Annotated in this window: 198 protein-coding genes, 2 tRNA genes, 3 pseudogenes and 1 riboswitch (2 of these 204 only partly in view); of the genes and pseudogenes, 86 read left to right on the top strand and 117 right to left on the bottom strand. The window is 57.5% G+C overall.

The genetic code is table 11. The annotated features are described in order from the left end of the window. The 4 genes from OYW20_RS04040 to OYW20_RS04025 all read left to right on the top strand — a co-directional run. On the top strand, window positions 1–549 hold the 3' portion of the coding sequence (locus tag OYW20_RS04040; RefSeq protein ID WP_268799450.1) for a hydroxymethylpyrimidine/phosphomethylpyrimidine kinase. 249 nt of this gene lie to the left of the window's left edge; only the last 549 of its 798 coding nucleotides appear in the window; its start codon lies off the left edge, out of view; it ends in the stop codon at window positions 547–549. 23 nt (window positions 550–572) lie between these two features. Then, complete coding sequence (thiE, locus tag OYW20_RS04035) at window positions 573–1,199, top strand: thiamine phosphate synthase (protein WP_268799449.1); 627 nt, start codon at window positions 573–575, stop codon at window positions 1,197–1,199. 54 nt (window positions 1,200–1,253) lie between these two features. Next, window positions 1,254–2,537, top strand: a complete 1,284-nt coding sequence (gene hemL / locus OYW20_RS04030) for a glutamate-1-semialdehyde 2,1-aminomutase (RefSeq protein WP_268799448.1) — start codon at window positions 1,254–1,256, stop codon at window positions 2,535–2,537. Between the two features lie 294 nt (window positions 2,538–2,831). Beyond that, window positions 2,832–3,395: a tetratricopeptide repeat protein gene (locus OYW20_RS04025; RefSeq protein ID WP_268799447.1), complete on the top strand. Its 564-nt coding sequence runs from the start codon at window positions 2,832–2,834 to the stop codon at window positions 3,393–3,395. Window positions 3,396–3,401: 6 nt separating this feature from the next. Here the strand turns inward: OYW20_RS04025 and OYW20_RS04020 are convergent, their stop codons facing one another. Further along, entirely contained in the window at window positions 3,402–3,728 is a 327-nt protein-coding gene (locus OYW20_RS04020; protein WP_037018011.1) for a DUF1820 family protein, read from the bottom strand. A gap of 129 nt (window positions 3,729–3,857) precedes the next feature. Between OYW20_RS04020 and miaB the strand changes: the two genes are divergently transcribed. The 5 genes from miaB to lnt all read left to right on the top strand — a co-directional run bounded on the left by miaB (window position 3,858) and on the right by lnt (window position 9,323). Beyond that, a complete protein-coding gene (miaB, locus tag OYW20_RS04015) occupies window positions 3,858–5,186 on the top strand; it encodes a tRNA (N6-isopentenyl adenosine(37)-C2)-methylthiotransferase MiaB (protein WP_268799446.1) in 1,329 nt (442 codons plus the stop codon). Between the two features lie 211 nt (window positions 5,187–5,397). Beyond that, window positions 5,398–6,420, top strand: coding sequence for a PhoH family protein (locus OYW20_RS04010; RefSeq protein ID WP_268799445.1), 1,023 nt, complete (start codon window positions 5,398–5,400; stop codon window positions 6,418–6,420). Then, window positions 6,413–6,928, top strand: coding sequence for an rRNA maturation RNase YbeY (gene ybeY / locus OYW20_RS04005; protein ID WP_268799444.1), 516 nt, complete (start codon window positions 6,413–6,415; stop codon window positions 6,926–6,928). The genes OYW20_RS04010 and ybeY overlap by 8 nt, the downstream gene beginning before the upstream one ends. 5 nt (window positions 6,929–6,933) lie before the next feature. Then, the gene (locus OYW20_RS04000) at window positions 6,934–7,776 is read left to right on the top strand and encodes an HlyC/CorC family transporter (protein ID WP_268799443.1); all 843 of its coding nucleotides are present in this window, start codon (window positions 6,934–6,936) and stop codon (window positions 7,774–7,776) included. A gap of 26 nt (window positions 7,777–7,802) precedes the next feature. Further along, the gene (gene lnt, locus OYW20_RS03995; RefSeq protein WP_268799442.1) at window positions 7,803–9,323 is read left to right on the top strand and encodes an apolipoprotein N-acyltransferase; all 1,521 of its coding nucleotides are present in this window, start codon (window positions 7,803–7,805) and stop codon (window positions 9,321–9,323) included. Window positions 9,324–9,405: 82 nt separating this feature from the next. Here the strand turns inward: lnt and OYW20_RS03990 are convergent, their stop codons facing one another. Next, window positions 9,406–10,167, bottom strand: a complete 762-nt coding sequence (locus tag OYW20_RS03990) for a YdcF family protein (RefSeq protein ID WP_268799441.1) — start codon at window positions 10,165–10,167, stop codon at window positions 9,406–9,408. A gap of 86 nt (window positions 10,168–10,253) precedes the next feature. After that, window positions 10,254–10,622 carry a hypothetical protein gene (locus OYW20_RS03985; RefSeq protein ID WP_268799440.1) on the bottom strand — a complete coding sequence of 123 codons (369 nt, stop codon included), beginning with the start codon at window positions 10,620–10,622 and terminating at the stop codon, window positions 10,254–10,256. Between the two features lie 302 nt (window positions 10,623–10,924). Here OYW20_RS03985 and leuS point away from each other — a divergent pair, with 302 nt between their 5' ends. The 5 genes from leuS to OYW20_RS03960 all read left to right on the top strand — a co-directional run bounded on the left by leuS (window position 10,925) and on the right by OYW20_RS03960 (window position 17,089). After that, window positions 10,925–13,546, top strand: a complete 2,622-nt coding sequence (leuS, locus tag OYW20_RS03980; RefSeq protein ID WP_268799439.1) for a leucine--tRNA ligase — start codon at window positions 10,925–10,927, stop codon at window positions 13,544–13,546. Window positions 13,547–13,634: 88 nt separating this feature from the next. Further along, the gene (locus OYW20_RS03975) at window positions 13,635–14,240 is read left to right on the top strand and encodes an LPS-assembly lipoprotein LptE (RefSeq protein WP_268799438.1); all 606 of its coding nucleotides are present in this window, start codon (window positions 13,635–13,637) and stop codon (window positions 14,238–14,240) included. A 42-nt stretch (window positions 14,241–14,282) separates the two neighbouring features. Beyond that, the gene (gene holA / locus OYW20_RS03970; RefSeq protein ID WP_268799437.1) at window positions 14,283–15,320 is read left to right on the top strand and encodes a DNA polymerase III subunit delta; all 1,038 of its coding nucleotides are present in this window, start codon (window positions 14,283–14,285) and stop codon (window positions 15,318–15,320) included. Window positions 15,321–15,525: 205 nt separating this feature from the next. Then, a complete protein-coding gene (arfA, locus tag OYW20_RS03965) occupies window positions 15,526–15,684 on the top strand; it encodes an alternative ribosome rescue factor ArfA (protein WP_268799436.1) in 159 nt (52 codons plus the stop codon). Between the two features lie 85 nt (window positions 15,685–15,769). After that, window positions 15,770–17,089 carry a lytic murein transglycosylase gene (locus tag OYW20_RS03960; protein WP_268799435.1) on the top strand — a complete coding sequence of 440 codons (1,320 nt, stop codon included), beginning with the start codon at window positions 15,770–15,772 and terminating at the stop codon, window positions 17,087–17,089. A gap of 189 nt (window positions 17,090–17,278) precedes the next feature. On the opposite strand, the gene lipA is transcribed toward OYW20_RS03960, so the two are convergent. The 12 genes from lipA to OYW20_RS03900 all read right to left on the bottom strand — a co-directional run bounded on the left by lipA (window position 17,279) and on the right by OYW20_RS03900 (window position 28,698). Next, on the bottom strand, window positions 17,279–18,325 hold the full coding sequence (lipA, locus tag OYW20_RS03955) for a lipoyl synthase (RefSeq protein WP_268799434.1): 1,047 nt from the start codon (window positions 18,323–18,325) through the stop codon (window positions 17,279–17,281). A 1-nt stretch (window position 18,326) separates the two neighbouring features. After that, complete coding sequence (gene lipB / locus OYW20_RS03950; protein WP_268799433.1) at window positions 18,327–18,974, bottom strand: lipoyl(octanoyl) transferase LipB; 648 nt, start codon at window positions 18,972–18,974, stop codon at window positions 18,327–18,329. Further along, window positions 18,974–19,249: a DUF493 domain-containing protein gene (locus tag OYW20_RS03945; RefSeq protein ID WP_268799432.1), complete on the bottom strand. Its 276-nt coding sequence runs from the start codon at window positions 19,247–19,249 to the stop codon at window positions 18,974–18,976. Before OYW20_RS03945 ends, lipB begins: the two co-directional genes overlap by 1 nt. A gap of 78 nt (window positions 19,250–19,327) precedes the next feature. Further along, a complete protein-coding gene (locus OYW20_RS03940) occupies window positions 19,328–20,488 on the bottom strand; it encodes a D-alanyl-D-alanine carboxypeptidase family protein (protein ID WP_268799431.1) in 1,161 nt (386 codons plus the stop codon). A gap of 182 nt (window positions 20,489–20,670) precedes the next feature. Continuing rightward, the gene (locus tag OYW20_RS03935; RefSeq protein WP_268799430.1) at window positions 20,671–21,711 is read right to left on the bottom strand and encodes a septal ring lytic transglycosylase RlpA family protein; all 1,041 of its coding nucleotides are present in this window, start codon (window positions 21,709–21,711) and stop codon (window positions 20,671–20,673) included. Continuing rightward, entirely contained in the window at window positions 21,711–22,721 is a 1,011-nt protein-coding gene (gene mltB / locus OYW20_RS03930; protein WP_268799428.1) for a lytic murein transglycosylase B, read from the bottom strand. Before mltB ends, OYW20_RS03935 begins: the two co-directional genes overlap by 1 nt. 17 nt (window positions 22,722–22,738) lie before the next feature. Then, window positions 22,739–23,842, bottom strand: coding sequence for a rod shape-determining protein RodA (gene rodA / locus OYW20_RS03925; RefSeq protein ID WP_268801038.1), 1,104 nt, complete (start codon window positions 23,840–23,842; stop codon window positions 22,739–22,741). Between the two features lie 31 nt (window positions 23,843–23,873). Then, window positions 23,874–25,772 (bottom strand): penicillin-binding protein 2, encoded by a 1,899-nt coding sequence (mrdA, locus tag OYW20_RS03920; protein WP_268799427.1) that lies wholly within the window; start codon window positions 25,770–25,772, stop codon window positions 23,874–23,876. A gap of 32 nt (window positions 25,773–25,804) precedes the next feature. Further along, window positions 25,805–26,272, bottom strand: coding sequence for a 23S rRNA (pseudouridine(1915)-N(3))-methyltransferase RlmH (rlmH, locus tag OYW20_RS03915; protein WP_268799426.1), 468 nt, complete (start codon window positions 26,270–26,272; stop codon window positions 25,805–25,807). A gap of 9 nt (window positions 26,273–26,281) precedes the next feature. After that, window positions 26,282–26,710, bottom strand: coding sequence for a ribosome silencing factor (rsfS, locus tag OYW20_RS03910; RefSeq protein WP_268799425.1), 429 nt, complete (start codon window positions 26,708–26,710; stop codon window positions 26,282–26,284). Between the two features lie 16 nt (window positions 26,711–26,726). Next, complete coding sequence (gene nadD / locus OYW20_RS03905; RefSeq protein ID WP_268801037.1) at window positions 26,727–27,353, bottom strand: nicotinate-nucleotide adenylyltransferase; 627 nt, start codon at window positions 27,351–27,353, stop codon at window positions 26,727–26,729. Window positions 27,354–27,423: 70 nt separating this feature from the next. Next, window positions 27,424–28,698, bottom strand: a complete 1,275-nt coding sequence (locus tag OYW20_RS03900) for a glutamate-5-semialdehyde dehydrogenase (protein WP_268799424.1) — start codon at window positions 28,696–28,698, stop codon at window positions 27,424–27,426. Between the two features lie 248 nt (window positions 28,699–28,946). On the opposite strand from OYW20_RS03900, the gene OYW20_RS03895 reads away from it, so the two are divergent. Beyond that, a complete protein-coding gene (locus tag OYW20_RS03895; protein ID WP_268799423.1) occupies window positions 28,947–29,630 on the top strand; it encodes a DNA-3-methyladenine glycosylase in 684 nt (227 codons plus the stop codon). Between the two features lie 3 nt (window positions 29,631–29,633). After that, complete coding sequence (locus tag OYW20_RS03890; protein WP_268799422.1) at window positions 29,634–30,953, top strand: bifunctional DedA family/phosphatase PAP2 family protein; 1,320 nt, start codon at window positions 29,634–29,636, stop codon at window positions 30,951–30,953. A gap of 57 nt (window positions 30,954–31,010) precedes the next feature. Here OYW20_RS03890 and OYW20_RS03885 read toward each other — a convergent pair whose 3' ends face one another. Genes OYW20_RS03885 through OYW20_RS03875 form a run of 3 tightly spaced genes read right to left on the bottom strand, consistent with a single transcriptional unit; the run spans window position 31,011 to window position 32,687 of the window. Then, window positions 31,011–31,601 carry an LON peptidase substrate-binding domain-containing protein gene (locus OYW20_RS03885; RefSeq protein WP_268799421.1) on the bottom strand — a complete coding sequence of 197 codons (591 nt, stop codon included), beginning with the start codon at window positions 31,599–31,601 and terminating at the stop codon, window positions 31,011–31,013. Between the two features lie 10 nt (window positions 31,602–31,611). Further along, complete coding sequence (locus OYW20_RS03880; protein ID WP_268799420.1) at window positions 31,612–32,328, bottom strand: LrgB family protein; 717 nt, start codon at window positions 32,326–32,328, stop codon at window positions 31,612–31,614. Continuing rightward, the gene (locus OYW20_RS03875) at window positions 32,325–32,687 is read right to left on the bottom strand and encodes a CidA/LrgA family protein (protein ID WP_268799419.1); all 363 of its coding nucleotides are present in this window, start codon (window positions 32,685–32,687) and stop codon (window positions 32,325–32,327) included. The genes OYW20_RS03880 and OYW20_RS03875 overlap by 4 nt, the downstream gene beginning before the upstream one ends. 207 nt (window positions 32,688–32,894) lie before the next feature. Here OYW20_RS03875 and OYW20_RS03870 point away from each other — a divergent pair, with 207 nt between their 5' ends. The 3 genes from OYW20_RS03870 (at window position 32,895) to OYW20_RS03860 (ending at window position 35,982) form a co-directional block, all read left to right on the top strand. Beyond that, window positions 32,895–33,350, top strand: coding sequence for a MaoC family dehydratase (locus OYW20_RS03870; protein WP_268799418.1), 456 nt, complete (start codon window positions 32,895–32,897; stop codon window positions 33,348–33,350). Between the two features lie 139 nt (window positions 33,351–33,489). Next, window positions 33,490–35,217, top strand: a complete 1,728-nt coding sequence (locus OYW20_RS03865) for a C13 family peptidase (protein WP_268799417.1) — start codon at window positions 33,490–33,492, stop codon at window positions 35,215–35,217. Between the two features lie 123 nt (window positions 35,218–35,340). After that, window positions 35,341–35,982: an NAD(P)H-binding protein gene (locus OYW20_RS03860; protein WP_268799416.1), complete on the top strand. Its 642-nt coding sequence runs from the start codon at window positions 35,341–35,343 to the stop codon at window positions 35,980–35,982. 47 nt (window positions 35,983–36,029) lie between these two features. On the opposite strand, the gene OYW20_RS03855 is transcribed toward OYW20_RS03860, so the two are convergent. The 4 genes from OYW20_RS03855 to OYW20_RS03840 form a co-directional block, all read right to left on the bottom strand. Next, complete coding sequence (locus tag OYW20_RS03855) at window positions 36,030–36,320, bottom strand: YceK/YidQ family lipoprotein (RefSeq protein WP_268799415.1); 291 nt, start codon at window positions 36,318–36,320, stop codon at window positions 36,030–36,032. Then, window positions 36,313–36,942: a flavin prenyltransferase UbiX gene (gene ubiX / locus OYW20_RS03850; RefSeq protein WP_268799414.1), complete on the bottom strand. Its 630-nt coding sequence runs from the start codon at window positions 36,940–36,942 to the stop codon at window positions 36,313–36,315. The genes OYW20_RS03855 and ubiX overlap by 8 nt, the downstream gene beginning before the upstream one ends. Further along, window positions 36,939–38,288 (bottom strand): UDP-N-acetylmuramate:L-alanyl-gamma-D-glutamyl-meso-diaminopimelate ligase, encoded by a 1,350-nt coding sequence (gene mpl / locus OYW20_RS03845; RefSeq protein ID WP_268799413.1) that lies wholly within the window; start codon window positions 38,286–38,288, stop codon window positions 36,939–36,941. The genes ubiX and mpl overlap by 4 nt, the downstream gene beginning before the upstream one ends. Before the next feature lie 152 nt (window positions 38,289–38,440). Further along, window positions 38,441–40,345, bottom strand: coding sequence for a sigma-54-dependent Fis family transcriptional regulator (locus OYW20_RS03840; protein ID WP_268799412.1), 1,905 nt, complete (start codon window positions 40,343–40,345; stop codon window positions 38,441–38,443). Between the two features lie 299 nt (window positions 40,346–40,644). On the opposite strand from OYW20_RS03840, the gene exaC reads away from it, so the two are divergent. The 16 genes and pseudogenes from exaC (at window position 40,645) to OYW20_RS03760 (ending at window position 60,218) form a co-directional block, all read left to right on the top strand. Further along, a complete protein-coding gene (gene exaC, locus OYW20_RS03835; protein ID WP_268801036.1) occupies window positions 40,645–42,165 on the top strand; it encodes an acetaldehyde dehydrogenase ExaC in 1,521 nt (506 codons plus the stop codon). Window positions 42,166–42,543: 378 nt separating this feature from the next. Beyond that, a complete protein-coding gene (locus OYW20_RS03830; RefSeq protein WP_268799411.1) occupies window positions 42,544–43,938 on the top strand; it encodes an ethanolamine ammonia-lyase subunit EutB in 1,395 nt (464 codons plus the stop codon). After that, window positions 43,935–44,783 carry an ethanolamine ammonia-lyase subunit EutC gene (eutC, locus tag OYW20_RS03825; protein ID WP_408005459.1) on the top strand — a complete coding sequence of 283 codons (849 nt, stop codon included), beginning with the start codon at window positions 43,935–43,937 and terminating at the stop codon, window positions 44,781–44,783. Before OYW20_RS03830 ends, eutC begins: the two co-directional genes overlap by 4 nt. 164 nt (window positions 44,784–44,947) lie before the next feature. After that, window positions 44,948–45,595: a DedA family protein gene (locus OYW20_RS03820; RefSeq protein WP_268799410.1), complete on the top strand. Its 648-nt coding sequence runs from the start codon at window positions 44,948–44,950 to the stop codon at window positions 45,593–45,595. A gap of 3 nt (window positions 45,596–45,598) precedes the next feature. Next, window positions 45,599–46,417, top strand: a complete 819-nt coding sequence (locus OYW20_RS03815; RefSeq protein ID WP_268799409.1) for a M90 family metallopeptidase — start codon at window positions 45,599–45,601, stop codon at window positions 46,415–46,417. Window positions 46,418–46,525: 108 nt separating this feature from the next. After that, window positions 46,526–47,053 carry an inorganic diphosphatase gene (gene ppa, locus OYW20_RS03810; protein ID WP_003317259.1) on the top strand — a complete coding sequence of 176 codons (528 nt, stop codon included), beginning with the start codon at window positions 46,526–46,528 and terminating at the stop codon, window positions 47,051–47,053. A 404-nt stretch (window positions 47,054–47,457) separates the two neighbouring features. Then, a complete protein-coding gene (locus OYW20_RS03805) occupies window positions 47,458–48,198 on the top strand; it encodes a LexA family transcriptional regulator (protein WP_268799408.1) in 741 nt (246 codons plus the stop codon). Window positions 48,199–48,603: 405 nt separating this feature from the next. Next, window positions 48,604–49,842 (top strand): annotated as a pseudogene (locus OYW20_RS03800) (tyrosine-type recombinase/integrase). Window positions 49,843–50,674: 832 nt separating this feature from the next. Continuing rightward, a complete protein-coding gene (locus OYW20_RS03795; protein ID WP_268799407.1) occupies window positions 50,675–50,956 on the top strand; it encodes a hypothetical protein in 282 nt (93 codons plus the stop codon). A gap of 42 nt (window positions 50,957–50,998) precedes the next feature. Then, entirely contained in the window at window positions 50,999–51,571 is a 573-nt protein-coding gene (locus OYW20_RS03790; protein WP_268799406.1) for a restriction endonuclease subunit S, read from the top strand. Window positions 51,572–51,574: 3 nt separating this feature from the next. Continuing rightward, window positions 51,575–53,098 (top strand): type I restriction-modification system subunit M, encoded by a 1,524-nt coding sequence (locus OYW20_RS03785; protein WP_268799405.1) that lies wholly within the window; start codon window positions 51,575–51,577, stop codon window positions 53,096–53,098. Beyond that, window positions 53,088–54,296, top strand: coding sequence for a restriction endonuclease subunit S (locus tag OYW20_RS03780; protein WP_268799404.1), 1,209 nt, complete (start codon window positions 53,088–53,090; stop codon window positions 54,294–54,296). Before OYW20_RS03785 ends, OYW20_RS03780 begins: the two co-directional genes overlap by 11 nt. Then, entirely contained in the window at window positions 54,296–55,132 is an 837-nt protein-coding gene (locus tag OYW20_RS03775; RefSeq protein WP_268799403.1) for an HAD family hydrolase, read from the top strand. The genes OYW20_RS03780 and OYW20_RS03775 overlap by 1 nt, the downstream gene beginning before the upstream one ends. A 1-nt stretch (window position 55,133) precedes the next feature. Further along, a complete protein-coding gene (locus OYW20_RS03770; protein WP_268799402.1) occupies window positions 55,134–56,138 on the top strand; it encodes a virulence RhuM family protein in 1,005 nt (334 codons plus the stop codon). Between the two features lie 28 nt (window positions 56,139–56,166). Then, the gene (locus OYW20_RS03765) at window positions 56,167–59,442 is read left to right on the top strand and encodes a type I restriction endonuclease subunit R (protein WP_268799401.1); all 3,276 of its coding nucleotides are present in this window, start codon (window positions 56,167–56,169) and stop codon (window positions 59,440–59,442) included. Continuing rightward, complete coding sequence (locus tag OYW20_RS03760) at window positions 59,439–60,218, top strand: M48 family metallopeptidase (RefSeq protein ID WP_268799400.1); 780 nt, start codon at window positions 59,439–59,441, stop codon at window positions 60,216–60,218. Before OYW20_RS03765 ends, OYW20_RS03760 begins: the two co-directional genes overlap by 4 nt. A gap of 568 nt (window positions 60,219–60,786) precedes the next feature. Here OYW20_RS03760 and OYW20_RS03755 read toward each other — a convergent pair. The 20 genes from OYW20_RS03755 to OYW20_RS03660 all read right to left on the bottom strand — a co-directional run bounded on the left by OYW20_RS03755 (window position 60,787) and on the right by OYW20_RS03660 (window position 86,101). Then, entirely contained in the window at window positions 60,787–62,253 is a 1,467-nt protein-coding gene (locus tag OYW20_RS03755) for an undecaprenyl-phosphate glucose phosphotransferase (protein ID WP_268799399.1), read from the bottom strand. Between the two features lie 408 nt (window positions 62,254–62,661). Continuing rightward, a complete protein-coding gene (locus tag OYW20_RS03750) occupies window positions 62,662–63,939 on the bottom strand; it encodes a DUF445 domain-containing protein (protein ID WP_268799398.1) in 1,278 nt (425 codons plus the stop codon). A gap of 284 nt (window positions 63,940–64,223) precedes the next feature. Then, complete coding sequence (locus OYW20_RS03745) at window positions 64,224–65,702, bottom strand: undecaprenyl-phosphate glucose phosphotransferase (protein WP_268799397.1); 1,479 nt, start codon at window positions 65,700–65,702, stop codon at window positions 64,224–64,226. 171 nt (window positions 65,703–65,873) lie between these two features. Then, window positions 65,874–66,683: a glycosyltransferase gene (locus OYW20_RS03740; RefSeq protein WP_268799396.1), complete on the bottom strand. Its 810-nt coding sequence runs from the start codon at window positions 66,681–66,683 to the stop codon at window positions 65,874–65,876. Window positions 66,684–66,748: 65 nt separating this feature from the next. Next, window positions 66,749–67,945, bottom strand: a complete 1,197-nt coding sequence (locus OYW20_RS03735; protein ID WP_268799395.1) for a polysaccharide pyruvyl transferase family protein — start codon at window positions 67,943–67,945, stop codon at window positions 66,749–66,751. A 98-nt stretch (window positions 67,946–68,043) separates the two neighbouring features. Then, on the bottom strand, window positions 68,044–69,501 hold the full coding sequence (locus OYW20_RS03730) for a lipopolysaccharide biosynthesis protein (RefSeq protein WP_268799394.1): 1,458 nt from the start codon (window positions 69,499–69,501) through the stop codon (window positions 68,044–68,046). Window positions 69,502–69,585: 84 nt separating this feature from the next. Beyond that, on the bottom strand, window positions 69,586–70,674 hold the full coding sequence (locus tag OYW20_RS03725) for a GumK N-terminal domain-containing glycosyltransferase (protein WP_268799393.1): 1,089 nt from the start codon (window positions 70,672–70,674) through the stop codon (window positions 69,586–69,588). Window positions 70,675–70,729: 55 nt separating this feature from the next. Continuing rightward, window positions 70,730–71,473, bottom strand: coding sequence for a WecB/TagA/CpsF family glycosyltransferase (locus OYW20_RS03720; RefSeq protein WP_268799391.1), 744 nt, complete (start codon window positions 71,471–71,473; stop codon window positions 70,730–70,732). Next, the gene (locus OYW20_RS03715; RefSeq protein ID WP_268799390.1) at window positions 71,427–72,548 is read right to left on the bottom strand and encodes a glycosyltransferase family 4 protein; all 1,122 of its coding nucleotides are present in this window, start codon (window positions 72,546–72,548) and stop codon (window positions 71,427–71,429) included. The genes OYW20_RS03720 and OYW20_RS03715 overlap by 47 nt, the downstream gene beginning before the upstream one ends. Window positions 72,549–72,601: 53 nt before the next feature. Continuing rightward, window positions 72,602–73,870 (bottom strand): hypothetical protein, encoded by a 1,269-nt coding sequence (locus tag OYW20_RS03710; RefSeq protein WP_268799389.1) that lies wholly within the window; start codon window positions 73,868–73,870, stop codon window positions 72,602–72,604. 130 nt (window positions 73,871–74,000) lie between these two features. Then, a complete protein-coding gene (locus OYW20_RS03705) occupies window positions 74,001–75,125 on the bottom strand; it encodes an acyltransferase family protein (protein ID WP_268799388.1) in 1,125 nt (374 codons plus the stop codon). Between the two features lie 113 nt (window positions 75,126–75,238). Next, window positions 75,239–76,045, bottom strand: coding sequence for a glycosyltransferase (locus OYW20_RS03700; protein ID WP_268799387.1), 807 nt, complete (start codon window positions 76,043–76,045; stop codon window positions 75,239–75,241). Window positions 76,046–76,118: 73 nt separating this feature from the next. Next, window positions 76,119–77,381, bottom strand: coding sequence for a glycosyltransferase family 4 protein (locus tag OYW20_RS03695; protein WP_268799386.1), 1,263 nt, complete (start codon window positions 77,379–77,381; stop codon window positions 76,119–76,121). 42 nt (window positions 77,382–77,423) lie between these two features. Continuing rightward, complete coding sequence (locus OYW20_RS03690; RefSeq protein WP_268799385.1) at window positions 77,424–78,218, bottom strand: WecB/TagA/CpsF family glycosyltransferase; 795 nt, start codon at window positions 78,216–78,218, stop codon at window positions 77,424–77,426. A gap of 136 nt (window positions 78,219–78,354) precedes the next feature. Continuing rightward, on the bottom strand, window positions 78,355–79,473 hold the full coding sequence (locus OYW20_RS03685) for a hypothetical protein (RefSeq protein WP_268799384.1): 1,119 nt from the start codon (window positions 79,471–79,473) through the stop codon (window positions 78,355–78,357). Between the two features lie 40 nt (window positions 79,474–79,513). Further along, window positions 79,514–80,812 carry a lipopolysaccharide biosynthesis protein gene (locus tag OYW20_RS03680; RefSeq protein ID WP_268799382.1) on the bottom strand — a complete coding sequence of 433 codons (1,299 nt, stop codon included), beginning with the start codon at window positions 80,810–80,812 and terminating at the stop codon, window positions 79,514–79,516. A gap of 53 nt (window positions 80,813–80,865) precedes the next feature. Continuing rightward, window positions 80,866–82,113, bottom strand: a complete 1,248-nt coding sequence (locus tag OYW20_RS03675; RefSeq protein ID WP_268799381.1) for a cellulase family glycosylhydrolase — start codon at window positions 82,111–82,113, stop codon at window positions 80,866–80,868. A gap of 55 nt (window positions 82,114–82,168) precedes the next feature. Next, window positions 82,169–83,134 (bottom strand): GDP-L-fucose synthase, encoded by a 966-nt coding sequence (gene fcl / locus OYW20_RS03670; RefSeq protein WP_268799380.1) that lies wholly within the window; start codon window positions 83,132–83,134, stop codon window positions 82,169–82,171. Between the two features lie 66 nt (window positions 83,135–83,200). Next, the gene (gmd, locus tag OYW20_RS03665) at window positions 83,201–84,325 is read right to left on the bottom strand and encodes a GDP-mannose 4,6-dehydratase (protein WP_268799379.1); all 1,125 of its coding nucleotides are present in this window, start codon (window positions 84,323–84,325) and stop codon (window positions 83,201–83,203) included. A gap of 123 nt (window positions 84,326–84,448) precedes the next feature. After that, a complete protein-coding gene (locus tag OYW20_RS03660) occupies window positions 84,449–86,101 on the bottom strand; it encodes a GumC family protein (RefSeq protein WP_268799378.1) in 1,653 nt (550 codons plus the stop codon). Between the two features lie 174 nt (window positions 86,102–86,275). Between OYW20_RS03660 and OYW20_RS03655 the strand changes: the two genes are divergently transcribed. Beyond that, window positions 86,276–86,626 (top strand): hypothetical protein, encoded by a 351-nt coding sequence (locus OYW20_RS03655; RefSeq protein ID WP_268799377.1) that lies wholly within the window; start codon window positions 86,276–86,278, stop codon window positions 86,624–86,626. Between the two features lie 105 nt (window positions 86,627–86,731). Here the strand turns inward: OYW20_RS03655 and OYW20_RS03650 are convergent, their stop codons facing one another. The 4 genes from OYW20_RS03650 to OYW20_RS03635 form a co-directional block, all read right to left on the bottom strand. After that, window positions 86,732–88,855 (bottom strand): GumC family protein, encoded by a 2,124-nt coding sequence (locus OYW20_RS03650; RefSeq protein WP_268799376.1) that lies wholly within the window; start codon window positions 88,853–88,855, stop codon window positions 86,732–86,734. Window positions 88,856–89,053: 198 nt separating this feature from the next. Continuing rightward, the gene (locus OYW20_RS03645; protein ID WP_268799375.1) at window positions 89,054–89,596 is read right to left on the bottom strand and encodes a polysaccharide biosynthesis/export family protein; all 543 of its coding nucleotides are present in this window, start codon (window positions 89,594–89,596) and stop codon (window positions 89,054–89,056) included. A gap of 69 nt (window positions 89,597–89,665) precedes the next feature. Next, the gene (locus OYW20_RS03640; RefSeq protein ID WP_268799373.1) at window positions 89,666–90,895 is read right to left on the bottom strand and encodes an outer membrane beta-barrel protein; all 1,230 of its coding nucleotides are present in this window, start codon (window positions 90,893–90,895) and stop codon (window positions 89,666–89,668) included. A gap of 511 nt (window positions 90,896–91,406) precedes the next feature. Then, window positions 91,407–92,456, bottom strand: a complete 1,050-nt coding sequence (locus tag OYW20_RS03635) for a glycoside hydrolase family 5 protein (protein ID WP_268799372.1) — start codon at window positions 92,454–92,456, stop codon at window positions 91,407–91,409. Window positions 92,457–92,878: 422 nt separating this feature from the next. Between OYW20_RS03635 and OYW20_RS03630 the strand changes: the two genes are divergently transcribed. The 16 genes from OYW20_RS03630 (at window position 92,879) to OYW20_RS03555 (ending at window position 111,110) form a co-directional block, all read left to right on the top strand. After that, a complete protein-coding gene (locus OYW20_RS03630) occupies window positions 92,879–93,358 on the top strand; it encodes a copper chaperone PCu(A)C (protein WP_268799371.1) in 480 nt (159 codons plus the stop codon). Between the two features lie 30 nt (window positions 93,359–93,388). Continuing rightward, window positions 93,389–93,829, top strand: a complete 441-nt coding sequence (locus OYW20_RS03625) for a DUF2946 domain-containing protein (RefSeq protein ID WP_408005458.1) — start codon at window positions 93,389–93,391, stop codon at window positions 93,827–93,829. A gap of 88 nt (window positions 93,830–93,917) precedes the next feature. Beyond that, complete coding sequence (locus OYW20_RS03620) at window positions 93,918–95,291, top strand: PepSY-associated TM helix domain-containing protein (protein ID WP_268799370.1); 1,374 nt, start codon at window positions 93,918–93,920, stop codon at window positions 95,289–95,291. A 335-nt stretch (window positions 95,292–95,626) separates the two neighbouring features. Further along, a complete protein-coding gene (locus tag OYW20_RS03615) occupies window positions 95,627–99,142 on the top strand; it encodes a dermonecrotic toxin domain-containing protein (protein WP_268799369.1) in 3,516 nt (1,171 codons plus the stop codon). A 209-nt stretch (window positions 99,143–99,351) separates the two neighbouring features. Continuing rightward, window positions 99,352–100,617: an urea ABC transporter substrate-binding protein gene (gene urtA, locus OYW20_RS03610; RefSeq protein ID WP_268799368.1), complete on the top strand. Its 1,266-nt coding sequence runs from the start codon at window positions 99,352–99,354 to the stop codon at window positions 100,615–100,617. 177 nt (window positions 100,618–100,794) lie between these two features. After that, a complete protein-coding gene (gene urtB / locus OYW20_RS03605) occupies window positions 100,795–102,384 on the top strand; it encodes an urea ABC transporter permease subunit UrtB (RefSeq protein WP_268799367.1) in 1,590 nt (529 codons plus the stop codon). Continuing rightward, window positions 102,384–103,463: an urea ABC transporter permease subunit UrtC gene (gene urtC, locus OYW20_RS03600; RefSeq protein WP_268799366.1), complete on the top strand. Its 1,080-nt coding sequence runs from the start codon at window positions 102,384–102,386 to the stop codon at window positions 103,461–103,463. The genes urtB and urtC overlap by 1 nt, the downstream gene beginning before the upstream one ends. Further along, a complete protein-coding gene (gene urtD / locus OYW20_RS03595) occupies window positions 103,460–104,314 on the top strand; it encodes an urea ABC transporter ATP-binding protein UrtD (RefSeq protein WP_268799365.1) in 855 nt (284 codons plus the stop codon). The genes urtC and urtD overlap by 4 nt, the downstream gene beginning before the upstream one ends. A gap of 129 nt (window positions 104,315–104,443) precedes the next feature. After that, complete coding sequence (gene urtE, locus OYW20_RS03590) at window positions 104,444–105,142, top strand: urea ABC transporter ATP-binding subunit UrtE (protein ID WP_268799364.1); 699 nt, start codon at window positions 104,444–104,446, stop codon at window positions 105,140–105,142. A 51-nt stretch (window positions 105,143–105,193) separates the two neighbouring features. Next, window positions 105,194–106,039, top strand: coding sequence for an urease accessory protein UreD (locus tag OYW20_RS03585; RefSeq protein WP_268799363.1), 846 nt, complete (start codon window positions 105,194–105,196; stop codon window positions 106,037–106,039). 148 nt (window positions 106,040–106,187) lie between these two features. Further along, window positions 106,188–106,490, top strand: coding sequence for an urease subunit gamma (locus tag OYW20_RS03580; RefSeq protein ID WP_268801033.1), 303 nt, complete (start codon window positions 106,188–106,190; stop codon window positions 106,488–106,490). 24 nt (window positions 106,491–106,514) lie between these two features. Further along, complete coding sequence (locus OYW20_RS03575; protein WP_268799362.1) at window positions 106,515–107,054, top strand: GNAT family N-acetyltransferase; 540 nt, start codon at window positions 106,515–106,517, stop codon at window positions 107,052–107,054. 47 nt (window positions 107,055–107,101) lie between these two features. After that, window positions 107,102–107,638, top strand: coding sequence for a GNAT family N-acetyltransferase (locus OYW20_RS03570; RefSeq protein ID WP_268799361.1), 537 nt, complete (start codon window positions 107,102–107,104; stop codon window positions 107,636–107,638). Next, window positions 107,635–107,940 (top strand): urease subunit beta, encoded by a 306-nt coding sequence (locus OYW20_RS03565; RefSeq protein ID WP_268799360.1) that lies wholly within the window; start codon window positions 107,635–107,637, stop codon window positions 107,938–107,940. Before OYW20_RS03570 ends, OYW20_RS03565 begins: the two co-directional genes overlap by 4 nt. Window positions 107,941–108,088: 148 nt before the next feature. Next, on the top strand, window positions 108,089–109,789 hold the full coding sequence (gene ureC, locus OYW20_RS03560) for an urease subunit alpha (RefSeq protein WP_268799359.1): 1,701 nt from the start codon (window positions 108,089–108,091) through the stop codon (window positions 109,787–109,789). A gap of 187 nt (window positions 109,790–109,976) precedes the next feature. Continuing rightward, a complete protein-coding gene (locus OYW20_RS03555) occupies window positions 109,977–111,110 on the top strand; it encodes a sensor histidine kinase (RefSeq protein WP_268799358.1) in 1,134 nt (377 codons plus the stop codon). Window positions 111,111–111,273: 163 nt separating this feature from the next. Here OYW20_RS03555 and OYW20_RS03550 read toward each other — a convergent pair whose 3' ends face one another. Together OYW20_RS03550 and cbpA are read right to left on the bottom strand one after the other, a co-directional pair. Continuing rightward, a complete protein-coding gene (locus OYW20_RS03550; protein ID WP_268801032.1) occupies window positions 111,274–111,579 on the bottom strand; it encodes a chaperone modulator CbpM in 306 nt (101 codons plus the stop codon). Next, a complete protein-coding gene (gene cbpA, locus OYW20_RS03545; protein WP_268799357.1) occupies window positions 111,579–112,523 on the bottom strand; it encodes a curved DNA-binding protein in 945 nt (314 codons plus the stop codon). Before cbpA ends, OYW20_RS03550 begins: the two co-directional genes overlap by 1 nt. Window positions 112,524–112,820: 297 nt before the next feature. Between cbpA and OYW20_RS03540 the strand changes: the two genes are divergently transcribed. Further along, complete coding sequence (locus OYW20_RS03540; protein ID WP_268799356.1) at window positions 112,821–114,086, top strand: Hsp70 family protein; 1,266 nt, start codon at window positions 112,821–112,823, stop codon at window positions 114,084–114,086. Between the two features lie 192 nt (window positions 114,087–114,278). Here OYW20_RS03540 and OYW20_RS03535 read toward each other — a convergent pair whose 3' ends face one another. Then, a complete protein-coding gene (locus OYW20_RS03535) occupies window positions 114,279–115,289 on the bottom strand; it encodes an AI-2E family transporter (protein WP_268799355.1) in 1,011 nt (336 codons plus the stop codon). Window positions 115,290–115,478: 189 nt separating this feature from the next. Then, on the bottom strand, window positions 115,479–115,769 hold the full coding sequence (locus OYW20_RS03530) for a PsiF family protein (RefSeq protein WP_268801031.1): 291 nt from the start codon (window positions 115,767–115,769) through the stop codon (window positions 115,479–115,481). Between the two features lie 169 nt (window positions 115,770–115,938). Between OYW20_RS03530 and OYW20_RS03525 the strand changes: the two genes are divergently transcribed. Beyond that, window positions 115,939–116,823 carry a DMT family transporter gene (locus tag OYW20_RS03525; RefSeq protein WP_268799354.1) on the top strand — a complete coding sequence of 295 codons (885 nt, stop codon included), beginning with the start codon at window positions 115,939–115,941 and terminating at the stop codon, window positions 116,821–116,823. A 13-nt stretch (window positions 116,824–116,836) separates the two neighbouring features. On the opposite strand, the gene OYW20_RS03520 is transcribed toward OYW20_RS03525, so the two are convergent. Together OYW20_RS03520 and OYW20_RS03515 are read right to left on the bottom strand one after the other, a co-directional pair. After that, a complete protein-coding gene (locus OYW20_RS03520; RefSeq protein WP_268799353.1) occupies window positions 116,837–117,073 on the bottom strand; it encodes a hypothetical protein in 237 nt (78 codons plus the stop codon). A 60-nt stretch (window positions 117,074–117,133) separates the two neighbouring features. Beyond that, window positions 117,134–118,024 (bottom strand): lipase family alpha/beta hydrolase, encoded by an 891-nt coding sequence (locus tag OYW20_RS03515; RefSeq protein ID WP_268799352.1) that lies wholly within the window; start codon window positions 118,022–118,024, stop codon window positions 117,134–117,136. Window positions 118,025–118,288: 264 nt separating this feature from the next. Here OYW20_RS03515 and osmE point away from each other — a divergent pair, with 264 nt between their 5' ends. Beyond that, window positions 118,289–118,627, top strand: a complete 339-nt coding sequence (gene osmE / locus OYW20_RS03510) for an osmotically-inducible lipoprotein OsmE (RefSeq protein ID WP_268799351.1) — start codon at window positions 118,289–118,291, stop codon at window positions 118,625–118,627. 66 nt (window positions 118,628–118,693) lie between these two features. On the opposite strand, the gene OYW20_RS03505 is transcribed toward osmE, so the two are convergent. Continuing rightward, window positions 118,694–118,900: a small membrane protein YohP gene (locus OYW20_RS03505; RefSeq protein ID WP_268799350.1), complete on the bottom strand. Its 207-nt coding sequence runs from the start codon at window positions 118,898–118,900 to the stop codon at window positions 118,694–118,696. A gap of 105 nt (window positions 118,901–119,005) precedes the next feature. Between OYW20_RS03505 and OYW20_RS03500 the strand changes: the two genes are divergently transcribed. Beyond that, window positions 119,006–119,530 carry a ferritin-like domain-containing protein gene (locus tag OYW20_RS03500; protein WP_408005457.1) on the top strand — a complete coding sequence of 175 codons (525 nt, stop codon included), beginning with the start codon at window positions 119,006–119,008 and terminating at the stop codon, window positions 119,528–119,530. A 297-nt stretch (window positions 119,531–119,827) separates the two neighbouring features. On the opposite strand, the gene OYW20_RS03495 is transcribed toward OYW20_RS03500, so the two are convergent. After that, window positions 119,828–121,894, bottom strand: coding sequence for an AsmA family protein (locus OYW20_RS03495; RefSeq protein WP_268799348.1), 2,067 nt, complete (start codon window positions 121,892–121,894; stop codon window positions 119,828–119,830). A 329-nt stretch (window positions 121,895–122,223) separates the two neighbouring features. Between OYW20_RS03495 and OYW20_RS03490 the strand changes: the two genes are divergently transcribed. From OYW20_RS03490 to OYW20_RS03460, 7 genes are all read left to right on the top strand, one after another. Then, window positions 122,224–122,442, top strand: coding sequence for a hypothetical protein (locus tag OYW20_RS03490; protein WP_268799347.1), 219 nt, complete (start codon window positions 122,224–122,226; stop codon window positions 122,440–122,442). A gap of 159 nt (window positions 122,443–122,601) precedes the next feature. Continuing rightward, on the top strand, window positions 122,602–123,234 hold the full coding sequence (locus OYW20_RS03485; protein WP_268801030.1) for a TetR family transcriptional regulator: 633 nt from the start codon (window positions 122,602–122,604) through the stop codon (window positions 123,232–123,234). 182 nt (window positions 123,235–123,416) lie between these two features. Then, window positions 123,417–123,917, top strand: coding sequence for an urease accessory protein UreE (ureE, locus tag OYW20_RS03480; protein ID WP_268799346.1), 501 nt, complete (start codon window positions 123,417–123,419; stop codon window positions 123,915–123,917). After that, a complete protein-coding gene (locus tag OYW20_RS03475) occupies window positions 123,914–124,588 on the top strand; it encodes an urease accessory protein UreF (RefSeq protein WP_268799345.1) in 675 nt (224 codons plus the stop codon). The genes ureE and OYW20_RS03475 overlap by 4 nt, the downstream gene beginning before the upstream one ends. Before the next feature lie 53 nt (window positions 124,589–124,641). Beyond that, window positions 124,642–125,259 (top strand): urease accessory protein UreG, encoded by a 618-nt coding sequence (ureG, locus tag OYW20_RS03470; protein ID WP_268799344.1) that lies wholly within the window; start codon window positions 124,642–124,644, stop codon window positions 125,257–125,259. Between the two features lie 35 nt (window positions 125,260–125,294). After that, window positions 125,295–125,867, top strand: a complete 573-nt coding sequence (locus OYW20_RS03465) for a HupE/UreJ family protein (protein WP_268799343.1) — start codon at window positions 125,295–125,297, stop codon at window positions 125,865–125,867. A gap of 247 nt (window positions 125,868–126,114) precedes the next feature. Then, window positions 126,115–127,263, top strand: a complete 1,149-nt coding sequence (locus OYW20_RS03460; protein WP_268799342.1) for an AGE family epimerase/isomerase — start codon at window positions 126,115–126,117, stop codon at window positions 127,261–127,263. Between the two features lie 22 nt (window positions 127,264–127,285). On the opposite strand, the gene OYW20_RS03455 is transcribed toward OYW20_RS03460, so the two are convergent. The 8 genes from OYW20_RS03455 to amaB all read right to left on the bottom strand — a co-directional run bounded on the left by OYW20_RS03455 (window position 127,286) and on the right by amaB (window position 137,235). Then, entirely contained in the window at window positions 127,286–128,050 is a 765-nt protein-coding gene (locus OYW20_RS03455) for an SDR family oxidoreductase (RefSeq protein ID WP_268799341.1), read from the bottom strand. 771 nt (window positions 128,051–128,821) lie between these two features. Beyond that, window positions 128,822–129,538: an ABC transporter ATP-binding protein gene (locus OYW20_RS03450; RefSeq protein ID WP_268799340.1), complete on the bottom strand. Its 717-nt coding sequence runs from the start codon at window positions 129,536–129,538 to the stop codon at window positions 128,822–128,824. Further along, complete coding sequence (locus OYW20_RS03445; protein WP_268799339.1) at window positions 129,535–130,410, bottom strand: ATP-binding cassette domain-containing protein; 876 nt, start codon at window positions 130,408–130,410, stop codon at window positions 129,535–129,537. Before OYW20_RS03445 ends, OYW20_RS03450 begins: the two co-directional genes overlap by 4 nt. Continuing rightward, the gene (gene livM, locus OYW20_RS03440) at window positions 130,407–131,705 is read right to left on the bottom strand and encodes a high-affinity branched-chain amino acid ABC transporter permease LivM (protein ID WP_268799338.1); all 1,299 of its coding nucleotides are present in this window, start codon (window positions 131,703–131,705) and stop codon (window positions 130,407–130,409) included. Before livM ends, OYW20_RS03445 begins: the two co-directional genes overlap by 4 nt. 2 nt (window positions 131,706–131,707) lie before the next feature. Further along, window positions 131,708–132,622: an ABC transporter permease subunit gene (locus tag OYW20_RS03435; RefSeq protein ID WP_268799337.1), complete on the bottom strand. Its 915-nt coding sequence runs from the start codon at window positions 132,620–132,622 to the stop codon at window positions 131,708–131,710. Window positions 132,623–132,812: 190 nt separating this feature from the next. Next, entirely contained in the window at window positions 132,813–133,946 is a 1,134-nt protein-coding gene (locus OYW20_RS03430) for an ABC transporter substrate-binding protein (protein ID WP_268799336.1), read from the bottom strand. Window positions 133,947–134,305: 359 nt separating this feature from the next. After that, the gene (gene amaA / locus OYW20_RS03425) at window positions 134,306–135,589 is read right to left on the bottom strand and encodes an L-pipecolate oxidase (protein ID WP_268799335.1); all 1,284 of its coding nucleotides are present in this window, start codon (window positions 135,587–135,589) and stop codon (window positions 134,306–134,308) included. A gap of 155 nt (window positions 135,590–135,744) precedes the next feature. Next, window positions 135,745–137,235, bottom strand: coding sequence for an L-piperidine-6-carboxylate dehydrogenase (gene amaB / locus OYW20_RS03420; RefSeq protein WP_268799334.1), 1,491 nt, complete (start codon window positions 137,233–137,235; stop codon window positions 135,745–135,747). 165 nt (window positions 137,236–137,400) lie between these two features. Between amaB and OYW20_RS03415 the strand changes: the two genes are divergently transcribed. The 4 genes from OYW20_RS03415 to OYW20_RS03400 all read left to right on the top strand — a co-directional run bounded on the left by OYW20_RS03415 (window position 137,401) and on the right by OYW20_RS03400 (window position 141,903). Continuing rightward, window positions 137,401–138,318 (top strand): LysR family transcriptional regulator, encoded by a 918-nt coding sequence (locus tag OYW20_RS03415; RefSeq protein WP_268799333.1) that lies wholly within the window; start codon window positions 137,401–137,403, stop codon window positions 138,316–138,318. 264 nt (window positions 138,319–138,582) lie between these two features. After that, window positions 138,583–139,782: a nicotinate phosphoribosyltransferase gene (pncB, locus tag OYW20_RS03410; protein ID WP_268799332.1), complete on the top strand. Its 1,200-nt coding sequence runs from the start codon at window positions 138,583–138,585 to the stop codon at window positions 139,780–139,782. 62 nt (window positions 139,783–139,844) lie between these two features. After that, window positions 139,845–140,672 (top strand): ammonia-dependent NAD(+) synthetase, encoded by an 828-nt coding sequence (gene nadE / locus OYW20_RS03405; RefSeq protein WP_268799331.1) that lies wholly within the window; start codon window positions 139,845–139,847, stop codon window positions 140,670–140,672. A 208-nt stretch (window positions 140,673–140,880) separates the two neighbouring features. After that, window positions 140,881–141,903: a 2-oxoadipate dioxygenase/decarboxylase family protein gene (locus OYW20_RS03400; protein WP_268799330.1), complete on the top strand. Its 1,023-nt coding sequence runs from the start codon at window positions 140,881–140,883 to the stop codon at window positions 141,901–141,903. A 117-nt stretch (window positions 141,904–142,020) separates the two neighbouring features. Here the strand turns inward: OYW20_RS03400 and azu are convergent, their stop codons facing one another. Beyond that, complete coding sequence (gene azu / locus OYW20_RS03395) at window positions 142,021–142,467, bottom strand: azurin (RefSeq protein WP_268799329.1); 447 nt, start codon at window positions 142,465–142,467, stop codon at window positions 142,021–142,023. A 413-nt stretch (window positions 142,468–142,880) separates the two neighbouring features. Here azu and OYW20_RS03390 point away from each other — a divergent pair, with 413 nt between their 5' ends. Continuing rightward, window positions 142,881–143,063 (top strand): hypothetical protein, encoded by a 183-nt coding sequence (locus tag OYW20_RS03390; RefSeq protein WP_268799328.1) that lies wholly within the window; start codon window positions 142,881–142,883, stop codon window positions 143,061–143,063. A gap of 183 nt (window positions 143,064–143,246) precedes the next feature. Here the strand turns inward: OYW20_RS03390 and OYW20_RS03385 are convergent, their stop codons facing one another. The 12 genes from OYW20_RS03385 to rnr all read right to left on the bottom strand — a co-directional run bounded on the left by OYW20_RS03385 (window position 143,247) and on the right by rnr (window position 161,134). Then, entirely contained in the window at window positions 143,247–144,140 is an 894-nt protein-coding gene (locus OYW20_RS03385; protein WP_268799327.1) for a transglutaminase family protein, read from the bottom strand. Then, complete coding sequence (locus OYW20_RS03380) at window positions 144,140–146,635, bottom strand: circularly permuted type 2 ATP-grasp protein (protein ID WP_268799326.1); 2,496 nt, start codon at window positions 146,633–146,635, stop codon at window positions 144,140–144,142. The genes OYW20_RS03385 and OYW20_RS03380 overlap by 1 nt, the downstream gene beginning before the upstream one ends. A gap of 133 nt (window positions 146,636–146,768) precedes the next feature. Further along, entirely contained in the window at window positions 146,769–150,059 is a 3,291-nt protein-coding gene (locus OYW20_RS03375; RefSeq protein WP_268799325.1) for a transglutaminase family protein, read from the bottom strand. Window positions 150,060–150,753: 694 nt separating this feature from the next. After that, a complete protein-coding gene (locus OYW20_RS03370) occupies window positions 150,754–151,074 on the bottom strand; it encodes a hypothetical protein (RefSeq protein ID WP_268799324.1) in 321 nt (106 codons plus the stop codon). A 290-nt stretch (window positions 151,075–151,364) separates the two neighbouring features. Then, window positions 151,365–153,668, bottom strand: coding sequence for a YgiQ family radical SAM protein (locus tag OYW20_RS03365; protein ID WP_268799323.1), 2,304 nt, complete (start codon window positions 153,666–153,668; stop codon window positions 151,365–151,367). 210 nt (window positions 153,669–153,878) lie between these two features. After that, a complete protein-coding gene (dnaB, locus tag OYW20_RS03360; RefSeq protein ID WP_268799322.1) occupies window positions 153,879–155,273 on the bottom strand; it encodes a replicative DNA helicase in 1,395 nt (464 codons plus the stop codon). Window positions 155,274–155,421: 148 nt separating this feature from the next. Further along, window positions 155,422–155,868, bottom strand: coding sequence for a 50S ribosomal protein L9 (gene rplI / locus OYW20_RS03355; protein WP_268799321.1), 447 nt, complete (start codon window positions 155,866–155,868; stop codon window positions 155,422–155,424). Between the two features lie 20 nt (window positions 155,869–155,888). After that, a complete protein-coding gene (locus OYW20_RS03350; protein ID WP_268799320.1) occupies window positions 155,889–156,785 on the bottom strand; it encodes a YybS family protein in 897 nt (298 codons plus the stop codon). Window positions 156,786–156,822: 37 nt separating this feature from the next. Then, complete coding sequence (gene rpsR, locus OYW20_RS03345; RefSeq protein ID WP_037015707.1) at window positions 156,823–157,053, bottom strand: 30S ribosomal protein S18; 231 nt, start codon at window positions 157,051–157,053, stop codon at window positions 156,823–156,825. Between the two features lie 28 nt (window positions 157,054–157,081). Then, window positions 157,082–157,507, bottom strand: a complete 426-nt coding sequence (gene rpsF, locus OYW20_RS03340) for a 30S ribosomal protein S6 (RefSeq protein ID WP_122851041.1) — start codon at window positions 157,505–157,507, stop codon at window positions 157,082–157,084. 238 nt (window positions 157,508–157,745) lie between these two features. Continuing rightward, the gene (rlmB, locus tag OYW20_RS03335; protein WP_268799319.1) at window positions 157,746–158,504 is read right to left on the bottom strand and encodes a 23S rRNA (guanosine(2251)-2'-O)-methyltransferase RlmB; all 759 of its coding nucleotides are present in this window, start codon (window positions 158,502–158,504) and stop codon (window positions 157,746–157,748) included. After that, entirely contained in the window at window positions 158,501–161,134 is a 2,634-nt protein-coding gene (rnr, locus tag OYW20_RS03330; protein WP_268799318.1) for a ribonuclease R, read from the bottom strand. The genes rlmB and rnr overlap by 4 nt, the downstream gene beginning before the upstream one ends. 215 nt (window positions 161,135–161,349) lie before the next feature. On the opposite strand from rnr, the gene OYW20_RS03325 reads away from it, so the two are divergent. Beyond that, window positions 161,350–161,436: transfer RNA gene (locus OYW20_RS03325), tRNA-Leu, on the top strand. A 210-nt stretch (window positions 161,437–161,646) separates the two neighbouring features. After that, window positions 161,647–161,733 (top strand) — tRNA-Leu (locus tag OYW20_RS03320). Between the two features lie 69 nt (window positions 161,734–161,802). Here the strand turns inward: OYW20_RS03320 and OYW20_RS26080 are convergent. From OYW20_RS26080 to OYW20_RS03260, 13 genes and pseudogenes are all read right to left on the bottom strand, one after another. After that, a pseudogene (locus tag OYW20_RS26080) lies at window positions 161,803–162,318 on the bottom strand (methyl-accepting chemotaxis protein); the annotation flags it as partial. A 390-nt stretch (window positions 162,319–162,708) separates the two neighbouring features. Further along, a pseudogene (locus tag OYW20_RS26075) lies at window positions 162,709–162,921 on the bottom strand (methyl-accepting chemotaxis protein); the annotation flags it as partial. A 966-nt stretch (window positions 162,922–163,887) separates the two neighbouring features. Further along, entirely contained in the window at window positions 163,888–165,180 is a 1,293-nt protein-coding gene (locus OYW20_RS03310; RefSeq protein WP_268799316.1) for an adenylosuccinate synthase, read from the bottom strand. Between the two features lie 54 nt (window positions 165,181–165,234). Next, window positions 165,235–166,422: an ATP phosphoribosyltransferase regulatory subunit gene (locus OYW20_RS03305; RefSeq protein WP_268799315.1), complete on the bottom strand. Its 1,188-nt coding sequence runs from the start codon at window positions 166,420–166,422 to the stop codon at window positions 165,235–165,237. Window positions 166,423–166,721: 299 nt separating this feature from the next. After that, a complete protein-coding gene (gene hflC / locus OYW20_RS03300; protein WP_268799314.1) occupies window positions 166,722–167,591 on the bottom strand; it encodes a protease modulator HflC in 870 nt (289 codons plus the stop codon). Continuing rightward, on the bottom strand, window positions 167,591–168,763 hold the full coding sequence (gene hflK / locus OYW20_RS03295; protein WP_268799313.1) for an FtsH protease activity modulator HflK: 1,173 nt from the start codon (window positions 168,761–168,763) through the stop codon (window positions 167,591–167,593). The genes hflC and hflK overlap by 1 nt, the downstream gene beginning before the upstream one ends. A 96-nt stretch (window positions 168,764–168,859) precedes the next feature. Continuing rightward, the gene (gene hflX, locus OYW20_RS03290; RefSeq protein ID WP_268799312.1) at window positions 168,860–170,161 is read right to left on the bottom strand and encodes a ribosome rescue GTPase HflX; all 1,302 of its coding nucleotides are present in this window, start codon (window positions 170,159–170,161) and stop codon (window positions 168,860–168,862) included. 12 nt (window positions 170,162–170,173) lie between these two features. Further along, window positions 170,174–170,434 (bottom strand): RNA chaperone Hfq, encoded by a 261-nt coding sequence (gene hfq, locus OYW20_RS03285; protein ID WP_268799311.1) that lies wholly within the window; start codon window positions 170,432–170,434, stop codon window positions 170,174–170,176. A gap of 89 nt (window positions 170,435–170,523) precedes the next feature. Continuing rightward, a complete protein-coding gene (gene miaA / locus OYW20_RS03280) occupies window positions 170,524–171,495 on the bottom strand; it encodes a tRNA (adenosine(37)-N6)-dimethylallyltransferase MiaA (protein WP_268799310.1) in 972 nt (323 codons plus the stop codon). After that, a complete protein-coding gene (gene mutL / locus OYW20_RS03275) occupies window positions 171,495–173,438 on the bottom strand; it encodes a DNA mismatch repair endonuclease MutL (RefSeq protein ID WP_268801029.1) in 1,944 nt (647 codons plus the stop codon). Before mutL ends, miaA begins: the two co-directional genes overlap by 1 nt. 41 nt (window positions 173,439–173,479) lie before the next feature. Beyond that, entirely contained in the window at window positions 173,480–174,904 is a 1,425-nt protein-coding gene (locus OYW20_RS03270) for an N-acetylmuramoyl-L-alanine amidase (RefSeq protein WP_328284805.1), read from the bottom strand. A gap of 14 nt (window positions 174,905–174,918) precedes the next feature. After that, entirely contained in the window at window positions 174,919–175,389 is a 471-nt protein-coding gene (tsaE, locus tag OYW20_RS03265) for a tRNA (adenosine(37)-N6)-threonylcarbamoyltransferase complex ATPase subunit type 1 TsaE (RefSeq protein WP_268799308.1), read from the bottom strand. After that, window positions 175,377–176,873, bottom strand: coding sequence for an NAD(P)H-hydrate dehydratase (locus OYW20_RS03260; protein WP_268799307.1), 1,497 nt, complete (start codon window positions 176,871–176,873; stop codon window positions 175,377–175,379). Before OYW20_RS03260 ends, tsaE begins: the two co-directional genes overlap by 13 nt. Before the next feature lie 104 nt (window positions 176,874–176,977). Here OYW20_RS03260 and queG point away from each other — a divergent pair, with 104 nt between their 5' ends. After that, window positions 176,978–178,048 carry a tRNA epoxyqueuosine(34) reductase QueG gene (gene queG, locus OYW20_RS03255; RefSeq protein ID WP_268801028.1) on the top strand — a complete coding sequence of 357 codons (1,071 nt, stop codon included), beginning with the start codon at window positions 176,978–176,980 and terminating at the stop codon, window positions 178,046–178,048. A gap of 82 nt (window positions 178,049–178,130) precedes the next feature. On the opposite strand, the gene OYW20_RS03250 is transcribed toward queG, so the two are convergent. Next, entirely contained in the window at window positions 178,131–178,742 is a 612-nt protein-coding gene (locus OYW20_RS03250; protein ID WP_268799306.1) for a trimeric intracellular cation channel family protein, read from the bottom strand. 8 nt (window positions 178,743–178,750) lie between these two features. Beyond that, on the bottom strand, window positions 178,751–179,287 hold the full coding sequence (orn, locus tag OYW20_RS03245; RefSeq protein ID WP_268799305.1) for an oligoribonuclease: 537 nt from the start codon (window positions 179,285–179,287) through the stop codon (window positions 178,751–178,753). Window positions 179,288–179,401: 114 nt separating this feature from the next. Between orn and rsgA the strand changes: the two genes are divergently transcribed. From rsgA to OYW20_RS03230, 3 genes are all read left to right on the top strand, one after another. Beyond that, window positions 179,402–180,433 (top strand): small ribosomal subunit biogenesis GTPase RsgA, encoded by a 1,032-nt coding sequence (rsgA, locus tag OYW20_RS03240; protein WP_268799304.1) that lies wholly within the window; start codon window positions 179,402–179,404, stop codon window positions 180,431–180,433. 540 nt (window positions 180,434–180,973) lie between these two features. After that, on the top strand, window positions 180,974–182,794 hold the full coding sequence (locus OYW20_RS03235; RefSeq protein ID WP_268799303.1) for an S-type pyocin domain-containing protein: 1,821 nt from the start codon (window positions 180,974–180,976) through the stop codon (window positions 182,792–182,794). Continuing rightward, window positions 182,784–183,041, top strand: coding sequence for a bacteriocin immunity protein (locus OYW20_RS03230; protein ID WP_268799302.1), 258 nt, complete (start codon window positions 182,784–182,786; stop codon window positions 183,039–183,041). The genes OYW20_RS03235 and OYW20_RS03230 overlap by 11 nt, the downstream gene beginning before the upstream one ends. A gap of 108 nt (window positions 183,042–183,149) precedes the next feature. Here OYW20_RS03230 and motB read toward each other — a convergent pair whose 3' ends face one another. From motB to OYW20_RS03215, 3 genes are read right to left on the bottom strand one after another with little or no spacing between them, the layout of a single operon-like run. Then, window positions 183,150–184,214: a flagellar motor protein MotB gene (gene motB, locus OYW20_RS03225; protein WP_268799301.1), complete on the bottom strand. Its 1,065-nt coding sequence runs from the start codon at window positions 184,212–184,214 to the stop codon at window positions 183,150–183,152. A 3-nt stretch (window positions 184,215–184,217) separates the two neighbouring features. Beyond that, window positions 184,218–185,069 (bottom strand): flagellar motor stator protein MotA, encoded by an 852-nt coding sequence (motA, locus tag OYW20_RS03220; protein WP_268799300.1) that lies wholly within the window; start codon window positions 185,067–185,069, stop codon window positions 184,218–184,220. Window positions 185,070–185,119: 50 nt separating this feature from the next. Beyond that, the gene (locus OYW20_RS03215; RefSeq protein WP_268799299.1) at window positions 185,120–185,248 is read right to left on the bottom strand and encodes a hypothetical protein; all 129 of its coding nucleotides are present in this window, start codon (window positions 185,246–185,248) and stop codon (window positions 185,120–185,122) included. Window positions 185,249–185,279: 31 nt separating this feature from the next. Here OYW20_RS03215 and OYW20_RS03210 point away from each other — a divergent pair, with 31 nt between their 5' ends. The 4 genes from OYW20_RS03210 to OYW20_RS03195 all read left to right on the top strand — a co-directional run bounded on the left by OYW20_RS03210 (window position 185,280) and on the right by OYW20_RS03195 (window position 190,683). Further along, window positions 185,280–186,815 (top strand): HDOD domain-containing protein, encoded by a 1,536-nt coding sequence (locus tag OYW20_RS03210; protein ID WP_268799298.1) that lies wholly within the window; start codon window positions 185,280–185,282, stop codon window positions 186,813–186,815. Between the two features lie 46 nt (window positions 186,816–186,861). Next, window positions 186,862–187,677 carry a thiosulfate sulfurtransferase gene (rhdA, locus tag OYW20_RS03205; protein ID WP_268799297.1) on the top strand — a complete coding sequence of 272 codons (816 nt, stop codon included), beginning with the start codon at window positions 186,862–186,864 and terminating at the stop codon, window positions 187,675–187,677. Window positions 187,678–187,752: 75 nt separating this feature from the next. Then, on the top strand, window positions 187,753–188,616 hold the full coding sequence (gene asd / locus OYW20_RS03200; RefSeq protein ID WP_268799296.1) for an archaetidylserine decarboxylase: 864 nt from the start codon (window positions 187,753–187,755) through the stop codon (window positions 188,614–188,616). A gap of 279 nt (window positions 188,617–188,895) precedes the next feature. After that, entirely contained in the window at window positions 188,896–190,683 is a 1,788-nt protein-coding gene (locus tag OYW20_RS03195; RefSeq protein ID WP_268799295.1) for a molecular chaperone, read from the top strand. A gap of 98 nt (window positions 190,684–190,781) precedes the next feature. Here the strand turns inward: OYW20_RS03195 and serB are convergent, their stop codons facing one another. Then, on the bottom strand, window positions 190,782–191,996 hold the full coding sequence (gene serB, locus OYW20_RS03190) for a phosphoserine phosphatase SerB (RefSeq protein WP_268799294.1): 1,215 nt from the start codon (window positions 191,994–191,996) through the stop codon (window positions 190,782–190,784). A gap of 130 nt (window positions 191,997–192,126) precedes the next feature. Here serB and OYW20_RS03185 point away from each other — a divergent pair, with 130 nt between their 5' ends. Next, on the top strand, window positions 192,127–193,647 hold the full coding sequence (locus OYW20_RS03185; RefSeq protein WP_268799293.1) for a histidine kinase: 1,521 nt from the start codon (window positions 192,127–192,129) through the stop codon (window positions 193,645–193,647). A gap of 59 nt (window positions 193,648–193,706) precedes the next feature. On the opposite strand, the gene OYW20_RS03180 is transcribed toward OYW20_RS03185, so the two are convergent. The 9 genes from OYW20_RS03180 to OYW20_RS03140 form a co-directional block, all read right to left on the bottom strand. After that, the gene (locus tag OYW20_RS03180; RefSeq protein ID WP_268799291.1) at window positions 193,707–194,414 is read right to left on the bottom strand and encodes a PqiC family protein; all 708 of its coding nucleotides are present in this window, start codon (window positions 194,412–194,414) and stop codon (window positions 193,707–193,709) included. A gap of 181 nt (window positions 194,415–194,595) precedes the next feature. Beyond that, complete coding sequence (gene parC, locus OYW20_RS03175) at window positions 194,596–196,860, bottom strand: DNA topoisomerase IV subunit A (protein WP_268799290.1); 2,265 nt, start codon at window positions 196,858–196,860, stop codon at window positions 194,596–194,598. A gap of 10 nt (window positions 196,861–196,870) precedes the next feature. Further along, entirely contained in the window at window positions 196,871–197,353 is a 483-nt protein-coding gene (locus OYW20_RS03170; RefSeq protein WP_268801027.1) for a retropepsin-like aspartic protease family protein, read from the bottom strand. A 35-nt stretch (window positions 197,354–197,388) separates the two neighbouring features. After that, a complete protein-coding gene (locus tag OYW20_RS03165) occupies window positions 197,389–198,366 on the bottom strand; it encodes an esterase-like activity of phytase family protein (protein ID WP_268799289.1) in 978 nt (325 codons plus the stop codon). After that, entirely contained in the window at window positions 198,366–200,270 is a 1,905-nt protein-coding gene (gene parE, locus OYW20_RS03160; protein ID WP_268799288.1) for a DNA topoisomerase IV subunit B, read from the bottom strand. Before parE ends, OYW20_RS03165 begins: the two co-directional genes overlap by 1 nt. 69 nt (window positions 200,271–200,339) lie before the next feature. Beyond that, a complete protein-coding gene (locus OYW20_RS03155) occupies window positions 200,340–200,945 on the bottom strand; it encodes a YqiA/YcfP family alpha/beta fold hydrolase (RefSeq protein WP_268799287.1) in 606 nt (201 codons plus the stop codon). A gap of 157 nt (window positions 200,946–201,102) precedes the next feature. Next, on the bottom strand, window positions 201,103–201,912 hold the full coding sequence (gene cpdA / locus OYW20_RS03150; protein WP_268799286.1) for a 3',5'-cyclic-AMP phosphodiesterase: 810 nt from the start codon (window positions 201,910–201,912) through the stop codon (window positions 201,103–201,105). Window positions 201,913–202,032: 120 nt separating this feature from the next. Further along, window positions 202,033–202,485: a DUF1249 domain-containing protein gene (locus tag OYW20_RS03145; RefSeq protein ID WP_268799285.1), complete on the bottom strand. Its 453-nt coding sequence runs from the start codon at window positions 202,483–202,485 to the stop codon at window positions 202,033–202,035. Further along, the gene (locus tag OYW20_RS03140; RefSeq protein ID WP_268799284.1) at window positions 202,476–203,093 is read right to left on the bottom strand and encodes an NUDIX domain-containing protein; all 618 of its coding nucleotides are present in this window, start codon (window positions 203,091–203,093) and stop codon (window positions 202,476–202,478) included. The genes OYW20_RS03145 and OYW20_RS03140 overlap by 10 nt, the downstream gene beginning before the upstream one ends. Before the next feature lie 219 nt (window positions 203,094–203,312). Between OYW20_RS03140 and OYW20_RS03135 the strand changes: the two genes are divergently transcribed. Continuing rightward, window positions 203,313–204,059, top strand: a complete 747-nt coding sequence (locus OYW20_RS03135; RefSeq protein ID WP_268799283.1) for an RsiV family protein — start codon at window positions 203,313–203,315, stop codon at window positions 204,057–204,059. On the opposite strand, the gene cytX is transcribed toward OYW20_RS03135, so the two are convergent. Beyond that, entirely contained in the window at window positions 204,028–205,317 is a 1,290-nt protein-coding gene (gene cytX, locus OYW20_RS03130) for a putative hydroxymethylpyrimidine transporter CytX (RefSeq protein ID WP_268799282.1), read from the bottom strand. The genes OYW20_RS03135 and cytX overlap by 32 nt on opposite strands. Before the next feature lie 113 nt (window positions 205,318–205,430). After that, window positions 205,431–207,332 carry a phosphomethylpyrimidine synthase ThiC gene (gene thiC / locus OYW20_RS03125; protein WP_268799281.1) on the bottom strand — a complete coding sequence of 634 codons (1,902 nt, stop codon included), beginning with the start codon at window positions 207,330–207,332 and terminating at the stop codon, window positions 205,431–205,433. A 182-nt stretch (window positions 207,333–207,514) separates the two neighbouring features. Continuing rightward, window positions 207,515–207,619: riboswitch (TPP riboswitch) on the bottom strand. Between the two features lie 168 nt (window positions 207,620–207,787). On the opposite strand from thiC, the gene OYW20_RS03120 reads away from it, so the two are divergent. Next, window positions 207,788–209,227, top strand: a complete 1,440-nt coding sequence (locus OYW20_RS03120; RefSeq protein WP_268799280.1) for a TolC family outer membrane protein — start codon at window positions 207,788–207,790, stop codon at window positions 209,225–209,227. 34 nt (window positions 209,228–209,261) lie between these two features. Here OYW20_RS03120 and OYW20_RS03115 read toward each other — a convergent pair whose 3' ends face one another. From OYW20_RS03115 to OYW20_RS03090, 6 genes are all read right to left on the bottom strand, one after another. After that, window positions 209,262–209,678, bottom strand: coding sequence for a hypothetical protein (locus tag OYW20_RS03115; RefSeq protein WP_268799279.1), 417 nt, complete (start codon window positions 209,676–209,678; stop codon window positions 209,262–209,264). Window positions 209,679–209,929: 251 nt separating this feature from the next. Next, window positions 209,930–210,373, bottom strand: a complete 444-nt coding sequence (locus OYW20_RS03110) for a hypothetical protein (protein ID WP_268799278.1) — start codon at window positions 210,371–210,373, stop codon at window positions 209,930–209,932. A 118-nt stretch (window positions 210,374–210,491) separates the two neighbouring features. Then, window positions 210,492–210,890, bottom strand: a complete 399-nt coding sequence (locus tag OYW20_RS03105; RefSeq protein WP_268799277.1) for a hypothetical protein — start codon at window positions 210,888–210,890, stop codon at window positions 210,492–210,494. A 733-nt stretch (window positions 210,891–211,623) separates the two neighbouring features. Continuing rightward, window positions 211,624–215,973 carry an RHS repeat-associated core domain-containing protein gene (locus tag OYW20_RS03100; protein ID WP_268799276.1) on the bottom strand — a complete coding sequence of 1,450 codons (4,350 nt, stop codon included), beginning with the start codon at window positions 215,971–215,973 and terminating at the stop codon, window positions 211,624–211,626. Window positions 215,974–216,178: 205 nt separating this feature from the next. Beyond that, a complete protein-coding gene (waaA, locus tag OYW20_RS03095) occupies window positions 216,179–217,453 on the bottom strand; it encodes a lipid IV(A) 3-deoxy-D-manno-octulosonic acid transferase (protein WP_268799274.1) in 1,275 nt (424 codons plus the stop codon). A gap of 14 nt (window positions 217,454–217,467) precedes the next feature. After that, on the bottom strand, window positions 217,468–218,352 hold the full coding sequence (locus tag OYW20_RS03090; protein WP_268799273.1) for a LysR family transcriptional regulator: 885 nt from the start codon (window positions 218,350–218,352) through the stop codon (window positions 217,468–217,470). A gap of 107 nt (window positions 218,353–218,459) precedes the next feature. Here OYW20_RS03090 and OYW20_RS03085 point away from each other — a divergent pair, with 107 nt between their 5' ends. The 4 genes from OYW20_RS03085 to OYW20_RS03070 are packed head-to-tail and all read left to right on the top strand — an operon-like array spanning window position 218,460 to window position 221,827. Then, on the top strand, window positions 218,460–218,792 hold the full coding sequence (locus OYW20_RS03085; RefSeq protein WP_268799272.1) for a DMT family transporter: 333 nt from the start codon (window positions 218,460–218,462) through the stop codon (window positions 218,790–218,792). A gap of 51 nt (window positions 218,793–218,843) precedes the next feature. Continuing rightward, the gene (locus OYW20_RS03080) at window positions 218,844–220,019 is read left to right on the top strand and encodes an NAD(P)/FAD-dependent oxidoreductase (protein WP_268799271.1); all 1,176 of its coding nucleotides are present in this window, start codon (window positions 218,844–218,846) and stop codon (window positions 220,017–220,019) included. Then, window positions 220,016–220,825, top strand: a complete 810-nt coding sequence (locus OYW20_RS03075) for an aldo/keto reductase (RefSeq protein WP_268799270.1) — start codon at window positions 220,016–220,018, stop codon at window positions 220,823–220,825. The genes OYW20_RS03080 and OYW20_RS03075 overlap by 4 nt, the downstream gene beginning before the upstream one ends. Window positions 220,826–220,861: 36 nt before the next feature. Beyond that, complete coding sequence (locus OYW20_RS03070) at window positions 220,862–221,827, top strand: metal ABC transporter ATPase (protein WP_268799269.1); 966 nt, start codon at window positions 220,862–220,864, stop codon at window positions 221,825–221,827. A 125-nt stretch (window positions 221,828–221,952) separates the two neighbouring features. Here OYW20_RS03070 and hldE read toward each other — a convergent pair whose 3' ends face one another. The 3 genes from hldE to OYW20_RS03055 form a co-directional block, all read right to left on the bottom strand. Then, complete coding sequence (gene hldE / locus OYW20_RS03065; protein ID WP_268799268.1) at window positions 221,953–223,374, bottom strand: bifunctional D-glycero-beta-D-manno-heptose-7-phosphate kinase/D-glycero-beta-D-manno-heptose 1-phosphate adenylyltransferase HldE; 1,422 nt, start codon at window positions 223,372–223,374, stop codon at window positions 221,953–221,955. Between the two features lie 149 nt (window positions 223,375–223,523). Further along, complete coding sequence (msbA, locus tag OYW20_RS03060; protein WP_268801026.1) at window positions 223,524–225,332, bottom strand: lipid A export permease/ATP-binding protein MsbA; 1,809 nt, start codon at window positions 225,330–225,332, stop codon at window positions 223,524–223,526. A gap of 8 nt (window positions 225,333–225,340) precedes the next feature. Further along, a complete protein-coding gene (locus tag OYW20_RS03055; protein WP_328284804.1) occupies window positions 225,341–226,525 on the bottom strand; it encodes an O-antigen ligase family protein in 1,185 nt (394 codons plus the stop codon). 109 nt (window positions 226,526–226,634) lie between these two features. On the opposite strand from OYW20_RS03055, the gene OYW20_RS03050 reads away from it, so the two are divergent. After that, window positions 226,635–227,240, top strand: coding sequence for a BUD32 family EKC/KEOPS complex subunit (locus OYW20_RS03050; protein WP_268801025.1), 606 nt, complete (start codon window positions 226,635–226,637; stop codon window positions 227,238–227,240). Between the two features lie 11 nt (window positions 227,241–227,251). Here OYW20_RS03050 and OYW20_RS03045 read toward each other — a convergent pair whose 3' ends face one another. The 3 genes from OYW20_RS03045 to OYW20_RS03035 all read right to left on the bottom strand — a co-directional run. After that, window positions 227,252–228,355 (bottom strand): glycosyltransferase, encoded by a 1,104-nt coding sequence (locus OYW20_RS03045; protein ID WP_268799267.1) that lies wholly within the window; start codon window positions 228,353–228,355, stop codon window positions 227,252–227,254. 231 nt (window positions 228,356–228,586) lie between these two features. Continuing rightward, complete coding sequence (locus OYW20_RS03040; protein WP_268799266.1) at window positions 228,587–229,543, bottom strand: glycosyltransferase family protein; 957 nt, start codon at window positions 229,541–229,543, stop codon at window positions 228,587–228,589. An 85-nt stretch (window positions 229,544–229,628) separates the two neighbouring features. After that, window positions 229,629–230,686 carry the 3' portion of a PIG-L deacetylase family protein gene (locus OYW20_RS03035; protein ID WP_268799265.1) on the bottom strand. It continues 352 nt past the right edge of the window, so the window shows 1,058 of its 1,410 coding nt (coding positions 353–1,410); its start codon lies off the right edge, out of view; the stop codon is at window positions 229,629–229,631.

Here is a 230,686-nt window from a genome sequence, read left to right as displayed (position 1 = left end):
ATGCTGGGCTCTTTGGAGATGGTCGACACCGTGGTTCAGTTGCTCGAAGCGCATCCGCATTTACCGCTGGTGTGCGACCCGGTGTTACGTGCGGGCGGCGGAGGCAGACTGGGCAAGGATGAAGTCGGCTACGCCATGCGCGAACGCCTGCTGCCACTGGCGACCATCGCGACACCAAACCTGCCTGAAGCGCGAATTCTCGCGGAACTGCCCGAAGGCACCGCTGATGAATGCGCCGACAAACTGCTGCCGTTCTGTGAGCATTTGCTGATCACGGGCGGGCATGGCGACGAGCGCGAAGTGCATAACCGTCTCTATCTGCGCAACGGCCAGACCCACACCTTCACGTGCCAGCGTTTGCCGGGCAGCTACCACGGTTCCGGGTGCACGCTGGCCAGTGCGCTGGCCGGACGTCTGGCCTTGGGACAAGAGCTGGTCAGCGCCGTGCAAACCGCCCTCGACTACACTTGGCGCACCCTGCGCGACGCTGAACAGCTTGGCAAAGGCCAGTTCGTGCCGCGCCGTTTGCCGCTGGATTTTTGCTCGTAACGCCACGCCAAGAGGTTCGATTGATGAAACTACGTGGCCTTTATGCCGTAACCGACAGCCAGCTGCTGACGGGCAGGTTTCTGTCTTACGTCAAAGCCGCCCTTGATGGCGGCGTGACGCTGCTGCAATACCGCGACAAATCCGGTGACGAGTCCCGCCGCCTGCGCGAAGCCTCCGAACTGCTCAAGCTGTGCGAGCAATACAAAACCCGGTTGATCATCAACGACGACGCAGAAGTTGCGGCGCGTCTGGGCGTGGGTGTGCACCTGGGGCAAACCGATGGCTCGCTGCCTGATGCGCGCGCACTGCTCGGCCATAAAGCGATTGTCGGCGCCACCTGTCACGCGCAGTTGGCGCTGGCCGAGAAAGCCAAGGCCGATGGCGCGACTTACGTAGCGTTCGGTCGCTTTTTCAACTCCAACACAAAGCCTGGCGCGCCGTCGTGCACCCTCGAGATGCTCAGCGAAGCCCGCAAGCGCATTCATCTGCCCATCGCGGTGATTGGCGGTGTCACCCTGGAGAACGCCGCTCCTCTGGTCGCCCATGGCGCCGACCTGCTGGCAGTGGTCCATGGCTTGTTTGGTGCCGAAAACACCCAGGAAGTCACCCGTCGCGCACGGGCTTTCAACGAATTGTTCAAATCGGCCTGACCCGTCAGGCCTGATCACGCTCAACCTATTCCCGATTCCAGTAGAGACCCGATCATGTCCCGTTCTGAAATGCTGTTCGCCAACGCCCAGAAACATATTCCCGGCGGCGTTAATTCGCCCGTGCGCGCCTTCAAGAGCGTCGGCGGCACTCCGCTGTTTTTCAAACACGCGGCAGGCGCCTACATCACCGATGAAGACGACAAGCTTTATGTCGATTACGTGGGCTCATGGGGCCCGATGATTCTCGGCCACAGCCATCCGGACGTGCTGGACGCTGTGCGCAAGCAACTTGAACACGGCTTGTCCTACGGCGCGCCGACCGCCATGGAAACCGAAATGGCTGATCTGGTGTGCGAGATCGTGCCGTCGATGGAAATGGTGCGCATGGTCAGCTCCGGCACCGAAGCGACCATGAGTGCGATTCGTCTGGCGCGCGGTTTCACGGGTCGTGACAGCATCATCAAGTTCGAAGGCTGCTACCACGGCCACTCTGACAGCCTGCTGGTCAAGGCCGGCTCCGGCGCGCTGACCCTGGGCGTGCCCAGCTCGCCGGGCGTGCCGGCCGACTTTGCCAAACACACGCTGACCCTGCCATTCAACGACCTCGATGCCGTCAAAGTGATGCTCTCGGAAGTCGGTCAAGAAGTGGCCTGCATCATCGTCGAGCCGGTCGCCGGCAACATGAACTGCGTGCCTCCTGCGCCGGGCTTTCTGCAAGGCCTGCGCGAAGAATGCGACAAGCATGGCGTCGTGTTGATATTCGACGAGGTGATGACCGGGTTCCGCGTTGCCCTCGGTGGCGCGCAGGCTTACTACAACGTCACGCCTGACCTGAGCACATTCGGCAAGATCATCGGCGGCGGCATGCCAGTGGGATGCTTTGGTGGCAAGCGCGAAATCATGTCGCACATCGCGCCACTCGGCCCGGTCTATCAGGCCGGCACGCTGTCGGGTAATCCGTTGGCGATGGCAGCAGGGCTAACCACGCTGCGCCTGATCAGCCGTCCCGGTTTCCATGACGAACTGAGCGACTACACAGCCCGCCTGCTCAAAGGTCTGCAAGAGCGTGCCGACGCGGCAGGTATCGCGTTCGTGACGACCCAGGCCGGCGGCATGTTCGGGCTGTACTTCAGCGACGCGAAGGAAATCGTGACCTTCCAGGACGTGATGACCAGTGACGCGGACCGCTTCAAGCGCTTCTTCCATTTGATGCTGGAAGGCGGCGTTTATCTGGCACCGAGTGCATTCGAGGCGGGCTTCACGTCCATCGCCCATGGCGACGCGGAATTGCAACTGACCCTGGATGCGGCCGAGAAGGCGTTTGCCCAACTGAAGTGACACCGATCTGTAGGAGCACGCTTGCCCGCGAATGCGTTTTAGCCATCACCCAAGTGGTTTTTACACGCCCCAATCGCGGGCAAGCGCGCTCCTACAGCCAAATATCCAGCGCGTTTTATTGGATATTTGACCCAGTTCTACCACTTGAGCCCCTGAATGCAGGGGAATCAAGCCCGTGCAGCAGAAAATCAGTAAAGACTTTGTAAGGTTGGTACAGGTTATTTCATAATGCGCAGCCAGCACGTTTAGCTGGACGGGCATGCCCGCACCTTTTTCAGAGGTAAGTCGACTTCCATGAATCGCACCGGCCGCACCCTTGCATTGGGCTGCCTGTTGCTTCTTCATCCCCTGCTGGCGAATGCAGGTGGCAACTCGTTGTTAATCCCAGCGGTGGGCCGTTGCACCCTCAATACCCAGCCAGACAACCTGCCAGCCGCGTTGTCGGCCTGTCAGCAGGCGGCGCAAGCCGGGGATGCACAAGCACAATACGAGTTGGGCGAGTTTTATTACGACGGCAAAAACGGCCCGCGTGACTTGACCCAGGCACTCAATTATTTCGAGCAGGCATCGCTGCAAGGGCACGCCCAGGCACAGTACCAACTGGGTCTGATGTTCTTTCGTGGTGAGGGGGTACAAGCCAATAACATTCAGGCTTATATCGTGCTGAAGATGGCGGCGGTCAACGGATCGGAAGATGCACTCGACCAGGCTGACGAAGTGTCTTCGCAAATGAAGAAGGAAGACCTCGAAGTGGCGACGCAAGTACTGGGTCAGATCTTCCGCAAGTACCTGCTGGAGTTGCAGACAGCTGAAGGTCGCACGCCGTTCGCGCCCTTCCCCGACAGCGCCAAACCCTGATCGCGTTTATTTGTCCGGCATTGGCATCGGAAAGGGCATCACGTTACCGGTATGACGCGCTTCGCTGATCTTGGCAGTGCCCATGCGCTCGACCTCATCGATACGCACAATCGAATGCATCGGCACAAAGCTGCGCACGACACCATCGAACTGCGCTTTCAATTTCTCTTCGCTCGGGTCAACTACAACGGTCGTGCGCTCGCCGAAGACGAACTCTTCCACTTCCAGAAAACCCCACAGATCGCTTTGATAGATCTGCTTGGCGTACATTTCGAACACCTGTCCCTGGTTAAGAAAAATCACCTTATAGATTGGAGCTTCGCGTTTGGTCATAACAGGCAGGCAATGATCGACGGTTTCAAAAGGGCGAGAACTATAGCACGCCGCTCGTTAGACGACGCTAGGAACCCGGAGCCCGGATCCCTATAATGCGCGGTTCTTTGAATCACCTGATGAACACGCATGGCCAAGAAGCTTTACATCGAAACCCACGGCTGCCAGATGAACGAGTACGACAGCTCGCGCATGGTTGATCTGCTGGGCGAACATCAAGCACTGGAAGTCACCGCACGTGCGGAAGATGCCGATGTCATCCTGCTCAACACCTGCTCGATTCGTGAGCGCGCCCAGGATCGCGTCTACTCCCAGCTTGGCCGCTGGCGTGAACTGAAACTCGCCAACCCGGACATGGTGATCGCCGTCGGCGGTTGCGTTGCGAGTCAGGAAGGCGCTGCCATTCGTGACCGCGCGCCCTATGTCGACGTGGTCTTCGGCCCGCAAACCCTTCACCGCTTGCCGGCAATGATCGACGCCGCGCGCCTGACCAAGCTGCCGCAGGTGGACGTGTCTTTCCCGGAAATCGAAAAATTCGACCATTTGCCGGAGCCGCGTGTCGACGGCCCGAGCGCCTATGTGTCGGTGATGGAAGGCTGCAGCAAATACTGCACATTCTGCGTGGTGCCTTACACGCGGGGCGAGGAAGTCAGCCGGCCGTTCGATGACGTGATCACCGAAGTCTTCCATCTGGCCGAACATGGCGTGCGCGAGGTCACGTTGCTTGGTCAGAACGTCAACGGCTATCGCGGCGCAACTCACGATGGACGCGTAGCTGACCTTGCCGAGCTGATCCGGGTGGTCGCGACCATCGACGGTATCGACCGCATTCGCTACACCACCTCCCACCCGCTGGAGTTTTCCGACAGCCTGATCCAGGCCCATGCGGAAGTACCTGAGCTGGTGAAGCACCTTCATTTGCCTGTGCAGTCGGGCTCGGATCGCATCCTGTCGGCGATGAAGCGCAATCACACAGCGCTTGAGTACAAGTCGAAATTGCGCAAATTACGGGCGGCGGTGCCGGGGATCAGCATCAGCTCGGACTTCATCGTCGGCTTCCCCGGTGAGACCGAGAAAGACTTCGAGCAAACCATGAAACTGATCGAAGACGTCGGTTTCGATTTCTCGTTCTCGTTTGTCTACAGCCAGCGTCCCGGTACGCCGGCGGCCGACCTTGTGGATGAAACCCCTGAAGAGTTGAAAAAGCAGCGTCTGGCAGCCTTGCAGCATCGACTCAACCAGCAGGGCTACGAAATCAGCCGACAAATGGTCGGCAGTCGGCAGCGCATTCTGGTGACCGATTACTCGAAGAAAGACCCCGGCGAGTTGCAGGGGCGGACCGAGAACAACCGGATCGTCAACTTCCGCTGCGCCGATGCGAAGCTGATTGGCCAGTTTGCCGACGTCCATATCGACGACGCTCAACCGCACTCGCTGCGCGGGTCGCTGTTGCAATAACTGAAACTGCCCCCATTCCTGTAGGAGCCAACTCGTTGGCGAGAACGATTTTGCGTTGCGTCAGGTCCGACGTCTCGCGAACACATTCGCTCCTACAGGTTGCAGGCGCCCGACCTTACAGCACCATTAGTAAGCGGGCCCTTTCGGACGAACCTTGCAGGGGTTATCCTTCCTGTTACTTCATATTGCCGTCGGGCGGCCTTAAACGACCTTGAACGCACCCATAGAACCACATCGTTTCACCCTCGATTCCTTTGAGGCACGTCGCTTCGCAAATCTGTGCGGGCAATTCGATGAGCATTTGCGCCTTATCGAACAACGTCTGGACATCGAAATCCGCAATCGCGGAAACCAGTTCGAGATGATTGGCGAGCCCTCCAATACCACTTCTGCAGAAAACCTCCTGCGCCGGCTCTATCGGGAAACCAAAACTTCCGAACTGTCGCCGGACATGGTGCACCTGTTTCTGCAAGAGTCCGGCGAAGAGTCGCTGGACAATCACCCAGCCGCCGAAGTCGGCGTTGCCCTGCGTACCAAAAAAGGCATGATTCGCCCTCGTGGTCTGAATCAGCAAAAGTACGTGAAGGAAATCCTCGGCAACGACATCAACTTTGGCATCGGCCCGGCGGGTACGGGCAAGACCTACCTGGCTGTGGCGGCTGCCGTCGATGCGCTTGAGCGCGAACAGATCCGGCGCATCCTGCTGGTTCGTCCTGCGGTGGAAGCGGGTGAAAAACTCGGCTTCCTGCCAGGCGACCTGGCTCAGAAAATCGACCCGTACCTGCGCCCACTCTACGATGCGCTGTACGAGATGCTTGGTTTTGAGTACGTCGCCAAACTGATCGAGAAACAAGTCATCGAAGTGGCGCCACTCGCCTACATGCGCGGTCGCACCCTTAACAACAGCTTCATCATCCTCGACGAGAGTCAGAACACCACCGTCGAGCAGATGAAGATGTTCCTGACGCGGATCGGTTTCGGCTCTACCGCCGTGATCACCGGTGACATCACCCAGATCGACCTGCCAAAAGGCACCAAATCCGGGCTGATCCATGTCATCGACGTGCTCAAGGACGTACCCGGCATCAGCTTCACCCACTTCAAGCCGAAAGACGTGGTCCGTCATCCGCTGGTGCAGCGCATCGTCGAAGCCTATGAGCGCTACGAGGACCGTTTCAACGATCAGTCCAACGGACGGATCGACTCGCCAAGGGAAACCCGACGCGATGCTTGAGATGGACCTGCAAGTCGCCAGTGAGGCAAGTGCACCGAGCGAAGCCCAGTTCCGCCTCTGGTGTGAGCTGGGCCTGCGCCAGCGCACGGCGGACTCGGAGCTGACTATCCGGCTGGTGGACGAAACCGAAGGCCGTGAGCTCAACCACACGTGGCGGCACAAAGATTACGCGACCAACGTCCTGTCGTTCCCTGCCGATGTTCCAGACGAGATGCTTGACATCCCGCTGCTGGGTGACTTGGTGATTTGCGTCCCCGTAGTGGCACGCGAGGCTGCGGAACAGGGCAAGACCCTGGATGCTCATTGGGCACATCTGGTCATTCACGGCTGCCTTCATTTGTTGGGCTACGATCACATCGACGATGACGAAGCCGAAGAAATGGAATCGCTGGAACGAACGTTGCTAGCAGAACTGGGCTACACCGATCCATACGCCGACGATGAACTCGTCGGTTCTCCTGATTTTGATAATCAGCATTCAACAACACCGGCAAAGGAACACGAGTAAGGGCTATGAGCGAAGACCGATCGAGCAACGGGCAAAAGTCATGGTTGGGTAAGCTGACCCAGGCATTTGCCCATGAGCCGAAAAACCGCCAGGAGCTGCTTGAGCTGCTGCGCGAAGCCCACCAAAACAAGCTGCTGGACAGTGAAGCGCTGGCCATCGTCGAAGGCGCGATCCAGGTCGCCGACCTGCAGGTTCGCGACATCATGGTGCCGCGCTCGCAGATGATCAGCATCAGGGCCAGTCAGAGCCCGCGTGAATTCCTGCCAGCGGTCATAGATTCCGCTCACTCGCGTTACCCGGTGATCGGCGAAAGCCACGACGACGTGCTTGGCGTGCTGCTTGCCAAAGACCTGCTGCCGCTGATCCTCAAGGAAAACGGCGAGACCAGCGACGTTAAAAACCTGCTGCGCCCTGCCACTTTCGTCCCCGAATCCAAGCGCCTGAATGTGCTGCTGCGTGAGTTCCGCGCCAACCACAATCACATGGCCATCGTCATCGACGAGTACGGCGGCGTTGCTGGCCTTGTGACCATTGAAGACGTCCTGGAGCAAATCGTCGGTGACATCGAAGACGAACACGATGTTGAAGAGGACAGCTACATCAAGCCTCTTCCAAGTGGCGACTTCCTGGTCAAGGCGCTCACGCCGATCGATAGCTTCAACGAGTTTTTCGACAGCGGCTTTTCAGATGACGAATTCGACACCGTCGGCGGTCTGGTGATGAACGCGTTCGGGCACTTGCCCAAGCGTAATGAAATCACCGAAATCGGCGCGTACCGTTTCCGCATCCTGAATGCTGACAGTCGTCGCATTCATTTGCTGCGCCTGAGCCCTATTTCCCGCTCGTAACACTGTCTCTGTACTAAGGAATGTAAATGCGCTGGATCACCCGCCCCGGCTGGCCCGGTAACTTGCTGGCCATGGTGGCTGGCGCGCTTATCACCCTGGCCCTGGCGCCGTTCGATATCTGGCCACTGGCGATTGTCGCGCTGGTGGTTTTCTATCTCGGGCTGCGTGATCTGACACCGCGTCAGGCATTGTGGCGCGGCTGGTGTTATGGATTCGGTCTGTTCGGCGGCGGCACCAGCTGGATCTACGTGAGCATTCACACCTACGGCGGCGCTTCGGTGCTGCTGGCGGGTTTTCTGATGGTGCTGTTCGTGGCGGCGGTGGCGTTCTTCTTCGCACTGCCCGCCTGGCTGTGGGCACGCTGGATCCGCCGCAATGAAGCACCGTTGGCCGACGCACTGGCGTTTGCCGCGCTGTGGTTTGGTCAAGAGATGTTTCGCGGCTGGTTCCTGACCGGTTTCCCCTGGCTCTATTCCGGATACAGCCAACTTGACGGGCCGCTAAAAGGCCTCGCGCCGCTGGGCGGCATGTGGCTGATCTCCTTTTCGCTGGCCCTGACTGCTGCCCTGTTGTGCAACGTTTACCGTCTGCGCGCCCGCAAGTCGTTCATGGCGGCGGGCGTGTTACTGCTGCTGGCGCCCTGGGTGATCGGATTGTCGCTCAAGAGTCACCCATGGACGTCACCCTCAGGCGCGCCGCTGAGCATCGCGGCCTTCCAGGGCAACGTCGCACAAAGCATGAAATGGGACCCCGCCGCACTGAACGCGCAACTGGCGCTGTACCGGGACATGACCTTCGCGTCCAAGCGTGTGGACCTGATCATCTGGCCCGAAACCGCGATCCCGGTGCTCAAGGAGTCTGTCGAAGGCTATCTGTCAGTGATGGGCAAATTTGCCGCCGAACGAAATTCAGCCTTCATCACCGGCGTGCCTCTGCGCGAGCTCAGCGGTCGCGGCGAGTATCGCTACTACAACGGCATCACCGTGGTAGGCGAAGGCGACGGCACGTACCTCAAGCAAAAGCTCGTGCCGTTTGGCGAATACGTACCGCTTCAGGATCTGCTACGCGGATTGATCAGCTTCTTCAACTTGCCAATGTCGGACTTCGCCCGTGGCCCGGCCGATCAGTCGTTGCTGCAAGCGAAGGGGTATCAGGTCGCGCCGTTCATTTGCTACGAAGTGGTTTATCCGGAGTTCGCGGCGGGGCTGTCGGCGCAGAGCGATTTATTGTTGACGGTGAGTAACGACACTTGGTTCGGCACGTCAATCGGCCCATTGCAGCACTTGCAGATGGCGCAGATGCGGGCGCTGGAAGCCGGACGATGGATGATTCGCGCAACCAATAATGGCGTCACCGCGCTGATTGACCCGTTCGGCAAAATCACCACCACCATTCCGCAGTTCGAACGCGGCGTGATGTACGGCGACGTGGTGCCGATGCAGAACCTGACGCCCTACCTGCACTGGCGCTCCTGGCCGCTGATCATCCTGTCCCTGCTGCTGGTCGGCTGGGCACTGGTCGCGGCGCGGATTGCCAAAACCGTTTGAACTGCCTTTGTAGGAGCGCGCTCGCAAGCGATAGCGTCCTGTCAGCTGCCAAATGTACGTTTGGCGCGTTCCTACACATGCTCTACCGATAAACCAACGGGTACATCAACAACCCCGCCGCCTCGTTAAGCAACTGGCCGCTTTGGGTGATGGCTTTGCCTTCAGGTAACAAGCCGCCAAAGGGCCGTGCGTTGTCGACACTGAGGAACCCGACCGGCGCCGCAACGACGGTAAATCCGGCCTTCTCGAAACTCCAGACAGAACGCGGCATATGCCAGGCCTGCGTAACCACCACCACGCGCTTGATTCCCTGGGGCTGCAACATCGCGGCGGTCATGGTTGCGTTTTCCCACGTGGTGCGACTTGCGCCTTCTTGCCAGCGCACGGTCACACCGAAATCGTTCTGCAGGGACTCGGCCATGATCGCGGCCTCACTGGGAGGCTGGCCATAATGCAGGCCGCCGGTGACCAGAATCGGCAGCCCGGAAGCCTTGGACAAGCGTGCCGCATAACGCATCCGCTCAAGCGCGACACCCGTGGGAATATCGCCACCCCAGCTTGGGTCGTTGCTTTCGCGCCCGGCACCAAGCACGACGATGGCATCAGCACGCTGCGCCAGAGTGGCCCAATCGCCTTGCGCCAGAGGAGGAATGCGCTCAATACCGCGCGCCGACCATTCAACTACGACAGGCATGCTGATCGCCCACATTCCACCGACTCCGAAGACCATGCAAACAGCTGCCAGACGAGGCCTGGAGCGACGCCACACGCAGGCGAGCACGATAAGCAGCAGGAAAAGTCCAGGTGGCAACAGGAGTGTTTTTACGAAATAGCGAAAAGGCATCGAGCATCTCCAGAAAGATACTCGAAGCCTAGAGGGATTGACGCTAAGCAACAATGCTTAAAAGGGCGGGCCTGAAGCCCGCAGCGTTAACGCTTGAAATGTTGGGTGGAACTGTATCGACTTAACTTCAACGATACGCAGGCCCGTTTTTGATCCTTCAGCCAGATGACCTTGGCCAATGGACGCGAGACCGGCGCCGGTTCGGCAAGCTCCCGAGAACGGTCGGCACTCTCATTCCATGCGATTGCTGCATCCCCTGCCGCGACTTCGTTTCTGTCCAGGTACGCCTCGATCAATTGAACCTCGGCGTAGCTCAGCCCTCGCAACTCCAACTCTGCGGGATTTTCATTACGAAGCCGAACCGCTGTTCTCGCCATCTCCAGGGCAAGCCCAAGACGATCGATCAACCGCTCGTAAAGATCAGGTTTCGTTACCGTGTGCCGCAGCTCTGTCATCCGTTCACCTCACTGAAGATAACCACATACCCTCGTCAATGAGCTTAGCGGGGCTGCAAAAACCAGCGCGGTGCCGCGACAAACGGCTCCAGAGCGGCGCCAGGACGCGGGCGAGCACGCAATCAGGGTTTCCCTCGATAGTCAGGGCTCATGTATGCTACGGCGCTTCCTGTAATTCCACTTCCGCTCACCCGAGCACGAACGCATCGCGCGGCCCCGGCAACTGCCTGGCAAGCGACGCCCTTCTGACTCGGCGATGCTGCGAAGCGGTCAAGGGTCACCAATCTCAGTTAAAAGTAGCCATGCACGAACTCTATCAGCCCCGCGAAATCGAAGCCGCCGCCCAGACCTTCTGGGACGAGCACAAGTCTTTTGAAGTCAGTGAGCAGCCAGGCAAGGATACGTTCTACTGCCTGTCGATGTTTCCTTACCCCAGCGGCAAGCTACACATGGGTCACGTGCGCAACTACACCATCGGCGACGTGATTGCCCGCTACCAACGCATGCAAGGCAAGAACGTTCTGCAGCCAATGGGCTGGGACGCATTCGGCATGCCGGCGGAAAACGCCGCGATGAAAAACAACGTCGCGCCCGCCAAATGGACCTACGAAAACATCGCCTACATGAAGAACCAGCTCAAGAGCCTGGGTTTGGCGATTGATTGGTCCCGCGAGATCACCACCTGCAAACCTGATTACTACCGCTGGGAACAATGGCTGTTCACTCGCCTGTTCGAAAAAGGCGTGATCTACCGCAAGAACGGCACCGTGAACTGGGACCCGGTCGACCAGACCGTTCTGGCGAACGAGCAAGTGATCGACGGCCGCGGCTGGCGTTCCGGCGCGCTGATCGAAAAACGCGAAATCCCGATGTACTACTTCAAGATCACCGCTTACGCGGATGAGCTGCTGGAGAGTCTCGACGAGTTGCCGGGCTGGCCTGAACAGGTCAAGACCATGCAGCGCAACTGGATCGGTAAATCCCGGGGCATGGAAGTACAGTTCCCTTACGATCAGGCCTCCATCGGCGAAGCAGGCGCGCTGAAAGTCTTCACCACGCGCCCTGACACCCTGATGGGCGCGACTTACGTCGCCGTCGCCGCCGAGCACCCGCTCGCCTCCCTCGCCGTTGAAAAAATGGCCGCCGACAAAGCCGCCGAGCTGCAAGCGTTCATCCACGAATGCAAAAGCGGCAGCGTGGCCGAAGCCGACGTAGCAACCCAAGAGAAAAAAGGCGTGCCGACGCCGTTGTTCGTGGAACACCCGCTGACCGGCGAAAAACTGCCTGTGTGGGTCGCCAACTACGTGCTCATGCATTATGGCGACGGTGCGGTAATGGCCGTCCCTGCGCATGACGAGCGTGACTTCGAGTTCGCCACCAAATACGACCTGTCGATCAAGCCGGTGGTGCGCACCAGCGCGGGTGACCATACCCCCGCGCCCTGGCAGGACGCATATAACGAACACGGTCAGTTGATCAATTCCGGCGAATTCGATGGCCTGGACTTCGCCGGCGCGTTCGACGCTATCGAAGTGGCGCTGATCAAAAAAGACCTCGGCAAATCCCGTACTCAATTCCGTCTGCGTGACTGGGGTATCAGCCGCCAGCGCTATTGGGGTTGCCCGATCCCGATCGTGCATTGCGACGCCTGCGGTGACGTACCGGTCCCGGAAGACCAGTTGCCCGTCAAGTTGCCGGAAGATGTCGTGCCGGACGGAGCAGGCTCTCCGCTGGCGCGCATGCCTGAGTTCTACGAGTGCATCTGCCCGAAATGCGGCGCGTCAGCCAAGCGCGAAACCGACACCATGGATACCTTCGTGGAATCCTCGTGGTACTTCGCCCGTTACGCATCGCCTAACTACGAAGGTGGCATGGTTGATCCGAAAGCAGCCAACCACTGGTTGCCTGTTGATCAGTACATCGGCGGTATCGAACACGCGATTCTTCACCTGCTGTACGCGCGCTTCTTCCACAAGCTGATGCGCGACGAAGGCCTGGTCAGCTCCAACGAACCGTTCAAGAACCTGCTGACTCAAGGCATGGTTGTGGCCGAGACGTTCTATCGCCTCGAAGCCAACGGCAGCAAAACCTGGTTCAACCCGGCTGACGTCGAGTTCGAACGCGACAGCAAGGCCAAGATCATCGGCGCCAGACTGATTGCCGATGGCCTGCCCGTCGAGATCGGCGGCATCGAGAAGATGGCCAAATCAAAGAACAACGGCGTCGATCCGCAATCGATGATTGACCAGTACGGCGCAGACACCTGCCGTCTGTTCATGATGTTCGCATCGCCGCCTGACATGAGCCTGGAATGGTCCGACTCCGGTGTTGAAGGTTCGCACCGTTTCCTGAAGCGCGTGTGGCGTCTTTCTCAGGCGCACGTCAATGCAGGCGCCGCTGGCAAGCTGGACAAAAGCGCGCTCAACGACGACCAGAAAGCCGTGCGTCGCTCGATCCACCTGGCGATCAGGCAAGCCGGGCAGGACGTGGGCCAGCATCACAAATTCAACACCGCTATCGCCCAGGTGATGACGCTGATGAACGTGCTGGAAAAAGCAGCCCAGACCACGCCTCAGGATCGCGCACTGCTGCAGGAAGGCCTGGAAACGGTCACCCTGCTGCTGGCACCGATCACACCGCACATCAGCCACCAATTGTGGACTGCACTGGGCCATCAGGACCCGGTCATCAATGCTGGCTGGCCAGTGGTCGATGACTCGGCGCTGGTTCAGGACACACTGCAATTGGTGATTCAGGTCAACGGCAAGTTGCGTGGTCATATCGACATGCCTGCCAGCGCCAGTCGCGAAGACATCGAAGCCGCCGCACGGGTCAACGAAAACGTGCTGCGCTTCGTCGATGGCCTGACGATCCGCAAAGTGATCGTCGTGCCCGGCAAACTGGTGAACATTGTCGCCAGCTGATTGGATCAGGCACCCGGCGATTCCGGGCGCTGAAAATACTTCCAGGGTCGGCGATGTCGACCCAAACGGATTCAAGGGGAGCAACAAGATGATCAAACGCAATCTGCTGGTTCTGGGCCTCGCCGTCATGCTGAGCGCTTGCGGTTTCCAGCTGCGTGGCACAGGCACCAACGCACTGCAACTCAAGGAACTGGATGTCAGCGCTCGCAACGTCTACGGCCAGGTCGTGACGCAACTGACTTCGACCCTGAAGAACAGCGGCGTCCACGTTTATACCGGCGCGCCTTACAAACTGATTCTGGCCCGCGAAGACGAAACTCAACGCACCGCCAGCTATGCCGGTGCGGGACGCTCTGCTGAATATGAGCTGACCACTGTGGTCAAGTACGAGATCCGTGGCATCAAGGATGCTCTGCTGCTGGAAGACAACGTTCAGTCTCAAAAAACCTTCGTACACGACGGCAACAATCTGATCGGTTCCGATCAGGAAGCCGATCAGATTCGCAAGGAAATGCGCAACGATCTGGTGCAAAAGCTGATTGCCCGCCTGCAGCAGATGACACCTGAGCGTCTTGATGAACTGCAAGCCAAAGCCGATGCCGTGCTCAAAGCACAAGCCGACGCAGAAGCCGCCGCACAGCGCATTCGAGACGAAACGCCTCAGCAGTCGCCTGTCGAAATCCCGAGCAAGTAAAGGGTTCGGGGCCGGTACGCCGGCCCCGACCTTCGTGGACTCATGAAACTCGCCCCCGCTCAACTCACCAAGCACCTTCAAGGCACGCTTGCACCCGTCTACGTCGTCAGTGGCGATGATCCGCTGCAATGCCAGGAAGCGTGTGACGCCATCCGCGCGGCTGCACGCCAGCAAGGTTTCGACGAACGCCAGGTATTCAGCGCTGACTCCAGCTTTGACTGGGGCACGCTGCTTCAGGCGGGCGCGAGCATGTCCCTGTTCGCCGAGCGTCGTTTGCTGGAGTTGCGTTTGCCCTCCGGCAAGCCCGGCGATAAAGGCGCAGCCGCATTGCTGGAATACTGCGGCCGCCCTGCCGAAGACACTTTGCTGCTGATCAGTTTGCCCAAGCTCGACGGCAGCGCGCAGAAGACCAAGTGGGGCAAGGCGCTGGTTGAAGGCCCTCAGACGCAATTCGTACAGATATGGCCGGTAGACGCCAGCCAGTTGCCTCAATGGATCCGCCAACGCCTGTCACAAGCGGGATTGTCGGCCACTCAAGATGCGATCGAGCTCATAGCGGCGCGTGTCGAGGGCAACCTGTTAGCCGCTGCGCAGGAAATCGAAAAGCTCAAGCTGATGGCCGAAGAAGGCCAGATCACCGTGGAAACCGTGCAGGCGGCGGTCGCCGACAGTGCCCGATTCGACGTGTTCGGGCTCACCGATGCAATCCTCAACGGTGAAGCCGCTCACGCCTTGCGCATGCTTGAAGGCCTGCGCGGTGAAGGCGTTGAACCCCCGGTGATTCTGTGGGCGTTGTCCCGGGAATTACGGGTGCTTGCCAACCTCGCGCTGCAGTTCAGTCAGGGTATTCCCTTGGACAAGGCTTTCAGCCAGGCCCGTCCGCCGATCTGGGACAAGCGCAAGCCGCTGATGAGCAAGGCGCTGCAACGGCATTCTGCAGGTCGTTGGGGCCAACTGTTGATGGACGCTCAGCACATCGACGCGCAAATCAAAGGTCAGGCTGCGGGCTCGGCGTGGAGCAGCTTGAGCCGGTTGTCGTTGCTGATGGCCGGGCAGCGATTGGCGTTGCCTTCGGAATAATCAGCAACGACTCAAACTGTAGGAGCGCGCTTGCCCGCGATATCGGTATTTCAGCCGAAAGCGATGTCTTAGAACTATTGAAATCGCGGGCAAGCGCGCTCCTACATTGTCGACCCCGGTGGTAATAGCGCGCATCAATTGGACAGCTGCTCCAATCTGCCCGATTATCGCCTGCGTTTGCATACCCCAAGAGAGAGTACCCGCCATGAGCAAGCCGAAAAAACGGCCGAATAAAGCCAAATCCATCATTGCCCAACCGCTGTTCCGAAGCCGTCAGGAACAACCGGTAAAAGGCAAAGGCAGCTACCGCCGCGAAGCCTTCCAGTCTAATAGCTGGGAGGCTTCTTCCGTTATGGCGGCTTGAACGACCCCTAAAGCGCTATAGGCCCCTTCAAGCGGACAGGCATGTTAAGGTCTGCACCTAACGGTTTTTCGCTCTGGACCCAAGAATGCCCTTTTGTTTTCTTCGTCGTTGGCATGCGCGCCAACTGATCACTGTTTCCAGCCTCCTCATACTGGTCGCCTGCGCAGAACAACCTACCGCTGCGGTCGCCACGCCTCTACAAGTAGCCAACACTGCGCCGACCCTGCCGAGCGCTGTCGCACAACCCGACGACACCAACTTCGAAATTCAGCCGCCAATGACGTTCGCGCAATGGCAGTCGACGTTCCGTGCCCAGGCGCTGGGCGCGGGAATCCGGCCTGACATTTTTGACACCGCCTTTGCAGGCGTGACGCCTGACATGAGTGTCGTCAAAGCCGACCGCAGCCAGCCTGAGTTCAGTCGCCCCGTCTGGGAATACCTCGACGGCGCGATGTCGGCCGTGCGCGTACGCAAGGGTCAGGCTTTGCTGACGCAATACGCTGACGTGCTGGGGCAGATCGAGCAACGCTACGGTGTTGATCGTCAGGCGCTGGTGGCGGTATGGGGAATGGAAAGTAGTTTCGGCCAGTTTCAGGGCACGCAGTCTGTGATTCGCTCCCTCGCGACACTGGCGTATGAAGGTCGCCGGCCACAGTTCGCTCAGGACCAACTGATCGCGGCGCTGCAAATTTTGCAGCATGGTGATATCGATGCACCGAGCATGCTGGGCTCGTGGGCTGGCGCCATGGGGCAGACGCAGTTCATTCCGACGACCTACAACACGCACGCTGTGGATTTCGATGGTGATGGCCGCCGCGATATCTGGAACACCCCGAGCGATGCGCTCGCCTCTACTGCGCACTACTTGCAGAGTTCTGGCTGGCAAAAAGGGCAGCCGTGGGGTTTTGAAGTTCAACTGGCGCAGGGTTTCGATTACGCGCTGGCCGACGCCTCAACCCGCAAAAGTATTGGTGAGTGGCAGCAGTTGGGCCTGAAGTTGCCAACCGGTGCTGCCCTGCCTGCCAATTTGTTGCAGCAACAGGCGGCCCTTTTGTTGCCCGCTGGCTATAAAGGTCCGGCATTTCTGGTGATGGATAATTTCCGGGCGATTCTCAAGTACAACAATTCGTCGTCCTACGCGCTGGGCATTGGACTGCTGTCAGAGCGCTTTAACGGCGGCGGCTACGTGATGGGCAACTGGCCGCGCGGTGACCGTCCTCTGAGCCGGTCTGAGCGCATTGAGCTGCAAACCCTTCTCTCTGCCCGACAATACGACGCAGGGGCACCTGACGGGATCATCGGCGCCAACACGCGCAAAGCAATCCGCAGCGCCCAGCAGTCTTTTGGCTGGCCCGCGGATGGATATCCCACGCAGGAGTTGTTGGAGAGTCTGCGTAAGCCGTAGCTCATGCACGCGACCTGTAGGAGCGAAGTTATTCGCGAATCGCCGGTGGTGCGATGAAGATTGGCCAGACATACCCACGTCTCGCGGCTAAGTCCGCTGCTAGAGATCAAGCACTTAATCCACAGCAACGAAAAAGGGCCGGATATCGCTATCCGGCCCTTTTTCGTTGCGCTGTGAAGCGGCTGTTGATTAACCCGCTGTCAGCAACGACTTGACCAGCTTCGCCTGCTCGTCAGCGTGATACGAAGACCGAACCAGCGGGCCGGACGCGACGTTCTTGAAACCCATCTTGTAGCCTTCCTCGGCGAACCACGCAAAGGTGTCCGGGTGAACGAAGCGTTCGACCGGCAAGTGACTGCGCGATGGTTGCAGGTACTGGCCCAAGGTAAGCATGTCGATGTCGTGCTCGCGCATGCGCTGCATCACCTCGATGACTTCTTCGTCTGTCTCGCCCAAACCCAACATCAAGCCGGACTTGGTAGGGACGTGAGGCATCATTTCCTTGAAGCGCTTCAGCAGTGTCAGCGACCACTGGTAATCAGAGCCGGGGCGCGCAGCCTTGTAAAGACGCGGCACGGTCTCCAGGTTGTGGTTGAACACGTCCGGAGGCGTGGCAGCAGTGATTTCCAGCGCGATATCCATGCGGCCGCGGTAATCGGGCACCAGGGTTTCGAGCTGGACATTAGGCGACAAAGCGCGGATTTCACGGATGCAATCAGCGAAGTGCTGAGCGCCACCGTCGCGCAGATCGTCGCGGTCTACCGAGGTGATGACGACGTACTTGAGGCTCATGTCAGCGATGGCGATGGCGAGGTTTTTCGGCTCATCGGCGTCCAGCGCTTTCGGGCGACCATGACCCACGTCGCAGAACGGGCAACGGCGGGTGCAGATGTCGCCCATGATCATGAACGTCGCGGTGCCGCCCGAGAAGCACTCGCCCAGGTTCGGGCAGGATGCTTCTTCGCAAACGCTGTGCAGCTTGTGCTTGCGCAGCAGCTGTTTGACGCGGTCCACCTCAGGCGAGACCGGGATGCGTACGCGAATCCAGTCCGGCTTTTTCGGCAGGTCCACCGTGGGGATGATTTTTACCGGGATACGCGCGACTTTTTCCGCGCCGCGCAACTTGACGCCGGCCTCCACTTTGGGACGCCCGGCGTTCACCGTGACTGTCGGGATCAGAGTCTGGACGGCGTTTTCTGTTTGAACGGCAGAAGCCGTGTCATGCGCAGTAGTCATATCAGTCGATTCCGCCCGTGAGGGTCGTCTGCTCAGCGTAGTCGAGGTGTTTGACGAGCTGCGCACGCAGCCGGGCACTAACCTCGGCAAATTCTATCGGCCCTGCATGGTCGCGTAGCTGGGTCATCGCCAGCCCCGCATATCCGCAGGGATTAATGCGTTTGAACGGCTCAAGGTCCATGTCGACATTCAGCGCCAACCCATGGAATGAGCAGCCATGGCGAATGCGCAGACCCAAAGAGGCGATTTTTGCCCCGTCAACGTAAACGCCCGGTGCATCGGGTTTGGCCGCTGCGGTCACGCCATAACTGGCGAGGAGCGCGATGAGGCTGTGCTCAATCCGCGTTACCAGATCCCGGACGCCAAAGCCCAGGCGACGCACATCCAGTAACAGATACGCCACCAGTTGGCCGGGGCCATGATAAGTCACTTGCCCGCCACGATCGACCTGCACCACCGGAATGTTTCCCGGCAGCAGCAGATGTTCAGGCTTGCCGGACTGTCCCTGGGTGAAGACTGGTGGATGCTGCACCAGCCAGACCTCATCACCGACCTCGCCAGAGCGGTCATCGTTGAAGCGTTTCATCGCTTGCCAAGTGGGCTCGTAATCAACCAACCCCAGATCACGGATGCCCAGTCGGGCGTCCATCACAGCACCATGTGCACGAAACCGGTGGCACGCAGTTCACTGTTGATGTCGTAGAGCTGGTCTTGGCCGGTCGCGATGATGTGCAGCTGAACGGTGGTGTACTTACCGTTGCTGCTCTGGCGCTCGGCCAGGGTGTTGTGGTCGACAGTCGCGTGTTTTTCGAGGATCTCGATGATCTTGTCCTTGAAACCCACACCCGTATCGCCGATCACCTTGATGGGATAGTCCGCACAAGGAAATTCGATTTTTGGCGCTTTAACGTCGGTATCTGTCATGGCAGTAACGGCCTCGTAAGCCGAGAAAACGGACAGCTCCCCGCCGCGCAACGCGGCAGGGGCACAGGGAACGGTGGATCAGTTGAACAAGCCGTAGAAGAACAGGCGGATGCTATCCCACACGCGGCGAAAGATACCACCTTCGTCGACTGCATCCAGCGCAATCAGATTAGCAGTGTGAACCACCTTGTCGTCCAGCTTCACTTCGATCTTGCCGATAACGTCGCCTTTGGCGATTGGCGCGACGAGCTGCGGGTTCATGGACATGCTGGCGGCCAGCTTTTTCATCTCGCCTTTAGGCATGGTCATGGTCAGGTCTTCAGCCAGACCGGCTTTGACCAGACGCTCGGTGCCTTTCCAGACTGGCGCCTGAGCCAGTTCGGTGCCCTTCTGATAGAAGCTCTGGGTTTCGAAGAAACGGAAACCGTAGGTCAGCAGCTTCTGGGTCTCGGCAGCACGCGCTTGCTCGCTGTTGGTGCCGAACACGACGGCGATCAGGCGCATGCCGTCACGGACAGCCGAAGACACCATGCAGTAGCCGGCTTCTTCGGTATGACCGGTTTTCAGGCCATCGACGGTCTTGTCGCGCCAAAGCAGCAGGTTACGGTTTGGCTGTTTGATGCCGTTCCAGAAAAACTCTTTCTGCGAGTAGATCGCATAGTGAGCCGGGTCTTCGTGAATGATCGCGCGGGCCAGGGTCGCCATGTCGTGAGCGGTGGAGTAATGCTCAGGGTTTGGCAGACCGGTCGGGTTCATGAAGTGGCTGTTGGACATGCCCAGGTCGCCGGCGGTCTTGTTCATCATGTCGGCGAACGCATCTTCGCTGCCGGCAATGTGTTCGGAGACTGCAACGCTTGCGTCGTTGCCGGACTGGATGATGATGCCGTGCAGCAGGTCGCTGACCGTCACCTGGCTACCGACCTTGATGAACATGCGCGAACCGCCGGTACGCCAGGCGTTCTCGCTGATGGTCACAGGATCGTTTTCGCCGATCTGGCCACGACGGATTTCCAGGGTCGCGATGTAGGCAGTCATCAGTTTGGTCAGGCTGGCTGGCGGCAGACGCTGGTCGCCGTTGTTTTCAACCAGAACATTCCCGCTGTTGGCGTCCATCAGCACGTAAGCCTTGGCAGCCAATTGCGGTGGAGAGGGTGTCATCTGTTCTGCCGCGAATACAGCAGGCGCAGTGAATAGAGGAATAAGCAGGCAAAGGCGTTTTGCAAAGGTGGTGATGTTCATCCGTCTCTCGAAATTGCTAATGGGCAAACATGCCCTCGCGGGCAAAGCTGTGGCGCCAGGCGACCCTGGCAGACGCATAAGACCCTAGTGGTCGAACGCGTGAAATTGCTGGTAGCGCCTGCCCTGTGGCAAGTCGCCATCTGTCAGGCCACAATCAATCGGCCCCCGTTGCCGGGGCTCGATCACTGATCCGACGTGACAACGCTAGGGGAGCCAAGATTGGCCGACCTTACGCTGTTTTGCAGTTGTTGGGCTTCACCCGGCGTGTCGACCGGCCCCATCCGCACGCGATAGAGCGTCTGTTGATTGCGTGCTATCGAACTCACGAACACCGGCGCTCTCACCATCCCGCTCAGTTTGGATCTCAGGAGTTCCGCAGCGTCCGGGTTGGCGAAGGCTCCCACCTGGAGAAACAGCCCAGACGCTTGTCCTGAAGCGTTTTTTTTTGCGTCGATCTGCACCGGAACAGGTGCGACCGGCGCGGCATGCTGCTGCGGTGGCGGCGTCCACTGTTCAATCGTGCCAGCGGACGCTGTGATCACCGGCGCCGCCTGCGCACGCACTGGCGCGCTGCTGGCGACTTGTGGCTGATCGAGCATCAGCGGCGCAGGCTTGCCGCGCTGCGCCCAGTATTGCGCCGGATCGATACCTTCGACCCTGACCCGCGCCGTACCGCTTTCGGCATAGCCCAGCTTTTTGGCGGCGGCATAAGACAGGTCGATGATGCGGTCAGAATAGAACGGGCCGCGGTCGTTGACGCGCAGGATCACCGTGCGATTGTTGTCCAGATTGGTGACGCGTACATAGCTTGGCAGCGGCAGCGTCTTGTGCGCCGCGCTCATGCCGTACAGGTCATACACTTCACCATTGGCGGTGTTCTGGCCGTGAAATTTGGTGCCATACCAGGACGCTGTGCCGGTCTGGGCATAGCTCGCCGACTCATTCAGCGGAAAATAGGTTTTGCCCAGCACGGTGTAAGGGTTGGCTTTGTAAGGGCCGGTGTGCAGGGTTGGAACGGCGTCCGGGATGCGCGACACATCGACGTCCCACCAGGGCGCGCCATCTTTGTGCGCCCGATTGATGTCCAGGCCAGGTTGAGCCCGGACGATATTGCCCTGCTTCGTCGAGCGAGTCGGGGTGTTTGACGAGCAACTGACGAGCAGCAGCGTTAGCCCTGCGAAGGCCATCAGTTTCAATGGTTGTTTAATCGGTAAAAACCGCATTACTTGACGCCCCGAGCTTGAACCAGTCGTTCAGACAGCTGATGCACGGCCATGGCGTACATCACACTGCGGTTGTAACGCGTGATTGCATAAAAATTCTTTAAACCCAGCCAATATTCCGGGCCGTTCTCGCCTTCAAGGCGGAACGCCGTGACCGGCATGTCATCGCGCAGCGCATCATGACTCGCCCAACCCAAGGCTCGCAACTCCCCGACGGTCTTTACTGGCTCGATGCCCGGACTCAATCCCTGATCGACGCGCTCGCCCTGAACGCTGGCACGGCTGACTACGCCCTCGCCCGCCACCCAGCCATGGCGTTTGAAATAGCTGGCAACGCTGCCTATCGCATCGTCCGGATCGTTCCAGATATTAATGTGACCATCACCGTCGAAATCCACCGCATACGCGCGAAAGCTGCTTGGCATGAACTGCGGCAAACCCATCGCGCCGGCGTAGGAGCCCTTGAGCGTCAACGGATCGACCTGCTCTTCGCGGGCCAACAACAGGAACTCGCGAAGCTCCTTGCGAAAGAATTCGGCACGCGGCGGATAGTCGAAGCCCAAGGTCGACAATGCGTCGATCACCCGGTAATTGCCGGTATTACGCCCGAAAAACGTCTCAACACCAATGATCGCGACAATCACTTGCGCGGGCACGCCGTACTCTTGCTCGGCGCGAGCGAGCGTCGCTTCGTGCTGACGCCAGAAATCCACACCGCGTGCGATGCGGGCATCGGTGAGGAACATCGGGCCGTAATCTTTCCAGGGTTTTACGCGCTCGGCTGGCCTGGAAATAGCGTCGAGGATGGACTGCTTGCGCTCGACATCGCGAAACACCTCAATCAGTTGTTCGCCTGCAAAACCGTAGTCGCGGGTCATCTCGGCGACGAACCCGGCAACTTGAGGCGAGCCTTCATAACTGCCGGCAAGCGAGTCCTGCACCGTGCCGAGCATGCCCACCAGTCCGACCAGCGGCGCATATCGAGCAGCCCATCCACAAACAACTTGCATTGAGTTCTTCACCTTAATCAAACCTGAGCGATCCATTTGCGATGGGTATGGATCGACATCAAAACACCAAACGCTGACAGCAGCGTCACCAGCGAAGTTCCGCCGTAGCTAATGAAGGGCAATGGCACCCCCACCACCGGCAACAAGCCGCTGACCATACCGATATTGACGAACACGTAAACAAAAAATGTCATGGTCAGACTGCCGGCGAGCAACTTGCCGTAAAGCGTCTGGGCCTGTGCGGTGATCACCAGACCGCGACCAATCAGCAGCAGATAGATAAGCAGAAGCGCGCAAATACCGACCAGCCCGAACTCTTCGCCCAATACCGCGATGATGAAGTCGGTGTGACTTTCAGGCAAAAAGTCCAGGTGCGACTGGGTACCCAGCAACCAGCCTTTACCGAATACACCGCCCGAGCCAATCGCGGCCTTGGACTGGATGATGTTCCAGCCAGTGCCCAGCGGATCGCTTTCAGGGTCGAGGAAGGTGAGGATTCGCTGTTTCTGGTAGTCGTGCATGAAGAAGAACCACATGGCCACTGCCACCGGCACCGCCGCCGCAATCACACTGATGATCCAGCGCCAGCGCAAACCGGCCATGAACAATACGAAGGTGCCAGACGCGAGGATCAGCAGCGAGGTGCCGAGGTCTGGCTGACGCACGATCAGAATGAACGGGATGCCGATCAACGCCAGACTCAGCGCCACATGTTTGAGGTGCGGCGGCAGCGTGCGCTTGGACAGGTACCAGGCGATCGTCGCCGGCATGATGATTTTCATGAATTCGGAGGGCTGAAACCGGATGACGCCGGGGATGTTGATCCAGCGGGTGGCGCCCATGGCGTTGTGGCCCATGACGTCCACCACCACCAGCAACAGCACGCCGAAGACATAGGCTACCGGCACCCATCTCGCCATGAAACGCGGCTCCAGCTGGGCGATGACGAACATCGAAACCAGACCGATACCGAACGATGTGGCTTGCTTGATCAGTAAATCCCAGCTTTTGCCGCTCGCCGAATACAGAACGAACAAGCTGCCCGCAGCCAGCGTCAGCAACAGAATCAACAGCGGGCCGTCCACATGGATTTTCTGCAGGAACGTGGCGCGGCGGCGCATCACGTCCTCACTGGACAGGATGCGGTCGAAATTACTCTTCACGGGCCGCGGTCTCCGGAGGCTGGGTGCTACTTGCGTATTCAGTTTTCAGACGCCCTTGCGGGTCCAGCAACCAGGCGTCCATCACCTGGCGAACAACGGGCGCTGCCACACCGGAGCCGGACTCACCGTTCTCGACCATCACCGCCACGACAATCTTGGGATTGTCCGCGGGGGCGAAGCCGACGAACAAGGCGTGGTCACGGTGGCGCTCCTGAATCTTGGTGCGGTCGTACTTCTCACCCTGGCGAATTGCAACCACCTGCGCGGTGCCGCTTTTGCCGGCGATCCGGTACTGGGCGCCAATCGCCGCTTTGCGCGCAGTACCCCGCGCGCCGTGCATCACTTGCTGCATACCGTGATTGACCTTGTTCCAGTCCGACGGATCGCGCAGCACGATATCAGGCATCGGGTTGTCGTCGACCGGTTTCTGCCCTTCGATGGTCTTCGCCAGATGCGGTCTGTTCCATTTGCCCTTGTTCGCGACCAAGGCTGTGGCCTGCGCCAATTGCAGCGGAGTGGCCTGCATGTAGCCTTGGCCAATCCCCAGAATCAGCGTCTCTCCAGGGAACCACGCCTGACGACGGGTGATGCGCTTCCAGTCCCGTGAAGGCATGAGACCGGGCGATTCTTCAAACATATCCAGTGACACTTTCTGTCCGATACCGAACTTGTTCAGGTAAGTAGAGAGTCGATCGATGCCGACCTTGTGCGCCAGATCATAAAAGTAGGTGTCGTTGGAACGCATGATCGCAGTGTCGAGGTCTACCCAGCCATCGCCCGTGCGGTTCCAGTTCCGGTACTTGTGGTCGTAGTTGGGCAACTGGTAATAACCGGGGTCGAACACCCGTGTGCCCGCTGTCACCACACCCGTGTCCAGTCCGGCAATCGCGACGGCGGGCTTGATGGTCGAGCCAGGCGGGTAAAGGCCGCGAAGAATCCGGTTGAACAACGGGCGATCCACCGAATCACGCAACTCGGCGTACGCCTTGAAGCTGATACCGGTAACAAACAGGTTGGGGTCGAAACTTGGCTGACTGACCATCGCCAGCACTTCACCCGTGTTCGGATCAAGCGCGACCACCGCACCACGCCGCCCGCCCAGCGCCGCTTCGGCAGCTTCCTGCAGCTTGATGTCGAGGCTCAGGACGATGTCCTTGCCCGGCACTGGATCGGTACGCTTGAGCACGCGCAGTACTCGACCACGCGCATTGGTCTCGACCTCTTCGTAACCCACCTGACCGTGCAACTCCGGCTCGTAGAAACGCTCGATGCCGGTCTTGCCGATGTGGTGGGTACCGCTGTAGTTGACCGGATCGAGGGTTTTCAGCTCTTTCTCGTTGATGCGGCCCATGTACCCGACCGAGTGCGCAAAGTGCGCGCCCTGCGGATAGTGACGCACCAGCTGCGCGACCACTTCAACGCCCGGCAAACGGAACTGGTTAACGGCAACGCGGGCGATTTGCTCTTCAGTCAGCTCAAATAGAATCGGCACCGGCTCAAACGGGCGACGCCCTTGCTTCATGCGCTTTTCAAAGATGACCCGGTCGTCCGGCGTCAGCTCCAGCACTTCAACGATGGTGTCGAGAATCTGCGCCCAGTCCCCGGATCGCTCGCGGGTCATGCTCAGGCTGAAGCTGGGCCGGTTATCCGCGACCACCAGACCATTACGGTCGTAGATCAGGCCTCGGCTCGGCGGGATCGGCTGCACGTGAACGCGGTTGTTCTCCGACAGCGTCGAGTGGTAGTCGTATTGAATGACTTGGAGGAAATACAGCCGTGCGACCAACACGCAGATCAGAACGATCACCGCCACTGCGCCGACCACGACTCGGCTGCGCACTAAACGTGCGTCCTTCTCGTGGTCTTTCAGGCGAATCGGCTGAGACATTTAGGGCGTGTTCACAGTAAAGGGCAGCAACGCTATTTGTGATAAGGGTGCCCGGACAGCACAGTCCAGGCGCGGTAGATCTGCTCACCGATGAGGATGCGCACCAACGGATGCGGCAGCGTCAAAGGCGACAACGACCAGCGCTGCTCTGCGCGCGCGCACACCTCCGGCGCCAGTCCTTCAGGGCCACCGACCATCAGGTTGACGGTGCGCGAATCCAGGCGCCAGTGATCGAGTTCGACAGCCAGCTGCTCGGTGCTCCAAGGTTTGCCGTGAACCTCAAGGGTGACAATCCGCTCGCCCGGCTGCACTTTTGCCAGCATCGCATCGCCTTCCTGACGGATCAGGCGCGCAACGTCGGCATTCTTGCCTCGGGTGTTGAGCGGAATTTCAACCAGGTCGAGCGCAAGCTCCGAAGGCAGACGCTTGGCATATTCATGCCAGCCTTCTTCCACCCACTTGGGCATGCGCGAACCAACGGCGATCAAACGCAGACGCACGACGAACCCTTAGTTCTGGTCTTTGTTGAGCTTGTCAAAGTGCTCATGAGGTGTTTCCGGGCTGTGGTGTGCAGCGCTGGCGGCACGGCTCTGCTCGACACCCAGCCACAAGCGCTCCAGGTCATAGAACTGGCGTGCTGCGGCGGTCATCATGTGGACGATCACATCGCCCAGGTCCAGCAGAACCCAGTCACTTTCGCCTTTGCCTTCTTCACCCAAAGGCTGTGCGCCCTTGGCTTTGACGCTTTCACGTACTTTGTCGAGCATGGCGTTGATCTGACGGTTCGACGTACCGGTGGCGATCACCATGTAGTCGGTCAGGCTGTGCTTGTCTTTTACGTCGATGACCAGAATGTCCTGGGCTTTAACGTCTTCCAGGGCGGCCTTGGTCAGTTCAACCAGCTCTTCGCCGGTGATGTTGTGTTTTTGCTTTGTCATAAAAAACTCATTCAGTTCAATTGGGCGCACGGTAAAGTCCGTGCGCCTCGATGTAGGCCAGTACGGCGTCTGGCACCAGAAAACGTACCGACTTCCCGCTGGCCAGCAGTTGGCGGATCTGGGTGGCAGACACCGAAAGCGGCGTCTGCCAGACGAATGTAATGTTTCCGCCGGACCCCTTCAGGGCCTTTGGATCGCTGACCGCGCGTGCCGCCAGCAAATTGCGCATGGCATCGGGCGACTCGCTGTCGGCGTCCGGGCGTTGCAGCACCACGATATGGCAGTGCTCCAGCAACTCTTCCCAACGATGCCAGGTTGGGAGCCCACAAAAGGCATCCCACCCCAGCAACAGGAACAACTGATCATCGACGGCCAGTTCGGCGCGCATCGATTCCAGCGTGTCTATCGTGTAAGACGGCTTTTCCCGCTTCAGTTCGCGGTCGTCCACCGTCAGTGGCAATACGCCCGCGACGGCGCACTCAACCATCGCCAGACGGTCTTGCGCGGACACTTGCGGCGTATCGCGGTGAGGCGGCCTGGCGCTGGGCGTCAGGCGCAACTCATCAAGTTCAAGCAACGCAGCCACTTCCAGCGCGCCACGCAGATGGCCAATATGCACTGGGTCGAAGGTGCCGCCGAGCATGCCGATGCGTAGGGGCTTTCTGACCACAGCGTCCGCACCGTCGGTAGCGGGCTGCCGGTTTTGGGCCAAGTCAGGCAGGCTCCTGGCCGCGTAGCTGATGACCGTCGCCGATCACGATGTACTTCTCGCAGGTCAGGCCTTCGAGGCCGACCGGACCGCGGGCGTGGATCTTATCAGTAGAAATCCCGATCTCGGCACCCAATCCGTACTCAAAGCCGTCGGCGAAGCTGGTCGGGGCGTTGACCATCACAGAGCTTGAATCGACTTCAGCCATGAAGCGCCGTGTCTGGCCCTGATGATCGGAAACGATAGCGTCGCTGTGATGGGAGCCGTAATGGTTGATGTGTTCGATGGCCTGATCAAGGCCGTCAACGATACGAATCGACAGAATCGGCGCCAGATACTCGGTGTGCCAGTCTTCTTCAGTCGCAGGATTGGCCTCGACCAGGTCGCGAGTAAGCTCGCAGCCGCGCAACTCGACGCCCTTCTCACGCAATTGCGCGGCCATCGCTGGCAGAAACTGCGCTGCAACGGTCTGATCGACCAGCAGCGTTTCCATCGCGCCGCAGATGCCGTAGCGATAGGTCTTGGCGTTGAAGCAGATACGCTGGGCGGACGCGAGATCCGCATCTGCACTGACGTAGACGTGGCAGATGCCGTCGAGGTGCTTGATGACCGGCACCTTGGCGTCGCGACTGATGCGCTCGATCAACCCTTTGCCACCACGCGGGACGATGACGTCCACGTACTCAGGCATGGTGATCAATGCGCCGACAGCTGCACGGTCAGTGGTTTCGACCACTTGCACAACGGCAGCGGGCAGACCGGCCTCGGCCAGACCGCGCTGAATGCAGGCTGCAATAGCACGATTGGAGTGAATGGCTTCGGAGCCACCACGCAGAATGGTGGCGTTGCCCGACTTGAGGCACAGGCTGGCGGCGTCGATGGTCACGTTCGGACGCGACTCATAGATGATGCCGACAACGCCCAGCGGCACGCGCATTTTGCCGACCTGAATACCCGAAGGCTGGAAGTTCATGTCGCGAAGGGAGCCGATGGGGTCAGGCAGACTCGCCACCTGACGCAACCCGACGATCATGCTGTCGATGCGTGCGGGGGTCAGGGCGAGGCGTTCGATAAGTGCAGGTTCCAGGCCATTGGCGCGGCCAGCCGACAGGTCGATTTCGTTGGCGGCGGTCAATTCGTCGCGTGCAGCGTCAAGCGCAGCGGCGGTCGCCAGCAGGGCACGGTTTTTCTGCACGGTGCTGGCACGACCGATCACGCGGGAAGCCTCGCGAGCGGCTCGACCCAGACGGGTCATGTAGTCAAGAACGGACTCGGTCATGGTCTCAGAGGTCTTGGCAAATAGGAAAGCGGCGGATTATAGCCGTCGGGCGGGCCGAACGACAGCGGCGCGGGGCGGATGGTCAATATAAGCCGCAAACGCAGGGTGAAAAAGGCTAACTGTTGGAGCGAGTGGGCAAGTCGGAATCCCGCCCACTCGCGCCAGCAAGAGCTGCTTTAGCTGTTCAGCTTCAATTAAGACTGATGTTGCTATCATCACGCCTCCATCCCGCCGCCAGCCTGTACTTAATGTCCAACGAATCGCCCAACGCCCTCCCCGACAGTTTTTTCCACCGCGATGCGCAAACCCTCGCCCGCGACTTGCTGGGCAAGGTCATCCGGCACAAGGTGGGGGATCTGTGGTTGTCGGCACGGATCATTGAAACGGAAGCGTATTACTGCGCCGAAAAAGGCAGTCATGCCTCCCTCGGTTACACAGAAAAGCGTAAGGCTTTGTTTCTGGATGGCGGCCATATCTACATGTATTACGCCCGCGGTGGGGACTCCCTCAACTTCAGTGCCGAAGGTCCGGGCAACGCCGTTTTGATCAAGTCGGCCTATCCATGGGTGGATGCGCTTTCCAATGAAAACAGCCTGGCGCAAATGCTCCTCAACAACCCCAACGCCAGTGGCGAAGTCCGCACGCCAGAGCGGTTGTGCGCCGGTCAGACCCTGCTGTGCAAGGCACTCGGCCTGAAGGTGCCGATGTGGGACGCGCAGCGATTCGATCAGGAGCGTTTGTTCGTCGACGACGTAGGGCAAACCCCGCAACGTGTCATCCAGACCACCCGGTTAGGCATCCCGAGCGGGCGTGACGAACACCTGATGTACCGCTTCGTGGACGCCATTTATGCGCGCTTTTGTACACGGAACCCCCTGAGACGCGGGCAAGTCGAAGGCCGGGACTACCTTTTCATCGATCAAGGAAACTGACCCATGGGCGCATGGCTCGACAGCATCACTGCGTGGCTGACCGCGAATCCTTCGTGGCTCAGCGTGGCGATTTTTCTGGTGGCGTTCATCGAATGTCTGGCCATTGCCGGCATCATCGTTCCCGGCACAGTGGTGCTGTTTGCCATCGCTGCGTTGGCGGGCAGCGGGATTCTGCCGCTGAGCGAGGCGCTGCTGCTGGGGTTCCTGGGCGGATTGCTGGGCGATGCAGTGTCGTATTTTCTCGGTCGAAAGTTTCATCAGAACATTCGGCAGTTGCCCTTCCTGCGCACTCATCCGGAATGGATTGGCAGTGCGGAAACCTACTTTCAGCGCTACGGCATCGCCAGTCTTCTGGTAGGACGCTTCATCGGCCCACTTCGGCCGATGCTGCCGATGGTGGCTGGCATGTTCGACATGCCAGTGGTGCGTTTCGCCGGGGTGAGCATTGTCGCGGCGGCGGGCTGGTCCATTGCCTACATTCTGCCCGGCTGGGCGGCGGGCGCAGCCATTCGTCTGCCACTGCCCGAAGGCTTCTGGCCACAGGCAGCGGTCGTGGGCGCAGGGCTCGCGGTGCTACTGGGGATTGCCATTCAGAGCAGCATCAGGGGCAAGCGCTACGCCACCAAACTGATAGCGCTGGCCAGCTTCATCCTGTTGTTTGCAGTGTTTCTGGGCTGGCCGTACCTTGCGCAACTGGACCAGGGCGTCATGGCGCTGGTGCAAGAGCATCGCAGCGAGGTCGCGCAAAACTTCGTCATTCTGGTCACGGGCCTGGGGGATTTCAGGACCCAGTTCTGCGCCGCTGCGTTGCTGTTGATTGTGCTGGTCGTCACCCGGCAATGGCGCCACGCGATCTTCGCGGGTGCAACCACGCTGGGTGCCGCGCTCATCAACCAGAGTATGAAGCACACCTTTGCCCGCGCCCGTCCTGAGGTGCTGACCGAGCCATTGACCACATTCAGCATGCCAAGCGGACATGCCTCGGCGTCATTTGCGTTGTTTATGGCACTCGCCGTGTTGGCAGGTCGCGGGCAACCGGCTCGATTGCGGCTGACGTGGATATTGCTGGGTACGATCCCGGCGGCGTCGATTGCAATGTCGCGGGTCTATTTAGGCGTGCATTGGCCGACTGATGTGCTGGCAGGCATGCTGCTGGCGTTTTTCGCCTGTTCGACCAGCCTGGCCTTCGTGCAGAACAAAATGTCGCTGCCCGCGTTGCCGATCAAAGTGTGGTGGCTGTTATTGCCGCTGATGGTGGCGCTGTTTGGCGGGTTCGCGGTTCATACCTTCGCCCATGGCGTGATTCGCTATCAGTACGGATAGCCTCACGCCAACTTGTCGATTATCCACGGGGCTGCTGCGCAGCCCCTCATCTGGGCCTCAAATCTGTATATCGCCCTGCATCTGATCGAGCAGCTCCTGAATCGCATCCAGCCGCTCTTCGGCGTCGTCGATTTCCAGCAACTCGATCTTGGCCTCCTCCGTGAACGGCAGCAGGTAGGCCAACTGGTTGGACAGTGACTGTTGTCCGCTGGCGGTTAACCCCATGTTCAACGCAGCGACCATCGGGTGCTCAGCCAGTGCGGCAAGCAGCGCGACCAGATCATCATCTTCTTCCTGCAATGGATTGTCGGCCGGCTCTTCAAGCCATTGCACCTGGCCAATCAATAGCTGGTCTTTCTGGGTGTCAGCGCTGATGACCCGAAACCGACGGCCGCCAATGACACGGATGCCCAGCAGACCGTTGTCCTGCTGTTGAAAGTCGGTCACCAGGGCCTCGCAGCCGATTAGCGAAATCCCGTCAGGCACATCACCGACCTCACTGCCCTCGGTGATACACACAACGCCAAAGCCTTCGCCCTGTTTCATGCAGCGTCCAATCATGTCCAGATAGCGCGCCTCGAATAACTGCAAATCGAGAACACACCCTGGAAAAAGCACAGCGTTCAGCGGGAACAACGGCAGCGACATAGAACCTTCCTCAAGCGACCAGAGACACCGCCAACGGCAAAAACAGCGCCGTGGCAACACCCATCAAACTCATTCCCAGTGCCGCAAACGCGCCGCACTCCTCACCTTCCTGCAACGCCGCCGAAGTGCCAACCGCGTGCGCCGTTAGCCCCAGCGCCATGCCGCGCGCTGCAGGGCTTTGCACACCTGCAAGCGTCAGCAGGCCGGGCCCGAAAATACCTCCAATCACGCCAGTAATCAAAACGAAAACCGCTGCCAGCGCCGCCACGCCGCCGATCTGCTCGGCCACCAGCATGGCGATCGGCGAGGTGACTGACTTGGGCGCCATGGTCATCAGGATCATGTGATTAGCCCCCATCATCCAGCCCAGCGCGACACAAAGGCCGGTCGCCATCACTCCGCCAATCACCAGCGTAGTCAAGACCGGCCAAAACAACTGCCGAATCCGCCGCAAATTCAGATAAAGCGGAACCGCCAGCGCCACCGTAGCCGGACCGAGCAGGATGCTGAGGATTTCTGTGCTTTTGCGGTACTCGGCGTAGTTCAGGCCACAGAACACCAGCACACAGATCACGACCAGCATCGAGATCAGTACCGGCTGCAGAAACACCCAACGCGTCTTTTCATAGCCTGCGAGCACCAACTGATAGGCGCCCAGCGTGATCGCAATGCCGAACAGCGGGTGATGAATCACCGACAGCCATGCTCCCTGCCAATCGAGACTCATGATGGCTCCCGGCGACGCGCCTGACGGTGGATGAGTTTCTGCATCAGCCAGCCGGCGAAGGTCAGTGAGATCATCAGCGACAGCACCAGCGAGCCAACAATCGCCCAGAAATCCTCGGCGATCTGGTTGGCGTAGACCATGACGCCCACCGCCGGCGGCACCAGTAACAGCGGCAGATAGCGCAGCAAACTGCTCGCGGCCAGGCTGATCGGCTCGCTGACTTCGCCACGGGTCATGAGGTAAATCATCAACAGCACCAGGCCAATGATTGGCCCAGGCAACATCGAAAGGAACAAATGATTGAGCGCGGTTCCGAGCAATTGGAACAGCACCAGCCAGGTCAGGCCTCTGAGCAACATAAAAAACTCCTGCTATTTCGCGCCGCCATTATAAGCATGCTGCCTTGGTGGCTATGGAGCGGTATTCGCCAGCGAGGGGATTGTTGACCGACGTCAGATGCCATGCTGATCTTCATTTAGAACGCAGATCTATTGAGCGAGGCTTTGGCCGTAGAGCAACCGAAAAACAAAAAAACATGACAGAGCCGATTCGCAAGGAGAGTACCGATGCCGTATGTACCTGTTGCAGCACTCAAGAGTTATGAAGGCAAAGAGCTGGGATATTCCGAATGGCTGACCATCGATCAGGCGCGTATCAATCTGTTCGCTGAAGCCACAGGCGACTATCAGTTCATTCACGTCGATCCGGTCCAGGCAGCCCAGACGCCTTTTGGCTCGACCATCGCTCACGGATTTCTGTCGTTGTCACTGATGCCAAAACTGATGGAGTCGCTGCTGGTGCTGCCAGAAGGCTTGAAGATGGTCCTCAATTATGGCCTCGACAGCGTGCGCTTCATCCAGCCGGTCAAGGTCGACTCGCGCGTTCGTCTAAAAGTCGCGCTGACGCAAGTGATCGAGAAGAAACCCGGTCAATGGCTGCTCAAAGCCACGGCCACGCTGGAAATAGAGGGCCAGGAAAAACCCGCATTTATTGCCGAGCCTCTGTCGCTCTGCTTCGTGTAACCCGTCTGAATCATGAAACAGTCGTTACAGACTGTTTCATGAGGCTTCCCCGCTGCGGCATACTCGCTGCGGCTGCGGGACCTGGAGTCTGTCCAAGTGCGCCCGATCACGCCGAAACATCCAATTCTCGGGATTTACCATGCGCGCGCTTGCTCCACTCGCCCTGATTTTATTGCTGACCGCCTGCGGTGACGGTGAATCCCTGTCGCCACCGGACGCTCGCCTGCCCGATGGCGGGCGTTATCGCGGCAACGTGGTCAACGGCTTCCTCGAAGGACAAGGCCGGATCGACTACCCCAACGGCAGTTGGTATGCCGGGGAGTTCAGGAACGGCCGGTGGAGCGGTCAGGGTGAATGGCACGCCAGCAACGGCGACATCTACAAGGGCGGATTCGAGAATGGCCTGTTTGACGGCCAGGGCTCCTTGACCACCACCAGCGGCACCAGCTTTGTCGGCGGCTACAAATTGGGCCGGCGTGAGGGCGAAGGCACGCTCAAAGAACGCGGCATGACGTACCGCGGCGCTTTCAAAGCCGATATGTATGACGGCTTGGGCCGCCTTGAATTAAGCGACGGCAGTGAGTACCAAGGCCAGTTCTCCAAGGGTAAACCCCACGGCGAAGGCCAGCGCAGCGACGCCGCCGGGAACCAGTTCAGCGGTAAGTTCGTCAACGGCCAGCTCGAAGGCAACGGCAATTTCACCAGTGCCGACGGAGATCAGTACATCGGTGGGTTTCGCAACAACCAGCTCGATGGCCGCGGTCGGTATGAAAACAGTGACGGTGACGTGTGGGTCGGGCAATTCAAGGACGGTGCGTTTACCGGCAAAGGCGAGTTGGTTGGCTCCGATGGCAGCCACTATCAGGGCCAGTTCCGGAATTGGCGCTACGCCGGTGAAGGCCGTCTGACCATGGGCGACGGCAGCATCTTTGTCGGCCATTTCACCAATGACAATTACGAAGGCCAAGGCGTTCTGATTTCGGCCGACGGCAGCGTGCAGAGCGGAACCTGGGCCAACGGCCAGCGTGTACGCGACGCCAAAGGCAAGCTGCTGCCCGATCCCCTTGAAATCGGCCTGCTTGCCCAAGGTGCCCTGCTCGACAAGGCATTGGCGGCGGTGCCGGTATCGACGCCGTCCATTGAGCTTTACAGCCTGGTGGTCGGAGGCGACGGCAAGCAAAGCGTATTCATGCGTGAGGCCGATTACGTCAGCAACCTGCTCAGCACCCGCTTTGGCGCCTTTGGGCAGATCAGCCTGGTCAACCACCGCGATCACATGAGCGATCGGCCGCTGGCAACCCGGGAAACCATCAGCCGCGCGATTCAGACGCTTGCGCTGCGTAGCGGTCCGGAGGATTTGATTTTCATCTACCTGACCAGCCACGGCACTCACGAGCACGAACTGGTGCTGGACCAGCCGCGTCTGGAGCTGGCAGACCTGCCGGCCGATGAACTGGCCGCCGCGCTGCAGCCGCTGAGGAATCGCGACAAGGTGGTCGTGATTTCTGCCTGCTACTCAGGCGGTTTCATTCCGGCCATCAAAGATGAAAAAACCATGGTCATCACGGCGTCCAGAGAAGACCGTGTCTCGTTTGGCTGTTCGGAAGAAGCCGACTTTACCTACTTCGGCGAGGCACTATTCGGCAAGGCATTAGTCGAAACCGATGACTTGCAGCAGGCTTTCAACGAGGCCCGCCAGCTGGTTGCCCAGCGAGAAATCGCTGAAAACTTCGAAGCCTCCGAGCCGCAGATCTGGGCACCCAAGGGCGTCGTCGCGCACTGGACGCAATTTCGCAAAAGCCAGGCAGAGCGCGCGCTCAATACGGTGTCAGTGCGCAAGGACGTGAAAGCAGCCAGCACTCACTAAGCGCCGGCTGAAAAACGCAGCGCAGGAGAAGGACTGGCGACCGGGTAAATCATATTTCATGGTTGTGCCTGCGAGCAGTGTGTCCAGATCGCCTAAGCTGAGCCGTATCAAGGGAGAATGACCATGTACTTGACGCCGCAACACATCTTGCTTGCCGGAGCCACCGGACTGACGGGCGAACACTTGCTCGATCGCCTGCTTAATGAGCCCACCGTCAGCCGCGTACTGGCGCCCAGCCGCCGCCCCTTGGCTGAGCACCCTCACCTTGAAAATCCCGTCGGCGAATTTACTTCGCTGCTCCCCGCGCTAGGGGGTCAGGTCGATATCGCTTATTGCTGCCTGGGCACGACGATCAAACAGGCAGGCTCGCAGGAAGCTTTCAACGCGGTCGATAAAGACATGGTCATCGCGTTCGGGGCACGCGCTCGCGAACTAGGCGCACGCCATCTGCTGGTCATCAGCGCGGTGAACGCCGACCCTGAATCGAGTATTTTCTACAGCCGCGTGAAAGGCGAGATGGAAGAAGGCCTCAAAGCGCAGAAGTGGCCACAACTGACCATCGCCCGCCCTTCACTGTTGATTGGCGAGCGCCAGGATCAGCGTCTGGTCGAGCAACTGGCGGCGCCACTGTCAAAGTTGATCCCGGGCAAATACGGCGGCATCGAAGCCCTGACCCTGGCCCGAGCGTTATGGCGCCTGGCGCTGGAAGAGCAAGACGGCGTCAGAATCGTCGAGTCCGATGAGTTGCGCCGATTGGGCAAGTAACGAGGTTGGGGCAGGGAGAATGTGTAGGCTCGAATTGATTCGCGAGGCTACAAACCGCCTGTCGCTTGAAACCCGACGCCCAGCGCAGTCAGCAGCGACAACGGCAGGAGCAGGGTATCCAGCAGCGCGCTGCCCGGCAGGTCCAGCGCGGGGTATTTCGGGGCTTCGGTGCCGAACCGGTCCTTCGCGCAGCAACCGCCCTCCATGGCATACAAATCCAGCCGCGTGCCCGAGTAAACGACGGGCGCACCTGGCTGATTCGCATCAAGGGTGCTTACGGTGGCGCATCCAGTGGTGAGCAAGAAGCCGAGGGCGACGGCCACCAGCTTCTTATTCATCCGCGCCAAAGTGATGCTCCCCCCAACGCGGCAGCATGTCCTGCGGAACATTCAACAGATTGAGAATCCGGGCGACGACAAAGTCGATCAGGTCGTCAATCGTCTGCGGCTGGTGATAGAACCCAGGCGAAGCCGGCAGAATCACCGCGCCCATGTTCGACAGCTTGAGCATGTTCTCCAGGTGAATGCTGGAAAACGGCGCTTCGCGGGGCACCAGAATCAACTGCCGACGCTCTTTAAGCGTGACGTCCGCCGCGCGTTCGATGAGGTTGTTACAGGCACCGCTGGCAATCGCGGACAGCGAGCCCGTGGAGCACGGCACCACCACCATCGCACTCGGGGCACCGGAACCAGACGCCACCGGCGACATCCAGTCTTCCTTGCCGTACACCCGAATCTGGCCAGCAGCAGCGCCAGTGTATTCAGTCAGAAATGCCTGCATCATCTGCGGCTTGGGCGGCAGCGAAACGTCGGTTTCGGTCGCCAGCACCAACTGCGCAGCCTTGGAAATCAAAAAATGCACTTCGCGGTCTTCGCGCACCAGGCAGTCGAGCAGACGAAGTCCATATTGCGCGCCGGACGCTCCGGTCATTGCGAGGGTGATGCGTTCCGGGCCGCTCATTGCAGTGCCTCTGCCAACTTGCCATGCAGGCCGCCGAAGCCGCCGTTGCTCATGATGACCACATGGGTACCGGGCTGGGCCTGGGACTTGACCCGCTCGATGATGCCCTCCAGCGAATCAAAAACCTGCGACGGCACCGAGCATTGCGCGGCGGTACCCGCCAGATCCCAGCCCAGATTGGCAGGCGCGTACCAAATCACTTGGTCAGCCTGAACAACGCTTTCCGGCAATCCCTCGCGGTGAGCGCCGAGCTTCATGGAGTTGGAGCGCGGCTCGATGATGGCGATGATCGGCGAATCACCGACCTTCTTGCGCAAGCCATCGAGCGTGGTCGCGATGGCGGTCGGATGATGAGCAAAATCGTCATAAATAGTAATGCCGTGCACTTCAGCCACCTTTTCCATACGCCGCTTCACGCTCTTGAAGGCGCTCAGCGCGGCAACGCCTTGCTGCGGCACTACGCCGACATGGCGCGCCGCTGCCAAGGTAGCCAGCGCGTTGGCGACGTTGTGCTGACCGGTCATGTCCCAGTCGACAGTGCCTTGGGCCACACCTTCAAAGATCACCTCGAACCGCGAGCCGTCTTCGCTGAGCAACTTCGCCTGCCACTGCCCGTCGTGACCGGTGGTTTGCACCGGCGTCCAACAGCCCATCTCGATAACGCGTTGCAGCGCAGGCTCTGTGGTCGGATGAATGACCAGGCCTTCGCTCGGGATGGTGCGCACCAGATGATGAAATTGACGCTCGATGGATGGGAGATCCGGGAAGATGTCGGCGTGATCGAACTCAAGGTTATTGAGAATCGCGGTGCGCGGTCGGTAATGCACGAACTTCGAGCGCTTGTCGAAAAACGCGCTGTCGTATTCGTCGGCCTCGACCACGAAGAACGGCGTATCCCCAAGCCTGGCCGAGACCGCGAAGTTCTGCGGCACACCGCCAATCAGGAAACCGGGCGCCATGCCTGCGTGCTCCAGCACCCAGGCCAACATGCTGCTGGTGGTGGTCTTGCCGTGCGTCCCGGCAACGGCCAGCACCCAGCGACCTTGCAAGACGTGATCGGCCAACCACTGCGGGCCCGACACATAAGGCAGGCCCTTGTTGAGGAGGTATTCGACGGCAGGGTTGCCGCGAGACAGAGCGTTGCCGATGACGACCACATCAGGCGCAGGATCAAGTTGCGCGGGATCGTAGCCTTGTGTCAGCTCGATACCTTGAGCCTGCAATTGTGTGCTCATGGGCGGATAGACGTTGGCGTCGGAGCCCGTGACTTTATGACCCAGTTCCTTGGCGAGTACCGCCAGTGAGCCCATGAACGTGCCACAAATACCAAGAATATGAATGTGCATGACCACCTCTTAAAACATGGACGCAGGTTAGCGTAGAGGCGGTAAATGCGCACGGGGCAATTGCTTTTCGCTTTTGCTTTTTGGCCGCAGGCCAGAGGAGTCAGGCTTGCCGACGATCTGCCGGGCAGAATCAAAAACCGGCAGTCGACTCATCATCTGCTGATCCCGTGTTTGCGCAGCTTTCTATAGAGCGTATTGCGGCTGACACCCAGTTCCCGGGCGGCGTGGGTCATGTGCCACTTCTGGGATTGCAGCGTGGTGATCAGTGCCGTGCGTTCGGCATCATCCAGCGGTGACTCACTGACCGCAGCAACCGGCGGGCCCTTGCCCGCACGAATCACTGTCGGCAGGTCGCTCACCGTGATCTGATCCCCTTCACACAGCGCGGCCAGTGTCCGCAACACGGTGCGCATCTGCCTCACGTTGCCCGGCCAGCTGAAATCCAGCAGCAATTGACGCGCCTCACCTTCAAGCTCAATCGCCTGCCCCGCCGACTCCTGAGCCAGCAGAAAATCCAGTAACTGCGATTTGTCGCTTCGGTCGCGCAACGCGGGCAAGCCGATTTCCAGCCCGTTGAGGCGGTAATAAAGGTCTTCTCGAAAGCTGCCGTCTTCCACGCGCAACTGAAGATTTCTGTGAGTCGCGCTGATGATTCTTACGTCCACCGCCTGGGGCTCGCCACCAATGGGCACCACCAGACGATCCTCCAGCACGCGCAGCAAACGGGTTTGAAGGGCCACCGGCATGTCGCCGATTTCATCGAGAAACAGCGTGCCGCCATCCGCCTGCTGCAACTTGCCGCGCATGCCTTCCTTGCGCCCGCCGGTAAAGCTGCCACCGCGATAACCAAACAACTCACTCTCGATGAGGCTTTCAGGGATCGCTGCACAGTTGAGTGCCACGAAAGGCTTGGTTGCGCGCTGGCTGGCCTGATGCACGGCCTTGGCGAAGGCTTCCTTGCCGCAGCCGGTTTCGCCGTTGATCAGCAGCGGTACATCGCGCTCGAATACCCGCAGCGCTCGTCGAAAATCGGTTTGCAGCGCGGGGTCAATCAGACAGATGCCCGTCAGGCCCTTTACAACGGGGGGCTTGTGGATCGGAGGCGGCGTTGCTGTGCGCGGAGACGGCGACCGCCCGCGCAGCAGGGCAAAGAATCCGCGCCCGTCTCGCGTGCGCAATGGCCAGCTTGCGACAGCCTCGACACTGGCGCGGCTCATCAGCGTGTCCAGCGAGCAATCGAACAACGTCTCGACCGGTTTGCCGATCACATCGCCGCGTCCAGGACCGAGCAGATTCAAAGCGCTCTGGTTCAATGCGCTGACTCGGCCCTCACCGTCGAATGCCAGCAACCCTTCGCTGAACAACCCCACTGAGCCCGCCTGCAAATGAAAACGCAGCAGCCACTGATCATCGAAATGGCGCAGAAAGTAACCGCTCTCGATCATCTTGGCCGACAGACTGACCAGCGCCATGGTGTGGAACTGGCTCTGGCGCGAGACATCGTGTCGCGCCGACGACACATCGAGCACAGCCAGCAATTCACCATGGGGATCGAACACCGGGCTGGCAGAACAGGTCAGCCCGGTGTGACGTCCTCGGAAATGTTCGTCGCGATGAATGGTCAGCGACTGACGCTCCACCAAGCAGGTTCCGATGCCATTGGTGCCCTCGCGGGCTTCACTCCAGTCGGCACCGAGCCACAGCCCGGCGCGCTCGAAAACCTTGCGTTCGCCCGCCTCTGTCACGCAATTGAGGATCACGCCACGGGCGTCGGTAAGCAGCACGGCGTTACCGCCTGATAGCTGCTGATGAAGACTGTTCATTTCTGCCCCGGCGATCTTCAACACCTGCTGCAGCCGCTCACGGCTTTCGAGCACGCGCGCATGCTCAAGCACGGTCGGCGCCATCGGTTGGGCGGGGTCAAGATGATGTTCCTGCAGGCAGCGCAGCCAGGAGCGCGCAATGGAGGGGTCACTGCCCGGGCCATCTTGGTGGCCCTTGCCTTGTGCAAAGGTCAAGACTTGCCGGGCATGTTGCGTCAGGTGACTGCTGAGCATTTTTATTGTTCTCCGGGTTTACTGTTCGCCGGGGGAGTCGCCGACCAGCATCCTCCTCGCTCCCGCTCAATGCAATGCCACCAAAGCCTGAATCGGGCGAGCTGTGCCGGATTCGGTACAAAGTGTCACCCACCCTGTACCGACCTTGATGCAGCGCGCCGCGATTAGACGAGGCAATGCCGCTCAAACCGCCGAATTCATGGGTCGACAAGGCAGTGGCCCGCGCCTTGCTCTACGCTTTTGCACAAGCGCAGCAGCGCGTTATCCCCGACAATCACAAGAGCCAGGAGATATTCACCATGCGTTACGCCCATCCCGGTACTGAAGGCGCCCTCGTTACCTTCAAAACCAAATACGGCAACTACATCGGTGGCGAATTTGTCGCACCGGTCAAAGGCCAGTACTTTGAAAACACCTCGCCCATCACCGGCAAGTTGATCGCTGAGTTCCCTCGGTCGACCGCCGAAGACATCGACAAAGCCCTCGACGCAGCCCATGCCGCTGCCGATGCGTGGGGCAAGACCTCCGTGCAGGAGCGTTCGCTGACCCTGCTCAAAATCGCTGATCGCATCGAACAGAACCTTGAAGTACTGGCCATCACCGAAACTTGGGACAACGGCAAGGCCGTGCGCGAAACCCTCAACGCGGACATTCCACTGGCGGTCGATCATTTCCGTTATTTCGCAGGCGTACTGCGCGCCCAGGAAGGCAGCGCTGCCGAAATCGACGGCAATACCGTGGCCTATCACATTCACGAACCGCTGGGCGTGGTCGGGCAGATCATCCCGTGGAACTTCCCGATTCTGATGGCCGCCTGGAAACTCGCGCCAGCGTTGGCAGCGGGCAATTGCATCGTCCTCAAACCGGCCGAGCAAACGCCGCTGGGCATCACCGTACTGATGGAATTGATCGGCGATTTGCTGCCAAAAGGCGTGCTCAACGTGGTGCAGGGTTATGGACGTGAAGCGGGCGAAGCGCTGGCCAGCAGCAAGCGCATCGCCAAGATCGCTTTCACAGGTTCCACGCCGGTTGGCTCGCACATCATGAAGCTGGCCGCTGACAGCATCATCCCCTCCACCGTTGAGCTGGGCGGCAAATCGCCGAACATCTTCTTCGAAGACATCATGCAGGCCGAGCCCGAGTTCATCGACAAGGCCGCTGAAGGCGTGGTGCTGGCCTTCTTCAATCAGGGCGAAGTCTGCACCTGCCCTTCCCGCTGCCTGGTTCAAGAGTCGATCTACCCGCAGTTCATGGAAGTGGTGATGCAGAAGGTCCTGAAAATCAAACGCGGCGACCCGCTGGATACCGACACCATGGTCGGCGCACAGGCGTCTCAGCAGCAGTTCGACAAAATCCTGTCTTACCTGGAGATCGCGCAGGGCGAAGGCGCCGAGCTGCTCACCGGCGGCAAGGTTGAAAAGCTGGAAGGCGACCTGTCGACCGGCTATTACATCCAGCCGACGCTGCTCAAGGGCAACAACAAGATGCGCGTGTTCCAGGAAGAAATCTTCGGCCCAGTGGTCAGCGTGACCACGTTCAAGGATGAAGCCGAAGCGCTGGCCATCGCCAACGACACCGAGTTCGGCCTGGGCGCAGGCCTGTGGACCCGTGACATCAACCGCGCGTACCGAGTAGGCCGGGCGATCAAGGCTGGTCGTGTGTGGACTAACTGCTACCACTTGTACCCGGCGCACGCCGCATTCGGCGGTTACAAGAAATCCGGCGTCGGTCGTGAAACCCACAAGGTCGCGCTTGAGCACTATCAGCAAACCAAAAACCTGCTGGTGAGCTACGACATCAACCCGCTGGGCTTCTTCTAAATCGGTTTGAGTGACAGACAACCAATGGCCTCTTCGGAGGCCATTGGTGTTTAAGGGGCAAACTGCTGGCGAGGTTCGTCCGCGAAGCTTGCGACCCGCAGTGTCAGGTAAAACCGGGCCGTCAGCTGCGCTGTGCCAGGCAAACCCAGTCGTCAGCTTCGCGGGCAAGCCTCGCTCCAACAAAATCATCGTGCGCCAAAATGGGACGTGTAACTGCCATGACCGGTTGTGGACGGATCCATGCAGCCCTGCAATTGGCACTTTGAAGCACGATGGAGTATTTATTGCTTGCATCGCTTCCAACAGTCGGCAGCCGCAGTCAGGCGCCGAGGACACTACGCCCGGATCAAACGCGTCCGGCCGTCACGGAGAATCTGCATGGCAAGCTTTTCGCATTCTGTCGGCGCTCAGACTTATTGCTTCGACAGCCTCAAGGACGTCATGGCCAAGGCCAGTCCGGCGCGCTCGGGGGACTTCCTCGCAGGTGTCGCAGCCACCAATGACGCCGAGCGCGTAGCCGCGCAAATGGCGCTGGCCGACATCCCGCTCAAGTACTTTCTCGAAGAAGTGCTGATCCCGTATGAAAGCGATGAAGTCACTCGGCTGATCATCGACACGCACGACAAAGCCGCATTTGCCACCGTCAGCCATCTGACCGTCGGCGGCTTTCGCGACTGGCTGCTGAGTGAGCAGGCAAACGAGACGAGCCTGCGCGCCCTTGCCCCAGGCCTGACCCCTGAAATGGCGGCCGCCGTGTCCAAGATCATGCGCGTGCAGGATCTGATTCTGGTCGCGCAGAAAATCCGCGTCGTCACCCGATTTCGCAACACGGTCGGGCTGCGGGGTCGTTTATCAACGCGCCTGCAACCCAATCACCCCACAGACGAGCCCTCGGGTATCGCCGCCAGCATTCTCGACGGGCTGCTGTACGGCAACGGCGACGCCATGATCGGCATCAACCCCGCCACCGACAGCACCTCCTCAATCGTTGCGTTGCTGGAGATGCTCAACGCGATCATCCAGCGTTATGAAATCCCGACTCAGGCGTGCGTGCTGACCCACGTCACCACGTCCATTGAAGTGATCAACCGCGGGGTGCCAGTGGACCTGGTGTTTCAGTCGATCACCGGCACGGAAGCGGCCAATACCAGCTTCGGAATCAACCTGAATGTGCTGCAGGAAGGCTATGAAGCCGGTCTGAGTCTGAACCGCGGCACCTTGGGCCAGAACCTGATGTATTTCGAAACCGGACAAGGCAGCGCGCTGTCGGCCAACGCTCATCACGGCGTCGATCAACAGACCTGCGAGACGCGAGCTTACGCCGTGGCGCGCCATTTCAATCCGTTCCTGGTGAATACGGTGGTGGGTTTCATCGGTCCTGAGTATTTGTACAACGGCAAACAGATTATTCGTGCCGGGCTTGAAGACCACTTCTGCGGCAAGCTTCTGGGCGTGCCAATGGGCTGTGACATCTGCTACACCAATCACGCCGAAGCCGATCAGGACGACATGGACACGCTGCTGACCCTGCTGGGCGTGGCCGGGATCAACTTCATCATGGGCATTCCGGGGTCCGACGACATCATGCTCAATTACCAGACCACCTCTTTCCATGATGCGCTGTACGCCCGACAAACCCTGGGCTTGCGCGCTGCGCCTGAATACGAAGCGTGGCTGGAGAAGATGGGCATCTTTACCCAGACCGATGGCCGCGTACGTTTCGGCGATGCTTTACCGCCGGCATTCCGCCAGGCACTGGCGCATCTGGTATGAGTGACAAGCCCATGGACGAGATCAACCCGCCCAATCTCAAACCTGAAAACCCTTGGCTCGATCTGCGCCGCCTGACGCCTGCGCGTATTGCGCTAGGTCGTACCGGCACCAGCATGCCCACCGGTGCGCAGCTGGATTTTCAAGCAGCACACGCACAGGCCCGTGATGCCGTGCACTTGCCCTTCGAGCATGCAGCCCTCACCGACGCCCTTGCCGCCAAGGGCCGAGAACATTTGCTGCTACACAGCGCGGCGCCTGACCGTGATACCTATCTGCAACGCCCGGATCTGGGCCGCAAGCTGGACGAAGACTCCGCTCAGGCATTGACCGAGTACGCCTTGGCGCATGCTGGCGGCGTTGATCTGGCGGTGGTCATAGCTGATGGGCTGTCTGCGTTGGCGGTGCATCGTCACGCGCTGCCGTTTCTGGAGCGGATGGAGGAACAGGCCACCGCTGAGGGATGGTCGTTGTCACCCGTGATTCTGGTAGAGCAAGGCCGGGTCGCCGTTGCTGACGAAATCGGTGAACGACTTGGCGCAAAAATGGTGGTGATCCTGATCGGCGAGCGGCCGGGTCTCAGTTCTCCCGACAGCCTCGGGCTGTACTTCACTTACGCGCCGAAAACGGGACTGACCGACGCCAGCCGCAACTGTATTTCCAATGTGCGCCTGGAAGGGTTGAGTTACGGCATGGCGACGCATCGTCTGTTGTACCTGATGCGTGAAGCGTGTCGTCGCCAGCTGTCAGGTGTCAGCCTCAAAGACGAAGCCCAATTGCAGACGCTGGAGTCGGACTCATCCACCGAGGGCAGCGCGAACTTCCTGCTCGCTGGTCCGAAAGAATGAAGTCCAGCTTCCAAGCGGTCAGGCCCCCGATGCGCGAGGATTGAGCAAATGCGTCTGTCTGTAGGGGCGACATTGCGCGGGTTGCCCCTATAATGCCGCCCTCACAATCCCTCATTTTCAGCCGCACGTGACCCGGATCGGGTCTCACCACCCAGGTGCCGTACATGGATTTCAATCCGCTCGACCTTATCCTTCACCTCGATGTTTACCTGGATTTGCTGGTTACCAACTACGGCACATGGGTCTACGCGATCCTGTTTCTGGTGATCTTCTGCGAAACGGGGCTGGTGGTGATGCCGTTCCTGCCAGGGGATTCTCTGCTCTTCATCGCGGGCGCGGTGGCTGCGGGTGGCGGCATGGACCCTGTGCTGTTGGCCGGTTTGTTGATGGCTGCGGCGATTCTTGGCGACAGCACCAACTATGTCATCGGTCGCACTGCGGGCGACAAACTGTTCAGCAACCCGAACTCGAAAATCTTCCGTCGCGATTACCTGACCCGCACTCACGAGTTTTACGATCGCCATGGCGGCAAAACCGTGACGCTGGCGCGCTTCCTGCCGATCATCCGCACGTTCGCCCCATTCGTGGCTGGCGTCGGCAAGATGCATTACCCGCGCTTCCTGGGCTTCAGCGTGCTGGGCTCGATCCTGTGGGTCGGCGGTCTGGTTGCACTGGGCTACTTCTTCGGGAACATCCCGTTCATCAAGAAAAACCTCACCCTGCTGGTGCTGGCGATCATCATCATGTCGTTGCTGCCGATGATCATCGGTCTGCTGCGCGGCCGCATGGCCCGGTCTGCCGACGTACGCTGAGCCATGTGGTCGCTTGGCGGCTGGCTCAAGCGCCGCACCCTGGCGCGTCACCCGGTGCCCGATGAGCTATGGGCTCGGGTGCGTCAACGCCTGCCGATCCTCGACGGCCTGAGCGCCGAAGAGGATCAGCGTCTGCGCGATTGTTGCGTACTGTTTCTGCAAGACAAAACCCTGACAGCGCTGGACGGGGTAAATCTGGACGATGAGTCCCGGCTGTTCCTTGCAGCGCAGGCGCAGTTGCCACTGTTGGCGCTGGGCGATCTGAACTGGTACCAGGGCTTTCATGAAATTGTGTTGTACCCCGATGACTTCATCAGCCCGCAGAAACACCGCGATGCCAGCGGTATCGAGCACGAGTGGGACGGTGAGCACAGCGGTGAGGCATGGTCGCAGGGGCCGGTGATTCTGGCGTGGGCGGGCGTGCTGTCGAGCGGCGGCTGGGAAGGCTACAACCTGGTTATTCACGAGCTGGCGCACAAGCTGGACATGCTCAACGGCGACGCCAATGGGATGCCGCCGCTGCACCAGGGCATGGCGGTCAAGCAATGGACCGATGCGATGCAAAGCGCTTTCGACGACCTCAACCGACAGCTGGATGCCGATCCCGACGCCGAGACGGCTATCGATCCGTATGCGGCTGAAGATCCGGGCGAGTTCTTCGCGGTCACCAGCGAATACTTCTTCAGCGCACCGGATGTGCTCGCCCAAGCCTATCCGGCTGTCTACCAGCAACTGAGTGCCTTTTATCGGCAGGACACCCTCGGCCGACTGACGGCACTTCAGCAGCAAAACCCGGTCTATCAGGCTCATACCAACGTCTAGAAGCGGTTGTCGCACATGGCAACACTTCTGGAAATATGCCTATAATCCGGCCCACTTTTTGGCGCTCGACGCCAGATTCTGACTGGTCAACAAAGGGGGCACTGCCCAATGAGCTACAGCAAGATTCCGGCTGGTAAAGACCTGCCGAATGACATCTACGTCGCGATCGAAATCCCGGCCAACCACGCCCCGATCAAATACGAAATCGACAAAGACAGCGACTGCCTGTTCGTTGACCGCTTTATGGCCACCCCGATGTTCTACCCGGCCAACTACGGTTTTATCCCAAACACCCTGGCTGACGACGGCGACCCGCTGGACGTACTGGTTGTGACGCCTTACCCGGTCACGCCAGGCTCGGTTATCCGCGCTCGTCCAGTCGGCATCCTGCACATGACCGACGACGGCGGCGGCGATGCCAAAGTCATCGCAGTCCCGCACGACAAGCTGTCCCAGCTGTACGTCGATGTGAAGGAATACACCGATTTGCCGCCCCTGCTGCTTGAGCAAATCAAGCACTTCTTCGAGAACTACAAAGACCTCGAAAAAGGCAAATGGGTGAAGATCGAAGGTTGGGGCAACGCAGACGCTGCCCGCGCTGAAATCACCAAGTCGGTAGCCGCCTACAAAGGCTGATTCCGACTCGCAATCTTTAGAGCATCCGGTCCTCGGGTGCTTTAAAGGTCGCAACCCAGTCCCGCCGCCTGAAAATCCGCGTTTAAATGTTTAAAAAAACGACCCCGTCACAGAACGTTTATCGTGTTTAACGCCATCGCGTATATATCGACCCACGCCAACTCCCATCCGCCTCGAAACTGTTACTGAAAAGGCTCTGTCTCAGCGGCCTTCGCTGACTGAGGCCTCCAGAGCTTATCTTTTGTGTGCACCCAGCATTGTTGCCTTAACTATCAAGAGCTACAGAACCATCCTACAAGAGCAACTTATAACTGTAAGTCTGTGAAACAGGAGTGACTACTACGTCATGTTTTTTGAACACTTCGTTCATTTAAACAAAGTTAAAGCCGCCGTAAACTGGCCCCATGAATACATCAGGTGATCGATTACGCGTACTGCTGCGAGAGTGCTACCTCTCCGCCACAGACTTCGCAGCCAACCGCAACGTGACGCCCCAGCACGTGAACAACTGGTTCAAGCGCGGCATCCCCATTGGACGTATCGATGAAGTTGCCAACTTGCTCAGCGTCAACGCCGAGTGGCTGCGCACCGGTGCCGGCCCCAAGCATCCCGGTGAAGGCAGAACCCCAGCCCCACCGCCCCCGGTGAGCCAGAAACCCGTCAGCGAAAAGCCACGGACCGAACGCAGCGCCCGAGATCAGCTTGATCTCCCGCTGTACGACGAGCAGCACAAACCCGGCGCCCAACGCACGGCCGTAGGCGAAGTGCCGAATAGAAAAATCCGGCTATCACGCCGCGTGCTCAATGCCATGGACGTCGAGTTGCATAACGCGATTTGCATCGCAATGACCGGCAGCAGCATGGCCGACAAAATTCAGGATGGGTCGCTGATTGGCATCGACACGGGCAAGACGCTCATTATCGACGGCGAAATCTACGCACTCGAACACGACGGCATGCTGCGCGTGAAGTACCTGTACCGCCTGCCCGGTGGCGGTTTGCGATTGCGCAGCCACAATGCCGGCGAATACCCGGACGAGGTCTTCACCGCCCTGCAAATCCAGGAGCAACATATTCAGGTGCTGGGGTGGGTTTTCTGGTGGTCCACGCTTAACAATCGTCGGCACCCTGCGGCACTGCCTTGATTTTCAAGGAAAAAGACAGATGACAGCCCATTGAAGCTGGGCAGATCCCGCGAACATCAGTATCCTGCACGCCTTCGTTTCATCACCGCTCCGCTACCCGCAGAGCGATGACAGACGCGGCAACCGCCCCCGGGCCTGCCTCGTTACCTCACAAGCGCTCCTTTGCAGAGCGCACTTTTGCAGGCGGGTGCGGTTAGCCAAAAACTAACCAAACCTGTCCACGAGAAGCCGGCCACAAGCCGGCTTTTTAATGTCTTTTGGAAAGCCATTCTTATCTACTGAAAACCGCTACAGACTTGCTAGATTAAGGGTTTCAGCCTATTTTTTTTCCCGTGACTTCCGTTTTGATCCGAGGCGTTCCACACGTAAGTGGGGGAACAAGTGGGGGAACAGAGGGCGAAAAAAATGGGCAAACTGACCGCCAATCAAGTCAAAAATCTGGTTGAGGCTGGGACGTACGAAGACGGTCAAGGGCTTCGTCTTTTGGTGAAACCCTCAGGACGAAAAACCTGAGTGCTCCGCTTTCAATTGAACGGCAAAAGCAGGGAGATGGGTCTGGGGAGCTACCCTCAGCTCGACCTGAAAAAAGCCCGCGCAGCCGCCTATGAAAATAAAGCCCAGATACTCAACGGCACAGACCCCTTAGCAAAACGACAGGCTGAGCAGGCCGCTCAACGAGAAGCTGAACGCCGAGAACAGGCACAGCTGATAACCTTCGAGAAATTGGCCACCGACTACCGAGATGCCCATGGCTCAAGCTGGTCGGAGAAATGGCGCAAGGGCTGGTTGAGGAAGCTCGAGCTCTATGCCTTCCCTACAATAGGGAAGCTGTCAGCTGATCAGATCGAGACCAAACATTTGATCAAGGCCCTGCAGCCACTCTGGTCGACCAAGACGCGGACGGCTGACGAAGTGCGTGGGCAAATCGAACAGATCCTGGATGCCGCCAGAGCCCGTGGTCTCAGGACCGGAGAGAATCCGGCACGCTGGCGCGGCCATCTCGAAAACCTGCTCAGCCGGCATGAAAAGAAAGCTCGTAAACGCCAACATCATCCTGCATTGAAATGGCAGGACCTACCGACGCTCATGGACGACTTACGCAAGGATCCCAGTCACGTTTCTGTCGCAGCTCAGTTACTGATCCTAACCGGGGCTCGCTCGCATATGGTCCGATTCGCACGCTGGGATGAATTTGACTTGGAGTCGGGTCGATGGTCTCTGCCAGATGAGCGTATGAAAACACGGCAAGCGTTCGCGATTCCTTTGGTCCCAGAGGTGGCTTCACTTCTGAAGGGCCTTCCGAAAATCAATATTAGAAGTCCCTACGTTTTCCCCGGCCACGGCCGAAGCGGCGTGATGCACGCTAATGGCATTCGCAATCTGCTACATACACTGGGTTATGAGCACATCACTCGTCACGGCTTCCGCTCGACCTTCCGGGACTGGGCAGGTGAAAGGACGCCTTTCCCAAGAGATATCTGCGAGCTCGCACTGGCCCATGACGAGCGCGGGGAAACGGAAAGCGCATATTCTCGATCAGACTTTTTTGATAAGCGACGGGAGCTGATGCACGCGTGGGCCATCTACGCTACATCTACACCTGAACACACGGATGAGAGCCAACGCGAAACATCGGGGGAATGATGAGGCGGCGACTGCTGAATGCGTCGGACCTTGGGGCGCAAAGGCGACAATCCCGCAACTGCGGCGAAACCAATATCGGTGTAGGACCACGAGGTCTCTGGTTACCGACTTTAAAAGCCGGGTCCCTGCGCTGCAGCAACTCATCCGCTTGGCCATTTCATTGCGCCAACCTGCGCCCGTCTCTTTCTCCCGGAAAGAGACGGGCGCTCCTACCGCTGCTGCAGCCCAACTCGTACAAGGCTTTGCGGCATTTCCCCCTCGTGACAATCGGCGTGACAAACACCGAAGTCACCAGCAACAGCGATGCAGATGATGGTGCCGCAGCCCACGGAATGGACTGCACCTGACTGACAGTCAGGCACGCACCGGTCATCGCATCACTGCCTTCACCCGACTCAGGATCACGCGGCGTTGGTCTCGTCAGCCAATGTAGCCTCCACCCGCCCACCGGTATCGGTGTTCAGGAGGCCAGATCATGAGATGCCCATGCTCCCGGTCGTAAGGAGCCGCCAGTCCCGCGTTAGCGGACAACCCCACAGGTCGCAGGGACCTTGATCCCTGATAACACTCAACATTCTTGGCGGGATGACGTGGGGAAACTGCACAGGTGTCGCAAGCATTGATAGGGGAAGGGGAACCCCAGAGTCCTATCCAAAAACCAGCTTTCGACCAGTAGGTCATCTACTGTAATAAAAAGTTGACGCAGCGCAGAAAGGGAGCGATAGTCACATCGCCATCACCTCAGTACGGACACTACAGAGAAAAAAGTGAGGTGCGGCAGGTTGCAGCCTGCCGCGATTGCAATAACTGACACGTTAGGAGAGCTAAAGCTATGAAATTGTATCAAATCACCTATGACCTACGTAAGCAGCGTGACTATCAATCTCTGCAAACCCGGATTAAAGCTTATGGCACATGGTGCCGTCCGCTGGAGTCCACCTGGATCATTGCCACCAGCCAGACTGCCGATCAGGTACGGGATAACCTCAAAATAGCAATGGATGCAGATGACGGTTTGCTCGTAACCCGTCTTCAGGGAGACGCTGCATGGTATGGACTGTCGGTCGAAGTGACCAAATGGCTACATAACCAGTACCAGCACTGCGAAGTCTGATCATCTAGCGCCAAGGATGGCGCTTTCACACAGAGCTAACTTATGCCAACCCAGTTATTCAAATTGAGCGAATTGGCTGATATTCGATCGGGTTACACATTCCGCGGCGCGCTAGAACATGACCCGGCTGGAGATGTTCGCGTCCTGCAGATTAGGGATCTGCGTCAACAAGCAGCGATTGATCCCGCCACACTTATTGCCATTACTTGGGAGGCCCGCACAGCGGCTCCCTTACTCGAGCAAGGCGATATCGTAGTGATCGCTCGCGGCGATAAGAATACTGCCGCTCTCTACAGAGCAGAACAGCGGATTGTGGCGACTAGCCAATTCTTTATTGTCAGCCCCAAAACAACAAGGGTACTACCGGAATACCTGTGCTGGTTGATCAACCTTCCGCAAAGCCAGCGAAGCCTTGAACGCAGCGGCAGCAGCATCCAAGCCATCAGCAAAGCATCGCTGATGAATATGCCCATTCCGCTGCCCTTGCTGGAAACCCAAGGCAGGCTGACTCAATTGCAACGCCTCTGGGATGAAGAAGATCAACTTATCAGCCAGCTACACATGAATCGTGAACAAATGCTCCAGGGCATTTATCAGCAACTTATTAAGGATTGATCCATGAACGACAAAGTTAATCAAGACGACATCAATAAGGCGCTATGGGCCGCGTGCGACACATTCCGTGGCACGATCAGCGCGGACACCTATAAAGACTTCATCCTTACCATGCTGTTTCTCAAGTACATCAGCGATGTTTGGCAGGACCACTATGACACGTACAAAATAGAATATGGCGACGAGCCAGAACTGATTGAGGAAATGCTAAAAAACGAGCGTTTCGTCCTACCGCGTGACGCCAGCTTTTATGCACTGCATAACCAGCGTCACGAACCAGGTAATGGTGAACGTATCGATCTGGCGTTACACGCCATCGAAGAAGCGAACGGCACCAAGCTCAAAGACGTCGGCAAAAGCGTTTTCCAAGATATTTCCTTCAACACCGACCGCCTCGGTGAAGAGAAGCAGAAAAACGCCATTTTGCGCCACTTACTGGAGAACTTTGACCGCGCCGAACTCAACCTCAAACCGTCCCGCGTCGGCAGTCTGGATGTAATCGGTAACGCCTACGAATACCTGATCAAAAACTTCGCTGCCAGCGGTGGTCAAAAAGCAGGTGAGTTTTATACTCCGCCGGAAGTCTCCGAGCTCATCGCCGAACTGCTCGATCCACAACCTGGCGATAGCATCTGCGACCCGGCCTGTGGATCAGCCTCACTGTTGATGAAATGCGGACGCAAAATTCGAGAGCATCATAGCAGCAAGCAATACGCACTCTATGGCCAGGAAGCCATCGGTTCCACTTGGTCGCTGGCCAAGATGAACATGTTTCTGCACGGTGAGGATAACCACAAGATCGAGTGGGGCGATACTCTACGCAACCCCAAGTTGCTTGATCAAAATGGCCAATTGCTTAGATTCGATATTGTCACCGCGAATCCACCTTTCTCATTGGACACGTGGGGCCACGAGGACGCCGAGAATGATCATTTCGGTCGGTTCAAACGAGGCGTACCACCAAAAAGCAAAGGCGATTACGCCTTTATTCTCCACATGATTGAAACACTGAAGCCCAAGACGGGGCGTATGGCCGTAGTCGTACCCCATGGCGTACTGTTCCGTGGCTCCAGAGAAGGGAAAATCCGTCAGAAACTGATAGAGGAAAACCTGCTGGATGCCGTAATAGGTTTACCGGAAAAGCTTTTTTACGGCACGGGAATTCCCGCCGCCATCCTGATATTCAACAAGGCCAAGACAGATAATAACGTTCTGTTCATCGACGCGAGCCGTGAGTTCAAGTCTGGAAAAAACCAAAACTTTCTGAGTAACGAACATATACAAAATATTCTCATTACCTACCGTCACCGTATTAACTCTGAAAAATACAGCCACCGCGCCAGCCTGCAAGAAATTAGCGACAACGACTACAATTTAAACATTCCGCGATATGTGAATACTTTCGAAGAGGAAGACGATATTAATCTCACGGCTGTCCGAGCCGAACGTGCACAACTCAACGCCAAGCTAGCAGAGTTAGAGATAGAGATGGATGCTTACCTAAAGGAGCTTGGTTATGGTTCCTGAAAAATGGACAAACATTCATCTTGGCGAAATTTTTGAGTTTAAGAACGGACTAAACACCGACAAGGCTAGCTATGGCCATGGTCAAAAATTTATAAACGTGATGGATGTCTTAAACAACAGCACAATCACCGAAAGCGAAATAATAGGCAGAGTAAAAGTTTCCGAAAAACAGCTGGAAGACTACTCAGTAAAAAAAGGTGACATACTTTTTAATCGCACCTCTGAAACCTTTAGTGAAATCGCAATGTCCGCCGTATATATCGGCGAGCAAACCGTAACTTTCGGCGGCTTCGTTATTAGAGGAAGACCAAAAAACCCCATATTACGAACCGATTTTTTGGCCTACGTACTTCAGTCAAAAAACTTCAGAACTGAAGCCATCAAAAGAGGGCAAGGTGTCGTTCGGGCGAACATCGGCCAAAAAGATCTAGCTACGATTCAAGTTCTTGTGCCCTCCCACCTCGAACAAAAGAAGATCGCCAAAATCCTGTCAGCCTGGGATCAAGCCATCGTTACTTCCACACAGTTACTTGAGGCAAGTCAGCAACAGAAAAAAGTATTGATGCGCAAGCTACTAGCCGGAAAACAACGTCTACCAGGATTTTCCTATCAGTGGACGAGCGCCCCAGTAGCAAGTTGTTTGCTTGGATCCAGCCTCCGCAACTTAGACTCTACCTTGGGGTTGGAAAATGTCATGTCCGTCAATAAAACGGAAGGCATGATCCCCATGAGAGAGAGAACTATTGGCAAGTCTATTAATCGTTATAAAATCGTAAAAAACGGCTGGTTTGCTTACAATCCAATGCGAATAAACGTTGGTTCTATTTGTCGCTGGAACAAAGAAGAAAATTGCCTCGTGAGCCCTGACTATATTGTATTCAGGTGCAACGAGAGCGTATTGCTCGGGTCGTATTTTGACCAATTCAGAAAATCGGAGCGCTGGACGGATTATATGAATAACGCAGGCAGCGGTAGCGTTCGCGTGCGAATTTATTTGAAAGATCTAAGTCAACTTGAAATACCACTCCCAAGAATAGAAGAGCAGCAAAAAATTGCTCAATTTCTATCCACAATTGACTGCGAAATCGAAACCCTGCAAAAAAAGCTCGCCTGCTTGAGACAAGAGAAAAAAGCATTGATGCATCAACTGCTGACGGGAACGCGCCGTGTGCAGGTGGATAAGATGGAGACCGCTTAATGGCCAAAAAACATATCCCGTTCGTTATCGCCTATGATTTCGACGGCACCCTGTCTCCAGGCAACATGCAAGAATATGACTTTGTTCCTGCTCTGAAAATCAAACCTGCCGTTTTTTGGCAGGAGGCTAAAGCAATGGCTCAGGAGCAACAGGCCGACGAAATCTTGGCCTATATGCGCTTGATGATAGAGCGAGCCCAAGCTGCTAAGGTACGTGTCAGTAAAAAAGACTTTGCTGACTTCGGAGCCAGTATTCAACTGTTTCCAGGCGTGGAAGACTGGTTCAAGCGTATCACTGCCTATGGTCGTACTAAAGGGATAAAAGTCGAACACTTCATTATTTCGTCAGGCCTACGCGAGATGATTGAAGGCACGCCGATCAACAAACATTTCACCCGTGTTTACGCATCTGGCTTTATGTACGACCACAACGGTATCGCACACTGGCCTGCACTGGCAGTGAATTATACTACCAAGACCCAATATCTGTTCCGCATCAATAAGGGCAGTTTGGATGTGCACGATAACTCGGTGATCAATAAATTCGTCGAGCCCTCCGAGAGACCAGTGCCCTTCAGCAATATGGTGTTTATTGGGGACGGCGAAACCGATATCCCTTCAATGCGTCTAGTTAAGAATCAAGGTGGTCACTCCATTGCTGTCTATAGCAAAGGCAAACGAGGGGCCCGCGAGAAAGCGCAGAAACTGGTGGATGAGGGCCGTACCAACCTCGCCACTACAGCGGACTACACCGAAAACTCGGCGATTGACCGCGCCGTGAAAGCGATGATCGACAAGGCCATCTCCATGCGCACAATCGCTGAGGCGAATGGTTGATATGACGTTAATTGACCTGATCCTTTACAGCACAGAAGACGGCTTGGCGCAGTTCACTTTGCGAGAGATGAATGGTCAGGTTTGGCTGACTCAACTGGAGCTAGCCGAGCTGTATCAGACTAGCAAGCAAAATATCGGCAAGCATATACAGGCTGTACTGGCTGATGGTGAGCTGGCTGCCGAGGCAGTTGTAAACCAAAAGTTTACTACTGCCGCAGACGGCAAAGAGTATCTGACGAACCTCTACGCTTTACCCATGATAATCGCCGTAGGCTACCGAGTACGCTCAACCCGCGGCTCTCAATTCCGACAGTGGGCTACACGTACCCTGAATGAATACATGCTCAAAGGCTTCGTGATGGACGATAGCCGCCTGAAGGAGCCTAGCTGGGATTACTTCGATGAACTGCTCGAACGCATCCGCGACATACGTTCGTCGGAGAAGCGTTTCTATCAGAAGGTTCGGGATCTGTTCTCCTTGGCAGAAGACTATCGCGCCAATGAACAGGACACCGCCCGGCTCTTCGCCGAGGTACAGAACAGGTTGTTTTTTGCTGTGACCGGGCATACTGCTGCCGAGTTGATCATGCGCCGCGCCAATGCCAACGAGCCGAACATGAACTTGCTCAGTTTCAAGGGCGACCGAGTGCGCAAGGCTGATGTGGTGGTCGCCAAAAACTACCTGAATGGCGAAGAGCTGGACCAGCTCAATCGCCTAGTCAGCATGTTCGTAGACTTCGCTGAGCTACGCGCCAAACAGCGTCAGCACATAAAGCTGCAAGATTGGCGGCAATACATTGATAGCTTCATGGTATTCAACGAGCAACCGCTGCTGCGCTCAGCCGGAACAGTGAGCCACGAGCAGATGAAACACGCTGCCCATGAACGCTACGAACAGTTCGATCAGAGGCGCAGAAGCGCAGAAGCACTAGAGGTGGATATCCAAGAACTGCAAGAACTCGAGCAGCTGGAAAAACGGTTGCGCAGTAGCATGAAGCCAAGCTGATGTCAGCACCAGACAAGGAATTTGCAGTATGATTAGCGGTCCGAAGTTTCAGGAAGAATACAGCGCAAAATTGCCTGCGCTAGCCCTGCTCAGCAACCTCGGTTGGGACTTCTTACCGCCTCATCAGGCGCTCACCGCCAGATCAGGCAAAACCGACGAAGTAGTACTCCGCGATGTACTTCGTGAGCAGCTAAGTAAACGTCGATTCATGTTTGGAGGCAGCGAATGCTCGCTATCATCCAAAACCATCGACAACCTGATCAGCGAAGTCTGCAGCCCCGCCCTGAATGAAGGACTGCAAGCAGCCAATGAGCGGCTATACAACCACCTGCTGTATGGCATTTCGGTAACAGAGTTTATAGACGGCAAAAGGGCCAACCCGACCATCGCATTAATTGACTGGCAGGATCTGACGAAAAACAGCTTTGTCTTCACCGAAGAGTTCCGTGTGTTGCGTAGCGGAGGCGTTGATACACGGCGGCCGGATATCGTCTGTTTCGTTAACGGTATCCCTTTAGTCGTAATTGAGGCCAAGCGCCCGGATGGTAATGCTCAAAAGGGCCCGACCATTGACGCTGGTATTTCACAGAGCCTACGTAATCAGCGCCATGATGAAATTCCTCGATTGTTTGCCTACAGCCAATTGTTGTTCTCGATCAACGGCAGCGACGGACGTTATGCGACTTGCGGAACCCCGACTAAATTCTGGGCAGCATGGCGCGAGGAAGACATCAGCGCTACCAAACAACACGAACTGAAGAATCACCCACTCAGTGCCAAACAGAAAAGTGCCTTGTTTGCTCATCGACCTGCTAAAGATTTGGCTTGGTATGAAGATCTGTTGGCAGGGGGTGAGTTAGCAGTTACCGGACAAGATCAACTGTTGATTGGCCTGTTATCTCCCATTCGATTACTCGAGATGCTTCGTTACTTCATCTTGTTCGACAAAAAGGTTGGCAAGGTCGTTGCCCGCTATCAGCAGGTATTCGGTATCAAGCGCCTTATCGAGCGGATAGGCCTTAAGCGCAAGGACGGCGGCCGTGAAGGGGGAGTGATCTGGCATACCACTGGCTCCGGCAAGTCGTTCACCATGGTGTTTTTGAGTAAGGCGTTAATCCTTCACAACGATCTCAAGCAGTGCCGCATCGTGGTGGTCACCGACCGGATCGATCTAGAAAACCAGTTGAGCAGAACCTTCGCCTCAAGTGGTGAGCTATCAGGGAAAAAGGACCGTGCATCAGCCATGGCCACCTCCGGCACGCGTCTTGCCGAGCAAATCGGTAGCGGTAACGAGCGCATCATTTTTTCGCTGATACAGAAATTCAACAGCGCCACCAAACTTCCGGAGTGTGTCAACACCAGCGCCGATATCATCGTGCTGATCGATGAGGGACACCGCAGCCAGGGCGGTGAAAACAATATCCGTATGAAGCAAGTATTACCAAATGCAGCCTTTGTTGCCTTTACCGGCACTCCACTACTCAAGAAAGACAAGACTACCAACAAGTTCGGCCCCATTGTTCATGCATACACGATGCAACGAGCAGTGGAAGACAAAGCCGTAACGCCCCTTCTTTATGAAGAGCGCAAACCAGATCTGGATGTAAGTGATCGGGCCATAGACAGCTGGTTCTCACGCATTACCGAAGGGCTGACAGATCAACAAAAGACCGACCTCAAGCGTAAGTTCTCCAGCAAGGGACAGATCTACAGCTCCGACGACCGCATTCGGTTGATCGCTCTGGATATCGCCAACCACTTCGTGAAAAACATTGATGAAGGTCTAAAAGGACAGCTCGCATGCGACAGCAAGGCTTCGGCGGTCAAGTACAAGAAATACCTGGATGAAGCCAATCTTTTCGAAAGCGCCTTAGTAATGAGTCCGCCGGACAGCCGTGAGGGCAATCTTGAGGTGGATGAGTCTTCCTCACCCGAGGTTACTCAATGGTGGAAAAAGAATGTCGGCAGCACTGATGAACAGATCTACACCAAACAGTTGATCGAACGCTTTGACAAGGATGACTCACTCAAGCTTTTGATCGTTGTGGACAAGTTGCTGACTGGATTCGATGAGCCCAAGAACAGCGTGTTGTACATTGACAAACCGCTCAAAGAACACAATCTGATTCAGGCCATCGCTCGGGTCAACCGCCTGCATCCGCTGAAAAAATTCGGTCTGCTTATTGACTATCGCGGCATCCTTACTGAGTTGGATACGACTATTCAAAAGTACCAGGATTTGGCTTCGCGGACGCAAGGCGGCTATGACATCAACGACATTGCAGGTCTCTACGACCCGATGAGTAGCGAATACAAGCGCCTGCCGCAATTGTACAAAAATCTCTGGGCGATCTTTGCCAATGTCAAAAACAAGGGTGATATCGAGCAACTGCGCCATGTACTCGTGCCCAGAATGCAAGCGCGTGAGGGCGACCTGATCGATATCAACCTAAAAGTACGTGAGGATTTCTACGAAGCCCTGACCGAGTTCGCCAGTTGCCTGAAAGTAGCGTTGCAGTCCGCTTCATTTTTCGAAGATACCAGTTTCACCGATGCGGATCGAGCCCATTACAAGGATACCCTCAAAGAGCTCTCGAGCCTGCGTCTGTTGGCAAAACAGGATGCTGGTGAAACAGTGAACTACGACAAATACACAGAACAAGTTCGTAAGCTACTGGACAAACATGTGGTCGGGGTTGAGGTGAGAGAGTCGGAAGGCGTCTATGAAGTCGGCAAGATGGGTCAGAAAAAGCCAGAAGACTGGAGTGAAGAGAAGACTCGCAACGAGACTGACATCATCAAGACTCGCATAAGCAAGATGATAGAGCAGGAGCTACGCGACGACCCCTATGCCCAGGAGGCGTTCTCCAAACTGTTGCGTCAGGCCATTGAGGAGGCGGAAAAACTCTTCGACCACCCGCTCAAACAATATCTCTTGTTTCACGAGTTCGAGCAGCAAGTGCAGACGCGTAAATTGGATGAATTGCCAGATGCATTTGCCGGCAACAAACATGCTCAGGCTTACTATGGCGTATTCAAAAAGATACTGCCCGAGGCTTTTGCTGCACTTGACAATCAAACACAAGACGAGTGGATCAAGCTGGCCTTCCGCCTGGAAGAGATGGTCACTACTTCGGTGGCAGAGCACTCAATCAATCCCCAAAATATCGAGGCGGACATACGCAAGAAACTGCTGCCGCTGATGTTCAAGGAATGCAAAGCAACCGGCGCAGGGATGGATCAAGCAAAAGATATCGTTGAGTGGATAGTCCAGATCACTCGAGTGGGATTGACAGCTGCATGAGCGTACCCATCGTTTTGGCTGGAGCTCATGAGTGCGCTGGGAAGCATTGGCTCAGCTTCCACTACGCCGACGAGCTCATTGTGGTCGAACGTGCGCCCAAGGCACGACAGATGCAACGCTTGCTAATCAAGGTCGATCCTGACTGTAGAGTGTCAGTACAGGCGCCTGCTACTGCCAGTGATGAGGCAGTATTACGGGCGCTAAAGCAGCGTGGTCGTTGGATCTACGAACAACTACGCCAGTTTCGTACGCAACTGGCGCATGTCACCCCACGCCAATACATCAGCGGGGAAAGCCATTACTACCTAGGTAAGCAGCATGTGCTCAAGGTAATCGAAGCTCCCGAAGCGGCTCAGCAAGTGCGCCTGCTGCGAGGGAAACTGGAAGTATCCGTTAGGCATAAATCTCCAGAGAACGTACGTAAGCTGCTAAGCGACTGGTATAGAGCCCGTGCCCGGGAGGTCTTCTCGCGTCGCTTGCAGGCAGTTATGGATCAGACGCTTTGGGTGGCTGGCGAGCCGCTATTGCGCATCCAGACCATGCAGACCCAATGGGGGAGTTGCTCGCCCAAGGGACGTATTACTCTCAACCCACACCTCGTCAAAGCGCCGCGAGACTGTATCGATTATGTGCTTCTTCACGAGCTTTGCCATATCGCCGAGCACAACCACAGCGAACGTTTCTACCGACTGATGAAGCAGGTGATGCCACAATGGGAGACTGTCAAGAGACGGCTCGACGAGATGGCGACGGCATTGCTTAACAGCACCACCTAAAAGAGGGGCGGCCCAGCCGTCTCATAATTCGACGTCGCTAATCACCGTATCAGGCAATCCCACCTTTTAACCACGCTTGAACCCCAAAAAAAGCTGGTCAAATACCGTGCAAAAATCACAAAAAAGTGGGGGAACAAATGGGGGATCGGAGCGCCTTTCAAAAAACCTAAATCATTGTTTTTCAAAAACATAGATCAATTAAAAGCTAACCACAAGCCGGCTTTTTAATGTCCAGAATATTTCCCCTCACCCAGAGTGTCGCCGACTCTCTCATAGGCTGGTCACTCATGCGGCTTTGGCATGCGCCGTATTATTCGCATAAGCCGACACAGCAGAAGTAATGTGTCTCAGCACTGCCGAGACTTTTGTGGGCTGGGGACATTGCGCTCGAACAGAGCAGCCTTGCACTAAAGCTCTCAAGCTGAAAGAGCCCTGACTTCCAGGACAGATAATCAAGACCAAAAAAAACCGGCCAATTAGCCGGTTCATTCACTTCAAAAAAACTGATAAGGCGGAGCTACCCTCAAGCAGCACTCTCCCCCATCGGACTTCACCGCAAACACATCACTCAATAAGCATTCCGGTCCCGCTTCACCAGCATCAGCGCTGTCTTGATGAGGATTACGATGTCGAGCGAGATGCTCCAGTTTTCGATGTAGAACAGGTCGTGCTCGATACGCTTGTCGAGTTTTTCCTGGGTGTCGGTTTCGCCGCGCCAGCCGTTGCACTGGGCCCAGCCGGTCACGCCGGGTTTGACGCGGTGGCGGCTGGCGTAGTCGGCGAGCAGGTCGTGCAGCAGTTCGCCGCCAGAGTGCATGCCGGTGGCGTGTGGACGCGGGCCTACCAGCGACATGCTGCCCATCAATACGTTGAACAGTTGTGGCAGCTCATCAATGCTGGTCTTGCGAATGAAGCGCCCCACACCCGTAACCCTGGGATCGCCCTGCACGGTTTGCTGAGCGCCGCGCTGGTCGCCACGATCGGTGAACATCGAGCGAAACTTGAAGACGCGGATGGTCTCGTTGTTGAAGCCGAAACGCTCCTGAACGAACAACACCGGGCCTTTGGATTCCAGCTTGATGGCCAGCGCCACCAAGGCCAGTAGCGGCGAGAAGATGATGATGGCAGTCAACGACAGCACCACATCCTTGACGCGCTTGAGCACGGCATTCCATTCGCTGATCGGGCGAGCCTGAAGGCTGAGGAAGTACGCGCCGCCGACACGCAACACCGGGCGGTCCGCGTACAGGAAGCCCAGCTTGTCCGGTGCCAGGTAAACGTCCACGCTCCAGGAAGAGAACTGCCGCACCAGCGTTTCAATACGGTCGTTGGCCTGCCAAGGCATCGCAACAATCACCAGATCGATGCCGTGCTTGCGCACCATCTCGTCAGCCAGATCAGTTTTACCCAGCAACGGCACGCCGTTCTGGCTTGGCGGCAGACGTGTCCCACGGTCGTCCAGATAGCCCACCACATCGATATTCTGATCATTGAAGCGGCGCATGTGATCAACGACCTGCTGGCCCACCTCGCCGGCACCCAGAATCAGTGCGCGACGCCGAAAAATGCTGCCGCGCGTGGCTTGTGACGGCCGCGAGAAATACCACACCAGCATCAAACGGCTGAGGAGGATGTAAAGCGAGAAACCGCCGAACCAGCCCGTGATCCAGAGTCGGGAAAAGCTCTCGGTAATCTTGAAAATGAAACCCACCAGCAGCAAGGCACCGAAGGCAAAAACAAGCCCGCCAAAGGTGATGAACGGAGCGCGCACCTGATGCTTGAAGCGCTGCCATTCGTACTGACCGCTGGAAAATCCGAACACGCTGAAAGCAACCACTGCAATGATCACCGCCATGCCGTAACGCATGTAGGCAAAAGCACCATCGCCCACATAATACTGCGCGCCGAAATACACGATGAGCGATGTCAGCGCCATCGCCAGAACATCGGTGAAATACAGAATGTAGTTAGCGTAGCTTTGAAGAAGTGTCAGGCGAGGGAACGTATTTAACGTGCCCTCGCTGGGCTGATGCATGCGATTTTCCATATGTACACCGGACCTGTAAGGTTAAGTATCTGATTGCGCGATGGTCGCGCGCGAGTTATTCAATCTCGGCTAAAGCGCATGCGAGCACCGATTTCACAAGCTGAAAAAGTCATCTTCGCGATAATTTGATGGCGGCCTTCCGTCAGCGATTGGCCACAATATTTATAATGAAACGCTAAGGCTGCCTGGCGTCTTTACAAACGCCCCGGCATCCATCTGCCTCGATGTAACGGTCCTTCGCAGCCATGAACGCCTGGTCTTGCGCTATTGCCAGGCGCCCCGTGAGATCGGCAAGGACAAGCCCTTTTACTATCTCAGCGCGTCCGGGGCAAAGCCGTTGAGTGACCGGTGAGGATGGCGATTGCGCAGTGAGGCTGCTCGGGTTCTGAACACTCCTTACAGGCGGGTTGCGAATTCAGTCGCCAAATGGATCAACACCCCCACCAGGCCGCCTACCAGCGTGCCGTTGATGCGGATGAATTGCAGGTCCTTGCCCACCTGAGACTCAAGCTGCTCGACTAGCTCCTGGTCGTTCCAGGCCTCAATCCGCTCGGCGATGTAACGTCCGATCTCTGAGCGATAACGTTCCACGAGCGGGCCGGCCAACGCCAGGATCTGGTCGTTGATCCATGCCTGCATCGACAGGTCTTCGCTCAGGGCTTCACCTAGCTTGCGAGTGCCTTTGCTCATATGCGCGCGCAGCTCGGAGTTTTCCTGCCTGATGTCGTCTTCGAACCAATTCACCACATCATCGACCAGCCCGCTGAGATAGCCGAGCAGCGCCGGATGCTGCATCAGTTGCGAACGCAACTGATCGGCGCGCAATCGGAATGCAGGCTCTTCTTTGAGCTTGTGCACCAGGCTCACCAACTGCTCATCGAAGTGCTTGCGCAGTGGGTGATCGGCGTCCTGGTTAACCTCCGTGATGACCTCGGAAAGACGCTTCACCAGCTTTTTCGAAGACCAGTTACCGGCCAGGTTGTGCAACGGCAACTCTTTGCCGAAAAAGCTGAAACGCAGCACATCCAGTTCGCTGGAAATCACCTCGCTGATACGCTGCTGAGTCGCCTCGCCCTGCATCCACACGTCAAAATGTGCAAGCAGTTCATCGAGCACTTCCTGCGCTCGACCGTCGTCCGTCAGGACCTCCAACAGTTGTCCGCTGATCCGCGCCAGATCAATATGCTCCAGCCGCGCCAGCGCCGTGCCCCGCACAAAGTGGCGCACTCGCTCATCACGCAGCGCACCGACGCCGTGACTGGCCAGCTTGATGGCGAGCCCAGACAAAGCGATCGCGTTTTCTTCTTTGGAGAGCCACTCGGCCAAGCGCTTGGCCGCATCAAACTCTTGGACCTTGTGCAGGACTTGCTCACGGGAAAGGAAGTGCGTGCAAATGAAATCCCCAAGATTGGCACCAATACGCGCCTTGTTGCGCGGGATGATCGCCGTGTGCGGGATGGGCAGACCCAAGGGATGACGGAACAGTGCGGTAACCGCGAACCAGTCGGCTATCGCGCCCACCATCGCGGCCTCCGAGAAGGCTTTCAAATACCCGCCAAAGGTCGGGTGGCCAGGTGTAAGCACTAAGGCAACTACGTAGAGCAGCGCGGCCAGCAACAGCAGGCCGGAGGCAACGCCCTTCATTTTTGTGAGTGCGGTGGCGCGTTTGAGCATCGGGAAATCCTGGAGTGATGCTGACTGCAGCGTCAGAAGGAAAAGTCAGTCACATGAGTGGACAGCTTAACGGCCAAGTAATTGCTTCGGCGCAGGCGCAACGCTCAAACAGGCCGCTATCAATACTCCAAACCATCGTGCCTGAGTAAACGATAGCCAAAAAAAACCCCGCATCTGTTCTCAGGTGCGGGGTTTTAAGAGCAAGTTTTAAGTGGACAAACACAGATCACTTCAACGTACGAACAACCAGCTCTGTACTTCCATATATCTGAATTGCATGTGCATCAATAAGCGTTCTTATCTCTTCTAACCAGCATCAATGCCGTCTTGATGATAATGATGATGTCGAGCGAAACACTCCAGTTCTCGATATAGAACAAGTCGTGCTCGATCCGCTTATCAAGTTTTTCCTGAGTGTCAGTTTCCCCTCGCCACCCGTTGCATTGCGCCCAGCCAGTTACACCAGGTTTAACGCGGTGACGACTGGCATAGTCGCTCAGCAGGTCATGCAGTAACTCTCCGCCAGAGTGCATGCCGGTAGCGTGAGGACGCGGCCCCACCAAAGACATGTTGCCCAACAGCACGTTGAACAGCTGTGGTAACTCATCAATGCTGGTCTTGCGAATGAAGCGACCCACCCGGGTAACGCGAGGGTCGCCGGCTACCGTTTGCTGGGCGCCTCTTTGATCCCCGCGATCAGTAAACATCGAGCGAAACTTGAAGACCCTGATGGTCTCGTTGTTGAAGCCAAAACGCTCCTGGATAAACAGGACAGGACCTTTGGACTCAAGCTTGATCGCCAGTGCGACCAAGGCAAGTACAGGAGAAAATATAGCAATGGCTGCCAATGACACTACAACGTCCTTGACTCGTTTGACCACGGCATTCCACTCGCTGATCGGACGCGCTTGCAGACTTAGAAAGTACGCACCTCCCACCCTTAATACCGGGCGATCCGCGTATAGAAAGCCCAACTTATCAGGGGCCAGATAGACGTCGACACTCCAGGAAGAAAACTTGCGCACAAACATTTCAATACGGGCGCTGGCTTGCCACGGCATCGCGACAATTATCAAATCAATACCGTGTTGGCGCACCATCTCGTCTGCAAGGTCAGTATTTCCCAGTAGAGGCACACCGTTGTCACTTGGAGGCAGTCGGGTACCGCGGTCGTCCAGACACCCAACCAGATCGATGTTCTGATCGTTGAAACGACGCATGTGTTCGACGACCTGCTGACCCACTTCCCCCGCACCCAGAATCAGCGCCCTGCGTCGAAAGATGCTACCCCGCGTAGCTTGCGAAGGTCTTGAAAAATACCAGACCAGCATCAGTCGGCTGATGAGGATATAAAGGGAAAAGCCTGCAAACCAACTGGTAATCCACAGACGAGAAAAGCTTTCGGTAATTTTGAACATAAAACCGATCAACAGCAGCGCGCCGAATGCAAAAACCATCCCCCCGAACGTAATGAAGGGTGCTCGCACTTGTTGCTTGAAGCGCTGCCATTCGTACTGACCGCTCGAGAAGCCGAAAATACTGAATGTGACCACCGCGATTACCACGGCCATCCCGTAGCGGAAGTAAGCTGCAGGGCCATCATCGACGTAGTACTGCGCACCGAAATAAACGACCAGCGACGTGAGCATCATCGCCAGGATGTCGGCGAAATAGAGGATGTAGTTCGCGTAGTTTTGCAGAACTGTTGGCGTACGCTGGAATGCGGCTAGCTCATCCAAAGGTTGTCGAATATCGGTATCCATGGCTTCACCTTAAAGACAGAGGTTAGGAATCTGAATCTTCATTGGCTATGAACCGCACCGCGCCTGGATAAGCGCACATAGATCACAATGAACACAGTAAGCAGAAATAAAAAAAGTGGGCGAAAAAAAGCGGCCCGCTAAAAATTTATCAAATATGAAATTGCGCGATACCTACAAGGGCAGCGTGAACTCGCTGTTCATCGATGCGTTTACCCATCGAAACTTTCTAGCTGAAGCGAGAAGCTGTGCAGGCGAACGCACATTGGTTTTATTGAGCAAAAACGTCCGGACCACGGAATTTGATTTGCTATGAGCGCCAGCATGACCTACCCGGTACACGGCGCCAGGAAATGGCAATGGGGAAAGCGGTGTACCATTTTCTGCCATCAGGGGTTTGATGAATTTATGGCTGCCCAGCAATTGTTTAACGTATTCGTCCGTTGCGCCGTCGAAGCTTGCAGGCAGGTTCATCAGATCGGCCCGTACGATATAGGACGTCCCGCAGTACTCGTTGAATTCCGGATGGAGGTAAACCCACCGAGTCCCTTCAGACCACACAAACCCGTTGTTGATGTACCAGCCATTAGCAAGAGGCTGAGTCGATACAAAATCAACGAGTTTGTTACTGAGAAAATCGTCGTCGTCCACGATCATGAAATAGTCGGTTGGCGCGACATGGAGCATCCCGGCCAACACCCGACGCCCCTTATCAAGGCGCACGGCATCGTAAAACGCCGCCATGCCCGCATCACTCTTTTCATGAAGAGGATTGGGGGCAAAATCGACTCGCTTTACTTGTATGCGCGCAGGCAAAGGGGGCAAGTCGGCCCCCTCATTCGCAACGATGACTGCAGCCCAGTCATCCCCGTGCTGCGCGACAATCGATTTGACGGTTTCAGAAATATTTCTTTTATTCTGTTCCCAATCCTTGGAATTGGCGGGGTGCCTTACCGGGATAACAAAAGTCAGTTTGACAACCACTTTAATGCCTCTCTTGAACGTGAACGGGGGGCAATGAATGAGCGATTACAGGAAATATGAATTGGTTATCCCGCCTTCAATGCCTGCGCAAGCAGTTGCACACCGGCGCGGGCTTCACCCAGGACCTGAGCGTGGGTATCGGCGTCGATACCGCGCGCCATGGCAGCAATAAAGGTTTCGACAACCTCGTCAGGCGAAGAGCGGCTGGTTTCAACAAAAAACTCGTCGCGGTTAACGGACTTATAAAAGCTCTTGAGCTTGACGTCCCATCCCAGACCGACGTGGGGGATTTTCAGCGAGTAGGCGGTGATGTTGGCATGCATTCGATGCGCAATCAGCCCATCAAAGCTTGAAATAACGCGGTACAACTCGCCACCGTTCAAAGGCCGCGGTGCAATTGCGCAACCGGGTACCCGGGCAACGACTTTGGCTAGCACCTCTTCATCCTCGACATCACCATTGGTAAACAACACCGGCGTAAAACCCTTGGCAATAAGGCCCGAAGACAAGTCACAGAAGAACGTAATCATGGCGTCCTCTGCTACATCCTCTGCCCGAATGATCGCGTTTACCATTTTTGAGTCGATTACACCAACACCGACACGACCTGTCAGTTGGCGTTCGGCCAAAGGCAGCGCAAGTCGCTCCGGATAAACCGCTGAAGCCAGAAGGCCTGGGTCTCGACAAATCTGCGGCTGGACGCCGGCATCAACATAAGAGGTCCAGTGATCGGCTGACAGCTTGTCCCTGACAGAAACAAATCGGATTTGCGGTTGCCCGGTCAACGCTTTGCGTAACAGACGGCCTGAATGGGCAAGCCAGGTTTTTTCACTGGAAACACCGACCGCATAAAAGGACACCTGGACATTCTGGTCCTGAGCCAGACGCATAATTGAATAAAGCCGTGCGGGGAAATACGAGGATGTTGCCGTTACCAACTGTCCACCGCCCACAACAAAACGTGTGACCTTTGCTGGAGGCGCAGCACTGATTTCGGCAGAAAGCCGACGGTGTGTCCTTTTTATGTTCTTAATGTCCGCAATCCGGGACATCAGCCAATCCGGAAGCACTTTTTTTAATGTACCTTTCAGCTGCGCTGTTCCGGCAGATTCAGCAATGGGAAAGTTGGACTTGCCATCGATGTCGATGGAGCTGACCCGCGAATCCGGCAAGCATTTTCTGAGCTCGTGCTCAAGGCAATCGGACAGAAGTCCGTCACCGACGTTGGTGCTGTATTTATCGTTGAAGATCAAAACATTCATTAAAAATTCCCTACATGACGGCCGGTTGTGCGGGCCATCGATGATGCTCTGAATTTAGATAAAAGCGCCCAACCTTGGCCGCGTTTCAAGATATGGCGTTACTTGTCTCTGCGCAGCGTCTGCTTGAACAGGCTAAACACGTCCAGCACAGCGTGCCTGTTGGTGGCCAGCATAACGGCAAGATAAATCACCACTCCTGCTGGTATGAGAAGCAACAGCCGCAGCCCTGGAGAAAACTGCGACATCTCCAAAGCAAGAAAATAAATACACGCCCCCATGATCAATGAGGAGATAAGCGGCGCCAGTATTCGCTTCAGATAGGTCACCCAACCAATTCCCAGTAAGCGAAGGGTCGGCAGGATAGACAGCGGCGAAAACACAATGGTCTTGATCAGGAAGCCGCTTGTAAGCGCCAAGAGCCCGTGACGCGCCAGTATGAAAAACAATATGAAATTGCCTGCGCCGCTGATCAGAGTGATGGTGGTTTGCCAGTGAGCTTTGCTGAACACCATAAGGATATTCGAGTTGTATTGAGACAGAGCAGTAACAAAAGCGCTAAGCGATAGAAATGCCAAAACCGGAGCAACATCCGCCCACTTTGATCCCAACAGCACAAATACAACGTCCGGTGAGAGAGCGGCGATTCCTACGTAGAGTGGCCCGGTGATGCAAATGCTCAAGTAAACGCATTTCAAATAAGCATCGCTGGAGCGCTTTGCATCATCGCGAAGTGCTGCCTGGATGGGCAACGCGACCGAATTCAGTGAACTGGAAATCATCAGCCACATGGCGACACTGATGCGTTTGGCTGCATTGAACACACCGGTCTCGGCAGCGCCAAGATAATAGGACGCAAAAAACACATCACTCTGCATGCTCACGAAAGACGCAGCGGCTGACAGGGATACATGGCGCGAATGACTAAGTACTGACGATACATCTTTCCAGGTTGTCTTGATGCTCGGCTTCCATCGAGTAGTCATCCAGAGCGTCGCGGTGCCTACAAGCGAAGTCACCAACTGTTGAGCGATCAGACTCAGCAGCCCATAACCTTGAATCGCCATCCAGATGCCTATCGCGCCGCCAATTGAAATGGCTAAAAGGGAGCGGATGGCGAGCACCTTGAACATCAACTGCTTTGTGAGCCAGGCTTCATGGGTTTTAGACAACCCGGTGGTAAACAGCAGGATGCTGGTCCACTGCAGTGACGATGCTATCTCCTTGTTACCCAAAAGCGCCGCGATAGGCTCCGCCAGTAAAAACAGAATCAGCGCTCCTGCCGCGCCACTGGTCAGCATGAGTACAAAGGCCGCATTGAACGTTTCGTCGCCGATATCGCGACGGGAAACAATTGAAGCAGCGACGCTCTCAATCCCGATCTGGCGGAAGGCTTCGACCAGAAGCAGGCACACAGCCATGATCCCGAATGCTTCTTTTGACACAAACCGAGCAGTAACCAGAAACACAAGCAGTGCGAGAATCTGCGCGACTGATTGATTAATGATGGACCAAAATGCGCCTCGGCCAATTTTATTGGCGGTGAAATTAGCTGACATACGGACCTGGTAATTAGAGCTGAGAAGTATTGATCGGATAAGTGTGCGGCGGCAAACCAATGCCACGCCCACTGTAGAACCGAGTCAGGAGAGAAACATTTGTTCAGTCACTCTTTCCCAATTCAAAACCTTTGAGCGATCAATCGAATTTCGATCATAGGCGATCGCTTTCTCGAAGGCGCTAACCAGTGAGTCTTCATCAGCGTCGGGGTGAAACGACAGTACGTGTGGGCGGCCAGCTGCTGCGAAATCCGGCGCCACAATGGGTAACTGGCAGTAAGTGTACTGGACCATTTTCAGACTTGACTGACTGATGTAGGCAACGCTTGGAGCATCCCGATAGGGTGCGATGCCGATGTCCGAAAACCTCAGGTAGGGCACCAGGTCCGAGAACGGACGCTCGCCGTGCTCGACGACATTATCGAAAGACTTTGTCAGGTGAGATTTCTTGCCGAATAAATGAAAGGTCCAGTCCGGAAAGCGCCTGGCCAAGGTTTCGACCACGACAGGATTAAACAACATATCGCCCACGCTGATAGCATTTCTGGACGTTACAAACGGATTGTCTGCCGGGGCATCGAAGGTCTCAGTGTCCAGGCCCGGCGGAACATACGCCACCGGCGCGCCAGCCGGAAAGCTGTCTTTCATGACTGCAGCAGGCACCCGGATCGATTTAAAGAGGGGGATCGCGGCTTTTTCAGCCTGCAGCACCATCGGATGAAACGTCAGCGTCTCGAGCAAATCGCTCACGCTGTAAATGAACTTCGCATTGGGCGCCAGCTTTGCAAACGACTTGGCCAGCATCAAACCCACACCACTCTCTATCACCACAATATCTGCCTGACGAACCCTGACCTTGACCGCTTCAGGCAGGAGGCTTGAGTAAATAGAAAACAAAGGCGCTGTGATGCTATCGAGCTTTTTGTTGCCAAGACTGAAGGGGTGAACGACCGGTCGCCAGACGTACTTCTGGACAAGATCAGACATAGGAATCCAAGTGTTGAATGGACGACTGAAATGCCTGCTGTTTTTCTTCATCCCCGTGGCGTAACTCAGCCCAACGGTCATGAAATCTACGTGGATTCCCTGCTTTTCCAAACAGTCAGCCCAGAAGTGGAAATCCACTTTCCGACCTGCGCTTGCATCATGCCCTGATACAAAGAAGACATTCATGGGCTACACTCCTGTAAAACTTTTGACATATTAAAATCGAATCCGAACCAATGACTTACTTGTTTGCCACCATGTAGTACAAGAATTTCGGGATGCCAAGCATGTAGCGCCGAAACAATCGCTGGGGCTCACTGATGAGTCGGAAAAGCCACTCAAGGTTCAAACGGCGCATTAAGGCCGGCGCTCGGTCGAAGCGCTCCGCCTGAAAATCAATGATTGCGCCCCCGCAAACGACCAGAATCGGGCCGCTGACAGATTTGCGCAGCATGTTGGCAAGGTGCTCCTGCTTGGGCATGCCCATTGCCAGGACGACGATGGTAAGTACACCCTTACGCGCCCTTTTTTTCAGGCAGTTAAGATACTTTTCTTCGGAGTAGAAGCCGTGCAGCGTATGGCATTCCTGCCCTTCCATCAGGTTTCTAGCGCCGGTTTCCAGCCATGGAGACTGCGTACCAAATACGAAATAATCGATTTCGATCGGGCTGTCCTGAGCTTTTTTGATCAGCTCCGGAATAAAGTCCGTTCCGTTCAGGTTCGCACCCGGTTCAAGCTTGTTCCAACGGCAAGCCAGCTTAATCCCTATGCCATCACGTAGGAGATAATCAATGTTGCCAAAACTGGACAGCACGGATTCCTTTTCCGCGGCCAGATTGAATCCATATTGATTCAGAAAACCAAGAATCTTTTGCTCCTTGGTTTCAAGTAACTCATCAATAAAAATATCCCGCTTTTCGTCTTCGACGATATGGAGCCTATCGATAAGCTCTGACGCTGTTCTCAAGGGTAGTTTCGTATACATTGAAGATCTCCTCTGCCACCGTAATCCATGAGAATTGGTTCGCATACGAAGCTGCACCAACCGCTGCCGCAGGCGACCAATCGCCTACAAGCAAGTCGTACTCTGCCTTGAAGTTAGACGAAGTAATATTAAATATTCGGCCGACCCCAGAATCATCAACAAAATCCTTAAATGAAAGTGGCTCTTCAGATAAAAACGGAACGAGGCCATATGACATCAGTTCCACAACACCCAGTCCGAAACCTTCATATTCGGAGGCACTCACCGTAAATTTCGAATTTACAATATGACTGGCAATTTCATCATCTTCGACATCGAAGATAAGCTTTACCTTTTCCTCACAGCCAAGTCGCTTCACAAGTGAAATTAACTCAGCTGCGTCGCCGGTCTTGCTTCGACCGATGACCTTCAAGTGTCCTGGCGGATGTTCGATCTTGGCAAATTGCTCGATCAGCCATGGCAAACGCTTGTTCTCGCTAAACCGCCCCAGATAGACAAGGTCATTGGCGGGAGCCGATCCACTTGGCGTTCCCGGACCAAACTTTTTCACCCGTATCCCATTGTTCACTAATTGAGCACGGCGAGAGATAGGCGCGAACACCGAGTAGTCGTTCGAACTGTTACAAACGACCGCATCTACGCTACCCAGCGTCCATCTAGTAATAACGTTGAAGAACAGCTTTTTGATCCACTGGTTTTTCTTCGTGTGGAAAAACCCACCGTGGGTACATAATATCAGCGGAGAGGTGATTCGTCCGAGGCGCTTCAAGAGCGAGATATAATCAATGAAAAAATCGACCGCGTGCACATGCACTAAGTCCATCTGATTCAACAGCGCAGGATCCGGCTTGCAAATGGGATAGCGTTTTGACCCTTTCCAGGGAAGCCGTAAAACCTTTATGCCCTGATGCTCTTCGTGCTCGACAAGCTGCTTCCCCGTTTGGAAGTCAGAATTCAATGTCATGACAACAACTTCGTGACCCGCTGATCTCTGCTCTTTCGCCAAATTGAGAACGTAGTCCTCAAGTCCACCAACACTAGGATAAAACTGTCTCACGATATGAACAATTTTCATGGAAAGCCTTAATCACTGGAATTAAACGTTTTGAATTTCCTATTCGCCGGCCACTAAACGGCCGGTTTAACCGCGTTGGCCAAGGGCTTGAACAACGGTCCCGACATTAGGCCGACCAGTAACCAAAGCGGCGCACCAGTCTTCATTGAAAAAATAGCTGTACCGGAAACCAACAAGTTCATAAATATATACAGTGATAGCGCATTGGCACATCTCCTGCGCTCAAGTGTGTTCTGCGGAACAATAAAGCACACGAAAAGCCAGTAGGCGATAAACCCGATAACCGTCGCTGTCGAGATCAGATATGGGTATCCACTGTCCAAAAGACGGGATGTGCCGCCAATATTATTCCCGAAATATTCGCCAAGCGACATATTGAAAAGGAAATCACCTGTTTTCGATGTTCGCCCTACAAAAGTGTCTGTGTGGTTGAGCGGAAACGCCAGATATATCATCACTGCAATGGCCATGATGATGGGGGCCAAAAAAGCGTTGGAATACTTGGGTACACGGGGGTAAAGAAAATAGCCCACCAACGAAAGCAACGTCAGGATTGACGTCATCCGTGTATTGTTGGAAACAATGATCAACAGGACCACGCCGACATGAATCACACGCGCCTTTTGCCCTATGAATTTCCAGAGCGATACCAGAAAAACACCGGTCACGGCTGCATAGTTTGCCAGCGAAACTTGTTCAAGGAATATAGATGATGTTCTAGGGCCGTCAAAAATCCCATAGGAAAACCTGCCCTTGAAACCGAGGGCGTTGTTGAAAAGGCCCGTGTCGTTGTATTTGAATTCCGCCATACCACGTGTATTGATGAAGTAAGATGCGGGTTTGAGCAGCGCTGCGTATTTCGACACCGATGACACTTCAAGAATAAGGACTGCCAGTACCAGAATACTGCAGCACAAAAAGGCTGCAATAATGGTCTCTCGTGACGCGCGCCTGCCAAGACAGACGAAAATCGATACGATCAAAGCGTTACGCAGCGCATCAACGAATACTCGTTGATTGATCATGCTTACCAAGAGTCCAAGCACTACGAACAGACAAACAAGATAAATAACGTTTTTGTCGCCCTTGGAAAGCCCTCCCCGAAGTATCAGAAACAAGCCAGCGCCGATGACCATGATTTCGGTCAGAGCGACAACGCCGAAATTCAGACCGGCAGCGTGTGCATTGACGAAGGACAGTATTGCGTTATACGCAACAGCAAAAAATGTCAGCCCCACCACGCGTCGGTCTGCGATATCCGCGATCGGGTTCAGTATTGCGGCACTATCAAAGGTTGCCTGTCGTGGCACGGAGTACTCCATTGATCAGCCTCCCAAATAAGTCCACTGGGCCATCGGCCCGGTGGCTGTGTCTAAGCCATACCCTATCGCCACTGTGCATCTGCCGACGTTTACAGACGCGGGCTGCACGATGTGGGATCGAGGCGGGAGTTTACCCCGGCAAGCTTGCTCTGTTGGTCTTCACGGGGAAAAAGAACGGCTTGATGTAACGGATGTTCGAACACACCGCATACATTATCGCTGATACCGCAACGGGAATCACAAATGCCGCGACACCTACAATCCAGGGGGTATGAACCCAACGAGGCATCAGTTTGAGAATCGCGTACAGGACAGGCGCGTGAAATATCAAAATGAACAGGCTGATACGGGAGAAATAGGTCAAAACGGCAACCAGACTGACCGATCGTGAAAGCCAGAAGCAGATATTCAGCATTATGTAGATGCCCGAAAACGCCTGCAAAGGAGAAACCAATAGGTTTTCATAAATGCGCGCATTCAGATCCATAGGAATGGGGAACAAATATCGCAGGCTGAGGAAAACTACGAGCGTAGCTATTGTGGCCAGTGCGTTGGGCCTGAAATTTTTAATGGCCGACGCTAGGAAGTTACCGCACAGAAAAAACATCAATGTAATGAACAGCAAATCCGCATTGAACGGCAGTCCGCAATCAAACAGATCCCGGGAAAATTCAAGTTCTTTAGAGCACTGCGGATTTTCTTTAGGGCTGTCAAACGCCTGTAGCAGCTGGTAACCGATTCCTGCCATCGCCACCAGTAGAAGCACCTTGCGTAAAGGGGTTGCAAATAACTTTTTGCCGTATAGCAACAGCGCTGTTGCGCACATGTACACCAACCACAAATGCGGCAGGAACCACAGCGGCGGCCATGCGAAAGTAAAGCCGGCCGCGTAGGTCAGGCTCAGGATCAGGGCCTCGGCGGTAGCAACGCCCGCGGCTATTTTTGCCATGCCGATTCCCGTGAGAACCACCGCACATGGCTTGAGCCATGCATCTGCCCGCTGCAGTGCAATCGTTGCAAATGTGCGGACGCCGAGAGTGAACGTAACCCCTGAAACAAAGAAAAAGAAGGGAATCCTGAACGCACCCAGAGCACTTGCAAGTAATTTGCAGGCATCGGTGAAAACTGTATTGTGGCCCAAAACGATCAGCAGAATGCCGATCCCCTTGGCCACATCAACCATCGCTATCCTGGGTTTTCTCGCCGCTTTCGCACCGGGTACTTCTGATTGATTAACTGCTGAATAATGAATCATGTACTACCTTTGACGACGCGAGGCATGCTCCGGATGCTCATCGCTGTGATTTTTTGCTATAGACCAGAGCCTACAACTGCATGGGTAGGTTTTTATTTGGGATATATCAGCGGTCAACCCGCTAACGGGGTCGGTGCTATTCGCGCACACGCATTACTCAGTTGAAGCGGCTGATGTTGTTTGATTTTTGTGTAGCGCCCACTTCTAAGAACCCGATAAAAATGTCGCCGAGGCAATATCTTCCACATCAACACTTTTGCGGCCAGCAGCACTACCTTTTTCATGGAAGTTGCTTCCTGCATCCGCAGCTTGATCACTCGGGATGAACCGTAGCTGGAAGATACGCCGCCCAGTTCGAACTCACACACGATCATCGGTACGAATACCGCACCGCACGACTTGATCGCGCGGCCAGTGAAGTCGCCGTCCGCCACTATGGGGAGGTCCAACCGATAGCGCTCATGCTCGTAAAAAGCGCGTGGGTAAAACGTGGCTTGATGGGAAGGCGCAACAAAGGCGCGTCGTTCATTACCAAGGCCCGGGCTCAGGTATCTATCATCGTTGTAGACTTCGACACTATACCCAAGCACTACAGAACGACGATCTTCGACGCGCGAGAACATTGTTGTCGGGCTGAAGCCCGGGTAGAACGTGTCTCCGGCATTCATGAAAATCAAGTAATCGCCTAAGGCGCGATCAACCCCCTTGTTCATCGCATCGTAGACGCCACGGTCGGGTTCACTTATCCATTGCACTCGCTTGTTAGCGTAGTGCGACATGTAGTCCCTGATTTCGGTGTTTGAGCTGCCATCAATAACCCAGCATTCAACGTCGTCGCCCACGAGCGGTTCGACGTTGGCCAGGGTTTTTTTGAGCCCGTCCAGGTCGTTGAACACCACTGTGACAATCGTCAAGTTCATACAATTTCCAGAGCTTGTTAGGTGGGTCTGATTCGCAGCACCTGTCAGCCGCGTGAGCGGGCGGCGCTGCGATCTACGTTTTTATCGCCGGATTGTTGGCTTCCTTAGACAGCAGGAATGGCTCGCAGGCGTCATAAAATTCAGCGACTTTGGCATTCCAGCTTTGGCGACCGGCCCAGTGTCTGGCAGTGTCACTCAATGCTAACAAGTGCGACTTGTCGGCAGTCAATGACTCAAGCGCTGCTGCGAGTTGGGCCACGACTTCAGCCTCACTGGCATTCTGTGCATTAACCTTGATCCCGACCTCGGGGCCAACCATCTCTCCAGGGCCGCCGATGTCCAGGCAAAGCACCGGCAATCCGCATGATGCAGCTTCGAGTACGACCATACCGCCTGAGTCGTGCAAGCTTGGAAACAGGAACAAACTTGAAGTTTGATACAGGTTTACCAGTTGTTCTTTGTCTACCCAGCTGTGCCAGGTGATGTACTGCTCAACGCCACATTCTTTCGCCAGCGCCTGCCATTGGCCAAGTGCCGGCCCCTCCCCTACCATCACCAGACGCAATGAAGGGTCATTGCTGACTGCCTTGGCGAACGCCCGTATGCCCAGCTGCATGCCTTTCCAGTAAAGGAACCTGCCGGCGTACAACACGACGCTTCCCTCAACCTTCGCTGTTACATCCGGGGTGAGGCGAGCCTCTACACCGATGGTCGCGCACACCACTGTCTTGTGTCTCAACGAGACGGGGATTACCGGCAAACTGTCTTTGGTGGTAAGACCTATAACCGTCGCCCGCCCCATGGTGTAACGCATCAGCGGATCGAACTTGACCAGCCGGTTCGATATACGCCTGGCCCACTCTTTGGCCTTTGCCGCCAATGGAAAAGAGACCAGCAAACGAGGTGGGGTTTCCTCACCGCCGCCGACAGGACCGAAAATGAACGGGATGCCAAGGCCGCCCATAAAACTCGGTAAACGGATGCCTGCAAAGGTCACGTGGTGCACAAGATCGAAGCGCTGTGAAGCGAGCAACTGGCGTGCGCGCAAGAAAGCCAGCCACTGCCAGACGTAGATGTACGCGTAGGACGGCAGGCTAGGACTCCCGGTGTAGTCAATCCCGGGCAGCCAGTCGACGTAAACGAACTCGAGCTTGATCTGCGGGTTTGCCCGCATGTGCCGTTCAATGTCTGCCTTGAATCGGGTACGTGTGATAACCGTGACGCGGTGCCCCAGGTTTTCAAGCTCCACGGCCCAATGCCAGCCAACGCCATCTTCAGACCCCAGAAAGGGCGAGCACGCGATGGCCGAGAGCAATATGTTGCGTTGATTTCTCATTGTCATCCTGTATTCCCAAGGGTGGGTGAGTGACCACCTTGGTCAACCGGCGCTGTCTGCGGAGGCCTTGAATCGGCTCGTGATCAACTGCCTGCCAGCGTAGAAAATGAACAGGGAGTTAGTAACCAGATAGCGTTTCCACAGACGGGCCGGTTCATCCCACAGACGGTTGAACCACTCAAGGCCGCAGCGTTGCATCCAGAGTGGTGCACGCTTGAGCGTGCCTGCGTGGTAGTCGAACGCCGCGCCGACCCCCAACATGGTGGCATTGATGCGACCTCGATGGTCGGCCATCCACCGTTCCTGCTTCGGACAACCCAGGCTGACCCAGACAGTGCCCGCACCTGAATCGTTGATCGCCTGGACGATCGCCTCGTCTTCAGCGTCAGTGAGCTTGCGGAACGGCGGGGAGTAGGCGCCCGCAATTCTCAGGCTCGGAAAATGCTCCAGCAAACGTCGCTTGAGCGTTTCCAGGGTGTCTTCCTGCCCACCGTAAAGATAGATGGATTCATCGCGCTTCGCGGCTTCGCCGCAGTAGTACCACATCAAGTCAGGACCATTGATGCGTTGCTGGCCCGAGACACCGGTTCGGCGCATGAGCCACGCAACCGGCGCCCCGTCGGCCGTCACCATATCGGCGCCCTGGATGACTTCGGCAAACGACGGATCCTGGCGAGCAGTGACGACTGAATGAACATTCGTAATGCACACATAACGGCTAACCTTGGTAGGCGCCCATTCCGACAGCCTGGCCAACACTGTAGGCCAACTCAGGGTATCCACAGGCATACCGATAACCGAACAAACATCTCGTGAATCGACGTGTTGCTTTTTCATTTACGAAGAGCTCATGTAATAGCTGAATATGCCAGGCGCTGAAGTAAGTTGGCAAAACGCTTTATGGGTTGCCCACTACGCGCTGCTCACATCGACTGCAGTCTCAAAATTACTTTCAAACATGTAGTGCAGCCGCTTAACCGGTAGTCCTTTCCGGCTCTGTCAATATTGGCTCGCCCACTGACTGCGCAGGCTTTGTACGCTCACACGCGAAATAGATGCCGGCGATTAACAGTGCCGACACATGACACAGCCGCGTGGAGTCGAGGAACGCGTTGATCGACAGGTTGTACAACGTAATGAATAAAAGTGCATAAGCGCGGGTGCCTTCGATCTGACCAACGCTGAGCACCCGCAGAAACACCACCGCAAACAGCGCATAGAAGAACAGGCCGAAGCGAAGGAATACGTCAAATATCGAGTTGTGGTTAGACACCTGCATCACTTCTCCAATGTCGTTGAGCAACGGATGAGGAAATGAATAGCTGTAATTGACATCCCTGAACGGCACACCGAATCCGGTGCCAAGGAAGAACTCCTTGACCCCGATCATCGAGGTCGCACCTTTGATCATCTCCAGCCGGATGGCAGCATTCTCCACCGTGCCGGATACGTGCTGTTCAATGTCCAGGTAGTACATGATGAACCCGTACATAGGGGTCAGTATCACGACAGAGATGTAAAACGTGCTCAAAATGCGTTTCGGGACTTTCATGAAATAGACCAGTGCAACCAGCGCGCCCACTACGAACGGGGTTGCCCGGGTCGAAATAACAAACATCAGCATGAAGTAGCCGATCAACATACAGACCAGACGCAGGCGGCTCTTGTCGCTAACCGTCAACCGTATGAGCAGATACGTTTCAAAAATGCCCACCTCGTAGGTGTATCCGACCTTGACCTGTACTGCGAGGTAGATAAGGCCGAGGATCGCGTAGACGAGGGGGCTTAACGACACCAAAAATTCGAGCAGGTCCTGACGACACACATAGAAAAAACGTAGCGCAAAGATCACTACAACATAGGCGCCGACCTGCTTCGGGATGTACTCGCGACCGAACGAGCCGACTGCCATGTAGCTTACAACCGTAAGCACAAGCAACAGCAACAGCGGCAGATCCATCCAGATGATTTTCGGCTTTACCAACAGCGATATCCCAAACAGGAATGCTGCCATGACGGCGGTTTCCGCCGAGGTAATCAGCGCAACGGGGAATAGGGCAATATAGAACCCCAACTGCTTTAGCATGTGCATGCGGTCACTCGACAAAACGGGTGCAAGGCATCCCTTGGCATCATGAAGACAGCGAGTTCGCGTGTTTGCGAACTTCGCGACTGAGTGAATAAAGCAAAACCAGCGTCATCATGGTGTCCACAAACAACATGCCGCCCATCGCCCCATTGATTTCGTACCGGGAAACCAGATAGTGCGCAACCGAAACGGAGAGCACGGCACCCAAGGCGTACGCGACAAATATCGGGTAAGTACATTCCAGGGTCCGTAACCCTGCCCGTATTGGCAACGCCGTGGCGCCCAATACATAGAGTGGAACGAACCAGATCATCGCAGCGACGCTGCTCGGGTTAGGCGCGCCATATACCAGCCTCAATAAAGGCTCGGAGAAAATGGCAGCACTCGCTGCGATCAGTCCCGTCCCCAGCAACATCATCAGTGCGACTTTCTTGAGATAACTGGTAAGCCCGGACACGCCTCGGGTCTGAAAACGTCGACTGGCAGCGCCCGGCACTACGTTTTCCAAGCCCTGGAACAGAATATGACTAAGCCCGAGAAGGTTCTGGGCTGCGCGTATTCCGCCGACGATGGCCGGCCCGAAGACTGCACCCACGACGATCAAAAAGTAATTGCCCGACAACCACTGGAGTATCGCTGAGCCCAGCAACCATTTGGCTGACAGCCAATGGCGCTTGGTAACCGCATGGACTTCTTGCCTCGAGGGCATCACCAAATTCAGATAACGCAGACCCAGCACAAACGAAAGCAGCATCGTTGCAGAGATTGAAAACAACGCTGCTTCAAAACTGGGGTGTACTCGCACGACGATCAGTATCAGGAGCACCTGGCCGCCGTAGGCGATCAGATCCAGAAAGAAGGCGCGCTTGAATGATCCTTGTGAAAACAGGCTGCGGCGCACGTAATCCTGCAGTTGAATCACGACAATACAGGCAATGATGGGCACCACCAGATTGAGGGTGAGCCATGAGGGTGTAATCGTGCCCGGCAGTACTGATGCACCTATCGCAAAAACGCACCCGATTATTATCGCGAGCGCGACTTGCATTACGAATGTGGCGCTGTAATAAGTTGGCAACTCTGGCTTTTCGAGCTTGGGAGCGATCGAGAACAATGGAGCGATGATCAGTGAATTCTGCACGCTCATGAAGAACTGCACGATCATGTAAGCCAGGACGTATTGGCCATACTCCTCAATACCCAGGTAACGCACCAATAAAATGCCGACAAGAAAGTTGATGCCACTGACCATCGCCTGATCGAGCAACGCCCAGTTGAGATGCTCATAGCGGTCAAGAAGTCGGCGCACGGGAGTAGCCAAGGTGAATTCGATTTTTTTCATGGTGCAGCGGTCGTTACCAGGTCAGGCAGAAGGCGGCCAGGGCGGCCGTCAGGTTATTGAGTGGTGTGTGTATCGGTCGATCTGACCGCAGGGCCCGAAGGCAGTGCGTCTGTTCCGAATAATGCGTCCACCAGCTCCGGGATCAGCACTTCGCCTTGATCGCTCACCGAGGTCTGTTCGAACAGATTGAAGTCACCCAAAGCCTGGTGTACCACCCAGCCGCCGAAATTATTGGCCTTCACCTGCGCGGTGATCTTGCGCATGAAGTGGGCGCGACTGGCCACATCCCGCATCGCTGGAGTCCCGTTGTAGTTGAACTCGGAAACCACTCCAAATTCACCTGCCACGATGCGCTTGGGGTTGATACCCGTCTGCGCTATCCATGCCTTGAACACCGTCCAGTCTTCCCATTTGGAACCATCATTGGCCCACAGGAAGTAGGTCAGAAACCCTTTGTAGCGTTCACGCTCCGCTTCCTTCTGGGCAGCGGTGATCTTGGTGTCTTGGGATATGCGGTAAAAAGCGTCTGCAATCATTTTGTCCAGGCCGCCTGCATATCGGGTGATCGGCATAGGCACGTTATAGAGATACGGTTGATTGCCAATGCCCTGATGAGTGAACTCACCGGGGGAATACGGGTGAAACGAGAACATCGTGTTAGCGTCGAAATCTTTCAGATTAAAGTTGCTCAATGCATCGTGATAGCCGCTTTCTGCCTGGAAGATAAGTGTCATCTTCGGAGCTTTCGACCGGCACATGCGAAACCATTGTGGAGCAGCCGTGTGGTAGTAGCCCGGGGACTCAGACTCACCAGTGGGCTCGTTGCTCATCTCCAGCGCCACCTGCTCTTCGGTGAACTGACTCGCCAAACGCGTGCACAATAACTTCAGCCCCTTGTGGAACTGACTGCGCGCAACTGGGTTGACCACTGTTGTTGAACGATTTTGCGGGTAGGAGCCAAATGACACGAACACCCGAAATCCTGCATCCACCGATTTGGCAATGTAGGCAGTCCACTTGTCGACTGTGGCGTCCAGGCTGACGGGCGGATCAAGAAACTCTTCCAGGCTCAGAAACACCCGGTGAGTGTCGAAACCCGCCTCGTGCATCGCTGCCAACCGGCGAGGCGTCATGCCATACGACTTTGCATCCCAGTTGTCAGCGGGCGGACTGATATCGATACCATGAATATCGCCCCGCGCCAGAAAGGCCGGATCCGGGGTTTCCACAGCTGCTGCCACGTTCTGCGCAGACACAACCGGCCAGATGACCTGAAGCGGCACGACATCCAGAATAAACATAAGCTAAGCCACCCGTTTTGACGTCCAGTTAACGCACCCGATGAATTCAGGAACGCTAAACGCGCACCGTCGATTCATTTTCCAAGAACCAACCGTACGCATTACGCAGGCCATCTTCGAGGCTGACACTGGCTTTCCACCCCAGACTCGTAAGCCTGGAAACGTCCATCAACTTGCGTGGCGGGCCGTCCGGTTTGCTGGTATCGAACGTCAGGCGCCCTGAGTATCCGGTGACCTTGGCCAGCGTCTCGGCCAGTTCACGAATACTGCAGTCCTCACCTGTGCCGACATTGATGTGCGACAGCATCGGTTTGGTGTGCTGCTTGTACGTCGCCTCATCCAGGTTCATCACATGGATGCAGGCAGCGGCCATGTCGTCAACGTGAAGGAACTCACGCATTGGCTTGCCGCTACCCCAGATGGCAACTTCCTGATCCCCGCGAACGGCGGCTTCGTGCAACCTGCGCAGCAAAGCCGGGATCACATGACTGTTTTCCGGGTGGTAATTGTCATGTGGGCCGTAGAGGTTGGTCGGCATCACACTACGATAGTCCCGGCCATACTGCCGGTTATAGCTCTCACACAGTTTGATGCCTGCAATCTTGGCGATCGCGTACGGCTCATTGGTGGGCTCGAGCGTAGCCGTCAGCAACGCCTGCTCGCTCATCGGCTGTGGCGCTTCACGCGGGTAAATGCATGAGGAGCCCAAGAACAGCAACTGCGCAACGCCATTGATGTGCGCGGCGTGGATGACGTTCGCTTCGATCATCAGGTTTTGATAGATGAACTCAGCCGGGTAAGTGTTGTTGGCATGAATGCCCCCCACCTTTGCCGACGCAAGATAGACCTGATCAATGCCTTCTGCGGCGAAAAACCCCTGAACCGCCGCCTGATCGACGAGATCCAGCTGATCGCGAGTGCGGACAATGATGTCCACCTCCCGATGCTCAAGCTGACGAACGATGGCGGAACCAACCATCCCACGATGGCCAGCCACAAAAACACGTGGGCGCTGTTGCATGGTGTGTTTCCTGAAAAGGCGAATAAATCAGCCGACCGGCTGACGTTAATGCAGTAGAAGCAGGTTTCAGTTTTCTACAGATACCGTCATTTCGTGGCCGTGCAGCTTAAGCAAAGCGTGACGACGGGCTACTTTCAGGTCTTCCCTTACCATCTCTGCACACATTTCCTGTGCAGTGACTTCAGGAACCCAACCGAGTATCCGCTTGGCCTTACTTGGATCGCCGAGCAGGGTTTCAACTTCAGCAGGGCGGAAGTAACGGGGGTCGATGCGCACCAGGGTGTCACCCACTTTCAACGCAGGAGCCATATCGCCTTCAATGCGCTCGATAATGCCGACTTCTTCAACGCCGGTCCCTTCAAAGCGAAGCGTGATGCCCAGCTCGGCAGCAGACCAAAGGATAAATTCACGTACCGAATACTGAACGCCTGTAGCAATGACGAAGTCATCCGCAGTTTCCTGCTGCATCATCATCCACTGCATGCGCACGTAATCCTTGGCGTGACCCCAATCGCGCAGCGAGTCCATGTTACCCATGAACAGGCAAGGCTCAAGGCCCTGCGCCATGTTGGCCATACCGCGTGTGATCTTGCGAGTCACGAACGTTTCGCCACGGCGTGGCGATTCGTGGTTGAACAGGATGCCGTTGCAGGCGTACATGCCATAGGCTTCACGGTAATTCACTGTGATCCAGTAGGCGTACATCTTCGCGACCGCATAAGGTGAGCGAGGATAGAACGGGGTGGTTTCTTTCTGCGGCGTTTCCTGCACCAGACCGTACAGCTCAGAGGTCGAGGCCTGATAGAAACGGGTTTTCTTCTCCAGCCCCAGCAAGCGGATTGCTTCGAGCAAGCGCAGAGTGCCCATGGCATCAACATCAGCAGTGTATTCCGGAGCTTCAAAGCTCACGGCCACATGCGACTGCGCGCCAAGGTTGTACACCTCATCAGGCTGAATCTGCTGCATCAACCGCGTAAGGTTCGATGAGTCGCTGAGGTCGCCGTAGTGCAGAACGAAGTTGGAGTTCTCTACATGCGGATCCTGGTAGATATGGTCAACACGCTGAGTATTGAACAGGGAAGCACGTCGTTTGATGCCATGAACTTCGTACCCTTTCTCAAGCAGCAGCTCTGCCAGATAGGAGCCATCCTGACCCGTGATACCCGTGATCAATGCGCGTTTCTTTTCCATAATATCTGCCTGCTTTACGTCTTGGAGGAGGTTGAACTGCACGCAGAAAATCCCGCTCCTTCTGAAGGGGGGATGCGCGAGTCTGAATAGAACGAAAAAATCGGAATGTGGAGCCGGAGGCGCTTAAGTTTCGCCTTCCGAATAGCTGGGGTAGTCATAAAAACGACTGAACATCTGACCCCCGACCTGCTTGCGAACCTCGACCTGATTGATGACAACTCCGCTTGCGACATTTGCCGAGCGAAGCGCATCCATCCCCCGGGTCGCAACCTGAACAGTGGTGGAAGAAACTTTCAGCACGTACAACAACAAATTGGGAGCAGTTGACTGGACAAGTGCATCGGTCGCCGTACCCGTAGTCGAAGAATCAATCACAATCCGCGAATAAGATTGTTTAAGTGCGGCAATCAACTCGACAAAACGCTGGGATGACAGCAAATCCAGCGGGTCGTCACAGGGTGAACCCGCCGTGATGACATCAACCCCCCTCACTTGCTGCACACACTCGGCGAGAGTCGCTGTTGCGGCTATAAGATCTGTAAGCCCTGGCGCAGAACCGCTAATTTCCAGCTGCTCGGCCACCGCCGACCTACGCAAACTGGCATCGATCAGCAGTACCTTGCCAAGTTGACTCAACGCCAGACTCAAATTGGTCGCAACCGTCGTTTTTCCTTCCCCTGCAACCGCAGAAGTAACGATGATCAATTGTTGTTGCCGGGGCATTCCTGCGCCGATGACAACGCCCGTTCGAAGAGAGCGCATTGATTCACCGAACCGTCGATGAGTCCGCTGACTGAACACCGTGGACAGCCGAGTGTCAGCCGATGAACTCACCATCGGAAGAATCCCCATCACCGGCCATTTGAGGATTTCCTCAACCTGGTCGGCACTCTCGAACTTGCGGCTGATAATGTCTCGAATCACCGCAGCAGCCCCACCCAGGATGAGTGCGACGAGCGCACTGACCATGAGCGTTATAGGCTTGTTCGGTCGCACCGGCTGATCAGGAGCGATCGCCTCATCAATCACCCGCGTGATGGCCGACCCTTGATCAGCGGAGGCTGCGGTTTCCCGCATACGGCTGTCGAACGTGTCGAACAACTGCTGGTTTCGATCAACGTCACTCTGCAACGCCTGAAGCTGAAAATCCTTGCGGGACAAACCCTGAATATCCGATTTGCCCTTGTCTATCGACGCCACCAGAGAAGCTTCGTCAGCCAGAGCAAGCCGGTAGTTACGCTCAACACCTGCGACCACGACCTCCACCTGACTCCTCAAACTCGCGGCTGCGGCGTCCAGCCGAGATTGCGCCGCCAGCCTTGCAGGATGACGTTCACCAAAGCGGGCTTTTGCCGCATCCAGTTCTGACTCGGCCTGGGCATAACTCCCTTTGAGCGCTTGCACAAGAGGGTCTGCCATGACCAACGGGAGGCCGGCGAGTTGCTGCCAGTTCTGTGGTTTGATCGCAGCAATCTGGCGGTATTGGCTTTCAATCACTGCCCGGCGCTGACGCGCATCAATCATCAGCCCTGTGTTGAGCGACAGTTGCTGGGCTGCCACGGTGCTGGCGCCTCGAATATCGACTATCTGCTGAGCTTCTCGATAGTGCTGCAAACGGGCTTGAGACAGTTGCAATTCAGAACGCAGAGCAGTGAGACGTTTCCCCAGCCACGCACTGGAAGTTTGCGCACTCAAGGTACTGTCGGATTTCTGGATGTCTACATAACCATGCACCAATGCGTTGGCAACGATCGCGGCAGTGGCGGCATCTTCCATGTCGACCTGCACGCGAACCACTTGACTCTTGCCAATTGGCTCTACAGTGATCAATTGCTGGAGGCGCCGTGTTGCGGCATCCAGCCGCTGCAACTGGTCCGCATTGGTACCGACAGCAGTGTCGCTGAGCCCTAAGCGATCTATCCACTTATTCCACATGCCAGTGACCGACGTATGCCGCTCAATGTCGAGTTCAGGATGGCTCTGCAACTTCAGCACGCTGATGACATGACGAACCAGCGTCTGCGAATTCAACAACGCAAACTGGGTTTGCAGGTACAGGTCGCTGGAAATCGGTTTGCGCGTGAACGGATCAAAAGACAGGAAGGGTGTCTTCTTGTTTTCGATCATAAGGGTCGCGCTGGCCCGATAAACCGGCGCTGTGAAAACCAAAAAGGTACTGACCACGAGCATGACGGCCAACAGCCAGATAACGATGCCGACGCGATGAGTCCACATCGCACGCAATACCATGCGAATCGGAACAGCGTCGTCCATGCGCCAGGCGCGTACGCGGGGCCGTGAGATATGGACAGACGTTCCCATATTCGATAAAGCTCTGGAAAAAAACGTGCTACTGCACAGGCGGGGGGCGTGAGACAGGAATGTCACGCACCCCGATGACTACTTTCACGCGGGCTTTTGGCTATACCCGTGATAATCGTAAAAGCCATCAAAACGATGCCCGTACTGGTTGGCCTTGTTAACGTCAACCTGGTTCACCACGATGCCGCGTACCGGCGCCTTGTGCTGCAGTAATTGGGCAATGCCTTTTTCGGTGAGCGGAATCGACGTAGCGCCCGCCTTGACAACATAGATGACCGACTGCGCCAGAGTGGACAACACTTTCGTGTCGCTGACCACCTGAGTAGGAGACGAGTCAATGATGATGCGCTTGTACTTGGACTTCAGCTCTTCAAGCAATTGAGCGAACTGCTGCGAAGCCAATAACTCAAGTGGATTGGTGGTCGCACTGCCAGCACAAAGCACGTCAATACCATCGATCTGGACTACGCACTGCTCGAACGTGGCCTTGCCTGTGATGAGATCGGACAGGCCCGGCTTGTCCGCCGAAACACCGAGGGTCTTTGCAAGCGATGGGCGACGAAGATCGCCATCGAGCAGCAACACCGGTTCCATCTGACCCAACGCCTGAGCGAGGTTGATCGAAACCGTGGTCTTGCCTTCACCCGGCACCGACGACGTTACCAGAATGACCTGATGGGGTTTGTCGTAACCACTCAACACGACGTTGGTGCGAATGGTGCGAATGGATTCAGTAAAGCGACTGAATCTTGGATCGTTGAAGGTCTTGGCCAAGTCCTTGCGGTCCCGGCGTGCCATCAGCGGCAAAATACCCACCACCGGAATATTCAGGTGATTTTCAACCTGTTCAATACTGCGGAAGGTGTTGTTCAGTGCATCCAAAAGCAGGGCAAGCAGCGCACCTACAAACAGACCAAGGACTGCCGCAATCGCCAGGATCAGTGGTTTCTTCGGCTTGATGGGGCTAAGCGGCACGACAGCAGGGTCAACGACGCGAATGTTCGCGCTATCAATGTCAGCCGTTGCGGTAGTTTCCTTCAAACGGGTCATGAAGGTGTCATACAGCTCACGGTTACCGTCCACCTCACGTTGAAGCTCCTGCAGCTTGAACTCCTTGCGCGAGATGTCCTGGATTTGCGATTTGTTGGCGTTGAACGACGACTGCAACGAGCCTTCGTTGGCAGCAGCCAGCTGATAGTTGCGCTCGATACCGGCGACCACTTGTTCAACCTGACCACGCAACGCGGCCGAGGCGGCATTTAGATCAGATCGTGCGGCATCCATCGCAGGGTGCTTTGCACCATAACGGCCCGCCAGCTCATCAACCTTGGCCTTTGCACGCGCTTCTTGTGCCTTGAACTGTTGCACCAGCGGATCCGCCAACACCGCTGGGACACTGGCTATTTTCTGCCAGCCGCCCTTGCCCATTGCCTGGACCTGCCGGAACTGGCTTTCCGCCTCAGCACGCTGACGACGGGCATCGATCATTCTTTCGCTGGTCAACGACAGCTCGGTGGCACTGATAGTGCCGACCCCTTTGACGTCCACCAGACCTTCTGACTCGCGATAGGCTTGAAGACGCGCTTCCGAGCCTTTGAGTTTTTCGCCCAGCTCAACCAGACGGCTGTTCATCCAGACGGTTGCCGACTCCGAGGCACCAATGGTGGTTTGCAACTGGCTTTCAATAAATGCGTTGGAAAGTGCATTGGCTGCCTTTGCAGCAAGCACAGGGTCTTTCATGTCAACCATGACGTTGGCCAACTGACTCTTGCCTTGAGGCTCTACCGTCACCAACTCCATAAACGCACGGGTCGTACGATCAAGTTTCTGCTGCTCGGTAGGCTCCGCAGCCGCGCCCAACTTGGAGACCACTGCCTCTGGCAGGTATTCATCCAGACCGGTGCTAGCCAGCCAGCGTCCAATAAAAGCAAACGGCTTGGGTTGAGCACGGGAGTCGAACTGAGGCTTGCTGGCTAAATCCAGTTCACGCACCACTCGCTCAGCCAACGTCCGCGACTGCAAAAGCTCAGCCTGGGTTTCCATGTATTGGCTGGCGTTGCTATCACCACCGGTAGAGGCAGCTACGTCGAACGATACTGCCTTGGAGCCCTTGGCATCCATGACCAGCGTCGCCTGAGCCCGATACACAGGGGTCATCGAGTAGACGGCCACCAGCGCGACCACGATCACAAAGGCTGTGAAGGCCAAAATTGCATTCTTGCGGTGCCATACCGTTTGCCACAATTTGAGCAAATCGATGTTGTCGTCACCGTTCTCTTTTCGAGAAGAACGGCGGGAAGCGAGGACTGGAAGATTAGTATCCATGATGGCCAACTCTGAAAAGGGAAATACTCTGGAACAGAGGACGCCATTTGAAAGGCATGAGTCCTCGCCACGCGGTCGTCACTAGAAGAAGCCCTGCGGCACAGTGATTGTGTCACCAGGACTGACCAGCGCATCAAGGCTGGCTTTTTCGACAGGCGTGGCACTTAGGTCACGATTGATCGAGATCTTTCCTTCCGAAGCGCGTTCGGTGAATCCACCCGCTAACGCTACGGCGCGACGAACAGTCAAGCCAGGCTGGAAGGGGTAACCACCCGGGGTTTTGACTTCGCCCCCAATATAAAACTCGCGGTACTGCAACACATTGACCGAGACGCGAGGGTTGACCAGGTAGTCGCCCTTGAGCTCGGACACAAGCAGCGCTTCGATTTCCGACGCTGTCTTGCCTTTGGCGTTGACCTCTCCGATAAATGGATAGGAAAACGTCCCGGCATCAGTCAGCCGCAGACTTTTGAAACTCATGTCGTCTTCGCCGTAAACGTTGATGCTGATCACGTCACCGGAACCAAGCTTGTATTCGGAATTGCCTGCAGCGTAAGCGCCATGCTGGCCAATAAACATTATGAAAACGCCCAGAAACAGGCGGCGAAACGTGCGAATGATCATGAAGGCGACCGCTCTTGAAGGGTGTCTTGAAACGGCAACCGACCGGTAGCGTCGGGTGTGCCTGTATGTCTACAGTGTTGCAGTAACGCTAAACTTGTAAATATTGCGCTCGAAGCTTTCGTCGGCAAACGTCGATTTTTCTTTGCCATGCCGATAGCCGATATCGAAACCCAACCAGCGACGCATCTGGTACTTCACCAGAAAACCGTAGCGATTGATTTTGTCCTGACGCTCAGCGTCGTCCTGATAATCTTTGGTGGTGTAGGAGTAGCTAGCGACAGTGCTCAATCGGTCCAGCCATTCATGCTCCCAATCCAGCGAGGTCGTAAGGTTGTCGATGGCAGAGGCACCATCTGTACCCTCATCTAGCTGGTGATGGGTTTTCAAAGAGAAGGTCGAATAAGAACGCGGCTTCCAGTCAACCCCCACTTCCCACAATGACCCACCTTTATCGCCCACCGCCGGGTCGTCATAAAGTTTACGCTCGGCACCAAGCTTCACCGTACCGGTGGTGTTTGCAGTAGCGTCCCAGCTAAGGCCGCCCAGCAACGCCACGGTGTCGTTGTCCAGCTTCTTGTTGGAGACGTACTCGAATTGGGTCCAACGGGTCTCGACCAGCGCGCGCGTATTGGGAGCTACCTTGAAGTAGAGCGTCCCTATTAACGCCGTCGCATCGCGCTCTTTATCGTTGTTGATGCCATCGCTGTTCTGATAACGCATCTGCGAATAGTCGGCGCTAAGCTCCAACTGTCCGCGCGCCGTACGAGCGCCATAGGTGTACATGCCACCTAAGTGGGAAAACGTGTACTTGTCGTTCTCGAGGTGCTGATCGAGGGTCGCGGTCTCTTCGACCTTCTTGTAACCCGCTTCGAGCTTGAGCCGGTTGCGCGCGTTGAAATCAAAGCCGGCGGTCCCGTCCAGGTAATGGTCGGTATTATCGTCCTTGTGGCTCGACTCAAATATGTCGCTATCAGCCTTGTAGGACAATTTGTAGGCGCGCTTACCGTCGTTCGACGCCAGGTTGAAGCTTGGCGTCAGACTGGTGATCCATGAAGCGTCGGGGTGGCGCTCCACCTCTCTGAAGTTGTCATCGTACCGCTCACTGGTCTGCAGATACGGTGTGAAGGTCAGGCCATTTTCAAACTTAATGCTTTGTGGGACGTTCAGCTCATCCGCACAAGCATTAGCGCACAGCAACGCCGAGAGTTTGATCAGCGAGCGGGCATTGGATTTCAAGCTCATAGTATTACCGGCAGAATCAAGGGGAAGAGACGCTTCACCAGGGTTGGGTTTTACCACGCTACCGCCCCAAGATTTCCCGTCGGTTCTTGAAAACGCAGATAGCTCAACGATGAATGGCGCGATAGAGCACACCCCTTGAGTGAGGGGCGTCAAAAAAACAGGAGGCAGAATAAAAAGGTCAAAAGGAGCCTTTCGGCTCCTTTATTGTTCAAGCGCTGATCTTTGTCAGCGTATTGGACGCCAGCCTCGGGCCGGTCAGGCACCTGAAAACTGACGACGTAGAAATCCAGCGTGGTTATGGCTAGGGTAGAAACATACTATGTTGCGGCGCACAGCCTAGCAAGTGGCCATCTATCCAAAGCTTAAAATAAAACTTACAAACCATACGAACATTTCAGCGCCGAACAAGTTCAATCATTTAAAAACTTATATCTGGCGTCAAAAAAATATCCAGCTATTGGCGTCAAAGGGCTGCCGTATTAAATTAGTTTTCTGCTCAGGCAGCTCTAGACAGGGGGTCAATGCCGCCTGTCGGCGACATTTAAATAGCCAGAAAATGGTGGTCATTCTATTTACATGAACTGTTGCCGCTGACAAATGGCGCCAACATTGCCCACTGTGGTTTGTCTCCAGCGGCATTCGGTTCGATGGACAACGGATAGGTTCCCCACATCGAGCCCGCAGCCCAGTAGGCCACAGGGACGCAGTTCTTGTTCAGATACTCCAGCAGTCGTGTACCGGCCTGAGTCCATCTGGGGTCATTGCCTGGTATACCAAACTCTCCGATATGACCCTTTTTATTGTTACGCGCTAACCACTCAACGAACGGCTTGGCCCGCTTAACACCGATGTCCAGGTCGAAATTAGCTGCAGGCCCCGTCTTGTAGGTGCCACTGGCGTCGGAGTCCAGGTAAAGGTGGGCCGAAAATATCAGATTATTTGAAGGATCACGAAGCAACAGTAACGCACCGTTCTGGATTGCCCATTGCGATGCGCTTGACCATGAACGGCCCTCTACGTAGATAGGCTTGATCTTGTCGAAAGACCGAACGCCATCAATCCCCGCCTGGGCCGAGGTCGGCCAGTTGGCGTCCGCTGCCCCGTTTGGCTCGTTCATGATGTCGTAACCATGCAGCCCCGCTTTCCCATTCCAGCGCTCGGCAACCAGCGACAGGAATTTCTTGTACTCGGCGTAGGGTACGGCTGACGATCCGACAGGCTGCTTGCGATAGACGCCATAGTTATGGATATCGAGCAGCACAGCCATCTGCCTGCTTTCGGCACGGGTCAACAAGGTATCGATCAGTGCGGCATAAGTTGGGTCCAGCGGGCCACCAAGGACTGGCTGCAAGCGTTCCCAGGTGATAGGCACCCGAATAACCTTGATGCCCTTGGCTTGCCATTTATCGAAGTACGTAGCCGACGGAAACATAAAGTCGTAGCCCGGTCGGCCCGGCAGGGTCTTGGCATTGAACTCTGCGCCTGAAACGTTGATGTGAATCATGGGGAGTGATTCCGCCGCCTGGGCGAAAGCCCCTGACAGGGCGAAACCGGCTAACACTACAGCACTAAAAAATCGTGTCATGAGATCGTCCTGCTCGGTCGAGTGATACAGCATTAGGTTTGGGTCACGTGCATCCGTGGCAGGTTTTAAAGGTGACTGGCTGTGCTCGCCACGATGAGTTGGAAGGGGATCAAATTCTAACGACGATCAAGCGAACCACAGGCCTGCCCCGTTTACCACTCTCATCCGGAGCGGTTAAGGACGCCCGGACCATTGACTTGAACAACCTAGCACAGGTTCAAGTCGAGCAGCGTACCGCGGCATTGGCAATTACGCAGAGTGCGACCGACGCCACATCCCCTTTTTTTACAACGCCTGTTCATTCAGGCTAAATGTCCGCAATAAAAGGACCGACAGCCCCGTATCCGCGCAGCCCAACATCGGCGAGCCTGCGTCCACGTATTCGACTGCTTTGGAATTGCCGACGCGCCACGCGACCGTGGCCAATGCCCGGATAGACTGGAGACTCTCCCCCCATGCTGAAAAAAAGCCTGCTGCTGGCCGCGATGTTGCTACCCGCCTCCTATGTTGAAGCTCGTGAGTACAGCGCAGGTTCGCTGCACATCGCTCATCTGTGGTCGATGGAGTTGCCGCCGAACGCGCCGACGGTGGCTGCGTATTTCTCGATTCACAACAACGGCACGGCGGCTGATCGGCTGACCTCTGTCGACAGCCCTATCGCCGGTAGCGCTCAGTTGCATGAGCACACGCATAAAGACGGCCTGATGAAGATGCAGCAGGTGCAAGATGTCGAGATTCCTGCAGGCGGTGAAGTGAGCTTCGCGCCGATGGCGTTTCACGTCATGCTGCTCGACCTCAAGGACCGCTCCAGGCTGGTAGACGGACAGCAATTCCCGTTAATCCTGCATTTCGAGAAAGCGGGTGATGTGACGGTCAATGTGCAGGTGCTCAAGCAACCACTTGAAGTATCGTCCGATCCCGCTGACACGCATTAATAGCCACGAAGCTAAATTGACTTGAAACGCATGCCTGCCCCACGCAACAGATCATCCAGTCTCCCGCGCAAAACATCGGGCACCTGGCTGAGCCTGTTCGCCATGCTGATGATCTTCATCGGACCGCTGATTTCCCAAGCGATGCCGATAGAACATCACGCAGGCATGTCGGCGTCCGTGCCCGCGACGATGGACATGACTTCGGACATGGAAATGTCCGGCGGGCATGCGGGTATGCAGCACGCACCCGACGCTGACAACGCCAGCGTCGATCACGTCATGTGGGCCAAATGCGGTTACTGCACGCTGTTATTCAGTTGCCCGGCACTGCCTCAAGCGCTGGCGATCATTGCGCCAACGCTGCCCAAACCCAACGGCCTGTTCAATCCGGCGCCACATCACGGCCACGCCTATCGCAGTGTTTTCCCCAACGCTCGCAGTCGCGCCCCGCCGCTCTCGTCACTGGCCTGACCCTCAAAACAAAGATTTCGCGACCGCTGACCGCGCTTCGGCTGCCAGCGGATTGCGCCGTGTGTCATCCCTGACGGGAGCTTTTTTCATGTCCAGACCCAACGTGTCTTTCTACAACCTGGCGTGGCGCTGGCATTTTTATGCCGGGCTGTTCGTGGCGCCATTCATGATCCTGCTGTCGCTGACGGGGATCATCTACCTGTTCAAGCCACAGCTGGACTCGCTGATGTACAGCGACTTGCTGAAGGTGAAACCCGCGCACCATCAATTGTCCGCCGACGAGCAGCAACGCCTCATCATGCAGGCATACCCGAACGCAGCGCTGAGCAAGTACCTGCCGCCACTCGATGCACAGAGCAGTGCTCAATTCGTGGTCAAGCAGGACGGCCGCGAGCTGAATCTGTTTATCGACCCTTACACCGGCAACATCCTCGGCACACAGGACGCCAAACAAAACCTGCAAGCCATCGCCCGTGAACTACACGGTGAGCTGATGATCGGCACCGTGGGCGACCGACTGGTGGAGCTGGCGGCAGGCTGGGGCATCGTGCTGGTGGTCTCCGGTCTGTATTTATGGTGGCCGCGTGGACGCTCGCCAGCAGGCGTGCTTTGGCCGCGCATGACGGCACGCGGGCGCTTGCTGTGGCGGGATCTTCACGCCGTGACCGGATTCTGGGGCGCGCTGCTGCTGCTGTTCATGCTGGTTAGCGGCATGACGTGGACCGGCCTGTGGGGCAAGCAGTATGCGGACGTGTGGAACACCTTCCCGGCCGCGATGTGGAACGAAGTCCCCACGTCAGACAGGCACGCCGGTGAACTCAATACAGCCAGTGTGCAGACCGTGCCGTGGGCGATGGAAAACACGCCGATGCCGGTGTCGTCTGGCGACCACGCCGGACACATGAATCACGGCAGTATGTCCAGCGCCCCCGCCGCACCGCACATCACCCTGCAACAGGTGGTGGATACTGCCCGGGCGCGTGGCATCGAGCCCGGCTACAGCATCAGCGCGCCGAAAAGTGCTGATGGCGTGTTCACGGTATCGGTGTTCGCCGACGATCCGCGCAACGACGCCACGCTGCACATCGACCAGTACACCGGCAATGTGTTGGCCGACGTGAGGTACGCCGATTACAGCGTCGTTTCCAAGGCTACCGAGCTGGGCGTGATGCTGCACGAAGGCAAGTTGTTTGGCTGGATCAATCAACTGGTCATCCTGCTGATTTGCCTGATGGTACTGCTCAGCTCGGTCAGCGGGCTGGTGATCTGGTGGAAGCGCCGCCCACAAAAAGCGCTCGGCGTGCCGCCACTGCGTCACGACCTGCCACGCTGGAAAACCGCAACGGCAGTGATGCTGTTGCTCGGTGTGGCGTTCCCTTTGGTGGGGGTTTCGATGCTGATTGTGTGGATACTCGATAGGATAGTTCTTTCGCGCTTTGCCAAATCCACCGCAACAGCTTAGATTGCGTCCTGCGGGGCCTGAGACCATTGAGTGGCTTTGTGATGAATTCCTCCTCATATACGGTTTCAGGCCCTGCTCCGCTTACCTCATCCGCAGCTAAGTGCATCTGATTTAGCATTCAAAGCGATGTCAGTCGTCATGTCCCCAGGGCTCGCAACTCGAGTTCCGCCTCCAAGACACTTCCTACACTCTTAGAAATTTTTTCTTGCTTGCTTGATCTTCTGCAGCCGACATACGCCCGCGATTCACAGTGACTACATGGAATGGAATTACCGCTCTCTTTGAAATATCGAGCGCCTCTTTCCCATGATCTGTGAACGACAACAATGACAACAATGACAAACGCTCGCGCTTTTGCAACAGAAGACACGCCCTTGATTGCAACACCTCCTTCAATCGTGGCATTTCCGCCAAGCTTCGAGGAAACGGTTGATGTCGAGCTCACCAAGCTCCTGAATCGACGTCATCCTGGCCTGACGATCGATATCGGCAACACTTGGCTAAACCTCTACGAACTGAAGCTTCTGAACGTCCCGACGTATACCCACGGTGTGGAACCTTCCCCTAGAAGAAACCGTACGCTGCGAGAGCTCAGACGATCAATCAATCTGCGCGACAGCGTCATAGATTTCTTCTTGGGTGCTTTGAGTTTTGATGATGATCAAATCGCCGGATTATTTACCGCCTCGAACTCGACCGAACTCAGCGCCCAGATCAACCTCAGTCATCAACAGCTCATATACATCTATGACGACCTCAGCCTCACCTTGTTGGAGGCGTTCAGTGCAGCTCTGATTGGTTATTGGCAAGGTCTGGAGGACGGCCTAAATACGCGTGGCGCCCTGTTCGTCGAAGAACGCGTGAAGGCGATGCGGCTTGAGGTTCAAGCGGGTTTGGCGCAAAGGAAACTAACGATCAACCATGCCTTCATGCTGGGATCGATGATCCTGTACTCCTACAAAAACGATCCTACGACTTTAAAGAAACATGGAGTTTTTAAAATATCACTGAACGCTTTCGGCACTGAGCCTACACAGTTTGCTGGCGCATTCGTTATTAGCAGTGTCGCCAGACTTCACGGCTCACCGGACGTGGACGCCCCGCTTGGCCCTGCTTTGCTCTATTCGCCCAACGGAGGGCTCGAGGGATTTGACTCGCTCAGGGAGCTTGCCGTTTCGCTTTCAGCGCGCATCAACAATTCGCAACAGCGGGACTGGTTTCTTAGCAATGCCACGCTGCGAGCGGTCACCGCCTTGAAGGCATTGGAAGATCCCGTCACACCGTCGATGTGGGCGTTCACCAGCCTGGAGGGAGACTTTTTAACGGCTGCGTTCTTGTCACAGATCCACAAGCAGCAGTCTGACTTTGCACACTGCGTAACGACGTCCCGTGCTAACGGGTTCAAAAGTCGTGACTTTCTGGACCTCATGCAAGCCGTCCTGGAACCGAGGTATCAGTTCGATAACTTCCTGAACCTGGAATGGAACGACAGGCTCATCCTGCAAACCTCAATGCCTAATTGGTGGGGAGAAATGAGCACGGCCGATAAAACTGTCTGGCTGACGTCCGCAAAAATGCTTGGAAACTCAATCCTCGATATTGAAGACCTGACTGAAAGAAGCCTCACCAATCCGTTTTCCAGCGATCAAACTCTCGCCGTAGATTACGCGGACGATCTGCTGCGTCAGGCATTGAGCAAAAACAAGATCCTGATAACTCCTGAAAACATAATCGTGACCATCAGCTATTCGCCGCCACCCCTTGCGCCTTACGGCCCTGACATGGCAGTGCACCAAGACGCCAGTAACAGGGTGGTACGGCAATACTCTCTGAAAGCGTTAATTACGCAATTACCCAGTAATCTGAGACTCTTCGAAGCTCACAGCATTGGAGTGACAACCGCAGACGGCCTCGCGATCCAAGGCATGCCTGCAAAATTCGTTGAGGATTTGATCAACCAGTTGAACGATGTCGAGTCCATTGACCGCTTTCTGGATCAGCGCCTCAAAACGTCTGTGTATGCAAAGTCTTTGAAACGCCTGTCTTTGCGACTGAACCGATCCCAGATGCGCATGGGCTTGCTGAACGTGTCAAGGGGCACTTCGCGCAACGTTCGGGACTGGATACAGGCAGTGATTGATTCACCACAGGCCACGACTGACAGACGAGTGAATGAACAAAAAATCGTCGTTAAGTTTTTTGCCATCAATGGCGTGCAGCTTTCAAACGTGCTGCAAATTGCTCCCGAGAGTGACGGCGTTAACCAGGGCATCGTGCTGTGCACACTCAACGCACCGGACGCTCAGACGTTTAGATGGTTCAAGGATCTGGATGCCGCCAAGATCGGTTTTTTCGATAACCCCGAGTTTGCCAAATACCTGTTGCTACAGATCCCGATTGCCCAGCGTCCCAAGGCCCTGCTGGCATTGCAGATGGATCAGGCGCTGAAGAGCTATCGTTTTCCCGACATATTCAGGTATCTGCCTGCGCTCTTACCGCTGCCATCGCTTTTGTGGGACGCCTTGTCCTACGTTGAACAGAGCGACGATTTTCTTGAAGAAAACTACGCCCTGAAAATCAGTCATTTAACGGCCGATGCCAAAGCACATTTGCTCAACGCGCGGGAAATCGAGTTAACCGATTTCAATACAGAAATGAACCTGGCGCTCAGTGTAATCCTGGTATTTTTACCCGCACCATATGCAATTCCGCTTGCCTTGGGGCTGTCGTTATACAAAGCCTGGGATGGGTTCAGAGCCATTGAAGAGCATGACTATCGGGGCGCTGCGAAGGAGTTTCTGGCCGCGTTGGGCTACCTGGCAAGTGCCGGCCTCAGCAAGTTGGCGCTTGCCAAGAGCATCGATAACTTCAAGCCTCTTCGCACGTACTCTGCGCCACTTGCCAAGACCATCGGCCCCGACGGCGATCCGCACATCAGCGTCATCTCCGACGCCTTAAGTATCTCGTCCTACGGCTACATGCCTGAAGCGACGGTGCTTGACCTGACAAAGTTTGAGCCCCTCAACGTGGAAGGTGAATGGGTGTATATCCGGCGTTTCTCCAATATTTTCGGAGATCGTGAAATTTATCGCGTCAATCCGGCCTCGGCAGGATCGCTTGTCCGCAAGGGCGAGTTTGTGGCAAACGTCGCAGGACACTGGAGAAAGTTGCCCTATCAGGCCAGCGGTATCAGCCCCCAAGCGCTTAATGATGCTGACGCCGAGCTGACCAGACTGATCTACGATTGGCCCACTTCGATGGGAGCAATTACAGAGCAGGCCAAAGACGACTTTGTGAAGCTATACCTCAAGCTGGCCGAGTCGAGCGCCGACGATTACGGCGCCGTCGTGGATTATTGCAGCGCAGGCTCAGCCAAAATAAACGCGACGTTGAGAGCCGGAGGGTCCAGTAAAAAAGTTGCAAGATTCCTTCAACAGTTCAATCAGTTGGGCGAGTACCAAGGTCAAGCATTTCGGGCGACCAATGTGACCCGTGCGAGCTTTCAGCGGATTCAGACTCAACTGGGCGCGATATTCGCTGACAAGGGCGTTCAATCGACATCGGTGATGCGATATAACGCGTGGGACTGGGCCTCCGGAAGCTTCGTCAGCCAGAACGCGACGGAAGACACAGTGCCCATCTTCCTGATTTTCGATGAGTCCTTGCCCAAGAAAATCCTGTTCACCAAGCTCCTGGGCGATCACGTTGCAATATCTCCCGGGCAGGTGCTCCAATTGACGGCGTTCAAGACCTCAAACAGTCATCATTACGCTTATTTTTCTGCACCGAGCCAGCAAATCGACAGCTATCTGGATATCTACACCGGCGTGCAGACCCCGGTGGCCTACTAAACCCTGTCTCGCGCACCCCTAAGGCGCATGTTGCGCACCACGGACGCATAAGGCGTCCAATCTGGTGCGCGACACCAGTGCATGGCGACACATCCATTCCATTTTGCGACGTTTCGCCGTTGGCCCAGCCTTTGCTAAAGCCTAACCAGAGCAGAGCCTGCATCGACCACAGCAGTCATTTTAAAAAAATCAAAAAATGGAGCTAGCCAATGAAGCGTCGCAGTTTGATTAAAGCGTTCACCTTGTCCGCATCAATCGCCGCAATGGGTTTGACCTGGACCGTCCAGGCCGCTGAGACCATCAAGGTCGGCATTCTGCATTCTTTGTCCGGCACCATGGCCATCTCCGAGACTTCGCTCAAAGACATGGCGCTGATGACCATTGACGAGATCAACGCCAAGGGCGGCGTCAACGGCAAGATGCTGGAACCCGTAGTGGTCGACCCGGCGTCCAACTGGCCGCTGTTCGCTGAAAAGGGCCGTCAGTTGCTGACCCAGGACAAAGTGGCCGTTGTGTTCGGTTGCTGGACCTCGGTGTCGCGCAAATCGGTTCTGCCCGTGTTCGAAGAATTGAACGGCCTGCTGTTCTATCCGGTGCAATACGAAGGTGAGGAGATGTCACCGAACGTGTTCTACACCGGCGCAGCGCCTAACCAGCAGGCGATTCCTGCGGTCGAGTACTTGATGAGCGAAGACGGCGGCGCCGCCAAACGCTTCTTCCTGCTGGGCACCGACTACGTCTACCCGCGTACCACCAACAAGATTCTGCGTTCGTTCCTGCACTCCAAAGGCGTGAAGGACAGCGACATCGAAGAGGTCTACACCCCGTTCGGTCATGCCGACTATCAAACCATCGTGGCGAACATCAAGAAGTTCTCGGCCGGTGGCAAGACCGCTGTGATCTCGACGGTCAATGGCGATTCCAACGTACCGTTCTATAAAGAGCTGGCTAATCAGGGCTTGAAAGCCACCGACGTTCCGGTGGTTGCATTCTCGGTCGGCGAAGAAGAACTGCGCGGCATCGACACCAAGCCATTGGTGGGCAACCTGGCGGCCTGGAACTACTTCCAGTCGGTCGAGAACCCGGTCAATAAGAAGTTCGTCGCTGACTGGAAAGCCTACGCCAAGAAACACAACCTTCCAGGCGCGGACAAGGCTGTGACCAACGACCCGATGGAAGCCACGTACGTCGGCATCCATATGTGGGCGCAGGCCGCTGAGAAAGCCAAATCGACTGACGTCGACAAAGTGCGCGAGGCCCTCGCCGGTCAGACATTCGCTGCGCCGTCCGGCTTCACCCTGACCATGGACAAAACCAACCACCACCTGCACAAGCCGGTGATGATTGGCGAAATCCAGGACGACGGTCAGTTCAACGTCGTGTGGCAAACCAAGGAGCCGATCCGCGCCCAGCCGTGGAGCCCGTACATCCCTGGCAATGACAAAAAGCCTGATACCCCGGTGAAGAGTAACTAAGGAAAACGAGGTGCACAGCCAGATGAAATCATCTGGCTGAACCTTCTCCTGTGGGAGGGAGCTTGCTCGCGATGGCGGTGTGTCTGTGACTTATTCGTCGGCTGACACACCGCCATCGCGGGCAAGCGCGCTCCTACAAAATCCGCGGCAGACTGCGGACGCTTTCAGGACACTGACATGCCCAAATCCTTCTACCGCCTCATCGTCGCCCTCAGCCTGCTGCTGCCCTTCACGGTGCAGGCCAGCGATGCCGGAGATTTCGTTGCGGCCAGTTCCGCCGGACAAGCCGACTTGCTGGAAGCCTGGGCCGCCAGGCCCGATCCCGCGCGCGTCGAGCTGATGATCGCCCTGCAGGACGGACGCGTTGCCGCCGACAGCAGCAAACGTGCGTTCATTGAAACCCACGAAAAAATCGTCGCCGTCGACCCCGACGCAGCCCCCTCCGCCGATGCGCCGACCCCCGACGAGCCGCGCAAACTGCGCCTGAACAACCGACTGCGCGGACTGGTCGATACCGCCCTCGCCAGTCACCAACTGCTGGCCGCTGATGAAAAACTGCGTCTGGCCGCCGCGCAACAACTGCAGAAAAGCGCCCGCCCGGCGCAATTGCCGCTGCTCACTCAGCAAGTGGCCAGCGAGCAAAACGACACCGTCCGCTCGGCACTGACCCTGGCACTCGCCAACTTGCAACTGGTGGACACCAGCCCCTCCGTGCGTCTAGCCGCTGTACGTCTGCTCGGCGAAACCGGTGACCCGCTGGCCCGCACACGACTGCAAGCGCTGCTCGAACCCAACGTCGAAACCGACGCCACGGTGCGCCTGGCGGCTGAAACCAGCCTGGCGCAGGTGAAACGCAAACTGATGATCGGCGAAATTCTCGGTCAGGCGTTCAGCGGCATGTCGCTGGGCTCGATCCTGTTGCTGGCAGCGCTGGGGCTGGCGATCACCTTCGGCTTGCTGGGCGTGATCAACATGGCCCACGGCGAGATGCTGATGCTCGGCGCTTACTCCACCTATGTCGTGCAATTAATGTTTCAGCGTTACGCACCGGCCGCTATCGAGTTCTATCCACTGATCGCCTTGCCGGTGGCCTTCTTCGTCACGGCCTGCATAGGCATGGCGCTGGAGCGCACGATCATTCGTCATTTGTATGGCCGCCCATTGGAAACCTTGCTCGCCACGTGGGGCATCAGCCTGATGTTGATCCAGCTGATCCGGGTGGTATTCGGCGCGCAAAACGTCGAAGTGGCCAACCCGGAATGGCTGTCCGGCGGGATTCAGGTGCTGCCCAATCTTGTGCTGCCGTACAACCGCATCGTGATCATCGCCTTCGCGCTGTTTGTGGTAGTGCTGACCTGGCTGCTGCTTAACAAGACCCGACTGGGCCTGAACGTGCGCGCCGTCACCCAGAACCGCAACATGGCCGCCTGCTGCGGCGTGCCCACCGGACGTATCGACATGATGGCCTTCGGGCTCGGTTCCGGGATCGCCGGACTCGGCGGCGTGGCGCTGAGCCAGATTGGCAACGTCGGCCCTGACCTGGGCCAGAGCTACATCATCGACTCGTTCCTGGTGGTCGTGCTCGGCGGCGTCGGTCAACTGGCCGGGAGCGTGATGGCGGCCTTCGGGCTGGGCATCGCCAACAAGATTCTCGAGCCGCAAATCGGCGCCGTGCTGGGCAAGATCCTGATCCTGGCGCTGATCATTCTGTTTATTCAAAAACGTCCGCAAGGCCTTTTCGCGTTGAAAGGACGGGTGATCGACTGATGAATCAACCATTGATGGTCACGGCTGCGCAACGCGCGGGCACCAAAGTCACGATCAGTGTCGGCGTGGTGATTCTTGCCCTGCTGATCGCTTTGCCGCTGTTGTCGTTACTGCCGGAAAGCAACAGCCTGCAAGTCTCGGCCTACACCCTGACGCTGGTCGGCAAGATTCTGTGTTACGCCATCGTCGCGCTGGCGCTGGACCTGGTCTGGGGTTACGCCGGTTTGCTGTCGCTTGGGCATGGCCTGTTCTTCGCCCTCGGCGGTTACGCCATGGGCATGTACCTGATGCGCGAGGCGGCGGGCGATGGCTTGCCTGCGTTCATGACCTTTTTGTCGTGGACCGAAATCCCGTGGTATTGGGTGGGCACGCAACACTTTCTCTGGGCCATGTGTCTGGTGGTGCTGGCGCCGGGGTTGCTGGCGCTGGTATTCGGCTTCTTCGCCTTCCGTTCGCGGATCAAGGGCGTGTACTTCTCTATCATGACCCAGGCCCTGACCTTCGCCGGAATGCTGTTGTTTTTTCGCAACGAAACCGGGTTCGGCGGCAACAACGGCTTCACTAACTTCCGCAGCATTTTGGGGTTCAGCATCACCTCGCAAGGCACCCGGGCGGTGTTGTTTCTGCTCACGGTGGCGCTGCTGGTCGGCAGTCTGTATGTCGGCTGGCGCCTGGCGCAAAGCAAGTTTGGCCGTGTGCTGACCGCACTGCGCGACGCCGAAAACCGCCTGATGTTTTGCGGCTACGACCCGCGCGGTTTCAAGCTGTTCGTCTGGGTATTGAGTGCAGTGCTGTGCGGCCTGGCAGGCGCGTTGTACGTGCCGCAGGTCGGCATCATCAACCCTAGCGAGATGTCTCCGACAAACTCCATCGAAGCCGCCGTCTGGGTAGCACTCGGCGGCCGCGGCACGCTCATCGGCCCGCTGCTGGGCGCCGGGGTGGTCAATGGCATGAAAAGCTGGTTCACCGTGGCCTTCCCTGAATACTGGCTGTTCTTTCTCGGTGCGCTGTTCATCGTAGTGACGCTGTACTTGCCCAAGGGCGTGATCGGCCTGCTGAAGAAAAGGGGCGAACAATGAAAGTCACTCCCACTCCCGCCTTCGATCCGGTGCTCGATCCGAACAGCGACGCGGGCACCAGCCGCGACGCCATCGGGCTTGGCCAGGTGGCGGGCACCGGGCTCAATACCCGGCACGGCACGATCCTGACCCTTGAAGACATCAGCGTCAGCTTCGACGGCTTCAAGGCGCTCAATGACCTGAACCTGTATATCAGCGTGGGTGAGCTGCGCTGCATCATCGGCCCAAACGGCGCGGGCAAAACCACGCTGATGGACGTGATCACCGGCAAGACTCGCCCGAGCCACGGCAAAGCCTGGTTCGGTGAAACCCTGGACCTGACGCAGATGAGCGAGGTGCAGATTGCCCAGGCGGGCATCGGCCGCAAGTTTCAGAAGCCGACGGTGTTCGAGGCGCTGAGCGTATTCGAAAACCTGGAGCTGGCGCAGAAGACCGATAAATCGGTGTGGGCCAGCTTGCGCGCAAAACTCAACGGCGAGCAGCGTGACCGCATTGATGAGGTGCTGGAAACCATTCGCCTGACCAGCTCGATGTCGCGCCCGGCGGGGCTGCTGTCCCACGGGCAAAAGCAGTTTCTCGAGATCGGCATGTTGTTGGTCCAGGACCCGCAACTGTTGCTGCTCGATGAGCCTGTTGCGGGCATGACCGATGCCGAAACCGAATTCACCGCCGAGCTGTTCAAGCGCCTCGCGGTCAAGCACTCGCTGATGGTGGTTGAGCATGACATGGGCTTTGTCGGCTCCATCGCCGACCACGTGACAGTGCTGCACCAGGGCAGCGTGCTGGCCGAGGGGTCGCTTGAAGACGTGCAGGCGGATGAACGGGTGATTGAGGTTTACCTCGGCAGATAGCGCCGAACCCTGTAGGAGCGCGCTTGCCCGCGAAATCGATGGGTCAAACGATATTGATGTCACAGACCCACCACAATCGCGGGCAAGCGCGCTCCTACAGGTCACAAATCGTTTTTTGGGTGATCAGCCATGCTCCAAGTCGAAAAGCTCCACCAGTACTACGGCGGCAGCCACATTCTTCGTGGCTTGTCGTTTGATGTGAAAGTCGGCGAAGTCACCTGTCTGCTGGGCCGTAACGGCGTGGGCAAAACCACCCTGCTCAAAGTGCTCATGGGCCTGCTGCCGTCCAAAGAAGGCGCGGTGCAGTGGGAAGGCAAGCCGATCACCACATTCAAGCCGCATCAGCGGGTGCATGCCGGGATTGCTTACGTGCCTCAGGGCCGCGAGATTTTCGGGCGCCTGACCGTGGAAGAAAACCTGCTCATGGGCCTGTCGCGTTTCCCTGGCTCCGAAGCCAAGGAAGTCCCGGCATTCATCTACGAGCTGTTCCCGGTGCTGCTGCAAATGAAGCAACGCCGTGGCGGTGATTTGTCCGGCGGACAGCAGCAACAGCTGGCGATTGGTCGTGCACTGGCCAGCCGCCCTCGCCTGCTGATTCTCGACGAGCCCACCGAAGGCATTCAGCCGTCGGTGATCAAGGAAATCGGCGCGGTCATCAAGAAGCTCGCTGCACGCGGCGACATGGCTATTCTGCTGGTCGAGCAGTTTTACGATTTTGCCGCCGAACTGGCTGACCAGTACATCGTGATGTCCCGTGGCGAGATCGTGCAGCAAGGCCGTGGCGAGAACATGGAAGCCGAAGGCGTACGCGGTCTGGTGACCATCTGAGGCACGAATCCAGTAAGGTGCGAACCTTCGAAACACGATAAAAAGACAGCTATGAATCTTCCTGCCCACACTGCTTTGTTCACCCCCAGCTGGCACGCCGAGCTTGCGTTGGGCTATGGCCGTTTCGGTGACAGCACCCGCCCGACTCAGCGCTGGCACAAGGGCCCGCTGCGGGTGCAAAAACACCTGTATCCCGAAGGCCCTGAAGTCTGCCAGCACATCATTGTCCACCCGCCTGGCGGTATCGCCGGGGGTGACCGTCTGGACATCGACGTCAACGTGGGCGCCGACGCGTGGGCTCAGCTGACCAGCCCCGGTGCCGCGAAGTGGTATCGCGCTGCCGGGCCGGCTTATCAACAATTGACGATGAAAGTTGAAGCCGGTGCCACGCTGGAATGGCTGCCGCAGGAGACGATCGTGTTCAGCGACGCCAAGGCTGAACTCAGCACCCGCATCGAGCTGCAAGGCGATGCGCGCCTGCTCTACTGGGACGTGGTAGCACTGGGCCGTCCTGCCAGCGGCGAACGGTTTGATCTGGGCCACTTTCAGGCGCATCTGGATATCCGTCGCGACGGCCACCTGCTGTGGCACGAACGCCAGCGCATCGTTGGTGACGACGGTCTGCTGGAATCGCCGATTGGCTTGTGCGGCAAGCCTGTATTTGCAACGCTGATCCTTACCGGCGATCTTGACCCCGCGCTGATGGAAGCCTGTCGCAACCTGGCTGAGCATTCGCGGGTGCGTGGGGACGTGACGCAACTGCCAGGGCTGGTAGTCGCGCGCTGCCTGGCGGACGAGGCGCTGCACGCCCGGGGCTGGCTGATCGAACTATGGAAGCTGCTGCGCCCAGCCCTGTTGGGCCGCGAAGCCGTAGCACCGAGGATTTGGAGTACGTAGCGCTGTTGATCTTTGTAGGAGCGCGCTTGCCCGCGATAGCGGTGTATCAGCCACCGTTGATGTCGCAGACATACCGCCATCGCGGGCAAGCGCGCTCCTGCAGGCTCTGCATCGAACCGATAATTTGACTGATTCAACGGACCCGAACATGGACCTGACGCCACGCGAAAAAGACAAGATGCTGATCTTCACCGCAGGTCTGGTTGCCGAACGGCGGCTGGCACGCGGCCTGAAACTCAACTATCCAGAAGCCATGGCCTTCATCTCCGCCGCCTTGCTCGAAGGCGCACGTGATGGCCAGACGGTAGCCGAACTGATGCACTTCGGCACGACGCTGCTGACCCGTGAACAAGTGATGGAGGGCATCCCGGAAATGATCCCGGAGATTCAGGTCGAGGCGACCTTCCCTGACGGCACCAAGCTTGTGACCGTGCACCAACCCATCGCCTGATACTCGACCCCAAGTGAACCGAACATGACTGACCTCATCCGCGACGCATTGCCAGCCGACTTGCCCGCCGTACTCGCCATCTATAACGATGCGGTGCTCAACACCACGGCCATCTGGAACGAGCAACCGGTGGATCTCGCCAACCGGCAAGCCTGGTTCGACGCCCGTGCCGCGCAGGGCTATCCGATTCTGGTAGCCGTCGATGCTGCGGGCGACGTGGTGGGTTATTCCTCGTTCGGCGACTGGCGCCCGTTCGAAGGCTTTCGCCATACCGTCGAACATTCGGTTTACGTACGCGCCGATCAACGTGGCAAAGGCCTGGGCCCACTGCTGATGCAAGCGCTGATCAAGCGTGCCAGAACCTGTGACAAACACATGATGGTCGCCGCCATAGAAAGCGGGAATGCGGCGTCGATTCAGTTGCACCTGAAAACGGGCTTCGTCACCACCGGGCAGATGCCGCAGGTGGGCACCAAGTTCGGTCGCTGGCTGGACCTCACGTTCATGCAACTGGATCTGTCTCCCGGCGCCAGCGCACCTGCATCCCAAGCCCCTACGTCCTGACTTATTCGACTGCCTGACTTATTCGACTGAAAGGAAGCCCCGCACTCATGAACCCGGCCCAGATAAGACGCGTCACCACCGAAAGTTTTGCTCACTACCGCCAAGGGCTCGCCGAGCTGTTGCTGGACGCGGTGCATCGTGGGGCCTCGGTGGGCTTCATGGCGGACGTGGGACAGGAAGACGCACTGGCCTGGAGCGATAGCGTCAAAGCCGAGATCGAGCAAGGCAAACTGTTGTTGTGGGTCGTCGTGCAGGAAGAAGAAGTCTTGGCCACCGTGCAACTGGCGCTCTGCCAGAGGGCCAATGGCCTGAACCGCGCCGAGGTGCAAAAACTGCTGGTACGCCATGCCGCGCGCCGTCGGGGCATGGCCACGCAATTGATGCATACGGTCGAACAGGCCGCGCAACAACTCAAGCGCGGCATGCTGTACCTGGACACACTTGACGGCTCAGCGGCCGAAGATTTCTATCGCTCAATGGGCTACCAGTTGTCCGGGACAATCCCGGACTACGCCTGCAACCCCGACGGGGAATACAGAGCCACCGCCATCTATTACAAAATCTTGTCGAGGAAGACCGCATGATCCCTGGCCAGTACCAGATCCAGCCCGGCGACATCGAACTCAACGCCGGTCGCCGCACGCTCACGCTGAACGTCGCCAACAGTGGTGACCGGCCGATTCAGGTCGGCTCGCACTTTCACTTTTTCGAAACCAACGACGCCCTCACGTTCGACCGCCCCGCCAGCCGTGGCATGCGCCTGAACATCCCTGCGGGCACGGCGGTGCGCTTTGAGCCGGGGCAATCGCGGGATGTGGAACTGGTGGACCTGGCGGGTGCGCGGCGGGTGTTTGGGTTCGCCGGACGGGTGATGGGTGATCTTTGATTGCCCGCAACACCTGTAGGAGCGCGCTTGCCCGCGATAGCGTCGGGTCAGCGATATCCACGTCACAGGAAAATCGCACATCGCGGGCAAGCGCGCGCCTACAAAGGATGCGCTGTCCGCGACAGATAACTGAACTCAAGGAATCCCGATGAAGATTTCCAGACAAGCCTACGCCGACATGTTCGGCCCCACCGTTGGCGACCGTGTGCGTCTGGCGGACACCGAACTGTGGATCGAGGTCGAGAAGGACTTCACCACCTACGGCGAAGAAGTGAAGTTTGGCGGCGGCAAGGTCATTCGTGACGGCATGGGTCAAGGCCAGGGCGTGGCTGCCGAAGTGGTCGATACGTTGATCACCAACGCGCTGATCGTCGATCACTGGGGCATCGTCAAAGCCGATGTGGGGATCAAGAACGGGCGCATCGCTGCTATCGGCAAAGCGGGCAATCCGGACATCCAGCCAGACGTGACCATCGCCATTGGCGCCGCAACTGAAATCATCGCTGGCGAGGGCATGATCCTGACCGCTGGTGGCGTCGATACGCACATCCACTTCATCTGCCCGCAGCAAATCGAAGAGGCGCTGATGAGTGGCGTCACCACCATGATCGGCGGCGGCACCGGCCCCGCAACTGGCACCAATGCCACCACCGTGACGCCTGGCCCGTGGCACATGGCGCGCATGCTCCAGGCGGCTGAAGCGTTCCCCATGAACATCGGTTTCACCGGTAAAGGCAACGTCAGCCTGCCGGAGCCACTGATCGAGCAAGTCAAAGCCGGCGCCATCGGCCTCAAGCTGCACGAAGACTGGGGCACCACGCCTGCCGCGATCGACAACTGCCTGAGCGTCGCCGATCAGTACGACGTGCAAGTGGCGATTCACACCGACACCTTGAACGAGTCCGGCTTTGTCGAGACAACGCTGGCGGCGTTCAAAAATCGTACGATCCACACCTATCACACCGAAGGCGCCGGCGGCGGTCACGCCCCAGACATCATCAAGGCGTGCGGCTTCCCGAATGTACTGCCCAGTTCGACCAACCCGACGCGCCCGTTCACCCGCAATACCATCGACGAGCATCTGGACATGTTGATGGTCTGCCATCACTTGGACCCGAGCATCGCCGAAGACGTAGCGTTCGCTGAAAGCCGCATTCGCCGCGAGACCATCGCCGCCGAAGATATTCTTCATGACTTGGGCGCGTTTTCGATGCTCAGCTCCGACAGCCAGGCCATGGGCCGCGTGGGTGAGGTGATCATCCGCACCTGGCAGACTGCCGACAAGATGAAGAAGCAACGCGGCCCGCTGCCGCAGGATGGCGAAGGCAACGATAACTTCCGTGCCAAACGCTACATTGCCAAATACACCATCAACCCGGCGATCACCCACGGCATCAGCCATGAAGTGGGCTCGATTGAAGTGGGTAAGTGGGCGGATCTGGTGCTGTGGCGCCCGGCGTTCTTCGGGGTCAAACCGACGCTGATCCTCAAGGGCGGCTCTATTGCGGCCAGCCTGATGGGCGATGCCAACGCCTCTATTCCAACGCCGCAACCTGTTCACTATCGCCCGATGTTCGCCAGCTACGGCAGCTCATTGCACGCCAGCAGCCTGACGTTCATCAGCCAGGCGGCCATGGATGCAGGCGTGCCGGAACAACTGGGTTTGAAAAAGCAGATCGCGGTGGTCAAAGGCTGCCGCAACGTGACCAAGGCGGACTTGATCCACAACGATTACCTACCGCACATCGACGTCGACCCGCAGACCTACCAGGTCAAGGCAGACGGCGTGCTCTTATGGTGCGAGCCCGCCGATGAATTGCCGATGACGCAGCGGTATTTCCTGTTCTAAAACGCTTCGCAGGAGCGTGTCCGTCCGCGGTTGTGGCCAAATGCATAGACATCAAGCCAATAATCATCCGATCGCGTGCAGATCCGCTCCCGTCTATTATGTCTACCGTAAATCCACTCCCCGCTGAACCATCAAGGCGTTAAGATGCCGCATCTCACTTACCGCTCCAGCAGCCAGGTATTCGCTCATGCGTCTTTCCGACTTCATCGTTAAGCAAGTCGACCGCATCGTCGATGAGTGGGAAAGTTTCGCCAGCACCCTAAAGCCAGCTGCTGACTCCATGAACACTGTCGAGCTACGTGACCACGCCAAATCGATCCTGTTGGCAGCGGCGCGGGACATGAACACGGCGCAAACCAAAGCCGAGCAAATCGCCAAGGCCCAAGGCGAAGAACTCAATAAAACCCCGACACTTGATGAGGCCGCCTCCAGTCACGGCGAGCTGCGGCACACCGTGGGCTTCGATCTGGTGCAGATGACTTCCGAATTCCGCCACTTGCGCGCGACCGTAATCCGGTTCTGGGTCGAAAGTCTGCAAGTCCCTGACGCTGCCTCCTTTCAGGACATGATTCGTTTCAACGAAGCCATCGACGAGGCGCTCGCCGAATCCACCATGGCCTACGCCGAGCGGTCCAGTCGTTCACGGGATATTTTCCTCGCCATACTCGGGCATGACCTGCGCGCGCCATTGCAAGCGGTAGGCATGTGTTCGGACGTCCTGATGCGCAAATCGGGGATTGACCCTTCATCCCTGAACTACATCACCCGAATCAAAAGCAGCAGCCTGCAAATGGCGACCATGGTTGGCGACTTGCTGGGGTTTGTGCGCAGCCGTTTAGGCGTGTCGTTGCCGGTGGAGCGTCAGCCCATGGAAATGGTCATTGCCTGCCGCGATGCCATCGATGAAGCCAGCGTCGGCCATCCCGACTGCAACCCGACGTTCAACTACACCGGCAACACTCAAGGTGAATGGGACCGCAATCGAATCGATCAGCTGTTGAGGAATTTGATCGGCAATGCGCTGCAGCATGGCGCATCCAGCCATCAGATCAACGTCGCGCTGACCGGTGATGACAATCACGTAACGCTCACTGTCCATAACGAAGGTGAACCGATTGCCGAAGAAGCCATTGGCAGCATTTTCGATCCGCTGGTGCGAAGCGCGAATGAGAATGTGGGTATTCACAACCCTTCCACCAGCCTGGGACTCGGGTTGTTTATCGTCAAAGAAGTGGTCAGTGCCCACGGCGGCAGCATTACCGTGACCTCAAATATTGGCGACGGGACAACCTTTACCGTGGTCTTGCCAAAGAAGGCCTGATGACCGGCCTGTAAGAGCGGACTGCTCAGCTTCGCGGGCCAGTCGATATGCCGCCCACTCGCTCCAGCGCCCTTCAGGCAGAATCAATATCCCGAAAACGCCGTGAAAACCTGTAGCAGCGCGAGGCCGCGATGGGCTGCGCAGCGGCCCAAAATCAATGCCATCAATCCAGCAAAAAACGCCCCAATCGCTGCTTGAGCATGCGGTTCTCGCCGCGCACCTGCTCAAGCTCTTCCAGCAACTCCAGCGCGAGGGCGACGCCGTCCAACTCCATCGCCAGATCGTGGTGCAACTTGGCGGCGCGCCTGGCGACTGACAACGCGTAGGTGTCGAACAACCACTCGTCGGGCTTGCCCCCCTGAGGTTCGAGAATGCCGTGCTCGACGATTTCGATCACAAAGGCGGGCGACATGTCGACCACCTGACAGAACTCCTTCATATCCAGCTCTACAACAAGGGTGCTCATGATCAGTTACTCCATTGGGCCCTCGGATCAAAAGCGGCGGTGTCGGCCAGCTTTTCCCACAAGGCCTTGGCGGCGTCATCGGTTGATTTGGGCATCACGACTTTGAGTTGAGCATACAAATCGCCACGCTGCCCCTGCTTGTTCATCAAACCATTGCCTTTGACCCGCAGGCGTTGGCCAGCCTGGCTGTCGGGGCGAATGGTCAGATTGATCTTGCCGGTGAGCGTGGGCACGGCAATCTTGGCGCCCAGTGCCGCCTCCCAAGGGGCCAGGGGCACGGTAATGATCAGGTCATGGCCTTCCACATCGAAGTTCGGGTGCGGGGCAAGACGCAGAATCAAATACAGATCGCCATTTTCGGCACCGCCGATACCCGGCGCACCCTGACCTTTGAGCCGTATACGCTCGCCGTCGGTCACGCCCGCAGGGATCTTCACGTTCAGTGTTTTAGTGACGTCGGCCATGCGCTGACCGCTGGCGTTATGCTGCGCAACCTTGAAGCTGACCTGTTTGGATTCGGTCGACAGGGTTTCTTCCAGAAAAACCGGCAATTCCATTTCCACATCTTGTCCTCGACGACCGCTACTTTGTGCACGACCGCCCTGCTGAGCCCGACCACCGAAAATCGAACTGAAAAATTCCGAGAAATCACCTGTGGAGTCAAAGCCACCAGCACCGGCACCGGCACGGTTCTGCCAGCCTGGCGGCCCCTGGAACGGTCGGCCTTGCTGGCCATATTTACGAATGTCGTCGTATTCAGCGCGCTTTTCAGCGCTGCTGAGCACTTCGTACGCCTCGTTGGCCTCTTTGAACTTGTCCTCGGCGCCTTTCTCTTTACTGACGTCGGGATGGTACTTACGCGCCAGTTTTCGATAGGCTGTCTTGATCTGCTTGTCGTCAGCCGTCGGCTCCACGCCAAGAATCTTGTAATAGTCTTTGAAGTCCATCTAACGATCACCCATTCCGGATTATCCAGCCCCGTTCCGAACAGCGTCATCCATTGAGAACGCCTGACGGACTGGATGTTGCAAATTTGTTGGCTCGCGACATCACGGCTTCAAGCATGGCTCAAAGTCGCCGCGTACAGTAGGAATTATCACGGAGAATGGGGGCATATCACGGCAGTTCAAGCCAAACGTCTCAAATAGAAGAATAACGACGGATAAACCGACGTGCCGCGCTACGCATCCGCCCCACACTCGCATACACTGCGCGGCCGTTTTTTGACTGGAAACGTAAAGAACATGAGCAAGCAAACTCCAGCACGTGCCTGCGGTATCGATTTCGGCACTTCCAACTCCACCGTCGGCTGGCTGCGACCGGGGATGGACACGATGATCGCGCTGGAGGACGACAAGATTACCCTGCCATCGGTGGTGTTCTTCAATATGGAAGAACGTCGCCCGGTGTACGGTCGCCTCGCCCTGCACGAATACCTGGAAGGCTACGAAGGCCGATTGATGCGCTCGCTCAAGAGCCTGCTGGGCTCCAAGCTGGTCAAGCATGACACTAGCGTGCTCGGCACGGCGATGCCCTTCAAAGACTTGCTGGCGCTGTTCATCGGCGAACTTAAAAAACGCGCTGAAACCACCGCCGGTCGTGAGTTCGAGGAAGTGGTACTGGGCCGTCCGGTGCATTTTGTCGACGACGACATCATGGCCGACCAGGACGCCGAGGACACGCTGGCGGAAGTCGCCCGCAAAATCGGCTTCAAGGACGTGTCCTTCCAGTACGAGCCCATCGCGGCTGCGTTTGACTACGAATCCACACTTGAGCGTGAAGAACTGGTGCTGATCGTCGACATCGGCGGCGGTACGTCAGACTTCTCGCTGGTCCGCCTGTCGCCGGACCGTCGTTTTTACGATGATCGCCATGAAGATATTCTCGCCACCGGCGGCGTGCACATTGGCGGTACGGACTTCGACAAACAGCTGAGCCTGCAGGGCGTGATGCCATTGTTTGGTTACGGCAGCCGCATGAAAAGCGGTGCGTACATGCCCACCAGCACGCACATGAACCTCGCCACCTGGCACACCATCAACTCGGTCTACTCGCAAAAGTCCCAGCTGGCACTGGGCAGCATGCGCTACGACATCGAAGACACGCAGGGCATTGATCGCCTGTTCAGGCTGATCGACCAGCGCGCCGGGCATTGGTTGGCAATGGAAATCGAAGAAACCAAGATCGAGCTGACTCATGCGCAAAACCGCGTGATCGAGATGGATCGGGTCGAAGCGGGCTTGAGCGTGGACCTGACACGAGCACTGTTCGAGTCGGCCATTGATGCCTTGCTCGAGCGCGTGCGCGACAGCGTAACGGCGTTGCTCAAGGACGCTGGCGCGACGGTGACCGACGTTGACACGGTGTTCTTCACCGGCGGCTCCAGCGGCATCCCTGCCCTGCGCAACGGCGTATCGGCAATGCTGCCAAACGCGCGTCATGTGGAAGGCAATATTTTTGGCAGCATCGGCAGCGGCCTGGCGATTGAAGCGAAGAAGCGGTACGGCTGAAAGCTTCTGCGCGGAGTGCGTAGGAGTCCAGCTTGCTGACGATGGGCTGCGAAGCAGCCCCAAACCTAGCGGCCCAAGCTTGAGCTGACACACCGCGGTGAGCGATTTTACTGCCGGCTCCCGGCAGATCGTCGGCAGCCAGACTCCTACGGCCTTCGGCCAGAATCAAAAAACAGCGGCAGCAGTCTGCCGTTAAACCAAATCAGCCCTGCGCAGCTCGCTCTTGAGATACGCGTAATATATCGGCCCTGCCACGACCCCAGGCAGGCCGAAGGCAGCCTCGAAAATCAGCATCGCCAGCAGCAACTCCCACGATTTGGCACTGATCTGCCCGCCGACGATTCGCGCGTTGAGGAAATACTCGACCTTGTGGATCACGATCAAATAACCCAACGCCGCCAGCGCCACCCAGATCGACAGCGACATGCCGACAATGAAGATCAGCGTGTTCGACATCAAATTACCCACCACCGGCAACAGGCCCAGCAGAAAGGTCAGGACGATCAACGTTTTGGTAAGCGGCAGGTGCACACCACACAACGGGAGCACCACGGCCAGGAAGATCGAGGTAAATACCGTGTTGAGCAGCGAAATCTTTATCTGCGCGAAGACGATGTTGCGAAAGGCCCGGCTGAGCAGGTGCAGACGCTCGAACAGCGCGGCCGCCAATGGCTTGCGCTTGGTCACGTCCGGCACCCGTTGCAGGGCGATGATCGCGCCGAGCACCATGCCGATCAACAGAGTGACGAACATGTGCGCCGCACCTTTGCCCAGTAATTGCAGCTCGCCCACGTGCTTGGCCAGCCACGCGCCAAGGGAAACGCGGAACTCGGTTGCACTGGCGGGCAGGTAACTGTCAATGAACGGCGGTAACTGGCCGCGCGCGCGGTCCACCAGAATCATGAATTTGTCCAGCGAGGCGCCAGGGTTCTCGGCTTCGTGCAGCAAAAAACTGATCGCACCCGCAAACAGCAGCGCCAGCACAGTGACCACGAGCGTGCCGAGCAATGCCACCGCCAACCAGCGGGCGCGCTCTCCGGCGATCAGGCGCTGCAACTGCGGCGTGAGCATGTCGACCAGCTCGTACACCAGCAAACCGGCCAGCAGACTTGGCAGAAGATTAAGCGGGAGGACCAGCAAAAGGCCGCCAAAGACGAGGATCCAGCTGGCCAGGAATACGTGACGTGGTGAAAACGTTGGCATACAGCCTCAAAACGAGCGGCCCGAAGAGGTGGGCAGTCTGCCAGCGTTCTGGGTGGAGGACCAGCGATCCGAAGGTCCTGACCGACCTGAGCTCGCCGCCGCTGCGATTGCCAGTGCGATAAGCGAAGGCAACCACGGGAAATAAAGCGTTACAGCCGCAGAAGCACTGCCGGAAGGCCGGTCAGAAAATCATTTCTTCTTGAGACAATCGCTCATGAAGCTCTTGCGCGCGTCGCCCTTCAGGGCCTGGGAGCTGGCCGTGGCATTGCAGGTTTTCATTTTGTCCTGCTGAGTCGCGGCAGGCGCAGGAGCGGCTTTAAGACAGGAGCTCATGAAGGCTTTTCGCTCATCACCTTTCAAGGACTTGGCGCTTGCATCAGCATTGCAGGTGGTCATTTTGTTCTGTTGTGCGGTGGCGGCGAAGCCTTGGGCACACATCAGCAAAGCCACGACCAACAAGGGAACACGCAGCATCTTCATTGACTCATCTCCAGAATCGCCGCCCGGCTGCGGCCCTTGAAGGAGTGTAGCCAAGGATTGTTGCGGCATATGTCAGCGGCAATGACGGTGCACACGCGCCAGTAAAGGGCGACTGGACGTCACTGCCTACAAGCGGATAATGCGCGCTCACCTGTCAACGGCTGCCCCCATGCAATATCTCTATCCGCTACTGACCGTGTTTATCTGGGCGGGCAACAACGTCATCACCAAAGCTGCCGCTGGGCGCATCTTTCCTGCGGAGATCGGTTTCTACCGCTGGTTGTTCGCGGGCCTTCTGTTCACCCCGTTTCTGCTGCGCCCAGTGCTACGGAACTGGCCGATCATCAAACCCAATCTGGGCAAGATTGCGGTGCTTGCTGTGTTGGGGATGGCGATTTACCAGAGCCTGGCCTATTACGCAGCGACGATCACAACGGCCACCAACATGGGCATCATTTTGTCGCTGGTGCCCATTGTTACGCTGGCGATGTCCATCGCAGCGTTGGGCAACCGCCTGACGATGGGCGCGCTGGTGGGCGCGGTGCTGTCATTTATGGGCGTGTTGTTTGTCGTGTCGCAGGGCAGCCTCACAGTGTTGATGGCGCACGGCGTCAACATGGGCGACTTCATGATGCTGGTGGCAACGGTGGCGTACGCGACGTACAGCACGCTGCTGAAGAAGTGGAAGCTGGGGCTGCCGCCATTGCAGTTGCTGTACCTGCAGATTCTGGTGGCGATTGTGGTGCTGCTGCCGCTGTTCATGCTGTCGCAGAAAACCGGGCTCAATCTCAATAATATTTCGCTGGTGCTATACGCCTGCATCCCGACATCAATGCTCGCACCTTTACTGTGGATGAAATCCATCGGCCTTCTCGGACCGAGTCGCACCACCCTGTTTTTCAACCTTATACCTCTGTTAACCGCACTGATTGCATCCATTGCGTTAGGCGAGCAACTTGCGCTGTATCACCTGTTCGGCGGCGCAATGACCCTGACAGGCGTGATCCTGGCGGAACGCTGGACCACACCGTTGAGACGCTCCTCAACGGTGTAATCGCGCGCCAGCATCACGCGTTGTCCGAAACCTCGACGCTATGGATCGATACATCTGTGATCCCGGCTACATGCGGCAGATTAACAGTGACGTCGCCTTCTGCGAGCGGATCATCGTCCACGGCAACATGGTGCTTTAGCGCCAGTTCGTGAACCACTTCAATAATCGGCACGTCGAGGTTTTCGATCAGATCGACATGGTGCTCACCGGCCAGGGTGTACTCGATTTCATACAGTTCTTTATCGCTCATCGCTTCACTTCCTCAACGACCATCTTGGCGCCGACAGACTAAAAACTTCGGCTCATAAAGTTAAAGACCGGCGGCTTTGAGGCGCGCGGCATGCTCCAGGAACAGCGCGACAGCATTAGCTCCTTTGCCCACCAGGCCGAGGCTCTGGTTGACGATGTCGAAATGGTCGAGCGGGTAGTCATCCCTGATGACCGTGCCCAGGTGAGAACTGAATCGCCCGACCATGCCATCAGATTGACCTCGCTCTTTTGTGAACGTGCGAGCGAATATTTGGCAGCTTATGTGGGTGACGTCGAGAAGGTTTAAAACGCGATTGGTTCGGCCTTTTTGCAGGGTGCCGGACCAAGAGTAATAGCGCACGCCATTGACCTGCTCTGCGCCCTGCCCGCCCCAGATCTGGGGCAGCCCCTGAGGAAACTGACGGTTGAACAGGGCCACGCCTGCTGTGGTGAGCGAGTGGTGTGCGGCGTCGAGATCGGTGGGCAGTCGGGTGCCGCGATAGCCGGTGTCGAGCCTGTGCATGACCCAGCCGACAAACAGCAATGCAGCGTTGAGCAGACGGCCACGCGCTGTATGACGAGGGAAACGCAACTCGAAGAAGTCAGCCAGTTCCGAGCCATGGTTAGGCCCTGCGACTGACGTCACCGACGCGATCAGATCGGGACGCTTGGCTGCCGCGTAACGAATGGTCAGGGCACCTTGGCTGTGACCGATGAGATTGACCTTGGCGGCACCTGTTTCACGCAGGATCTCGTCAATGCGGCCGAGCAACTGTTCGCCCCTGATCTCGGATGAATTCATTGCCGAGACCATGACCGGGATAACCGTCGCACCGCCCCGCCGCAGCGCCGGCACCATGCCGACCCAGTACGGATAAACCACCAGTTTCACAAACCCCAATAGTCCCGGCACCAGCACAATCGGATAACGCGTGGCCTGCTCTTGGCTCATAGGGCGGGTTCCTCATCGCAGAGCGCTGGATTGTTTGTGGAGCGAGTCTTGCCCGCGAAGCCAAGCAGAACAATGCAGCGGATGTATCGACGTCCTCACAGGCAAGTGGCAATGGCGACCCACTCCAGCAAACGCTAGTTGAAACCGGCGAGATGACAAACGAACGTAATGCCCCATCGCCATCAATTCAATCGAACTCTTTCATCTGCCCGATGCTCATAAGAGCATCGGGCCAATGAGTGGCTCTTTCTCTGGAGTTACCTTATGTACAAGCGATCCTTGGCAGTCGTGTTTGCGGTAGCCGCGTTGGCAGGTTGTGCTTCGACTACAGCGCCAAACCCGGTGGACTACGTGACCTATCGCAACCAGCCATTGGTTAAGCAAGTCGAAGAAGGCATGACCAAAGAACAGGTCCTGACCATTGGCGGCTCACCATCGACCACTGTTCAGCGCAAGGCGCATCCAGGGACTTGCAACAACTACGTCCTCAATCGCGAAGGCCATCAGCAGCCTTACTACGTGACGTTCGACAACAACGGTCGCGTCAACAGCAAGGGTTTCATGACCTGCGAACAACGCGACGCCAACGAACGCGCGATGTAAATCCGGTTCGACACAGGTACAAAAAAAGCCCGACTCGTCGGGCTTTTTCATGGGTGTCGCAGTCGTTTAGAACACCAGCTTGAACAGGGCAATCACCACGATCAGGCCAATGATGAAAATGATGCCGACGGTACCACCAAGAAACTTAAGCATGCGTGCTCTCCATTGAATTTTCAGTCTCCTGCTTGTGACCACGACCGCACGCCCTCGTTTCGTTGAATTATTCCATCGGGTCCCATGGATAAATCCGATAAAACTTTTCAGTCGCTGCACTACTCACACCATAAGACCCGATCATGCCGGGCGTCAGTTACCGAGGTAAAACGCTGACGCATTTAGAGCGCGACGGGATAACCGGACTAGCCTTGGAGATTGATGATGACCGAACTATCGAGTGTGAGTGAACTGCGCCAGCGAGCGCGCCAAAACGTGGAAAATGGTGCGGTGACTGAGAGCTACAGCGCCGACCGTGAAACCATCTTGCGCCTGCTGAACGAGTCGCTGGCCACTGAGTGGGTGTGCGTTCTGCGCTACAAACGCCATTACTACATGGCCAAGGGTGTAAAAGCCCACGTCGCTGCCGAGGAGTTTCTGGAGCATGCAACCCAAGAGGCTCAGCACGCCGACAAGCTGGCCGAACGTATTGTGCAATTGGGTGGCGAGCCGGAACTCAACCCGGACCTGCTGTCGAAAAACTCGCACGCGCAGTACGTTGCAGGCAACACGCTTAAAGAGATGATCACCGAAGACCTGGTGGCAGAGCGTATCGCCATCGACAGCTATCGCGAGATCATCCAGTACATCGGCGACAAGGACCCGACCACACGCCGCCTGTTCGAAGAAATCCTGGAACAGGAAGAAGAGCACGCCGACGACATGGCCGACCTGCTAGACGGCGTCTGATTCTCTTCGCCGTCACGCAAAAGCCAGGACCTGTGTCCTGGCTTTTTTGTGCGCGTCGACTTATTTCTGGTGCCCACAGCTTCGCAGGCAAGTCGGGATGCCGCCCACCCGCTCCTACGCCTGCGGCAGAATCAAATACCCGAAGACGCCGCAATCCCTGTAGGAGCGCACGAGCAACGCGAGGCCGCGATGGGCTGCGCAGCAGTCCTGAAACCGGACGCCTCAGTGCACCTGTAACACCACACACTCGGGGTTCACTGCCGGTTAGCGTCTCAAACACACCAACCGGCCCAGGTGTTACTTAACCGTCTTCGGCGCTTTGCCCGAGCGCATCTGCTCCAGCAATGGCGCGCACTGGTTTTGATCGCCACTGCTCGGTGCGACCAATGCGAGCAAGGCTGCCGCTGGCCCAACGGTTGCGCCCAGAAGCACCATCCCGGCGCCGCGAAGGAGCAGCGGCCCGGACTCGACACCTGCACTGGGCTTGGCGAACGCGCCGCGCACATAAAGCGGCGAGCGCAGTGAGAACACCCGGAACCCTTTCGATTCCGGTGTGATTTTCATGTCCAGTTGCTCTGTCTTGAGGTTCGCGGTGCCGTCGATGTAAATGATCGCGTTCTCGGTATCGAACACCGACAACTTGGTGGTAGCCAAACCGTCCTTGATGCCGAGGCTCGTGGCCGCGCAGTTGATTTTCACGTCTTTGTCGCCGAACAGGCGGCCTACTACGTAATTACCGACGTTCAGACCCGCAATTTCCATCAGGCTGCGACTGACCGCACCATCGTTGACCAACATCTTCAACTCACCGTTGGAGCTGCCCAACAGCGCTGCAACCGAATTCCCCCTGCCGCTGATGTCGGCGTCGCCATTCAACTCGCCGAAGCTGGTTTTCATGGGCTCGAACGTCGGGAACAGTTGCTTGAGCTTGAAGTTACGCGCGCTCAACTTTGCCCGGCCTTCAAGCGGTTGCACGCGACCGTTCAGGCGAATATCCGCATCAAGCTTGCCGCCGGCCACGCCGAATCGCAGCGGCTCAAGGCTTAGCTGGCCGTTATCGAGCACCACGTGGGTGTACAAATCGCTGAATGGCAGATCTGCGCTTTGTACGATTTTCTTGCCGGTGAGCTCAACGTCGGCATCCATTGCGCTCCAGCGGTCAGTCTTGAATTCTTCGACTGGCAGCACTTTGTCAGCGGGTTGTTTGCTCGCACCACCACGGCTTTTCTGTTCCGCGTTGGAGTCGGCACCGATCAGCGGCTTGAGGTCGGCCATCAGCAGTTGATTGGAAACCAGCGCCCCGGTCAGCTTGGGACGCGGCTGGCTGGCGACGAAGCTCAAATCGCCGTGAATGTCACTGTCACCGATCTTGCCGTTGAAGCCTTGGTACTTGAACGAAGCGCCGGCAGCGTCGTGCAAATGTGCGATCAAACGACCGTCCGTGGAATACGGCGGCGAATCCGGCAGTGTCACGCCAGTCAGCGGATACAAGTTGCCCAGGCTGTCGCCAGACAGCTTCAAGCGAAGATCAAGCTCACCAAGATTTTGCGGATCGGTCACCGTACCCGCCACTGCGACGCGCGTTTTTCCTGCACTCACATCGGCCTGCACTGGAAACGGCAGTGCGGCGTCCTTCAGCGCCAGCAGTCCACCGACCTTGCCGCTGCCGTTGAGCTTCTGCCCGTGGTACTGACCTTTCGCCGTAAAGCCAAACGCGTAGTCCTGCGCCGATGCGCCCTTGTCCTGAACCTTCTTCGCTTCACCGCTGCCCACGATGTCGCTGAACGGAATCGGCTTGCCCAGCGGATCGATTACCACATCAATCTGGGTATTCAGTTTTTGGTCGTTGTAACCCACCAGCCCCTTGTCGAACTTGATTGAGCCAATGTCCATGACCCACTTCGAAGGTTCGGCATTCGGGTCGCTTTTCGGGAAATCGAACACCCAGTTGGCGCGGCCATCTGCCAGGCGCTCAAGCTTTGCATCGGGCTCTGTCAGATCGATCCGGGGGATGGAGATGGTCTGCGTCAGCAGCGGGAGCGGCGACAAACGAAACTCGATGCGTTTGAGAGTGACCATTTGCGGGGTCTTGGACCACTCCGGGTTACCCAGCGTGATGTCTTCAGCCGACATGCGCGGCCACGGTATCCATGCGCGCCAGCCGCCTTCTTCGGGCTCCCGGCTCCAGTTCACTGCCAGATTGCCGTTGATAGCGAACGGTCGGTGCAATGCTTCTGACACCTTCTCATTGAGTGTCGGCTTGATCCTGTTCCAGTCAAACGTGGCGATTACAATGATCAGGATGGCAATCAGCAGCACCAGAATGGCGCCCGTCCAGGCAAAAATCTTACGGCTACGCGTCATTGCGTGTTCTCCCCAAATACCGACACACCATCCCAGGCGTGTCGCAAACGTCTTAGCGCTTCGACTGGTAAAAGCTGTAGGGGTTTGATTGATCTCGAAAGTTTTCGATACCCCGCGATTCATCGGTGGTTCCACACATCGGTGAAGACACTGTTCAGGACCCCGTCCCTCTCATTGAAAAGACAGTGCAGGCCTTGATCTGCATGGCCTTGCCCGCAGCATCATTTGTGTCGATTGTGACCATCACGTCTATGAACTTGGGTATCGCCAAGCCCCCTGTATCATCGCCTGCATGTTCTTTAAAAGCCCTTCCGGGGAGCCACTCAATTATGAAACGCCAAGTACTGCTTAGTCTGATCCTGTCCCTGCTTGCCACGAGCGCCTTTGCACTGCCTGCCAGCGAACAGCCGGTCCTTGGCGAGATGAAGGGAAGTCATCAGACAGAACTGCCGACCCTCGTTGAAGACGGCAAACTGGTCCAGCAATACCAGCGCGTTGCCGATAACGGGCCAGACCGTTTGGTCCAGCAGTACCAGCGAGTGTCGTGACCCCATCGAGCACCACCGAAGATGCCCGGCCACTGCGCCGGGCTTTTGCGTTTTAGCGTCTTGGGCTCGCCGCCTTTGCCGGGCGAAACCGGGTTCGACGCCGCGCAAGCGCATTTGCTAGAGTGCAGCGTAACGCCCAGCCAGAACTCTGCCCGCCCCATGCTGCCTCGTGCCGAACAGAAACAACAAACCCGCCACGCTTTACTCGACGCAGCCAGAGGTCTGATGGACAGCGGCCGCGGGTTTGGCAGCCTGAGCTTGCGTGAAGTGGCGAAGACAGCGGGTATCGTGCCAACCGGGTTTTATCGTCACTTCGATGACATGGACCACTTGGGGCTGGCGCTCGTCAGCGAGGTGGGACAGACATTTCGGCAGACCATCCGCCGCGTCAGACGCACTGATTCCCTGGCAACCGGCATCATCGATGCGTCGGTCCGGATCTTCCTTGATGACGTCGCCGCCAATCGATCGCAGTTTTTATTTTTAGCGCGCGAGCAGTACGGCGGGTCGCTCAAGGTCCGACAGGCGCTGGGGGCGTTGCGCGAAGCGATCATCGCCGACCTCACAGTCGACCTGGCGTCGATGCCCAAATTTCAGCACCTCAACACCAACGACCTGGCTGTCATGGCCGATCTGGTGGTGAAAAGCGTGTTCGCCATGCTCCCTGAACTAATCGACCCGCCACCGCCCACATTGGCCGAGCACCTGACCCCGCGGGCGAAAATCACCCAGCAATTGCGCTTCATCTTTATCGGCGCCAAGCGTTGGCAGGGGTTGGGCAGCACCGAGTAGTCTGAGCCGCACCTAGCGACGCCCCAAAGCTGCGCACCCGCCGATCCGGCGCACCAAATTAACGCGCTTCACCATAAGGCGTTTCATCAACACGCACCCAATGTAGGCAGTTTCCTACAGGTTTCTCTGTTGGCAAGCACCTTGCTCTGGCTAATGCATCGCTCATAGCTGGAAGCTTTCTGATGCTGGTGATCCACCAAAGAGTAGAACCTTGCGCCGAATGGGCTGCCGAGCTGCACCTGAATTTCGAAGCTCGCAGCAAGAGCCGCTTGCGCTGCTTCAGTGCAGAAGGCGAGGACGTCGGGCTGTTCCTGGAGCGCGGACAACCACCGCTGCGCGATGGCGACTTTCTCAAGGCTGAAGACGGACGCATCGTGCGCGTCTGCGCTCGCCCCGAACAACTGATGCATGTCACCTGCAGCAGCACCTACGAACTCACCCGCGCCGCCTATCACTTGGGCAATCGCCACGTTGCACTGCAAGTGGGTGATGGCTGGCTGCGTCTGCTCGATGACTATGTGCTCAAGGCCATGCTTGACCAACTGGGTGCGAACACAGAATCCATCGAAGCGCCGTTTTCGCCCGAGCACGGGGCTTATGGTGGCGGGCATCATCATTCGCGCGCTGGTGAGGAAGACTTTAACTACGCGCCCAAGATTCACCACTTCGGCGTACGAATATGAACAGCGCCTGGGCGCTTTTGCGCCTGGCCAGCCCGCAGTTGCCCATTGGTGGTTACAGCTACTCACAAGGGCTGGAAATGGCCGTCGAGCAATCGATAGTCACTGACCCAGCCACCGCCGGCCGCTGGATTGGCGATCAGTTGTTGCTCAATCTGGCCCGCTTCGAAGCACCCTTGTTGCTGGCCCACTGCACCGCCGCCGCTGACGATGACTGGGCGCAATTGCTGCGACTGAGCGAAGAACACCGCGCCAGCCGAGAAACCCGGGAACTGCATCTGGAGAGCCGGCAGATGGGCTATTCGTTGCGCCAACTGCTGATTGGCCTGCCCGAAATGGACCCGCCGGCGCGAAGTTTTCTTGAGCCGGTGGACGAGCCGCATCTGGCCTTGTGCTGGTCATTGGCCGCACGTGCCTGGCGGATCAGCCCTCAGGATGCACTGGCGGCGTGGTTATGGAGTTGGCTGGAAAACCAATTGGCGGTGCTGATGAAGACGCTGCCGCTGGGCCAGCAGGCCGCGCAAAGGCTCACCAGCGAATTATTGCCACTGCTGCAACGGGCACAACAATGCGCCACCGACCAGGACCCTCGTCACATCGGCGGCGCGCCATGGGGCCTGGCACTGGCGAGCATGGCCCACGAGCGCCAATACAGCCGACTGTTTCGGTCCTGACTGCCTACGCATCACAGATCACTGTGCATAAAAAGATCAACGGAGAATATTCAATGAACAGCCAACCTTTGCGCGTCGGTATCGGCGGTCCGGTCGGATCCGGCAAAACCGCCCTCACCCTTGCGCTGTGCCTGGCCTTGCGCGACCGCTACAACCTGGCCGTCGTGACCAACGATATCTACACCCGTGAAGACGCCGACTTTCTGGTGCGCAACGAAGCCCTGGCGCCAGAACGCATCATTGGCGTGGAAACCGGTGGCTGTCCGCACACGGCGATCCGCGAGGACGCTTCGATCAACCTGGAGGCCGTTGATCAGTTGAATCGACGCTTCGAGGGGCTGGATCTGATCATCGTCGAATCGGGCGGTGACAACCTGTCTGCGACCTTCAGCCCGGAGCTGTCTGACCTGACCATCTATGTGATCGACGTCTCGGCAGGCGACAAGTTGCCGCGCAAGGGCGGGCCCGGGATCTGCAAATCCGACTTGCTGGTGATCAACAAGGTCGACCTCGCCCCCCTGGTGGGTGCGTCGCTGGAAATGATGGACCGCGACACCAGGAAGATGCGCGGCGACAAGCCGTTCGTGTTCAGCAATCAGAAAACCGGGCAAGGCCTGGAAGCCATCATCGCGTTCATCGAGCGTCAGGGTTTGCTGACCGAAGCCGCCTGATCCGTCTACCTCAAGCTACCTCAAGGAGTGTGTTCATGAATGTTCAAAAAGCCGTCAGTGTGCTGGCTCTGTTGCTGGTTCCGGCAATGGCCTTCGCCCATCCGGGTCACGACGAAAGCGGCCTGATCGCGGGTATCAGCCATCCACTGGGCGGCCTCGATCACTTGCTGGCAATGGTTGCGGTGGGCTTGTGGGCTGCGCAACAAAAAGGCGCTGCACGCTGGGTCCTGCCGTGCACGTTCGTGGGGACTATGTTGATCGGCGGGCTGCTGGGCTTCGAAGGGATGGACCTGCCAGGCCTGGAAAGCGGGATCGCGGCGTCGGTGTTTGCGCTGGGGCTGGCGGTAGCACTGGCGGTACGTCCTCCATTGTTCATGGCAGTGACTGCGACAGCGCTGTTCGCGATGTTCCACGGCGTGGCGCATGGCCTTGAGTTGCCGGAGATGTCCAGCCCTTGGGGCTATGCAGCAGGGTTCGTGGCTGCTACCGCTGCGCTGCATGCTGCGGGTTACGCATTGGTGCGGTTCTTGCCAACCGCTGCTGCGCCATTGGTGCGAGTGGCTGGTGCGCTGGCGGCTGCCGCAGGTGTCTGGTTGTTCGCTGGTTGATTTCACCACTGCAGGAGCGCGCTTGCCCGCGATTGCGGTGTGTCTGACACGAATACGTTGACTGACCGACCGCTTTCGCGAGCAAGCTCCCTCCCACAAAAACGGTGTCGAGCCATAGACATGCTTCGGACCGAAGGCCGTGGAGGGAGCTTGCTCGCAATGGGTTAACAGCGATCCACGAAATACACCACCTACTGCCCTCCTGCTACCATGTCGCGCAATTTACCCCTGCCGTGGCGCCTATTCGATGCCTGACACCGCTCCTTACGACAAGTCGACACTGCACGTCGCTTTCACTGCCGTGCACCAGCATTTCATGCAAGTGATCGTGCCGATGTGGCTGCGCGCTGGCTGGAACGCAGAGCTCGCGCTGCCACACGAGGCCGTCGATGCGGCGCACCAGCCGCTGCCCCCGCAGCGCTATCGAGCAATGGCCTGCGCGCGACAGTTGTTTCTTTTCTCCAGCCTGATCAATAACCCCTCGGTGCCTGAAGCCGCCACGCGTGCGGCCGCGCTATTCCGATCCTTGCAACGCCATTTTCACGATGCCGAGCATGGCGGCTGGTTCTACAGCATCGATCCGCAGGGCGCACCGCTAGACCGTCGCAAAGATCTCTACACCCACGCGTTTATCGTGTTCGCCTGTGCCCATTACTGGGCCAAAGTGCGTGAGCCGCTTGTGGAGTCGACCCTCAACGCTGCACTGAACGTCGTCGCTGAACGCTTCGCCGATGGTGACGGGCTCTACGAAGCCTTGCTGGCTGAAGACTGGTCGCCGCTCAATGCCGGGCCTTTGCAGAACCCGCTGATGCACCTGGCCGAAGCGTTTCTGGCCACCGTAGAAGTGCGCGAGGACCCGCAAACGCTTGCTGCACTGGATGCATTGATTACAGGCATGCAGCGGCGCTTTGTGGATGTCGAGCATGGGGTGATGCTGGAAAAACCGCTGGACGCTGTGGATAACTGGTCCGAGCCAGGGCATCAGTTTGAATGGTTCTACCTGCTTGAATCGTCTGCTCGTTTGCGCAATAGCCCACTGCACCTGTCGTTGACGACTGCCTTCGCCCACGCCGAGCAGCAGGGGGTCAATCAGCAGACCGGGGCTGTGGCCGCCATGCTTGAAGTCGACGGGTCGATGAAAGACGGTACGCAACGCATCTGGGCGCAGGCAGAGTATCTGCGCGCCCTGACCTTGCGCCCTGACAGCCTTGATCTGCTGAGCCGACAACTTACTGCGCTGCAAGAACACTTCCTGCACCCAAGCGGCTGGAACGAGTGCCTGGACAGCGATGGCAAGGTCAGCCGCAACGACATGCCGTCCACCACGCCTTACCACCTCGCCACCTGCTACATCGGGTTGGCGCAGTACTTCAAAGACGCCGACGCGTCCCGGTAGGAGCGAACTCGTTCGCGGTGTATCAACCGCGGCTGCGGTCGATTGCGAAACCGGCCCAGGTCTGGCTGACCGGCATCAGTTCCAGGCTGTTGATGTTGACGTGCGCCGGGGTGTTCATGATCCAGAAGATCGTGTCGGCGATGTCTTGCGGCTGGATAGGCTCGGCGCCCGCGTAAGTTGCGTCGTACTTGGATTTGTCCCCACCGAAACGCACCAGCGAAAACTCGCTTTCGCAAAGGCCCGGCTCAAGGTTGGTCACGCGCACACCGGTGCCGACCAGGTCGTTTCGCAGATTCAGGGAGAATTGCCCCACGAACGCCTTTGTGCCGCCGTAAACATTGCCGCCCGGGTACGGATAATTACCCGCCACCGAACCCAGGTTGACGATGCTGGCGCCCCGGCCGTGGGCAATCAACCGCGAGAGCAGTAAACGTGTGGTGTAGACCAGACCTTTGACGTTGGTGTCGATCATCGTGTCCCAATCATCCAGATCGCATTTAGGCGCAGGGTCGATGCCCAGCGCCAGCCCAGCGTTATTGATCAGGCCGCGAATCGTGGCGAACTCAGCCGGCAAACCGTCGATGGCGGCCTCCATGGCCGCACGATCACGTACGTCCAGCACCAACGTGTGCACCTTGGTGTGTTTCGACAGCTCGGCGCTCAACGCGCTCAGGCGATCTTCACGACGGCCAGTCAACACCAGAGACCAGCCAGCCTGTGCAAAACGACGCGCGCAGGCTTCGCCAAATCCAGATGTAGCGCCGGTAATGAACACGGTAGACGTCATTTCGTTCTCCTTATTAAGGGGGCTGCGGGATCATGAATAAGCAATGGACGCGGTTGATCAAAGTCACGCGCAAGAAAGTTCTGAAGAATGCCCGCGCACAGGGCTCAGGGGCAAGCGGTCCCATCAAGGCTGCACACAAACACCCAACCTGTACAAAAAACATACAGACCAACCAAAGCCTTATGCCATCGGGGCTGCGGACAGTTTTGCCCACCTTATCCACAGTCAGGCCCACAGTCTCTGGGGGCAACTCGAAAAAGCCCAGCCCTTGTCATACACGGCTTGCGCGCGATCAGTGGGAATTTTTACTTGACCTGCTGAAACCAATCTGCGGCGAAATTACGGTCAGCCCTGGACGGTCGGACAGGAAACCGGGCTGCAAGGCACAGATTGCGCTGTCTGCGGGGGTCTTTCCAATGGTTGCACACAGACTTATCCACAGGAGAACATCATCTTAGACCTGTATAAAAAAACAGTCTGCAGCGCGTTGACAAACCCCATCGAAATATCGCCTGAAATGACTGATCATAATTTAGCCGAAACGCTACAGCCCATGCCGATCAAGGCTTTCAGCCAAGTACTCCCAACTTATTCACAGCCGGTTCCACAGTAAAACTGAACAAGTCGAAACCGTGACAAAACAACCATTTGCAGCGACTTTATGTCGCGCTTTGGCACCCTTTCAAAATTGTTTTCCACAATTGTGAAAAAACAACGCCCCGAGTGAAATTCACTCAGGGCGTCTGTGCGGCGATGGCGTTTTTGTGTGAATCAATGACCGCCGAGATAAGCGTTTCGCACTTCATCGTTGGTCAGCAATTCCTGACCGGTGCCTGTCAGACGAATCTCACCATTGACCATCACGTAGGCCCTGTCTGAGAGCTTGAGCGCGTGGTTGGCGTTCTGCTCGACGAGAAAGATGGTCATGCCGCTCTTGGCCAGCTCACGCAACGTGGAGAAGATCTGCTTCACGATGATCGGCGCCAGACCGAGGCTCGGTTCGTCCAGCAGTAACAGCTTGGGGCGACTCATCAAAGCGCGGGCAATCGCCAGCATTTGTTGCTCCCCGCCCGACATGGTCATGGCGCGCTGGTTGCGGCGCTCCTTGAGACGCGGGAACAGATCGAACATGCGCTGCATGTCTTCACCGGCAAACTTATCGCCGATCGGAATGGTGCCCATCAACAGGTTTTCTTCCACCGACATGTCAGGGAACACGCGGCGGCCTTCCGGCGACTGCGCGATGCCGTTGGACGCGATGTAATGCGACGACTTGTGGGTGATGTCGATCCCTTGATAGATGATGTGCCCGCTGGCAGCCCTTGGCTGGCCGAAGATAGACATCAGCAGCGTGGATTTGCCCGCGCCGTTGGAGCCGATCAGGCTGACGGTCTCGCCCTCATCAATGTGCAGCGAGACTTTCTTCAGGGCCTGAATCGGCCCGTAATACACGTCGATCTCTTTCAATTCGAGGATCGGCTTGCTCATACCAATTCCTCTTCATCAGCGCCCAGGTACGCGGCGATCACTTTTGGATCGTTGCGAATCTGCTCCGGCCCGCCCATGGCAATCACGTTGCCGTGGTCGAGTACGACGATATCGTCGGAAATCCCCATGACCATGCCCATGTCGTGTTCGATCAGCACGATGGTCATGTCATGTTCGTCGCGCAGCAGACGGATCATCCCGCTCAGCGCTTCGGTTTCCTGCGGGTTGAGACCGGCGGCCGGTTCGTCCAGGCAGATCACTTGCGGACGCGTGCACATGGCGCGAGCGATCTCCAGACGGCGTTGCTGCCCGTAGGACAGCTCACCGGCCAAGCGGTTGGCGCAGTCCACCAGATCGACCACTTCGAGCCAGTAGAAGGCCGTGTTCATGGCGTCTTCTTCGGCCTTGCGGTAGGCCTTGGTGTTGAGGATACCGGCCAGCATGTTGCGGTTGACCCACATGTGCTGCGCCACCAGCAGGTTCTCGATGACCGACATCTCCTTGAACAGGCGAATGTTCTGGAACGTGCGCGCCAGGCCTGCGCGGTTCACCAGGTGCGTACCGCCGAACATTTTGTAGTACACGCGGCTGGCGAAACTGCGCGGCGATACGAAGTCAGCCGCGTGAAACGGCTCGCCCAACAGCTTTATCACATTGGTGGTGGTGCCGCGCGTGTGCAGATTGATGCGCCCACCCGTGGCTTTGTAGAAACCGGTGAGGCAGTTGAAGACTGTGGTCTTCCCCGCGCCGTTGGGGCCGATCAAGGCGAAGATGGAATTGCGACGGACCTTGAGGCTGACGTCGCTGAGTGCCTTGATGCCACCGAAATGCATCATCAGGTTCTCGACGGACAAAACGATTTCGTCGCTCATCGCACACCCTCCGCTTTAATCAGCACGCCCTTGCGTGGACGCACGCCGGTACGACTGATACGGATCAGGCCACGTGGACGCCAGATCATCATCAGCACCATCAGGATGCCGAACAGCAGCACGCGGTACTCGGCGAAGCTGCGCAACAACTCAGGCGCAACGGTCAGCACGAACGCAGCGATCACCACGCCGACCGTCGAGCCCATTCCACCCAGCACGACGATGGCGAGAATCAACGCCGACTCAAAGAAAGTGAACGAGGTCGGGTTGATGAAGCCCTGGTAGCTGGCGAAAAACACGCCCGCCAGGCCTGCGGTGGAGGCGCCGATGGTGAACGCCGAGAGTTTTACCAGCACGTGGTTCAGGCCCATGGAGCGGCAAGCGATTTCGTCCTCACGCAGCGCTTCCCATGCGCGCCCCACCGGCATGCGGGTGAGGCGATGCTTGACGTACAGCACAGCCAGAACGACCAGAAACAGCACCGCGTAGATGAAGATAAATTTGAGATCCGGGTTGTAATCGAAGCCGAAATATTCATGAATCGGGATGCCGCCATCTTTGGCGCGACGGCCAAACTCCAGGCCAAAAATCGTCGGTGCAGGGACTGCCACGCCGTTCGGACCGCCCGTGAACGACAGCCAGTTGTTGAGCACCAGACGGATGATTTCACCGAAGCCCAGCGTCACGATCGCCAGGTAGTCGCCGTGCATGCGCAACACCGGAAAACCCAGAATACAGCCCGCCAGCGCAGCAGCGATCGCCGCCAGCGGCAACGCCGACCAGAAACCCAGCCCCAGATACTGATAACCCAGCGCCAGGCCGTAGGCGCCAATGGCGTAAAACGCCACGTAACCCAGATCAAGCAGACCGGCCAGACCGACCACGATGTTGAGGCCCAGGCCCAGCAACACGTAAATCAGCCCGAGGATCACCACCGTCAGCACGTATTTGTCGGCGAACACCGGGAAGATGATGGCGATCACGATCATGGCCGGAATGATGTAGCGCAGGCGCGATTTGTAATCAGGCGCCAACACATGCACGCCAGAGCTCGAGCTTTCGAAACTCTGCGCGATGGCCACACCTTTAGGCGTCTGCATGAACAGGCTGAGCAGCAACCGACCGACCATCACCACGCCGACCAGTACGGCCACGCGGGTGGGTTGCAGGTTGAAGCCGTAGCCGTCGAGCACAACGCCGACAATGGGACCGAAGACGATCAGCGACAGCAGGCCGGCGATGACGGCGTCGATGAGGCTTTGTTTGATGTCGATGGGTTTGATAGGTGCGGACATACTTATACCTTCGCCACGAGTGGGCGACCCAGCAGGCCTTGAGGACGGAAAATCAGGATCACTACCAACAGGCCGAAACTGAACACGTCTTTGTAATCAGAGTTGATCAGCCCCGAGAATTGCGACTCGGCAACCCCGAGAATCAAGCCCCCGAGCATCGCGCCCGGCAATGAACCAATCCCGCCCAATACCGCAGCAGTGAAGGCCTTGATGCCAATCACGAAGCCTGCGAAGAAGTCGAACGTGCCGTAGTTCATGGTGATCAGCACGCCAGCCAAAGCAGCCATGGCAGCACCGATGATGAACACGTAGGAAATCACCCGGTCAGTGTTGATCCCCAGAATCGACGCCATCTTGCGATCCTGCTGCGTGGCACGGCACATCCGCCCCAGCTTGGTGTACTTGATGATGTAGGTCAGCACGCCCATGCCAACGAATGCGGCGATGAGGATGAAGATTTTGGTGTAGGTGATCTGCACGAAACCGGTGCCAATGTCGAAGCGCAGTGCGCCTTCAAGCATCGTCGGAACACCCTGTTGCCGTGGGCCTTGGGCGATTTGTGCGTAGTTCTGCAGGATCAGGGAAATACCGATGGCACTGATCAGCGGCGCCAGACGGGTCGAGTTGCGCAGAGGCTTGTAAGCCACTCGCTCGATGACGAAGCCATATACACCGGTCACCACGATGGTGAAGATCAGTGTGCCGAGAATCAGGAAGGGAAAGGACTCAACACCGAAGAACGACAGGACCGCAAGACCTATTGCCGCCAGGTAAGCGGAGATCATGTACACGTCGCCGTGGGCGAAGTTGATCATGCCGATGATGCCGTACACCATCGTGTAGCCGATGGCGATCAGGCCGTAGACCGAACCGAGGGTCAGGCCGTTGATCATTTGTTGCAGAAAAATACCATCCATCACGCACGCTCACGAACTTGAAAGGCCACGGTGCTACCGGCCCGCGCGCACCCTCGTGAGGTGTCGCGGGACGGACGCGTATGACAACAGAAGAAATCAACGGGCCGCCGAGGTGACAGACCCCATTAACCGGACAGCTAAGTGCGTGAGTCCAACCTCGCGCACACCGCGGGCCGACTAAACGCTCAACTTACTTCTGCTTTTCGAGCTGGTGGTATTTACCTTCTTTGTCCCACTGGTAAACCACGTAGTCGGAGACTTTCAAATCGCCTTTGCTGTCCCAGGACTTCTCGCCCATCACGGTTTTGACCGGATGCGCTTTCAGGAACTTGGCTGCGTCTTCGCCTTTGTTCGACTTGGCGCCGTTGAAGCCAGCGGCCAGGGCCTGAACCGAAGCGTAGGCGTACAACGTGTAGCCTTCAGGCTCGTAACCGGACTTGCGGAACTGGTCTACCACTGCCTTGCTGTCTGGCAGCATGCGCGGGTCAGCGCCGAAGGTCATGTAGACGCCGTCAACGTACTGAGCGCCGCCCGCAGTGGTGACCAGTTCGTCGGTGACAACGCCGTCGTCGGACATGAATTTCACGTCTTTCAGGCCCTGCTCACGCAGTTGGCGAACCAGTGGACCGGCTTCCGGGTGCAGGCCGCCGAAGTACACTACGTCAGCGCCCACCGAACGGATCTTTGTGACCAGGGCGCTGAAGTCTTTCTCGCCACGGGTCAGACCTTCTTCCAGAACCGGTTTCACGCCACGCTTGGTGAGCTGCTTGGCAGTCGCATCTGCCAGGCCTTTGCCGTAGGTGTCTTTGTCGTTGATGACGGCGATTTTCTTGCCTTTGAGCACGTCAACGATGTAGTCACCAGCGACGATGCCTTGCTGGTCATCACGGCCGCACATACGGAACATGGCGTTCAGGCCGCGCTCGGTAACGATTGGGTTAGTCGAACCTGGGGTGATCGCGATGATGCCTGCTTCGTCATAGACTTCCGAAGCAGGGATGGTCGACGAAGAGCAGAAGTGGCCAACAACGCCAGCGACTTTGTCGGAAGCTGCCTTGTTGGCAACGGCGACGGCCTGTTTAGGTTCGCAAGCATCGTCGTATGCGGTCAGTGCGATTTTCTCTCCGTTGATGCCGCCCGCAGCGTTGATTGCATCGGCAGCGGCCTGCGCGCCCTTCATGTATTGCTCACCGAACGAGGCGTTTGCGCCCGTCATCGGACCAGCAACGCCGATCTTCACATCAGCCTGTGCGAAAGAAGCTGCACCCAGTGCGCTAGCCACTGCGAGTGCCAGAAAGCCTTTCCTGTAAAACGTCTGCGACATGAGTTGGTGCTCCTAGGTTTTTTTAATTAGCACTGCGACCACAGAGTTGCTGTGAGCAAGTGGCGTGCCATCGGTTTTTTATTCTAAGAAAACTCACCATTTTGTTGCTATGCGACTGTTTTCAGCCCTTTTTTACCGGGCGTGCAACCGTCTAAACCACGCAAGGTGCAACCCGTCACGCAAAAAAGAGCAACCTCACTCAATAAGCCGAGCAACCGCACCACCCGAAGCTGTACAACCCTGTTGTTACAGGGTGCGTCACCGAACTGCACACCACCGGTGCGGCCGCGCTACGGGACGCACCAATTGAGGTTAGTGGACGCGAGAAAAACCCGCCGCTGAATGCAGGGTTTTTCCGCTCATATCACGATGCGCAGGCACTGGCCTGCGTGGTACAGGGAAAACCCGGCTTCATACAACGAGCTGCGCAGACCGATTGCCGACAGCGGTTGCATGGGTACGAAGGGGATGGGGAGGATATTGACGTTGCCGGTGCACAGGTAATCGGCGAATGCTTTGCCCACAACCGTACCTGTTGTGTTGCCCCGCCCGTTGTAACCGGTCATGGCGACCAGTCCTGGTGCAGGCTCGAACATGCGCAGCAGGTGATCGGGGGTGAAATCGATGCATCCCGTCCAGGTGCACTCCCACTCGACCTTGTTCAGGTACGGAAAGTAATGTTGCTGAACGCGATCAGCCCAGGCCTTGAGAAACCAGGCCGGCTTTTGATTGCCATTGCCCAGGCTGCCCAGCAGCAGTCGACCATCGGCATCGCGGCGAATGCTGCTCAATACCTGGCGGGTGTCCCACGAACCTTGCCCGCTTGGCAAAATCTGTTTCGCCGCATCTTCAGTAAGCGGCGCCGACGCCACCTGATAGTAATAGCCGGGAAAGAAATGCCGCCGCAGTTCGGTCCACTCACCCTGCGTGTAGGCGTTGGAAGCGATCACCACCTGTGCGGCCAGCACTGCGCCGTGCTCCGTCACCACGCACCAGCGATCACCTTGCCGCTCAAGCTGTTTGACCGGTGAGTGGTCGTAGCGCTGACCACCTAGCCGGGTCACCACATTCGCCAGACCGCTGGTGTAGGCCATCGGGTTGATCGTGCCTGCTCGGCGGTCGAGCAAGGCCGAGGTGATTTCCTGGGTGCCGGTTGCGTCCTGGCAGGTTTTACCGGTGAGCAGCTCGACGGGCGCGCCCCGGCGTTTCCATTGCTCTTCACGGCTGCGCAGATCCGCCTGACCGCGAGCGTTGTGCGCCATGTGCAGCGTGCCCTGGCGTTGCGCCTGGCAGTCTATGCCGTACTTTTCGATCAGGCTGAACACCAGCGACGGCGCATCGCCGAGCATCTTATTGAGCTGACTGCCAATGGCTTCGCCGAAACCGGCTTCGATCTCGTCGGGCGGTATCCACATCCCGGCATTGACCAATCCTACGTTGCGTCCAGAGCCGCCCTGGCCGGTGCGATGAGCTTCTACCACGGCGACGGTCTTGCCCTGTTCGAGCAAATGAACGGCCGCTGACAGCCCCGTGATACCTGCACCAATGACGCAAACATCCACTGTCACTTCGCCCATTAACGCCGGTGCATCAGGCCTCTGCGGCGTCAGCGTTTCCCAAAGACATTCTTCGCGTAACGGCATCGCAAACCCTCAATAAGAGACGACCATGACACCACGACACGCTATAGGAGCGCGCTTGCCCGCGATTGCAATCCGTCAGCCACATCGTGTGCGCCAGATATTCCGTAATCGCGGGCAAGCGTGCTCCTACATGGGAACGGCGTCTGCCTTACACATCAATCAAACGTAATGCCCTGCGCCAACGGTAGCTCGCGGGAGTAGTTCACAGTCGCTGTCTGACGGCGCATGTAGCCTTTCCAGGCATCGGAGCCCGACTCACGCCCGCCGCCGGTTTCTTTCTCACCGCCGAACGCGCCGCCAATTTCTGCGCCGCTCGGGCCGATATTGACGTTGGCGATACCGCAATCGCTGCCCAGTGCGGAAATAAACTGCTCGGCCTCGCGCACATCGGTGGTGAAAATGCAGGAAGACAGGCCCTGCGGCACGTCGTTGTTCAGGCGCACGGCTTCGGCAAAATCGTCATAACCGACGACGTACAGAATCGGCGCAAACGTCTCGGTACGTACTACATCGCTCTGTTCAGGCATCTCAACGATGGCAGGCGAAACGTAGTAGGCGTCGGGGTACTGATCGGCCAACTGACGCTGGCCGCCGAACACCTTCCCGCCTTCGCTCAACGCCTGCTCCAGCGCGTCCTGCATGTTTTCATAACTGCCTTTGTCGATCAGTGGCCCGATCAGATTGCCTTCCAGAGGATGGCCGATACGCACCTTGGCGTAGGCCGCTTTCAGGCGCTCGACGAAATCCGCCTTTACCGAGTTGTGCGCGATCAAACGACGCAGCGTGGTGCAGCGCTGACCGGCCGTGCCCACGGCGCTGAACAATACGCCGCGCACCGCCAGGTCAATATCTGCACTGGGCGCAAGGATCATCGCGTTGTTGCCGCCCAGCTCCAGAATGCTGCGAGCAAAACGTGCGGCCACTTTCGGCGCCACTTCCCGGCCCATTCGTGTACTGCCCGTGGCACTGATCAGCGCAACGCGTGCATCGTCGACCAAGGCCTCACCAGCGTCGCGACCGCCTATCACCACTTGCGTCAGGTATTGCGGGGCGTCAGCGAAGTGCTTGGCTACACGATCAAACAGCGCCTGACACGCCAGCGCGGTCAGCGGTGTTTTTTCTGATGGTTTCCAGATCACCGAGTTACCGCAGACCAGCGCCAATGCGGTGTTCCATGACCACACAGCCACCGGAAAATTGAACGCGCTGATCACGCCGACCACGCCCAGCGGGTGCCAGGTTTCACGCATGTGATGGCCGGGACGTTCGGAGGCGATGGTCAAGCCGTACATCTGACGCGACAGGCCGACAGCGAAGTCGCAGATGTCGATCATTTCCTGCACTTCGCCCAGACCTTCCTGAGTGATCTTGCCCGCTTCCCATGACACCAACTCGCCGAGGTCGGCCTTGTGTGTACGCAACGCCTCGCCAAACAGACGAATCAGCTCGCCACGGCGCGGCGCCGGGACCTTGCGCCAGGCCTCGAACGCATGATCGGCGCGGGTGATGCGCTGCTCGACCTCGGCAGGACCTTCCCAATTGACCGAAGCGACTTTGCTGCCATCGACCGGGGTATGAACAGGCTTGTCGCCCTTCTGATAGAGCGCGGGTTCGACACCAAGACGGGTGAGCAGGTCGGTAAGCATGGTTTCTCCTGTTTTAAAGCTTGAGAACTGAGCAGCAAATGCGGAATGCTGAAGGTCGGTGAATTCGTCAGCGTGTAGTAATAGCTGGCTGCACGCCGCACAACAAACGACGATTAGGCGAGATATCATTCCGTTTTTTCATGCTTAGCATGCGCAGGCCAGAAGATGCTGAATAAACGCCATCTGCCCTCGATCACCGCCCTGCAATGTTTTGAGGCGGTCAGCCGGCACCTGAGTTTCACCCGCGCAGCCGAAGAGCTGAATCTGACGCAAAGCGCGGTCAGCAAACAAGTGGCTCAGCTTGAAGAGCTGGTCCAGCACTTGTTGTTCCGCCGGGTGCGCCGGCGGCTGCAATTGACGCCAGCGGGCGCCCTTTATCTGGGCGAGGTGCGCAAGATACTGAGCCAGGTCGAGATGTCGACGCACTTCCTGCGTTCCTACGGCGGCGAGACCGAGGTCCTGCGCGTGTCGACCCCTCCGACCTTCGGTGCACGCTGGCTGGTGCCCCGCCTCAAAGGCTGGCGGTTGCGTCATCCGCACATTCATCTGGACCTGATCAACGAACAGGAATCCGACGATCTGGCGCAAGGACGCTGCGACGTAAGCTTTTACTTTGGCCAGGGCGCCAGACCGGGCGCCGAGTGCGTGAAGCTGTTCGGCGAGGAATTGGTCCCGGTGTGCTCGCCCGGCAGCCTGCCTGATGAACCGTTCATCGAGCCGACACAGCTGAGCGATCTGGTACTGCTACAGAGCGCGTCCCGCCCGCAAAGCTGGCACGACTGGTTCGACAGTCAGGGCTATCAAACGGAGCACAGCTACCACGGGCCGCGCTTCGAAACTTTCTATATGTGCATTCGCGCCGCTCAGGTCGGGTGTGGCGTAGCGCTGCTGCCGAGGTTTCTGGTGGAAGATGAATTGGCCGACGGCAAACTGGTCATCCCCTGGGCGCATTCATTGCCCAGCCGCGATGCGTATTACCTGGCGTATCCCGAGCATGCGGCGGACGTGCCAAAGATTCGGGATTTCGTTGCCTGGATGCTTGAGCAGCTTGACCAGCCAACGCCTGATGAACACGCACTGTAGCAGCGCGCTTGCCCGCGATTGCGGTGGATCAGCCTCCTCTTACGTGTCTGGCATACCGCAATCGCGGGCAAGCGCGCTCCTACAGGGTGGTCGCATCGATATCCAAACAAATCTGCCTCAATCCCGCCCGCCGCTGGCATTATGTCGGGCATCGTCAATAACAATCCGGACGTGTCGCCACAGCTCTATCCCAGGCCGTAGGCGACACCCGACCTTGAAACTTATTGGCCGCGTCTGGCGGCCGCTGCTGGCTGGAGCGACACAATGAGTGACAGCGCTTTCGCGGATCGCATCGTGCAAAACCTGCTCGATACCGACCTCTACAAGCTGACCATGATGCAGGCTGTGCTGCACAACTACCCCAACGTAGAAGTGGAGTGGGAGTTTCGCTGCCGCAACGGCGAGGACTTGCGCCCTTACCTCACCGACATCCGCCAGCAAATCGAGCAACTGTGCGAGCTGTCGCTGAGCGTCGAGGAAATGGGTTTCCTTGAGCACATCACCTTCATGAAGCCGGACTTCCTGCGGTTTCTCGGCCTGTTCCGCTTCAACATGCGCTATGTCCATACCAGCATCGAAGACGACCAATTGTGTATTCGGCTGCGTGGGCCGTGGCTGCACGTGATCATGTTCGAAGTCCCGTTGCTCGCGATCGTCAGCGAAGTACGCAATCGCCATCGCCATCCCGCCACCCTGCTGAGCGACGCCCGCGATCAGTTGTATCGCAAGTTCGACTGGCTGACCGCCACGGCAACCGCCGATGAACTGTCAGAACTCAAGGTGGCCGACTTCGGCACGCGTCGAAGGTTTTCATTTTCCGTGCAGGAAGAAGTCGTTTCCGTATTGAAGGCAGACTTTCCAGGACAGTTTGTCGGCACCAGCAATGTTCACCTGGCACGCAAATTCAATCTGAAGCCGCTCGGCACCATGGCCCATGAATGGATAATGGCGCACCAGCAACTTGGTCCGCGCTTGATCGACAGCCAGATCGCCGCGCTTGATTGCTGGGTTCGCGAGTACCGCGGGCTGCTGGGGATCGCGTTGACCGACTGCATTACCACCGATGCATTTTTGCGCGATTTCGATCTGTTTTTTGCCAAGCTGTTCGACGGTTTGCGCCACGATTCCGGAGACCCTGTGCAGTGGGCGGAAAAGTGCATTACTCATTATCAGCGGCTTGGCATCGACCCGATGAGCAAGACACTGGTCTTCTCCGATGGGCTGAACCTGCCCAAGGCGCTGGACATATTCCGGGCGTTGCGTGGTCGCATCAATGTCAGCTTTGGGATCGGGACCAACCTGACCGCTGATGTGCCGGGCGTCACTCCGATGAACATTGTGCTTAAAATGACCGCTTGCGCGGGCCAGCCGGTGGCCAAGATTTCCGACGAGCCTGGCAAGACTCAATGCAAGGACCCGAATTTCGTGTCTTACCTGCGTCACGTATTCAAGGTGCCAGACTGAATCGAGCACCCCGCTCCGCTCTTTGATCTGCCTACTTTTCTCTTCTGCATAAGGAGTCAATCATGCAAGCCGTACAGCTCGAGATCGCAAAAGAGCTCAAGGTCCAGCCAGCATTCGCCAATCCCGGTGAGCTTGAGGCCGAGGTAGCGCGCCGTGTTCAGTTCATCAAGGATTGCCTGCAAAACGCCCGCCTCAAGGTGCTGGTGCTGGGCATCAGCGGTGGCGTTGATTCGCTGACTGCTGGTTTGCTGGCGCAACGCGCGGTGAAAGAACTGCGCGAAAGCACCGGTGACAACGCCTATCAGTTCATCGCAGTGCGCCTGCCGTATCACATTCAGCACGACGAGCATGAGGCCACCGCGTCGGTTGACTTCATCAGCCCGGACGAGCGTCACACCGTCGACATCGCCCCCTCGGTCAAGGGGCTGGTCGAGCAGGTCAAGGCCTTCGAGGGCCAGACCGACGCCGCGGTAGACTTCGTTAAAGGCAACATCAAGGCCCGTACGCGGATGGTTGCGCAGTACACCATTGCGGGCGTGCGCGGCGGCCTGGTGATCGGTACAGACCACGCAGCGGAAGCGGTCATGGGCTTTTTCACCAAGTTCGGTGACGGCGCCTGCGACCTCGCGCCATTGAGCGGTCTGGTGAAAAACCAGGTTCGCGCGATTGCCCGCAGCTTTGGTGCGCCGGAGAATCTGGTAGAGAAAGTCCCGACAGCCGATCTTGAAGACCTCGTTCCCGGCAAACCAGACGAAGCGTCCCACGGAGTGACCTACGCCGAAATCGACGCGTTCCTGCACGGCGAACCGTTGCGCCAGGAGGCTTTCGACATCATCGTCAACACCTACCGCAAGACCCAGCACAAGCGGGATTTGCCGTACGCCCCTTAGGGGCAGCTTCAAGCTGCAAGCCTCAAGCCAGCTCCAGCCTTAGCTTGTAGCTTGTAGCTTGTAGCTTGCAGCTTGCAGCTTGCAGCTTGCAGCGAGTGCGCAGCACTTCAATCCAAAACGGAATGAACCCGCCTGTTTTTTTCGCTTGAAGACGCCGGGCATCGGAGCTTACATAGCGGCCTAACTTTCACAGTCAGAGCCGCTGCCCATGTCGTCCTTCGAAGACCTCTTTTCGCTTGTTGCATCGACCGTTGGCCAACCCGCTGCTGACTGGTTGAAAGACCACGTGGAAGTACCCGAAACGCTGCACGCCTTCGCTTTTCGAGAGGATGCGATTCACCGCGTGTGGCTCGCCGAAGCGCTGAACCTGTGTCTTTTCCACAAACTGGTCGAAGCCGTGCCGGACGGACGCCGTTATGTCGATGAACAGGCGCAGAACGCTCGCAAAGTGGTGTTCGACCATGGCGCGATCAGGACGGTGGACTGGGCAGAAAACGGCGAGCTGCCGCGAGGCCGTCAAGCCTTCGCGCGGATTCTCGAACCCTTGGGTTTCACCGACGTGCGCACCTACCCGCTGACCAAGCTGAACATGACCGGCTGGGGTTATCGCCAGCTCGACCTGCCGGAAGACATCTCGCAGTTCTTCGTGTCGGAGCTGCATCCCGGGCGGTTGAGTGAAGCGTTCCAAAACGCCGTCGGTCGCGTGGTTGGCTCAAGCCGTGATCCGCTCGATGGCTCGCACTTGAGTATCCTCAAGCGTCTGCGATTGACGCGTCATTGCAGCCCGGAAGAAGCAATCAGTTTGCTCCCTGGGATCTATCGCGCTTTTGGTCGTCAACACGGCGTGGTGCAGGAGGCTGATTATCGGCAGTTGCTGGCGGAGAGTGCGGAGATGGCGTGGATCGCGACCGAAGGCAATAGCTTCAACCACCTGACCGATCGTGTCGTTGATCTGGAGGAAGTGGTGGCAGAGCAGAATCGACTGCGGCGATCAATGAAAGACAGCATTGAAGTATCGACGTCGGGCCGTGTGATGCAAACGGCGTACAAGGCGTGCACCGTTGAGCGCACCTTGCTCGACCACCATGGCGCGCTTCAACCACACCATGTGCCTGGATCGTTCGTGGAGTTCATCCAGCGCAAGATCGATCCGGAAACCGGCAGCATCGATCTCAACTTCGACAGCAGCAATGCGCAGGGTATTTTCAAGATGACAGATACCAAACGCTGATCGCTTGGGGGTGTCCTGTAGGAGCGAATTCATTCGCGAGAGGCCAGGGCATATCGACATAGGGGCACTAAGTCGAATACCGCCTCTCTGAGGAATTCGCGCCTACAGATCATCAAGTTACTTCAGCGTCACGGTGCCTTTCATCATGCTGATGTGGCCAGGGAACGAGCAGAAAAATTCGTAATTCTGATCGGCTTCCAGCTTCGATACGTCAAAACTGACCGAATCTTTTTCGCCCGCACCAATGATCTTGGTGTAAGCGATCACCCGGGTATCGCCTTCTTTCAAGTAGCTCTTCTCGATGCCAGCGCTCATACCGTCGGTGGCAATCGACTGTGCTTCACCGGCTTTGCTCAGCACCCAGTTATGGCCCATGACGTTTTTTGGCAGGCTGCCGGAGTGCTCGAGATTGACCGTGAAGGTCTTGCAGCTTTTGTCGATTTCGATGGCTTTGGTGCTGAATGTCATTTGGTCGGTCGAATCGACGGTCACCGAACACTCTGCCGCAAGCAGGTGGCCGCTGGCCAATGTCAGCAGGGATGCGGCTAACAGTTTACGAATCATCATGAGTCTCCAAAAGATTGCTTTTGATTTTGTATACAAAGACTGCCTCAACTCAAGACAACTTCCAACTTCCCATTCGTCACTTCCCAGTCCACCGTCCGCTCTATGAGGATCATCAAGACAATTGAGCGGCCTTCTGTAAACGGCTTGCCTACACTTCGGGCGTCATCATCCATGGGGAAATTGTCATGCAGCTCAGTAGTATTTTTCGTAGTTTGCTCGCCGCTTATGCGTGCGGCGCCAGTGGAAGTTACGCCGGCGAGACACAGACGTATAGCGATTACAGGCGTCTGGCACGGGATATCTGACAGACCTCAGCGAATAGAACGAGTGCCGTCCGCCAGCGTTTAAGTGTGCCTTGCGCCTTTCTCAGGCAGAATGAGCGCACTTCACTACTGCCCAGAGGATTGCCCATGGCCAAACCCAATTATTCCTTCGCGAAACGTCAGAGAGATTTGGCCAAAGAGCAGAAGAAAGAAGAGAAGCTGCAGCGTAAACAGCAGGCCGCCCAGGATGAAGCCGCTGTCGAAGGCGAGACCGCTGATGACCAGGCAACTGAAGTCTCTGAAGACAAGCCAGACGCTCCTGCCAACTGATCGAATCTTGATCGACTGACGGGTACTTCTTCCCGGTTCAGCGACTGAAAATCTGATATGGGAGGAAGCTTGCTCGCGATACGCAGGTCCAGGTGCCGGATGTTCGTCGGACGTATAGGACTCTCGCGAGCAAACTCCCTCCCACAGACTCATGCTCCACACGCACGCGCTCCAGCCCCTCGCTTAGCCTTCTATCGGCATCACCGTGACCCGCACTTCCGGGTCGTGATTTCCACCGCCGAGTATCACACCGCGCAACGGTGACACGTCTGAAAAATCCCTTCCCCATGCCAGGCTGATGTGCTCAAGCGCAGGCTGGATGTTGTTGGTCGGATCGAATTCGACCCACCCAAAAACCGGACAAAACACTGATACCCACGCATGGGATGCATCGGCGCCAATCAGCCGTGGCTGACCGGGCGGTGGCTGTGTCAGCAAATAGCCGCTGACATAGCGAGCAGCCAAACCACGCGAACGCAGGCAGGCGATCATCAAATGCGCAAAGTCCTGGCACACGCCGCGCCGGCTTTCCAGCACCTCGACCAAAGGCGTCGCCACCTGCGTCGCCTCATCGTCAAAGGTGAACTCGCTGAAGATCTTTTCCATCAACGCATGCGCGCAAAGCAGCAGCGGCTGTCCCTGCGGGAAACAGCTGGCAGAGAAGTCGACGAAAGATTGCTTGAGGTGCACGTACGGCGATTCAAAGCGATAACGACAGGCTTCAAGAATGTCGTCCGACACCCGCACAGCACTGTAGCTCAGGGCACTCTGCGTGTTGTTCCAGCAGGCCGACTGATTGAAGTCGAGCGGGGGTCGCTCAAGCACCTCGACCCTGAGCCGCGCATTGACTTGCAACTCGTCATGCGGCCGCTCGAACGCTAAGCGCGTTAATGGATTACCGAACACATCGAGTTCGTCGCGACGGCTGGTGGGCGCCGGGCTGATCAGCAACTGACGCTCGGTACAGACCTGCCAGGGGCTCTCGCGAGGCCAGAGATGCGCCAATTGCTGAGCCAGCGAAACCGGACTGTCGTAGCGGTAATGCGTGTCGTGAAGAATCTGGTATTGAGCGCTCATCAGACGGACACCGTGCGTTGGCTGACGTCATCGACGTGGGCGAAATGGCGCAGCGCCAATCGGTCAGACACCAAACCACTGGCGTCCGCGATGTTTTGCAGCAAGTCCGCCAGGCCATCGAGTACGGCCTTGACGCCGCTCTCCCCAAACAGCGGATTTTCGAGGCAACCGAGATCGAATACCGAAAGGCGCCTGACCAGGGTCGACAGGCTGGCGTCCCGGGGCGCACCAAAATCTTCGTTCAAACGATTCAGGGAGCGTGAGACCAGTTTGAGCTGGAACAATACGGCGTGCGGGTTTTGATCATCGAGCAACAAAAGGTCCAGCACCGGAATCAACTGGGGGAGCGCCAGATAACGCGAGCGATAAGTGATGCTGCTGTTACCCAACTCCAGCAACCAGTCCAGACCAGCCTGATCAGACACCGCATCGTTGCGCAGGAACGCCGCCAAACTTGTACTGAGGAACTGCAGACGCTCGATGCGCCGGCCAATCATCAGGAAGCGCCAGCCTTCATCGCGCGTCATGTCGTCCAGAGCAAAGCCCGACAATGCCGCCAGCGACATGACCAGACGGTTAAGAAAGTCCAGCAACTCGCCAAAGTCAGGTTCATCGGTCTCAAGGCTCATGGCTTCGCGCTGCAACTCGACCAACGCCTGCCAGTTTTCGCGGGACAACTTGCCGCGTACTTGCGAGGCTGCCCACTGCAAACGCTGCAAGTTGGAGCGCAGGCTCGACGGCCAGTCATCACCCAGCAATGCCTGCAGCAAACGGTCGCTCAGCTCTTCACCCTCTTCCTCCTCAGGCAAGAGGTGCAACCGTTCACCGAGTCCGACAGCCGCTTGCAGGGCCAACGCGTCGTCGCCATCCACGTAACGTGACAGCATGATGCGCAGCAGCCGTGCGGCATTGTCACAACGTTCGCAATAACGGCCGAACCAGAACAGGTTTTCCACAACACGCGACGGCAGGTAAGGATCGCGACGAATCAGGTCGTGCACACCCAGCGCTCGCTGACCTTTCCAGGCTTCACTGCCGTGGGACCGCTCGCCCAGAATCCAGGTGTCTTTGCTGGCACCGCCGCGCTGCATTGACACAACGTCGGCGTCAGCCTCCGCAGCGACGCGAGTCAGACCGCCCGGCAGAACGCGATAACCTTCGGCGCCTGTTACCGCGTAGACCCGCATGCCAATGGCGCGAGGCTGCAATTGCCCGTCGTCGGATTGCCAGATCGGTGCCTGAGACAGCTGAGCCAACTCCTGAGCGACATAAGCGTATGGCCTAGCCTGCATGCGGGTCGCCAGCGCCTGGCGCTGTGCTTCGCTGAGATCGCGGCCGAACACCGGAGCAAAGCTTTGCGACGGGAACGCAGGCTTGATCAGCAATTCAGGCATTTTCTCCAGCGCCTGAGCCAACACCGTAGGCTCACCACACCACCACGTCGCCACCGACGGCAGAATGAGTTCTTCGCCGAAGAGGAACTCATTGATCTTAGGCAGGAACCCCAGCAATCCGGGCGATTCAAGCACACCGCTGCCCAAGGCATTGGCCACCAGCACGCGGCCCTGACGCACCGCTTCCAGCAAACCAGGCACGCCAAGCGCAGAGTCGGTTCGCAGCTCCAGCGGGTCGCAGAAGTCGTCGTCGAGCCGGCGCATGATTGCGTGGACACGCCTTAAGCCACTCAATGTTTTCAGGTAAACCGTGGCATCGCGAACGGTAAGATCGCTGCCTTCGACCAGTGGATAACCCAACTGCCCGGCCAGATACAGGTGCTCGAAATAGCTTTCGTTGAACCGACCCGGCGTGAGCAATACCACCAGCGGCGCCTCTTTGCTGCTGGGCGCCTGACGAATCAGCGTTTCTTGAAGCGAACGGAAGAAGCCCGACAAATGCTGCACTTGGAGATCGCGGTAAAGCTCGGGAAACGCCCGCGATACGATCAGGCGGTTCTCCAGCGCGTAACCCGCCCCCGAAGGCGCTTGCGTGCGATCAGCCGTCACCCACCAGCGACCGTCCGGCGTGCGCGCAAGATCCACGGCATACATGTGCAGGAAGATACCTTCCGGTGGCCTCATCCCCTGACACGGCCACAGAAAGTTGTTATGACCAAACACCAGCTCGGCGGGCAGCAAGCCCTCTGCTATAAGCCTCTGCGGACCATAGAGATCAGCCAGCACCGCATTGAGCAGACGTGCGCGCTGCGCAATGCCCGCCGCCAGTTGCTGCCACTCCTGCGCGGGAATCAAATGCGGAAGCAGGTCCAGTTCCCACGGACGATCCGCGCCTTTGGGGTCAGCGTATACGTTGTAAGTGACGCCGTTTTCCTGAATTTGCCGGGTTAACAGCGCTTGACGCTGAATGAGTTGCGCGGGGGTGCTGCGCTGCAAGTGCTCGTAGAGACGCACCCAATGCGGACGAATAGCGCCGCTGGTGTCCAGCATCTCGTGGTAAGTACCCGCTGATAGAGGGTAGCGGTCAAGCAGGTCGGGCATGGAGGGCTCGGCAGACGACTAATAAAAACTTCAGGTTAGCGCAGGCAGATGACATAAGGATTGATCGCTTCCATGCGCGTCCAATGGGTCAAGCCGTCTCAGGATTGACCCCAGACGGCTGCCTGAACCGGTTTCAATGCAGACGCATGTCCAGCGTCATGGGGAACTCATCGTTGGTGGACAGCGGTTCAACGACCACTTTGCCAGGAGTGTGACCGACCCGGAAGAACCGTGACAGACGACGGCTTTCGGCCTCGTTGGCGTTCACCGGCAACGTTTCATAGTTGCGCCCACCAGGGTGCGCGACATGATACTCGCAGCCACCGAGCGAGCGCTGCATCCAGGTATCGACGATGTCTAATACCAGCGGCGCGTGTACCGGAATGGTCGGTTGCAGACAATTTGCCGGCTGCCAGGCGCGGTATCGCACACCGGCAACGAACTCTCCCACACGACCAGTCGGCTGCAACGGCACAGGAATGCCATTGACCGTCAGTTGATAACGCTGCGGCGGCAGGCCGTTGACCTTCAGCTGCAAGCGCTCCAGAGACGAGTCGACATAACGCACGGCACCGCCCGCAGCGCCCTCTTCACCCAACACGTGCCAAGGCTCAAGCGCCTGACGCAATTCCAGCTCGATGCCGTTGACCGCGTAATCGCCCACTTTGGGGAAACGGAACTCAAGATGCGCCGCAAACCACTCAGCGCGCACGGGATAACCGGCGGCGTTCAGGTCGACAATCACGTCGGCGAAATCCTGCTCGATGAAGTGCGGCAGCATGAAGCGGTCGTGCAGTTCCGTGCCCCAGCGGGCAAGCTTCGGCGGCGCATACGGCTCACGCCAGAACCTGGCGACCAGCGCACGCAGCAGCAACTGTTGCGACAGGCTCATGCGGGCGTGGGGCGGCATTTCGAACGCGCGCAGTTCCAGCAAGCCCAGGCGACCGGTAGCCCCGTCTGGCGAGTAGAGCTTGTCGATGCAGAACTCGGCGCGGTGGGTATTACCCGTCACGTCGATCAGCAGATTGCGTAGCAACCGGTCCACCAGCCATGGCTCGCACGCTTCGCCCGGTTTGGGCATTTGCGAGAAGGCGATTTCCAGTTCGTACAACGAGTCGTTGCGCGCTTCATCGACGCGTGGCGCCTGCGAAGTGGGGCCGACGAACAGCCCGGAGAACAGGTACGACAGGGACGGATGGTTGTGCCAGTAGCTGAGCAGGCTACGCAGCAGATCGGGCCTGCGCAGGAACGGCGAATCACCCGGCGTCGCGCCACCCAGCACGAAGTGGTTACCGCCGCCGGTGCCGGTGTGGCGGCCGTCGATCATGAACTTTTCAGTGGTCAGACGCGTAAGGCGCGCCTCTTCGTATAGAAACTCCGTGCGTTCGACCAGCTCGTCCCACGTGGCGGACGGCTGCACGTTGACCTCGATCACGCCGGGATCGGGCGTGATGCGGAAGTTGGACATGCGCGGGTCGCTGGGCGGCTCGTAACCCTCAAGCAGCACTGGGCACTGCAGCTCTTCAGCGGTCGACTCGATGGCAGCCACCAGCTCCAGATACGCCTCAAGCCCTTCCAGTGGCGGCATGAACAGGTACAAGCGCCCGCCGCGCGCTTCGGCGCTCAGCGCTGTGCGCGTCAGCCAATCGGCGGACTCATCGATTTTCGGCGCGCGTTCAGCATTGGCATCAGGTTTTTCAGTCAGCGTATCAACGCCTGCCTGAAGCGCATCGCGATTGGGCAGGTCCGGGAAATCCTGGTTGTGGTCTGTCGGATGGATGTAAGGATATTCGGCAGCCTTGACCCAAGGCTGGGACGCCAGCGGCAAGCGATAGCCCAGCGCGGAGTCACCCGGCACCAGTCGACAATGCTCGTCGCGCAGAAACCAGCGGCCGCTCTGCCAGCGCTCATCGGCGGCGTCGCGCGCCAGCGGCAGCACGTGGCCGATGACTTTATCCAGCCCCTGTGAAAACACTTTGGTCAGACGCGCCCGCTCAAGCTCGTCGCCCAGGCGAGAGTCCTGTGCGCTGACGTTTTGCGGCAGCGCACCTTCACGCCACAGGTAATAGAAATTGTCTTCAAACGCCGGGAATACGAAGCGCGATGGCAGCTTGAACCGCTCCGCAACGCTGCGCAGAAAACGTCCCGCCATCTCGTCGTCAGTTCCGTAATCCTTTTGCTCGTCGGCGATCAGCGCAGTATTGCGCCAGACCGGCTGACCGTCGCGACGCCAGAAACAGTTCAGCGACCAGCGCGGCAATTGCTCACCGGGGTACCACTTGCCCTGCCCGAAATGCACCAGCCCTTGCGGCGCGTAATGCATGCGCATCCGCTGAAACAGCTCCGCAGACAGCACGCGCTTCTTGGGGCCCAACGCTGCGGTGTTCCACTCGTCACCGTCCCGATCGTCAATGGACACAAAAGTCGGCTCGCCGCCCATGGTCAATCGCACGTCGTCGCGCACCAGATCACTGTCGATCTGCCGGCCCAGTGCCTGAATCTCAAGCCATTGCTCTTCGGTGTACGGTTTGGTGACGCGAGGCGCCTCCCAAATGCGTTCCACCGACATTTCATGACTGAATTGTGTTTCACACGGCTCGACCAGCCCGCTGATCGGCGCGGCAGATGAGGGATCAGGGCTGCACGCCAGCGGAATGTGACCTTCTCCCGCGAACAGGCCTGAAGTCGCATCAAGCCCGACCCAGCCGGCACCCGGCAGATAAACCTCGCACCAGGCGTGCAAGTCGGTGAAGTCGACGTCAGTGCCCGATGGGCCGTCGAGTGCCTGAACATCGGCTTTCAACTGAACGAGATAACCGGACACGAAGCGCGCGGCCATCCCGAGATGTCGCAGCAGTTGCACCAGCAGCCATGCCGAATCGCGGCAAGAGCCAGAGGCGTTTTCCAGTGTGAATTCCGGGGTCTGAATGCCCGGCTCCATGCGAATCAGGTATCCGATGTCGTGGGCAAGGCGCTGATTGAGGCCTACCAGAAAGTCGATGGCAGGAATCGGGGTGCGATCAATGCTGTTCAAATACGCCTGAAATGCTGGCGTCAGCGGCAGCTTTTCCAGGTAAGGCGCCAGCTCACGCTGTTCCTCACTGGCGTACGTGAACGGGATTTTGTCTGCGTAAGGCTCAAGGAAAAAGTCGAACGGGTTGAAGACGGCCATTTCGGCGACCAGATCAACCTCGACCCGGAATTCTGCAGTTTTTTCCGGGAACACCAATCGCGCCAGGTAGTTACCCTGCGGATCCTGTTGCCAGTTAATAAAGTGGTTCTCAGGCAAGACTTTGAGCGAGTAGGACAAAACGCGTGTGCGGCTATGCGCCGCCGGACGCAAGCGTACGATTTGCGGACCCAACTCTACCGCTCGTTCGTAGCGGTAATGCGTGACGTGGTGCAAGGCAATATGAATCGACACGGCGTGCCTCCTGCGAGCCTGGACGGTAACGGAGCCGCGCAAGAGTTATGCCATCCGGACAAAAACCTGCGGCTGCGGTGTTGATGCTGCTCGCGCAGCCAAGCACAGCACCAAAATCGGGCCAGCGGTGACTGGCGGTGCAAGGGTCGCACGGATTTGGAGCGTGCGGGGTTATTTGCGCCGAGAGGCTTTGCTGCACTGCTCCCCCGCGCTTATCCGAGCCTTAGGGGTACGCTTGGGTATGCCATTGGTCGCCGCCTGAGCACGTTTCTCCAAATCCCGCCCTTGTCGCAGCACGGCTAGGAACTTCAACATTTCGCGGTATCTTTTACTGTTGACGCAGTACAGCCCGGCAAGGGGGGAAAAATAGCCAAAACGTAGATGAACGGAGGTGGCGACCCTCCGACTGTCGACAGGGAAACGAGAAGACACAGCGTAAACATACCGACCAACCCCCACACCCATGCGGGACGGCCCCTCGATAGCATCACACTGAAGAACGCTTGAAAGACTGCACCCGCAATAGATATGCCCATACCCCATTGGAACATCAGTGACACATCCGTGCCCCGGAAGTATGAAAACATCAAAGACAAAAGCGTGAGCGCGCAAGAGGATATGCCCAGATAAATCGCGGTCATAAAAATCGAAAAGTATTTTTCTCGAAATTCGAGGTAACCCGCAAAACCTAGCATTATTGATGCTCCCCGTAGATACCAATTGCCAAGGCGTGCAGGTTGCCGGAGAGCGCGCTTCCCGCAATGGTCAAAGCAGAAGCAATTAAGTCTTTTATTTGATTAACAGCTTGCTGGCGGATCTGGAAATTCGTATAGCGACGGGGCAACTTGCCAGAACTCTTAATAGACCGGTGTAGCTCTACTGCCAGCTTAAGCCGTTCCTGACGAGACAACCCTCTAAGTATTTCAGTAAACGTTTTACGAGTGGCCGCGTTTGTAGCCATTACGAAACGAGCTGTCACCAGCGCTGAAGCGCCACGAAGCTGACTAGACCTCATCTTCCTTCCCCATCCTTTTTGGATCGAGCAAGAATAGGCAGTCGCACATCATGCTGATATAGGAAATATTTAGCTATTATGTAGGATAAATCCAGTTCTTCCGTACTGTCTTGCTATCAACCACGGGCTAAGACGTCGGGGGCTGCTCAGAGAGAAAACCTCGCACAAGTGACGGTAAAGTCAAAGTTGAGTTGCCTAGACTTAAGCCGCCACAAGACATTCCCGAAAAGCATCATTATGAAAAAAAACGCCAACTCGAAAGTTGGCGTTCTCATATATTGCGTGACGCGTTAACGCGGGAAGACCGGCTTGCGGGGTGGCTTGCCGTTTGGCTTGCCGCCTTTTGCCGCGTCCATGCGCTCTTTGGCCGCTTGCTTGTTGCGGGCCATGGCCGCCGCTTTGGCTTCTTCGCGCTTGTCCCAAGGCTTGCTGCCATCGCTGGCACGTGGAGGCAGGCCGGTGTGCTGGGTTTGAATCAGCGTCGTTTTGCCCACTTTATGGCTGCCGGACGGCGTCGAGTTCTTGCGACGTGCGCTCTGGTAGCTGTCGGTTTCGGGCTGATGCAACGGGATCAGTTGATTCTTGCCGGGACCGATCAAGTCGGCACGGCCCATACGCTGGAGCGCTTCACGCAGCATCGGCCAGCCTTTGGGGTCGTGATAACGCAGGAACGCCTTGTGCAGACGACGCTGATCTTCACTCTTTACGATGGTGACCGAGTCGCTCTTGTACGTCACTTTGCGCAACGGGTTCTTGCCGGAGTGGTACATGGCGGTCGCAGTCGCCATTGGCGACGGATAGAACGCCTGAACCTGATCGGCACGGAAGCCGTTGCCCTTGAGCCACAGCGCGAGGTTCATCATGTCCTCGTCGGTAGTGCCCGGGTGCGCCGCAATGAAGTAAGGAATCAGGTACTGCTCTTTGCCCGCTTCCTTGGTGTACTTCTCGAACATGCGCTTGAACTTGTCATAGCTGCCAATGCCCGGCTTCATCATCTGATTGAGCGGACCTTCCTCGGTGTGTTCCGGGGCGATCTTCAAGTAACCACCGACGTGGTGCGTCACCAGCTCTTTCACGTATTCCGGGGACTCGACGGCGAGGTCGTATCGCAGGCCGGAGGCAATTAGGATCTTCTTCACACCCGGCAATGCACGGGCGCTGCGGTAAAGCTGGATCAGCGACGAGTGATCGGTATTCAGGTTAGGGCAAATACCCGGGAACACGCACGAAGGCTTGCGGCACGCGGATTCGATTTCCGGGCTCTTGCAGGCGATGCGGTACATGTTAGCGGTCGGGCCGCCAAGGTCGGAAATGACGCCCGTGAAGCCTGGCACCTTGTCGCGGATCTCTTCGATCTCGCGGATGATCGACTCTTCAGAACGGTTCTGGATGATCCGGCCTTCATGCTCGGTGATTGAACAGAAGGTGCAGCCACCAAAACAGCCGCGCATGATATTCACCGAGAAACGGATCATGTCGTAGGCCGGGATCTTCTCCTTGCCATACACGGGGTGCGGAACACGCGCGTAAGGCATGCCAAACACGTAGTCCATTTCTTCGGTGGTCATGGGAATTGGCGGCGGGTTGAACCAGACGTCGACCTCTCCATGCTTTTGCACCAGCGCGCGGGCATTGCCCGGGTTGGTTTCCAGGTGCAGAACCCGGTTGGCATGGGCATAGAGGACGGAGTCGTTGCGTACTTTCTCCATGGACGGCAAGCGGATGACGGTCTTGTCGCGGGTCATGCGCGGGCTGGCCAGAAGCTGCACGACCTTGGCTTCGTTCGGATCCTCGATCGGACCTTTGTCCTGCTCAATGGCGCAGGCTTCAGTGTCCTGAGTGTTGACGTACGGGTTGATGATCTTGTCGACCTTGCCCGGACGGTCAATACGCGTGGAGTCCACTTCGTACCAGCCCTGCGGCGTGTCGCGCCGGATGAAGGCGGTGCCGCGCACGTCAGTGATGTCTTCGATCTTGTGACCGTAGGACAGGCGCTGCGCAACTTCGACGATGGCGCGCTCGGCGTTGCCGTACAGCAGAATATCGGCGCAGGCGTCAATCAGGATTGAGTTGCGGACCTTGTCCTGCCAGTAATCGTAATGGGCGATACGGCGCAACGAGGCTTCGATGCCGCCCAATACGATTGGTACGTGCTTGTAGGCTTCCTTGCAGCGCTGGCTGTAAACCAGGCTCGCGCGGTCCGGACGCTTGCCGGCCATGCCGCCTGGCGTGTAGGCGTCATCGGAACGGATCTTTTTGTCGGCGGTGTAGCGGTTGATCATCGAATCCATGTTCCCGGCCGCGACGCCGAAAAACAGATTCGGCTCGCCGAGCTTCATGAAATCGTCTTTCGACTGCCAGTTTGGCTGAGCGATGATCCCGACGCGGAAGCCTTGCGACTCCAGCAGCCGGCCAATGATCGCCATGCCGAACGAGGGGTGATCCACGTAGGCGTCGCCTGTGACAATGATGATGTCGCAGGAATCCCAGCCAAGTTGATCCATTTCTTCCCGGCTCATCGGCAGGAAAGGCGCTGGCCCGAAACATTCGGCCCAGTACTTCGGATAATCAAATAACGGCTTGGCTGCTTGCATGTCAAAACCTACGTGTGTGCACGTTGGAAAAATCGCGGGCGCGGAATATAGCACAAACTTTGATCAAGTCCGACGACGGTGGTCGGAAATTGATGCCACACACTCCCCCCTGAAGGAGCGAACTTGTTCGCGAGACGAAATTTCATCTGATGCCCTTGCATTGCCTGGCAAAGCGTCTCGCCAACAAGTTGGCTACAGGTACGCCATGCCTTACTCGTCGTCGAAGTTGTAACTGCCCGGCGCGAGGTTTTCGAAACGCGTGTACTTGCCGATAAAGGCCAGCCGCGCGGTTCCGATCGGGCCGTTACGCTGCTTGCCGATGATGATTTCCGCGATGCCCTTGTGCTCGGTTTCGGGGTGATACACCTCATCCCGATACACGAACATGATGACGTCGGCATCCTGCTCGATCGCTCCGGATTCCCGCAAGTCGGAGTTGATAGGACGCTTGTTGGGTCGCTGCTCGAGAGAACGGTTGAGCTGCGACAGTGCTACGACCGGGCAATTGAATTCCTTGGCCAAGGCTTTGAGCGAGCGAGAAATTTCGGAAATCTCGTTCGTCCGGTTATCACCGCCAGAACCCGGGATCTGCATCAACTGCAGGTAGTCGATCATGATCAGCCCGATCTCGCCGTGCTCGCGAACCAGGCGCCGTGTACGCGCGCGCATCTCGGAAGGGCTGATACCTGCGGTGTCGTCGATGAACAGCTTGCGGTCGTTGAGTAGATTGACCGCCGATGTCAGGCGCGGCCAGTCGTCGTCTTCAAGCCGGCCGGCACGCACTTTGGTCTGGTCGATACGCCCGAGTGACGAAAGCATACGCATGATCAGCGATTCGCCTGGCATCTCCAGCGAGTAGACCAGCACCGCCTTGTCGCTGCGCAGCACCGCGTTTTCCACCAGGTTCATGGCAAACGTGGTTTTACCCATCGATGGACGACCGGCAACAATGATCAGGTCCGACGGCTGCAAGCCACTGGTCATGCCGTCGAGGTCGGTGTAGCCGGTGGAGAGCCCCGTGATCGCGTTATCGGTGTTGAAGAGCGTGTCGATACGATCAATGGCTTTGGTCAGCAGGTCGTTTACGCTGACCGGACCGCCGGTCTTGGGACGCGCTTCGGCGATCTGGAAAATCTGACGCTCGGCTTCATCAAGAATCTCCGCGCCCGACCGGCCTTCCGGATTGAACGCGCTGTCGGCAATTTCCGCACTGATGCCGATCAGTTGCCGTAAGGTCGCCCGCTCACGAACGATCTGCGCATAGGCCTTGATGTTGGCGACCGAGGGGATGTTTCTCGCCAGCTCACTGAGATAACCAAGACCACCTACCTGAGAGGTCTGGCCTTCTTTATCCAATTGCTCAGCGAGCGTCACTACGTCGATTGGACTGTTCTGGTCAGCCAGCTTGGCAATGGCGCGAAAAATCAAACGGTGGTCATGCCGATAGAAATCGCCATCCGACACTTGATCCAACACGCGTTCCCAGGCGTTGTTGTCCAGCATCAAACCACCGAGCACGGCCTGTTCGGCCTCGATGGAATGCGGCGGCACCTTCAGGGCGGCAGTTTGCAGATCATATTGCTCAGGGGCGGAAATATCGTTCATGGCCACACAGAATCAGGGATTTAAAATCAGGATACGCAGAAAGACAAAAGGCACGACCTGAAAACAGGATCGTGCCCGATGTTAACCGCCTGACGCGCAAGTCGCCAGACGATTGGATTCCCGCACAAACGTACGGAAATCAAACTGCTTAAGCAGCCACCACAATAACGCGGACGGTAGCTTCAACATCGCTGTGCAGGTGCACAGCAACGTCGAATTCGCCGACGTTACGGATGGTGCCGTTCGGCAGACGAACTTCGCTTTTGGCAACTTCAACGCCAGAGGCGGTGAGTGCATCAGCGATGTCGTGAGTACCGATCGAACCGAACAGCTTGCCTTCGTCACCGGCAGTGGCAGTGATAGTCACTTCCAGCTCAGCCAGTTGGGCAGCGCGAGTTTCGGCCGAAGCTTTTTTGTCTGCAGCGGCTTTTTCAAGCTCGGCGCGACGCTCTTCGAAAGCAGCCAGGTTGGCAGCAGTCGCAGCGGTCGCTTTGCCGAATGGCAGCAGGTAGTTACGACCGTAACCGGCCTTAACGTTAACTTTATCGCCCAGGTTGCCCAGGTTGGCGATTTTTTCCAGCAGGATCAGTTCCATTTGGTAATAACCTCTTAACTTTAACCTTCACCGTTCGCAGAACCGTTATCGGCATCTTTCGACGCCAGACGGCCGCGAAAATCAATCAGGCTGTCGACAATGGCAAACACCACCAGCAACGGATAGATCAGCTGCATGAACAGCAACAACGTTACGTACAACCCAACCAGCCAGAACCGGGTCAAGCGCTTCACAGCGACCATCCCGTGAACTAGAGCCAGCCCTGCGAATACCAGCGGTACGCTGCAAAGCGGTGTCAACATCGCCAGTTGCGGGCCAAAATTCGGCCCCACCAGCATGCACACCAACAGCACCAGCATCGGCACCCGCGGGAGTCTCAGGCTGCGAAATTCGCGCCCGAAACCGCCTGGGTTGTACAGCAACGCCTGCCAGTAACGCCCCAGAATCAGGCACAACACGCTGACGATTTGCAACAAAGCCGCTATCAGGCCAATCAGGACCGGTGCAATCAGTGCCCCGAGGCGCGCTCGCTCATCTACCGACATCTGTTGGTAGATCTCACCCAAAACCTGGGGCAGAAGTTTTTGCAACTCCAGCGCCATGGCTTCGATGGGTTCGCGAAACACCGCTCCCAGAATCACTGCGTACAACAATCCAACCGCCACGCTGACCAGCAGCACGCGGACCCAGGACTCGCTGGCGCGCAGAACCGCAGCCAACCCGAGCGAACCAAGCAACACCATTAGCGTGCGAGGTTCACCGAAATACCACCAAACCAAGGCCGGCAGCAGAGCCCAGGCGAGAACGCCAACGGCGTCACTCAGCCCGCGCCGCAGAAGCACAAGGCAACCTGCGGCAGCACTTACCCAAAACAACAGCGGCAACGCCGCACATCCAACCATCACGAGGATGGCCTGCATGCGGCCGCGCATGATGAAGTCAGCCAACGCGCGCATGCGATCTATCCCTTACTGCTTTGTCGACTACCTGGTCTCAGCGGCCGTGGCTGTCGGTGTAGGCCAGCAGGGCCAGGAAGCGGGCGCGCTTGATAGCGGTAGCCAGCTGACGCTGATAACGAGCTTTGGTACCAGTAATACGGCTTGGAACGATCTTGCCGGTTTCAGATACATAAGCTTTCAGAGTGTTGAGATCTTTGTAATCGATCTCCTTCACGTTTTCAGCTGTGAAGCGGCAGAATTTACGACGACGGAAGAAACGTGCCATGTAATGGGCTCCTCAAAAGGTCCGTGGATTACTCGTCAGCGTTATCGCTGTTGTCGCTGTTGTCGCCGTCATCGCCATCGGCGCTGTCGGAGTGCTCAGGACGGTCGCGACGCTCACGGCGCTCACTGCGGTTTTCTTCAGCCTTGAGCATTTCGGACTGGCCAGTAACGGCTTCATCGCGACGGATCACAAGGTTACGGATCACAGCATCGTTGTAACGGAAGTTGTCTTCCAGCTCGGCCAGGGCCTTGCCAGTGCATTCAACGTTCAGCATCACGTAGTGAGCCTTGTGAACATTGTTGATTGCATAGGCCAGTTGACGACGGCCCCAATCTTCCAGACGGTGGATCTTGCCGCCGTCTTCTTCGATCAGCTTGGTGTAACGCTCTACCATGCCGCCGACTTGCTCGCTCTGGTCCGGGTGAACCAGAAAGATGATTTCGTAATGACGCATGAATGCTCCTTACGGGTTGTAGCCTGCCGCCAAAAGCGGTCAGACAAGGAGTGAATAACACTGGTTTGTCTTGCACAGTGTCAGGCACATAAGTACCTGCCATCACAGCAAGGGGCGCGATTGTAGAGAACGGTCTTGAGGGAAGCAAGGCAATTGGTGAATATTTGTACAATGGAAGCTACAAGCTACAAGCTAAGCATGGGCCGCTTCTAGCTTGAGGCTTGTAGCTCGCCGCTTGTTACTTCCGCGAAGCGGTGGCCTTCACGCTGCGCTGACGCAGGGCCTCGAACAGGCAGACGCCTGTCGCCACAGACACGTTCAGGCTGCTGACGCTACCTGCCATTGGCAAGCGCACCAGGTAATCACAGTGCTCGCGCGTCAAACGCCGCATGCCCTTGCCTTCCGCACCCATGATCAGAATCGTCGGCCCCGTGAGGTCCTGCTGATACAACTCTTGCTCAGCCTCCCCCGCAGTACCGACGACCCACAGACCGCGCTGCTGAAGTTTTTCCAGGGTGCGCGCAAGATTGGTGACCGCCACCAGCGGAATCACCTCCGCCGCGCCGCATGCCACTTTGCGCACGGTCGGGGTCAACGTTGCAGACTTGTCCTTGGGCACAATCACGGCCAGCGCACCTGCAGCATCGGCAGTACGCAGGCAAGCGCCAAGATTGTGAGGATCGGTCACACCATCCAGCACCAAAAGCAAAGGAGCACCTTCGGTGCGATCCAGCAGCTCGTCGAGCATTGCCTCGCCCCAAACCTGGCTCGGGCTCACTTCAGCGACAACACCCTGGTGAACGCCCTCGACCCATACGTCCATTTCGCGGCGCTCGGCCTGGCCGATGGACACCTTGTTCTGGGTGGCTAACTCGACCAACACTTGAACACGAGGGTCGTTGCGCCCTTCAGCAAGCCAGACCTGTTTGACCCGCTTAGGGTGGTGACGCAATAGCGCTTCTACGGAATGAACGCCGTAGATTTTTTCCAGACTCATGACTTGGCCTTAGGTTTACGCGCCCCGCCACTGCTGGCCGTTGGAGCGGAGCCCGTTTTCGACGAGCCCTTACGATGTTTGCTGGTTTTGCCGGTGGCAGGCGAGTCCGTGCCCGCACTACTCGACTTTCCCGACGACGCCTTGCTACCGCCCTTCGCTTCTGCCAGCAGAGCTTTCTTCAACTCCCGGCTTTTACGAACTTCTGCGTTCTTTGCCGCTGCATCACTTGGCCGATAGGCCTCGGTTGCAGCAGGCGCCTTGGCCTTGGACGAAGTGTTGCGGCGCGCGTTTTTAGCAGGCGCTGCAGTTTTCTCCGCTTCAGCGGGCGTAGCAGTTGGCTCGGATGTACGACGCTTGCGGCCGACGGGAGCACTCGTGGTTTTTTCCGACATCTCGAAGTCAATCTTGCGCTCATCCAGGTCAACGCGCATGACGCGGACCTCGACAGTGTCTCCCAAGCGGAAACTGCGACCGGTACGCTCGCCTGCCAGACGGTGATGAACCGGGTCGAAATGATAGTAATCGCCAGGCAGTGCCGTAACGTGAACCAACCCTTCGACATAGATATCAGTCAGCTCTACGAACAGACCAAAACCAGTGACCGCGGTGATCACACCTGGGAAAGACTCACCGACGCGATCTTTCATGAACTCGCACTTGAGCCAGTTGACCACGTCGCGCGTGGCCTCATCGGCCCGACGCTCACTCATGGAGCACTGCTCGCCCAACTGCTCGAGCGCTGCTTCGTTGTACGGATAAATGCGCGCCTTCGGAATCATGGTCGCGCCAGCCCGGCGAACGTGCGGCGTGTCTTGCTTGGAGCGGATCACGCTACGGATCGCACGATGCGTGAGCAGGTCCGGGTAGCGACGGATAGGCGAAGTAAAGTGCGTATACGCCTCGTAATTCAGCCCGAAGTGGCCTTGATTATCCGAGCTGTAAACCGCCTGACTCAAAGAGCGCAGCATGACGGTCTGAATCAGATGGAAATCCGGGCGATCCTTGATGGTTTCAAGAAGCGCCTGATAATCCTTCGGTGATGGACCGTCCTTGCCTTTGTGCAAGGACAAACCCAGCTCGCCGAGAAACCCACGAAGTTTCTCCAGACGCTCTGGCGGCGGGCCATCGTGAACGCGATAGAGCGCAGGAATCTCATGCTTCTTGAGGAACTCGGCCGTGGCGACGTTCGCCGCCAGCATGCATTCCTCGATCAGCTTGTGAGCATCGTTGCGTGTGGTGGGACGGATTTCAGCAATTTTGCGCTCGGTGCCGAAGATGATTCGGGTTTCCTGCGTTTCAAAATCGATCGCACCCCGCGTGTGACGTGCGCCCAGCAGCACCTTGTAGAGCGCATAAAGCTGCTTCAGGTCCGGCACGACATCGCCGTACTCACCACGAAGCTGCTTGGCTTCAGCCGTTTTCGAATGCTCAAGAATCGTGCTGACCTTGTTGTAGGTCAGGCGCGCATGGGAATGAATAACCGCTTCGTAGAACACGTAATCAGTCATTTCGCCGGTTTTGGAGATGGTCATCTCACACACCATGGCCAGACGATCAACGTGAGGGTTCAGCGAGCAAAGGCCGTTGGACAATTGCTCCGGCAGCATCGGAATGACGCGCTCAGGGAAATAGACGGAGTTGCCCCGCACCTGGGATTCGGTGTCCAGAGCAGAACCGAGCTTCACATAACTGGAGACGTCAGCGATCGCGACGTAAAGCTTCCAGCCACCCGAGAACAGGCGCAACTTGCCTGGCTTGGCTTCGCAATAAACCGCATCGTCGAAGTCGCGAGCATCTTCGCCGTCAATGGTGACGAAAGGCAGGTGCCGCAGATCGACGCGGTTTTCCTTGTCCTTGTCTTCCACTTCGGGCTTGAGCTTGGCGGCTTCTTTAAGCACGGCCTCAGGCCATACGTGCGGGATATCATAGGTGCGTAACGCAACATCGATTTCCATGCCGGGCGCCATGTAATTGCCCACCACTTCAACCACGTCGCCTTGCGGCTGGAAGCGCGGCGTTGGCCAGTGGGTGATTTTCACCTCGACGAACTGGCCGATCTTGGCGCTGTTGTTGCGGCCCGGAGTCACCAGCACTTCCTGCTGGATTTTCGGGTTATCCGGAATGACGAAGCCGATGCCGCTTTCTTCGAAGTAACGTCCGACCACTGTTTCGTGGGCGCGGGAGATCACTTCAACGATCACGCCTTCACGACGGCCACGGCGGTCAAGGCCGGAAACGCGTGCGAGCGCCCGGTCGCCGTCGAACACCAGACGCATCTGAGCCGGGCTCATGAAGAGATCATCAGAGCCGTCATCGGGAATGAGGAAGCCAAAGCCGTCACGATGACCACTGATGCGACCGAGGATCAAGTCAAGCTTGTCCACAGGTGCGTAGGTCCCGCGACGGGTGTAGATCAATTGCGCATCACGCTCCATGGCGCGGAGGCGACGACGCAAGGCCTCGAACTGATCTTCAGTCGTCAAGCCAAACTCTTCGACTAGCTGCTCGCGACTGGCCGGCGACCCGCGCTCGGCAAGATGCTGCAGAATCAGCTCACGGCTGGGAATAGGGTTTTCGTATTTTTCCGCTTCACGAGCGGCCTCGGGATCGAGGGACTGCCAATCGGCCATTAGAATGAGTTCACCTTATCTGTATGCATTTAGTTTGGCATATACCCGATTGAAACGCGAAGACACCATTTGCTGGGTGTTATCGCTATTTCAAAAATATTTTATAACGAGGGGCTTTACAGCCTTGCAACTCATCCGTAAGATGCGCCCCACAACGACGGCACTGCCACGTTGTAGTTGAAATCGAAAGATTAGTCTATTGAAATCAACGACTTGCCCAGATGGTGAAATTGGTAGACACGCCAGCTTCAGGTGCTGGTGACCGCAAGGTCGTGGAAGTTCGAGTCTTCTTCTGGGCACCAATTCAAACAAAACCGAGCCTCGTGCTCGGTTTTGTGTTTTCTGGCATCTGACTTTTAGGTTCTACCGTATTGCCAACAAAGCTCGGCCAAGCGTAGAACAGCCCGCCCTTCTTTGCCTGGCTTATCGGCGAAATAAACACAACGGGATTGGCTCAGGCGCGCTAAATTTCTGTTGCAATGCCTCGATAAATCTAATTAAATCAGCGCATTGCCCAGATGGTGAAATTGGTAGACACGCCAGCTTCAGGTGCTGGTGACCGCAAGGTCGTGGAAGTTCGAGTCTTCTTCTGGGCACCAAACCTACAAAACCGAGCCAAGTGCTCGGTTTTGTGCATTTTGAGGAATGATTTTTCCTCAGACAAAGACTCAAGCCCGGAACTGCCCCAGGCTTGCCTTGAGTTGAGCCGCCAGCTTATCCAGTGCCTTGCCGCTAGCGGTTGTCTCCACCACGGCCTGCGCCGCACGCTCAGCTTGCGCATGAATCACTTCCACACGCCCTCTCACCGCTTGCGCGCCCTGCGCCTGATGAGCGGCCGCTTGCGTCGCCAGCCCGATAGCCGCGTGAACCTGCTCCACGGACACCTGCACCGACTGCTGCAATCGAGCGCTGTCGCGCAACACGGCCAACCCCTCCTGAGCCTGGCGACCCGCCAGGCCAATCGCCGCCACTGCCTCTTTCGCCCCTGCCTGCAACGCGCCGATATGAGCCTGAATGTCTCCGGTAGAGCTTTGCGTTTTGCTTGCCAACGCACGCACCTCGTCCGCCACTACCGCAAAACCGCGACCGGTTTCACCTGCGCGGGCCGCCTCAATGGCCGCATTCAACGCCAGCAGATTGGTTTGCTCTGCAATGCCATGAATCACTTCCAGCACCACTTCAATCTGCTCGCTTTGCTTGGCCAGCTTCTCGATCACCTTAGAACCATTTTCGACCTGCCCGGCCAAAGCCTCGATCAGATTACCCACTTGAGTAGAGGTGCGAGTCGTCTCATCGGTGGCCTGCCGAATATCTACCACCTGCTTGAGCGCCGCCTGCATCGCATGACTCTCAGACTGTGCCTCGTCAGCCATTAGCGCCAACGCCTTCAGACTGGCAGCGACCTCATCGCGCTGTAACTCCGCGGCGGCACTCGCTCCCGCATTGCGCTTGCTAAGCGCACCGATTTCCACACCGGTTTGCTGTGCAACATCGCCCGCCTCGCGAACGATAGGTTGAAGCTTGTCGACGAAACGATTGACCGCTGCCGCCATGTCGCCGATTTCATCATTGCTATTGAGATTGACGCGCTTGGTCAAATCACCTTCACCAGCCGCCAGATCGTTCAACGCATTGATCAGCAGGTGAAGCTTATTGACCACCCGACGACCCAACACAATCGCCAGCACCAACAACACGCCCAGACCGACAAGCACCAGGCCAAGACCGATACGCCAGCGCAAGGTTTCGGCCGCCTCCTGAACGGTAGCGGTGGTATTACTCGCCATCGCCGACGCGGCCGTTTGCGCGGACTGGAGGCGCGAGCGCAATGCTGCAGAACTTTCAGCGGCAGGCCCTGCCAGGCTGTCGGTGACCAACTGCTCACCGTTGCCGATCAATGCGGTGAATCGCTTATCCAGCGCCAGCAGATTTTCTTCAACTGTGGCTGTGGAAACCCCCATGCGGACTTTCCCGATCTCTACGCCGTTAGGGCTGATGGAGGCTTCCACGTAGTAAACCGATGGGTCGTTTCTGGCTGCGTTGAGCACCTTATCCATGGCCCGATCACCTTCACCCTTGGCGAGCAGGGTCTTGATCGACTCATTGTCCCGGTTCAAATAACGCGTCAGATGCTCGCCCTGAGCATCGTCGTACACCACAAACAATACGTTGGGATTGCGCTGGGCACGTCGTGCGAATTCGGAAAGCGTTGGTGTGTCGCCGTCCCACATGGCTCGCGGTGCCACGGCGGCGAGCAACTCTGCCATGTCGGTCGCCGAATCTTTGAGATCCTTCTCAAGCGTCGCGCGCAACTGGGCCTGCTCGTCTTTCAGCCGGGCGGCCAGCCCGACACTAAGGCGCTGACGAGTGTTTTGCGAAAGGCCGTTCAGGCTTGCGGTCACGTCGGTGCTTGCCTGCTCAAGCTCTGCGGACAAGTGTTGCGAATCTACCCCAAGGCGGGTATCCAGATCCGCTTCCAGCGCAGTTACCGTGCTCCGCGTCAGGGCGACGGCAACCAGAACCTGCACCAAAAGGGCTATGCCAAGAGCAATGAACACGGGCCGTAGCAAGCGGCTGCGCACAAGAGACAGGACGGCTGACACAGGCGATTCCCCCACAACAAACGCCAGCAAAATGGCGGCATCTTTTCTGACGGTTTTTACAGCAAGGGCCGTGCCGTTCCGTTGAATGGGATGAAGGGGGCAAAACAAAGGGCCGCCGAAGCGACCCTTTGTTTTTATTTCAACTACTTATCATGCGAACGGGTGACGCAGAACGATGGTCTCGTTGCGATCCGGGCCCGTCGAGATAATGTCGATCGGCGCACCGACCAACTCTTCCAGACGCTTGATGTATCCACGCGCGTTGGCAGGCAGCTCTTCGAGGGTCTTTGCGCCCAGGGTGGACTCAGACCAGCCCGGCACTTGCTCGTACACAGGCTCAAGGCCGATGTAGCTGTCAGCGTCAGTCGGTGCGTCGATCACGGCACCGTTTTCGTTCTTGTAACCCACACAGATGTTGATGGTTTCAAGACCGTCGAGCACGTCCAGCTTGGTCAGGCAGATGCCCGAAATGCTGTTGATTTCGATGGCGCGACGCAGGATGACTGCGTCGAACCAGCCGCAACGGCGTGCACGGCCAGTGGTAGCACCGAACTCGTGACCACGCTTGGCCAGGAATACACCGATGTCATCGAACAGCTCAGTCGGAAACGGCCCCGAGCCCACGCGAGTGGTGTACGCCTTGGTGATGCCGAGGATGTAATCCAGGTACATCGGCCCCATCCCGGAACCGGTTGCGATGCCGCCTGCGGTAGTGTTCGAGCTGGTCACGTAAGGATAGGTGCCGTGGTCGATATCCAGCAACGAACCCTGAGCGCCTTCGAACATGATGTCTTTGCCAGCACGACGCATGTCATGCAGCGCAGCGGTAACGTCGAGCATCATCGGCTTGAGCAGCTCGGCATATTCCATGCACTCGTCGAGCGTCTTCTGGAAGTCGATTGCAGGCTCTTTGTAATAATTGACCAACACGAAGTTGTGATAGTCGAGCAGCTCGCCCAGCTTGGCAGCGAAGCGCTCACGATGGAACAAATCAGCGATGCGCAGGCCGCGGCGCGCAACTTTGTCTTCATAGGCCGGGCCAATGCCACGACCCGTGGTGCCGATTTTGTGCTCGCCGCGGGCCTTTTCACGCGCCTGGTCCAGCGCTACGTGGTAGGACAGGATCAGCGGGCAGGACGGGCTGATTCGCAGGCGCTCGCGCACCGGAATGCCTTTATCTTCCAGCTTGGTGATTTCGCGCATCAGCGCGTCAGGAGCAACGACCACGCCGTTACCGATCAAACACTGAACGCCTTCGCGAAGAACGCCGGACGGAATCAGATGAAGAACGGTTTTTTCGCCGTCGATTACCAGTGTGTGACCCGCGTTATGGCCGCCTTGATAGCGAACTACCGCGGTAGCATGTTCGGTCAGCAGATCAACGATCTTGCCTTTGCCCTCATCACCCCATTGGGTGCCCAGGACTACGACATTCTTACCCATTTCACTTGTCCTCATTCACGCAAACTTGGTGCCGGCGGCGGCCGGCAGGAAAACTCAAGAGGCCAGCGGCATTACCTGCCAGTGCTCGCCATGCTGAATCAATTGCCGGTCACAGTCGGCTTCATACGCCGCCGAAGCCTCTTGGCCCGGCAGCGCTTGAACCACACGCTGACCTTCGCTGCGCAACTGGCAAACGGCCTGCCAGAGCGCCGCATCAGTGCTATCGGGCATCCAGATACCGCCAGACGGCAGCTCAATCTGTGCCCGCCCTAATGTCACCAGTGTTTTCAGATCGGTAGAGAAGCCCGTCGCAGGACGCGCTCTGCCGAAGTCAGCACCGATGTCATCATAACGACCGCCTTGGGAAATCGACTGACCCACGCCGGGCACGAACACCGCAAACACCACCCCAGTATGGTAGTGATAACCGCGCAACTCACCGAGATCGAAATACAGAGGCATCTGCGGGAAGCGCGCCGACAAGCGCTCAGCTATCTCCAGCAGATCATCCAGCGCATCGATCACTGGCGCAGGCGCCTTGGCCAGACGCTCACGCGCAGCAGCCAGCACTTCGCGACCACCGCACAGATCCACCAGCGCTCGAAGCATCGCAGCCATGTCATCAGGCAGATTGGCCGTCAGGGCGATCACTTCATCGATGGCCTTGCGCTGAAGGGCATCGAACAGCTTCTGCTCGACTTCTCCGGACAAACCGGCAGCTCGCGCCAGTCCCCGGTAGATCCCCACGTGACCCAGATCCATATGAACATCGGGTACGTCAGCAAGCTTCAACATAGCCAGCATCAGGCTGATGACTTCAACGTCACTGCTGGGGCTGGCGTCGCCATACAACTCGGCGCCTAGCTGGATCGGGCTGCGAGAGGAAGACAACGCGCGAGGCTGAGCATGCAGAACACTGCCTGCGTAGCACAGACGGCTAGGACCTTCGCGACGCAGCGTGTGCGCATCGATCCGCGCAACCTGCGGGGTGATGTCTGCACGAAAACCCATCTGCCGGCCCGACTGTGGGTCGACGACCTTGAAGGTGCGCAGATCCAGATCCTGACCAGCACCTGTGAGCAGGGATTCGAGGTATTCGATATGCGGGGTGACGACAAACTCATAGCCCCAGCTTTGAAACAGATCCAACACCTGACGACGCGCCACTTCTATGCGCGCAGCTTCCGGCGGCAGTACTTCTTCGATGCCATCCGGCAGCAGCCAGCGGTCAACCGTTGCCATTACGCCTTTCCCCTATCATCCGGGCGGCTACAACCCTTGGGCGAGCCTTGAGTGAAGCAGACAGTGATCAGCGAAGCGTAGTGTCCGCTGCGGGAATATCCCTGGACATCACGCATTCGAAATGCAGCTCTCACTGTCCTCGAAAAAACTGCCGCGCACGTAATACGTCACGGCCAATCAATCGTGCAGACGCAAAAAAGCCGGGAATTTCCCGGCTGCCGCATGATACACACGTTTTACCGCGCGTTCACCCCGCCAGACGGTTTTGCCGCCCGGCGGAGCTAACAATCACCCCGCCTTTATGGCTTGGATTTCTCCAGATAACGGAAGAAATCGCTGCTTGGGTCAAGCACCATAACGTCACTTTTGTTGGCGAAGCTCTCACGGTAGGCACGAAGGCTACGATAGAACGCGTAGAACTCCTGATCCTGACCGTAAGCCTTGGAGTAGATGGAAGACGCTTGTGCGTCACCATCACCACGCGCCTCTTCAGACTCACGATAGGCTTCTGCCAGCAACACGCGACGCTGACGATCGGCGTCGGCACGGATACCTTCTGCCAACTCGTTACCCTTGGCACGGTGCTCGCGCGCTTCACGCTCACGCTCGGTGCTCATACGCTCGAACACGCTGCGGTTCACTTCCTTGGGCAAGTCGATAGCCTTGACCCGAACGTCGACGACTTCGATGCCCAGTTCTTTCTCAGCCATCCTGTTCAACGAGGCGGTGATATCGGCCATCAGTGCGTCCCGCTCACCCGACACGGCTTCGTGGAGTGTGCGCTTGCCGAACTGATCGCGCAGACCGGATTCCAGACGACGCGACAGACGCTCATCTGCAATTTGCTTGAGGCCAGATGTCGCGGTGTAGAAACGCTCAGCGTCCTTCACGCGCCACTTGGCGTAGGCATCGACCATTACGGCTTTCTTTTCCAGCGTGAGGAAACGCTGGGTAGGCGCATCGAGCGTCAAAAGACGACCGTCGAACTTGCGCACCTGATTCACGTAAGGAACCTTCAGATGCAGACCGGGCGGAACATCTGCCTGGACCACACGACCGAATTGCAGCAGTACTGCGCGCTCGGTTTGAGACACGATGTACACGCTGTTCCAGGCAACAACGGCCAGTACGACACACAGAATCAGAGCGACCAGAGATTTATTGCTCATCAGCGAGTCTCCCTAGTACGCGTGTCGCGTTGCTGTTGCATGTCGGCAGCCCTTGAACCCGGATCAACCACAGTCGCGGCTGCGCCAGTTGCCGGGCCAGCACCACTGCGACCACTTTCAATCATTTTGTCCAACGGTAGATAAAGCAGGTTGTTCTGACCCTTGTCGCCGGTCACGAGTACCTTGCTGGTGTTGCTGAAGACTTCCTGCATGGTGTCCAGATACAGACGCTCACGCGTGACTTCCGGCGCCTTGCGGTACTCGGCAACCAACTTGGTAAAGCGATCAGCCTCACCCTTGGCACGCGACACGACTTCGTCGCGGTAGCCGTTGGCGTCTTCGACGATACGCTGAGCCTGACCACGCGCTTCAGGAATGACCCCGTTGGCATAGGTTTCGGCCTGGTTACGCGAACGCTGCTCGTCTTCACGGGCGCGGATCACGTCATCGAACGCTTCCTGAACTTCACGCGGCGCAGCAGCGCTTTGTACGTTGACCTGAGTCACCGTGATACCCGTGCGATAGGTGTCGAGGAACCGCTGCAGGCGCTCCTTGATTTCGCTGGCCATCAATTCACGACCTTCAGTCAGCACCTGATCCATCGCGGTCGAGCCGACGACATGGCGCAGGGCACTTTCGGTTGCATGTTGCAGGCTGACTTCAGGCTGATCGACGTTCAGCACGAAATCCTGCAGATTGGTGATCTTGTATTGCACAGTCAGCGGCACTTCGACGATGTTTTCATCTTCGGTGAGCATCTGGCCCTGCTTGCTGTACGCCCGCTCACGCGTCACGTTTTCGAGGTACTTGCGATCAAATGGCGGGAAATAAATGTTCAGACCCGGACCGACCGTTTCGTAATACTTGCCGAAGCGCAGCACGACCGCTTGCTCCTGCTCGTCGACCACATAGATAGCGTTGTAAAGCCATACCGCCAGTAGCACGACAAGACCTATACCCAGCAGACCCAGGCCGCCACCTTTACGGGAGCTGCCACCGCTGCCACCGTCTCCGGTGCGTTTCTTACCACCACCGAACAACCCATTCAGGCTTTCCTGCAGCTTTCGGAAGGCCTCGTCGAGATCTGGTGGCCCCTTGCGGTCGCCGCCCTTGCGCTTACCACCCCAAGGATCCTGATTATTCGAGTTGCCACCCGGCTCATTCCAAGCCATAGCGCTCTCCATCTGATAAAGCAAAGACGCGCCCACGGCGCGCCGACCAATGCTACAGAATGCCTGCGAAAGCGATACAACCGCTTTCTCGGGCTTTTATTGCAAAGTGTGTTGCTCGATGAATTCCAGCGGCTGCAGTCCTTCGCGACTCACCAGGCGATTGAATTCAACTCGCGGTAAACGTACGGCTAACAGGCTTGTGCCTTCTTCGTCATGCTCTTCACTCTGCACCGCACCCAATTCAAAAAATTGAGCACGCAGTCGAGCAAAACGCTGAGGCAAGCGCAAGGTGGCGATGAACAAATCGTCACCCAGCAGCTCGGATATGGCTTGCTTGAGCAAATCCAGACCACGACCATCGCGTGCAGATACCCAGACCCGTTGCGGCTTGCCGTCGGGATCACGCTGTATCTGCGGTTCGACACCCTCAAGCAAATCGAGTTTGTTATAGACCTCCAGTATCGGCAAGTCCTGAGCTCCTATCTCACCCAGCACCGCCATCACCTGCTCGATCTGCTCCATGCGGTCAGGCTCATGCGAGTCGATCACATGCAGCAAGAGGTTGGAGTTGCTCGATTCCTCAAGCGTAGCGCGAAAAGCTTCAACCAGTTTGTGCGGCAGGTGGCGGATGAATCCAACCGTATCTGCCAGCACGATGGGGCCCAGGTCTTTGAGTTCGAGACGGCGCAAGGTGGGGTCGAGAGTAGCGAACAGCTGATCGGCAGCGTAGACGTCGGAATCCGTTACCGCATTGAACAGCGTGGATTTACCGGCGTTGGTATAGCCCACCAGGGAAACCGTAGGAATGTCTGCACGCGAACGACCACGGCGAGCCTGATCACGCTGACTGCGAACCTTTTCCAATCGGCTTTTGATTTGCTTTAGACGTACGCGCAACAAACGACGGTCCGTCTCAAGCTGGGTTTCGCCAGGACCGCGCATACCGATGCCGCCCCCCTGACGCTCCAGGTGAGTCCAGCCCCTGACCAGTCGGGTACTCATGTGCTCGAGCTGTGCCAGCTCGACCTGCAATTTGCCTTCATGAGTACGCGCACGTTGCGCGAAAATATCGAGAATCAGCCCGGTACGATCAAGTACGCGACACTCGAAAACTCGCTCGAGGTTGCGTTCCTGACTGGGCGTCAGAACGTGATTGAAGATGACAATGTCGACCTTCTCAGCTTTGACATGGTCGCGTAGCTCTTCGACCTTGCCGCTGCCAATCAGGTACTTGGCCGTTGGCCGATGCCGTGGCACGTTGATAAACGCGACAGTATCGGCCCCGGCCGATAAAGCAAGTTCCCGGAACTCCTGCGGATCTTCGCGCGCCTCAGGGTCCTGACCATCCAAGTGAACGAGGATAGCCCGTTCACCACCACCGTGGCGCTCAAAGAACAAAGCAGACTCCTATCAAGCGTTACCTGGCTCAACATCACCCGCTTCGGATTCGGTTGCGCTTGGCAGACGAATTGGACGAACTGGTACGACGGTTGAGATAGCGTGTTTGTAAACCATTTGGCTGACAGTGTTTTTCAGCAAAATGACGAACTGGTCGAAAGACTCGATCGTGCCTTGCAGCTTGATACCGTTTACCAGATAGATCGAAACCCCAACCTTTTCTTTACGCAAAGTGTTCAGGTAAGGGTCTTGTAGCGAATGCCCTTTTGACATGTGCCGCACTCCTTTAAGGATCAATAGAATAATTCGGAAATTTTTGCAGGGGCCGTTACCCCCCAAGGATAGACGGCTATTGCAAGGGCTCAGCTCAATATGGAGACCGATCCCAGGTATTTCAAGGCGCGTGGCAGATTGTCGCAAGCCAGGCTGTCCAGCCAGTGTAAATCTTCCCAGCTTCGCAGCCAGGTGAACTGCCGTTTGGCTAGCTGACGTGTCGCAATGATGCCTCGTTCCTGCATCTCATCGCGGGTCAGTTTGCCGTCCAGATGTTCCCAGACCTGGCGGTACCCTACAGCTCTTATTGACGGCAGATTCGAGTGCAAGTCACCTCTCGAACGTAGCGCCACAACTTCTTCTACGAATCCTTGTTCAAGCATTTGCGTGAAACGTTGCGCGATGCGGTCATGCAATACCTTGCGATCCACCGGAGCGATCGCCAGATTTGCGACAGTATAGGGCAATTGATGACGCCCCGAAGCGGCTGCATCAGCACTTTGCGCAGTTTGTTGCTCGCGGTGAGCAGTCATGCTCATTCCGCTTACCCGATAGACCTCTAGCGCACGAGACAATCGCTGCGGATCATTGGGATGAATGCGCGCCGCCGACACCGGATCGATGGCTGCCAATTCATCGTGCAATGCCTGCCAGCCTTTGGTTGCCGCCTCTGCTTCCAGTTGCGCCCGCACACCGGGGTCCGCCGCTGGCATAGCCGCCAGGCCTTCCAATAGAGCTTTGAAATACAACATCGTGCCACCGACCAGCAACGGAATTTTTCCACGCGCCGTGATCTCGGCCATTGCCTTGAGCGCGTCACCGCGAAAATCTGCAGCGGAGTAGCTCTGGGAAGGGTCGAGGATATCAATCAAGCGATGAGGAAACTCGTCTAAAAGGGCCTTTGAAGGCTTGGCAGTCCCGATGTCCATGTCGCGATAAACCAGCGCAGAGTCAACGCTGATCAACTCGCACGGAAGCACCTTGGTCAACTCGATCGCGAGGTCGGTTTTACCAGCCGCTGTCGGCCCCATCAGAAAGATAGCTGGAGGCAACGCACTCATCAGCGACCGCGCAGAAAGAGTTTGTCGAGATCGTCCAGACCCAACTGGGTCCATGTAGGCCTGCCGTGATTGCATTGACCGCTGCGCTCGGTATTTTCCATGTCACGCAGCAGGCCGTTCATTTCGGGGATCGCCAGACGCCGGTTCGCACGGATCGCGCCGTGGCACGCCATGGTGCCGAGCAGTTCGTTCATGTGTGCCTGCACGCGATCACTGGTGCCGTACTCCATCAAATCAGCCAGCACGTCCTGCACCAGCTGGTTGGCTTCGGCCTGCTTGAGCAACGCGGGTATCTGACGAATCGCCAGGGTTTCCGGGCCGAGACGCTGCAGCTCAAAGCCCAGTTGCTGGAAGGTCGCGATGTGCTCTTCTGCACAATCGGCCTCACGCTGACTCACGGCCAGCGACTCAGGCACCAACAGTGGCTGACCGCTCAGGCCTTCGCTGGCCATGGCGATTTTTAGCCGTTCGTACATGATCCGCTCGTGAGCGGCGTGCATGTCCACCAGCACGAGCCCATGAGCGTTTTCCGCAAGAATGTAAATGCCCTTGAGCTGCGCCAACGCGTAGCCCAGAGGCGGAACGTCACCCGTCGAATCGGGAAGCGCTACCGGGTTGGCGCCAGGTAAACCGGCACTCTCACCCTGGGCGCCGGGGAGCGGCGCAAAAAACTCGCGATACGCAGCCTGCGCCTCTGCCGCTGGCAAAACAGACGACGGGCGCGGTGTGTACTGGTACTGATAACCGGCACCACTGCCCGAACCCGCAGGCCTGAGCGCAGTATCACCCTGCGGCTGTTCCAGCAGGTTGCTTGCAAGGCGCATTTCACCTTGAGGCCCAAACTCGCCGGCATCCGGACCGGTCGGCCGCACCAGCGCAGTCACAGAAGTTGTGCCCGCCAACTGATCTTCCGGACGCACGTCGCCTAACGCACGGTGCAATGTGCCATATAGAAAATCATGGACCATGCGACCATCGCGGAAGCGAACTTCGTGTTTGGTGGGGTGTACGTTAACGTCGACGACGGCCGGATCGACCTCGAAAAACAGCACGAACGTGGGATGCCGGCCGTTGAACAGAACGTCGCGGTAAGCCTGACGCACCGCGTGGGCGACCAGCTTGTCGCGCACTGCCCGGCCATTGACGAAGAAATACTGCAGGTCCGCCTGGCTGCGCGAGAACGTCGGCAGGCCCACCCACCCCCACAGTTTCAGGCCGTTACGGTCAATCTCGATTGGCAGCGCCTGCTCGAGAAACCCTGCGCCGCAGATGGCCGAAACCCTCCGTGCACGGGCAACGTCATCACGCGCCTCGTGCAGACTGAGGATGGTCTTGCCGTTGTGTCGCAGATGAAACGCCACGTCAAAACGCGCCAATGCCATGCGTTTGATGACTTCTTGCAGGTGATCGAATTCGGTTTTTTCGGCCTTGAGGAACTTGCGCCGCGCCGGCGTGTTGAAAAACAAGTCACGCACTTCAACCGACGTGCCGACCGGGTGCGCGGCGGGCTGGACGCGAGAAGCCATGTCGCGGCCTTCGGTCTCAACTTGCCAGGCTTGATCAGCGTCGCGCGTGCGAGATGTCAGCGTGAGGCGCGCGACCGAACTGATTGAGGCAAGCGCCTCTCCGCGAAAACCTAGGCTCATGACACGCTCAAGGTCTTCCAGATCACGAATCTTGCTGGTGGCGTGTCGTGCCAGCGCCAACGGCAGATCATCAGATGAAATGCCACCGCCGTCGTCACGCACGCGCAGGAGCTTGATGCCCGCTTGTTCAACATCGATATCGATACGGCGCGCACCCGAGTCAAGGCTGTTTTCCAGCAACTCCTTGATCACTGATGCCGGCCGCTCGACTACCTCACCAGCTGCAATCTGGTTAGCCAGACGCGGGCTGAGCAAGGCAATCCGGGCAACCCTGGCTTCAGGATTGTCGGAGTGCATGACCGCAGCATCGAACCCGGATTCATCCAGCAACAGGTCGGTCACGGCTCACCTGCCAGTTCCGTGCTCGGAATCCTGAGGTCCTGGCCGATTTTCAGGTCGTCAGACTTCAAGGAATTGGCGTTACGCAGCGCGCCAGTGGTGATTTCGTAACGTGCTGCGAGCATTGCCAGTGTTTCGCCTGGGCGCACCACGTGGTTACGAGGCCCCATGGCAAGTTTGCCAGTGTCACGCAACCAGGCAAGGTAAGTGCCCTGCGGCGGGTTTTGCTGGAAAAACTGCTTCACGCCAGCAGTAATCGAACGCGCCAGTGCCTGTTGGTGGCTGGAACCCTCGAGTTTGCTGGCCTCGGCTGCGTTGGAGATGAAGCCCGTTTCGACCAGAATCGACGGAATGTCAGGCGACTTGAGCACCATGAACCCGGCTTGTTCAACACGGGATTTGTGCAGGGAAGTGACACGGCCAATGTTGCTCAGGACCTTCTGGCCGACGTTCAGGCTTGAGGTCAGAGAGGCGGTCATTGACAGATCGAGCAGTACGCCTGCCAGCATGCGGTCTTTGTCGTCCAGACTCACCGCGCCTGCACCACCGATCAGATCGGAGCGGTTTTCACTGTCTGCCAGCCAACGAGCAGTCTCGGACGTTGCGCCGCGCTCGGACAAAGCAAATACAGATGCGCCAAATGCCGCAGAAGAGGGCGCGGCATCCGCATGAATGGAGACGAACAGATCAGCGCCCTTGGCCCGTGCGATTTCGGTGCGCTTGCGCAATGGGATGAAATAGTCACCCGTACGGGTTAGCTCAGCGCGATAGCCCTTCTCGGCATTGATCTGGCGCTGCAGCTCCTTGGCGATAGCCAGCACAACGTTTTTTTCTTTCTGACCGCGTCCGCCCGAGGCGCCGGGGTCTTCACCACCGTGGCCGGCATCGATCACCACCACAACGTCGCGCTTGCCGTTGGGCACCGGGGTCAGTTTGATTTCAGGCTTGGCAGGGCTGATCGGCACTGCCGGAGCAGTGTTGGCGGCAGTATCGGGTACGGTCGAAATTGGGGTTGGGTTGGCGTCAGCGGCGCTGTCGAACAGATCGACGACCAAGCGGTTGCCGTATTGCTGGTTCGGCGCCAGCGTAAAGCTTTTCGGGGTCACGGCCTTTTTCAGGTCGATGACCACCCGCAGGCTGTCCGGGGTGCGCTGGGCGGACCGCATGCTGGTGATGGGTGTATTAGCGGTGGGGACGTTAAGCGAGCCGCCCAAGGTAGCGCCGTTGATGTCGATTACCAGACGGTCGGGCGATTCAAGCGTGAAAACACTGGCCTGGACGGGTCCGGACAGATCGAACACCAGCCGCGTGTTATCCGGTGCACGCCATAAGCGGACACTTCGTACCTGTGAAGCAGCGAACGCATCGATGGCTAATGTCGTCAGTAAAAGCCCTATCACAGTAACCAGCGCGCGCATGCGCATACCTAACCCCATATCTATTTGAATTCCAAAGCCAAAGCGGCACACCAAGCCTCGCCACGTGAGCCTTCCGGGCTCAGAGTCAGCGCCCGACCTTCAGCGTGCGGCCCAATGGTAATGGTCAGGTCAGGCTTTGGCAAAAAGCCTGCACCAAGACGGGGCCACTCAATGAGGCAGAGTGCTTCTCCCTCGAAATAATCGCGGATGCCCAGGAATTCTAGCTCTTCTGGATCAACAAGTCGGTAGAGATCAAAGTGATACGCGCGATATCTCCCAATTTCATAAGGTTCGACAAGGGTAAAAGTCGGGCTTTTTACCGCACCGACATGGCCAAGGCCGCGGATGATCCCGCGCGACAACGTGGTCTTGCCGGCGCCAAGGTCGCCCTCCAGAAAAATAATCCCATTGGCCTCAGTCACTTGGGCTATTTTTTCGCCGAACGCCGTCATGGCGTCTTCACCGACCAGATGCAGGGTTAGCTCAGACACGGTTGTTGCTCCTCCAACAGCGCACGAATAACAGGAATCAGATCAGCGGCAACCAGTCCACGACCGAAACTGCCTAATTGCTCTCCAGCGGTCGCATGCAACCAGACGGCCAGACAGGCGGCATCGAATGCCGACATTTTTTGCGCCATCAATGCCCCAATGACGCCTGACAGCACATCACCGAGCCCACCGGTAGCCATTGCCGGATGACCGCGATCACACAAAGCCAGATCGCCATCAGGGTTAACGACCAGACTGCCCGTACCTTTAAGCACGCACACGGCGTTAAATTTACGCGCCAGCGCTCGGGCTGCGGACGGACGATCAGCCTGGATGTCCTTGGTGCTAATGCCCAACAAGCGGGCCGCCTCCCCCGGATGCGGCGTGATCACGCAGCCTTGTGGCAATTGGACAAATCCCTCAGCCAGCAGATTGAGGGCATCCGCATCCCAGACCTGCGCACGCTCGGCATTGGCCGCCGCCGATAGCAAACTGCGACCCCAGCTGTGCTGCCCCATGCCGGGACCTACCACCAGAACCGTCGCGGCCTCAATCAGTTTCATAAGCTGGTTGGCCGAACTGATGCCTGCACTCATGACCTCGGGGAATCGCGTCAATGCCGCCGAAACGTGTTCGGGACGCGTACCCAATGTGACCATGCCCGCGCCGCTGCGCAGTGTGCTCTCGGTCGCCAGCAACGCAGCGCCGCCGAAACCGTAATCACCGCCCATCACCAGCACGCGGCCAAACATGCCTTTGTGAGCGGTACGGGGACGTGGTGCCAGGGTTGGCAGATTGAAGGTGTCCAGCCGCTTAACGCTGACCGATACCTGCGTGACGATTGCCGGATCGGCCTGAAGATCATCGAACACAAGCTCCCCGATCAGGTCCGCCGCATCGCCTGTAAACAGCCCGACCTTGAGGCCAATGAACGTGATGGTCAGGTCCGCCCGCACCGCAACGCCCAACATGCTGCCGGTATCGGCGCTCAAGCCTGAAGGAATATCAATGGCCGCCACTGGCAGACTGCTGTCATTGATCGCCTTGATCGCGCCCGCATAGGGCTCACGGACATCACCTTTGAGGCCGGTGCCGAGCAATGCGTCCAGCACAATCCCTCCCAGCGCCTGATGCTGCCAAGTCTCAATTGTTACGCCAGCGGCGAGCGCTTCTTTATAAGCATACTGAGCATCACCCGTCAGGGCTGAAGCGTCGCCGACGGCCAGCACCCGAACCTGCCAACCCGCACGCTGAGCCAGTACGGCCACCAGATAGCCGTCACCTGCGTTGTTGCCGCGCCCCGCCAACACCGTCAATTGAGTTGCGTCAGGCCAGCGTCGGCGTACTGCTCGCCACGCCGCATGGGCCGCACGCTGCATTAATTCCAGGCCAGAGGTGCCGGCTGCAATCAGTCGCGAATCAAGTTCGCGGACCTGCTCGGCACTGTACAGCGCGTCGGGTAATTGGGGTTTGCTGTGCAACATACGTCTATGAGCTCCGATGTCTGGCAGAATTATACGCACCTGCGCCTTGGTGTCCTCTTCGCATGACCGCTATTACCGTTGATCCAACTGCCACCTCGTCGCCGATGACCGTCGCCGGGCTGGACGACCTTGTCCAATCGATCAAGGCATGGGGCCGTGAGCTGGGATTTCAGCAGGTGGGCATCTCAGGGCTGGACCTTGCGGAACATGAGCAACATCTGCAGCGCTGGCTCGAAGCCGGATATCACGGCGAGATGGACTATATGGCAGCCCATGGCAGCAAACGTTCGCATCCCGATCAGTTGGTGCCCGGCACGTTGCGTGTTGTCTCGCTGCGCATGGACTATTTGCCCGGCGATACTGAAATGGCGCATCGCCTGACAGAACCCGAGAAGGCATATGTCTCACGTTATGCGTTGGGCCGCGACTACCACAAGCTGATTCGCAAGCGCGTCCAGCAATTGGCCGAGCGCATTCAAAAGGCTATCGGACCATTTGGCTTCAGGGCGTTTGTGGACAGTGCGCCGGTGCTGGAAAAAGCGATTGCCGAACAAGCCGGGCTGGGCTGGATCGGCAAAAATACCCTGGTGCTCAATCGCAAGGCGGGCAGTTACTTCTTCCTCAGCGAGCTGTTCGTTGACTTGCCTTTGCCCGTGGATGACCCGCATGCGACCGAGCATTGCGGACGCTGCACGGCCTGTCTCGATATCTGCCCAACCAACGCCTTCGTCGGCCCTTACGTGCTGGATGCGCGGCGGTGCATTTCCTACCTGACCATTGAGCTGAAGACGTCGATCCCGGAAGAGCTGCGCTCGATGATCGGCAATCGGGTGTTCGGCTGTGACGACTGCCAAATCGTCTGCCCCTGGAACCGCTTTGCGCGCCCCACCGATCAGCAGGATTTCAAACCCCGGCACAATCTGGATAACGCCGGACTGGCCGAGCTCTTTATGTGGGATGAAGAGACCTTCCTCAGCAATACCGAGGGTTCGCCGTTAAGACGTGCGGGCTATGAGCGCTGGTTGAGGAATCTGGCGGTCGGACTGGGGAATGCACCCTCGACCATTCCAGTGCTGGAAGCCTTGGCATCGCGCCGGGAGCATTCGTCAGAAATGGTGCGTGAGCATGTGGAATGGGCGCTGGATCAACACGACAACCGCGCGGCAATTCTGTAGCCAACTTGTTGGCGATGCAAACGACACGGGCGTGCCAGATGCGCCGCTTCGCGAACAAGTTCGCTCCTACAGGGGTCGCCACTCAATGCCCATCCTTGTAAACAAATTTGGGCATTTCCCAGCGGTACTTGATTGCCAGCAGCCTGAGCAACAGACCGCTCGACAAGGTAATCAACGTGCTCTGCGCCACCGGCAAGCCAAGGTGCTGACACAGTAAAAAGCACCATGCCGCTGCGAACGACACGCTGGCGTACAGCTCGCGACGGAAGATCAGGGGGATGTCATTGCAGAAGATATCGCGCAGGATGCCGCCGAACACGCCGGTGATCACCCCGCTGACCGCGGCGACCAACATACCGTGGCCCATCTCCAGCGCCGTGGTGCAGCCAATCACCGTGAAAGCCACCAGCCCCAGCGCGTCCAGTACCAAAAACAGCGAGCGCAAGTGCCGCATCAGCGGCGCGATCAGGATGGTCATCAGCGCCGCTACACTGGTCAGGATCAAGTATTCGGGATGCTTGACCCACGTCAGCGGGTAATGCCCGAGCAATACATCGCGCATCGAGCCGCCGCCCAACGCCGTGACGCAGGCGATCAACATCACGCCGAACCAGTCCATGCCGCGACGACCGGCCGACAGCGCGCCAGTCATGGCCTCGGCAGTGATGGCGATCAAATAAAGCATCAACAACATAGTGACGATCAGACCTTGATGAAGTGCTCGCGATAGAACTGCAGTTCAGCAATGGATTCGCGGATGTCATCCAGTGCCAGGTGCGTACTGCCCTTCTTGAACTTCAGCTCGGGTGACCAGCGCGCCGCCAGCTCCTTGAGCGTCGAGACATCGAGGTTGCGGTAATGGAAATAGTTTTCCAGGGTGGGCATGCGCTTATAAAGGAAGCGACGATCCTGGCAGATGCTGTTGCCACAAATCGGCGAGCTGCGCTCCGGCACCCATTGCTTGATGAATGCCAGCGTCATGGCTTCGGCTTCGTCATTGGAGATCGTACTCTCGCGCACGCGCTGGGTCAGGCCTGAGCCGCCATGCTGACGGGTATTCCATTCATCCATGCCGGCCAGCAACTCGTCGCTCTGGTGCACGGCGATGACCGGGCCCTCAGCCAGGGTGTTCAGTTCACTGTCGGTGATGATGGTCGCCATCTCGATGATGACGTCGTTATCGGGGTCCAGACCGGTCATTTCCAGGTCGATCCAGATCAGGTTCTGCTTGCTCTGCATATGTTGGCTCCTCAACGTAGGCGCGCAGTTTAGCCTAGGCAGGCATGCTAGACTCCTTCGCGTTTCACTCTATCAGCTGCATTTCGCGACATAAAAACGGATCACTGAACACCCATGGCCAAACGCCAACTCAATCGTCGTCAAAACTGGCGCATCGAAAAGATTCAAGGCGAGCGTGCCGCCCGCGCCGCCAAACGTGAATCGCTGACAATCGAATCGCTGGAAGGCGGCGACCTTGGCCCCGAGCAAACGGGGCTGGTCATTGCGCACTTTGGTGTGCAAGTGGAAGTCGAGGCCCAGGAAGGCGATCTGAGCGGTCAGGTTTTCCGCTGCCATTTGCGCGCCAACCTGCCTGCGCTGGTCACCGGTGATCGTGTGGTCTGGCGAGCCGGCAACCAGGGCATTGGTGTGATCGTCGCGCAGTTGCCGCGCAACACCGAGCTGTGCCGGCCTGACAGCCGCGGTCAGCTCAAACCTGTCGCGTCCAACGTCGACCTGATCGTGATCGTATTCGCGCCAATGCCCGAGCCTCACGCCAACCTGATCGACCGCTATCTGGTCGCAGCCGAGCACGCAGGCATTCATCCGCTGCTGCTGCTGAACAAGTTCGACCTGATCGACGAACAAAACGCCCCCGCGCTGAATGCACTGCTCGCGGTTTATCGCACGCTGGGTTATCCGGTACTGGAAGTGTCGGCGCACCACGGCGACGGCATGCAACAACTGCAAGCGCAACTGGATGGGCACATCAGCGTGTTCGTTGGTCAATCGGGCGTGGGTAAATCGTCGCTGGTCAACAGCCTGTTGCCGGAAGTCGGCACACGCGTCGGGCCGTTGTCGGAGTTGTCCGGCCAAGGCACGCACACCACAACCACCGCTCGCCTGTTCCACTTCCCCAACGGCGGTGACTTGATCGACTCCCCCGGCATTCGTGAATTTGGCCTTGGCCATGTCAGTCGCGCCGACGTGGAAGCGGGTTTCATCGAGTTCAACGACCTGATCGGCACCTGCCGCTTCCGTGACTGCAAGCATGATCGCGAGCCAGGATGCGCATTGCTCAAGGCTCTGGACGACGGCCGCGTGCAGCAGCAGCGAATGAACAGCTATCGCTCGATCATCGCAAGTCTGCCGGAAAGCAGCTACTGACGGGCCTTTGTCTTCGTGAGCGAGCTGCCCCCTCGATGGACAAAGCGCGACAGCGCTTGAAAAGCTCAAACAAAAACGCCGCGATCATCGCGGCGTTTTTTATTGCTCTGTAAATAACCTTTAAACACCCGCCTCAGAGCGCCAGGCGACTAAGCTCGCACACCTATCTATTATCCCTTTATAAAAAATGCACTTGCCGAACACATTCAACCTATGCAACGTGGAGATGCACCACACATCAGTTTCGCGAACTACGCAATTAAGCCTTATCTTTCAACTGATGAATGGAAGACAAAAAAACAAGGAGCTTCACCATGCCCAATCAAATTGAATTACCACCACTCATCATCACGCCCTCTCCACCACCACCTCCGCCTCCAATTACATTACCAGGCCATATAGCCCAGCCACTGCCATGGAGTGAACGATTTTCCGGCTTATCCTCAATGGCAGAGCTCGGCAAGAAAATAAATATCCGACAACCTAATGCAAGCGTTGCAATCTATGTACTTACACGCACAACTGCAAATGCCATTGACAATGACTACTCTGCAGCAGCTCTTTGCAGCAACCGAAGACGAAATCAATTTAGTTGTAGGCAGCGCCGCACTTCCCGTGATCGAGAAGCTGACGCGAAAGAGAGCAGCAATTGACATGCTGATCAACTCGAAAAGTGACGAGCTTCACCGAAGCAATGAGATTGCCAACGTATTCTATGGAAGCAGTCCTCTAAATCGAAACCCTGTCGACTTCGTAAATGCATTTTTTCCACGCATACGCTCGAAAAGCCCTGATGAGGTATTTAAAGCTTGGATTGAATCTTACAGCGCTGCTCACGGAGTCACGCTTCTCACAGCGACGATCAGAATCCTCAATGAACAAGCTGCCTCTCTAGACGCCGAAATAGAGGTGGCCCGAGCGCAACAAGCTATAGCAGAAGCGGAGGCACGGAGGCATGCCGAAGAAAAAGCGCAGCTGGCTGCACAGGCTAAAGCGGAAGCACGGCGGCACGCCGAAGAGCAAGCGCACCTAGCCGCACAGGCAGAAGCACGGCGGCGCACCGAAGAACAAGCGCGGCTGGCTGCACAGGCTGAAGCGGAAGCACGACGGCACGCCGAAGAGCAAGCGCAGCTGGCTGCACAGGCTAAAGCGGAAGCACAGCGCCTAGCAGTTGAACAAGAGCGGGCCGCAAGCGAAGAGCAAAAACCATCTCATGAGAGCAATGGGCTGGAGGCTGACGCAAGTGCAGTGGCCAACATTTATCACATCAGAGGATCCATCGGCGTTACTCAGCCCTCGCTGGTAACAGCTTCGGGTGCTATCGCGCTCGTTGAAACCGCCGCCCTCACCTTGCAGGCAGCCATCCGGGCGGCGATAGCAACTCTGACCACAACAGTTTCAAGTGTGGCTGCCGGACTTTTTGTGGGTGTTTCGGCATTGATATACTCGCCCAGGCTCGCTGATGGTGAACTCCCGGAAGATTACTTTTTCAGCCTTCCCTTGTCAGAAATGGCTCCTGAGGAAAGGCAGGACCTACACACTGTTGCAGCCGACGGGGGCGCTGTTGAATTGCCATTTCGAATCAGCTCGAAACCCCACGAGGAAGGCAATTCAGAGCTCATTGTGATTCATGCGACCGCGTCAAGCTTGCCAACATTAGTGAAGGTCGTCGCAGCTACGTATCACCAAGAGACCAACACTTACAGCCTCACAACCGCAGATAGCCCGCCTAGGACTCTAATCTGGACGCCAGCCGAAACGCCCGAGAACAGTTCGACTACCCTTCCAACTGAGGAGCCAGCGCCATCGATAATCCTTGGCCCAAGCATAACCCCGGCTGAAGGGAGAATTGAGACATATCCCCAAGTGGCAGATACAACCTTCAACGACTTGATCATTGTCTTCCCCATAGATTCGGGACTCTCCCCGATCTATGTAATGTTTAAAGATCGGAGGGAGGAACCAGGGACCGTAACAGGTAACGGAGAGCAGGCTGGAGAGAGATGGTTGAGCGGAGCGTCGACTGGAGAGGGGGTTGCGATCCCCTCACATATAGCCGATCAATTGAGAGGACAAGAATTCAGAAACTTCAGACATTTTAGAGAAGCGCTTTGGAGGGCCGTGGGGAATGACCCCCAGATGGCGAAGCAATTTACAAAGCAGAATATGGGGCATCTGTTAAAAGGCAAAGCTCCTTATTCTCGAAGAGCAGATAGAGTGGGAGGTAGGGTCAAGCTCGAAATCCATCACCGCATACATTTAGCCGCTGGCGGCCAGCTATATGATATCGGCAATCTTCGAATCGTAACCTCGAAGCTTCATATCAGTATCCACAAACAAGGTAAAGATTATGACCAGTAAACTAATCTCCGAATATACCGAGAAAGAATTCCTTGAGCTTGTTAGCGCAATCTGTGACGGCGGAGGGGCTTCAGAGGAAGAAGACGTCCGGAATGTCTTGGAGTTTGAGAGACTGACTGAACACCCAGAGGGTTCTGATCTCATTTTCTACCCTAGAGATGACCGTGAAGACAGCCCGCAGGGAATAGTGCGAGAAGTGAAAGAATGGCGAACCGCCAACGGCAAGCCTGGGTTTAAACCAGAATAAAGTCACCCGCAGAGGTAGTGGCTTTCGCTGGATATCGCCTCAGACGCGACCATCTAATCAAAAAAACGCCGCGATCATCGCGGCGTTTTTGTGTATGCAACCCAAGTATCAGTTATTGGTTTCGTCGATCTTCAACTGGCCCTGATCGAAGATGTTCAGCTTCTGCCGAATCTCGTGGGGTTGGGCGTAAGCCTGTGGATCAACTGCAGGTGTGGAAATCGACGCCCCCGGCTGATTGGCCGGCGCTGTAGCGCCAGGTACAGGCGATGGCGCAGGGGCTCCAGGCGCATCCGGCGTTTGCGGCGCCTCGCCAACGTTCTGCGAGCCTTCGATTTTCTGCTGGGCCTTTTTGGTCATGACCACAATGTCGATACGTCGATTGATAGGGCTCTCGGGGTGTTCCTTGTCATACAACGCTGACGAGGCGTAACCGACCACACGCGCCACCTGCGACTCCGGATAACTGCCGGCCACCAGCGCGCGGCGCGCGGCATTGGCACGGCCAGCCGACAACTCCCAGTTACCAATTCCATTGTTGCCCACGAACGGCGTTGCATCGGTATGACCGCTGACGCTGATTTTGTTGGGCACCGCCTTGATGGTGTCAGCCATGGCTAGCAGAATGTCCTCGAAATACGGCTTGAGGCGCGCGCTGCCAATGTCGAACATCGGCCGGTTATCGGCGTCCATGATCTGAATCCGCAGGCCGTCCTGCGTGATTTCGAACAGGATCTGGTCCTTGAACTTCTGCAACTGAGGGTTCTCGTTGACCTTGTTCTGCAACTCTTGCAGCAACAATTCCAGACGTTCCTGCTCAACCTGTTCAGCTTGCTCGGACGCTGCGTTTTGCTTATCGGAATCAATAGGCACGCGATCAGGCGCAGGCACCGATTGCACTTCGGGGTTAAGGGTCTGGTCCGGGGACATCTCGGGCGATCCGCCCAGGTCGATCACGTAGGGCGACCCGCTGTCGGAAAAACCAACCGGGTCTTTGAAGTAACCGGCGATTGCGATCAATTGCTCAGGGGTAGCGGACGACATCAGCCACAGCACCAGGAAGAACGCCATCATCGCCGTCGCAAAGTCAGCGAAAGCGATTTTCCAGGCGCCGCCGTGGTGCCCGCCGCCGTAGCGCTTGACGCGCTTGATTATGATCGGCTGATTATTTTCCATGGATCAACGACCGCGGACAGCTTGTTCCAGCTCACTGAAGCTGGGGCGGTGTGCGGGGTACAGCACTTTGCGGCCAAACTCGACAGCCAGTGACGGCGGCACGCCGGACGCCGACGCAACCAACGACGCCTTGATGGCCTCGAACACGTTCATCTCCTCTTTGGCGTCATGGGCCAGAGAAGTCGCCAATGGGCCAAAGAAGCCGTAGGCCGCGAGAATACCGAAGAAGGTCCCCACCAGCGCCGCGCCAACGTGCATGCCAATGGCTGCCTTGTCGCCAGAACCCAGCGAAGCCATGGTCACCACGATACCGAGTACCGCAGCCACGATGCCGAAGCCGGGCATGGCGTCAGCAACGCCGGTTACAGCGTGCGAAGGATGTTCGAGTTCTTCCTTCATGCTAAGCAGTTCCATGTCGAACAAGCCTTCGAGCTCGTGCGGCGCCATGTTGCCGGAGGACATGATGCGCAGGTAGTCGCAGACGAACGCGATCATGCGGGTGTCTTTCAGGATGCCGGGATATTTCGTAAAAATCGGGCTGTTCTCGGGCTCTTCTATGTCGCCCTCGATTGCCATCATGCCTTCGCGGCGGCTCTTGTTGAGGATCTCGTAGATGAGGCCAAGCACTTCCAGATAGAACGCATGAGTAAAGCGAGTACCGAACATCTTCAGCGACTTTTTGATGACCAGCATGGTCATGTAGCCAGGGTTGGCCTGCAAAAATGCGCCCAGTGCGGCGCCGCCGATGATCAACACCTCATAGGGCTGAATCAACGCGGCAATCTGGCCGTGGGACAGGACGTATCCGCCGAGTACACTCGCGAAAACGACGATGATGCCGATAATTTTTGCCATAGGTAATGAATTCTTGCTGAGTCGGGTTCAAGGTCATGTGCGCAAGAGCATCAAAACTCTTGTTCTACATATCGGCACAACTGCGCCAGACTGTAGGCATTCAGGACGAAAAAACGGCGTGGCAGACCTAGCGCGGGCCTCACCGAAAGGGCCAGCATGATGCCAGCATTCAATTTCATTCAAAACCACCCAGCCGTACGGGATACGTGAATGCAACCAGAAACCTCGCCACAGCTTCATGTCCCCAAAACACTCGACGGATGGATCAAGCAGCTGGACAGCCTCGTGCTTCCCGTCCCGGCTGCGGCGCACGCCAAAGTGCGCGCCGCGCTCAATGACAGCCGCCGCTCGATGCGTGACATCGCTGATTTGATGCATGAAAGCCCTGCACTGGTCCTGAGCGTTCTGCGTGAAGCCAACCTGCACAACGGCGGGATTACGGAGCCCGCCGAGAGCCTCGAAGTCGCGCTCAATCGCCTTGGGCTGGCGCGCACCGAAACCCTCCTCGCCCGCTTGCCGGCCAAAGAGCCACAAGATATCCCGCTGGCGCTCCGGCAATTGCAGATGATCAGTCAGCACGCAACGCAGCAAGCCACCGGGCTTTTCGCCAATCAGTTGGCCCGACTGTGGCAAGACATTCATCTGGGCAGTCTGCTGTTTCTGTCGCCCCTGTGGCCCATGGCCCTGGCGCATCCCACGCTTCTGGAAGACTGGGAATTGCGGGTCATTCACAAGGGTGAGTGCGCCAAAAAAACTGAAAAAGCGCTGTTTGGCGTCCGCCTTGTTCACCTGTGTAAAGCCATAGCCGAGCACTGGCATTTGCCGATCTGGGTGACCCGGGGTTACCGGTTGATGATCAGCGAGCAGCGCAATCTGGCGAAGGTGCTGCACATCGCCCACGAGAACGATGATCCGCTCAAACAACAGCAACAACTGGATGCCGATCTGCCGCTGCAACGCTGGCTGAATCAGCCCGCCAACACCATCCTGCTAGCCACCGGCCTTTCACTGGCGGCGCAACATGCCTGGGACAGCCCGCATAACCTGCGCTGGCAATTGCTTACCAGCCTGTATTTGCAGCAGCCACTGGCGGCCGTTCAGCAGCAAGTCCATCAAAACGCCGCCAGCAGTGCCCGCCTGCACGCACGGCCGGATATCTGGCACCCCGCACAGGCATTGTTGTGGCCGTGGGGCACACGGCGCACGCACAAAAGCCTGCTGGCAGCGCCACCTCCGTCCACGGAGGCGCTGCAGGACTGGCGCAAGCAGTGCGCGCAACTGCTGCAAGAACCGACTCCGTTCAGCAACGCGGTGCACTTGACCTCATTTGCCCGTGACGCCCTGCTGGCCTGCGGTCTCAAGCGGGTCATGCTGCTGATGATCGACCGCAAGACAGAGGTCCTGCGCGTTCATCAAATGGCGGGGCTGGACAAAGCCGTCTCCGGGCTGGTCGTGCCAATAAAGGACAGCGCCGTGCTCCAGCGCTTGCTGGCACAGCCCACTCAACTGCGCCTTACCCCGACCAACAACGCACAGTTCTCTGCCTTGCTGCCTGCCAGCCTGCGCAGCCCTTTCAGCGGCGATAACCTGTTGATTCGCTCCATTGGCAACAGTGGCCGAGTGTTGATGCTGTTGATGGCCGATCAGGGCGGCGGACCTCTCTCGGAAATCACGGTGCAGGCCTTTGGCAAAACCGCTCAATGCATCGAAAAGGCGCTCACGACGTTTAGCCATCGCAACGAGTGAAGCGTGAGCTACAATTCGCCTCTTTTTGACGATCTGGAGACCTTGCATGTCTGCCTTTTCAAGCCTGCCACTGGTGATTGAGCCTGCCGAACTCCAGGCTCGCCTCGACGCTCCAGAGCTGATTCTCGTTGACCTGACCAGCAGCGCTCGTTACAGCGCCGGCCACATCCCGGGCGCACGCTTTGTCGACCCCAAGTTCACGCAACTGGGCCAGCCGCCCGCCCCAGGCCTGCTGCCGTCACTGTCACAACTGCAAGCGCTTTTCGGCGAACTGGGCCATAACCCGAACGCGGCGTACGTGGTCTACGACGACGAAGGCGGTGGCTGGGCGGGACGCTTCATCTGGTTGCTGGATGTCATCGGGCATCACCAGTACCACTATCTCGACGGCGGATTGATTGCCTGGGAAGCCGAGAACCTGGCGCTCTCCACCGAGGTGCCGGATGCTGTCGGCGGACCGGTCCAGCTCACGCTGCACGACGAACCCACAGCAACACGTGAATACCTGCAAAGTCGCCTTGGCGCTGACGATCTGGCTATCTGGGACGCGCGAGCGCCCACCGAGTACTCCGGGGAGAAAGTGGTCGCAGCCAAAGGCGGGCACATCCCCGGCGCCGTCAACTTCGAATGGACAGCTGGCATGGACACGGCGCGCAGCCTGCGCATCCGCAAGGACATGCCGCAAATCCTCGAGCGCCTGGGCATCACGCCCGACAAAGAAATCATCACCCATTGCCAGACGCATCACCGCTCCGGCTTTACCTACCTGGTGGCCAAAGCACTGGGTTACCCGCGCGTGAAAGGCTATGCGGGATCGTGGGGCGAATGGGGCAATCACCCGGACACACCGGTCGAACGCTGAACGTCAGCCAGAATACCGCCGCGATTCACTAACCGGATCACGGCCACCTCTCAAGAACATGCTTTAGGAACCCTGATGAAACAGCGTCTGTTTATCTTTTTTCAATACGTGCTCCCTCATCACCTGCTGTCTCGCCTCGCTGGCTGCGTCGCCGAATGCCGGGTGCGGTGGTTCAAAAACGCTTTTACCCAATGGTTCGCTCGCCGCTATCAAGTCGATATTTCTCAAGCGCTGGTGGAAGACGTCACGGCTTACGAGCACTTCAATGCGTTTTTCACCCGGGCACTGAAACCGGGCGCACGTCCACTGGACGAAACGCCTGGTGCCATTCTTTGCCCTGCTGACGGAGCCGTCAGCCAACTGGGCGCCATTGAGCACGGCAGAATCTTCCAGGCCAAAGGCCACAGCTTCAGCGCTCTGGAACTGCTGGGCGGCGACGCGCGTTTGTCGGCCCCTTTCATGGGCGGTGAGTTCGCCACTATTTACCTGTCACCGAAGGACTACCACCGCGTGCACATGCCGCTGGCCGGTACGCTGCGCGAAATGGTCTACGTGCCGGGGCGCATTTTCTCGGTCAACCAGACCACTGCCGAAAACGTACCTGAGTTGTTCGCCCGCAACGAACGTGTCGTGTGCCTGTTCGATACTGAACGCGGTCCAATGGCCGTGGTGCTCGTCGGCGCAATGATCGTGGCGTCCATCGAAACGGTCTGGGCCGGACTGGTGACGCCGCCCAAGCGCGAGCTGAAAACTACCCGTTATGACGAGGCCGCTCGGGCGCCGATTCATCTGGAAAAAGGTGCAGAACTGGGCCGTTTCAAGCTCGGCTCCACCGCCATCGTGCTGTTCGGGCCAGGTCAGGTGAAGTGGGCAGAGCAACTCGCAGCCGGCTCACCGACGCAAATGGGTCAAACGTTGGCGTTGCCTGTTCAGGCCTGATTCTTGCCTCCGCTCGTACAGAAGCATTTTGTTGACGGTCGCCGCCCGACACGGCGCCCGGCAACGGTGTCAAAGGGATGAAGTGTCGTCCTGAATGAAATAGCACTTTGATATGGGGCTGCTACTGCCAACCGATGCTGCTAAAGTCGTGAATCGGCGCTGTAGGAAACTTCGCTTTCGATTGTCGTAGACTGGGTCGTTTGATGTAGCCAGCTGCTATTTCCACAATCGGTTTCAAACAGTCGTTCGGGTCAGTAGTTGTTGGAGTCAGCCTGTCACATGAGCAATCTAAGTCTCCCTCTGTTGTTGCGTGCCCCAGTGCCCACTCAGTCGAGCCTGTCATTCTGTGACGCGACCCCAAAAGACCTGAAACGCTGGATCTCGAGCCTGCCCAAAGCCAACCTCGGCGAAATGGCACGTCAGCTCTATCAAGGGTTAGGCGAGCTGAATCAACTCCTCACTCCAAGCGAAAACCGCCTGCAACTGCTGGAGCTGCTGCGCCCCGAAGTGTATTTCGTGTGCAAGCACCTTGAACGGCACTTTCTCAACCAGTCGGTGGTGCTCGAAGAGCGTCCGCGCAAAGTCGCCAATCTCTGTCAGGCGCTGCAAAACCACCTAGCGATCGGCTACAAGCAAATCATTGCGCGTGTGGCCCCCAAGCTCACCAAAGACCGCACCACCTTGCTGACCACCGCCTTGCAGCGGGCATTGCATTGCCTGAACGGGCCGCTGATACGCGCCAACCAGCTTTACTGCCCGGTTCAGGAGGGGTTGTGGCTTGAGCTTCACCAGATCTACCAGATTGCCCGGCAAAACAATCTGCAAAGCGTCGCTGTAAACGACAGCCTGGCCATCCAAACCCGTACGTTGTCGGTGGAGCAGACCTACGTCATCGCATTGCTGATGGGCAGCTCACGCTGCAACCAGATGCGTCAGCACAATATCGGTCGCCTGGCCGAGGTGCTCGACGCCTGGAGTTCGCTGGTCAAGCTGCAATCGCCTGCCGAAGATTCCAGCCTTTTTGCGCTGGCGCCGACGGTGGACGCCCCCCCCCGCTATAAATCCCTGTTCACACCGGAGCAGCTACCCAACCTGCTGGGGATCAATCCAATGGCCCTGTCAGCGGCCATTCAGCGCTACCTCGACACCCCTGCGGATCAACGTTCGCAGTCTTATCTGGCGGTGCCGGCAGGCTTTTCGCTGGACCTGCTGCACCATCTGGCGGCGGCGTGGGGCGACGTTTCCGAGCGCGCTTTTCAGCGCACGCCGGGGCAAGGCACGCTGACGTTGTGCGTTGGTATGAGCGCGCTGCACTACTTCATCAGCGGTCAGAAAAGCTTCAACGATGTGCTGCAACTGCCAATCGTCAGCAAGCCGGCCAATTTCTCGCTGCAACCACTGAGCGCCGATAAATCCAACGTTTGGGGACAGACGAGGGATGTTGACCGCAGTGGTACAGCCAACACGATGTTGCCGTTTGAGGAAATCCAGTATCAGCAACCGGACGACGGCAATAGCTCAGCTTTTGATAATCAGCAGAGCTTTCCGACTTACAGCCTTAACATCGTGAATCACAGCCCGGGCGGTTATTGCCTGGCATGGCCAAAGGAAGTCCCGGACCAACTGCAGGCGGGCGAGATGGTCGGCATTCACGATCATGGTCAAGGCTGGAGCATCGCCGCCGTGCGCTGGGTGCGTCAGGTACGCGGTGGCGGAACCCAGATGGGGATTGAGCTGATCGCTCCTTTCGCGCAGGCCTGCGGAATGCAGTTATTGCGCGCCGAGCAAAACAGCCAGTATCTGCGGGCACTGTTGCTGCCGGAGGTTCGCGCCATCGACGTACCTCCGACCGTCATGGCGCCGCGCCTGCCTTTTGAAGAAGGCAGCAAGGTGATGATCAATACCAGTGGCCAGGAACGTCGTGCCGGGCTGAGCAATCGTCGCTCTACAACGGGCAGCTACAACCAGTTCGAATACCAGATTCAGGAAGGTCCGAAAAAAGTCGACACCCCGGGCAACGGTCCAGAACCGGAACAGGAATTTGATTCGTTGTGGGGTGTGCTGTAGCGCTTAGGATCGAGCGCCTCAGTAGCCTGTGCCGGCAAGACCTTCAGGGCCGCCGAACCGCCGTCTCACCAACACGACCAACTCTGAAACGTATCGAATCAACCGCGCCCATCGCGATCGCGGAAGCCGAGCAGGTACAAAATACCGTCCAGGCCCAAGGTTGAAATCGCCTGCCTGGCGGACTGCTTCACCAAAGGTTTGGCTCGGAATGCGACACCCAAACCCGCAATCGCCAGCATCGGCAGGTCGTTCGCGCCATCGCCGACGGCAATTGTCTGCTCAAGGCTCAAACCCTCTTTGAGCGCCAGCTCACGCAACAGGTCTGCCTTGCGCTGCGCATCGACAATCGGCTCGATTGCGTTACCGGTGCACTTGCCGTCGACGACTTCCAGTTCATTGGCGAACACGTAGTCGATGCCCAGCTTCGCCTGAAGCTGCCTGGCGAAGTAGGTGAAACCACCCGACAGAATTGCCGTCTTGTAACCAAGGCGTTTGAGCTCGGCAAACAGCGTTTCTGCGCCTTCGGTCAGTCGCAGCGAAGCACCGATTTCATCCAGCACGCTCACGTCCAGCCCTTTGAGCAACGCCATGCGCTCCTTGAAGCTGGCTTTGAAGTCCAGCTCGCCACGCATTGCGCACTCGGTGATCTCAGAGACCTGCTCGCCTACGCCGTGGGCCTTGGCCAGTTCGTCGATCACTTCGGCCTCGATCAGCGTCGAGTCCATATCGAATACCGCCAGACGACGGTTGCGTCGGAACAGCGAGTCCTGCTGGAACGCGATGTCGACGTTCAGCTCCTGAGCCACACGTAAAAACTCGGCTTGCATCGCTTTAGGATCAGCGGGCTCGCCGCGCACCGAAAACTCGACACAGCCCTTGCCCTTGTCAGCGGGTGTGTCCAGCGGCATACGTCCGGACAGGCGGTCGATATGATCGATATTGAGGCCGTATTTAGCGGTGATGGCGCTGACGCGCTGGAGTTGTTCGGCAGTGACTTTGCGTGTGAGCAGCGTGACGATGTGACGAGACTTGCCCTGGCCGTCTACCCAGTGCTGATAGTCCTCTTCGGAGACCGCCGTGAAGCGCACTTGCTGGTCGAGCTTGTAGGCCGTGAACAGAATGTCTTTGAGTACCGAGGAGCCTTGTTCGGTGCCCGGAATTTCAACCAGGATGCCGAACGACAAGGTGTCGTGGATCACCGCCTGACCAACGTCCAGAATGTTCACGCCACCCTGGGCGAGGACACCGGTAATGGCCGCAGTAAGACCCGGACGGTCAAGACCTGTGATGTTAATCAGGACGATTTCGCGCAAGGCGCACCCCCACGGTGGGAAAAAACCGCATTCTACTCACTTTCAGTGACCACCGGGCACAGCGAGCGCTTTGCCGCACCTGGGTCGCTCGCTATACTGCGCGGCAACTTCTCCAAGAGAGCCGTGCTCTGTGAACCGGCCCACGCCCGTTAAAACCGATAACTTCTTCCTGCTAATCTTCCGGGCATTGCGGCATCGTCGCGTACCGATAGCTTTGCGTATCGCCAGCCACAACGTGATCCTCGTCGCGCTGGCGCTGGTGATCTACGCCTGCGTCATGGGCTTGCAGTTCAAGCAGGCCATGCACGAACAGGCTGACGCACTGGGGCAGGCCCTGACCACTCAGACCGCGACCTCGGCAACCGAGCTGCTGGTGTCCAATGACATCCTCAGCCTCAACGTACTGCTGGGCAATCTGGTAAAAAACCCGTTGGTGGCCCACGCGGCCATCTACAGCGTCGACAACCGAATTCTCGCAGAAGCGGGCCAGCGGCCTAAAAACGGACTGCTGGGGGAAGCGCAAGGTCTCTACGAGATCAAGATCACCTTTCAGGATGTGGTCGCCGGGCATTTGCGCATCAGCCTGGACATGACTCAATTCCAGCAGCCGATGACCATCAGCCTGCAGAGCATGGCCATTCTCAGCGGTATCCTGCTGGCGCTTGCTCTGGCACTCAGCCTGAGGCTGGGGCGCCAAATCTCTACGCCGCTGTTGCAATTGCGGATGTGGCTGCGCTACATCGACCCCTACACGCCGGCCACTGATCGTCAGGATGAGATCGGCGATCTGGCGCGCCAGCTCAAGACTTCGTACGCGCCGCCTGCACCTGAGCCTGTGCCCGAACCTGAGCCGGAATACGCCGACGATGCCGACGACGCGCAAACCTCGTTTGATGACAGCGATCTGCGCGACCCGGATTTCGACGATGCGCCCAAACCAAAACAACGCGTGATTGCCTCGCCTCGGCAAGTGGTAGCGGACGAGGATGAGGAAGACGATCCGTTTTCCGATCTGCATGACGACTCGCTGCCCAAGCCGATTGCCCGCCCGACATTGCCGGTCGCGCCGTCAGAGCCCCAGTACAGTGCAGTGCTGGCGGTGCAGTTGGGCTCTCAAGAGCAATTGAGACGTTTGCCGCGTGCTCGCCTGACAGAGTTGCTGGAGCGTTACCGCGACTGCATCGATCAGGCTTCCGCGCTCTACGACAGCGAGCTGCACACCCTGAACGACGGCAGTTCGCTGATGTTGTTCAGCACTCAGGACAGCGGCGATGACTACCTGACAAACGCCATTTGCTGTGGCGAGCTGTTGCGGGCATTGAGCCACGCTCTGCAAATTGAAGTGGCGGACAGCGGCATCACCTTGCAACTGCAGCTGGGCCTGACCCTCGGCGAAGGCCTGCACGGCATGACGCAGATTGATCTGTTGCTGACCGAAACGGCTCAGGACGCACTGGCGCTGTCACAACACAGCCGGAATCTGCTGCTGGTCGAACGTAAAATCAGCGAAGACCCGACTATCCGCCAGCGCGCACGAATTCGCCCGATCGCCAGCCCGGAAGGCGCAAGTTGTGTGGAGCGCTTGCTGGAGCCCTACCCTTCCATGCTGGAGCGTCAACTGGCGCGCATGCACGAGGCGCGGAAGGTCTAGTAAAGAAGTGACCCACAAAAAAGCCCGCATCGCTGCGGGCTTTTTTGTGGGCGTCAATATCAGAAGCGGAACACTTCAAGATCGGTACGGATCGGTGAGGCCATCGGGATTCTCGGCTTGTCCTGATCAGTCCTCGTCTTGGCCGGGTTGGCGGCCTTCTTCGGCTGCTCAGCCACCAGTGGTTGATTCGCAACTGGCTTCACAGCAACACTCAACTGATCGGCCAAACGCTGTAACAGTATGCCTTGCGCCTTCACTTGAGCAGCAGAGCTGCCGGCGTGGCGCTCTTCCAGATGGATCATCCTGGTGTCACGCACTGTGCCTCGACGGTCCAGCAAGCGCCATTGCGCATCGAGGATTGCCGGCTGATCCTTGCCTGAGTCCAGCCGCGTGATGGACAACACCACTTGAACATCCGGGGCAAAATTAGCAGCCGCTGGCGCCATGACGACTCGCTGGCTGTCGAGCTTCCAGGCCAGTTGGCGCAGTAAAAGTTGATCGATGTCGGAAGACAGGCTGCCCGCCCAGCGACCGTCGGTGGAAGCCGTCAGGCTGCCGTCGGGCTGGCGCTGCAGTAATGTTTCACGCTGCAGATAATCAGCGACGGAAACCGGACCCAGCAACACGGCAACGCCGGCACTTTGTTTAGGCTGCCCGGGTTCGCCACTGTCAAGCTGATAAAGCGAAGTAGGTTGATGCACGCTACACCCGGCCAAACCAAAAACGCCGGTCAACAGCAACACAACAGGAACGCGTAGAAAATTCATCATTCCATCCAAGTGGCGGCCACAAGGCACACCACGATGTTAAAGACTCAAGAAAACATGAAGGCACTGAGCCACGCCTGCACCTCAAGACGTCATATCATCCGTGAATATACGCGATGACTCCAGCGATTATGAGTCGATCTTCGTGGCAAAACGAAGACCCACCACTCAAAACCACTGGCTAAGTAGCGCTTTCCACCAACAGCGAATCGACCCGCTGGAAGCCACGTGGCAGCTTGTTACCCCGCCGTCCGCGCTCACCTTTGTAGTGCTCCAGATCATCTGGCTTGAGCGAGAGCGTCCGCTTGCCGGCCTGTAGCACCAAGGTGGCGCCATCGGCGACAACCGCCAAGTCAGTCACATATTCCTCACGACTCGCCACGCGCTCGCCCGGAATACCGATGATCTTGTTGCCTTTACCTTTGCCCAACTGAGGCAAGTCGCTGATCTTGAACACCAGCAAACGACCTTCCGTCGTAACAGCGGCCACCCAGTTTTGCTCGCGGTCGGCGACCGGGCGCGGAGGAATGACTTTCGCACCCGCCGGAAGGCTCAGCAGTGCCTTGCCTGCCTTGTTCTTGGCCTGCAGGTCTTCGCCCTTCACCACAAAACCGTATCCTGCATCGGAAGCAATGACATAGAGCGCGTCATCCTCTGGCAGCAACACACATTCAAACGTGGCGCCCGGTGGCGGCTGAAGCTTGCCACTGAGCGGCTCGCCCTGCCCCCGCGCTGAAGGCAAGGTGTGCGCGGCGAGGGAATAACTGCGCCCGGTGGAGTCAATGAACACAGCGTATTGGTTGGAACGACCCATTGCAGCAGTCTGGAAACCGTCCCCCGCCTTGTAGGAAAGCCCCGTCGCGTCGATATCGTGGCCTTTGGCAGAGCGCACCCAGCCTTTTTCCGACAGCACAACGGTCACTTTCTCGTTTGGCAGCAGGTCATGCTCAGTCATGGCCCTGGCTTCGGCACGCTCGACAATCGGCGAACGACGATCATCGCCATAGGTTTCGGCGTCTTTGATCAGCTCGGTGCGTACCAGTTTCTTGAGCTTGGCCTCGCTGCCCAGCAGGGCCAACAGCTTGGTGCGCTCCTTGTTCAGCTCATCCTGCTCGTTGCGCAGCTTCATTTCTTCGAGGCGCGCCAGCTGACGCAAACGCGTGTCGAGGATGTAGTCGGCCTGGATTTCACTCAATTCAAAGCGTTCTATCAACTTGGCTCGCGGGTGCTCCTCGGTACGGATGATGTGAATCACTTCATCCAGGTTGAGATAAGCGATCAGCAAGCCGTCCAACAGGTGCAGACGACGATCAACCTTATCGAGGCGGAATTGCAAGCGCCGGCGCACGGTGCGCACACGGAACTCCAGCCACTCCACCAGCAATCCGCGCAGGTTCTTCAACTGCGGCTTGCCGTCCAGCCCGATGATGTTGATGTTGACGCGGTAGCTGGACTCCAGATCGGTACTGGCGAACAAGTGCTGCATCAAGGCGTCGTGATCCACCCGACTGTTAACGGGAATGATGACGATGCGGCATGGGTTTTCGTGATCTGACTCATCTCTGAGGTCAGCAACCTGCGGCGCCTTGGAAGGTTTTGCCTGCATCAGCCCTGCGATCTGCTCCAGCACCTTGGCGCCGGACACCTGATGCGGCAACGACGTGACGATGATGTCGCCATCTTCGATGTGATACACCGCGCGCATGCGCACCGAGCCCTTGCCGGTTTCGTACATTTTCAGCAGATCGGCGCGGGGGGTAATGATCTCGGCTTCGGTCGGGTAGTCCGGACCCTGAATTTGCTCGCACAGCTCTTGAATGGTTGCCTTGGGCTCATCGAGCAAACGCACGCAGGCAGACGCCACTTCACGCAGGTTATGCGGTGGCACATCCGTCGCCATGCCGACTGCAATGCCCGTGGTGCCGTTGAGCAGGATGTTCGGCAAACGTGCTGGCAATACCGATGGCTCGTCCAGCGTACCGTCGAAGTTAGGCACCCAATCGGCGGTGCCCTGGCCCAGCTCGCTGAGCAGCACTTCGGAGTAGCGCGACAAGCGGGCTTCGGTGTAACGCATGGCTGCGAATGACTTGGGATCGTCCGGCGCACCCCAGTTGCCTTGCCCGTCGACCAGCGTGTAGCGATAGCTGAACGGCTGCGCCATCAGCACCATGGCTTCGTAGCAGGCGGAATCGCCGTGCGGGTGAAACTTACCGAGAACGTCACCGACCGTACGCGCGGACTTCTTGTGTTTGGAATCTGCGTCCAGGCCCAGCTCGCTCATGGCATAGATAATGCGTCGCTGCACAGGCTTCAGGCCGTCACCGATATGCGGCAAGGCCCGGTCCATGATCACGTACATGGAATATTTGAGGTAGGCCTGTTCGGTGAAGTCAGCCAGTGATCGGCGTTCTACGCCATCCAGGCTGAGGTCAAGGGAGTCGCTCATGCGGGCCTCATTATTTCGTCGTCTGACGCAGCAGCATGGTGCCGCCGCGCTGGGTGAATTCGAGTTGCTTCATGGCGCTCATGCCCAGCAGCGCCTGTTCCCCGCCCAGACCTGGCGCCACCAGGGCGCGCACATTGGTCAGGACGATTTCGCCAATTTGCAGGCGGTCCAGCGTGGTCCGGAAACCCTCGCTGCGCCCATTGGCGGTACTCAAGGTCACGGGCGCTCCACGCGTCAAGCCGAGCTTTTGCGCCACGGCTTCAGGGATCGCCACATCGGTCGCGCCGGTGTCGAGCAAAAACGACACCGGCTGACCGTTCACTTTCCCGGTCATCACGAAATGGCCCTGTCGATTGCTCATCAATTGCACTTCGATATAACCGTCACCGTATTGCGAGGTGACGGTCATGTTCGGGTTTTCCTGGCGCTGCTCCCAGTCGCCAAAAAAACGCGTGGCCAGAAACAGCGCCGCCGCCCACGCCAGTATCAACATCACGCGACCGGCGCGTTTGCCGGCAGGCGCCTGCGTCACGGCTTGCCGCTCCAGCCACCTTCAGGGGCTGCGAAGCGCCAGACAATCGGGCGTTTTTCGCCATCGGCGCGGGCGCCAAAATTGTTGTCAACGCCAATCCAGGCGCCCTTCTCATCCACCACCAGTGCCTCGGTCAGGCCAAACTTCTGGTCATAAAGACGGTTGGGGCGCAGCGCCTCTTTTGCAAACGACCAACAGGCCTCAATCTGCCCGGTTTCCAGGGTGCGCCGGCAGACGCGGTACGCGGCGCGCTCCAAGGCATACAGCTTGCCCCTGAAAAGCGAGATATCGGCGAAGTCCTTGGGCAACGGCTGGCCGCCGACTTCTTTCGGAAGCACGTCTTCGCCCGACTCGACGCGCAGGATGCAACTGCCCGTGCATTGCCACACGCCCTTGTTCAGGTGAGCGATCAGAATCCCGCGGTTATCACGCTCGGCGGCCAACCACAGCTGATCACCTGCAGCATTGATGGCGATGCCTTCGAAAATGGCATTGAAATGCGCCAGCATGCCGGCTGCTTGCGCTTCCTGGACCAGCTTTTTGGGCAGGTCGAGCCAGACGGGCGCACCGTTGACCGGCACCTTCAGCACAGAGGCATAGGCTTCGCTGACCAGATACCGATTGCCGGCGGCATCACACGTGACCCCTTCGAAGTCCAGGTTGCCACCGCGAATGAGCGCAGACGCCTTGGCCATTGAACGCAGCGTCAAGGGGAGACCGCTGTCCGGAACAGGCGGGATATCAAGCAGCGTCTGCCGGGCTTTCCAGACCGTTTGCTTAGTGTCGAGGCTGTACAAAATGGCGTCATCGCGATCGGAAACCGTCCACAGCACACCATTACAGGACGCCAGCCCTGAAAGGTTGCCGCCGATCATGTCATCCACCGGATGCTCTGACAGCAACTTCAACTCGGGCAAGGGAGCCGCAAACACCGGCGCTGCAATCATCAACAGCGCCGCTAGCCAGCCGCGCATCAAGTCAGCACCTCAGCCAGATCGCCTTTGGATTCGAGCCAGCTTTTGCGATCACCGGCGCGTTTCTTCGCCAGCAGCATGTCCATCATTTCCGACGTTGCGGCGAAGTCATCCAGCGTGAGCTGGACCAGTCGACGGGTGTTCGGGTCCATCGTGGTTTCGCGCAATTGGGGCGGGTTCATCTCGCCCAGGCCTTTGAATCGGGTGACCTGCGGTTTGCCGCGTTTCTTCTCGGCCACCAGACGGTCGAGAATGCCATCGCGCTCGGCCTCGTCCAGGGCGTAGTAAATGTCCTTGCCCAGGTCGATGCGGAACAGAGGCGGCATGGCGACATACACGTGCCCAGCATCCACCAACGGGCGGAAATGCTGAACGAACAGAGCACACAGCAACGTTGCGATGTGCAGGCCGTCCGAGTCGGCATCGGCGAGGATGCAGATTTTGCCGTAGCGCAACTGCGCGATGTCCGCAGAGCCCGGATCGACGCCGATGGCAACCGCGATGTTGTGGACTTCCTGGCTGGCGAGCACTTCGCCGCCGTCCACTTCCCAAGTGTTCAGGATCTTGCCGCGCAACGGCAGGATGGCCTGGAACTCCTTGTCACGCGCTTGTTTGGCTGAGCCACCGGCGGAATCACCTTCAACCAGAAACAGCTCGGAGCGCATCGGATCCTGACCGGCGCAGTCGGCCAGCTTGCCGGGCAACGCTGGCCCCTGAGTGATGCGTTTGCGCTCGACCTTTTTGCTGGCCTTGAGGCGACGTCCGGCGTTGTTGATCGCCAGCTCTGCCAACTGCATGCCCAGCTCGGAGTTCACATTGAGCCACAGGCTGAACGCATCCTTGACCACACCGGACACAAACGCAGCAGCTTCACGTGACGACAGACGCTCTTTGGTCTGCCCCGAGAATTGCGGCTCCTGCATTTTCATCGACAGCACGAACGCGATCCGCTCCCAAACGTCTTCCGGCGCCAGCTTGACTCCACGCGGCAGCAGATTGCGGTATTCGCAAAAGTCGCGCATCGCGTCGAGCAGCCCTTGGCGCAAGCCATTGACGTGGGTGCCGCCCTGAGCCGTCGGGATCAGGTTGACGTAGCTTTCCTGCACGCTGTCGCCACCTTCCGGCAACCACAACAGCGCCCAGTCGATTGCTTCTTTATTGCCTGCGAACACGCCGCAAAAAGGCTCATCCGGCAACCGCAGAAAATCGCTGACCGAATCCTGAAGATAAGAGCGCAGGCCATCTTCGTAATGCCACTCGACCTTCTCGCCGCTGGCTTTGTCTTCAAAACTGACCAACAGACCGGGGCACAACACTGCCTTGGCCTTTAGCACATGCTTGAGGCGGCTGACGGAAAATTTGGGGGTGTCGAAGTATTTGGGGTCCGGCGCAAAGTAGACGCTGGTGCCGGTATTACGCTTGCCAACCGCGCCCACCACTGCCAATTCGGTGGCTTTGTAGCCATCGGCGAAGGTCATTTCGTATTCATTGCCATCACGCTTGACCCGCACCCGTACCTGAGTCGACAGCGCGTTGACCACAGAGATACCCACGCCATGCAGGCCGCCGGAAAACTGGTAGTTCTTGTTGGAAAACTTACCGCCCGCGTGCAGCTTGGTGAGGATCAATTCGACCCCGGACACGCCCTCTTCCGGGTGAATGTCCACCGGCATGCCGCGCCCGTCGTCGGCGACTTCCAGCGAGTTGTCAGCGTGCAAAATGACCTGCACGGATTTGGCGTGGCCCGCCAGGGCTTCATCGACGCTGTTGTCGATGACTTCCTGGGCAAGGTGGTTCGGCCGCGAGGTGTCGGTGTACATGCCCGGCCGTTTGCGGACCGGGTCGAGTCCCGAGAGGACTTCGATGGCGTCTGCGTTATAAGAGCTAGCGCTGGGATTGGCCATAGGGTCTCGTCATCAGTCGTTCATTAAAATTCGGGGTATCAACGTTGCAGCGCGCAGTGTCTGGCAGACCTACGGGTCAACATTCAACAGGTGGGAGGCAAAGCCGGCCAACGACAGTAACGCGGGCAACCGTTCTGCAAAACCCTGAAAACCGTGATCGCCGCCTGCTTCGATGCTCAAGGCGCAGGCTCGATAGAAGGCTTGGGCACGGCGGTAATCGAGCGTCTCGTCGCCGGTCTGCAACCACACCTGAATCCGCTGAGGGTCTTGCGGGGCCGGCACTTCGAGTTCAGCCAGCGCCGCAACATGATCGTGCGTCAGCTCCCAAAGTTCACCGGTATAAAGGTTTTGTTGAGTACCGACAAAACCGTCGAACAGTTGGTGCGGATTGACTGCCGGGTTTATCAGCACTGCCTTGAGCCCGTGGCGCTCGGCCAAATGAGTTGCATAGTAGCCGCCGAGCGAGCTGCCGACCAGTAATGGCCGCCCCAGCTCGCTGATCGCAGCATCCAGTTGAGCGATGGCTTCCCGCGGATGGTGATGCAGCTCAGGCACGCGTAGCTGCTCGCTCAAACCAAGGTGCTGCATCATCTCAGTCAACTGCGTGGCTTTCTTCGACAGGGCGGAGCTGTTCAGCCCATGTATATAAAGCAGCGTCGGATGGTCTTGGTTCACGCTCACGCCTCCAGTCACCTTCATTTGTCGCCTCGCGCGCCTCTGAAAAAGCGCTCACGCGGGCAAAGCCACGCAGTTTACAGGGACGCGCCTGCTGTAGCTCATTTTTAGCCGCGCTCCAACAGACCCCGACGCGATAATGCGCTGGATAACGCCGTCAATACCCGCCGCCGCTAAGGTCTACGCTGAAAGTATCCTCGGCAATCCGCGACACGCCGGTTTCAAGCTGTCCATCCTTGTGCAGCCGCAGCCATCGGTAGCCCGGAGCCTGGGTGTCGAGCTTGAAGTCGGCGCTTGCGGGGGCGAACTGAATGCAGGTCGAGGGAGAAGCCATCAAACGCACACTCTCGCGCGTCTGATCGAACGCCTGATGCACATGACCCCAAAGCACTGCCCTGACCTGCGGGAACCGGTCAAGCACGGCAAACAGCGCATCGGGGTTTTTCAGGCCGATGGGTTCCATCCAGCCACAGCCGATTGATACCGGATGGTGATGCAGGCACACCAGATGATGCCGGTCCGGCGCCTCACTCAGTGCCTGCGCGAGCAACTGCAATTGTTTGTCTTCGAGATAACCGGGCACGGAACCAGGGACCGCAGAGTCCAGCAGCGTGATGCGCCAGTTGCCGACATCCACAACGGGTTCGAGAAAGTCACTGTGCTGTGCGGCATACGCCATCGGCGCCAACTCGTCGTGATTGCCAGGCAGCCAGCGCGTGGGCGCAACGAGGCGCTCGGTCGCATCACGAAACGCCTGATAAGACTCGACAGACCCGTCCTGCGAGAGATCGCCGCTGGCGATGACAAGATCCACGTGCGGCTGCTCTTCAAGCACAAGTTTTACGACGGCATTTAGGCTGTCGAGTGTCTTCATGCCCATCAACTGGCCATCTGTCTCAGCAAACAGATGGCTGTCGGTCAACTGGACCACCATTACGGACGAGGATTGCGAGGATGCGCTTGGCAACGGCCATCTCCTTGAGCAGATATGGCCGGATTATGGTGCGAGAGCGAGTGGACGGCAAACGGACAACGCGTCGTGGTTCGCATTTAAGGGGGAGAAAGGAGGGCTCAGCAAAAATGACCGTTAACGCACCGCTTCAAATTCATGCCCGCACGCCAGGCAATGACTCAGCCACTCACCCAGAAACAGGTTGAGTTGGGCCTTTTCGTCGGGCTGATGCATTTCAGCATTCGGGTACGGGTAGATGCCTTGAAAGCGTCGCGCGTGTTCGGCGCCGATCACTTCGGCCATGCGCGCGTCGTGGTAAACCTGCACTTCGAGCCGGGGCACCGGGAGCCAAGGCAGGCTGTGCTCCTGACGCACTTGCAGAGTGGTGGTGTACGGGCAATCGAGAATGACCTCGACGGCCAGCACGCCAAGCATTTGATCGCCTTGCGTCACTGCAACGCGCCTTGACCGTTGCGCGTTGCGCATGTCCGGAAGCAATCGCATCAAGCGCGCATAGTTGGCCTCACAGGCTGCCTGCAGCCCGGCGAGGTCAACACGATAGCGCTCGCGCATTACATTCACGACCATAGCCCCCTGATTTCAGTGCGGTTCAACGCCAGCCACTGGATGGCAATAATAGTTGCTGCATTGACGATGCGGCCGTCTTTCACGGCCTGGAATGCATCCTCGAAAGACCAGACGGACACCCGGATATCCTCGGCTTCTTCGACCAAACCATGCAAGCCCCCCGCGCCTTCGCTTTCGCACTTGCCCAAGTACAGATGAACGAATTCGTTGCTGCCACCCGGCGACGGAAAGTATTGAGTAATAGGCCACAACGCTTTGAAAACCAGCCCAGCTTCCTCCTGTCCTTCGCGGTGAGCAACTTCTTCGGGCTCCTCTTTCTTGTCGATCAGCCCGGCGACCATTTCAATCAGCCACGGGTTAGCGGTCTTGCCCACCGCCCCCACACGAAACTGCTCGATCAATACCACTTCATCGCGCTTGGCGTCGTAGGGCAGCACACAAACCGCGTCGTGGCGCACGAACAGCTCGCGGGTGATTTGCGGGCCCATACCGCCTGCAAACAACTCATGACGCAGATGCAATCGGTCCAACTGATAAAAACCCTTGTAGCAGTTTTCACGCTGGGTGATCTCGTGTCGGGTTGGCGTCGATTTAGTCGTATCAGTCATAGCATTCTCGCAGCGGGACCACAGTGTCTTCGGCCCATCCTAACGTGCTGGGTCAAGGGATGCAGCCCCCCGTCCGGCAATTGTGCCGGGCAGGGTAGACGGCGGCGGTATAAACGATCTCTAATCCGCGGGGCGGCGAACTGATGGCGCTGCTCGGAGTCGAAGCACCTTGCAGCGACATGACGCTGCAGCCTTTCTTTGCCATTGCCAAGGATCAACATGTCGTTTCTGAAGATCATTTCACTGGCTTGCGTGGCCCTCATACTGGGCGCCTGCCAAAGCCTGTTCCAGCCAAACATGCGCAGTCCGCTGACGGTTCAGCGTGACGCCTCCGAGCTGATCAAACCCGGCTGCACCACCGCCGACTGTCCGTTGGTGAACATCGATACGGTGCATTTCCCCGACGAGCCAAAACTCGACGCCATTGTTCAGCGCACCCTGCTGCAACTGACCCGCACAGATTCCGACGGCCCCGTGCCGCCGACGCTGAAAGCGTATCAGGAGCAATACCTGAGCCAGGCGCAAGCGCGCAACAGCAGCTATTTGCAGGCCAAAGTACGCGAGCAGCATGACGGTATCGTGGTAGTTGAGCTGTCCAGTTACCTGGACACCGGCGGCGCACATGGCGATCCAGGCCGGGCCTTCATCAACTATTCACGCCAGCAACAGAAAGTGCTGACACTGGCTGACATGCTGGTGCCGGGCCAGGAATCTGCGTTCTGGCAGAAAGCCGAACTCGCCCATCAAGGCTGGCTGATCAGCAGCAAAATGAGCGAAGACCCTGCATTCGTGCAGAGCTGGCCGTTCAAAAGGACTGCCAACATCGCTCTGACCTACGGCGCGGTGATTCTCAAATACCCGGTAACCACCATCGCGCCCTACGCCATGGGCCACATCGAGCTGAAGATTCCTTATCCACAGCTCAACGGCATCCTCAAGCCGGAACTGTTCCCCGGCCGGAGCTGATCGCTTTCCCCAGCACCAGCTGCAACACGCCAGCCACGATGAGGGCTGGCAGTGTTGCACCGATGTCCGGATACAGATTGGCCAGCAGATGATACGTGCTGATGCCGCCCAGCCAGGCCAGCAACGTCATCCAGCGAAAACCTGTATCGGTCGCCACGGCGGTACGTCGGCGCAGGATAAAGTGATCCACCAGCACCACGCCAAACAGCGGCGCGAATACCGAGCCGATCAGCAGCAGGAAGTTCTGATACTGCGCCAGTGGGGCCAGACACGCGATCACGGTACAGATCACACCGATCACCAACGCAATGTGCTCGACCTTGGCTTTCACCAGAATGCCGCTGGAAACCGCCGCAGAGTGAATGTCAGCGAAGGCGTTCTCGGACTCGTCAAGCAAGATCAACACCAACGGAATACCCAGTCCCGCACCCGCCAACGCCAACAGCAATGCATGGGTGTCACCACTCGGTGCAAACGCCAGTGTGTAGGCGACGCCCAGGCTCATCAGCCAGAAATTCCCGACGAAGAAGCCCAGCGCGGTGCCGCCGAACACACTGACCGCACGTTTGCCGAAGCGTGAGTAATCGGCGATCAGCGGCAGCCACGACAGGGGCATGGCAATCGCGATGTCGAAGCCGACAGCAAACGGCATCGTGCCGTCGCCCGCCCGCGCCCAAAGTGCGGAAAGATCGGCCTTGTTCAGCAGATTCCACGTCAACCAGATGCAGGCTGCCAGCAACAGCCAGATGCCCCATTTGCGCAAGACTTGCCGCACGAAGGTCAGCGGACCACTCACAGCCAGAAGCGTGACGAGCGCGCCAAACACCAGTGTCCAGAGCAACGGATTGGCGATCAGGCTGGTTTGTGACGAAACGCTGGCGCCCAACAAGCTGGCGGCATCGCGCATGACGATGATCTCGAACGAGCCCCAGCCCACCAATTGCAGCAGGTTGAGCAGTGCAGGCAATGTCGCGCCTTTGCTGCCGAGACTGAGTTTGAGCGCCGCCATAGATGAAAGCCCGGTGTCACTGCCGATCACGCCAACGGCGGCCAGCAACAGTACGCCGACCAACGTGCCAAAAAAGATCGCCAGCATCGAGCCGGACATACCCAAGCCCGGCGCAAGCAGCGCACCGGTTTGCAGCACCATCAGGCCGATGCCGAGTGAGAACCACAGGGAGAACAGATCCCGGCCGCCAAAGACACGCTTGGCGGCGGGGATCGGGATGTGAGGCGAATAGGTGCTGGCCGGATTCATTTATGTTGATCTCGATGAATGGGGAGAAGCCTCAAGCCGCAAGCTACAAGCCGCAAGAAAACCGAGGGAAGTGCCCGCTGTTAACTTGCAGCTTGTAGCTTGAAACTTGCTGCTCAGATCTTTTTGTACAACTGACTGCCTTCCTGCTTGAAGCGCTCAGCCTGTTCCGCCAAACCCTTGGCAACCTCCGCATCCACCGTTTCAATCCGCTGGTTGGCAGCGTAAACGCGCACTTCCTGAGTGATTTTCATGGAGCAGAATTTCGGTCCGCACATGGAGCAGAAATGCGCCACTTTGGCCGAGTCTTTGGGCAGGGTTTCGTCGTGATACGAGCGTGCGGTATCCGGGTCCAGGCCCAGGTTGAACTGGTCCTCCCAGCGGAACTCGAAGCGCGCCTTGCTCAATGCGTTGTCGCGGATCTGCGCGCCCGGATGTCCTTTCGCCAAGTCCGCCGCATGGGCTGCGATCTTGTAGGTAATGATCCCGGTCTTGACGTCGTCCTTGTTGGGCAGGCCCAAGTGTTCCTTCGGCGTGACGTAGCACAGCATCGCGCAACCGAACCAGCCGATCATCGCGGCACCGATGCCCGACGTGATGTGGTCGTAACCTGGCGCGATGTCGGTTGTCAGCGGGCCGAGGGTATAGAACGGCGCTTCGTCGCAGCACTCAAGCTGCTTGTCCATGTTCTCTTTGATCAACTGCATCGGCACATGGCCGGGCCCTTCGATCATGCACTGCACATCGTGCTTCCAGGCGATCTTGGTCAGCTCGCCGAGGGTTTCGAGTTCGCCGAACTGCGCCTCGTCGTTGGCGTCGGCGATCGATCCCGGACGCAGGCCATCGCCCAGCGAGAAGCTGACGTCATAGGCCTTCATGATTTCGCAGATGTCTTCGAAGTGGGTGTAAAGGAAGTTCTCTTTGTGGTGCGCCAGGCACCATTTGGCCATGATCGACCCGCCCCGGCTGACAATCCCGGTCACGCGCTTGGCAGTGAGCGGTACATAGCGCAGCAACACGCCAGCGTGGATGGTGAAGTAGTCCACGCCCTGCTCTGCCTGTTCGATGAGCGTGTCGCGGAACAACTCCCACGTCAGGTCTTCGGCTGCGCCACCGACTTTTTCCAGCGCCTGATAAATCGGCACAGTGCCAATCGGTACAGGCGAGTTGCGGATGATCCACTCGCGGGTTTCGTGAATGTGCTTGCCGGTCGACAAGTCCATGACAGTGTCCGAACCCCAACGAATACCCCAGGTCAGTTTGGCGACTTCCTCCTCGATGGATGAGCCCAGCGCGCTATTGCCGATGTTGCCGTTGACCTTCACCAGGAAGTTACGGCCGATGATCATCGGCTCAAGTTCGACGTGGTTGATGTTGGCGGGGATGATTGCCCTGCCCCGTGCGATTTCTTCGCGCACAAACTCGGCCGTGATCTCTTTGGGGATGCTCGCGCCGAAGCTGTGACCGGCGTGCTGCTGTTTGAGAAGACCGGCAGCGCGGGCCTCTTGCAGCTTCATGTTTTCGCGGATCGCGACGTATTCCATCTCGGCAGTGATGATGCCCTGACGTGCGTAATGCATCTGGCTGACGTTGGCGCCAGCCTTCGCCCGGCGTGGATTATTGACGTGGGCAAAGCGCAGTGCGGTCAGTTCCGGATCATTCAGACGCTGCTGACCGAAGCTGGATGACAGACCGGCGAGGCGCTCGGTGTCATTGCGCGAGTCAATCCAGGGGGAGCGCACATCGGCCAGCCCTTTGCGCACGTCGATGATGACATTGGGGTCGGTGTACGGGCCGGAGGTGTCGTAAACGGTGACCGGGGCATTGACCTCGCCGCCGCTCTCTGTTCCAGAGAAACCAGTCGGGGTCACGTCAAGATGAACTTCACGCATCGGCACGCGAATGTCCGGGCGCGAACCCTGGACGTAGATTTTCTGCGAACGTGTGAACGGCTGAACCGAGCCGGAATCGACTTGGGCTGATTCACTCAGATTGGCGTTTTTTAGTGTTGTACTCATCACGGGCTCTCCAGACATCATCCAGCAGCGGATAGATTTGTCGGAGCTTGAGCCTGATGTGAACGGACGGATGCACCCGTTGAAAGAGTGCTGAGAATCGAAAACGAGGGTTGTTCAGCGGCTCGCTGGCAGAGCAGCGGTTGAACAATCGACCCCGGACGACACTCAAGAGGACTCGCCGGGAGACGAGAAATCTTGTTCCCTACGCAGGCGCTAACCTGATCAGGTTCAACGGGATCCGGATTATCCGATCTCAGCCTCAAAGCAAGGCACCCCGACAAGAACGTCGCCAGTCTAGTCGTCGTACACGCCGATCGCCAAGCGCGGAATTCAAACGCTCGTTAAATGGCTGATTTACCCGATTGTTGTCGGCATCCTCCGGAACTACACTCGCTACGCGGCGCCAAAGCCATCTGGATCCGCCTTGGCGATCACCATAACTAGGGAATGTCTCAATGCTGCGCAAACTTTCACTGGCCATTGCCGTGTCGTGTGCTTCAAGTGCAATGGCCGCAGCAGCGGATTTGCCTCTGCCGACCAAGACCGGGCTGGTCAGCGTTTATCAGGAAGCCGTCAATAACAACGCCGACCTGGCCGCCGCCCGCGCCGATTATGACGCCCGCAAGGAGATCGTCCCTCAGGCCCGCGCGGGCTTGCTGCCGAACATCTCCGGTGGCGCTGACGTGAACAATTCCCGGACGCAGCTCGATCAACCTGCGGCCACCATCAACCGCAGCGGCACGGTGTATCGAGCCACGCTGAGCCAGCCGATTTTCCGGGCTGACCGCTGGTTCCAGTTGCAAGCGGCCAAAGACGTCAACGAGCAGGCCGCACTTGAGCTGTCGGCCACTGAACAAAACCTGATTCTGGACAGCGCTCAGGACTACTTCACTGTGCTGCGCGCCCAGGACAACCTCGCGTCGACCAAGGCTGAGGAAGCCGCATTCAAGCGTCAGCTGGATCAAGCGCGGGAGCGCTTCGACGTTGGCCTGTCCGACAAGACCGACGTGCTGCAGGCACAAGCCAGTTACGACACGGCGCGGGCCAGTCGCATTGTTGCAAAGCGCCAGGTGGACGACGCGTTTCAGGCATTGGTGACACTGACCAACCGGGAATACAACTCCATCGAAGGCATCGTTCACACGCTGCCGGTGCTGACGCCAACACCCAACGATGCAAAAGCCTGGGTTGACACCGCCGCCCAGCAAAACCTGAATTTGCTCGCCAGCAACTACGCGGTGAGCGCCGCCGAAGAAACCCTGCGCCAACGCAAGGCAGGCCATGCGCCAACGCTGGACGCAGTGGCCCAAGTGGAGAAAGGCGATAACGATGCGCTGGGTTTTTCCAACCCGAACTTCACCGGCCAGGCTTATCACGGCAATGTCGAGCAGCGCACCATCGGTGTTCAGTTGAACATCCCGATCTACAGCGGCGGCCTGACCAGCTCGCAGGTGCGTGAAGCGTATTCACGCTTGAGCCAGAGCGAACAACGCCGCGAAAGCCTGCGCCGTCAGGTCGTGGAAAATACCCGTAACCTGCACCGCGCAGTGAACACCGATGTGGAGCAGGTGCAAGCCCGCAAGCAATCGATCATCTCCAACCAAAGCGCGCTCGAAGCCACAGAAATCGGCTATCAGGTCGGCACCCGCAACATCGTCGACGTGCTCGACGCGCAACGCCAGCTCTACGCCTCCGTGCGCGACTACAACAACACCCGCTACGACTACATTCTCGACAACCTGCGGCTGAAACAAGCAGCGGGAACATTGAATCCGGGGGATTTGCAGGACCTGTCGCGATATTTGAAAGCGGATTACAACCCGGATAAGGACTTCCTGCCGCCTGACTTGGCGAAGGAAGCGGCTAAGAATTTTGAGCGGCCGGTTGAGCGGTAGGGTTGGGGGGGGGGTTACCGCCCCACCGCCACACTCAAACCTGGGAAGGTGCAGCGCATTTGCCGGTTGTCGAGTAGAGACAACAGACGTCTTCGGTAACGGCGATAACCTGAAGTGGGGTGCTGCTACCGAAGACAGGTGAAATCAGCATGGGTCGAAGATCATCGGTCGCCGCCGCATGTTGGAGGAAAGCTTTCAAGCTTTTGCTTTCAGCCATAGCGAACTGTCCTCTAAACGTGATTGTTTTGCCTTTGTAGCTGACTAAATCTTGTGCAACGTAGTACTGCGATTCTGACAAAAGAGACAAAACGTCATCAATGCCGTCTGACAAGACGAGCATGGCCTCAGGCAGACATAATTCGCGCATTGCAAAGTACGTTTCCGAGAGATCCTGATGCAATGAAAATTCTGACTGTTCCAAACCAACAAACCTATAAAGATTATTACTCATACAAGCTTGCACATCATCAATACATGCCCCCACGACATATAGCACCTATTATTTGCAAGAACATGCTCGCTCCTTGCATAGAGACAACATAGGTCTTTAGTGATATCTGCCACCCGCCCAAGACGAACACTGAACAAAGACGATATCAACATTGGACATAGTTATTCAGTGCCAACAGCATTACGCAAACAGGGTATCAATTTCGCACCTCTGCCATCGAGCAAAAAAAATCTAAGCTAGCAATCTTAATGTTAAGATCCGTAGTTAAAGACTGTGCAAAAACGACCCAACGACTCGATCAATTCGCAAAGCACCGTATCCTCTGGATCGATTCTTAACTGCCACACATCCAGCCATGACTTGATCCTAGCGTAGGTCATCCCACAGAAATCCTCGAAAGAAATTTCTATGGTTGTCGCGCCATTTTTTATTAGGAGATTCTTATCCTTTTTTTCAAGCTGCAAATAAAATGAAGAATTCGCAGCATTCACAACGCTCCGGTTGTTTCGCTTAGTCACATGCAGTGACTGCAGTTCGTCCAGCAGACCACTGAGAAATATGAAAATCATTATCGACTGGCTAGGATTATAATTTCCTGAATCAATCACCTTCCCATCACCACCAATAAATATATCCCCCAACTCCAAACCAGTAATTTCATCATCTATCAAAAGTAGGGTGAGTTCGATATTCATTTATTAGAGTCTATAACTGCCAGAAATGTAGTAACGACTGAAGCCGTCCGCCGCCTTCACTAAAACCTGCATAAGCTCTTCGCGATCTGTTTTGCAATGCCTGCATCAAACTAAAGATTTACATTCCCTCTCGCCCCCTCGAATACAGATAGCAGAAACCCTCAGTAATAACGATCACCCGCTCCGGACTTACATCGAACAGAGGCGATATGAGCAGCTGGCATAAGTCATCACTGGCAGCAGCATTACCCAGATAGGCTATCAATTTCATTTTTCCGGCTATCAATAACTCACCTCGAAATGAAATTTTTTTCCCTTTGTACCGGACGAAATCGGTAGCAACATAGTAATAATCTTCTACGAGCAAAGACGAAACGCTTGCAACACTCTCAAAGGTATCAATAATATTTTGATATTGGCACAACTCGCTCATCGCAGAATAACGCCGTGCCTGGTTATCCGCATCAATTTGAGGCTCATTACTCAAATCAGAAAATGGGTATCGTACCTTTCTCACTCAGTTCGCAACCTCATAAAAGACGTGACCATTTTTATCGCTTCGACACCACTTAAACAATTGAACTGCAAGCCTTGGTTCGCCCCGAAAAATAGCGCCCGCACATCAAAGGCCAGCAACATTTAGAGCTATATATGTGACGTATATATCCAAAGCTCTTCAAACACATACGCTTCGTCCAAGTGATCGGTTAACTTACAGAAATCATCTCTGTCACGGGGCAGCAACAAGCCAATTCCTCGCATTCCGATTATTTTAACAAGTCCAATATGAGCAACCTGCTCACGCGTAGTACGCAGCACGTCCGACACAGTCATGCCAGGCCAGAGCTTATTCAAATAATTTCCTTGGAATCTTGAATTACAGGATATATACCTTATTACCCCCGCGTCGTCATGATAAGCAGTGATCATGCCTTCATTTATTATGATAGAGTTCGGACCTGCATCTAGCGAATAAATTTCGGGCAACTCAGAAATTATATCTTCTACATTACCCCCTATAAAAACCCCCCCTAATGACTCTCCGGGAACAATAGTGGTATTTAATATCATAGTTCTCTCACAGACAATTAACTTGCACCTGAAATATCTGAAATAACTCACAGCTCACATCAATATGATTTCCGCACATAAAACCCAGAACATTAAAATTTAAAATCGTATTTATTAAAGCCTCCAAAAGGCACCTTCCACACAGCTACCAAATAAAACACCACACAAAACCAACAAATTCATCTCGGCTGATTTTTGGGCTCGCCACCGACAAACACAGGACTATCAACTATTCGTTCGTATCGCACAAATCCTGGAGGTGTGATCCTTCCTTGAACATCCCCATCTCGCTTCACCTTCCAATAACTCGTCTTATGGATACCACCACCCGGATGAAAATCCAATGTGACAAGCGCTCCATTTTTGGTTGTCCTAATATACTCAGTATGGGATGTTTTTTTTGTTTCCAACTCGGTAATGTTTTTGTAGTAGCCTTTACTCAACAGCATCGCCTCGACATCCTCAGGCTTTTTCCCTGTTAGTTTGCTTACCCAAGGCTGGGCTATTCCAAACCGCTTGTTAAATTTCTTCGTGCATACAAAGCCCAGCGGATCAATCCACCCCACCGGATTCGGCGCGTACTGATACAGGTTCAAACCACCCGCTAACCCAATCGGATCAGGTGTGGTAAACCGCCCTATATCGGGGTCGTAGAAGCGGAAGGTGTTGTAGTGCAGGCCGGTTTCGCGGTCGAGGTATTGGCCTTGAAAGCGCAGGTTTTGCTGTTCGATGTAATAGGGTTCGCGGTTCTCTTCGCGGGTGTTGCCCCACACCTGGAATTCGGCGCTCCAGACCGCCTCGCCGTTGGTTTCGGTGAGCAGTTGCGGCAGGCCGTTCAGGTCGTTGTGGTAGTAGCGAATGGTCTGGTGTTCGCCCGTGCCGTCGACGCGGGCGAGCGGTTCGTGGCTGTTGTCGATGTAGAGATAGAGGCTGCTGTGGCCGTAGCGGTGTTCTTGCAGCAGCCGCAGGCCGTCCCAGGCAAAGCTGGTCTTGCCCAGTTCGGTGCCGCTGCGGTCGTGTTCAGTTTTACTGATGCGTCGTCCGAGCGGGTCGTACGTCATGCGCACGACGTTGCCGAGTGCGTTACGCACTTCGATCAGCCGGTGTTCGGCGTCGTAGGCGAAGGTTTGTCGGCCGTGACGCAGGCTGTTTTTTTCGATCAGGCGGCCGAAGCCGTCGTAGCGGTATCGCTTGTCTTGGAAACTCAGTAGCCGGTTATGGCTGACCTGACCCAAGCGGCTTTTCGGGCCATCAAGCAGGTTGGCGGCGGCGTCATAGGCAAACGTTTCCGGCGAGCCGACACCCGAGTCATTGGCGGCCATGATCCGTTGCGTCGAGTCGTAGTGGAGCACTTGGCGCTGGTGGGTTGCGCGGTCCAGGCGTCCGATCAGGTTGTCGATCGGGTCGTACCGGTATTCGCTTTGGGCATGAGCAGGCAAGTGGAATGGCTGATCAATTGATCGTCGCTGACGGCTACTGAGTCGACCGCCCAAGTCATATTGGCTGCGGGTGACAATCTGGCCCTGGCTGCGCAGCACTTCGCGGTGCAAACGGTCGCGTTCGAAGTCGCACACCACCTGACCATCAATGTTGAGCTGGTGCAGATGACCACTGCCGTAATGCAGGCGATTGATCCAGCGGCCATCAGGCATTCGGCTCTGACGGCAAATGCCCAGTTCGTCGTAATGATGCTCAAGGCTGCCCGATGCACTTTGCTCACTTAACAACTGGCCCGAAGTGTCGTACGCAAACCCCAGTGCGCTTGAGCCGCCGGCGCTGTCGGTGAAGACAACGGCCGTCAGCTGATCCGCATCGTCGTACCGGTATTCGCTGCAGCCGTCGTCGGTGATTTTGGCGATCACTCGGCCCAGCGCATCGCGCTCGAAACGATGAATGAGCGCCTCGGCTGCGTCGGTTTGATCACCCTCCAGACTCGGCGCAGGCACATGCTCAACATGGCTGACGTTTCCCAGCCCGTCGTAGCCATAGCGGCGACCGCTGCCGTCCAGGTCGCGCTGCGACAGCAGTTGGTCACCCGCATCCCAGCCAAACCGGTAGTGCTCGCCGTTCTCATTGGTCAGCGTTTGCAGACGGCCGTAAGCGTCGTAGCCAAATGCGACCTGGCGTTGATGCGCATCGACGCGCAAAACGACCTGTCCGCGCAGGCCATGCTGGTAGTGAGTCGCGCTGCCCGCCGCGTCGATGAAACGGGTCAGCGCACCACTGCCATCACGTTGAAAGTGTTCGACACGGCCATCGCTCAGCTCGCGCTTTTGCAAATGGCCGCAGGCGTCATGCTGGTAAACCGTGCGCTCGCCCAAGGCATTGGTGACGGCTTGCAAGTGGCCGCGACGGTCGTACGTAAAATCCGTTGGATAACCTGAGCAGTCGGTCTGGCGGGTAACCTGCCCATGCTCGTTCCAGCGCAGCTTTTTGGTTTTTTGTGTGACGTCGATGATCTCGACGACCTGCCCGTAAACGTCGTGCCGGTAACGGGTGACGTGCCCGAGCGGGTCGGTGACATGCGTACAATTGCCGCGTTTGTCGTAGCGGTAGCGCCAGCTATTACCCGCTGTGTCTGTCTGCGCCAGCGGCAGCGACCAGTGTTCGAGATACACCGACGCATCGCGACGCCCGAGCGGATCCTGCGTAGAGCACAGATTACCGGCCGCGTCGTAGCTGAACTGCCACTGCCCGCCCTGCGGATCAACCGCGCCCAGTAACTGCCGCTCGTCATTCCACTCAAACTGCCAGGTAAGTCCAAGCGCATCTGTGAACTCGGTGATCTGGTGCTGCGCATTCCAGCGCCGGGTGCTGATCCGGCCAAGACCGTCGGTGACGGAGGTGGTCCCTGCTGTCAGGTCGTAATCAAACCGGTACTCATCGCCTTCATCAGTCCAGTGCTTAACAACCCGCCACTCGCGCTCGTCGATCAACGCCCAAGCGTAGAAACAGCGCAACCCGCTCGGCATCTGGTGCTCGACCATGCGCCGCTCGCTGTAGACGAAACGCCGTTGCGTGTGCCCCAACGCGTCTCGCACCTCGGCCAGATCGCCTTGCGCGTCATAGTCGTAACGGGCCAGCACCTCCCGGCTCTCATCCAGATGAAAGCGCTCAATCTGACAGACCCGACGCGGCCACTGCACCGAATACACCAGCAAAACCCGCATGATATTGAAGGTGTCGCGCACATGGATCAGACGCCCGAGGTCGTCGTAATCAAGAAGGAGGCGGTTGTCGTTACGGTCTTCCAGTTGCACGAGTCGAAGCCGCTGAGGGTCTGCCGGATGCGGTTCGAACAGGCGATACAGCCCGTCCTCGCTCTCGATCAACAATCGCCCGTCGTCGTGTCGGCGCAACGCCAGTCCTTCGCCTGCGCTGTACGCCGCGTTGCCCGGTGCAAGCTCACCAAGGTCAATGGAACGCGCCTGCTCATCGAGGTAGATCAGCCGCTCGCCGCCATCAGGATGGGCCTCGATGCGCACGCTGATTTCGAACGGCACGCTCCAACCCGCGCCAAACAGGCCTTCAGGTCGCTCGTCGCGGCTGTTGTAAAAACGCTGCCACGCCACCGGCAATACACCCGGCAGAACAAAATCCAGTTCCTCGGCATCGCACAGCACTTTGGCCCCTGTCGCTGCGTGCACCGGATGAGGTGAGCCAGTCACGGCCTGGGTCAACGCGCTGACGGCCCGGCTGGAGACGAAGCCGTTTACCGCACCAAGCGCCATGCAAGGCAGATTGCTGATCAGCTTTCTCGGGCCGCCGCGCAGCATCGCCAGCGCCGTGACGGCAAACCCGACGCCGGGTGTTTTGCCGCTGCGAATCTCTCGCACAACGACCGTTTCGCCACCAATACGCACGTTGGGCGATATCAGCCCGGACGACACCACGGTGGCGCCGCAACTGCTGCGGTCGCCGCTGCGCACAGCGGGCTGACCGTTGATGAAAACCTTCGCCGAACCCTCGGCCAACAGCGGAACCGGCATAGGTGAGTGCCGCGTGCACAGCACCTCATCGTGCGGCTTGGGAGTCGCGCCCGGCACCGGCGTGGCGATGGTCGGGCACCACATCTGGGAGAAGATCTCACGGGGGATGTCGTGGAATTCAGGCTCGGATTCGTCGTTATCGAACGCATCCGTAGGCCCTTCATCCGGTACGCTGCCTGCCGCTCGCGCAGCCGGCAGTCCGTTGATGAAGGTGTTGTGAGAGCCGGTGAGGATGGTCGCAGCAGGCGAAGGTGGAAACAGCGCGTTGCCGATGCCTTCGCACAGGCTGCCGAGGCCCGTGTCCAGACCACTTGCACTCATGGCGACGCCCACCACCAGACCGACCACTGCGCCAAGCACGCAAGCACCAATGCCGCCAGTTGCCAGGGTCAACCCGGCCGCAGCGGCAACAGCGGCCGTCGCCAACGCCCCGATCGCAACATAAGCTGCTACTTCGAGCACGCCGCCGAGGATGTCGGCCATCACTGAGGTGTGGGAAAGGGCATCGCCCTGACGAGCGGCCCAGAGTGCGTCGGACATTCCGTGTTGCTCGCGCCAAGAAAGCGCGGGAATGTAGGGAGATAAAGCGCTGCTGTCCGAACGCCGAAACACAAAAAGCGTGGGTTACAGAATTTACGGAAAGGGGTTACAGATGGGAGTTATTGCGTCCTACACGCCATCGACAAAGGGCCTACATAGTCGATGGCGTGCGGTGTTACTTAGGGTTCGCTGGCCAGCGATGATCTCAGCGAGTCAGTCGTCCGATCCCCTCGAGCAATCGCTGCATCGCACCCTGATTGGCTTTGATCACGCCCAATCCTGCGTCGGTCATTGTGCGTACCAACTGCGGCTGCTCGATCAGGCGCTGAACGCCCATCGACAGGCTTGCAGCGTCGCTCACTTCCTCCAACGCCCCCGCATTGCGCAGCAACGCCGCGATTTCAAGGAAGTTAAACAGATGCGTGCCGCTCAGCACCGGTTTCGCCAATGCGGCTGGCTCCAGCAGGTTGTGGCCGCCATTGGGAACCAGACTGCCGCCAACGAATGCGATATCCGCCAGCGCATAAAGGAACAGCAATTCCCCCATCGTATCGCCAAGCAGCACTGACGTAGACGACGTCACTGACTGAGAAGTCGACCGCCGAACCGCTGCAAACCCTTGTTGCTCGCACAGCTCGAAAACGCTGTTGAACCGCTCGGGATGACGCGGCACCAACATCAGCAAAGCGTCAGGATGCGTCGCCAGCAACTGACGATGCGCCGCCAGGACAATTTCATCCTCGCCGGCATGCGTGCTGGCGGCGATCCAGACCGGACGCTCCGTGGTTTGCCACTCGGCACGCAGTTGAGTGGCGCGCTCAAGCAATGCGGGATCAATCGTCAGATCGAATTTGATCGAACCGGTCACCACCACACACTCGGGCCGTGCACCGAGGTCGAGAAACCGCTGTGCCTCGGCCTGGGTCTGCACCGCGAACAGATTGACTTCGGCCAGCATCGGGCGTGTCAGTTTGGCGAATCGGCCGTAGCCACGTGCCGAACGCTCAGATAGCCGGGCATTGGCGACAACTATCGGGATGCCTCTTTTCGCACACTGGTGAATATGATTCGGCCACAGCTCGGTCTCCATGATCACACCGAGTCTGGGCTGGATGTGATTCAAAAAACGGGACGCGGCCCACGGAAAATCGTAAGGCAGGTAGCAATGCTGGACGCGCGGCTCGTCGGCGAACATCGAGCGGATTCGCTCGGAACCTGTGGGCGTCATGCAGGTAATGGTGATGGGCAACTGGGGATAACGTGTCAGCAATTCACGAATCATCGGCGCAGCGGCAATGCTCTCGCCGACCGAGACGGCGTGTACCCAGATACCGCCGCGCTGCATGCGCGGAAGGCGTCGCGCAAACCGCTCGCTTACACGCTGCGCGTAGGCAGGAGCCTTGCGTGAGCGCAGCCACAAACGCAGCGCGATGATGGGTAGACCAAGGTGAAACAGGACGCTATAGAGGGTTCTATTCATGGGCGCGGAGTTTATCAGCCAATGGCCTTCAGATGATGAGTGAAACATTCGGCCAGCCATTGCGCGGCCGGCCCCAGTGGTTCGTCGCGGCGCCAGACCATTTCAACCACCAGCGCAGGCGGTGTCCATTCGCTGGTCAGTTCGATCATCTGCCCGTGATACGCCGGGTATTGCACTACATGACGAGGTAACCACGCCCAGCCAAGACCGCGCATCAGCAGTTCCGCCATCACATAAAAGCTGTCCGCGCGCCAGACTTGCGGGCTTAGCTGCTCGCCTCCGGGGTAATCGCTTTGCAGCGGTGCGATCAGCAATTGCCGATGCCGGGCCAGTTGTTGACGGCTGATGTGAGCCTCGCTCGCCAGCGGATGATCGACTGCGCAGACCGTCACCATTTCAACGCTGCCCAGCACGCGCCTCTCCAACGCTTCGGGCATTTGCTCGTGGTGAAACAATAGCCCCAGATCCGCCCGGCGCTCGACGAGTTTGCGCGCAACATCGCCCTGCGCACTGCTCGCCAATTGCACCTCCATGCTGGGAAAACGCTCATCCAGAGCCTCAAGGCTGTCGAGCACCGGCTGGTACGGCATGGCTTCGTCATGGGCCACCCGCAGCCTGGCCTCCTCGCCGCGCATCAGCGCCAGCGCCCGACCGTCGAGCCGCTCGCATTGGCGCAGCACTTCCCGCGCTTCCTCCAGCAATGCGCTGCCGGCGCTGGTCAGCGATGGCTGTCGACCGCTGCTGCGATCAAAAAGACTGACACCCAGATCGGTTTCCAACAGCGCAATGGCCTGACTGACCGCCGACTGCGCACGCTTGGACTGTCGCGCTGCGGCTGAAAAAGAACCCATTTCAACGACGCTGACAAACAAGCGGATTTGCTCAAGATTCCATTGCATGGGCCAACCGACCTATCAGCATTAAAGATAGGTAATGACTTTACCCCATCTTCCAAATCCCTAGAATGCCAGGCCATAGAAGAGAGAATTTGAAGAGGAATGCCGCCATGTCCGCTTACTACTTGCTGGCGATTGCCATTTGCGCCGAAGTCATCGCAACCGTTTCAATGAAGGCCGTTAAAGGATTGAGCACTCCGCTGCCGCTGCTGCTGGTGATTGTTGGCTACGGCATCGCGTTCTGGATGCTGACGCTGGTGGTGCGCAGCATCCCGGTAGGGGTTGCGTACGCTGTCTGGGCCGGGATGGGCATTGTGATGGTGAGCATCGCAGCGCTGTTCATTTACGGGCAAAAACTCGACGTGCCCGCCATGCTCGGCATGGGTCTGATCGTCGCAGGCGTGATTGTCATTCAGCTGTTCTCAAAAACCGCCGGTCATTGAAAAGCGTGTTCCCCTATAATGGCGGCATTCGTTTCGCCATTTGAGGTGCACATGCCTTCTGCAATTTCCACTGACGTTTTGATCGTCGGCGCCGGCGTCGCTGGTCTCTGGCTCAACGCGCGCCTGCGTCGACAAGGCTTCTCGACAGTTGTAGTGGAAAGCTCAACGCTGGGCGGCGGGCAGACGCTCAAATCCCAGGGCATCATCCACGGCGGCGCCAAATATGCGCTGCACGGCGCATTGTCCGGTGCCTCGGAAGCCATTGCGGACATGCCGCGCCGCTGGCGTGAAGCGCTGGCTGGCAAGGGGGAGTTGAACCTGTCCGGCGTGCGCCTGTTGTCCGAAGCGCATTACCTTTGGTCTCCGGGCACTCTCGCAGGCAACCTCACCAGCTTCTTTGCCAGCAAGGCCGTGCGAGGTCGCGTCGATCAGGTCAAGGGCGACGCACTGCCTCCCGCGCTGCAAGACCCACGCTTCAAGGGCAAGGTTTATCGTCTGGCTGAACTGGTTATCGACGTGCCAAGCCTCATCGATCAGCTCGCTGAGCTGGCCGGCGACAGCCTGCTTGCGGGGCAAATCATCGAGCCGCTGCGTGATGGAGATGCCTTGGTCGGCTTGCGGGTCGACGGTCGAGATATCTTTGCCCAGCGCATCGTGCTCAGCGCTGGCGGCGGCAATGCCGAGTTGCTGAATGCCTTGCACATCGCCCGCCCGACCATGCAACGCCGACCGCTGCACATGGTGCTTGTCAAGGGGCCGACCCTCAAGCCGCTCTACGCGCACTGCCTGGGCGGCGGATCAAAACCGAGAATTACCGTCACTACCCACCCCGCCGCTAATGGGCAATGGGTGTGGTACCTGGGAGGCGATATTGCGGAAGGCGATGGCGTCGCTCGCGACCCGGCCGAGCAGATCGCGACGGCGAGGAAAGAACTGTCGCAGTTGTTACCGTGGATCGATTTGAGCCAGGCGCAATGGGCGACCGTGCGTGTCGACCGCGCCGAGCCCGAGCAGTCCGGGCTTACTCGTCCCGATAATGCGTTTCTCGATGTTCAGGGTCGGTTAATGATCGGCTGGCCCACCAAGCTGGCCCTGGCGCCGGACTTCGCCGATCGCGTACTGGCTTCTCTCTCGCGGGACGATATTCATCCCACACCGCAGCCTGAATTTACGGACTTCCCCAAGCCACCCGTCGCGCAAACTGTCTGGGATCAACTGCTGCCATGAAGACCCTGCACGATCTCCATCGCCCGCTGGGCAGCCTAGGGATCAATGTTTCACCCATTGGGCTGGGCACTGTAAAGCTGGGCCGCGACCAAGGCGTGAAGTACCCCAACGGCTTCACAATCCCCGACGACAACGAGGCGCACATGCTGCTCAAGCTGGCGCGCGACCTGGGTATCAACCTGATCGACACCGCCCCCGCCTACGGCTCCAGCGAGGCACGCCTCGGGCCACTGTTGCGCGGGCAGCGCCAGGATTGGGTGATCGTCAGCAAGGTCGGTGAGGAGTTCGAAGCCGGTCGGTCGAGCCATGATTTCAGCCCCGCGCACACGCGTCTTTCAGTGGAGCGAAGCCTGATGCGCCTGGAGACCGATTTCATCGATCTGGTGCTGGTGCATTCCGACGGCAATGACCTTGCGATACTCAATGAGTCTGGGGTTTATCAAGCACTGGCTGAGCTGAAGCGTGAAGGCAAGATTCGCGGATTCGGTTTCTCCGGGAAAACGGTAGAGGGTGGCCTCCAGGCTTTGCAGGAAGGCGACTGCGCCATGGTCACTTACAACCTGAACGAGCAGCATGAAAGACCGGTTCTCGATTACGCCGCTACTCATGGAAAAGCGTTGTTGATAAAAAAAGCGCTCGCCAGCGGGCACGCTTGCCTGAGTCCAGGTGTCGATCCTGTGGAGGCCAGTTTCCAATTGCTTTTCAAACATCCCGGCGTCACCGGTGCTATCGTCGGTACGATAAATCCGCTGCATCTGGCCCACAACGTCGCGACCGCCGCTGCCGTGATTCGCCCTCAGACCTGATGCAGGCGGCCGACCCCAACGTAAGAAGGAGCCGATATGCCGCGAACCCTGATTCGGAAAAACCCCAACAACTTTAAGACTCTGCCGCTGTTCGTCGAAGCCACACCTGAAAGCCTGAGCTACCAGAGTATCGGGATGCCGCTTAATTTTTCCCAGACACTGCAACGCCGTCGCAAGATTGAAGTGGAAAACCCTGAGCGCTTTTCCACGGAGCTGGCCAATCTTGGTGTTTCGGTGCGCCTGACGCTCAACTGGCAAAATCGTGATTACTGGGTACTGGTGCGCCAACGTCGACGTGACCGTGGCGACGTGGTGCTCAAGCTGATTTCGGGCTACGTACCCGCCCACGAGTTGAACCTGCCGCTGCACACAGCAATCCAGGAAGTGGCCGAAGAGTGCCTGATCGAGACACCGCAAGGCTGGCTGAGCGGGCGATTCAACGACACTTGGCTGCCCGCGCCGTACGCCGCAGCGCTGCGTTATCGCGAGGCGCTGCCGTTCCGCCTGAGCCCGCTGTCTGGTGCCGCGCGTCCGGTGCGCTGCGGTAGCCTGACGCTGATCGAACGCCCTCACGCCTACGTACACCTGCCCACGGCATCGTTGCAACTGATCTACGACATGCGACTTGAGCTACCAAAAGAGGCGCGACCGCTGAGTCTGTTTCACGTGGATGAGAGCCTTGAAAACGACGAACTGGTCGCCCGCCTGAATCGCAGCAAGCCTGATCTTTACCTGATGCCGCTGGAAAACGGCTCACCCCTGCCAGAGCTCTACACCCTCAAGCAGGACAAGCTGACGCCAGCGAGTACACGGGGACTGTATCTGGCAGAGAGCTTCGCCGCTCAAGAGGGCTGGGTGGTCCACGAAGAACGTATTCGCTGGAAAGACTGGCTCGCGCAGCAAGGCATGACCCCGAAGAAGAAACCCGGGATTAAGCGTCGATTGACGGTAGGAGCCAAGCAACTGTTGCGACTTGCGCGCAAGAAGCTGCACAAATCGTGATTGCGGTGCGACTGACTTAACGCTGCAGGCGCGAACCCATGCGCGATCCGTAGGCCTGAGCGCCAAATACGCGTCGGACCTACCAATCTCTCGCGAATGACTTCGCTCCTACAGTCTGAGCTGGATCACTGACCGCGAATTTTCTCGACGATGGCCGTGGTCGAGCTGTTAGCCACCAGCCCCAGCACCTTCACTTCGCCGCCGTAGGCCTGGACGATGCTGGCGCCGACGACTTGATCGATTCCGTAATCGCCCCCCTTGACCAGCACGTCGGGCTTTACGTGAGTCAGCAGGTTTTCAGGCGTGCCCTCCGCAAAGCTGATCACCCAGTCCACAGCGCCAAGACCCGCCAGCACAGCCATGCGTCGGTCAACGTTGTTGATGGGGCGGCCAGGGCCTTTCAGACGGCTGACAGAAGCATCGTCATTGACGGCGACAATCAGACGATCACCTTGTGCGCGGGCCTGCTCGAGGTAGGTCACGTGCCCGGCGTGCAGGATGTCGAAACAGCCGTTGGTGAATACGATTTTTTCGTTGTGAGCACGCGCGTCGTCAATCGCCAGCAGCAACTGATCGAGCGTCAACACGCCACGCTCCGAACCCTCTGCACGCTGAATGGCGCGGCGCAGTTCCGGTGCACTGATGGCAGCAGTGCCCAGCTTGCCGACCACGATGCCAGCGGCCAGATTGGCCAGTGCCACCGCATGAGGGAGCTCTTCACCGGCTGCAAGTGCCGCCGCAAGCGTGGAAATCACGGTGTCGCCGGCGCCCGTCACGTCGAACACTTCACGCGCCCGCGCTGGCAGATGCAGCGCTGGCTGATCAGGGCGGAGCAGGGTCATGCCGTGCTCCCCGCGCGTAACTAGCAGCGCACCCAGCTCAAGGGAGCGCATCAACGCGGCGCCCTTGGCAACAAGCTCCGACTCATCGACACAGTGGCCAACGATGGCTTCGAATTCACTGAGGTTAGGCGTGATGACACTCGCGCCTCGGTAGATCGCGAAGTCTTTGCCCTTGGGGTCAGCCAGAACCGGAATCCCGCGATCGCGGGCCGACTTGATCAGGACCTGGTGGTTTTTCAGGGCGCCCTTGCCGTAGTCGGACAGGACGAGCACCTTGACGCCGTCAAGCAACGCGTCGACCTCTTGACTCAGCGCATCGGCATCGGTGGCGAACGGTTCTTCGAAGTCGATGCGCAGCAACTGCTGATGGCGGCTCATGACACGTAATTTAACGATGGTTGGCTGGTGAGCAATGCGCTGAAAGCGAGCCTTTACGCCTGCAGCCTTGAGGCTGTTGCTCAGGCTTTCAGCGGCTTCGTCTTCGCCGGTTACGCCAACAAGCGATGCAGTCGCGCCAAGGGCTGCGATATTGAGCGCAACGTTGGCAGCACCGCCCGGACGGTCCTCGATCTGGTCAACCTTGACCACCGGCACCGGCGCTTCTGGCGAAATACGTGAAGTACCGCCATGCCAATAGCGGTCAAGCATTACATCGCCCACCACCAAAACTGGTGCCTGATCGAAACGCGGCATGGACAACTTCATCGAACAACCCGTAACTAAGAATGAACAGGGGCGGAATCTTAGCACAGGGTTTGAGGCGCTTGAGGTACTGAGGGGAAGTGGATGTGTAAGGAGGGGTGCACGTCTATTTTCACAGACCATCCCGGCGCTATTAACGCCGGGATGTCAGGTTAGATAGCGCCGGTAACCGCAGGCTCATCCAGGCCCATTGAGTGCAGACGGGCGTAATAGCCGTTTTGCGCCAACAGTTCAGAGTGTGTGCCGCGCTCAACAATGCGCCCCTGGTCCATGACCAGAATCAGGTCGGCGCGCTCGATGGTCGACAGGCGGTGAGCGATCACCAGCGTAGTACGACCTTTCATGACGTGGTCCAGCGCTGCCTGAATATGCCGTTCGGATTCGGTATCCAGCGCTGATGTCGCTTCATCAAGAATCAGCAACGGGGCGTTTTTCAGCAGGGCTCGAGCAATTGCCAGACGTTGACGCTGTCCACCTGACAACAACACGCCGTTTTCGCCAACCTGCGTATCAAAGCCATCAGGCAGTTGGTCGATGAACTCTTTGGCGTACGCGTCGGCCGCGGCGGCTTCGATGTCGCCACGTGGGGCGCCCGCCAGATCGCCATAAGCGATGTTGTTGGCGACGCTATCGTTAAACAGCGTGACGTTCTGGTTTACCTGAGCGATGTGCCGACGCAGGTTACGCAGGCGGTAATCCGCGATATCGACGCCATCAAGCAGGATGTTGCCGGTCTCGTGCTGATAGAAGCGTGGGATGAGGTTCGCAAGCGTCGACTTGCCGCTGCCCGAACGCCCCACCAGCGCGATCATCTGGCCTGGCGCTGCCGAGAAACTGATGTCGTTCAGCACCTGCCGCTCGGTGCCGGGGTAGGTAAAGCTCAGGTTACGCACTTCGAGCGTGCCGGAAACACGATCGCGCTCGACCGTGCCCTCATCCAGCTCAGGCTCGACGTCCAGTTGCTCGAAGATGCTTTCGGCGCCTGCGACACCTTTCTGAATTGTCGAGCTGACCTCAGACAACTGCCGAATAGGCTTGGGCAAGAGGCCGGCCGCCGTGATGTAGGCGACCAGGTCACCGGCAGTCGCATCGCCGCGCAGATAAAGCACCAGAAACATCAGCACTGCCATGGCGGTGTAGATGACCAGTTGCAGCATCGGCGTGTACACCGCGCCGGTCTTGGTCATCTTCAGTTGCCTGTCGGTATTGCTGGTGCTGGCGCGCGCGAAACGCTCTTCCTCGTACTTCTCGCCGCCGAAGCTGCGCACCACGCGGTAACCCTGAATGGTCTCGGACGCCACGTGGGTCACGTCGCCCATGGCCACCTGGATTTTCTTGCTCTGCTTGCGGAATTTCTTGCTTGCGCTGCCGACCATCACAGCAATCAGCGGCAGAATGGCGAGCATCACGATGGTCAGTTGCCAGTTCATCCACAGCAGGTAGATGAACAGGAAGACGATGGTGAGGCCTTCGCGAATAACCACCTTGATTGCATCGGTGGCGGCGCCCGTGACCATGGTGACGTTGAAAGTAATGCGGGAAATCAAGTGGCCCGAGTTATGGGTGTCGAAGTAGCGATTGGGCAGGACCAACAGCTTGTTGAACAGCTCGACGCGCAGGTCGTGCACCAGCCCGAGCGACACTTTGGCCAGAAAGTAGTTACCCAGATAAGAGCCCAGCCCTTGCCATGCGGCGATCAATACAATCAGCAGCGGCACGGCCTGCAGCAACTGCAGGTCTCGCAGGTAAGGCACATTAGGGAACAGCACCGCTTCGGGGTTGCTCAAGCCATCGACAAAATACTTGAGGATGCCAGCCAGCATTGGCTGGGTAGAAGCGAAGATCACAAAGCCGACGATGCTGAGCATGAAAATCCCGACGTAGGGTTTCACGTAGTTCAGCAGTCGAAAATAGATTTTCATGCTGGAGCTTTGTCCGCTACTGGACGGTGTATCGCTCATCGTAAAGCTCACTGATTGGGTGGAACGCGGGATTTTATCACAGCCGGCGCCAGTTCCCCTCGCGCCCATACCAGCAGACTGGCCAGGCCGATTGGCAACCAACTGATAAACCACTCGGCGCGGGGTGAGCCGGTGAGGCTCGCGGCATCGAACTGCATGGCCAGCGTCGAAAACAGCCAGATACCAATAAGGCCACGCCCCAGGTCAGTCTTGCGCACACGCCACGCCTGCCAAAGCACCGTCAACCAGATGCTTATCCATAGCAGCATGCCGGGCAACCCCAACTCGATGCCCACGTGAGTAAACAGGTTATGTGAATGATCGAAACGCATGCCATCGGCCGCCACAACGTTGTACGGCGAGCCCAGGCCCAGCCCGGTCAGGGGATGCAACTCGATCATTTTGATCACGGCCGCGAATATTTCGGGCCGGTAAGATGAGCCGCGAGCCATCATCAGCGGTTCCAGCACGATAAAGCCGACGACCACCACAGCCACCGTGCCGGCAGACAGATAAAAGGCACGCCGGTGCCGCCACCAGATGGGCAGCGCGACAACGGTGAAAAACAGTGCGACGACTGCGCCGCGGCTTTGCGACATCACTACGAACGCAGCGCCGACCAACAGCGCCAGGCACCAGCCGACCTGAAACGGCCGCGTGCGGGGCGGCCAGAGCAAACTCCAGATAACCGATACGCCAATCACGTAGGCACCGAGAATAGGATGACTGAGCTCGCCAATGCCTTCGAGCCGCGCGCGCCAATCGTGATGCTCAAGCCCGAAGAACTTGATCATCGACACCAGTGCTGCAATGGCAAGCCCTACACCGGCCCATTGCATCAGGCGCATCACCTGCTCGGGTTTGCTGTCGGCGAGAATCGGAAAGAACAACACGAAAAACATGATGTAGAGCAGCCGCTTGAATTCACGGTCCGGCTCAGCCGCGTGGGTCCAGTACAGGCTGACAACCGCCCACAACGCCATCAACAACAGTAGGGAAAACAGCACCCGCTGCCCACGCCAGGCTTCGGCCAGACGCGCCCTTGCCGACCATGCAAGCGCGATACAAGGCACCCATAACAGCGCAACCAGACCTTGCTGATAGATTTTGTTGGCTGGCGCAAAGGCAATGGCGAGCAAGAACCACATCAAGCCGGTAGACAAAAGGGCATGCGCCCAGCGATTCGAGTACATCCTGTCTCCCTAAATGTATGACCAGTCTTGCCCGGCATGGTGAAAGCGTTAACTTTTGGGCATCATTGCCTGTCAAACGGCTCGTAACTTTTCACAAGGCTTTCTACTGATGCAATGTTTTCGGCTTTCGAAAGCCGCTTTAAATCAAATGATCGTCGGCGCCAAAGTGTTGGAGGCCGACAGCTATGGCGCGAAAGTGTACATGCTGCACGACGGCAAAATCCTTAAACTATTTCGCCGTAAGCGGTGGTTTTCATCTGCGTTGCTGCGCCCCTATTCCAAACGCTTCATCGACAACGCGCTCCAGCTCGAAAAGCTCGGCGTTCCCACCTTGAAGGTCACGCATTTCTACACGCTTGAGCAGCAAGGCATGACCGCCGTGCTGTACCGCCCACTGCCGGGTGAGACACTCCGCCAGATCGCAGCCAGACCAGGTTTTGCATGGCCACAGGCACTTCCCGCGCTGATCGAGTTGATCCGCAGCCTGCATCGCTCGGGGATTTATTTCCGCTCGCTGCACCTGGGCAACATCGTGGTGACACCGGAAGACACGCTGGGGCTGATCGACGTGGCCGATATGCGCTTCTTCAAAGCGCCTCTCTCAGAGCGTTTGAAGAAGCGTAACGTTCAGCACTTTGCGCGCTATATCGAGCGGGAAAATCTGGGGAAGGAGTTTCCGCTGCAAGACCTTGAAAACGCCCTGCTGGCGTCTTGATAAAGGACCTCTCAGGAATGAGAGGTCAACAGCGCACGGGAGTCTTTGCGAAATTGCTCCCAGGCTTTTTCAGGGGCAAGCGCCCTGTGCTGCGACGCTGACACATCGTCGCTTTGCTGGGCAGTGAACTGCTCGATTGCCACGACCCAGGCCGGAACATCGGCCACCGGCACATAGTGTCCGGCATCGCCGAGTTGCTCACGGAACACATCAAGATCGCTAACCAGCACCGGCACTCCGGCGATCACCGCCTCCTGCAACACCAGCCCAAGCCCCTCTTCGCGGGATGGAATCACCACCCAGTCGAATCCGCGATAAAGCTTCGCCAACCCAGGTTTATGCCCCGGCAGAAAAACCTTGCCGCTGAGCTTCAGCTGTTTGATTTTGCGTTCCAGCACACCCCGGTCCGGCCCTTCCCCAATGATCACCAGATGGAGGTCAGGATGACGCACCAGCGACTGCGAGAACGCATCGAGCAGGTAATCAAAGCCTTTATCAGTGACCAGCCGCCCGATCGCACCAAGAATTCGCATGTTGCCTGAGGGCAGGTCCAGCACACGGCGGGCCTGTTTGCGGGCCAGCAGGCGCAGGCAGAACGACTCCGGCTCAAGCGCACTGCGCAGACCAATGACCGGGATCTGCAAGCTTTTCTGCAACGCAGCGGCGAGGGTCTGGGAGACCGCCGCCAGCGTCATCCGCTCTGCCGGGAACTGCTGAAACATCAGCCGCTGCTGCTCGCGCATCTTGGTGGCGCCATGAAAAACCACCACCACCCGTATCTCCGGAAGCTCTTTGAGGATCGGCAGCAACACTCGTGCAACGCCCAGTCCGTCGAGCAACACCACTTTGGCCTGACTCTCGATCAATGCCTTTTTAAGACGGTAATGCATCACGGGTTTCAACAGCCGCCAGACATGGCGCTCTTTGAGCAGACGGGACGACAGCTTCCACTCCCGCACCTGAGGCACAGGTTCCGCGCAGCCACTGGCTTCGCCCTGCAGGAACCATGTCTTGATCTCAGTGGCCGGGTCGAGCTGTGAAATGATTTGCTGATGAACTTTGTGAACCGACGCAAACGGTGCACCGCTGGACCACATCACATTAATGATGGTCATCGGGCGCCGTGCCTTGACGCTAACGTCACGACATCCATGTTGCCAGGGTCAATCAGTGGTAAAGCCAATTCGCACCCCGAGAGAGAAGCGTAAAACCAGAATTCAGTCACGCGCGCATGACTCTGGAGCAGTAAAGAAGGGCATTGGCGCCCGAGCAGAGCGCTTTCGTTGTATTCAATTCGTAATCTGCCATGACACATGGGTTCCACCGTCCGGCAGATGGCCGCTCCTTCAAAAGCCTAAAACAGCCCGCAACCGCTCCAGCCAGCTCAACGGCGCACGCTCACGCAGTGCCGGAGTTGATGCCTGGATGATGCGCTCACCGATGGCGGCGAAGCCAAACCGCGACGTTGCCAGATTTCTACCACTCTGGGCAATACGCGCAGCCAGTTCAGGATCGGCGCGCAGAATAGCCAGTTTCTTTTGCAACTGTGGAATATCGTTATAGAGAACAACGTTGTCCATGTCTTCCAGACCCAGCGCGCGATTTTCAGCATCGCCCTGATCAAACGCCAACAACACGCAGCCGCAGGCCATCGCCTCGAAATTCTTGATCATGTACTCCCCCATACCCACGTCGGCGCTGACGAAAAAACGGATACGGTTGAGGGTGTCGCAATACTCTTCACCCGACTTGGTACGCGTGACAACCAGCTGTTCGACACGCCCCAGCTCATCCAGCAATGCCTTGCGCCCGCTGTAGGCCACACTGTTGGTGCTGCCGACGAAGGCCAGCTCGATGTCACGTTCACGGCCTTGGTCTGCCAGCAGGCTCTGGTCATAGCCCTTGGGTACGAAAACGGCGTCAAAGCCTTCCTGACGCAGCCGCTCGCTGACCATGAACCCGGAACTGATGACGCGCACCCAAGGCAGCTTGCGGTAATGGGCGCTGAACTTTCCGGTGTACTTGCACGGAATATAGTTCTGATAGGCGTCGTGCTCGAGTATCACCAGATTGGGGATCGTGCGTATAAAACCGACTTGACGTATCTCCTGCTTGAAGCGCAGGAAAAAGATGATGCGGTCATAGCGCGTAACGTCGACCTCACGGCGGAAATAGCCGCGCAGATCGCGTTGCTGTTCGGACGTCAGCCAGCGCAAGTCGCAATCGCAGCTCGCGGCAACGCCTTCGTATAAGCGGTCCAGAATGGCACGCTGCTCTTTCTGAACCAGAAATAGAACTTTCATCGGTTTCCTTGGCGCTACCGGTTTTCGCACCTGGCATTGCTGGAGCACGGCGACTGTCGCCGGCGGGCTCGATCTATCGTTGCAGTCAACGTTCCTGGCGCCAGAACAACTCATGCCGACGCACTGACTTTCTGAAAAACTCGTTCTCGCCCCCAGCAGGCCAGCGGCGACCCGCCAGAACCTTCTGCAACCAGCGCCGGATCCGCCGCTTCAACGGGGCTGCGGGCTGCAGGTCGTGCATCATACCCAAAGCCATGGCTTTGTCTTGCTGCACGGCAGTATCTAACTCAATGCAATAGGGCACGAGCTCTGCGGTTTGATCGAACACGGGAGGCAATGCGATGCCCGTGTGGGCGCACCCCATGGGCCAGCGATCATTATCGTGCAGATGGTTGGCGTAGCCGAGAATCACACTCGGCTGCCAGGCCAACCCTTCGAGCGCTTCAAGTACAGCGGCCTGTGAACAGACGTGATCCGGGTGCGGGTCGATGGTCGCATGCGGCATGACCAGCACTTCGGGTCGCGCGTGCAACAGCAATGCACGTAAATCAGCGATCAGGTTGTTCCAGGTAGGCAGTCCATCGGCGTCGGCGGGCAGGCGCATCGGGTTGAACTGGCGAAACATACGGATATCGCCAAGGTCAGCTTCACGCGACGCAATCGGTTGATCCGGCGCCGCTTGCATGGCCGGCAACTGGAGGCAGAAATAACCCAGCTGGACGCAGCGCGACTCAGGCACACCGCCCCAACGTGGCACGGCGATGCTGTCCCAGGCGCGCAAACGGCCCTTGGTCCGCGCAGCTTCGACAGGGCTCATGCCCATCTGTTGGTAGTGCTCGGCTTCAATCTCGCCGGCCGTTAACGTGACGATCCAGCTCTCATCCGCCTCGCTGTAAAGACCAAAAGCAGCCAGTTCTGCATCGTCGGCATGTGGCGCAATCACCATGACCCGCCGACGGCGAGCGTCTGCATGGCGGAAAGACCAAAGCCGAGGTTGCCCCGCAACACGACAGAAACGACCTCGCACACGAAGCGATCCTGTCACCAGCGATTCGCCCAGGCCGGTCAGGTTCACATAACGCAAGCCGTCGACGCCGCGCTCGAAGGCTTGGCGGTCGTGAGTATCCAGCCCCTGCAGCTCAA

The organism is Pseudomonas sp. BSw22131, assembly GCF_026810445.1.
GTDB lineage: Bacteria > Pseudomonadota > Gammaproteobacteria > Pseudomonadales > Pseudomonadaceae > Aquipseudomonas > Aquipseudomonas huanghezhanensis.
Note: the sequence above shows the minus strand (reverse complement) of the source record. Positions and strands in the feature narration are given on the sequence as shown.

Coding starts and splice junctions, on each gene's coding strand:
- urtD (WP_268799365.1), top strand. CDS start 103,460: ATGAAAGTCACTCCCACTCCCGCCTTCGATCCGGTGCTCGATCCGAAC.
- leuS (WP_268799439.1), top strand. CDS start 10,925: ATGCACGAACTCTATCAGCCCCGCGAAATCGAAGCCGCCGCCCAGACC.
- rnr (WP_268799318.1), bottom strand. CDS start 161,134: ATGGCCGATTGGCAGTCCCTCGATCCCGAGGCCGCTCGTGAAGCGGAA.
- miaB (WP_268799446.1), top strand. CDS start 3,858: ATGGCCAAGAAGCTTTACATCGAAACCCACGGCTGCCAGATGAACGAG.
- motA (WP_268799300.1), bottom strand. CDS start 185,069: ATGGCAAAAATTATCGGCATCATCGTCGTTTTCGCGAGTGTACTCGGC.
- OYW20_RS03940 (WP_268799431.1), bottom strand. CDS start 20,488: ATGAACATCACCACCTTTGCAAAACGCCTTTGCCTGCTTATTCCTCTA.
- dnaB (WP_268799322.1), bottom strand. CDS start 155,273: ATGAACGATATTTCCGCCCCTGAGCAATATGATCTGCAAACTGCCGCC.
- OYW20_RS03045 (WP_268799267.1), bottom strand. CDS start 228,355: ATGACCATCATTAATGTGATGTGGTCCAGCGGTGCACCGTTTGCGTCG.
- OYW20_RS03460 (WP_268799342.1), top strand. CDS start 126,115: ATGCCTGACACCGCTCCTTACGACAAGTCGACACTGCACGTCGCTTTC.
- cbpA (WP_268799357.1), bottom strand. CDS start 112,523: ATGGACTTCAAAGACTATTACAAGATTCTTGGCGTGGAGCCGACGGCT.
- OYW20_RS03145 (WP_268799285.1), bottom strand. CDS start 202,485: ATGGTCGTGAATGTAATGCGCGAGCGCTATCGTGTTGACCTCGCCGGG.
- lipB (WP_268799433.1), bottom strand. CDS start 18,974: ATGGACGCCCGACTGGGCATCCGTGATCTGGGGTTGGTTGATTACGAG.
- OYW20_RS03690 (WP_268799385.1), bottom strand. CDS start 78,218: ATGAAAAAGCAACACGTCGATTCACGAGATGTTTGTTCGGTTATCGGT.
- OYW20_RS03490 (WP_268799347.1), top strand. CDS start 122,224: ATGAAACGCCAAGTACTGCTTAGTCTGATCCTGTCCCTGCTTGCCACG.
- hflK (WP_268799313.1), bottom strand. CDS start 168,763: ATGGCTTGGAATGAGCCGGGTGGCAACTCGAATAATCAGGATCCTTGG.
- amaB (WP_268799334.1), bottom strand. CDS start 137,235: ATGCTTACCGACCTGCTCACCCGTCTTGGTGTCGAACCCGCGCTCTAT.
- OYW20_RS03260 (WP_268799307.1), bottom strand. CDS start 176,873: ATGTTGCACAGCAAACCCCAATTACCCGACGCGCTGTACAGTGCCGAG.
- rpsF (WP_122851041.1), bottom strand. CDS start 157,507: ATGCGTCATTACGAAATCATCTTTCTGGTTCACCCGGACCAGAGCGAG.
- OYW20_RS03880 (WP_268799420.1), bottom strand. CDS start 32,328: ATGAGTCTCGATTGGCAGGGAGCATGGCTGTCGGTGATTCATCACCCG.
- urtC (WP_268799366.1), top strand. CDS start 102,384: ATGAATCAACCATTGATGGTCACGGCTGCGCAACGCGCGGGCACCAAA.
- OYW20_RS03055 (WP_328284804.1), bottom strand. CDS start 226,525: ATGTACTCGAATCGCTGGGCGCATGCCCTTTTGTCTACCGGCTTGATG.
- parE (WP_268799288.1), bottom strand. CDS start 200,270: ATGGCCAATCCCAGCGCTAGCTCTTATAACGCAGACGCCATCGAAGTC.
- hemL (WP_268799448.1), top strand. CDS start 1,254: ATGTCCCGTTCTGAAATGCTGTTCGCCAACGCCCAGAAACATATTCCC.
- OYW20_RS03645 (WP_268799375.1), bottom strand. CDS start 89,596: ATGATCATTCGCACGTTTCGCCGCCTGTTTCTGGGCGTTTTCATAATG.
- cytX (WP_268799282.1), bottom strand. CDS start 205,317: ATGAATCCGGCCAGCACCTATTCGCCTCACATCCCGATCCCCGCCGCC.
- OYW20_RS03875 (WP_268799419.1), bottom strand. CDS start 32,687: ATGTTGCTCAGAGGCCTGACCTGGCTGGTGCTGTTCCAATTGCTCGGA.
- OYW20_RS03210 (WP_268799298.1), top strand. CDS start 185,280: ATGCAACCAGAAACCTCGCCACAGCTTCATGTCCCCAAAACACTCGAC.
- OYW20_RS03475 (WP_268799345.1), top strand. CDS start 123,914: ATGAACAGCGCCTGGGCGCTTTTGCGCCTGGCCAGCCCGCAGTTGCCC.
- urtA (WP_268799368.1), top strand. CDS start 99,352: ATGAAGCGTCGCAGTTTGATTAAAGCGTTCACCTTGTCCGCATCAATC.
- OYW20_RS03795 (WP_268799407.1), top strand. CDS start 50,675: ATGAAATTGTATCAAATCACCTATGACCTACGTAAGCAGCGTGACTAT.
- OYW20_RS03855 (WP_268799415.1), bottom strand. CDS start 36,320: ATGAATAAGAAGCTGGTGGCCGTCGCCCTCGGCTTCTTGCTCACCACT.
- azu (WP_268799329.1), bottom strand. CDS start 142,467: ATGATTCGTAAACTGTTAGCCGCATCCCTGCTGACATTGGCCAGCGGC.
- OYW20_RS03235 (WP_268799303.1), top strand. CDS start 180,974: ATGACTACTCTGCAGCAGCTCTTTGCAGCAACCGAAGACGAAATCAAT.
- OYW20_RS03815 (WP_268799409.1), top strand. CDS start 45,599: ATGTGGTCGCTTGGCGGCTGGCTCAAGCGCCGCACCCTGGCGCGTCAC.
- waaA (WP_268799274.1), bottom strand. CDS start 217,453: ATGAATAGAACCCTCTATAGCGTCCTGTTTCACCTTGGTCTACCCATC.
- parC (WP_268799290.1), bottom strand. CDS start 196,860: ATGAGCGACTCCCTTGACCTCAGCCTGGATGGCGTAGAACGCCGATCA.
- OYW20_RS03530 (WP_268801031.1), bottom strand. CDS start 115,769: ATGAAGATGCTGCGTGTTCCCTTGTTGGTCGTGGCTTTGCTGATGTGT.
- OYW20_RS03450 (WP_268799340.1), bottom strand. CDS start 129,538: ATGAGCAAGCCGATCCTCGAATTGAAAGAGATCGACGTGTATTACGGG.
- rsfS (WP_268799425.1), bottom strand. CDS start 26,710: ATGACAAAGCAAAAACACAACATCACCGGCGAAGAGCTGGTTGAACTG.
- OYW20_RS03680 (WP_268799382.1), bottom strand. CDS start 80,812: ATGAAAAAAATCGAATTCACCTTGGCTACTCCCGTGCGCCGACTTCTT.
- OYW20_RS03615 (WP_268799369.1), top strand. CDS start 95,627: ATGACAAACGCTCGCGCTTTTGCAACAGAAGACACGCCCTTGATTGCA.
- OYW20_RS03195 (WP_268799295.1), top strand. CDS start 188,896: ATGAGCAATCTAAGTCTCCCTCTGTTGTTGCGTGCCCCAGTGCCCACT.
- motB (WP_268799301.1), bottom strand. CDS start 184,214: ATGGAAAATAATCAGCCGATCATAATCAAGCGCGTCAAGCGCTACGGC.
- OYW20_RS03895 (WP_268799423.1), top strand. CDS start 28,947: ATGTCCAACGAATCGCCCAACGCCCTCCCCGACAGTTTTTTCCACCGC.
- OYW20_RS03720 (WP_268799391.1), bottom strand. CDS start 71,473: ATGTATACGAAACTACCCTTGAGAACAGCGTCAGAGCTTATCGATAGG.
- mrdA (WP_268799427.1), bottom strand. CDS start 25,772: ATGTCTCAGCCGATTCGCCTGAAAGACCACGAGAAGGACGCACGTTTA.
- OYW20_RS03230 (WP_268799302.1), top strand. CDS start 182,784: ATGACCAGTAAACTAATCTCCGAATATACCGAGAAAGAATTCCTTGAG.
- rodA (WP_268801038.1), bottom strand. CDS start 23,842: ATGCGCCGCCGCGCCACGTTCCTGCAGAAAATCCATGTGGACGGCCCG.
- gmd (WP_268799379.1), bottom strand. CDS start 84,325: ATGGAAAAGAAACGCGCATTGATCACGGGTATCACGGGTCAGGATGGC.
- OYW20_RS03625 (WP_408005458.1), top strand. CDS start 93,389: ATGCCTGCCCCACGCAACAGATCATCCAGTCTCCCGCGCAAAACATCG.
- OYW20_RS03935 (WP_268799430.1), bottom strand. CDS start 21,711: ATGCGGTTTTTACCGATTAAACAACCATTGAAACTGATGGCCTTCGCA.
- OYW20_RS03180 (WP_268799291.1), bottom strand. CDS start 194,414: ATGAATTTTCTACGCGTTCCTGTTGTGTTGCTGTTGACCGGCGTTTTT.
- OYW20_RS03945 (WP_268799432.1), bottom strand. CDS start 19,249: ATGACAGATACCGACGTTAAAGCGCCAAAAATCGAATTTCCTTGTGCG.
- OYW20_RS03655 (WP_268799377.1), top strand. CDS start 86,276: ATGCCGCTCAATGTCGAGTTCAGGATGGCTCTGCAACTTCAGCACGCT.
- OYW20_RS03630 (WP_268799371.1), top strand. CDS start 92,879: ATGCTGAAAAAAAGCCTGCTGCTGGCCGCGATGTTGCTACCCGCCTCC.
- OYW20_RS03380 (WP_268799326.1), bottom strand. CDS start 146,635: ATGCCCGACCTGCTTGACCGCTACCCTCTATCAGCGGGTACTTACCAC.
- OYW20_RS03365 (WP_268799323.1), bottom strand. CDS start 153,668: ATGCAAGCAGCCAAGCCGTTATTTGATTATCCGAAGTACTGGGCCGAA.
- OYW20_RS03430 (WP_268799336.1), bottom strand. CDS start 133,946: ATGTCGCAGACGTTTTACAGGAAAGGCTTTCTGGCACTCGCAGTGGCT.
- OYW20_RS03515 (WP_268799352.1), bottom strand. CDS start 118,024: ATGAGCCAAGAGCAGGCCACGCGTTATCCGATTGTGCTGGTGCCGGGA.
- OYW20_RS03775 (WP_268799403.1), top strand. CDS start 54,296: ATGGCCAAAAAACATATCCCGTTCGTTATCGCCTATGATTTCGACGGC.
- OYW20_RS03570 (WP_268799361.1), top strand. CDS start 107,102: ATGAACCCGGCCCAGATAAGACGCGTCACCACCGAAAGTTTTGCTCAC.
- fcl (WP_268799380.1), bottom strand. CDS start 83,134: ATGCAACAGCGCCCACGTGTTTTTGTGGCTGGCCATCGTGGGATGGTT.
- OYW20_RS03400 (WP_268799330.1), top strand. CDS start 140,881: ATGTCGTCCTTCGAAGACCTCTTTTCGCTTGTTGCATCGACCGTTGGC.
- OYW20_RS03580 (WP_268801033.1), top strand. CDS start 106,188: ATGGACCTGACGCCACGCGAAAAAGACAAGATGCTGATCTTCACCGCA.
- OYW20_RS03070 (WP_268799269.1), top strand. CDS start 220,862: ATGCCGCGAACCCTGATTCGGAAAAACCCCAACAACTTTAAGACTCTG.
- OYW20_RS03705 (WP_268799388.1), bottom strand. CDS start 75,125: ATGATTCATTATTCAGCAGTTAATCAATCAGAAGTACCCGGTGCGAAA.
- ureC (WP_268799359.1), top strand. CDS start 108,089: ATGAAGATTTCCAGACAAGCCTACGCCGACATGTTCGGCCCCACCGTT.
- OYW20_RS03575 (WP_268799362.1), top strand. CDS start 106,515: ATGACTGACCTCATCCGCGACGCATTGCCAGCCGACTTGCCCGCCGTA.
- OYW20_RS03755 (WP_268799399.1), bottom strand. CDS start 62,253: ATGCATCAGCCCAGCGAGGGCACGTTAAATACGTTCCCTCGCCTGACA.
- rhdA (WP_268799297.1), top strand. CDS start 186,862: ATGTCTGCCTTTTCAAGCCTGCCACTGGTGATTGAGCCTGCCGAACTC.
- OYW20_RS03445 (WP_268799339.1), bottom strand. CDS start 130,410: ATGAGCGACGAAATCGTTTTGTCCGTCGAGAACCTGATGATGCATTTC.
- exaC (WP_268801036.1), top strand. CDS start 40,645: ATGCGTTACGCCCATCCCGGTACTGAAGGCGCCCTCGTTACCTTCAAA.
- OYW20_RS03745 (WP_268799397.1), bottom strand. CDS start 65,702: ATGGATACCGATATTCGACAACCTTTGGATGAGCTAGCCGCATTCCAG.
- OYW20_RS03695 (WP_268799386.1), bottom strand. CDS start 77,381: ATGAGAAATCAACGCAACATATTGCTCTCGGCCATCGCGTGCTCGCCC.
- asd (WP_268799296.1), top strand. CDS start 187,753: ATGAAACAGCGTCTGTTTATCTTTTTTCAATACGTGCTCCCTCATCAC.
- OYW20_RS03090 (WP_268799273.1), bottom strand. CDS start 218,352: ATGCAATGGAATCTTGAGCAAATCCGCTTGTTTGTCAGCGTCGTTGAA.
- arfA (WP_268799436.1), top strand. CDS start 15,526: ATGAGCAAGCCGAAAAAACGGCCGAATAAAGCCAAATCCATCATTGCC.
- OYW20_RS03785 (WP_268799405.1), top strand. CDS start 51,575: ATGAACGACAAAGTTAATCAAGACGACATCAATAAGGCGCTATGGGCC.
- OYW20_RS03675 (WP_268799381.1), bottom strand. CDS start 82,113: ATGTTTATTCTGGATGTCGTGCCGCTTCAGGTCATCTGGCCGGTTGTG.
- nadE (WP_268799331.1), top strand. CDS start 139,845: ATGCAAGCCGTACAGCTCGAGATCGCAAAAGAGCTCAAGGTCCAGCCA.
- OYW20_RS04020 (WP_037018011.1), bottom strand. CDS start 3,728: ATGACCAAACGCGAAGCTCCAATCTATAAGGTGATTTTTCTTAACCAG.
- OYW20_RS03100 (WP_268799276.1), bottom strand. CDS start 215,973: ATGTCCGACGCACTCTGGGCCGCTCGTCAGGGCGATGCCCTTTCCCAC.
- miaA (WP_268799310.1), bottom strand. CDS start 171,495: ATGAGTGCGTTGCCTCCAGCTATCTTTCTGATGGGGCCGACAGCGGCT.
- OYW20_RS03115 (WP_268799279.1), bottom strand. CDS start 209,678: ATGAGTAATAATCTTTATAGGTTTGTTGGTTTGGAACAGTCAGAATTT.
- OYW20_RS03525 (WP_268799354.1), top strand. CDS start 115,939: ATGCAATATCTCTATCCGCTACTGACCGTGTTTATCTGGGCGGGCAAC.
- rlmB (WP_268799319.1), bottom strand. CDS start 158,504: ATGAGTCTGGAAAAAATCTACGGCGTTCATTCCGTAGAAGCGCTATTG.
- OYW20_RS03390 (WP_268799328.1), top strand. CDS start 142,881: ATGGCCAAACCCAATTATTCCTTCGCGAAACGTCAGAGAGATTTGGCC.
- OYW20_RS03465 (WP_268799343.1), top strand. CDS start 125,295: ATGAATGTTCAAAAAGCCGTCAGTGTGCTGGCTCTGTTGCTGGTTCCG.
- rplI (WP_268799321.1), bottom strand. CDS start 155,868: ATGGAACTGATCCTGCTGGAAAAAATCGCCAACCTGGGCAACCTGGGC.
- OYW20_RS03805 (WP_268799408.1), top strand. CDS start 47,458: ATGAATACATCAGGTGATCGATTACGCGTACTGCTGCGAGAGTGCTAC.
- lnt (WP_268799442.1), top strand. CDS start 7,803: ATGCGCTGGATCACCCGCCCCGGCTGGCCCGGTAACTTGCTGGCCATG.
- OYW20_RS03310 (WP_268799316.1), bottom strand. CDS start 165,180: ATGGGTAAGAATGTCGTAGTCCTGGGCACCCAATGGGGTGATGAGGGC.
- OYW20_RS03730 (WP_268799394.1), bottom strand. CDS start 69,501: ATGTCAGCTAATTTCACCGCCAATAAAATTGGCCGAGGCGCATTTTGG.
- lipA (WP_268799434.1), bottom strand. CDS start 18,325: ATGACTACTGCGCATGACACGGCTTCTGCCGTTCAAACAGAAAACGCC.
- OYW20_RS03885 (WP_268799421.1), bottom strand. CDS start 31,601: ATGTCGCTGCCGTTGTTCCCGCTGAACGCTGTGCTTTTTCCAGGGTGT.
- OYW20_RS03780 (WP_268799404.1), top strand. CDS start 53,088: ATGGTTCCTGAAAAATGGACAAACATTCATCTTGGCGAAATTTTTGAG.
- OYW20_RS03715 (WP_268799390.1), bottom strand. CDS start 72,548: ATGAAAATTGTTCATATCGTGAGACAGTTTTATCCTAGTGTTGGTGGA.
- msbA (WP_268801026.1), bottom strand. CDS start 225,332: ATGAGCGATACACCGTCCAGTAGCGGACAAAGCTCCAGCATGAAAATC.
- OYW20_RS03495 (WP_268799348.1), bottom strand. CDS start 121,894: ATGACGCGTAGCCGTAAGATTTTTGCCTGGACGGGCGCCATTCTGGTG.
- OYW20_RS03520 (WP_268799353.1), bottom strand. CDS start 117,073: ATGAGCGATAAAGAACTGTATGAAATCGAGTACACCCTGGCCGGTGAG.
- thiE (WP_268799449.1), top strand. CDS start 573: ATGAAACTACGTGGCCTTTATGCCGTAACCGACAGCCAGCTGCTGACG.
- OYW20_RS03085 (WP_268799272.1), top strand. CDS start 218,460: ATGTCCGCTTACTACTTGCTGGCGATTGCCATTTGCGCCGAAGTCATC.
- OYW20_RS03760 (WP_268799400.1), top strand. CDS start 59,439: ATGAGCGTACCCATCGTTTTGGCTGGAGCTCATGAGTGCGCTGGGAAG.
- OYW20_RS03770 (WP_268799402.1), top strand. CDS start 55,134: ATGACGTTAATTGACCTGATCCTTTACAGCACAGAAGACGGCTTGGCG.
- OYW20_RS03135 (WP_268799283.1), top strand. CDS start 203,313: ATGTCGTTTCTGAAGATCATTTCACTGGCTTGCGTGGCCCTCATACTG.
- urtB (WP_268799367.1), top strand. CDS start 100,795: ATGCCCAAATCCTTCTACCGCCTCATCGTCGCCCTCAGCCTGCTGCTG.
- OYW20_RS03540 (WP_268799356.1), top strand. CDS start 112,821: ATGAGCAAGCAAACTCCAGCACGTGCCTGCGGTATCGATTTCGGCACT.
- thiC (WP_268799281.1), bottom strand. CDS start 207,332: ATGAGTACAACACTAAAAAACGCCAATCTGAGTGAATCAGCCCAAGTC.
- holA (WP_268799437.1), top strand. CDS start 14,283: ATGAAACTCGCCCCCGCTCAACTCACCAAGCACCTTCAAGGCACGCTT.
- OYW20_RS03370 (WP_268799324.1), bottom strand. CDS start 151,074: ATGAGGTCTAGTCAGCTTCGTGGCGCTTCAGCGCTGGTGACAGCTCGT.
- orn (WP_268799305.1), bottom strand. CDS start 179,287: ATGCAGAGCAAGCAGAACCTGATCTGGATCGACCTGGAAATGACCGGT.
- OYW20_RS03110 (WP_268799278.1), bottom strand. CDS start 210,373: ATGAATATCGAACTCACCCTACTTTTGATAGATGATGAAATTACTGGT.
- OYW20_RS03660 (WP_268799378.1), bottom strand. CDS start 86,101: ATGGAAGATGCCGCCACTGCCGCGATCGTTGCCAACGCATTGGTGCAT.
- ureG (WP_268799344.1), top strand. CDS start 124,642: ATGAACAGCCAACCTTTGCGCGTCGGTATCGGCGGTCCGGTCGGATCC.
- hfq (WP_268799311.1), bottom strand. CDS start 170,434: ATGTCAAAAGGGCATTCGCTACAAGACCCTTACCTGAACACTTTGCGT.
- OYW20_RS03455 (WP_268799341.1), bottom strand. CDS start 128,050: ATGACGTCTACCGTGTTCATTACCGGCGCTACATCTGGATTTGGCGAA.
- OYW20_RS03700 (WP_268799387.1), bottom strand. CDS start 76,045: ATGAACTTGACGATTGTCACAGTGGTGTTCAACGACCTGGACGGGCTC.
- OYW20_RS03710 (WP_268799389.1), bottom strand. CDS start 73,870: ATGGAGTACTCCGTGCCACGACAGGCAACCTTTGATAGTGCCGCAATA.
- OYW20_RS03975 (WP_268799438.1), top strand. CDS start 13,635: ATGATCAAACGCAATCTGCTGGTTCTGGGCCTCGCCGTCATGCTGAGC.
- OYW20_RS03635 (WP_268799372.1), bottom strand. CDS start 92,456: ATGCTGTATCACTCGACCGAGCAGGACGATCTCATGACACGATTTTTT.
- OYW20_RS03585 (WP_268799363.1), top strand. CDS start 105,194: ATGAATCTTCCTGCCCACACTGCTTTGTTCACCCCCAGCTGGCACGCC.
- OYW20_RS04000 (WP_268799443.1), top strand. CDS start 6,934: ATGAGCGAAGACCGATCGAGCAACGGGCAAAAGTCATGGTTGGGTAAG.
- urtE (WP_268799364.1), top strand. CDS start 104,444: ATGCTCCAAGTCGAAAAGCTCCACCAGTACTACGGCGGCAGCCACATT.
- OYW20_RS03050 (WP_268801025.1), top strand. CDS start 226,635: ATGCAATGTTTTCGGCTTTCGAAAGCCGCTTTAAATCAAATGATCGTC.
- OYW20_RS03500 (WP_408005457.1), top strand. CDS start 119,006: ATGACCGAACTATCGAGTGTGAGTGAACTGCGCCAGCGAGCGCGCCAA.
- eutC (WP_408005459.1), top strand. CDS start 43,935: ATGAGTGACAAGCCCATGGACGAGATCAACCCGCCCAATCTCAAACCT.
- OYW20_RS03385 (WP_268799327.1), bottom strand. CDS start 144,140: ATGAGCGCTCAATACCAGATTCTTCACGACACGCATTACCGCTACGAC.
- rpsR (WP_037015707.1), bottom strand. CDS start 157,053: ATGGCACGTTTCTTCCGTCGTCGTAAATTCTGCCGCTTCACAGCTGAA.
- OYW20_RS03830 (WP_268799411.1), top strand. CDS start 42,544: ATGGCAAGCTTTTCGCATTCTGTCGGCGCTCAGACTTATTGCTTCGAC.
- OYW20_RS03765 (WP_268799401.1), top strand. CDS start 56,167: ATGATTAGCGGTCCGAAGTTTCAGGAAGAATACAGCGCAAAATTGCCT.
- mpl (WP_268799413.1), bottom strand. CDS start 38,288: ATGCACATTCATATTCTTGGTATTTGTGGCACGTTCATGGGCTCACTG.
- OYW20_RS03435 (WP_268799337.1), bottom strand. CDS start 132,622: ATGGATGGTATTTTTCTGCAACAAATGATCAACGGCCTGACCCTCGGT.
- OYW20_RS03820 (WP_268799410.1), top strand. CDS start 44,948: ATGGATTTCAATCCGCTCGACCTTATCCTTCACCTCGATGTTTACCTG.
- OYW20_RS03170 (WP_268801027.1), bottom strand. CDS start 197,353: ATGTTGATACTGGCGTGGGCGGCGGCGCTGTTTCTGGCCACGCGTTTT.
- OYW20_RS03555 (WP_268799358.1), top strand. CDS start 109,977: ATGCGTCTTTCCGACTTCATCGTTAAGCAAGTCGACCGCATCGTCGAT.
- OYW20_RS03990 (WP_268799441.1), bottom strand. CDS start 10,167: ATGCCTTTTCGCTATTTCGTAAAAACACTCCTGTTGCCACCTGGACTT.
- OYW20_RS03620 (WP_268799370.1), top strand. CDS start 93,918: ATGTCCAGACCCAACGTGTCTTTCTACAACCTGGCGTGGCGCTGGCAT.
- livM (WP_268799338.1), bottom strand. CDS start 131,705: ATGTCCGCACCTATCAAACCCATCGACATCAAACAAAGCCTCATCGAC.
- OYW20_RS03960 (WP_268799435.1), top strand. CDS start 15,770: ATGCCCTTTTGTTTTCTTCGTCGTTGGCATGCGCGCCAACTGATCACT.
- osmE (WP_268799351.1), top strand. CDS start 118,289: ATGTACAAGCGATCCTTGGCAGTCGTGTTTGCGGTAGCCGCGTTGGCA.
- OYW20_RS03685 (WP_268799384.1), bottom strand. CDS start 79,473: ATGCACATGCTAAAGCAGTTGGGGTTCTATATTGCCCTATTCCCCGTT.
- OYW20_RS03985 (WP_268799440.1), bottom strand. CDS start 10,622: ATGACAGAGCTGCGGCACACGGTAACGAAACCTGATCTTTACGAGCGG.
- mltB (WP_268799428.1), bottom strand. CDS start 22,721: ATGCAAGTTGTTTGTGGATGGGCTGCTCGATATGCGCCGCTGGTCGGA.
- nadD (WP_268801037.1), bottom strand. CDS start 27,353: ATGCTCGGCGGCACCTTCGACCCAGTGCATATTGGCCATCTGCGTGGC.
- OYW20_RS03165 (WP_268799289.1), bottom strand. CDS start 198,366: ATGCGCGGCTGGCTAGCGGCGCTGTTGATGATTGCAGCGCCGGTGTTT.
- hflC (WP_268799314.1), bottom strand. CDS start 167,591: ATGAGCAATAAATCTCTGGTCGCTCTGATTCTGTGTGTCGTACTGGCC.
- ppa (WP_003317259.1), top strand. CDS start 46,526: ATGAGCTACAGCAAGATTCCGGCTGGTAAAGACCTGCCGAATGACATC.
- hldE (WP_268799268.1), bottom strand. CDS start 223,374: ATGAAGTTGTCCATGCCGCGTTTCGATCAGGCACCAGTTTTGGTGGTG.
- OYW20_RS03735 (WP_268799395.1), bottom strand. CDS start 67,945: ATGAATGTTTTGATCTTCAACGATAAATACAGCACCAACGTCGGTGAC.
- mutL (WP_268801029.1), bottom strand. CDS start 173,438: ATGCACTCCGACAATCCTGAAGCCAGGGTTGCCCGGATTGCCTTGCTC.
- OYW20_RS03140 (WP_268799284.1), bottom strand. CDS start 203,093: ATGACTGATACGACTAAATCGACGCCAACCCGACACGAGATCACCCAG.
- rsgA (WP_268799304.1), top strand. CDS start 179,402: ATGGCCAAACGCCAACTCAATCGTCGTCAAAACTGGCGCATCGAAAAG.
- OYW20_RS03080 (WP_268799271.1), top strand. CDS start 218,844: ATGCCTTCTGCAATTTCCACTGACGTTTTGATCGTCGGCGCCGGCGTC.
- OYW20_RS03215 (WP_268799299.1), bottom strand. CDS start 185,248: ATGAAATTGAATGCTGGCATCATGCTGGCCCTTTCGGTGAGGCCCGCG.
- OYW20_RS03890 (WP_268799422.1), top strand. CDS start 29,634: ATGGGCGCATGGCTCGACAGCATCACTGCGTGGCTGACCGCGAATCCT.
- OYW20_RS03535 (WP_268799355.1), bottom strand. CDS start 115,289: ATGCCAACGTTTTCACCACGTCACGTATTCCTGGCCAGCTGGATCCTC.
- OYW20_RS03790 (WP_268799406.1), top strand. CDS start 50,999: ATGCCAACCCAGTTATTCAAATTGAGCGAATTGGCTGATATTCGATCG.
- amaA (WP_268799335.1), bottom strand. CDS start 135,589: ATGCCGTTACGCGAAGAATGTCTTTGGGAAACGCTGACGCCGCAGAGG.
- OYW20_RS03860 (WP_268799416.1), top strand. CDS start 35,341: ATGTACTTGACGCCGCAACACATCTTGCTTGCCGGAGCCACCGGACTG.
- ubiX (WP_268799414.1), bottom strand. CDS start 36,942: ATGAGCGGCCCGGAACGCATCACCCTCGCAATGACCGGAGCGTCCGGC.
- OYW20_RS03900 (WP_268799424.1), bottom strand. CDS start 28,698: ATGACCGAGTCCGTTCTTGACTACATGACCCGTCTGGGTCGAGCCGCT.
- OYW20_RS03840 (WP_268799412.1), bottom strand. CDS start 40,345: ATGCTCAGCAGTCACCTGACGCAACATGCCCGGCAAGTCTTGACCTTT.
- queG (WP_268801028.1), top strand. CDS start 176,978: ATGACCGTCGCCGGGCTGGACGACCTTGTCCAATCGATCAAGGCATGG.
- OYW20_RS03305 (WP_268799315.1), bottom strand. CDS start 166,422: ATGGCAACGGTTGACCGCTGGCTGCTGCCGGATGGCATCGAAGAAGTA.
- OYW20_RS03485 (WP_268801030.1), top strand. CDS start 122,602: ATGCTGCCTCGTGCCGAACAGAAACAACAAACCCGCCACGCTTTACTC.
- OYW20_RS03250 (WP_268799306.1), bottom strand. CDS start 178,742: ATGTTGTTGATGCTTTATTTGATCGCCATCACTGCCGAGGCCATGACT.
- OYW20_RS03750 (WP_268799398.1), bottom strand. CDS start 63,939: ATGCTCAAACGCGCCACCGCACTCACAAAAATGAAGGGCGTTGCCTCC.
- OYW20_RS03270 (WP_328284805.1), bottom strand. CDS start 174,904: ATGCGCATGCGCGCGCTGGTTACTGTGATAGGGCTTTTACTGACGACA.
- OYW20_RS03040 (WP_268799266.1), bottom strand. CDS start 229,543: ATGAAAGTTCTATTTCTGGTTCAGAAAGAGCAGCGTGCCATTCTGGAC.
- OYW20_RS03120 (WP_268799280.1), top strand. CDS start 207,788: ATGCTGCGCAAACTTTCACTGGCCATTGCCGTGTCGTGTGCTTCAAGT.
- OYW20_RS03565 (WP_268799360.1), top strand. CDS start 107,635: ATGATCCCTGGCCAGTACCAGATCCAGCCCGGCGACATCGAACTCAAC.
- OYW20_RS04025 (WP_268799447.1), top strand. CDS start 2,832: ATGAATCGCACCGGCCGCACCCTTGCATTGGGCTGCCTGTTGCTTCTT.
- OYW20_RS03415 (WP_268799333.1), top strand. CDS start 137,401: ATGCTGAATAAACGCCATCTGCCCTCGATCACCGCCCTGCAATGTTTT.
- OYW20_RS03350 (WP_268799320.1), bottom strand. CDS start 156,785: ATGCGCGCGTTGGCTGACTTCATCATGCGCGGCCGCATGCAGGCCATC.
- pncB (WP_268799332.1), top strand. CDS start 138,583: ATGAGTGACAGCGCTTTCGCGGATCGCATCGTGCAAAACCTGCTCGAT.
- OYW20_RS03865 (WP_268799417.1), top strand. CDS start 33,490: ATGCGCGCGCTTGCTCCACTCGCCCTGATTTTATTGCTGACCGCCTGC.
- OYW20_RS03725 (WP_268799393.1), bottom strand. CDS start 70,674: ATGAATGTCTTCTTTGTATCAGGGCATGATGCAAGCGCAGGTCGGAAA.
- ureE (WP_268799346.1), top strand. CDS start 123,417: ATGCTGGTGATCCACCAAAGAGTAGAACCTTGCGCCGAATGGGCTGCC.
- OYW20_RS03075 (WP_268799270.1), top strand. CDS start 220,016: ATGAAGACCCTGCACGATCTCCATCGCCCGCTGGGCAGCCTAGGGATC.
- OYW20_RS03870 (WP_268799418.1), top strand. CDS start 32,895: ATGCCGTATGTACCTGTTGCAGCACTCAAGAGTTATGAAGGCAAAGAG.
- ybeY (WP_268799444.1), top strand. CDS start 6,413: ATGCTTGAGATGGACCTGCAAGTCGCCAGTGAGGCAAGTGCACCGAGC.